General features: G+C 61.1%; 150 protein-coding genes and 10 pseudogenes (1 of these 160 only partly in view). 50 read left to right on the top strand and 110 right to left on the bottom strand.

The window, feature by feature from the left end; all coding sequences use genetic code 11:
* The 6 genes from trbC to QZ648_RS12385 all read right to left on the bottom strand — a co-directional run.
* Positions 1-537, bottom strand: a 537-nt coding sequence (trbC, locus tag QZ648_RS12410) for a type-F conjugative transfer system pilin assembly protein TrbC (protein WP_291997233.1), incomplete at its 3' end; no start/stop codon positions are given.
* Positions 538-541: 4 nt separating this feature from the next.
* Positions 542-1,555: a conjugal transfer pilus assembly protein TraU gene (traU, locus tag QZ648_RS12405; RefSeq protein ID WP_291997018.1), complete on the bottom strand. Its 1,014-nt coding sequence runs from the start codon at positions 1,553-1,555 to the stop codon at positions 542-544.
* Complete coding sequence (gene traW / locus QZ648_RS12400) at positions 1,539-2,168, bottom strand: type-F conjugative transfer system protein TraW (protein WP_169068227.1); 630 nt, start codon at positions 2,166-2,168, stop codon at positions 1,539-1,541. The genes traU and traW overlap by 17 nt, the downstream gene beginning before the upstream one ends.
* Before the next feature lie 108 nt (positions 2,169-2,276).
* Positions 2,277-4,316: a MobH family relaxase gene (mobH, locus tag QZ648_RS12395; RefSeq protein ID WP_291997019.1), complete on the bottom strand. Its 2,040-nt coding sequence runs from the start codon at positions 4,314-4,316 to the stop codon at positions 2,277-2,279.
* Between the two features lie 27 nt (positions 4,317-4,343).
* Entirely contained in the window at positions 4,344-4,622 is a 279-nt protein-coding gene (locus QZ648_RS12390) for a hypothetical protein (RefSeq protein ID WP_291997020.1), read from the bottom strand.
* Between the two features lie 64 nt (positions 4,623-4,686).
* Entirely contained in the window at positions 4,687-5,169 is a 483-nt protein-coding gene (locus QZ648_RS12385; protein ID WP_291997232.1) for a S26 family signal peptidase, read from the bottom strand.
* A 186-nt stretch (positions 5,170-5,355) separates the two neighbouring features.
* On the opposite strand from QZ648_RS12385, the gene QZ648_RS12380 reads away from it, so the two are divergent.
* Complete coding sequence (locus QZ648_RS12380) at positions 5,356-5,826, top strand: heavy metal-binding domain-containing protein (protein WP_291997231.1); 471 nt, start codon at positions 5,356-5,358, stop codon at positions 5,824-5,826.
* 121 nt (positions 5,827-5,947) lie between these two features.
* Here the strand turns inward: QZ648_RS12380 and QZ648_RS12375 are convergent, their stop codons facing one another.
* Positions 5,948-6,901 carry an IS1595 family transposase gene (locus tag QZ648_RS12375; RefSeq protein WP_291997230.1) on the bottom strand — a complete coding sequence of 318 codons (954 nt, stop codon included), beginning with the start codon at positions 6,899-6,901 and terminating at the stop codon, positions 5,948-5,950.
* 551 nt (positions 6,902-7,452) lie between these two features.
* On the opposite strand from QZ648_RS12375, the gene QZ648_RS12370 reads away from it, so the two are divergent.
* From QZ648_RS12370 to dut, 9 genes are all read left to right on the top strand, one after another.
* Complete coding sequence (locus QZ648_RS12370; RefSeq protein WP_291997229.1) at positions 7,453-7,869, top strand: hypothetical protein; 417 nt, start codon at positions 7,453-7,455, stop codon at positions 7,867-7,869.
* A gap of 130 nt (positions 7,870-7,999) precedes the next feature.
* The gene (locus tag QZ648_RS12365; protein ID WP_291997228.1) at positions 8,000-8,518 is read left to right on the top strand and encodes a thermonuclease family protein; all 519 of its coding nucleotides are present in this window, start codon (positions 8,000-8,002) and stop codon (positions 8,516-8,518) included.
* A complete protein-coding gene (locus tag QZ648_RS12360; RefSeq protein ID WP_291997227.1) occupies positions 8,515-8,796 on the top strand; it encodes a DUF6794 domain-containing protein in 282 nt (93 codons plus the stop codon). The genes QZ648_RS12365 and QZ648_RS12360 overlap by 4 nt, the downstream gene beginning before the upstream one ends.
* Position 8,797: 1 nt before the next feature.
* Complete coding sequence (locus QZ648_RS12355) at positions 8,798-9,478, top strand: SOS response-associated peptidase (RefSeq protein WP_291997226.1); 681 nt, start codon at positions 8,798-8,800, stop codon at positions 9,476-9,478.
* Positions 9,475-9,990, top strand: coding sequence for a chlororespiratory reduction 6 domain-containing protein (locus QZ648_RS12350; RefSeq protein ID WP_291997225.1), 516 nt, complete (start codon positions 9,475-9,477; stop codon positions 9,988-9,990). The genes QZ648_RS12355 and QZ648_RS12350 overlap by 4 nt, the downstream gene beginning before the upstream one ends.
* Positions 9,991-10,497: 507 nt before the next feature.
* On the top strand, positions 10,498-10,944 hold the full coding sequence (locus QZ648_RS12345; RefSeq protein ID WP_291997224.1) for a nuclear transport factor 2 family protein: 447 nt from the start codon (positions 10,498-10,500) through the stop codon (positions 10,942-10,944).
* A 311-nt stretch (positions 10,945-11,255) separates the two neighbouring features.
* Positions 11,256-11,600: a hypothetical protein gene (locus QZ648_RS12340; protein WP_291997223.1), complete on the top strand. Its 345-nt coding sequence runs from the start codon at positions 11,256-11,258 to the stop codon at positions 11,598-11,600.
* A gap of 524 nt (positions 11,601-12,124) precedes the next feature.
* The gene (locus tag QZ648_RS12335) at positions 12,125-12,814 is read left to right on the top strand and encodes a hypothetical protein (protein ID WP_291997222.1); all 690 of its coding nucleotides are present in this window, start codon (positions 12,125-12,127) and stop codon (positions 12,812-12,814) included.
* Entirely contained in the window at positions 12,811-13,251 is a 441-nt protein-coding gene (gene dut, locus QZ648_RS12330) for a dUTP diphosphatase (RefSeq protein WP_291997221.1), read from the top strand. The genes QZ648_RS12335 and dut overlap by 4 nt, the downstream gene beginning before the upstream one ends.
* 125 nt (positions 13,252-13,376) lie before the next feature.
* Here the strand turns inward: dut and QZ648_RS12325 are convergent, their stop codons facing one another.
* Positions 13,377-14,156: a toll/interleukin-1 receptor domain-containing protein gene (locus QZ648_RS12325; protein WP_291997220.1), complete on the bottom strand. Its 780-nt coding sequence runs from the start codon at positions 14,154-14,156 to the stop codon at positions 13,377-13,379.
* A 1,234-nt stretch (positions 14,157-15,390) separates the two neighbouring features.
* Here QZ648_RS12325 and QZ648_RS12320 point away from each other — a divergent pair.
* The 3 genes from QZ648_RS12320 (at position 15,391) to QZ648_RS12310 (ending at position 19,209) form a co-directional block, all read left to right on the top strand.
* Positions 15,391-16,725: an RES family NAD+ phosphorylase gene (locus QZ648_RS12320; RefSeq protein ID WP_291997219.1), complete on the top strand. Its 1,335-nt coding sequence runs from the start codon at positions 15,391-15,393 to the stop codon at positions 16,723-16,725.
* 884 nt (positions 16,726-17,609) lie between these two features.
* Positions 17,610-18,467 carry a hypothetical protein gene (locus QZ648_RS12315; RefSeq protein ID WP_291997218.1) on the top strand — a complete coding sequence of 286 codons (858 nt, stop codon included), beginning with the start codon at positions 17,610-17,612 and terminating at the stop codon, positions 18,465-18,467.
* 106 nt (positions 18,468-18,573) lie between these two features.
* Positions 18,574-19,209: a hypothetical protein gene (locus QZ648_RS12310; protein ID WP_291997217.1), complete on the top strand. Its 636-nt coding sequence runs from the start codon at positions 18,574-18,576 to the stop codon at positions 19,207-19,209.
* Positions 19,210-19,261: 52 nt separating this feature from the next.
* On the opposite strand, the gene QZ648_RS12305 is transcribed toward QZ648_RS12310, so the two are convergent.
* The 15 genes from QZ648_RS12305 to QZ648_RS12235 form a co-directional block, all read right to left on the bottom strand.
* On the bottom strand, positions 19,262-22,084 hold the full coding sequence (locus QZ648_RS12305; RefSeq protein ID WP_291997216.1) for a conjugal transfer protein TraG N-terminal domain-containing protein: 2,823 nt from the start codon (positions 22,082-22,084) through the stop codon (positions 19,262-19,264).
* A 43-nt stretch (positions 22,085-22,127) separates the two neighbouring features.
* The gene (locus QZ648_RS12300; RefSeq protein ID WP_291997215.1) at positions 22,128-23,552 is read right to left on the bottom strand and encodes a conjugal transfer protein TraH; all 1,425 of its coding nucleotides are present in this window, start codon (positions 23,550-23,552) and stop codon (positions 22,128-22,130) included.
* Positions 23,553-23,560: 8 nt separating this feature from the next.
* Positions 23,561-24,274, bottom strand: coding sequence for a conjugal transfer protein TraF (locus QZ648_RS12295; protein ID WP_291997214.1), 714 nt, complete (start codon positions 24,272-24,274; stop codon positions 23,561-23,563).
* Positions 24,275-24,355: 81 nt separating this feature from the next.
* A complete protein-coding gene (locus QZ648_RS12290) occupies positions 24,356-24,748 on the bottom strand; it encodes a hypothetical protein (RefSeq protein WP_291997213.1) in 393 nt (130 codons plus the stop codon).
* A gap of 12 nt (positions 24,749-24,760) precedes the next feature.
* The gene (gene traC, locus QZ648_RS12285) at positions 24,761-27,346 is read right to left on the bottom strand and encodes a type IV secretion system protein TraC (RefSeq protein WP_291997212.1); all 2,586 of its coding nucleotides are present in this window, start codon (positions 27,344-27,346) and stop codon (positions 24,761-24,763) included.
* Positions 27,343-27,951 carry a type IV conjugative transfer system lipoprotein TraV gene (gene traV / locus QZ648_RS12280; RefSeq protein WP_291997211.1) on the bottom strand — a complete coding sequence of 203 codons (609 nt, stop codon included), beginning with the start codon at positions 27,949-27,951 and terminating at the stop codon, positions 27,343-27,345. Before traV ends, traC begins: the two co-directional genes overlap by 4 nt.
* Positions 27,948-28,658, bottom strand: coding sequence for a DsbC family protein (locus tag QZ648_RS12275; protein ID WP_291997210.1), 711 nt, complete (start codon positions 28,656-28,658; stop codon positions 27,948-27,950). The genes traV and QZ648_RS12275 overlap by 4 nt, the downstream gene beginning before the upstream one ends.
* 3 nt (positions 28,659-28,661) lie before the next feature.
* On the bottom strand, positions 28,662-29,948 hold the full coding sequence (locus QZ648_RS12270) for a TraB/VirB10 family protein (RefSeq protein ID WP_291997209.1): 1,287 nt from the start codon (positions 29,946-29,948) through the stop codon (positions 28,662-28,664).
* Positions 29,941-30,663: a type-F conjugative transfer system secretin TraK gene (locus tag QZ648_RS12265; RefSeq protein ID WP_291997208.1), complete on the bottom strand. Its 723-nt coding sequence runs from the start codon at positions 30,661-30,663 to the stop codon at positions 29,941-29,943. The genes QZ648_RS12270 and QZ648_RS12265 overlap by 8 nt, the downstream gene beginning before the upstream one ends.
* Positions 30,599-31,189 carry a type IV conjugative transfer system protein TraE gene (gene traE, locus QZ648_RS12260; protein ID WP_291997207.1) on the bottom strand — a complete coding sequence of 197 codons (591 nt, stop codon included), beginning with the start codon at positions 31,187-31,189 and terminating at the stop codon, positions 30,599-30,601. The genes QZ648_RS12265 and traE overlap by 65 nt, the downstream gene beginning before the upstream one ends.
* 3 nt (positions 31,190-31,192) lie before the next feature.
* The gene (traL, locus tag QZ648_RS12255; RefSeq protein WP_043564723.1) at positions 31,193-31,483 is read right to left on the bottom strand and encodes a type IV conjugative transfer system protein TraL; all 291 of its coding nucleotides are present in this window, start codon (positions 31,481-31,483) and stop codon (positions 31,193-31,195) included.
* A 14-nt stretch (positions 31,484-31,497) separates the two neighbouring features.
* Positions 31,498-31,791: a TraA family conjugative transfer protein gene (gene traA, locus QZ648_RS12250; RefSeq protein WP_291903607.1), complete on the bottom strand. Its 294-nt coding sequence runs from the start codon at positions 31,789-31,791 to the stop codon at positions 31,498-31,500.
* Positions 31,784-31,978 carry a hypothetical protein gene (locus tag QZ648_RS12245; protein ID WP_291997206.1) on the bottom strand — a complete coding sequence of 65 codons (195 nt, stop codon included), beginning with the start codon at positions 31,976-31,978 and terminating at the stop codon, positions 31,784-31,786. Before QZ648_RS12245 ends, traA begins: the two co-directional genes overlap by 8 nt.
* Position 31,979: 1 nt before the next feature.
* Positions 31,980-32,681 (bottom strand): OmpA family protein, encoded by a 702-nt coding sequence (locus QZ648_RS12240; protein ID WP_291997205.1) that lies wholly within the window; start codon positions 32,679-32,681, stop codon positions 31,980-31,982.
* A complete protein-coding gene (locus QZ648_RS12235) occupies positions 32,669-33,097 on the bottom strand; it encodes a lytic transglycosylase domain-containing protein (protein WP_291997204.1) in 429 nt (142 codons plus the stop codon). The genes QZ648_RS12240 and QZ648_RS12235 overlap by 13 nt, the downstream gene beginning before the upstream one ends.
* Before the next feature lie 451 nt (positions 33,098-33,548).
* On the opposite strand from QZ648_RS12235, the pseudogene QZ648_RS12230 reads away from it, so the two are divergent.
* Positions 33,549-33,713, top strand: a pseudogene (locus QZ648_RS12230) (type II toxin-antitoxin system YafQ family toxin); the annotation flags it as partial.
* A gap of 240 nt (positions 33,714-33,953) precedes the next feature.
* Here the strand turns inward: QZ648_RS12230 and QZ648_RS12225 are convergent.
* The 3 genes from QZ648_RS12225 to QZ648_RS12215 are packed head-to-tail and all read right to left on the bottom strand — an operon-like array spanning position 33,954 to position 37,080.
* Positions 33,954-34,943 (bottom strand): tyrosine-type recombinase/integrase, encoded by a 990-nt coding sequence (locus tag QZ648_RS12225; RefSeq protein ID WP_169068653.1) that lies wholly within the window; start codon positions 34,941-34,943, stop codon positions 33,954-33,956.
* A complete protein-coding gene (locus QZ648_RS12220) occupies positions 34,940-35,851 on the bottom strand; it encodes a tyrosine-type recombinase/integrase (RefSeq protein ID WP_291985968.1) in 912 nt (303 codons plus the stop codon). Before QZ648_RS12220 ends, QZ648_RS12225 begins: the two co-directional genes overlap by 4 nt.
* Positions 35,845-37,080 carry a tyrosine-type recombinase/integrase gene (locus QZ648_RS12215; RefSeq protein ID WP_291995983.1) on the bottom strand — a complete coding sequence of 412 codons (1,236 nt, stop codon included), beginning with the start codon at positions 37,078-37,080 and terminating at the stop codon, positions 35,845-35,847. Before QZ648_RS12215 ends, QZ648_RS12220 begins: the two co-directional genes overlap by 7 nt.
* Before the next feature lie 290 nt (positions 37,081-37,370).
* Here QZ648_RS12215 and QZ648_RS12210 point away from each other — a divergent pair, with 290 nt between their 5' ends.
* The 3 genes from QZ648_RS12210 to QZ648_RS12200 all read left to right on the top strand — a co-directional run bounded on the left by QZ648_RS12210 (position 37,371) and on the right by QZ648_RS12200 (position 42,180).
* A complete protein-coding gene (locus QZ648_RS12210) occupies positions 37,371-38,252 on the top strand; it encodes a tyrosine-type recombinase/integrase (protein WP_291997203.1) in 882 nt (293 codons plus the stop codon).
* A gap of 8 nt (positions 38,253-38,260) precedes the next feature.
* On the top strand, positions 38,261-39,460 hold the full coding sequence (locus QZ648_RS12205) for an IS91 family transposase (RefSeq protein ID WP_291997202.1): 1,200 nt from the start codon (positions 38,261-38,263) through the stop codon (positions 39,458-39,460).
* Positions 39,461-39,969: 509 nt separating this feature from the next.
* Positions 39,970-42,180, top strand: coding sequence for a helix-turn-helix domain-containing protein (locus QZ648_RS12200; protein WP_291997201.1), 2,211 nt, complete (start codon positions 39,970-39,972; stop codon positions 42,178-42,180).
* Between the two features lie 124 nt (positions 42,181-42,304).
* Here QZ648_RS12200 and QZ648_RS12195 read toward each other — a convergent pair whose 3' ends face one another.
* The 13 genes from QZ648_RS12195 to QZ648_RS12140 all read right to left on the bottom strand — a co-directional run bounded on the left by QZ648_RS12195 (position 42,305) and on the right by QZ648_RS12140 (position 52,852).
* Positions 42,305-42,982 (bottom strand): thioredoxin domain-containing protein, encoded by a 678-nt coding sequence (locus QZ648_RS12195; protein ID WP_291997200.1) that lies wholly within the window; start codon positions 42,980-42,982, stop codon positions 42,305-42,307.
* The gene (locus tag QZ648_RS12190; RefSeq protein ID WP_169068445.1) at positions 42,979-43,437 is read right to left on the bottom strand and encodes a disulfide bond formation protein B; all 459 of its coding nucleotides are present in this window, start codon (positions 43,435-43,437) and stop codon (positions 42,979-42,981) included. The genes QZ648_RS12195 and QZ648_RS12190 overlap by 4 nt, the downstream gene beginning before the upstream one ends.
* Positions 43,434-43,898: a copper chaperone PCu(A)C gene (locus tag QZ648_RS12185; RefSeq protein WP_291997199.1), complete on the bottom strand. Its 465-nt coding sequence runs from the start codon at positions 43,896-43,898 to the stop codon at positions 43,434-43,436. Before QZ648_RS12185 ends, QZ648_RS12190 begins: the two co-directional genes overlap by 4 nt.
* Complete coding sequence (lspA, locus tag QZ648_RS12180) at positions 43,895-44,407, bottom strand: signal peptidase II (RefSeq protein WP_291997198.1); 513 nt, start codon at positions 44,405-44,407, stop codon at positions 43,895-43,897. The genes QZ648_RS12185 and lspA overlap by 4 nt, the downstream gene beginning before the upstream one ends.
* 35 nt (positions 44,408-44,442) lie before the next feature.
* Positions 44,443-44,793 (bottom strand): DUF3703 domain-containing protein, encoded by a 351-nt coding sequence (locus QZ648_RS12175; RefSeq protein ID WP_169068448.1) that lies wholly within the window; start codon positions 44,791-44,793, stop codon positions 44,443-44,445.
* Positions 44,790-45,023: a hypothetical protein gene (locus tag QZ648_RS12170; RefSeq protein WP_291997197.1), complete on the bottom strand. Its 234-nt coding sequence runs from the start codon at positions 45,021-45,023 to the stop codon at positions 44,790-44,792. The genes QZ648_RS12175 and QZ648_RS12170 overlap by 4 nt, the downstream gene beginning before the upstream one ends.
* A complete protein-coding gene (locus tag QZ648_RS12165; protein WP_291997196.1) occupies positions 45,010-45,336 on the bottom strand; it encodes a P-II family nitrogen regulator in 327 nt (108 codons plus the stop codon). The genes QZ648_RS12170 and QZ648_RS12165 overlap by 14 nt, the downstream gene beginning before the upstream one ends.
* 39 nt (positions 45,337-45,375) lie before the next feature.
* Positions 45,376-45,801: a hypothetical protein gene (locus QZ648_RS12160; protein WP_291997195.1), complete on the bottom strand. Its 426-nt coding sequence runs from the start codon at positions 45,799-45,801 to the stop codon at positions 45,376-45,378.
* Between the two features lie 11 nt (positions 45,802-45,812).
* Entirely contained in the window at positions 45,813-48,908 is a 3,096-nt protein-coding gene (locus QZ648_RS12155; protein WP_291997194.1) for a CusA/CzcA family heavy metal efflux RND transporter, read from the bottom strand.
* A gap of 10 nt (positions 48,909-48,918) precedes the next feature.
* The gene (locus tag QZ648_RS12150; RefSeq protein ID WP_291997193.1) at positions 48,919-50,250 is read right to left on the bottom strand and encodes an efflux RND transporter periplasmic adaptor subunit; all 1,332 of its coding nucleotides are present in this window, start codon (positions 50,248-50,250) and stop codon (positions 48,919-48,921) included.
* A gap of 64 nt (positions 50,251-50,314) precedes the next feature.
* Positions 50,315-51,604 carry a TolC family protein gene (locus tag QZ648_RS12145; RefSeq protein ID WP_291997192.1) on the bottom strand — a complete coding sequence of 430 codons (1,290 nt, stop codon included), beginning with the start codon at positions 51,602-51,604 and terminating at the stop codon, positions 50,315-50,317.
* A 265-nt stretch (positions 51,605-51,869) separates the two neighbouring features.
* On the bottom strand, positions 51,870-52,223 hold the full coding sequence (locus tag QZ648_RS24965) for a DUF2946 family protein (RefSeq protein WP_366144130.1): 354 nt from the start codon (positions 52,221-52,223) through the stop codon (positions 51,870-51,872).
* A 287-nt stretch (positions 52,224-52,510) separates the two neighbouring features.
* Positions 52,511-52,852, bottom strand: a complete 342-nt coding sequence (locus tag QZ648_RS12140; protein WP_291997191.1) for a DUF4148 domain-containing protein — start codon at positions 52,850-52,852, stop codon at positions 52,511-52,513.
* A gap of 192 nt (positions 52,853-53,044) precedes the next feature.
* Here QZ648_RS12140 and QZ648_RS12135 point away from each other — a divergent pair, with 192 nt between their 5' ends.
* Together QZ648_RS12135 and QZ648_RS12130 are read left to right on the top strand one after the other, a co-directional pair.
* On the top strand, positions 53,045-53,731 hold the full coding sequence (locus tag QZ648_RS12135) for a heavy metal response regulator transcription factor (RefSeq protein ID WP_169068069.1): 687 nt from the start codon (positions 53,045-53,047) through the stop codon (positions 53,729-53,731).
* Positions 53,728-55,083 carry a heavy metal sensor histidine kinase gene (locus QZ648_RS12130; RefSeq protein WP_291997190.1) on the top strand — a complete coding sequence of 452 codons (1,356 nt, stop codon included), beginning with the start codon at positions 53,728-53,730 and terminating at the stop codon, positions 55,081-55,083. The genes QZ648_RS12135 and QZ648_RS12130 overlap by 4 nt, the downstream gene beginning before the upstream one ends.
* 10 nt (positions 55,084-55,093) lie before the next feature.
* Here QZ648_RS12130 and QZ648_RS12125 read toward each other — a convergent pair whose 3' ends face one another.
* Together QZ648_RS12125 and QZ648_RS12120 are read right to left on the bottom strand one after the other, a co-directional pair.
* Positions 55,094-57,157 carry a heavy metal translocating P-type ATPase gene (locus QZ648_RS12125; RefSeq protein ID WP_291997189.1) on the bottom strand — a complete coding sequence of 688 codons (2,064 nt, stop codon included), beginning with the start codon at positions 57,155-57,157 and terminating at the stop codon, positions 55,094-55,096.
* A gap of 53 nt (positions 57,158-57,210) precedes the next feature.
* Entirely contained in the window at positions 57,211-57,357 is a 147-nt protein-coding gene (locus tag QZ648_RS12120) for a hypothetical protein (RefSeq protein WP_291984624.1), read from the bottom strand.
* Positions 57,358-57,463: 106 nt separating this feature from the next.
* Here QZ648_RS12120 and cadR point away from each other — a divergent pair, with 106 nt between their 5' ends.
* Both cadR and QZ648_RS12110 read left to right on the top strand, forming a co-directional pair.
* Positions 57,464-57,895 carry a Cd(II)/Pb(II)-responsive transcriptional regulator gene (cadR, locus tag QZ648_RS12115; protein ID WP_169068071.1) on the top strand — a complete coding sequence of 144 codons (432 nt, stop codon included), beginning with the start codon at positions 57,464-57,466 and terminating at the stop codon, positions 57,893-57,895.
* 57 nt (positions 57,896-57,952) lie between these two features.
* Positions 57,953-58,156 (top strand): GDCCVxC domain-containing (seleno)protein, encoded by a 204-nt coding sequence (locus QZ648_RS12110; RefSeq protein ID WP_169068076.1) that lies wholly within the window; start codon positions 57,953-57,955, stop codon positions 58,154-58,156.
* Between the two features lie 460 nt (positions 58,157-58,616).
* Here QZ648_RS12110 and QZ648_RS12105 read toward each other — a convergent pair whose 3' ends face one another.
* The 5 genes from QZ648_RS12105 to QZ648_RS12085 form a co-directional block, all read right to left on the bottom strand.
* Positions 58,617-59,234, bottom strand: a complete 618-nt coding sequence (locus QZ648_RS12105) for a DUF4400 domain-containing protein (RefSeq protein WP_291997188.1) — start codon at positions 59,232-59,234, stop codon at positions 58,617-58,619.
* Positions 59,231-60,268 carry a TraM recognition domain-containing protein gene (locus QZ648_RS12100; protein WP_291997187.1) on the bottom strand — a complete coding sequence of 346 codons (1,038 nt, stop codon included), beginning with the start codon at positions 60,266-60,268 and terminating at the stop codon, positions 59,231-59,233. Before QZ648_RS12100 ends, QZ648_RS12105 begins: the two co-directional genes overlap by 4 nt.
* Positions 60,265-60,522, bottom strand: coding sequence for a hypothetical protein (locus QZ648_RS12095; RefSeq protein WP_291997186.1), 258 nt, complete (start codon positions 60,520-60,522; stop codon positions 60,265-60,267). Before QZ648_RS12095 ends, QZ648_RS12100 begins: the two co-directional genes overlap by 4 nt.
* A gap of 32 nt (positions 60,523-60,554) precedes the next feature.
* Positions 60,555-60,971: a hypothetical protein gene (locus tag QZ648_RS12090; protein WP_291997185.1), complete on the bottom strand. Its 417-nt coding sequence runs from the start codon at positions 60,969-60,971 to the stop codon at positions 60,555-60,557.
* 949 nt (positions 60,972-61,920) lie between these two features.
* Positions 61,921-62,808: a replication protein RepA gene (locus QZ648_RS12085; RefSeq protein ID WP_169068380.1), complete on the bottom strand. Its 888-nt coding sequence runs from the start codon at positions 62,806-62,808 to the stop codon at positions 61,921-61,923.
* A gap of 499 nt (positions 62,809-63,307) precedes the next feature.
* Here QZ648_RS12085 and QZ648_RS12080 point away from each other — a divergent pair, with 499 nt between their 5' ends.
* The 3 genes from QZ648_RS12080 (at position 63,308) to QZ648_RS12070 (ending at position 66,108) form a co-directional block, all read left to right on the top strand.
* Positions 63,308-63,613: an integration host factor subunit beta gene (locus tag QZ648_RS12080; protein WP_169068379.1), complete on the top strand. Its 306-nt coding sequence runs from the start codon at positions 63,308-63,310 to the stop codon at positions 63,611-63,613.
* Positions 63,588-64,988 carry an SEC-C metal-binding domain-containing protein gene (locus QZ648_RS12075; RefSeq protein ID WP_169068378.1) on the top strand — a complete coding sequence of 467 codons (1,401 nt, stop codon included), beginning with the start codon at positions 63,588-63,590 and terminating at the stop codon, positions 64,986-64,988. Before QZ648_RS12080 ends, QZ648_RS12075 begins: the two co-directional genes overlap by 26 nt.
* Positions 64,989-65,862: 874 nt before the next feature.
* A complete protein-coding gene (locus QZ648_RS12070) occupies positions 65,863-66,108 on the top strand; it encodes a hypothetical protein (protein WP_169068377.1) in 246 nt (81 codons plus the stop codon).
* 273 nt (positions 66,109-66,381) lie between these two features.
* On the opposite strand, the gene istB (QZ648_RS12065) is transcribed toward QZ648_RS12070, so the two are convergent.
* Complete coding sequence (gene istB, locus QZ648_RS12065) at positions 66,382-67,128, bottom strand: IS21-like element helper ATPase IstB (RefSeq protein ID WP_291997184.1); 747 nt, start codon at positions 67,126-67,128, stop codon at positions 66,382-66,384.
* Positions 67,115-67,402, bottom strand: a complete 288-nt coding sequence (locus QZ648_RS12060) for a hypothetical protein (RefSeq protein ID WP_291997183.1) — start codon at positions 67,400-67,402, stop codon at positions 67,115-67,117. The genes istB (QZ648_RS12065) and QZ648_RS12060 overlap by 14 nt, the downstream gene beginning before the upstream one ends.
* On the opposite strand from QZ648_RS12060, the gene QZ648_RS12055 reads away from it, so the two are divergent.
* Both QZ648_RS12055 and QZ648_RS12050 read left to right on the top strand, forming a co-directional pair.
* On the top strand, positions 67,394-67,612 hold the full coding sequence (locus tag QZ648_RS12055; protein WP_291997182.1) for a hypothetical protein: 219 nt from the start codon (positions 67,394-67,396) through the stop codon (positions 67,610-67,612). The two genes, QZ648_RS12060 and QZ648_RS12055, sit on opposite strands and share 9 nt — an antisense overlap.
* Before the next feature lie 57 nt (positions 67,613-67,669).
* Positions 67,670-68,665 (top strand): IS1595 family transposase, encoded by a 996-nt coding sequence (locus QZ648_RS12050; RefSeq protein ID WP_291997243.1) that lies wholly within the window; start codon positions 67,670-67,672, stop codon positions 68,663-68,665.
* Here the strand turns inward: QZ648_RS12050 and istA (QZ648_RS12045) are convergent.
* The 7 genes from istA (QZ648_RS12045) to QZ648_RS12015 all read right to left on the bottom strand — a co-directional run bounded on the left by istA (QZ648_RS12045) (position 68,638) and on the right by QZ648_RS12015 (position 75,647).
* Positions 68,638-69,729, bottom strand: coding sequence for an IS21 family transposase (gene istA / locus QZ648_RS12045; protein WP_291997181.1), 1,092 nt, complete (start codon positions 69,727-69,729; stop codon positions 68,638-68,640). The two genes, QZ648_RS12050 and istA (QZ648_RS12045), sit on opposite strands and share 28 nt — an antisense overlap.
* A complete protein-coding gene (locus tag QZ648_RS12040; protein WP_291997180.1) occupies positions 69,726-70,094 on the bottom strand; it encodes a hypothetical protein in 369 nt (122 codons plus the stop codon). The genes istA (QZ648_RS12045) and QZ648_RS12040 overlap by 4 nt, the downstream gene beginning before the upstream one ends.
* Positions 70,095-71,186: 1,092 nt before the next feature.
* The gene (locus tag QZ648_RS12035; protein ID WP_291997242.1) at positions 71,187-71,663 is read right to left on the bottom strand and encodes a Mov34/MPN/PAD-1 family protein; all 477 of its coding nucleotides are present in this window, start codon (positions 71,661-71,663) and stop codon (positions 71,187-71,189) included.
* Positions 71,651-73,282 carry a ThiF family adenylyltransferase gene (locus tag QZ648_RS12030; RefSeq protein WP_291997179.1) on the bottom strand — a complete coding sequence of 544 codons (1,632 nt, stop codon included), beginning with the start codon at positions 73,280-73,282 and terminating at the stop codon, positions 71,651-71,653. The genes QZ648_RS12035 and QZ648_RS12030 overlap by 13 nt, the downstream gene beginning before the upstream one ends.
* The gene (locus QZ648_RS12025) at positions 73,279-74,421 is read right to left on the bottom strand and encodes a CBASS cGAMP synthase (protein ID WP_291997178.1); all 1,143 of its coding nucleotides are present in this window, start codon (positions 74,419-74,421) and stop codon (positions 73,279-73,281) included. Before QZ648_RS12025 ends, QZ648_RS12030 begins: the two co-directional genes overlap by 4 nt.
* Complete coding sequence (locus QZ648_RS12020; RefSeq protein WP_291997177.1) at positions 74,415-75,416, bottom strand: CBASS cGAMP-activated phospholipase; 1,002 nt, start codon at positions 75,414-75,416, stop codon at positions 74,415-74,417. The genes QZ648_RS12025 and QZ648_RS12020 overlap by 7 nt, the downstream gene beginning before the upstream one ends.
* A 6-nt stretch (positions 75,417-75,422) precedes the next feature.
* Positions 75,423-75,647 (bottom strand): DUF2188 domain-containing protein, encoded by a 225-nt coding sequence (locus QZ648_RS12015; protein WP_291997176.1) that lies wholly within the window; start codon positions 75,645-75,647, stop codon positions 75,423-75,425.
* 286 nt (positions 75,648-75,933) lie between these two features.
* On the opposite strand from QZ648_RS12015, the gene QZ648_RS12010 reads away from it, so the two are divergent.
* Together QZ648_RS12010 and QZ648_RS12005 are read left to right on the top strand one after the other, a co-directional pair.
* Complete coding sequence (locus QZ648_RS12010) at positions 75,934-76,323, top strand: helix-turn-helix transcriptional regulator (RefSeq protein WP_291997175.1); 390 nt, start codon at positions 75,934-75,936, stop codon at positions 76,321-76,323.
* 2 nt (positions 76,324-76,325) lie between these two features.
* On the top strand, positions 76,326-77,195 hold the full coding sequence (locus QZ648_RS12005; RefSeq protein ID WP_291997174.1) for an ImmA/IrrE family metallo-endopeptidase: 870 nt from the start codon (positions 76,326-76,328) through the stop codon (positions 77,193-77,195).
* 96 nt (positions 77,196-77,291) lie between these two features.
* Here the strand turns inward: QZ648_RS12005 and QZ648_RS12000 are convergent.
* The 3 genes and pseudogenes from QZ648_RS12000 to QZ648_RS11990 all read right to left on the bottom strand — a co-directional run.
* A pseudogene (locus QZ648_RS12000) lies at positions 77,292-77,393 on the bottom strand (DUF4400 domain-containing protein); the annotation flags it as partial.
* A 661-nt stretch (positions 77,394-78,054) separates the two neighbouring features.
* Positions 78,055-78,576 (bottom strand): GNAT family N-acetyltransferase, encoded by a 522-nt coding sequence (locus QZ648_RS11995; RefSeq protein WP_291997173.1) that lies wholly within the window; start codon positions 78,574-78,576, stop codon positions 78,055-78,057.
* Positions 78,573-78,854 (bottom strand): DUF1778 domain-containing protein, encoded by a 282-nt coding sequence (locus QZ648_RS11990; RefSeq protein WP_291994677.1) that lies wholly within the window; start codon positions 78,852-78,854, stop codon positions 78,573-78,575. Before QZ648_RS11990 ends, QZ648_RS11995 begins: the two co-directional genes overlap by 4 nt.
* A 222-nt stretch (positions 78,855-79,076) precedes the next feature.
* Here QZ648_RS11990 and QZ648_RS11985 point away from each other — a divergent pair, with 222 nt between their 5' ends.
* The 5 genes from QZ648_RS11985 to QZ648_RS11965 all read left to right on the top strand — a co-directional run bounded on the left by QZ648_RS11985 (position 79,077) and on the right by QZ648_RS11965 (position 83,884).
* Positions 79,077-79,415, top strand: a complete 339-nt coding sequence (locus QZ648_RS11985) for a hypothetical protein (RefSeq protein WP_169065288.1) — start codon at positions 79,077-79,079, stop codon at positions 79,413-79,415.
* A 165-nt stretch (positions 79,416-79,580) separates the two neighbouring features.
* Complete coding sequence (locus QZ648_RS11980) at positions 79,581-80,018, top strand: c-type cytochrome (protein ID WP_291997172.1); 438 nt, start codon at positions 79,581-79,583, stop codon at positions 80,016-80,018.
* 250 nt (positions 80,019-80,268) lie between these two features.
* Positions 80,269-82,107 (top strand): copper resistance system multicopper oxidase, encoded by a 1,839-nt coding sequence (locus tag QZ648_RS11975; protein ID WP_291997171.1) that lies wholly within the window; start codon positions 80,269-80,271, stop codon positions 82,105-82,107.
* Positions 82,108-82,133: 26 nt separating this feature from the next.
* Positions 82,134-83,330 (top strand): copper resistance protein B, encoded by a 1,197-nt coding sequence (locus QZ648_RS11970; RefSeq protein WP_291997170.1) that lies wholly within the window; start codon positions 82,134-82,136, stop codon positions 83,328-83,330.
* Between the two features lie 74 nt (positions 83,331-83,404).
* Positions 83,405-83,884, top strand: coding sequence for a cupredoxin family protein (locus QZ648_RS11965; RefSeq protein WP_169065298.1), 480 nt, complete (start codon positions 83,405-83,407; stop codon positions 83,882-83,884).
* A gap of 246 nt (positions 83,885-84,130) precedes the next feature.
* On the opposite strand, the pseudogene QZ648_RS24960 reads toward QZ648_RS11965, so the two are convergent.
* Positions 84,131-84,295, bottom strand: a pseudogene (locus QZ648_RS24960) (hypothetical protein); the annotation flags it as partial.
* 117 nt (positions 84,296-84,412) lie between these two features.
* Here QZ648_RS24960 and QZ648_RS11955 point away from each other — a divergent pair.
* Positions 84,413-85,501, top strand: a complete 1,089-nt coding sequence (locus QZ648_RS11955; protein WP_291997169.1) for an acyltransferase — start codon at positions 84,413-84,415, stop codon at positions 85,499-85,501.
* A gap of 73 nt (positions 85,502-85,574) precedes the next feature.
* On the opposite strand, the gene QZ648_RS11950 is transcribed toward QZ648_RS11955, so the two are convergent.
* From QZ648_RS11950 to QZ648_RS11830, 25 genes and pseudogenes are all read right to left on the bottom strand, one after another.
* On the bottom strand, positions 85,575-85,778 hold the full coding sequence (locus QZ648_RS11950) for a hypothetical protein (protein ID WP_169065292.1): 204 nt from the start codon (positions 85,776-85,778) through the stop codon (positions 85,575-85,577).
* Positions 85,779-86,034: 256 nt separating this feature from the next.
* Positions 86,035-89,193: an efflux RND transporter permease subunit gene (locus tag QZ648_RS11945; protein WP_291997168.1), complete on the bottom strand. Its 3,159-nt coding sequence runs from the start codon at positions 89,191-89,193 to the stop codon at positions 86,035-86,037.
* 1 nt (position 89,194) lies between these two features.
* Complete coding sequence (locus QZ648_RS11940; RefSeq protein ID WP_291997167.1) at positions 89,195-90,754, bottom strand: efflux RND transporter periplasmic adaptor subunit; 1,560 nt, start codon at positions 90,752-90,754, stop codon at positions 89,195-89,197.
* A complete protein-coding gene (locus QZ648_RS11935) occupies positions 90,751-92,055 on the bottom strand; it encodes a TolC family protein (protein WP_291997166.1) in 1,305 nt (434 codons plus the stop codon). The genes QZ648_RS11940 and QZ648_RS11935 overlap by 4 nt, the downstream gene beginning before the upstream one ends.
* A gap of 80 nt (positions 92,056-92,135) precedes the next feature.
* Positions 92,136-92,477 (bottom strand): copper-binding protein, encoded by a 342-nt coding sequence (locus QZ648_RS11930; RefSeq protein ID WP_291997165.1) that lies wholly within the window; start codon positions 92,475-92,477, stop codon positions 92,136-92,138.
* 542 nt (positions 92,478-93,019) lie between these two features.
* Complete coding sequence (locus QZ648_RS11925) at positions 93,020-93,304, bottom strand: CopK family periplasmic copper-binding protein (protein ID WP_291997164.1); 285 nt, start codon at positions 93,302-93,304, stop codon at positions 93,020-93,022.
* Between the two features lie 124 nt (positions 93,305-93,428).
* Positions 93,429-93,821: a CzcE family metal-binding protein gene (locus QZ648_RS11920; protein WP_169068365.1), complete on the bottom strand. Its 393-nt coding sequence runs from the start codon at positions 93,819-93,821 to the stop codon at positions 93,429-93,431.
* A 313-nt stretch (positions 93,822-94,134) separates the two neighbouring features.
* On the bottom strand, positions 94,135-95,247 hold the full coding sequence (locus QZ648_RS11915) for a nickel/cobalt efflux protein RcnA (protein WP_169068364.1): 1,113 nt from the start codon (positions 95,245-95,247) through the stop codon (positions 94,135-94,137).
* Positions 95,248-95,257: 10 nt separating this feature from the next.
* Positions 95,258-95,527: a metal-sensing transcriptional repressor gene (locus QZ648_RS11910; RefSeq protein WP_169068363.1), complete on the bottom strand. Its 270-nt coding sequence runs from the start codon at positions 95,525-95,527 to the stop codon at positions 95,258-95,260.
* A 257-nt stretch (positions 95,528-95,784) separates the two neighbouring features.
* Positions 95,785-97,254: a transposase gene (locus QZ648_RS11905; RefSeq protein ID WP_291997163.1), complete on the bottom strand. Its 1,470-nt coding sequence runs from the start codon at positions 97,252-97,254 to the stop codon at positions 95,785-95,787.
* A 333-nt stretch (positions 97,255-97,587) separates the two neighbouring features.
* Positions 97,588-97,725: pseudogene (locus QZ648_RS11900) on the bottom strand (copper-transporting ATPase); the annotation flags it as partial.
* A 143-nt stretch (positions 97,726-97,868) separates the two neighbouring features.
* Positions 97,869-99,827 (bottom strand): M48 family metallopeptidase, encoded by a 1,959-nt coding sequence (locus tag QZ648_RS11895; protein WP_291997162.1) that lies wholly within the window; start codon positions 99,825-99,827, stop codon positions 97,869-97,871.
* Positions 99,828-99,857: 30 nt separating this feature from the next.
* On the bottom strand, positions 99,858-100,460 hold the full coding sequence (locus QZ648_RS11890; protein WP_291997161.1) for a LemA family protein: 603 nt from the start codon (positions 100,458-100,460) through the stop codon (positions 99,858-99,860).
* A gap of 106 nt (positions 100,461-100,566) precedes the next feature.
* The gene (locus QZ648_RS11885; protein WP_291997160.1) at positions 100,567-101,592 is read right to left on the bottom strand and encodes a DMT family transporter; all 1,026 of its coding nucleotides are present in this window, start codon (positions 101,590-101,592) and stop codon (positions 100,567-100,569) included.
* 60 nt (positions 101,593-101,652) lie between these two features.
* Positions 101,653-101,835 carry a YHS domain-containing protein gene (locus tag QZ648_RS11880; protein WP_169068354.1) on the bottom strand — a complete coding sequence of 61 codons (183 nt, stop codon included), beginning with the start codon at positions 101,833-101,835 and terminating at the stop codon, positions 101,653-101,655.
* A 71-nt stretch (positions 101,836-101,906) separates the two neighbouring features.
* On the bottom strand, positions 101,907-102,086 hold the full coding sequence (locus QZ648_RS11875; protein ID WP_291997159.1) for a DUF2933 domain-containing protein: 180 nt from the start codon (positions 102,084-102,086) through the stop codon (positions 101,907-101,909).
* A 43-nt stretch (positions 102,087-102,129) separates the two neighbouring features.
* Complete coding sequence (locus QZ648_RS11870) at positions 102,130-104,550, bottom strand: heavy metal translocating P-type ATPase (protein WP_291997158.1); 2,421 nt, start codon at positions 104,548-104,550, stop codon at positions 102,130-102,132.
* A 71-nt stretch (positions 104,551-104,621) separates the two neighbouring features.
* Positions 104,622-105,611 (bottom strand): YncE family protein, encoded by a 990-nt coding sequence (locus tag QZ648_RS11865; RefSeq protein ID WP_248595619.1) that lies wholly within the window; start codon positions 105,609-105,611, stop codon positions 104,622-104,624.
* 78 nt (positions 105,612-105,689) lie between these two features.
* Entirely contained in the window at positions 105,690-106,028 is a 339-nt protein-coding gene (locus tag QZ648_RS11860) for a cytochrome c (protein ID WP_291997157.1), read from the bottom strand.
* Positions 106,025-106,705, bottom strand: coding sequence for an isoprenylcysteine carboxylmethyltransferase family protein (locus QZ648_RS11855; protein WP_291997156.1), 681 nt, complete (start codon positions 106,703-106,705; stop codon positions 106,025-106,027). The genes QZ648_RS11860 and QZ648_RS11855 overlap by 4 nt, the downstream gene beginning before the upstream one ends.
* The gene (locus tag QZ648_RS11850) at positions 106,702-107,013 is read right to left on the bottom strand and encodes a DUF2933 domain-containing protein (protein WP_291997155.1); all 312 of its coding nucleotides are present in this window, start codon (positions 107,011-107,013) and stop codon (positions 106,702-106,704) included. The genes QZ648_RS11855 and QZ648_RS11850 overlap by 4 nt, the downstream gene beginning before the upstream one ends.
* Positions 107,010-107,618 (bottom strand): HD domain-containing phosphohydrolase, encoded by a 609-nt coding sequence (locus tag QZ648_RS11845; RefSeq protein ID WP_169068349.1) that lies wholly within the window; start codon positions 107,616-107,618, stop codon positions 107,010-107,012. The genes QZ648_RS11850 and QZ648_RS11845 overlap by 4 nt, the downstream gene beginning before the upstream one ends.
* Before the next feature lie 218 nt (positions 107,619-107,836).
* Entirely contained in the window at positions 107,837-108,265 is a 429-nt protein-coding gene (locus QZ648_RS11840; RefSeq protein ID WP_169068348.1) for a MerR family DNA-binding protein, read from the bottom strand.
* Positions 108,266-108,584: 319 nt separating this feature from the next.
* A complete protein-coding gene (locus QZ648_RS11835) occupies positions 108,585-109,988 on the bottom strand; it encodes a heavy metal sensor histidine kinase (protein WP_169068347.1) in 1,404 nt (467 codons plus the stop codon).
* Positions 109,989-109,990: 2 nt separating this feature from the next.
* Positions 109,991-110,671, bottom strand: coding sequence for a heavy metal response regulator transcription factor (locus tag QZ648_RS11830; RefSeq protein WP_169068346.1), 681 nt, complete (start codon positions 110,669-110,671; stop codon positions 109,991-109,993).
* A gap of 227 nt (positions 110,672-110,898) precedes the next feature.
* Between QZ648_RS11830 and QZ648_RS11825 the strand changes: the two genes are divergently transcribed.
* The 3 genes and pseudogenes from QZ648_RS11825 to QZ648_RS11815 all read left to right on the top strand — a co-directional run.
* Positions 110,899-112,059 carry a c-type cytochrome gene (locus QZ648_RS11825; protein ID WP_291997154.1) on the top strand — a complete coding sequence of 387 codons (1,161 nt, stop codon included), beginning with the start codon at positions 110,899-110,901 and terminating at the stop codon, positions 112,057-112,059.
* Positions 112,060-112,160: 101 nt separating this feature from the next.
* Positions 112,161-112,568 carry a cytochrome c gene (locus QZ648_RS11820; RefSeq protein WP_291997241.1) on the top strand — a complete coding sequence of 136 codons (408 nt, stop codon included), beginning with the start codon at positions 112,161-112,163 and terminating at the stop codon, positions 112,566-112,568.
* A gap of 135 nt (positions 112,569-112,703) precedes the next feature.
* Positions 112,704-113,219, top strand: a pseudogene (locus QZ648_RS11815) (transposase); the annotation flags it as partial.
* Between the two features lie 267 nt (positions 113,220-113,486).
* Here the strand turns inward: QZ648_RS11815 and QZ648_RS11810 are convergent.
* The 4 genes and pseudogenes from QZ648_RS11810 to QZ648_RS11795 all read right to left on the bottom strand — a co-directional run.
* Positions 113,487-113,708 (bottom strand): annotated as a pseudogene (locus tag QZ648_RS11810) (ISAs1 family transposase); the annotation flags it as partial.
* A 580-nt stretch (positions 113,709-114,288) separates the two neighbouring features.
* Positions 114,289-114,906 carry a DUF4400 domain-containing protein gene (locus QZ648_RS11805; protein WP_291997153.1) on the bottom strand — a complete coding sequence of 206 codons (618 nt, stop codon included), beginning with the start codon at positions 114,904-114,906 and terminating at the stop codon, positions 114,289-114,291.
* Positions 114,903-116,777, bottom strand: a complete 1,875-nt coding sequence (gene traD, locus QZ648_RS11800) for a conjugative transfer system coupling protein TraD (RefSeq protein WP_291997152.1) — start codon at positions 116,775-116,777, stop codon at positions 114,903-114,905. The genes QZ648_RS11805 and traD overlap by 4 nt, the downstream gene beginning before the upstream one ends.
* 232 nt (positions 116,778-117,009) lie before the next feature.
* Positions 117,010-117,426 (bottom strand): hypothetical protein, encoded by a 417-nt coding sequence (locus QZ648_RS11795; protein ID WP_291997151.1) that lies wholly within the window; start codon positions 117,424-117,426, stop codon positions 117,010-117,012.
* A 1,013-nt stretch (positions 117,427-118,439) separates the two neighbouring features.
* On the opposite strand from QZ648_RS11795, the gene QZ648_RS11790 reads away from it, so the two are divergent.
* Together QZ648_RS11790 and QZ648_RS11785 are read left to right on the top strand one after the other, a co-directional pair.
* Positions 118,440-119,327 (top strand): replication protein RepA, encoded by an 888-nt coding sequence (locus tag QZ648_RS11790; RefSeq protein WP_291997150.1) that lies wholly within the window; start codon positions 118,440-118,442, stop codon positions 119,325-119,327.
* A gap of 309 nt (positions 119,328-119,636) precedes the next feature.
* Positions 119,637-120,089 (top strand): sigma factor-like helix-turn-helix DNA-binding protein, encoded by a 453-nt coding sequence (locus tag QZ648_RS11785; protein WP_291997149.1) that lies wholly within the window; start codon positions 119,637-119,639, stop codon positions 120,087-120,089.
* Positions 120,090-120,249: 160 nt separating this feature from the next.
* Here QZ648_RS11785 and QZ648_RS11780 read toward each other — a convergent pair whose 3' ends face one another.
* A complete protein-coding gene (locus tag QZ648_RS11780; RefSeq protein WP_291997240.1) occupies positions 120,250-121,452 on the bottom strand; it encodes an IS4 family transposase in 1,203 nt (400 codons plus the stop codon).
* 259 nt (positions 121,453-121,711) lie between these two features.
* On the opposite strand from QZ648_RS11780, the gene QZ648_RS11775 reads away from it, so the two are divergent.
* Positions 121,712-121,834: a hypothetical protein gene (locus QZ648_RS11775; RefSeq protein WP_291997148.1), complete on the top strand. Its 123-nt coding sequence runs from the start codon at positions 121,712-121,714 to the stop codon at positions 121,832-121,834.
* Positions 121,835-122,583: 749 nt separating this feature from the next.
* On the opposite strand, the gene QZ648_RS11770 is transcribed toward QZ648_RS11775, so the two are convergent.
* Positions 122,584-124,026, bottom strand: a complete 1,443-nt coding sequence (locus QZ648_RS11770; RefSeq protein ID WP_169068687.1) for an IS1380 family transposase — start codon at positions 124,024-124,026, stop codon at positions 122,584-122,586.
* 435 nt (positions 124,027-124,461) lie between these two features.
* Here QZ648_RS11770 and QZ648_RS11765 point away from each other — a divergent pair, with 435 nt between their 5' ends.
* The 5 genes from QZ648_RS11765 (at position 124,462) to QZ648_RS11745 (ending at position 133,024) form a co-directional block, all read left to right on the top strand.
* A complete protein-coding gene (locus tag QZ648_RS11765; RefSeq protein WP_291997147.1) occupies positions 124,462-126,339 on the top strand; it encodes a hypothetical protein in 1,878 nt (625 codons plus the stop codon).
* Positions 126,340-126,429: 90 nt separating this feature from the next.
* Positions 126,430-127,119, top strand: a complete 690-nt coding sequence (locus tag QZ648_RS11760; RefSeq protein WP_291997146.1) for an OmpA family protein — start codon at positions 126,430-126,432, stop codon at positions 127,117-127,119.
* A 5-nt stretch (positions 127,120-127,124) separates the two neighbouring features.
* The gene (locus QZ648_RS11755; protein ID WP_291997145.1) at positions 127,125-128,510 is read left to right on the top strand and encodes an EH signature domain-containing protein; all 1,386 of its coding nucleotides are present in this window, start codon (positions 127,125-127,127) and stop codon (positions 128,508-128,510) included.
* Positions 128,507-131,365, top strand: a complete 2,859-nt coding sequence (locus QZ648_RS11750; protein WP_291997144.1) for a DEAD/DEAH box helicase — start codon at positions 128,507-128,509, stop codon at positions 131,363-131,365. The genes QZ648_RS11755 and QZ648_RS11750 overlap by 4 nt, the downstream gene beginning before the upstream one ends.
* A gap of 891 nt (positions 131,366-132,256) precedes the next feature.
* Entirely contained in the window at positions 132,257-133,024 is a 768-nt protein-coding gene (locus QZ648_RS11745; RefSeq protein ID WP_291997143.1) for a PEP-CTERM sorting domain-containing protein, read from the top strand.
* 492 nt (positions 133,025-133,516) lie between these two features.
* Here QZ648_RS11745 and QZ648_RS11740 read toward each other — a convergent pair whose 3' ends face one another.
* The 3 genes and pseudogenes from QZ648_RS11740 to QZ648_RS11730 all read right to left on the bottom strand — a co-directional run.
* The gene (locus QZ648_RS11740) at positions 133,517-137,038 is read right to left on the bottom strand and encodes a DEAD/DEAH box helicase (RefSeq protein ID WP_291997142.1); all 3,522 of its coding nucleotides are present in this window, start codon (positions 137,036-137,038) and stop codon (positions 133,517-133,519) included.
* Positions 137,022-137,801, bottom strand: coding sequence for a Hachiman antiphage defense system protein HamA (locus QZ648_RS11735; protein WP_291997141.1), 780 nt, complete (start codon positions 137,799-137,801; stop codon positions 137,022-137,024). The genes QZ648_RS11740 and QZ648_RS11735 overlap by 17 nt, the downstream gene beginning before the upstream one ends.
* 108 nt (positions 137,802-137,909) lie before the next feature.
* Positions 137,910-138,061, bottom strand: a pseudogene (locus tag QZ648_RS11730) (IS3 family transposase); the annotation flags it as partial.
* Between the two features lie 591 nt (positions 138,062-138,652).
* Between QZ648_RS11730 and QZ648_RS11725 the strand changes: the two are divergent.
* A complete protein-coding gene (locus QZ648_RS11725; protein ID WP_291997140.1) occupies positions 138,653-140,332 on the top strand; it encodes an IS1634 family transposase in 1,680 nt (559 codons plus the stop codon).
* Between the two features lie 978 nt (positions 140,333-141,310).
* On the opposite strand, the gene QZ648_RS11720 is transcribed toward QZ648_RS11725, so the two are convergent.
* A complete protein-coding gene (locus QZ648_RS11720) occupies positions 141,311-141,580 on the bottom strand; it encodes a hypothetical protein (RefSeq protein ID WP_291997139.1) in 270 nt (89 codons plus the stop codon).
* Positions 141,581-142,283: 703 nt separating this feature from the next.
* Between QZ648_RS11720 and ltrA the strand changes: the two genes are divergently transcribed.
* A complete protein-coding gene (gene ltrA / locus QZ648_RS11715) occupies positions 142,284-143,534 on the top strand; it encodes a group II intron reverse transcriptase/maturase (protein WP_291997138.1) in 1,251 nt (416 codons plus the stop codon).
* Between the two features lie 286 nt (positions 143,535-143,820).
* Here ltrA and istB (QZ648_RS11710) read toward each other — a convergent pair whose 3' ends face one another.
* The 10 genes and pseudogenes from istB (QZ648_RS11710) to QZ648_RS11665 all read right to left on the bottom strand — a co-directional run bounded on the left by istB (QZ648_RS11710) (position 143,821) and on the right by QZ648_RS11665 (position 153,374).
* The gene (gene istB, locus QZ648_RS11710) at positions 143,821-144,585 is read right to left on the bottom strand and encodes an IS21-like element helper ATPase IstB (RefSeq protein WP_291997239.1); all 765 of its coding nucleotides are present in this window, start codon (positions 144,583-144,585) and stop codon (positions 143,821-143,823) included.
* Positions 144,586-144,587: 2 nt separating this feature from the next.
* The gene (istA, locus tag QZ648_RS11705) at positions 144,588-146,168 is read right to left on the bottom strand and encodes an IS21 family transposase (RefSeq protein ID WP_291997137.1); all 1,581 of its coding nucleotides are present in this window, start codon (positions 146,166-146,168) and stop codon (positions 144,588-144,590) included.
* A gap of 318 nt (positions 146,169-146,486) precedes the next feature.
* Positions 146,487-147,572 carry an IS630 family transposase gene (locus QZ648_RS11700; RefSeq protein ID WP_291997136.1) on the bottom strand — a complete coding sequence of 362 codons (1,086 nt, stop codon included), beginning with the start codon at positions 147,570-147,572 and terminating at the stop codon, positions 146,487-146,489.
* Between the two features lie 153 nt (positions 147,573-147,725).
* Positions 147,726-148,526, bottom strand: a complete 801-nt coding sequence (rpoH, locus tag QZ648_RS11695) for an RNA polymerase sigma factor RpoH (RefSeq protein ID WP_291997135.1) — start codon at positions 148,524-148,526, stop codon at positions 147,726-147,728.
* A 49-nt stretch (positions 148,527-148,575) separates the two neighbouring features.
* Positions 148,576-149,949: pseudogene (locus QZ648_RS11690) on the bottom strand (IS5 family transposase); the annotation flags it as partial.
* 127 nt (positions 149,950-150,076) lie between these two features.
* Positions 150,077-150,202 (bottom strand): annotated as a pseudogene (locus QZ648_RS11685) (sigma-70 factor domain-containing protein); the annotation flags it as partial.
* A gap of 122 nt (positions 150,203-150,324) precedes the next feature.
* The gene (locus QZ648_RS11680) at positions 150,325-151,800 is read right to left on the bottom strand and encodes a DegQ family serine endoprotease (RefSeq protein ID WP_291997134.1); all 1,476 of its coding nucleotides are present in this window, start codon (positions 151,798-151,800) and stop codon (positions 150,325-150,327) included.
* A gap of 244 nt (positions 151,801-152,044) precedes the next feature.
* Positions 152,045-152,551: an Hsp20/alpha crystallin family protein gene (locus QZ648_RS11675; RefSeq protein WP_291997133.1), complete on the bottom strand. Its 507-nt coding sequence runs from the start codon at positions 152,549-152,551 to the stop codon at positions 152,045-152,047.
* A gap of 62 nt (positions 152,552-152,613) precedes the next feature.
* Positions 152,614-152,994, bottom strand: coding sequence for an Hsp20/alpha crystallin family protein (locus tag QZ648_RS11670; protein ID WP_291997132.1), 381 nt, complete (start codon positions 152,992-152,994; stop codon positions 152,614-152,616).
* A gap of 11 nt (positions 152,995-153,005) precedes the next feature.
* Positions 153,006-153,374: an Hsp20/alpha crystallin family protein gene (locus tag QZ648_RS11665; RefSeq protein WP_291997131.1), complete on the bottom strand. Its 369-nt coding sequence runs from the start codon at positions 153,372-153,374 to the stop codon at positions 153,006-153,008.
* Between the two features lie 97 nt (positions 153,375-153,471).
* Between QZ648_RS11665 and QZ648_RS11660 the strand changes: the two are divergent.
* Both QZ648_RS11660 and ptsP read left to right on the top strand, forming a co-directional pair.
* Positions 153,472-154,628: pseudogene (locus QZ648_RS11660) on the top strand (IS3 family transposase); the annotation flags it as partial.
* Positions 154,629-155,117: 489 nt separating this feature from the next.
* Entirely contained in the window at positions 155,118-157,220 is a 2,103-nt protein-coding gene (ptsP, locus tag QZ648_RS11655; RefSeq protein ID WP_291997130.1) for a phosphoenolpyruvate--protein phosphotransferase, read from the top strand.
* A 628-nt stretch (positions 157,221-157,848) separates the two neighbouring features.
* Here the strand turns inward: ptsP and QZ648_RS11650 are convergent.
* Both QZ648_RS11650 and QZ648_RS11645 read right to left on the bottom strand, forming a co-directional pair.
* On the bottom strand, positions 157,849-158,535 hold the full coding sequence (locus QZ648_RS11650; RefSeq protein ID WP_291997238.1) for an NAD(P)-binding oxidoreductase: 687 nt from the start codon (positions 158,533-158,535) through the stop codon (positions 157,849-157,851).
* A 98-nt stretch (positions 158,536-158,633) separates the two neighbouring features.
* The gene (locus tag QZ648_RS11645; protein ID WP_291997129.1) at positions 158,634-159,632 is read right to left on the bottom strand and encodes a cyclase family protein; all 999 of its coding nucleotides are present in this window, start codon (positions 159,630-159,632) and stop codon (positions 158,634-158,636) included.
* A gap of 112 nt (positions 159,633-159,744) precedes the next feature.
* Between QZ648_RS11645 and QZ648_RS11640 the strand changes: the two genes are divergently transcribed.
* On the top strand, positions 159,745-160,653 hold the full coding sequence (locus QZ648_RS11640; RefSeq protein ID WP_291997128.1) for a LysR family transcriptional regulator: 909 nt from the start codon (positions 159,745-159,747) through the stop codon (positions 160,651-160,653).
* Here the strand turns inward: QZ648_RS11640 and QZ648_RS11635 are convergent, their stop codons facing one another.
* The 4 genes from QZ648_RS11635 to QZ648_RS11620 form a co-directional block, all read right to left on the bottom strand.
* Entirely contained in the window at positions 160,654-161,604 is a 951-nt protein-coding gene (locus QZ648_RS11635) for a DMT family transporter (RefSeq protein ID WP_291997127.1), read from the bottom strand.
* Complete coding sequence (locus tag QZ648_RS11630; protein ID WP_291997126.1) at positions 161,601-162,254, bottom strand: nitroreductase family protein; 654 nt, start codon at positions 162,252-162,254, stop codon at positions 161,601-161,603. The genes QZ648_RS11635 and QZ648_RS11630 overlap by 4 nt, the downstream gene beginning before the upstream one ends.
* A 564-nt stretch (positions 162,255-162,818) precedes the next feature.
* The gene (locus tag QZ648_RS11625) at positions 162,819-164,996 is read right to left on the bottom strand and encodes an ATP-dependent RecD-like DNA helicase (protein WP_291997125.1); all 2,178 of its coding nucleotides are present in this window, start codon (positions 164,994-164,996) and stop codon (positions 162,819-162,821) included.
* A 91-nt stretch (positions 164,997-165,087) separates the two neighbouring features.
* Positions 165,088-165,382: the 3' portion of an integration host factor subunit beta gene (locus QZ648_RS11620; protein WP_291997124.1), read on the bottom strand. The gene runs 17 nt beyond the window's last position; the window shows 295 of its 312 coding nt (coding positions 18-312); its start codon lies beyond the right edge, outside the window; the stop codon is at positions 165,088-165,090.

The raw sequence follows: 165,382 nt of genomic DNA, 5'->3' as shown, positions 1-165,382 counted from the left end.
CCGTGCCAGCACCAGTGCGGGCGCCTGCCGCACCTTGAACTGTTTGAAGGCCGGTGGATGAATGATCGCCGTCACGTTTCGAGCGCCCACCAGCTCAGCGATTTCCTCACCCATGCGGGTGAGAGAGTTCCCCTTGAGTCCGCGCAGGACCAGCACGGCGCCGGATTTCTCCGCCTGGGTGATGATTCGCTGCAGGGTTTCCTTCGGCAACGAAAAAGAGATGAAGACCATCAACTCCGGGACGTCCTTGCCCGGTACCGAGCCTGGCGTGGTCTGGCGGTAGGTCTCTGCGATCCGGGCAATGTCGGGGCCTGTGGTCGCCGGCTGCGGCAGCTTGGTCGGATCGGGAACCACCGGGCGGCCCGTGCCCTTCGGCGCCTCGACGGCATCCAGGGCAGAACCCATGCGCTCGCGTGCAGCCCGCAGCTCGGTGTCCGCAGGTTCCACGACCTGAGCTTGGGCGACCGTCACCGCCCCGCCCAAGGCACCGACGCCAATGCAACGTGCCAACAGCAAAACCCACGACCGCTTGCTCATGGCCTCAAAACGCGCCCTGGCAACAGTTGCGTTTGCGGAAGACCATGTACGCAAAGTCCTCGCCCTCGAAGGGAAACTCGCGCCCGGCGCCCCACAGGATCGTCGATCGCCCCAGCGGCTGGCAGCATTTCCCGGCAATCTGTGCTGTCTGGGGAATCGGATAGAGCATGTGATACTTGTAGCCGGTCTTGTCCATGATCGGCTGCGGGTAGTAGCCACACAGTCCGTCCTCGCCGGAGGCCGCCCACATCAGCCCTTCCCGGTGCATCTTGGCGATCAGGCGGGTCATTTCCAGGCTGGACGCCTGGACGCCACCGATATGGGCCTGCACGTTGCCATTGAGTGGATAGAGACTGCCCTGGCAGCCGGCACACCAGAACAGGGTGTTGAGCGGAAAGCCGGCGGTGGCCGCTGCGCAGGCGGCGGCGCAGGCGGCGCGCGCGGCGAGATTGCCGAACAGCGCGACCTCGGGATTGAGAATGAAGGTCAGCTCGTCGTCGTGCCACATCGGGTCCAGTTCGGTGAGATAGGCGACATCGAAGCCGCCCTGCTCCAGACATGCGTTGTCGAAGATCGCTTCCAGCCAGAAGATGACGGGATCGACGTACCAATGCACCTGATAGAAAGACGAGGTCGAGGTACTGTCCTGGCTGAAACGCGAACCACGGGGCGCATCGAACCCAGGATCAAGTTCGAGTCCGCCGAGACTGGTCAGACAAAACGGGCGACGCACCACATCGACTCGCCTCACTGGCTCCCAAAAGCTCACCTTGAAACCCACGCGCAATTGGGAGGGGCATGCACAAAGCGGTGAACCGCCGGGATTCGGCGTGTCTTCCTGCCCCATCGACAGCAGATCGAGGCCGCCGAAGCGAATCGGCAGCATGCAGCGCCAACAGATATCGGTGATCGGATTGGCGAAGCGGCCGGTACAGGTTGGCGTCGCCAAGGCTGGTCCGATGCGCCCGATCGCCACCGCCAAGAACAACAGTAGGACGCACTTACGGACGAACTTCATCGACCCTTAGCCTCTTGCCATCCTGACTGACCACCGCCGGCACCTGACGAATGCCGAGGCGGCGGCTCAGGCTGCCGCCCTGGTCGTAGAAGACGCGGCGTTTCCACGAGCGCATCAACCCCAGAGGCTTACCGGCAACCAGGATGGGTTTGGCGCCACCTTCGGGGCTCGCCAACACCTGTCGTGCAAAGGCGACTTGTCGGCGGTCGCGCCCGTCAAAAAATACGAGCCGTTCGCGAAGGGAAACGTGGTCGAGCGGATTCACTCTCAGTCCGCGCGCGAACAGGATCACGCCTTCGGCGTTGCGGATGTCGCGGTCGAGAATCCACGTCGGGTCGATGAAAAAGCTGCGCCGGGTAACGGTGGCCGTGAGCCCGGCGACGGGTGCTGGTTTCTCGACGGCCGCGACGACGCGATCGCGGTGCTCATTCTGCTTCCTGGCGAGTTCGCCGGTCTTCTCCATGTGTTTGAGGCGTGATTCGATGGCTTCCAGAAGATCCGGCTCGGCAATGTCGTAGGTCGGCCCGACGACGCCGAGATCCTCCGCGTGTACGATGGGCAGTGAGGCCGCGATCAGCAGGGCGAAGAACGGCAGTGGGGCGCGAGTCGACATGGGGTCGATTCTGGTCTGGCGCCTGCGGCTGTGGATTTCGAAATGCGGCTTTCCCGGGCGCATTTCGCCTCGGTGCATCCAGCGACCGTTGCCGGCGTGTCAGCGGCGCTACGCGCTCCGCTTCTGGCTACCGTCGACAGCGGGCGGGACCGGGATTCGGTAGCAATGCGCCCGATTTCGCGTCTGGCACAGAAACACGTCCGGGACGACGCTCCCCAGGCGAAGAATCTGCATCCTGGCCAACTGGAGTCGCTCGACCAGCAGGGGTTCGGCTTGGCGGGAGGGAATCCACGTGAAGTTCCCCTCGCGCTCTGATGTCAGGGCGCCTGCGCTCACACCTTCGCGCAAGGTGGTGACGACGCATCGGATCAGGTTCAGCCGCTCGTCTTCACCGGGGCTCTCGGTCTTGCCCTGGCTCGGCCTTGCTTCCTGAACGGGTTGGGTAGCTGGAGGCGCTCCGGTTGCGGGTTTGGGCTGTAGGTTTCCGACGGCCATGAGCTGCTTGACCGCTGGCTGGAGGCGAATCACTTTCCACGGCTGGCCGTGCTCGACCGCGATCTCGGTTACCTTGCGAAACGGTGCCAAAGGATCAAGCGCCAGCCAGTTTCGGTGCGACAACTCGTCGAGAATCGCCTTGCTGTCCAGACCACAGCCGCTGAGTGCATCCGGCCACCTGAGACAAAGCACACCGGAGGGGTCGATGTGGATCAGGGTCTCGGCAGGCTTCTTGCCCGTCTGAATGTCCCGGGCAAGCGCCTGCAGCGCTTCACCAACAGCACCATTGAGCTGATCGGTGGGTGCCGCTGGCGGGTTAGGCGGGGGCTCGCGCTGGGCAGGCGTCTCTGGCAACCGACCCTGTTCAGGTGAAGCGCGTGGTTTCAGCGCGGGAGACAACTTCAGCGCCGGTAGGTCGGCCGGCTCGGTTACGGTTTCGTCCTGGTCGAGAAGCCTGCCCGGCACGGAGGGTGGTGCGGGCTCGATGAGCAGTGCCACCTCACGAAGCCTGATCGCCGTCAGTCGGATGTTCGGGATCTTCTCGGCCAGCACCGCGGGGGCGATCACCCAGTAACGATGGCCGTCGAGACTATCCTCGCGGACACTCGCCAACTGCCGTTCCACAAGCATATCGAGAAGGCTGTTCGGCGTTCTCGGCAAGCCCGGAATCTTCTCCTGATGAATGAGGGCGGCGATTTCCTCACCGGCCGCCGGCCAGACCAGGTAGAGATGCCCGTCGATGTGCCAGAGTCGTGAACCCGGTTGATTGACGCCCCAGGTTCCCTCCCGGACCAGCCGACGCATGATGTCCACCAGAAACCGTTCGACCGGCAGGCCGATCTCGTAGCCGGTGAACGCGACGCCAAGACTGCGCAGGTCGCGCTCGACGCTAGCCTGATCGGCGCGAATGACGAGATCGTGAATCGGGTTCTCGGCGCTGGGCGAGCCGTTGATCGTCTCCATCATCCAGAGCACCAACTCGGTATCGCCCGCGGCGATCCAGGCCAGCCCCTGCGGACTGATGATGCGTTCGGCAATCAAGGCGGAAATCGCCTGGTGCTTCTTGCCACGATTCTCGCGCCAGTGCAGGAAGTAGCGATCGACCTGATGACGGCCGGCCCAGCTGTAGAGGTCTTCGACGAAGGGGTTCCAGACCTGCGCGCCATCACGACTGGTGACCACCAGGTCGGTGACCGGCTTGCCGACGTCGTGACAGAGGGCGGCGAGGAATACGGCCAGATGCCACCGCGGCTGGAGCTCGCGTCGACGTCGCGGCGCCTGCTCGCCGGGCAGCAGCACGCGATCGCCGGACTGGAGCGACCACAGGGCGACTTCGGCCGCGTGACGCAGGAGTCCGCCGGCGCCGCGATGATGATGCGTCTGGCTGGCTGGCAGGAGGTGGGCATAGGAGGCAAAGCGACGAAGCGACTGCCGATAGAACTGCTCGAAGATCTCTGGCGACGCGAGTCCGGCTTCACGGATTTGGCCGATCAACTCCCGTTGCGTCTCGATGAGTTTGTCCGGGTGGGTTGCCGGCAGACCCTTCATGAACGGCGGGTAGCGGGGAATCTCGTCGTCTTCCCTGGCCAGCTCCGTTGGACGGGTCGAGGGAAGGCCTGCGCCCGGTTGTGGGCCTTGTTTATCCGGCTGCATCGCTTTCCTGAAAAAGCCGAGCATCGGTCAGCCCTCCCCTTGGCCCGTATCCAGGCCGGTTCGCTGTAAGCCGCGACGAATCGCAGGTACTCGGCGAAGACGCTGGCGCGCCTGATCGGGGTCGAGATCGAGAAGGTCGCAGATCGCGTAAAACGAATTACCTGCCCTGGACCTGTCGTGAAAAATCCAGATCAGGGCGTCCCGCTGCGGTCCTGCGACGCTGCTGGCCGACTTCTCGACCGATCGCGCGTTGCCCTTCGCATCCACGATCGCCTGATGGAGAACGGCGATCCACAGACGCTTCAAGCGTTGGGCGATCTCGCATACGGCGGAGTCGCGGAGGATTCCCCAAGGCCCGGTGCGTCGCACGTCAGAAGACCCGATGCGCTTTCCCGACGATCTGCTGCCGAGCCACCCAGCCGGTCAGCCGGTAGCGCGAATCGAGGCTGTCGGAATGCGAACCGGCAACGTAGTAGCGCCCGTCGGGAAGGGTGCCGACCGGTCCGATCTCAAGCGGTTCGCCGGTTGTGGCGTGCTCCTTGGCACGACCGACCGGCTCGCCATCGACAAAGAAGGCTCGCCCTGTCGCGGTGACCAGAGAGCCGGGTAAGCCGATCAAACGTTTGAGGAACAGGCTCCCGCGCGGATAGGGCCAGTTGTCCTCCCACCGGAAGGCCATCAGCTCCCCGCGCGCTGGCATCACGTTTTTCTCGACCAGGAAGAGCGTGCCAGGAAGGCTTTCAGTGATGTTCCAGGCGAGCAGATAGGCGCGACCAAACGCCAAATGGGCGGCGATGACCCAAAGCAGCAGTGGAAACCAGCGTCCCAGGAGATCGAAAAGGCGGATGGACATGCCGACACTGTATCGGCGCCGCCAGCGTCAGGATTTTGAAATGCGCCCTGCCGTGACGCTTTTGAGCGGCAGGTAAATCGGGAATTCGTGCAGGCTTGGGACGGTGTTAGCGTTATGCAGGCAGACGCTTGCATTTTTACGGACCTGTGAGAATCTGGATCGGTCACTAACGAATTGGAGGCCGCCATGACTATCGCTGCTGCAACACCACCAAGCGCCATCTTCAGCACTTTGCCGCTATTGGCGCTGCTGCTGGTCATCATCGCCATGTTCCGCTGGAATCGGCGATCGAAAACCAACACGAAACGCCAGCTCGACCAACTGGAGCGCGAGTTCAAGGTCATCAGAAACGAGATCTTGCTGGTCACCACGAACGCCGTTCCTGGCGAGCGGACGGTCAGAACGATCGGCTACGTGGAGGCACTGTCCGAAGCCGAAGCGGCATCGGACTGGGAGTACCGGCTGGCGGAGAAACAAGCGTTGTTGGACCTGGCACGCCAGGGGATTGCCATGGGGGCCAATGCCATTGTGGGACTTCGCAAGAGCAATGCCCACTATGACCAGGCTGGATCGCAATGGCGAGTGTCGAGAGTCACCTACCAGGGAACGGCCGTCGTCGTGAACCAGAAAGTGCCGAGCGCTGAAGCGGCGGCGTGAACAGGGTGCTGCGGCTTCTGGCAACGACACGCGGCACGACGCCAAGGCAGATTGATTGATCGCCGGACTGGCCGTCTGGAAGACGCGAGCGTGTCCTCGGGCAAGGCATGCGGTGACCTGATTAGCCATGAACCTCAGCCATCCGAATCGTGCCCTCGGGTTGCGGACCACAGCGAGCTGCGGCGACAAGCAAGCGCTGATGCAGCGTCCTGAGATCGAACCGGCGGTTGAAGCGGTAGGTGAATGCGGCCAAGTACCGAGCGGCATACTTTCGAAAGTTGAATGCATGGTAGCTGCCACTCAAGCTGGTCTTGAGGTTACCGAGGACGGTGTTGATCCATTGGAACTCGGGCAAGTCTTTCGGCTTTCGCCCCGCGACGACGGTGGGTTGATGCACACAGCCGGCCTCGGTGACCGCGCTGAAACAGGCCAGCCCATCGGAACATACGATGCTGCCCACGGCCAGGTTGGTGCTGGCCCACGCCGCAATCGCCTTGAGGGTGAAACCGGGCACCGGCGAGAGCTTGACGCGCAAAGGATGGCCCTCATCGCTGAGCGAGACGGCAGCCACGAAAGGGACTTTGTTCTCGGAGCCGCGACCGGCCTTGCCGCCGCTACGCTCGCCGCCGAGGTAGGCATCATCGACCTGGACCTGACCTTCGAGAACGTAGCGCTCTTCGCGCGCGCCCATGGCGTGCATCAGCTTGTGGTCAATGAGCCACGCCGTTCGATAACTCACCCCCAGCTGGCGTTTGAGCGCGAGTGCCGACAACCCGGTCTTGGCCTGGCTGATCAGGTAGATGGCAAGAAACCAGAGCGTCAGCCCAAGTTTGGTGCCCTGGAAGATCGTGCCGGCAATCAGCGAGGTTTGATGACGGCAGGCATTGCACTGAAACATCTTGCGGTTCGCACCGCGCAGAACACAATGCGCCGACGTACCACAGCAAGGGCAGCGGAAGCCCTCGGGCCAGCGAGCGGACTCAAGCGCCGCTTCGCACTGGGACTCGGACCCATATCGTCCAAAAAATTCAGGCATCGACAGGCCTGGCTGGAACTGAATTCGATTCATCGGCATGGTGAGCTCCTCGGGGTATTGGCTGTACGTACGTACAGTATATCCTAACTCCGGGCTCTGGGAACACGCGTAGCTGAAGTTCATTGCTAATCAAGTGCGGTGAAGCAAGCGGTGCTCGGCCGGAGCGAAGGCGATCGTCGCCTTGCGATTGCGGCGCGCACGGATGTTTGGTCGGCGACGACCAGTGTTGCGGCCTTCTCGAACCGCAGCTCACTAAACCGGCCCGCGCGCCCGAAGCTGTCGTGATGACAAACGACGTAAAGACCGTCAATATTCGAGTGGCGCTTGTCGCGAGATTTCGCTCTGGCGGTTCATCATCGGATCGACGATGGGCGACCAGACGGGAAGTGCCACGTTCATTTGCCGTGACGCTACTGGCAGTCAACGGGTGATCGTCGGCTCTCCGATCATGGAGGTCCGCCGAACTGTTGGGCTAATGCAGCACCAACGAGCGGCGTTTTCTTCCCAACGGACGTCGGAGCTCCAAGGGTCACTGCCCTTTGGGCAGGCGGCGGCAAAGTTGAACGCTCAAAGGATCAGGGGAATTCGGTATGAGCATCGGCGTTCGGATCATGTTTTTAGACGGTGATCGGATCATCCGCGTGTCCCAGCGTCGCTTCGAGCGCCTCGTCGATCGCGACTTGAATGAAGCAATGCCCGAGTATGCGGGCCAACGGCTCCGCTGTGCGATGGTCTATGTGCAGCTTGCCGATCGCAAGCCCGTAGAGGTGGTTCGCATCGACTACATGGTGCTTCCGCTAGACCCGGAGGGGCGGGTCGACTCAGACCTTCAATCGCGCAAGATGATGCTGGCCGGGGAGATGTTCGGCTTCGGGATGACAGGCACCGCCGAACGGGTCGTCGACTTTGGGCCGTATCTGGCGGAGAAGCAGTATCGCGCTGAGTACAAATGGAAACCCACGGAGAACGAGGAGCGCGCCTTGGTGGACCTGGCGCTTGAGCACTGAGTGTTCGAGCTCTTGCGGTCCGGCGAGCAAGCCACGACGGGAAAAGTGCCTCGCGCAGCGCGTGTCATGAATGAAAGCTCAATGACCCGGTTGTTGCAGAGGCGACGGTGAGGAAGGAGAAGAGAGAACAATGCAGGCCGGACATTTGGTATTTGCGTTTCTGTTGCTGGCAAGCATCGCTACCCGCGCGGAAACGTTGGTTGGCACGGTGGTGGGCGTGGCCGATGGCGATACCGTCACCGTTCTCGACGCTGACCATCAGCAGCACAAGATCAGGATCGGGGGGGTCGATTCCCCCGAAAAGGCCCAGCCATACGGGCAGCGGTCCAAGCAAAACATGTCGGCGCTCGTGTTCGGCAAAGAGGTCGATGTCCACTGGCAAAAGCGCGACCGGTACCGCCGTATCGTGGGCAAGGTGATGGTGCAACCTTCCGACTGCCCGACCTGCCCAAAGACGCTGGACGCAGGCCTTGCGCAGGTCACGATGGGGCTCGCGTGGTGGTACGAGAAGTACGCGAAGGATCAGTCGGCCGAGGACGCGGGGCGGTATGAATTTGCGGAACACGAGGCACGCGCCAAGCGCGCCGGGCTTTGGGCGGACGCTTCACCGATCCCGCCGTGGGATTGGCGGAAGGCCCAACGCCGATGACTCAAAAGCAGTGGCCAGCGACGATTGACGAAGCGGTCGGCGTAGTGATCGCCACCCTGCCGGACGACGACAAAGCACGCATTACTTCCCTGTCGGAACCCGATCTCATCGGCTTGCACTTCGGTTTGGGGACGTGGATTCGCAACAACCTTGGTCTCCATTCGGGAAACGGACGGCTGCTGGAATCAACGGGCACGCCAAATGCCGATGATGCGTCCCTGGTGATCATAGAAGCACTTTGGCGTCGTCTGCGCGAAGACGTTCCGAAGGTCCATTGAGATGTGCGGTCGGTATGCCCTCTACGGTCCGACCTCCCGCATTCGGGAGCAGTTCGACCTTGATCACCAGTTCGACTTCGCGCCGCACTACAACATTGCACCGACGACGAAGGCGCTGGTGGTTCATTCGGGATCGCAAAGTGTGAGAGTTGCCAGCCTCTACCGATGGGGACTGGTTCCGGTCTGGGCCAAGGACGCCACCATCGGCGCGAAACTCATCAACGCCCGTGGCGAGACCGTCGCGGAGAAACCCGCTTTCCGCACCGCCTTTCGTCGCGGCAGATGCCTTGTGCCTGCCAACGGTTTCTACGAGTGGAAGTCCGTTCAGGAAACGGGTCGCACAGTAAAGCAGCTGTACTACATCCGTCCGCAGGATGAAGGCGAGCTGTTCGGGTTTGCCGGGCTGACCGAACGATGGGTATCGCCCAACGGGGAGGAAATCCACTCGTGCTGCATCATTACGACCGCCGCCAATTCCTTGATGATGCCCATCCACGACCGGATGCCCGCGATCTTGTCCGCCGACGATTACGACGAATGGCTGGACCCGGGCAACACCGATATAGAAACGCTGCGGGCGATGCTTCGCCCTGCCGAATGTGGCGATATGATCGCCTACCCAGTGACCCGGGCGGTCAATTCGTCCCGCAACGATTCCTCAACGTTCGTGGAACGTGTATGAACCAGCGTTTGCGACCTGCCATTTCAGAACCCGTCGTCTTGATGTTCTCGCGCCGGCAGGTAGAAACCTGCGACGTCAATGAGCCGTTGGCGTCTCTGCGCGAGATGACGGCTGACCGAAAGGTTGCCCTTGAGTTTTGCGGTCGCGTCAGTCTGGTATTCGATGGTTACAACGACGACCCGCGCGAGCTTTTTGAGATTCCAGAGGTGCGAGCGTACTTGAAGCGTCTCGACCACGAGTGGCCCTACTGGTTCTTCTTCCTCTCCCAGGCCGACGACTCAATCCAGATGCTGGAAAGCTGCCTGTGCGACACGATCGAGGTGATCCCCGGAGTGGCATCCATCGATCTCGACCAGATGGATCATGCGCTGACGCGCCACTTCGGCGCCATGAATCGACTGAGTCAGGAACTGAACCTGCCCGAAGAGCTCTGTGGGCAGATCGCCGAAGGCGTGATCAGACTAATCCACAACGCCGCGGTAGAAGGGATTGAGGGTGAGGACTACCGATAGCTGCGCGTTTCGTCATGCTTGAGCTTGAGCGCTTACTTTTGGTAGGAGCGCCGTCAAGGGGCCGACGGAGGTCAGCTGTCGGCCAGGAAGAAACGGTCGCGACTTTTCTCAAACGCCAACGTTGACCTGCAGCGATCAGCCGAAAGCGGTCATTCGGCTACGCACGTGACTTTCTCGCCTGACCGGCCGCTACGCGGTGCTAAGCAGCCGGTGGGCGCAGAATAGCGTCGGTCGGCAACCGGCCAGGAAGAGACGGTGGAGAAGTCCGCTGAAAGCAGCCATTGAAGCGGCCTGGGTGCATGCTATCGACCTAGTTTGCGAAGTGCCGCCTTTCACGATTCGTTTATCATCTATAGAATCAGCATACATCGGACGCAGAGCTTGCTGCGCTAGGGCTTCCAGCGTTCCGAGCGACATCGATTTTGTGAGCAGCCCCCGGTGTTACGCAGCAAAACTGTCGCCATAAAACAAAGTTAGGCACAACATTAAAAACATCAGGATCAGAAAATGGACATTGAAATTATTGGAAGCAGAGAATCTGCCGAGCAAATTATTGACCTAACTTCACAATGGGATAAAGCAGTATCGAAATGCGATTCCAGTTCACTCGCGAAAGACTATATAGAGAATGTTGAAATATTTGATATAGGCGCGCAAGTTGTGGGAATTGAAAAATATAAAGACCTATGGAACTCATGCTTTCCATATTTTGGTGAATCCCCGAAAGTAAGTAGAAGAAAAGTTAAATTATATGCAGGAAATGATCTTGCCTTTATGCATTTTTATTCAAAGGTAAGCGGCAGCAATATAGCCAATCCAGATAAGCAGCCTTGGTGTCGCACTACTGTTTGTTTTCAAAAACTAGATGGCGGGTGGTGCGTTGTGCATGAACATACTTCCATGCCAATTGACTTTGAAAAAGGAGCGCCAGTTCTAATAGTTGGTGAGCCGTAAGTTCCTAACAAGGCGCTCGTTCGGATGCAAACTACGCTGCGCTTCGTTTGCAGCGCACAGCTTCAACGTTGAGCCTGTAGATTGCGTTGTCGTGAACGTCGGCTACGCGGCTCAGCGACTGACCGCAATAGGTCGGGAGTTCGCATTGACGATCTTAGAAAGCAGCCGTTAGGCTGCGACACAGAAGAATTCGACTGGACTCGGGCAATAATTTCACACCTTGGCATTGGGTTTTTGCAGTCTCAATTTCTCCGGCGTATTTCACTATAAGACTGAATCGTCTTTGGCATGACACACTCGATGGAGCCCCTTTGAACACCCGTATCCAAAAAACAAGCCGCAAGACGCAAATCGATACCCTTCTTCTTAAACTTCCCGGCGTCAGCGCAAGAAAAATTAGCGACCTTGACGCCTTCTTCGTCAACGACAAGATGTTCGCCTGTATAAGTGGAAATGGCGTAGGGCTACGTGTGCCGGCCTCTACTGCGTCCGAGTTGCAATTCTCGAGAAGCAACGTCGTTCCATTCCAACCCGGCGGGATGGCAAGTTCGAGGGAGTGGATTCAAATCGATAGGGCCGACGCAGCAGACTACGAGCAGGATCTCGAATTATTTCGGGCTTCACTTGAGTTCGTAAAAGGCGCCCGGACCCGGTAATTTCGCAGCACCGCGAAGGTCTGCTTTGTATTTCGCCGAACTTCTGCTTTGGGTCGATTGCCGTCACCAAACCACGAAAGCTCAGTGGCCGCTCCCAAACCACAAGCGGCCAGCCAGACCAGTTACTGCTGAGGCCGAGCGCCAAAGCCCGGATCTGACTGAGAGCAGTCGTTCAGATTCTTCAGGCCACTGGCAGCAATCGACCCTGAGCGGCCGGTCGCGCTTTTTAAAAGCGGCCATTCGCCCTACCAATCCGCGCGACGGAAGCTACCGCTCGTCTGGCAAAGTCCATTTCGGCACCTGAGTGGCGGCCTCGAAGCGGGAGCGGCCAGCAGGTGCAGGATGGCGTCGGCCGGGCTGCCGACCAGCAAGGGACGCTGAAGAAATCTCTGCCCAGAGCAGCAACTGAAACAATATGAGTGTAGGCTATCGCCTTAGATTGCGATGTGCCGACTTGCGGGGTTTTTGGTGCCCCATGGACTCAGTAAGAGCGCGACGCAAGCCTTCTGAATAGGAGAAGAAATATGTCGCTGTTAACTGACACGGATCTTGAGCCGATCCTCAGTGACAACCTGCAAGAGCAAGCTGGAGACAAGCTGGTCCTCTCGCCGTTCGAGGAGAAATGCCTGACGCCGGTTGGGTACGATCTCCGAGTTGGGAAAACGTACACAGTGTCCGATATGGGGCGGAAGCGCAAGGACCTGAAACAGGGCGAGACGATCACGCTTCAGCCTGGGACGACCGCGTTAATATCAACACTCGAATTTGTTCGGATGCCAAAAGACAAGAGCATTACCGGGCTAATTGAATCAAAGGTTTCGCAAGTCTCTAAAGGGTTATCCCACGTATCAACAACGGTGGATCCCGACTGGCGCGGTAATCTCCTTATCGCAATTCATAATCACGCAATCGAAGCGGTCGAGCTAGGTTACGGCGATACATTCTGTACGATCGTGTTTATTAAAAACGTTTCTCCATCGACTCGGGACTGCGATAAGCAACCAGGCCGGCTCGACATCTTTCTTGACACCTTTCAGGACAGATCTCTGAAAGCGCAGAAGATCCGAAATCGTAAGGATTTTCTGCCGCCAGCGATCGTCGCTATCGCCGGCATCGGTGGGTACCTCGTATTTGGAAACACTCCAGGTTTCGTGGCAAGTGTCGCCGGCGGCGTAGCGATCTCACAATTCGTTGAGCGGAGATATTTGCGATGATACTGAAGATCAAGCGGCTTTCCCCAGCCGCAACACTTCCCGAATACAGCTTTCCGGGTGACGCTGGCTTGGACATTTCTTCGGCTGACACTGTAGAGATTGCCCCGAGCGAGGTACGGCTTGTTCCCACCGGTATCGCGATCGAATTGCCCGTCGGAACGGAGGCCCAAATCAGACCTCGCAGCGGGCTCGCGCTAAAACACGGGATTACGGTGCTCAATACGCCGGGCACGATCGACCAAGGTTATCGAGGTGAGCTTGGAGTAATTCTGATCAACCACGGCAAACTCCCCTATCAAGTCGAAGTCGGTATGCGAATCGCCCAACTTGTTATTAAACCTGTACTTACCGTGGAGGTGGAAGAGGTTGAGGATCTATCAGACTCGGAACGAGGGGCTGGTGGCTTTGGATCTACTGGTACGAAACATCACGAATAGCGTCACAACATGGTGCACAGTCACGATCTGCACCGCAGCGACCCAGAGCGAAAGCGGATGTTTAACACCGAAGCCGTGCGGCGCAAAAGAAGCGCAGCGTAGCTTGCCTCCGGATAAACGCTCTGCTAGACCAAAAGGTTGTGACGGACGAGGTAAACTTTACCTAGCGGGCACAGGACCCATTCATTAGCCCGCGGTCGTACAGTGTAACGCATTCTCAAATATCCTTCGGCTTGAAGTTCCCGGAGATAGGCGCTAGCACGCGTTTGACTAACATTCGATGATTGAACGAGGTCATCCTCTGCTAGGCCGTCAACAGATGCGTTGAGTGCAAGTAGAATCGCCTCTTTGCTCGCTGATAGTCGGTCAGTGCGCGCACCGTGTTGTAGAGTTTTCTCTGTCGTTTGACGAACTGTCGCCAAGGGCGCAGAACTAAGTAGGGCGATAGCGGCCTCGGCCAGCTTTCCGACCTGGCGTTGATTCATCGGATTCTCCCAACTTTCGTAGCGAAGCTCGCGCCAGTCGGCGTAGTTAATGTTCGCGAGCGTTCTTGCCACAATATCAGACGAGTTGGAATTCATCTCCGGTGTATCGACCCATAGAACTGGAAGAATTCGGTGAAGCCTTGTGCTGTCGGCCGCATCTGCGGTGAAGACGGAAAACTCTCGCCTGCACCATTCGCTTCGCAGCCAAGCGGGTGACACAAGGGCCAGAAGAACGTCTGCGCGCATTAGCTCGGCGAAGATCACTTCGGGAAAGTGAAAGCCTTCTAGCAGGTGCTGTTTGTCCTGAAATACACGCGAGCCCGGCGAGCGCATTTCGACCTCAACTTCGAGTCGCTCACGAAACGAAGACACGCTCAGGAATTGGTCCTTCTTGCGGGTGTAGCTAAGGAAAATGTTCACTGGTGCAGAAGTCGGGTGAGGGTGTGTCATAGAAAGGTGGCCCCGTTTGTTTGGACAGAAAAACCGGATTGCTAGGTGGGGCCTTGCCGGTTGCGGTCGGCTGACCGATGTCGCGGTTGGTTTTGACCTTCCGCCATTTTATACAAAACGAATAGAGCTCGGTGGAGCTTGCACAGAAAGCGGGTAGAGTAGAGGACAGGTTTTCGCCTGCCCTCCCTCATCAAACCGTGCATGCAGTTTTCCCGCACACGGCTTTCCGATGTTCTTCACGCCCAGGCATGCGCATGACGCCGTTTCATGTTTGCTGACGCGACTGAGGCGGTCGCGCCTGCGCGCTCAAACTCTGAGCACGCAACATGGGCGGTGTTGGGCTTGGCCTTGGCATAAAGCTTCCTCTGTAGCGTCCTGATCGTATGTGGGGTGGTTAGCAACATGGCAATCCCTCGATCCTCCGCTCTTCGGTTGCACGAACAAAGTAGGGTCCCTTCCCTCGACCGGGGTTATGTTGTCCCGCGATCTCGATCGGTACTATGAACCCCTCCGACTCCTGCCTGCAGCCGCTGCGCTTTCGTTGCCTTATACGCAGCGGTCGGTGGTCTCCCCACCCCCGCAAACAGGTCTCCAGCACTGGGCAATAAGTCTTCGAGAACATGCCATCCCTGCTACCCCGGGAGTCGATTGACGCCACTTCCGTTATTCCAGCGCCCATCCAACGGCCTTCCCCTTCCAACCACAGGGTCGGCTTCTCCACATAATTTACGAGGCTACTCATGGGTTCATTTTCATTACGGCCTGCTCTCTTGCTGTTTGGAAACTCACGACCCCGTGTCACCACGACGCCGCTTCCTCATGCTACCGGGGCGTACGGACAACTCCCCAGACGGGACTTCAACCCGCTAGACTTACTGCTGTTACTGCGAACGGTTAGGTCTTTACTTTTTCCCGCATACATGCCATCGGCTTTTATCACGAAGACAAGAAGAAAGACCGGACGCCGTGCGTGCCGCCTTTTGGCTACGCTGCGGTTGGCAAGCTCGGCGAGGTCCACCGGAGACATGTCCCCGTGCTGATGGTGTCGGCAGTAGCTCGTGACTGCGGGGTGCGTACTGACATCGCTAGAGGCCACTTGATTTGCACCGAATCTAAGCGATCTGGAGACTGGCCGCGGCACAAAAGGCGGCGCGGCCTAGCAGTGGGCAGGCATACTGTGCCGAAAGGAAGAATGGCCTCACACATGACCGAACACGCTATCTGCTTTAAGTGCATCGAGGACGAGGTACTACGCGCGACAGTCGAGAACGAAGGTAAACCGCTGCTCTGCGAATCCTGCGCTGAAAAGAACAACAACGCCTTCTCCTATGAGCGGCTTGGCGAGGAATTGGAGCCGGTCGTGTGTGAGCACTTCCAGCTCGGTCCGACTGTCCGAAAATTCTACGACGACGACAAAGAGGGCTGGGAGCAGGAGGGTGACTCGCTACTGGACATAGTCCAAATCGTGCTAGGCCAGGATGTTGACGATCCGGACGCGCTCGTCAGCGCGCTCATGGACGCCGAAGACTACCGGCCAGGTGACGGCGAGGAGGCCTTCTACGACGACACTCAGCTCTACGTGTCGCGCAAGGCAACGCCGCATGCCTGGATGGCCAAATGGCACTACCTTCGAGACGAACTGGCGCATCGGCGACGTTTTTTCAGCGATGGTGCGAGGGAGCTTTTCGATCAGCTACTCGAAGGTGTCGCCGACTTGAAGTTCTCCGACAAGGACACCGATCAGTGGCTGCCTGTGGTGAACCAGTTGCCGGTGGGAACGGAGGTTTTTCGCGCTCGCGTAGTTCGTTCGGACTCTGAGCTGCGGGCGTTCGTCGAAGCACCGTCGCGGGAATTGGGGGCGCCGCTACCTGAGAACGCGCCAGCAGGCCGCATGAACGCGGCCGGAATCGCCGTCTTCTACGGAGCTCTTGACTCGGATAGCTGCCTTGCCGAGATGCGCCCGGCACTTGGGGGACGAGTGCTAGTTGGTGAATTTCGGACGACTCGGGTGCTACGCGTTCTCGACTTCAGGCGGCTCGAAGCTGCGAGGCTTGCCGAACTCAGTTACTTCGATTCGAAGTACGCGGAGCAACGGGAGCGTTTGGCGTTTTTGCGTCGACTGCATGCACTTATCAGCCGCCCCGTGGCGCCAGGGCATGAGGACGAATACCTCATCACGCAGACGCTGACCGAGTATCTGGCGCACGTGCATCGGCCAACCTTTGATGGCGTGATCTTCCAGTCGGTGCAGCGTCAAGGAGGCGCGAACATGGTCTTGTTCGGCCTTGATGGCCTTGAGCAGGTGATTGACACTATCGAGGACAACGCGGACAAGTTGACGCTGTTCACCCCCCCACTGCCGGTTGGCGAGCCAAAGCCGGTACTACTCTTTCCCATTGAGTACGTGACGAGCAGTGCGAAGCTCTACGTCACCCGATCAATTGAGTACTCGCACCATGAGCTTCACTTCTCCGTCGACGAAAAGTATTTTTTTGTCCATGACAATGACGCTTACTTCGACGATGACGACTGGGACTAGGCGCCGGCGAGGCGCTGGGCATGACCACACCGCGACACACCAGCGAGCAGTTCGTCGCCTTCCTCGGCGAGGTCGTCGGCAGGCTGACTGTCCGCTCTGGGAATGCTCTGCGACTGTCGGCTTCTGGCCGACTGCCGACGGACGCCATTCTGCGCCCACCGGCTGCTTACCGGCGCATAGCGGCCGGTCAGGCGAAGAAAGTCACAGGCCCAGCCGATTGACCGCTTACGGCTGAGCGCTCCAGGCTAACGTCGTCGGCTTTCAAAAAAAAAAACCGCGACCGTCTGCTCATCGCGGAAAGCCACCAAATGAGGCCTCCCTCAGGCCTCTCCAGACAGTGCTCATCTACCCATCGCTAGGCCGCGCGGTCAGCTAAGGAGCCCGACCCAACCTGCGCCATCAAATGCAGGCGCGCACTCGGCCACCTACTTGTGTCGGACCAGAGAGAGCAGAATGGCGTTGGCGAGTAGCCGTTTAATGATTATGCCGAGCCCCTGTGAGCCGCGCCGCTCGCAACGGGTGCACGTCCGAAACGCGTTCGGCCACGCGAGCGTTGCCACGCACAAAAGCGCCCTTTCTTCGAACCGCAACCCCGCTTCGACTTTCCGGTCACCTCGCAAATCCACCCACAACGACCTGCTCGTCCGCAGACTTATCTTGGCGCTTTGCTTGCCGCTGCAGAATTTGCTCACCGACGGCGAACAGAAGGATCCGTGGCAAGCGTGCGCCCATTCATGGCCAGCGACAGGCGGATCTTTCGTTGACGGGCCGAGAGTACTTGACGTCGTCGACGTTCGTCCCGGCGCGCCCAACGCGACCCGGACAATACCCGTGCTGGAATATCGATTTGCGAAGACAATAGGCCTTCCAAAGGATGAAGACCGATGCCCGAAACCCCTGAACAGGCTACCGAACGCTACCTTCGCAGCGGCGAGCACGACGCCCACTTTCGCGCCTGGCCGGGCAACGACTTCCTCGCCCGCCTCCACGGCGGCGACGCCGCGCTGCGCTCGGCACTGATCTCCGCGGTCCATAGCCGTACCGTGCACATCGCATTCCCGGAAACAGTCGCCAACATTGACGTCGTTGCCTTCACACGCGGAAAAGTGGCACCGATGGTACGTGGACTGTTCCCGGCCTCCGAACAGGCGTCGGTCCTCGATCTGCTCGAACGCTCGGTCATTCTTCTCACCCCGGCCACAATCGACGCGCAGCTGCAAAACACGCAATGGCTGGCCACCGCCTGGGATCTGGCGAACCTTTATCTCGGGGGACTGGGCGTGGAGCTCCTCGCCGAGGACGCTCCCCCCCTGCTGGGCCTGAGCGAGGAGACGACCTGCTATCTGTCTGCAGCCTCTTTCGACGCGCCCGGTCGCTTCGAAGACTTCGTTGTTCACGAGGCGGCGCACATCTTCCACAACTGCAAGCGCGAGACGATCGGGCTACCGAAAACCCGAACACGTGAGTGGCTGCTGGAGATCGATTACGGCAAGCGCGAGACTTTCGCCTACGCCTGCGAAGCCTACAGCCGCCTGCACTCGCTTGGCGACAGCCCGCGGGGTAGGCAAGAGCTGCTCGCAGAACGCGAGCGGGGATCGATGCCGCCCGATGAACGCGTCGATGCGTTGGAGTACGTGGACATTCTGCGCGAGGCCGTTGCCGCCCGCAACGGCTGGAAACGGATCCTCCAGCGCTGTTCGCCTCCGCGCGTGGCGCGACGCGCCCGGATGAAAGCAGCGTGATGCGATCGTCCATCGAAGGACAGTGCCCTCCTACACTTCAGGTGCAGGCCCCAGGATGACCAGCCGCAACACCGATCTGGAGAGCCTGCGAAAGGAGCTGCGAGCAATGAGCCGCGGCGATCTGCTGATCATCGCCGAACGGGCAATAGAACTCGTGCCGAGGGTGACATTGCAGGCTCTCGTGGGCGACTACGTGCACGTAGAAGACGGCGCGTCAGAAGCAAGGGCGACACCAAACGCCTTGCTCGACGAAGTGCAGACGTTCCACGTCGATAGTCTCGCTGGTCGCTACTTCGAAGACTTCGAGGTGAATTCCAGGAACTGCACGGAACAGTCGCGGGGCACGGATGCCTTCATCGCCCAGTTCAAGCGTCTCCTGCGCGAATGCATCAGTGCCGCGGACAGCGGACAATACGAAGTCGCCCGCCAGACGTTCGAGCTTCTTTTCGGGCTGCTTCGGCATATCGACGAGGGACACGACGACGTGATCTTCTTCGCCGACGAGGGCGGCTCCTGGCAACTTGGCGCCGAGTGGCGCAGCGTGTTTGCGGCCTACTTTCCTTGCCTGGCCAAGACCGCTGCGGCCGCGGACTTCGCGAGCATTGTCGATCAGATGATCGAAGACTTCGCCAGGCATGACCGACCACAGTACCTGCGCAGCGCACATGCGGTGGCGAACGCGGCGCAACGAGTGGCACTCGAAGCGTTGGAACGGCGCGCCGCTGACCTCACCGGTGGCTGATCGCGGCTCTTGGGCAAAATGCTTCCTTTCTCCAGATGACGACCGCGGCGGCTCAAGGCTTCTTCTTCCCGGCCAGCGTGTCCCGAACATACTGACCGGGATCTTCCCCGCTCAGCCCCTCGACCACCCGTCCCGCCGCTTTCCCAACCTCACCGACAACCGCCGCACCCTTACCGACCGGTGACACCGGGTTCAGCTTGCTGAAATCTGTAGGTGTCGCGGTCTCCTGGTGCGTCTGCGCCGCTCCCTCCTTGCGGTCCCGTATCGCATACGCGTTCGTCGAGAATTCCCGCATCGCCGTATGCGCGGTCTCATCACTCGGGCGCCCCTGTGCCGAGACCCCGGCACCTGCCGCCCTGCCCGTCACCTGTCCCCGGTAGCCTTCCCCCGCCTGCCCGACCGCAGCGGCACCGGGAACGCTGCTTCGATCCGCCGCATGCCGCGCGCCGACTGCATCTGCCCCCTGCACCTGGCCGGCCATCTCGCCGAGCATCCGGTCGTAGTTCTGCGCGGTATATTCGGCGATGTACGGGCGCAGCTTGTACGGGTCGCCCATGATCCCCTGGAATGTCTCGTAGTTGAAATCGAGCTTGGGCAGCAGGAAATCCTTGATGAAATGATCCTGGAGCTGCAGGTTCGAGCCCAGCTGGCCGCTGTGCGACAGCTCCCACATCTGCCGATGCCCTTCCGTTTCCTGCAAGGAGGCGCTGAAGGCTTCGCGCGACTGCCGCGCGTGATCCAGCGACGCACGCATCCCCTCGCTGCCCGAAGTCCTGCCGTCGTCGGTGCTTCGATAGTTGCGCTCCCAGCCGTTGTCGAGCACGGTGCCGACCTTTTTACCAAAACTCGATTCACTGGCGAACTGCGCCATCTCCTCCAGCGATCGCGTGGCGTCGGCAGAGTTGCGCAGCTTGGCGGAGAGCTCCACGCCCCCCCGAAGCCCGGCGATCTCGAGGAGCTTCGGCGTATTCATGCCCATCGAGGCGCCGATCATCATTTCCATCGCCACCTTTTCGCTGACGCCGAGTTTTTTGGCCCACTGATCGACTTGGCGCAGGCTGTCGTTCGCCTCGTGGTTGCGACTGGACCCCATGCCGTGGCGGTAGCCGGTGCCATCGCTGCTGCCCTGACTGTGGCTGCGCTCGAATCCGGCCTCCTGCTTGAGGGCGGCGAGCGCACTTTCCGCGTACTCCGCGGAATGTTGCCGGGTGGCCTGCTGGGAACGTTCGTAGTTCTCTTTCGCCGCGGCACCCAGGGAATCATTGAGCGCCATGTCGGCACGGACGTCACTTTTTCCCTGGCGGACGACGAAGCCGCCGCCAGAAAAGTGGCTGTAGTCGAATCCCCCGCGCGCCTGGTAATTGGTCATCCCCTGCCGAAGGCTCGGGTTCATGTCCACCGTCAGGCCCTTCTGGGTGTCGTGACTGACATTGTTGAGCGAGGCGTGGCCCATCTGCATGTTGCCCATCGCCAGGGCGCTAGCGATCTTCTCGGGATCCCGCGGGGGCGCCACCAGACCGGCGACGGCCTGCAGGCCGACCTCGCCGCCCTTGACGATGGCCGCGGCAATGGCCGGGATCGAGATCACCAGCATCCCGGCAATCGCCTGGTCGCTGATGATCGCGGTATTCAGGAAACTCATCTGCTCGATCGCCAGGCCGCCGCCGGCGCTGCCGTTGGTGTAGTGGCTGCGCGAATACATGGTGATGATGAAGTTCATCACCGCGTAGAGCGGTGCCCAGAGCTGAATCCAGAACAGGCTCGTGGCGTAGGACTTGATGATTGCCCCGGCCTGGTGACCGCTGATCACCACGAAGAGCAGGAAGACCGGGAAGATCGCGTACTGAACGAGTTCGATGGCGTTGCGCACCTTGGGCATCGTCGATTCGGCGATGCGCGCCATCAGCTTGTACGAGTCGCTGGTCGAGCGCAGCGATTGCGCCATCGCCAGGTTGGTCTGCGCGCTGGCGGCATCCCCCAGCTGCGCGGGTACCAGGTACTGCGCATCGATCATGAAGTTGGCAACGATCGCCTGTTTCACGGCGTCCTGTGCCGAAGCCGCAACGCCGAGGAGATAGTTGGTCGACGTGGCCAGCGAGGCGACGATCGCCGCGCCGGCGTCCGCCTGGCTCATCTTTGGATAGAGGCGCGAACCCAGCAAGGTAAGCTGGCGGTTCGACTCGGCGGTGAGCTGCGTGCTGAGGCTCTGATAGGCGACATCGCAACCGACGGTGTTCAGCAGCATCGGATCGCTGATGTCGCGCACGGTCACCAGCCGCGCCGGGTTGGTCTTGCCATTCAGGCTGGCCCAGACGTTATTGACCTCGATGATGTCTTCCTTCATGCGGATGTAGCCGGTCGCCACATCGGGTGCGACGCACTCGCGGTAGAACTCCAGCAGGTTGCTGGTCAGTATCGGATTGCCGCTCTTCACGGCGAGTCGCTCGGCCAACACCCGGTGGCCGAACAGGGTGCCGTTCTTGCGGAAGCGTACGTCGTCGGGAAGTGAGAAGACCGTCTCGAAAGCGCCGGTCAGCCAGTCGCCGACCTTGCTCATCGCGTGCGCAAAGGCACCCAGCCCGATCGGCACGTTGGCCACCGCACGCGGTGGCTCGTTGCCGGTGCGATCGACGATCGTCACCGTCACCTTCGGCACGAGCAGAAGCGCCTGGAAGATGGCCAGGAAGAAGAGCCATTTCCACATCCCGTCGAGCCGTTCACGTCCGCTCAGGGTGGCGATGACGACGACGATCACGCCGACGATCGCCATGGTCCGCAGCAGGCCGAGGTAGTCGCCGCTGCCCATGATCGCCGCGACGGCATTGAACATCGCCTCCAACTCGGCGACGTTCCAGTAGGCATAGACCTCGTACATGTTTGCTCTCTCCGGATGCTTGGGCCAGACGCTGCGACGCGGCCTAGCGGTTGAAGACCATCATCGACTGGAAAATGTTGGTCGGCATCCCGGCATTCAGGCTTTGATGCAGGAGTTGCAGCGAACGGCTCAGTTCGACGACCTGCATGCCTTTCTGGTACTCGGCGCGCAGCATGTCGCGGGCCTCCTGCTCGATCTCGTTGAGCCGGACCAGGATCTTCTCGGCCGCCGCGACGGCATCGGGGCCGCTCTTGCCGGTTTCGTTCTGCAGCGCATTGCGCAGAGTCTTCGAGAGGTTCGTGAAGTAGGCGTAGGCCACATCGACGGCGATGAGCTGCGCGTAGTCCTCGGTGATCCGGTCACCACCGGGGATGCTGCTCGACACCGCGAGCATCTTCCAGACCGGCAGCGACGAGGTGCCGATCAGTGCGGTATCCAGGTTCGACTGGCCGGAGGCATCGCGGTTGACGATCTTGTCGCGCATGGCGGCAATCCGGATCCTCACTTGCCGGGAGAACGGCGTCACGGAGAAGGCGGTCTCCGAGAAGGTCGGACTCATGCACTCGGCAGTATCGACACCGCACTTGAGACCCGGCAGGGTCACCGTCGTAGCTCCGCCGTCACCGACGAACTGCCGGAAGGTCAATTTGCCGCCGGGCAGATAGGTCCACCGCGCTTTCTCGTCACCGTTCTCACCGGGCGGTGTGACGATGATCGTGCCGGTCAGGCTCATCAGCAGTTCTTTGGTTTCATCGCTGACACCGGAGACGCGCGACAGCGATCGCCAGACGACGTTGCCCGGCTCGAAAAGCTCGCGATAGCCCGCTGACGCGTTCCTGGCTGCCGTCCGGATGTTCCTGGCCGTGACCCGGCTCTTCTTCCACTCGTCCCAGGACTCGAAGACATCGCCGAACAGGTTCAGGCTCGCCCCGGCGGTCTTGCCTTCCTTCTCCTGGGTGCGGTCGGTCAGCAGGCTCCCGGCGGCGGTGACGATTCCTTCGGCGGCCTGGCAGGAATTGATGTTGAGGTTGTTCATCTTCGACACCTGGTCCTGCAGGTATTTCAGCAGATCGCAAAGGTCCGGGGACATCGAGCAGAGCGCCATGTTGAACGCCGCGCCGATGGCGTTGTTACCGATGTTTCGCAGCAATGCGACGAACTGGTCCTTGTTGATGAAGGAAAACGATCCGGCATAAAGATCGATGCCGCCGCAGCCCGCCCGAAACGACGGCGGTGTGATGCTCGCCAGCGGGTAGTTGCGCACCGGTGTGCGCATGTAGAGACTGCCGCCGGTATAGAAATTCATCGTCTGCCCGCGGTAGGCGTTGGCACCGGTTACATTGCCATAAGCTCCGATGTCGTTGAACCAGTCCTGCATCGATTGCGAAACGTTGGCGCTTGCCTGACTGGTGAGGGCCGCAAAAACGAGTGTGACGGCAAGCGTTCGCCGAAATCCTGGAGTAGTCACGATCCGCCTCAATAGAGTTCGCCGGGACGCGTTTGCGTCAGGATGTAAATGCGCTCGACGATCTCCTGCGCCGAGAGCACGCCCGAGCCGATCGGGAGCAGCCGGCGATCCTTGACATTGCCGAGCACCACCAGAGGCACGACGCTAACGCCCAGCGCAGCGGCCATGCCGTTGTCTCGCGAGGGCTGTGGAAACTCGGGTAGTCCGCCGCCATCGAGCGAGATCGGAAACACGGCGATGCCGTACTGCTCGGAGAGCCACTTCAGGGCCGGCGCCAAGCGATGGCAGTACGGGCAATCCGAGCGGAAGAAGAAGAAAATCCCCCACTCGCCGGCGAGCCCGGCCAGCGTCTCGCTTGCCTTGCGCGAGCGCTGGGTATCGCGGACCTGAATGGCGGCGTTGTTGGACGGGTTACGCAACTGGTAGTTGAGTTCGGGATTCGCCCAGATGACGCGCCGCCAGACGTCCGAGAAGACGGACGCCCGATCCATCAGCGCTTCCTGCGCAACGATGTAGCGCTTCAAGTTCTCCGGGGTCGGCTTGATGATGGCCAGCGCCCTCTTCCGCTCGGCGTCTTCTCGCAAGGCCTTCAGGGCCGCGACGGCTTCGACTTCCTCCCTGAGCGCCTTCGCTTCGGGGTTCTCGGTAGGGCTGTCGGTCGGCTCCGCTTCCGGCGGGATGTCGCAATACCAGTTGAACCGATCCTCGTCACAGATCCACATCGACGGGTACTCCAGTCCGCTGTTCGCTGAGGCGCTGCCGAAGCAGAGGCAGCACACGGCCATCACGAGGGATCGCATCGATCACTGCGCCGACGGGCTTGCTGGCGCCGTGCCAACAAGTTCCGCCACCCGTGCGGAAAGATCTGGAATCGCCGCAGCGGACGAGGCCTTGAGCAAGGCCGCTGAATTGATCAGCGCGCATTGGCACTCCTGCGCGACCTGGTCGAGGGCTGCATCGAGCCGCAGCCCGAAGGCTTTGGCGTCCTCGAAGAGCCTGGCCTGTTCCGTGGCGTCCATGCCCGGCTTGACCCGTTCGACCAGCGATTGCTGCTGCTGAGCGACCAAGGCGCCGATATTGACGCGCGCGAAGCGCGGAATCTCCAGCGGCCGGAAGTGCAGCCAGGACGCCACGATGCCGGCGCCGAGCAGCAGCGTCAGGGCGCCGGTAAGCAACGCTGTTCTGAATGGGTTCATGACGCGGCCGCCCTATCGTGACGCACGTTCAATGACCAGACGCTCGACGGCTTCCGAAACCGACAGCCCTTGCTCGCGCAGGTGCTTGATCGCCTGGAAATCCTCGGCGCGGGTGGAATAGACGAGCATCGAGAAGGGATCGAGCAGGAGTCGTCCGAGGCCCGAGCCGACCGGCGAATGGATATAGATTTCAGAAAAGTGGCCGTGCTCGGTACTCACCGAGGCGAGTTGGCGCTTCAGCCATTCGTCGAGCACGAGTTTCCCTTCTGTTCCCAGGCGCTCGATGTTTTCTGGTTTCTGGCGCAGCAGGAAGAGCCAGTCGGCGTTGTTGATCGCCGCCCGGGTCGCCTCGTTCTTGTAATAGTCGTCCACGGATTGGGTGATGGTGCCGAAGGCGCCGCCATACTTGCGGGCGCGGCGATAACCGGCTTCGATGAAACTACCGCTGGCGCCGCTGCCCATCAGATCCCAGCTTTCGTCGATGATCACCAGCTTGCGCCGGGAGCGGTCGCGGTACATCTCCTGGGTAATGCGGTACATGATCAGTTGCATCACCACCGACTGCAGGTCCTTCTTGGCTTTCAGCTCTTCGAGTTCGAGCACCACGAGATCCCGGTCGAAGGCGATATTGGCGTCCCCCTCGAAGTAGCTCGCATAGACCCCGTGCCGGGTATAGGGCTCCAGCGCCGTCGCCAGGCGACTCAGGTCGCGCTCGTACTCGCCTTCGCTCGACAACCGGCCGGTCTGCAGGAGGGTGTAGATGTCGGTGATCGTCGCGGTTCGGCCCTTGGCATCCCAGACGCGCTTGATTGCCGAGCCGAGCGCGGTGTAGCTGTAGTTGTCCAGGGGTTCGCGGGGGCTCGCCATCTGGGCCAGCAGCGGCAAGACCATTTCCATGTCGGCGTTGATATCGATGATCATCGAGAACGGGTTGAGACACAGCGTGTTGCGCCGCTCGTCCGAGAACTCGATGAACTCGCCGTCAAGCAAGTCACAGAGGTTTTTGTACGATCGTCCGACGTCGATGATCCAAACCTTGGCGCCGGCGCCGAGGTAGCGATAGGTCATTTCGTTCACGAAGACCGACTTGCCGGAACCGGAGAGCGCCGCGACCGCGAAATTGAAGTTGCCGCCGGTGTTGTCGAAGAGATCGAAACCGAGCACCTGGCCGCGCCGGCCAAAGAGCGTCATGACCGGCGTCGGCGTACCTTTCCACTCGGCGATCAGCGGCGACATCATCACTGCGTTGTCGGCAGTCTTGGTGCTGATCCGCCCGAACTGACGCACGTCCGCCTGCAGGGCGGGCGTCAGCGTCATCGGCAAGGCCGCTGCCAGCGCCTGGTGCTGCAGATAGAAATCCTTGGTGAGATCGAAACCGCGGGCGCGCCAGACCGCGCGCACGGCGTGCTCGCAGCGTCCGGCGTCCGCGACCTTGGCCAAGAGGCAGATCTGGTGATACATCCCGACCACCGTGCGACCGCTGTCGAAGGTCTTGAGCACCATGTCCCAGTCGCGCTTGCGTTCCTGCAGGTCGGGCTGGAAGTGCGCCATGTACGAGCCCGCGCTCTGCGTCGCGCGGGTCGCCTTGATCTGCGCCTTGCTCCGGGCCGCCTCGTAGTCGAGCGCGACCGCCCCCATGGTGATCAGGAAGGGACACGGCATCGACAGGGCGAGCTGGTAGGGGTCGCCGATCAGGGTGTTCATGCCCGCCAGACGAAAGTAGCGCGGGTACTGGCGAACCGAGAAGAGTTGCAGCACTGATTCGTCGCCGCCGGCCTGACGAAAGCGAATGTCGCTGTCGCCGAGCCGCGAGGCGATCTCGTGGTGTGAGACCTGGTCCCGGAGGGGCTGTGCCTCGTTCCATTCGAGGGGGCGCAGCCCACGACCCGTGAACAGCGACGCGTGATCGAAGAAGGGCGCGACGAAGTGCAACAGCTGCTCGGGTCCCCAGTCGTGGCCCGGCAAGTGCGCCGATTTTAAGGTGGCGTGAACGCTCTCCCGAACGCGCAGCGCCTCGTCGATGTCGGCCGGCACCTCGGGGTCGAGCGGCAAGGTGATCGAGATCACCCCCCGAAAATCCCGTAGCAGATAGGTCTGATGCGAAAAAATTGACTGTCCGGTACCGTGCAGGTAGTGGTCGATGCGCCGCCGCGCGAGCAGCCGGAAGATGTTGTCGTGACGGCGATCTTCCCATGCGCACGAATAGTCGGTGGGGGCATGAGTGCCCGCTCGCGGCAGGAGATTCGCCTGCGCCCGCAGGACCGGGAGAATGTCCGGGCTCCCGTAGAGCGTGACCTGGATGCCGGTCCCCGGCGGGCAGGAGACGAAGAGACTCGCCAGCACCTTCTCCATTTCGTCGTTGGCGCCGGTTTGCGGCAAGACCTCAATGCAAAAACCGATGGCCTGCGATTCACGTTCCCCGAAAGCGCCCTGATCGAGGGCAAAGAGTCGCGTCTCGTCCTGCCAGGCAACGTACGGCAGGATGCCGGTGAGTCGCGGCATGCGGGAAATCTCGCGCAACAACCGCCGTGGCAGACGATCGGCGTGGGCCGATCGCTCCGGCAGGAAGGCCTCGCGAAGGCTATCGGACAGGCTCATTCGTTACCCTCCGAAGCGCTTGGCGGCTGCAGGAACTCGCGCCCCCGCAGGGGAAGCGACGGCGGATTAGCAGACCCCGAAGCCTCGCGCTCCATCCGGAGAGTCGGACGCTCGTCGGGATTCGTTGCGGCGGGGGTGAAGGCCGCTGGCGGCATGACCGGCCGATAGGCTTCACTGGCACCGCGCCGCGTGTGGGCCAACTGCCAACGACCGGGATCGACGACGAAGTAGACATACGACTGGTCGTGCAGCACTTCCTCGTCGTCCTCCCAGGGCGCGAGCCATATCCGTCGCACTTTCTGGGCGCTGCGGATCGGCTCGCCGGAGCTGGGAACGGCACGCTTGATCGACGAGCGGAGGGTTTCGCCGGGGCTCTCGACCGGAGCGGCCTTGTCCGTCGCCTCCGGCAGAACTTGTCCCGGCAGGTTGTTCTGCAGCGCGTTGGCGTAGACGCCAGCGAGTGAAGCACAAGCAATCCCGTCCGGCGCCTTGCAGGAGAACTTGCCTTGCCCGTCGAGCCCGGACATCGTGCCCGCGCATCCCACGAGGAATACCGGGAGAGCGAGCACCAGCATGGACGAGACCCTAAGCACTGCCCGGCTCATGGCCGGCTCTCCGCCAGCCATTGCTCGATCCGCTCGCTGCTCGCGGCACCTGGCAGAACACGCCCGTCGGCGGACAGCAGCGTGGGCGTGCCCTGGATTCCCAGCCGCTGGGCGAGTGCGATGTTGCGATCGACCGGGTGGTCACAGCTGCGCTTCGTCGGTGCCTGGCCGCTCTTCATCAGTTCGGCCCAGGCACGCGCACGATCGGGCGCGCACCAGACCGACACCGCCTTGTCCTTCGCTTCCGGGTGCAGGCTTTCCAGCGGATAGGCAAAGGTGTACAGGGTGAGGTTGTCGAGTTTCTCGAGTTCGCTTTCGAGCCGCTGGCAGTACGGGCAATCCGGATCCGAGAACACGGCCAGCACGCGCTCACCCTTGCCACGAACCGTCTTGATGGCATCGGCGAACGGCAGCTCGGAAAACCCCACGCGTTGCTGTTTCTCCAGGCGCTCGGCCGTCAGGTCGCGCTGCGTCTGCATGTCAAAGAGATGTCCGAAGACGAAATAGCGCCCGGAGGCATCGGTATAGGCCACGTTCTGCCCCATCACGACTTCATGGAGGGCGGGAATCTCCGAGGGGTCGACACGCTCGATGCGGGTCGCCGGATACATCTGCTTGAGCCGCGCGGCCATCGCCTCGACGTTCTCGTCGGCGTGTGCCAGGGAAAGAGTCAGGGAGAGCAGGACCAGTAGAGGTTTGAACGACATGGATCACTCCTTGAAAGGTTCGAGGGGTTTCTTCTGGACTTCGCGGCCGCGCCGCCAGATGTCGGTGTAGCTGTCGGAATCGCCGCCTCCGGCGGACCCGCCGGCGAGAGAAAAGCCTTTGGTAAACACCACCTCGACGGTGCGACCGGCGTCGATCTCGATGATCGGGAACATCTTCTCGGCCAGCGTGATGTAGTACTGCGAGAGGCGATCGAGCGCCTTGCCGACCCCGGTTCCCAGACCGGCCTGGACCTGTTTCCCGGGATCGACGGAGCCGATCGACCCCAGCGGGCTCGTCGAAACCGTCATCGCGCTCTGCTGGAAGGCCTGCCCGATACCCGCGCCGATGCCGGCGAGCAAGGCATTGGCGAGCACCTGCCCCTGCTTGCTGATCAGACGGCCGCGCATGCCGGCCTTGCCGTCTTCACCGACGACGTAGCCCTTGACCGGGACATCGATCGCCTTGCCGTCGCGGCGCACACAGGACAAGGATTCGAGTCGGATATAGGCCCGCTCGGCGCTGATGTCGCCATAGCTGGCGCCCAGCGCAAAGCATTCCTTGATCTTGAAGCGGTAGCGGTTCGGCAGGAAGGCGTTGTCCTGAACGCGCATGAGGACCGGGTGCGGGTTGCTTTGCGCCTGCCCTCCGGTGGGTGCGTCGAGACCACCGAGTAATACCGCCCGGAAGAACGAGCCCGATGGCACGTAGCTGCGAGCGTCTTTCTGGTCGGCCCCCTGCCCACCCGCCGCGGGTGGGCTGACCTTGGCGTCGCTCACTTCGAAGGTGGCAATCCCCGGTGGCCTGGGTAACGCCAGCTGTCCGTCCGAGTTCATCCCTGCGCCCGGATTCGCCGGTAGCGGGGGCAGCGGAGGCAGCGGAGGCAGTGGTGGCAGGTTGAGGGGCTCGATCACCGGTGGTGGCGAAGAAAGCGGCTGCGGCGGCAGTGCCTGCAAAACCGGATTCTGGACCGGTGGCTTCCGCTCGATCAGGTCGACCTGCTGGCGTAGGCCCTGGATCATCTCCTCCATCTGGCGCATCTGCTCGCTGGACTTGCTCATCCAGATGTCGCGGGGGTCGGCCTGGGCGCCGGGGGCGCTGATTGGCAGCGGGTGCGGGCGCACCGGCGGCGTTCCCTCGGGAAGCGTGGTCGGCTGGTCCCAAAGCGCCACACCGCCGAAGATGAGCACTGCGAAGACTGACCCCCCGAGCCCCAGGATCAGGAGCTGCCGCTGTTTAGGGGACAGCCTGGCGATCGTCGAGGCGATCCGGTTGCCGGGTGACTCAGCCATCACGTCCCTCCAGGACGACCAGGACGTCCGTGCTTTCACCCGGTTCGAGTTCGAGCGAGTCGACCATCACCGCCAACACGCCCGGTCGGTATAGCTCACGCTCGTCGATCACCATCCGCGACGACGAGACGTTGGTCAGCTGGTACTTCTCTCCGAACAAGGCGCCATCCAGCGTCCTTACCAGGATCAGGCGCGCTTCGTTCCAGAGGGGGACGATCTCCAGTGTGTTTCGGGCGGTCATGTCTTCGGGTTCGGCGTCGCGCGCCAGCGCCAGAAGGACACGGCGGATCGCCCCGAGGCGTGAGTCGTCGGCCAGAATGGCTTTGCCCTCGCTGCGTGCCTGACTGCGATCGCGAATGACCAGCGTTTCTGCCGGGATGTCGGCGGTCTGGAGCAGCAATTTCCAGTGACGGCCGGCATCGTCGGCGACGAAGACGCTGAACTGCGCCTGCTCGGTCGTCGGTTTGAGGTAGGCGGCGCCGGTTTCCCGGTCGGCACTGACGACGAACTCGCCTTCGACGCCGTGGATACGGCGAATTTTTCCGCCATCGACGCGGATCAGGTTCGGTTCGTTGCGCGAGACCGTGGCGGTCAGCGCATCGTCCGGGCGGCCCTCCAGGAGCTGCGCGGCTAAGAGCGGTGACGCGACGCTAGCGAGGAGTAACGTCAGCGCCAAACGGGTCCCGATCGCTGGTTTCCCTGAATTCGGATACATGCAGTCTCCCATTGCGGTAACGGAAGCCGACCACATAGGTGGTCTGCTTCTCGGAAGCTTTCTTGTCCCCAACCCAGGTCATCAGGACTCCGGCGAGGGCCACTTTCATGGCGGTCTCGTCGGGCATCACCGATTGCGCAGAAAACTGGGTCGAGGCGTTGTTCTTGCGGATGAAATCGGTACGAGCGCCGAACTCGGCCTGGAGACGGCCGTATTCGCTGGGGGCGGCGTATTTGAGGAAAAGGCCTTTCTGGTACTCGGCGACGTGCGGCGTGATGTTGAGCGCCAGGCCCGCGTACCAGTACGCCATCTCCTGCAGGTAATCCCCGGAGACCTTCTCGCCGCTGACCCAGAAGCTCTTGTTAATTTCCGGCGGTACCAGCACGGTTCTTTCGGAGCCGGCCACGCTGAGCAAGGCGCCCGCATTGGCCAGCAGCGCCAGGACGAGCCCGCCGACGGCAATGCGCATGAAGGTGATTTCAGCACGATGATTGTCCCGCTCGGAGGTGAAGGTTCGAAGGCGCATGGCTCAGCCGAGAAAGAAGCGCAGATGCGACGGCGGGGTCGCCCGCAGGCGGACAACAATCCCACTCGGCAGCCACCAGTAGAGCGCGTGCAAGGCGAACTTGGGGTGCTTGCCGGTCTTGATCCGACCGTACTGCCAGGCGAGGAGCGCGCCACAGACCATCCCGGCCAGCATGGCCCCCGAGATCACGCCCGTCCCCATGATCAGCAGGAAGAGGATGGCCTGATCAAAATCCCACCACAGGAAACGCTCCTGGGCTTCGAGTGACTTGGGGATGTAACCGATTTCGTCCACCGCGCTCTCCGGATTCAGATCGTGGCGGTCAGGATGCCGGTCGAAATCGTCGGTGCGTATTGCAGGAACACCGCGAACGCGACCCCGGAGAGAATCGGCATCGGGTTGAGCCGCGCCAGCGAGAAAAGCGCGCCCAGGCCGATCGCGGCGATCGCAGCCGCCTTGCCAAAGTAGCCCTGGACCATGCCGGTCAGCCAGGTATAGAGACTTTGGAACTCGGTGCCGGTGTTTCCCGCCAGCGCCCCGGTGGCAGCGGTCAGCAAGACGAGCGCCAGGGCGCCCTTGATCCAGTTACGACGGCTATCCATGACGATTCCCTTTGAGATCAACACAAGACTTGATGAGCCATCCAAGGCCGAGGCCGACGGCGATGCCGCCCAGATGGGCCTCGAACCCGCCTTCGATCGGCGAGCCCGGGGCGAGGATTCCGATGGCGATGAAGCCGCCGGTAATGACCACGTCGCGGATGAAGCTGTGGGTATGCGGTAATTTCACTTCACTGCGCTCCTTTGCGGTTGCTGTTGCGGTGGGTGCTGCGGTTGCGGTCACTGAGCCCGTCGCGCGGGCCAGCGAGACGTGCCTCGACGCGGCGGTTGTTGCGGCGCGCCGCTTCGGTGGGTGCCGGATCGAGGTAGCAGCACAGGCCCTCGGCACGAACCACGATCTCGGCCTCGACACCTCTGTCGAGGAGCCATGAGCGGACGGACTCGGCACGCCGTCTGGCGAGACGATCGTTGTAGGCTTTGCCGCCGATATCGTCGGTTCGGCCGTAGAGCTCGATGCGCTGGTACGCCGCTGAGATGGCTGCCAGGCGCTCCAACTCCCGTTGTCCATCGGCGCTAGGAGTGTCCTGGCCGTACTCGAAGAGGATGCTGGCGGTGGCCGGCTCGGCAGCGGTGGCGACTGGAAAGGCAGAGGCGACCGGTGAGGGGGTCGGCTGAACCGCGGCAACGGGAGGCGCTGACTCGTCTGTGACCACGGGAAGTTCGACGATCGCCAGCGTCTTGCGTGTGGGCGTCGGGCAGGCGGTGCCGCTGCAGGTTTTAAACTGGCGTTCGATCCAGGCGACCCTGTCGCTCGCCATGGGTTTGGGCCTTGCTTCGGGCAGCGCTTGAGGCAGCGCTGGAGGCAGGATCTCGCAACCGACCAGTATCGAGGCCGTGAAGAGCAGAATCGCGGCAGGGTTCACGAGCGCCATGGCTTGACCCGAGAGGCGACCTTGCGGGCATAGGCCGCGCGCTTGTCGGGAGAGACGGCGTTGTAGGCCCCTACGGCTTCCCAGCCATAGCCGAGGCGACGAATGTTCTGCGCGAGAATCCAGGCGCCGATGTACGTACTGGTGCAGGCATCAAAAAGCTGATCGCGGCCGATGCCATACGACCCCAGCTTGCGCAGCCAACTGCTGTTGATCTGCATGTGCCCGAGGTCCTCCGAGCCATCGCGGTTGCGATGGCGTGCGGCGGGGTTGGAGTTGGACTCGACTGCGGAGATTGCTTTGAGCAGGGATGGCGGAATGCCGTAGCGGCGACCGGCTTCTTCGAAGCAGGCGGCCTGCGCGGAAAAAGCCGCGGGCAGCAGGAGGATGGTCAGGAAGGCGCGAGTCATGGCTGCCATGGTAGGAAGCCAGACGGTTCCTGCGTCGCTGAAATGTGACCGTTAAGGGCGCATTTCGGTTAGCGGAGGGTTCGGGGTTCGGCTCGCACGGCGTCGGACAGCGCCCTACGGCTCAAAAGGGACGTCCCCGTGGTTCGTCCTCGAAGGTCGGCTGCGCCGAGTGCAGCAGACCTTCGCGTAGGTTTGCCGGAGGGCGGCAGCTCGGCCTGAGCCGACGCTGGCGCCACATGACGCGGACGGCGGGTATGGTGTTTTTCTAAGCCATTGCTACAAAAGGTTTTTCTAGTCTTTTTTTGGGCCGTTAACCATCTTTTAACCCTTTATAACCAAAATAATCCATTCGTCTTTGCTGCACAACACTTCCCTTCTTCTACGCAAAGCTTACGGTAAGCAAAGCCTACAAGGTTGAACGCCAAAGAAAGGACAGGACCGACCGCCGCCGTCGCTCCATGATCAGGTTCTGGCCGACAAGCACCACGATCATTCGCTCAGTGGGGATTGGAAGGACCACCGGGATTGTCACGTCAAGCCCAACGTGGTCTTGATTTACAGAAAACCGGACGACAACGTACTCCAGCTCGTCCGTCTCGGTTCGCACAGCGAACTTGGCCTGTGAGCAGCCGGGCTCCGTGACAAGGAAATGAAGGATACGGCGGGCGGAATCACCGATGTGGAACGGGCACTACACGCTCCACATCGACACCAAGGTGATCGACCTGGACCTTGATGCGCTCGTGGCAGGGCCGGCGGGGGGATGACGGAGTTTTCGGCGATATGCAGAGTCCAGGAATATGCAGAATTGCAGGCGTGGGAGCCTTGTGCTGACGGCCATGTCGGCTCCCATCGCTCAGCATATTCAAGCGCCCCGCAGCGAGGCGATCAGTTTGTCTGGCGCCCGGAACCGTCCTTTTTTTAGTGAGAGCGGCACAACGGCGCTCATTGCATCCAGCTTTTCTGTTGGGTCCGCCCGCAAGTAAATTTCGGTCGTCTGGATGTCTGCATGGCCGAGCCAGAGCGAGACTTTGCGGATATCCCCCGTTGCCTGCAACACCATCATCGCGGCGCTGTGCCTCAGGCTGTGCGGCGAGATGTGCCGTTGCTTAAGCACGGGATATCGTTCGGCGGCCGTCTGAACGTATTTGTTGAGAATGTACTCGAAGCCGGATCGAGTTAGCGGCTGGCCGCGCGCATTAACGAACAACTCCGTCGCCGGCGCCGGACCGCGCACCGCCAACCACGCGCGCAAATCCACGCAAGTCTGCTTCCAGAGTGGGAGCAAACGTTCCCGACGGCCCTTGCCCATGATCCGCACATTGGGCGATGGTTGCCACTCGATCGCATTTATCGGCAGGTTGACCAGTTCCGAAACGCGCAACCCGGCGGAGAAGCATAGGTGGAGCATAGCGCGGTCGCGGATGCCGTCGTGGCGCTGGAGATCCGGCGCATTGAGAACGGTCTGCATCTCATCCATCGACAAATAACTGATCAAGTGGGAATCGGTGCGCTTCGCCGGGATCGCCAAAATGCGCCGGCTTTGTTCCAGCAGCGCCGGCACGCGATGCTCGATAAAGCGCATGAAGGACTTGATCGCCACCAAGCGGGCGTTACGCGTGCGCGGGCCATTGTGGCGCTCGGTTTCAAGGTGTTGCAGGAAGTCCATCACCAATTTGGCGTCGATCTGCTCAAGACTTAGCGCCGATGGCGTAAGCCGCAGTCGCTTGCCGGCAAACTCGAACAGCAACTGGAAGGCGTAGGCATAGCTGTCGCAGGTGTGCTCGCTCGCGCCACGTTGCAGGGGAAGGCGTTCGCGCAAAAAGGCGGTGATATGGGGGGCGATCGGTGTCATGGCGTTTGCTCCTCGAACAAGCGCTCGCATACGTCGACGATATCCTCCATCAATCGTGGCGAGCTTTCCAAATACCAGTACGTGCTGCTTGGGACTGCGTGACCAAGGTAGGTCATCAGTGCCAGCATGTGGCTCCCAATGTGGTCGCGAGCATGCGGGCAAGCTATCAGCGCATTCGACGCAAAGGTGTGACGAAAATCGATCAGCCGGGGCCTCGGCTGCCCTGCTTGGCGGGGAAGACCGCAGGCTGACAGGAGTTTGTGGAATGTCGGATACACTGCGTCGAGACTCAATGGACCGAGCTGTGTCGAGAGGAACATATGGTCATCATTGGTGGCAACTCGGCGGCGTTCGACCAGATATCGCTCCAGTGCCGCCTGGGTCGTCGAGTGCAACGGCACCAGCCGACTTTTTTTAAACTTCGTGTTGCGGATCACCAAGCCGTCAGCGGAAATGTCCTGGAAATGGAGGCTGATGGCTTCGGAAATACGCAGCCCGGTCGCGGCCAGCAGGCCAATCAAGGTGCTGTAGGTCTGCGCCCGTAGCGTCCCTGGCGGACCAAGGTGCAGCGCTTGCGCCATCAGCGCCTGGATTTCGTTCTCGGTATACAGATAGGGGGTTGGCCGCTGCCGCCGCGCACAATACACGCCCTGCGGCGGGATCTCGTGGCGACCATCGGTAGCATGAGCAAACCGCGCAAAGCGGATGACCATCTTCAAACGGTTGCTGCGTTGCGATTCCGACCGCCCTTGCCCTGCCCAGGCGATGGCCGTCGCGGCGACTATGACGGTGTCTCCTTGCGCACTGGCGAAGCGGACAAAGCCTCGGAGGCGGTGTTCGTCATCGACGAGAGCGAAACCGGCCGCGTGGCGAACAGCCAAATAGGTATCAAGCGCGTCCTTTAGCATGATGTCGCTCCCGGCCACGGCCTGATGACTTGCTGCAATAGTCCGATGTCGACTTTGGCGTACAAGGCGGTGGTGTCGATGCTGCGGTGGCGCAATACTTCGCCAATGACTTGGAGCGAAGCGCCTTGGCGGAGCAACCCGGTTGCCGCCGAATGGCGGAAAATATGGGAACCGAACGACAGCGCCTCGACACCGGCACGCCGGATGGCACGCGTAGCGACATGCTTGACCACGTTTCGGGTGATCGGCTCCCATGGAGCGACAGCGGTGATAAAAACGTAGACGTCGTTTACCGAGGGACGCGCTTGCCGCAAATAGTTCAAGATGGCGTCACCGACGTCCTGAGGCAAAGGCAGTTTGGCCTCATGCCGACTCTTGCCGATGACGGTAAACGTGCCGTGCAACCAATCGATATCGTCGAACTTCAACGAGGCGACGTCGCTGGCGCGCAGGCCGAGTCGTGCCAACAGCAGAAGGATGGCTTTGTCGCGGATATCGATAGGCCTTGCGCCATTGCATGCCTCCAGAACACGCTCTACGTCGGCCGGCGGCAAATAGCGGGGCAAGCTCGCCAAGCGCCATTCGGCAATGGTCGGAATGGCGGCGTCGAGGCCCGGCTGACAACGTTCAGTGGCGATCAAAAACCGAAGAAACATGCGAGCGGCTTTTACACGGGTTTGTGCAACAGCGCGGCCGTTGCGCTTGGCGTAAGTCAGAATGAAGCCGTGGAGCTTGGTGGCATTGAACTGCTCTGGTTGCGGGTCCAGCGAAGAGAGCAGGTCCATGACGTGCTGGCGATAGGTGATCAGCGTCGAGGGTTTGACGCCACGGTGAATTTGCATCCAGTGCTCGAATGCGGCCACCAGTTCCGGCGGAGCTAGCGCCGCCTTGGTAGCGACGATGCCTTGCTGGGCGCGAAGAAACTCCGTGAACTGTTTCGCGCCGCGCCAGTAGATCGAATGCTGTCCCTTCGTGCCATGCAGCCGACCCTGCTTGGCCAAATGATCGCAGAAGGTATTCCAAACACCTTCGTGCAAGGAAGTCAGGTCACCACCGGCCACCTGCATCCAGTTGGCGAAGCCGACCGCCCCAAGGAGAAGATGCCGGATGGCGTCTTTGCAATAACCCCGTTTCACCAACCAGTCAGTGAAAGGGTCTAGATAGGGACCGACAGGTCCCGCATAATACCCCGCGCGCGTTGCCGGGCGCGTGAAATAGGTCGTAAGCATACTGTCCTCCTTTGGCTAACCAACCGTTCAAGGACGACAGTAATATGCCGAGAAAGCCGGCAAAAGAAACCGCTGCAACCACCTGATTTCAAGGCAAATGCTGCCGCCCTAGGAAAGAATACTCCTCATATTCCTGGACTCTGCATATCGCCGATTGTACTAAACCGCTGACGCGGTAATCGCTGATTGACGGCCTGAGGCGGCGCGGTGGATTTACAAAGAGCTCGTGGCGGAGAACGATGAAGTTGCTGCTTGCAGCACTTCACTCATTCTCGACAAGGAGCTTGACCATGACGCCTCTTCGCCAGCGCATGCTTGAAGATATGAGCATTCGCAACCTCGCAACAAACACGCAGATTTCGTACGTGCAACAGGTCGCCGCCTACGCGAAGTACTTTCGCCGCCCACCACAGGAACTCGGGCCGGAGGACATTCGGACCTACCAACTGTATCTTCTCGAAACCCGGAAGCTTGCGCCGAGCAGCATCGGCCTGGCAACCGGCGCGCTGCGCTTCCTGTATAAGGTGACGCTCAAACAGCCTTGGGCCGTTGAAGAAATTCCGATGCCCAAGCGGCCCTTCAAGCTGCCGGTAATCCTCAGCCGAGAGGAAGTGATGCACTTCCTCGAAGCGGTAAGTAGTCTCAAGCATCGAACGCTTCTGACGGCAATCTATGCGGGAGGCTTGCGCGTTTCCGAAGCCACCCACCTCAAGGTCACGGACATCGACAGCCAGCGGATGATGCTCCGGGTTGATCAAGGCAAAGGGCAGAAGGACCGCTACGTAATGCTCTCGCCGCGACTGCTTGAGACCTTGCGGCTGTACTGGAAAGCCGCGCGTCCGACGCTGTGGCTGTTTCCCGGCGATCTTCCTGACCAGCCGATCACTCGGGATGCTGTTGGCCAGGCTTGCCAGAAAGCGCACCGCGCATCGAACATTGCCAAGCCAATCACCCCGCACTCGCTGAGGCACGCCTTCGCCACGCACCTGCTTGAGGCTGGCACCAATGTTCGTACCATTCAACTTCTTCTCGGGCACCGCAGTCTGGCCACCACCTCGCGGTACCTGAAGGTGGCCAGCAGCACGGTTTGCGCCACGACCAGTCCCTTTGACCTGTTGCCCAAGGTGGCGGAGCCTCCACCCCTGACACCGACGCCGCCGGCTCATTTCTGAGGCCGGCGTTGCGCGCCACCGGGCTCGAACTGGCGGACATCTTTCGCCAGGCCGGGCCCCGCTATCGCGAGGACCACGCGGGCACACTCAGCCGTGGGCAGCATCGCGTCATGAGCGCGATCGAGCGTTGCCGCACGGCCGCTCTCGGCGGACACATCGAACAGTGTGACGCCTGCGGTCACCTGCGCATTTCCTTCAACAGTTGCCGCAATCGGCACTGCCCGAAATGTCAGTCCCTGGTCCGCGCGCAATGGCTGGACGAGCGTCACGCCGACCTCCTTCCCGTCGAGTACTTTCACGTTGTTTTCACGCTGCCCGAGGAGATCGCGGCGATCGCGTACCAGAACAAGGCGGTGGTCTACGGCATTCTCTTCCATGCGACCGCGGAGACCTTACGCACGATCGCGGCGGATCCCAAGCACCTCGGTGCGGAGATCGGCTTTATCGCGATCCTGCACACATGGGGTCAGAATCTGTTGCACCACCCGCATCTGCATTGTGTGGTGCCGGGCGGCGGTTTGAGTGCCGATGACGAGCGCTGGGTTTCTTGCCGCCCAGGGTTCTTTCTACCGGTACGGGTGCTCTCACGGCTCTTCCGTCGGCTGTTTCTGGCGCAGTTACAGGCCGCCTTCGATGCCGGGGAGCTGCGTTTCTTTAACGCCCTCGAACCGCTTCAGGTTCCGCGTGCGTTTGTCCGCTATCTGGCTCCGGTGCGACAGGCCGAGTGGGTGGTCTACGCCAAGCCGCCGTTTGGCGGCCCCGAGAAGGTCCTCGAGTATCTCGGTCGCTACACCCACCGGGTGGCTATCGCCAACAATCGGCTGACCGACTTTGCCGATGGCAAGGTCTGCTTTCGCTGGAAGGATTACCGCCACGAGTCGCGGCAGAAGGTGATGAGTCTCGACGAACAGGAGTTCATCCGCCGTTTCCTGCTGCATGTGCTACCCGACGGATTTCAACGGATCCGGCATTACGGCCTCTTGGCCAATCGCCATCGGGCCATGAAACTGGCCCGCTGCCGGCAGCTGCTCGCTGAACCTGCGCCCGTGTTCGAGAAGCCCGATACGCCGCTCGACTACCGCGACCGTTATCAGCTGCTTACGGGAAAGTCGCTGCGTGACTGCCCGAAATGCGGATGTGGCCACATGCTTTGCATTGAAACCTTCCTACCGGGAACCTTGCCACGGGGACCGCCCCACAGTGTCTGATGGCCTCGACTGAACACACTCTCAAAAGCCCCGTCGCGGACTTCTTCGGAAGCCGACACGCCTCCTGTTGTCCGCGCAGACACGCTTCGACGAAATGCTCTCTCGCCTCGGTTGGCTTGCCCCTCAAGTCACGGCGCGCGGCCGTCCGAGATCGAACCTGTGCATGGGAAACCCATCCTCGTGCTACTGCGGCGAGCTTCTCGCGAGTGCAAATCTCGCGCTTCGACAAGGCCGCATTGATTCAAACCCCATAGCTCCACCGCCTGTGCGGCGGTTCAGTACAACAGGATTTTTAGCTCACCGGTCGCGGTGGTGGCGCCACACCTCTCACCAAACTCAGCGCACCGCGTCCGCTAAGCTAAAAACCCTCTGCAATAATATCAGATTTCCTGATCCCGACCGGGAATGTAGGTAGAATTCAGGAATTGCAAGTGGCACTTTATTTTGAAGGCTGTAGTTTTCGTATGGCATAGAGCAAGCGTTACTCGGGGTGCAAGGAGGAGCAGGCGTTGAGGCAGTCGTGGCTTCCGGGGTTTCCCGATGGTGCGCAGAAAGTGGGCGAAGGGTTGGCGATTCTGGAGAAGGATGGCCAAGCGATCTACTTCGTTGGGGGAGACAATTACTTCTCGCACCCTGTAGGAGACGATGCTGGCCGCAGGTTCGCCCTGACCAGTCTGATGGAAAACGGGCACGTCAAGGCGGTCGAACTGGAAAGGCCGCCGCTGTGCATCCCGCACCGCACGTTGATGAACTGGGTGGGACAAAGCCGCAAGGCCGGGCCATCGTCTTTCTTTCGGCCGGCGGCGGCGAACCGGCCGCGGATCATGACGCCGGACAAGAGTGCCGAATGCGCGCGGCTGTTGAGCGAGGGCAAGCGTCCTGCCGAAGTGGCGCGACAGGTGGGCGTCCAGGAGTCGACGCTGCGCAAGGCGATCCGGCGCCAGGGCGTGCCGCAGTTGGCCCCTTTGCCGCAAGACGCAGGGGAATTGGAAGCGGCGAGCACCAAGAGTGAGCGCAGCCGGGCGGATGCGGAAGCCGCCGCGGGGATGGGCACCGCCTGCACGCGCGCCGACGAGCGGATCCAAACGGCGCTGGGATTGGCGACCGGTGCGACGACGCGCTTCGAAGCGAGTCAAGATGTGGCGATGGGAGGGCTGTTGGCCGGCTTGCCGGCCTTGTGTGCGAACGGGCTACTGACCGGCCTGGATCGCCATCTCAAGCTACCCCGGGGATTCTACAGCGCCTTGCACATTCTTCTCGTCCTCGGTTTCATGGCCCTGGGGCGAATCAAGCGGCCGGAACATCTGCGACAAACCTCGCCCGGAGAACTCGGCAAAGTCATCGGCCTGGACCGGGTGCCGGAAGTGCGCACCCTGCGGGAAAAGATCCATCTGCTGGCCAAGACGGGTGACCCCGCCGCCTGGATGCGGGATCTGGCGAAGCTCTGGATGGAAAGCGAACCAGAAGAAGCGGGTTACCTGTATGTCGATGGTCATGTTCGGGTGTATCACGGCGAGCAGGCCAGGCTGTCGAAGCGCTACGTCTCGCGCGAACGCCTGTGCCTGCGGGGCACCACCGACTACTGGGTTAACGATGCCCTGGGTCGCCCGTTCTTTGTGGTTTCGCAGGCGCTCAATGACGGACTCGCCGAGACCCTGCTCAAGGACATCGTCCCGCAACTGCTGGAGATTGTCCCGGGACAGCCGACGCCGGCCGAACTGGACGCCGACCCGACCCTGCACCGGTTTGTCATGGTCTTCGATCGGGAAGGAGCCACCCAGAGTCTCCTCGGCAGACTCTGGAAACAGCGCATCGGCGCACTGACCTACCGCAAGAACGTCAAGGACCTCTGGTCCGAAGACGCGTTTCAGGAACAGGAAGTCCATCTGCCGGCAGGCGGCAGCACCGGGATGAAACTCGCCATGCGCGAAACCCGACTCGGCACAGGCGATAGCAGCCTGGCCGTGACCGAAGTCCGTCGGCTGACCCAGACCGGACATCAAACAGCCGTCATCACGACCGCCCGGCAACTCGGAAACACCACCATCGCTGGGCGGATGTTCGCCCGTTGGTGCCAGGAAAACTACTTCGCGTATATGATGGAACACTATGATATTGATGGACTTCTCGAGTACGGAGACGAATCTCTTCCCGGCACTCACCAGGTCGTCAACCCCCGCTGGCGGGAACTCGACAAGGCCGTCAGGCAAACCCGCCAGAGCGAAAGAAAACTACAGGCTGCAATTGCCAGGACGGCCTTGAATGACGGCGGCGAAATCCAGAAAAACGCCGAGTCTGTCGAAGCACTGCAAGCCGTTCAGGCGGAACTCAAGCAACTTTGCTCGGCGCGCAAAGCAAGCTCCCGAAAGGTGACGATCGACAGTCTGCCGGAGGCCGAGCGCCCGACCCAACTGCCGCCGCTGAACAAAATGCTCTGTGATGCCGTGAAAATGGTCGCCTACCGGGCCGAAACCGCCATGGTGGCGCTATTGCGTCGCCACTTGAAGAAGGAGGACGACGCGCGTGCGCTCATTCGCGAATTGTTCGTTTCTTCCGCCGACATCGAACCGAACGCTCTGGCCAACACCCTGACCATCAAAATTCACCGGATGGCCAGCCCAGCCCATGATCGCGCCATCGCCGCGCTCCTCGATGAACTCACCCTGCAAGATTTCCCGCATCCTGAAACTGGGGCAAAAATGATCTTCGCCCTCGTCTAAAGTGCCAACCGGGTTTCCTCCGAGATCAGGAAGTCTGAATATGTAGTGCACCGCATATTCTGGGGTTCCGGCTTACAACCCCAGTCACATGACGACCTCAATAGAGAGGCATCTGCCAAATTGCTTACCGTGCTTTATTTTCCGTTTTCTGAGCCGACCGCTTCTTGAGCTCTTGCTCGACGAGCGCCTTCAATGGCGCCTCGCCGAAGTCACGCAAGGGCGTGCCATTGACGAAGAAGCCTGGCGTGCGATTCACCTTCAGCGCCTGCATGTCGGCGATGTCCTGCCGCAACACCTGGTCGACGGCCGGCCCATCGGCATCCGCTCTCGCCTTCGCCATGTCCAGGCCGATGTCGCCAATGACGTCCCAGATCAATAGCGGCTGGGGCCGGTCATGCGCGGCCCACTGCGGCTGCGCAGCCAGCGCCCGCTCGAGCGCCTCCCAGTATTTGTCCTGCAGCCGCGCCGCCTCGATGATCCGCACGGCCGTATCCGACCCGTGGTGCAAAGGCGCATTTCGCACGACGAGCCGGACCTGGCCGAAGCTCGCGTTGACGATGCGCTTGACGATCGGATAGAAAGCGCGGCAGGCCTCGCAGGACGGATCGAAAAACTCGACGATCGTCACCTTGGCCGCCGGATTGCCGTAGATGGGCGAGTGCGGCCTGACCAGCGCGTCGCTGTGCGTCTGGGCCGCCGCCGTCACCTCCTGGTTCGTGCGCCCCGTGAAGACCACGACCCCTGCCGCGAAGGCCAGAACGACCACGGCGACCGTCGCCAGAACCATCCACTTCCTGCTCATGCCTTTTCCCTCCTCATTGAAAACCACAGCAGCACCAGGATGCCGCTGAACGCCGCCAGCGACAGCAGCGGAATCGGCATCAAACCGGCCACCTGCACATCGATATCGGTGCAGGACGATCCCTGGCCGCAGGGCACGAGGCCCTCGGACACCACGCCCCAGAAAACCATCAGGTGGTAGGCAGCGATGCCCCATCCCACCGCGGCCAGTGGCAAGGCGTAGCGCGCACAGCGAGGGTCCGAGGTGAACAAGCCCATGCCGAGCACCAGCACCAGCGGAAACATCGCGATGCGCTGATACCAGCACAGAACGCAGGGTGTATTGCCCATAACCTCGCCCAGGAACAGTGCGCCGGCCGTGGCCAACAACGCCAGCAGCCAGGCCAGGAACAGCGGTGTCCAGAACGTGGCATACCGGCCGCCGTGGCGCGGCCCCACCGACTGTGCTGTGCTCATCGTTCGGGCGGGGCGAAACTGGCCATTGCATTCGCTTCGACCGTCGACACGCGGCCGTCGGCCGCCTTGAACGAGAGCGTCAAGGGCACGACCTCCGCCACCTTGATCTGCTTCTTCAGCCCCATCATCATGATGTGCAGTCCACCGGACTTCAGCTCGTTCGTCTGGCCGGCCTTCAAGGGAAGTTGATCGACTGCGCGCATGCGCATGATGTCCTTGTCCATCGACATCTCGTGCACTTCGACGACACGGGCGACCGGCGAGCTGACGCCGGTGAGAACGACATCTTTGTCGGCGGTCAGGCGCATAAAGGCGCCCGTGGCCGACTGGCTCGGCACGGTCGCACGCGCCCACGCCCCGTCGACCCGCACCTGCGCATGGACGGCTGACGCCGCACCCAATATCAACAAGGCTGCGGCGATGCGCGCAAGTCGACGATTCGAAACAGCAATGCTCATCATCCAGTACTCCCTTGTCCGGTTTGTTGCCCGTTTGGGCCCGGCCTGAACGCCGCCAGCACCAGCAGCGCCGCACTGCCGACGATGAAGATGTCCGCCAGGTTGAACGCAGGCCAGTGCATGTCGCGCCAATGCAGATCGAGGTAGTCGATCACCGCGCCAATGCGAACCCGGTCGACGACGTTGCCCAGCGCGCCACCGATCAGACCGACATAGGCCACGCGCTCGACAGGACTGCCGACGCCGCGCCACAGCAGCCCGGCGAGCACGACACTGACGGCCACACCCAGCACGGTCAGCACATGGCGCTGCCATCCGCCGGCATCGGCCAGGAACGAAAACGCAGCACCCGGGTTGAGAACATGGACCAGATTGAACCACTCGGTGACCGCGATGCTCGCGCCCAGCGGCAGATTCTGCGCGACGATCCACTTGACGCCCTGGTCGAGCGCCAGCATTGACGCGGCGATCCCCATCAACAGCCACCAGCGGTCGCTCGAGGCGGCGGCCACAGGGTGGGGTTGCGCCGCGCTGGCAGAGGGGGGGGTCATCGGTCGCGGCCTTGCAGCAGCCGTTTCAGTTCGGGCGGGATGCCCATCGGCGCGAAGGCGCTGACGCTCGCGCCGCCGGTGTTGCCAATTGGCAGGAGGGGGCCAAGCGGCACCAGCGCGAGTCGCATCAGCTGCCCGACCACTTCGCGCGAGTCACCCGTTTCCCAGCCGACCCGAAGCATCCACCCATGCACGCGCAGGTGCGCACTGAAGTCCCGCTGCCCCAGCACATGTGCCCGCTCCAGGGCAGCGAACGCACGCCGGGGGTAGCCGGCAAGCCGGTGCCGCGCCGACACGGCTATCTTGGCCTCGAAGGCCTCGATCCGTGGTGATGCTGCTCCGGTCATGACACGCCCTTCGCCGTTCTCTGCAGACGCAGGTCGTCGTTCATCACCACCATGTCGGCCTGCGTGAGCGCGGGCGGAGCATTGGCCGCGCTCTTGTTCGTGAGTCGCAATCTGTGGCCACTGGCCGTTGCCCCGATCATTATCATAATTTCCATCTGGCCATCATACGTCCGGCTTGAGGGTGAAGCTTCGGAAAGCTGCAAGTTGTGCAGGCTTTCAGCGAATTTCAATCGCCGTCGTCACCTCGCTCACAAATATCCAGCCGGCGTCTGGCAGACCCGTATGCGCTGCTGTCGTGATGGCGGCAATCAGCTCCTCGACCACTTCATCGGCACATACGAGGTCCAGTTTGTATTCGGAGACGACGGCTTCGGCAAGATCCAGGGAGTAGTGCTGCTGCGCTGGGTCCTCACTCGCCAAGGGCCGCTGCACCTGGGAGACCGTGATGTTGTGATAGCTGATGTCGGCAACCTTCAGATCGCGCAGCGCCTGAAGCACGTTGGCGATGCGGTGCTGCCGGATGAATGCCTTAATTTCCTTCACGTCAGTTCTCCTTTGGATTTTTCATGATTGCCGATTCGCTTACTCAAAGCGGACAGCGATACGCGTCCCTTCATCCATCTCGCAATAGCCTGCAGGCGCTTGCCGAGCGGGCCAGGTCAGGGTGCATCGCAGCACCGCGCCATCCGCCGCGCGCAATTCCGGGTTGGCCGAGTAGTCGTAGTGTTCGCTATCGCTTCCAGCCGAGATCCCGCTGTGACGCCGGCCACGACTGTCGTGCTGTTGCAAGGCCGAGAGGTTGGCGTTGCGGCGTATCGCGAAGTCCTTGGCGGTGAAACGCCGCCCCTCGACCTCCAGGAGCATTGCCGGCGCCCCGCGCCCCTCGTGACTGAAGGTGCCAACCGTGACGCTCGGGTTTCCACTTGCCGGCGCAAGCGCGTGCGTATGCCCTGCGCAACCGGTAAGCGTCAGCGCGGTCAGACCGACGATAGCGAACACCGTATTCATCTTTGTTCCTTTCACTGTGAAGTTCTGGTGCGACGCTCGCGGCGCGTCTCGACCCACTCGTACATGAGCGGCAGCAGGAGCAGCGTCAGGGCCGTCGAGGTAAGCAGGCCACCGACGACGACTGTCGCCAAAGGCCGTTGTGTTTCCGCGCCAACGCCCTGCGCAAGCAACATCGGGATGAGGCCGAGGATGGCCACCGAGGCGGTCATCAGTACGGGCCTCAGGCGTAGCGCCGTCCCCTGGCGTACCGCGTCACGGATCGACAGGCCCTGGCCGCGCTGGTCGTTGAGAAATGACACCAGTACGATACCGTTCAACATGGCTACCCCGAACACGGCGATGAAGCCAATCGCAGAGGGCACCGAGACGTACTGGCCGGTTATCGCCAGTCCGAAGACCCCGCCAATTGCCGCGAAGGGCACGTTGGCAATAATTAGCGTGGCGAGGGTCAGCGAGTTGAAGGCGGTGTACAGCAGGACAAAGATGAGTCCAATGGTGAGCGGTACGATAAGCGCCAGTCGCGCCATCGCCCGCTGCTGATTCTCGAAAGCCCCGCCCCATTCAATCCAGTAGCCTTCGGGAAGCTTCAGCTGACTCCGAATTTTCTCGTCCGCTTCCTGGACGAAACCGTCCACGTCGCGGCCTCTCACGTCCATCTGCAAGACAGCATAGCGGCTCAATTGCTCGCGGCGCACGAAGGTATAGCCCTCGTCCATCTCCACCGTCGCCACGCGCGAGAGCGGGACCATGGCGCCGGATGAGGTACGCACCGGGATATTACCGATTGCCTGCGGCGTATCACGGAATGCTGCATCGAGACGCACCTGAATGTCGAAGCGGCGTACGCCATCAATGAGCGTGCTGACAGCCGTCCCGCCGATTCCGGCCTGCACCATCTCCAGAATCTCGTCAGCGTTGATCCCGAAACGCGCGGCTTCTTCGCGGTTGACCTTCACGACCAGTTGCGGCTTGCCCTTGTTGGCTTCCAGAGACAGGTCGGCGACGCCAGGTACACTGCTCAGGATGCCCTTGCTTTCTGCGCCCAGGCGGTCGAGTTCGGCGAGGTCTGGTCCGTAAAGTTTGAGGGCAAGCGTTGCACGTACGCCCGAAATCAGTTCTTCGACCCGCATCTGGATTGGCTGGGTGTTGCCTACCACCACGGTCGGTAGCGCCACCTCCAGGGTTTCCTTCATGCGGTCTGAAAGTTCCGGTATGGACATCTTCTCAGGCCACTCAGCTTGCGGTTTAACCTCTACCAGCACCTCCATGTAGTTGGCGTCGGCGGTTTCGCCCTTTTCTGCGCGTCCAATGGTGGCCAGCACCATCTTGGTCTGTGGGTACTCTTTCTTGAGTACATCATTCATTTGTTGCGAGACGCGTATCGACTCCTCCAGCGAAGTCGACGGGATGCCAGTCGCTCTGAACATGATGGCGCCTTCCTGGAGCGTCGGCATGAACTCCTTGCCGAGGAAGGGGAAGGTGGCGAGGGCCGAGACGAGCAAGGTCAGCGAAGCGACGATCACCTTCTTCTTGTTTTCCAGCGCCCAGTCGAGAACCGGCAGGTAGCCAGCCTTGATCCAGCGGACCAGAAACGTGTCTTTTTCTTCCTTGGGTTTCAGGATCAGCGCGGCGAGCACAGGCACCAGGGTAAGCGTGAGAATCAGCGAGCCCACCATGGCAAAAGTGATCGTGAAGGCCATGGGTTTGAACAGCTTGCCCTCCAGACCGGTCAGCGAGAAAAGCGGCAGGAACACCACGATAATGATGAGAATGGCAAAAGCGATCGGGTTGATGACCTCGCGCGCAGCTTCCAGCATGACGTGAGTGCGGTTTACGACCTGACCAGTCTTATGCGAGAGCAAGCGGAAGGCGTTCTCCACCATGACCACGGCACCGTCCACCATCATGCCGATGCCGATCGCCAGACCTGCCAGAGACATGAGATTGGCCGACAGCCCAAAATATTGCATCATCAGAAAGGCGAACAGCATCGCCAGCGGCAAAGTGGCGATCACGACCACTGCCGAGCGAATTTCCCCGAGGAACAGGAAGAGCACGATGGCCACCAGGATCGATCCTTCCACGAGGGCGCTTTCGGCGGTCGCGAGCGCCTTGTCGACCAGCTCGGTTCGGTCGTAGACCGGCTTGATGCTGACGCCAGGAGGTAGTGCCTGGCGCGCGAGATCGAGTTTCTGCTTCACCGCATCAACGACACTCTTGGGGTTTTCGTTGATCCGTGCGAGGGCGATACCGAGAGCCACCTCCTTGCCGTCGCGCGTCACTGCCCCGAAGCGCAGCGCCGGGCCTTCCTTGACTTCGGCCACCTCGCGCACGTGGATCGGCACGCCCTCGCGCTCGGCAATGACCACGTTGCCAATGTCCGTGGTGTTGGCCACCAGACCAAGGCCGCGAACCAGATATTGCTCCTGGCCGAGGTTGATGTACTGTCCGCCCACCTGCCGATTATTGGCGGCAAGCGCTTCCATGACGGCCTTGAAGGAGAGTCCGTACTTGATCAGTTTTTCTGGATTGATCTGGACCTGGTATTGCTTTTCCTGCCCACCCCAGGTGGTGACGTCATCTACCCCCGGCGCGGTGCGCAACATGAGACGCACGGTCCAGTCATGCAAGGTGCGCAGGTCCATGGCCGAGAGTTTCTCGTCGGCCGATTCCACGGTGTACCAAAAAACCTGGCCAAGCCCCGAGCTGTTCGGTCCGAGAGAAGGCTCGCCATAGCCTGCGGGTAAACGTTCCTTGGCCTCCTGCAACTTCTCTCCGACCAGGCGCCGGGCGAAGTAGATGTCCACATCATCCTTGAAATAGACACCGACGTAAGACAGGCCGAATAGGGAAACCGAGCGAATCTGCTCGACCCCCGGCAGGCCAGCCATGGCCGTTTCAATCGGCGTCGTGAGCAGTTGTTCGACATCTTCGGCGGCCAGTCCAGGCGACTCTGTATAGACGTTGACCTGGTTCGGGGTAACGTCCGGGAACGCATCCACCGGGACGTTGAGAAAGGCGCGGACGCCAAAGAAAGCCATCAGCACGAAAGCCAGCAAGACGAGCAGCTTGTAGCGCAATGAGAGATCAACGATACGGTTCAGCATGGTTTTCCCCTCAGTGCCCGTGACCTGCGCCAAGCTCCGACTTCATGATGCGTGCCTTAAGGGCGTAAGCGCCCGCCGTCACCACCCGCTCGCTCGCCGCCAGGCCACTCTTGACCACCAGGCGCCCACGCAGCTTCTGCCCGAGCACGACATTTCTCGGCTCGAAGCCGTCGCTGTCCTCGATAAACACCGTGGGCTGACCATTCATCAACACGACGGCCTCGGTGGGGACCAGCAAGGCTTTGACTGTCGCACCCTGTCTGGTCGTCTCGATGGTACGAATGGCGACGGTGGCGAACATTTCCGGTTTGAGCCGGCCGTCCAGATTCGTCACTTCCACACGCGCTTGCACGGTACGGGTCTCCTTGTCGACCACTGCCGCGATGTAGGTCAGCGTGCCCTCGAAGGACTCGTCTGGATAGGCGGCGACGGTAACAATCGCACTGGCGCCTACCTGGATGCGGCCGAGATCCTTCTCGAACAGATCGGCTGCGATCCACAGTTTCGACAGGTCGGCGACGACGAAAAGCGGACTGTCTGGCTGGGAGAGCTCGCCGAGGATGGCGTGCTTTTCGATTACCGTTCCGGCGAACGGCGTGCTGACCGGGAAGGTCGATCGTGCTTTACCGTCGCCCGTAGGCGAGGCATCCACACCCAGCATGCGCAGCCTGTCCCTGGCCGCTGCGAGAGCGGCCTTGGACTTCTCGTACTCGGCATGGGCGCGCAGATGGTCTTTCTGGGCAATGATCTGATCGCCGTGCAGCTTCTCGGCGCGCTCGAAGTCGGCCTTGGCTACCGACTGCTGGGTCGCTGCCTGCAGGTAAGCCGAGTACGCATCGCCGACTTCCAGGCTATCGAGAACGGCCAGCGTCTGCCCGGCCTTTACCTGGTCGCCGAGATTGGTTTTGACATTGACGATGCGCCCAGGGACGCGTGGCGCCACGTGCGCTATGCGGTCTTGATTCGGGCGGATGGTGGCGGTCAGGGTGAGCGGTTCGCTCACTTCCTGCACCAGTATTTCTGCGCTCTCGATGCCGGCAGATTGAATCTCTTCGGCACTGAGCTTGAGTGCTTCCACCCCCCCTGCTTCATGCTCGTCGCCGTGGCCGTCCCCGTCTTTGCTAACCTCCCCAGCGTGTGCCCCGGCTTTCTCGCCCGCAGCGTGTTCGCCTGGCTTCTCGGCAGCGGCGTGCTGCTCTTCGGCGCTGCTCATTGCCGTGCCGGCTTGGGCGGCGGTGGCCGGAGATTCGGTCTTGCCACAGCCGCCGAGAATCAGGGCGGAGAAGCCGAGTGCGAAAAGTGCAGCCCGATGCGCCGGGAGTACGTGGAATAGGTTGTTCATGAATGATCTTTCAATGGATACGTTTTCAGGTGACGGGTGCGGTGTGCGAATCGGTGATGACTCATCACGAGCCTTTCGGCTGCCGATGCCAGCCCGCTGCCTGCTCGAGTTCGATGCGCACCAGGGCCAGATCGGTCATGGCCTCCAGCACTTCGCGGCGGGTATCGAGAACTTGCCGGGTTGCTAGCAAGAGTTGAGTGAGGCTGATCTCACCGGCCCGGTAGCCTGCTACGGACAGACGCTTGTTCTCGTTCAGGCGTTGCAGGACAACTTGATCGAGCTGCTTTACCCGACCACGCAGGCTTTCCCGCTTCTGCCACAGAGCCAGGACCGTTGCGCGCGCGTCCCGATTGGCCACCTCGCGCTCGATCTGGGCTTTGCTCACGTCGGTGACCGCTCTGCCGATGCCGGTGGCGTTGCGGCGAAACAGTGGCAGGGGTAAGGAAACGGAAACGCCGGTGATCTGCTCGCGTGCATCGCTTGATCCTTCACGGGCCGTGAAAACGCCAACAGTCACGTCCGGGTATGCCGCGGCACGCTCCAAGCCCAGGCGACTGCGGGCGGCCTGCTCCTGGTACTCCAGCGCACGTAATCGCGGCCGGCCAGCGGCTGCGGCCAGCAGCTCGTCCAGGGTGTATGGCGTGGCCACTTCGGAGGCCAGTGTCCCTCGTACTTCCGGCAGCGCTTCCGCCGGCAATTGCAGTGTGGCGGCGAGATCTGCGCGGGCCTGGATGAGCTGTTCGCGCGCCGCTTGCAGCTGATTGTCGGCGCGACCGAGCTCAACCTCCGCGAGATTGCTGTCGAGCTTGGTATCTTCGCCCGCCGCGAAGCGTTTTCTTGCCGCTCCAGCAGCATCCCTGATCAAGCTGACCAGTTCAGCCTCGGTCGTAGCGCGCGTCTGCAAGCCCAATACCTGGACGAACTTCTGCTCGACCTCGGCGAGGACCCGTCGGCGGGTCTCTTCGATGCTTTCCTGGAGTGCGGCCAGATCCTGCTCAGCCGCGCTGCGACGATAGCCATGCTGACCTGCGATCTCCAGGGTCTGGGAAAGATCGGCACCCCACTCCCGCAGGGTGTCATTTCCCTGGCCCGGGAGAGGAACCTTGCGGCGGGCCTGTTCGGCGGTTAGTTGCGGGTTGTTCCAGAGCAGGCCACGGGTATCAGCGAGTTGCCCCTCGGTGGCGGCCAGATCGGCTTGCGCTGCCCGAAGTTGGGGGTTGGCCGCTTCGGCAATCTGCAAGGCCGCTGCCAAGGTCAGGGGTGACTCTGCAGCCAGCACCGCCGACGTGGCGGCCGCCAAGATCAGCGTTGTGATGAAGCGGGCCACACGCCCACGATGAATATTTGAATGCATGTCTCGTTGAAATCTCCGTTTGATACCCGCGCATGTAGGCGGCAAGGCGACCAGAAAGTTGGCCTTGGATTTATCAGTTGTTGCCGCGGGAGGCGCGCTGAAAGCCCGTATTGGCAGGCGTTTGCCGCCGATTTGCGCGATTGCGCCACGGTTCTAGCTTGGTGGCCGCCATTACTCTGAAGCACCGTTTGCGACGGCCGCTTAGCCCCTGTTCGGGGGCTTAAGGAGAGAATTTGCGGTTGAAAGCTGTGGACGTTCCGCCGGATCAGACGGCGGGCGCCCAATTGGGTCGTTCTGGACCCTGGAGAAAAACGGAGAGGGGAAAGCGAGCGGGGGGGGCGACAGCCGAAGATGCTGGCGTGGACAGCAACACTGGGGCAGGAGAGATAGCGACACCGACACATCCGAGGTGACACGAGATGCAATCGGTATCAGAAACGGTTGCGGCTGAATCGACGTCGTCGTTCTGGTTGGCCGCCTGATGCTCGTGTACGTGATGGCCAAAATGCTGCGTGTCCGCACTCCGCTCGTCATGCGGACAATAGCCGCCCGCCAGGCCCCAAGCAGCCTGGAGCGGCGCCACTACTAGCAAGAGGATAAGGACGAGGCGCTTGATCACGGGCGCAGTATAGCTAAGAAGCCTTGCCTCTGCGTCGGTTTCATCCGCTGGTTTCCCGGGAAGGTAGGTGGTTTTTGCACGTTCGTCATAGCAATGCCGATTGGTCTGGGCGGTTGAGATGGTAGCCTTCGAGCCTGAGATATCGGGTATCACGGTCGCCTCTGGAATACCGGTTCGCACCCGAATGCAGTGCGTACGGATATGCCAGAGGCGTGGCCGTAACAAAATTTTTACGGATCGAAACTGCCGCCAACATCACCGTAACTCAAAGACGAAGAGCTCAGATGTTACCCCGCACCTTTTGTATAGATTGCCTGCATTCGCGCGCGCTCGGCGGGGGTAATATTCTTTAGCTCATTGAGCACTTCGGCTCGAGTTTTGCCCGGCCCGACGCTTTTGACAGGAGCCGGATAGTTTTCCAGAGACTGTTGGTAGCTCCCGTCTGCCTTGGCCTCCTGCAATTCCTGCATGACCTGGGCGGTGGTCTTGGTGGACTTCACATGATTGGGGTGAAACGTGTAGCCCACCTCGCCTCTCGATAAATGCATCTCCGATTCGGCCAGCGCAAGCGTCGGTGCGGCGAGGGCGATGGAGAGGATGGGGAAAAGTATGGCGGTACGAATCAACATAATGGGTTTCCTTCTTGTAGGCGAAGTGGAATTTGATGGAACTTGAAAACACGCTGGTGTGCGGTAACGATGCCGTTTGGGTTGAACGTTCGGCACGGGAGGTACGATAGCGCGCCGAGCACGTCAATTTGCGAACTGCCAAATTACGAATTCGTAATCCTTTTGCATCGCCGATCCCGCGATAATTCGCGTATGAAGATCCTGGTCATCGAAGACGAATTGAGGCTTGCCGAGTACCTACGCAAGGCGCTTACGGAGAACAGCTACGTCGTTGATGTCTCACACAGCGGCCCGGCCGGGTTGCAGCTTGCGCTGAACGGCGGATACGACGCCGTCCTTCTCGACGTCATGCTGCCAGGGATGGATGGTTTCGCAATCGTGCACGCGCTTCGACGACAGAGCGCTGTGCCGGTATTGATGCTCACAGCGAAGGACAAGGTTGAGGATCGGGTGAGGGGCCTGCAAACTGGGGCCGACGATTACTTGGTAAAGCCCTTCTCCCTTTCCGAGCTACTTGCCCGGGTGCAGGCCCTGCTGCGTCGCGGAACAAGAGAGCCCCGAGGTCCGGACGCCCATATCCTCAGGCTGGCGGACCTCGAAGTTGATCTCGCGCGGCGGCGGGTAACGCGAGGCGGCGAGCGCATCAACCTGACCGCTAAGGAATTTACGCTGCTCAGCCTCCTACTGCGCCGACACGGGCAGGTGATTTCGCGCGCAGCACTGGCCGAGAAGGTGTGGGACATGAGCTTTGACAGCAATACAAACGTCGTCGAAGTAGCCGTGCGTCGCCTGCGAGGCAAACTCGACGATCCGTTCTACGAGAAACTCCTTCACACCGTCCGTGGAATGGGCTACGTCCTAGAAAGCCGAAAGTCATGAAGACGAGTGCTCCAGTGTCGATAGACCACTGGTTGTCTCGTTGGCTCGCTGTGCAGGCTCTTCTAGGGCTTGGGCTAGTCTGTGTGGCGGTGTACTTCGTCACGAACCTCAGTTTCGTGGCTCGCCAGAGTGAAGAGCTTCAGCACAAGGAGGAAGTAATCCGCCATCTGGTGGCTGAAATTGGAGCCGAAGACGAATTGACCAGCCTGCGTCACAAGCTTGACGATTTCTTTGCCGGCCATGCTGATCTTCAGTTGCGCCTGAGCACCCCCGCTGGCGCTCTCGTCTACAGCACCGCATCTACCACACAAGCCGCCATTTCTCAGAGGCAGCTTACTTTTGATATTCCGTCCATGCTATTCGGCACATCGGCCCTTCGCGCCCAGATGACGCTGAACACGGAAGCAGATGCTGAACTAATGAGACGCTTGGCGTGGACGCTTCTAGCGTGTGCCTTGGCCGGTTCCGCGTTGATCTACCTGAGTGGCGTTTGGCTCGTAAGACGGGGACTGGCGCCGATTCACGACCTCGCCCGGCAGGCGGCAGCACTAGCCCCGGACAGCCTTGACCAGTCGCTGGATGGGTCAGGCCAAGCTGAAGAGTTGCAGCCTTTGGTTACGCAGTTCAACGCGCTCCTCGCGCGGCTGGACTACGCCTACAAACAGCTGGATGGCTTCAATGCGGACGTCGCACATGAGTTGCGAAATCCCCTGACAATACTGATTGGCGAGACGGAATTGGCGTTGAGTGGCAATCGAGAAGCGAATGAATTGAGGGAAGTCCTCGGCTTAAACCTTGAAGAACTGCGGCGCCTTGCCGGCCTCGTTAACGACATGCTGTTCCTGTCAAGAGCCGCTTGTGGCGCGCTCGCACGACGAGATCGTATTGATAGCCTGGCGATGATCGCAGCCGAAGTCATCGACTATCACGACGCGTCGCTACAGGAAGCTGGCCTACGTGCTGAGGTGCAGGGAGACTCTTCAGGCTTCTTTGACACAGCGTTGCTACGCCGGGCACTGTCAAATTTGCTATCGAATGCAACCCACTTCGCCGATCCAGGCTCAATCGTTGAGCTGGCCATCGACTCCGACGCGACAAATGCCGTCAAACTTTCGGTAAGCAACATCGGCCCGACCATCCCGGAAGAGCACCAATCTCGCCTGTTTGATCGCTTCTACCGGGCGTCACCTGCGCGTGAACATAGCGAAACCAACCATGGTCTAGGGTTGTCGATCGTCGCCGCCATCGCGCGCATGCATGGCGGCAAGACATTCGCAGAGTCCGCGATTGGCAGGACGACCGTTGGTTTCGTGTTGCCCATGGGGAGCACGCAACCAACGACTCCAATCTGAGAGCAATTTGCTACTGACGCACCAGCCTTAGAGCGTTAGCCACAACCAGCAGACTCGCGCCCATATCAGCGAATACCGCCATCCACATGGTGCCCATACCGAGCAGCGTGAGTACGAGAAAAACGACTTTGATGCCCAATGCCAGCGCGATGTTCTGTACCAGTACCGTCCGGGTAGTGCGCGACAGGCGGACAAAACGCGCAATTTTGTTCAGGTCGTCATCCATCAGTGCGACGTCAGCAGTCTCGATAGCCGTATCGGTACCCGCCGCGCCCATGGCAAAGCCGATGTCAGCTCGCGCCAGGGCCGGTGCATCGTTGATGCCGTCACCCACCATGCCAACCTTGCCTGTTTGCGCGTAGCGTTCGATAGCGCGCAGCTTGTCTTCCGGCAGTTGATCGCCCAAGGCTTCGTCAATCTGAACCTGGGCCGCGATGGCTCGCGCGGTATGTGCGTTGTCGCCGGTCAGCATGACTGTTTTGATACCCAACTCATGTAGCGCCCGGATCGCGGCGCGGCTACTGTCCTTGACCGTATCGGCCACCGCAAACAGGACCAGCACGCGCTCGCCATCGGTGAGCAGAATGACCGTCTTGCCTTGCTCTTCCAATTCACCAAGCCGAGCCTCCAGGGGAGGAGTACATACGCCAAGCTCATGGATCAAGCGATGGTTACCAAGCTGATATTGCACGCCGCCAACGGTTCCGAGCACACCTCGCCCTGGAATGGCGGCGAAGTCCGCTACATCAAGCAGGACGGTGTCGTTCCGTTGTCCGCTTGTGGCTATGGCGTGAGAAACCGGGTGATCGGAGCGTGCAGCAAGACTGGTGGCCACTCGGACGGCATCCACTCCGTCCGTCTGATCGAGCAAGACCGTATCGGTCAATACCGGTTTGCCGTGCGTGATGGTGCCGGTCTTGTCGAATGCCAGCCACGCGAGCTTGTGACCTTCCTCAAGATAAACACCGCCCTTGATCAGAATGCCGTGGCGGGCTGCTGCTGCCAGACCGCTGACGATGGTGATGGGCGTGGAAATGACCAAGGCGCACGGACAGGCTATGACCAGCAGAACCAGCGCCTGGTATACCCAATCCTGCCAGCTGCCACCAAGTAGCAGGGGCGGCACAAGGGCTACCGCGATGGCGAAGACGAACACCGCCGGCGTGTAGATCTTGGCAAACTGATCGACGAAGCGCTGGGTTGGCGCACGTGCGCCTTGCCCTTCTTCGACCGCGTGAATGATGCGTGCCAAGGTCGAATGCGTGGATTCGGCAGTAACCCGGAATTCGACGGAGCCAGATTGGTTGATTGTCCCGGCAAATACACTGTCTCCAGCCGACTTGTCGACCGGCAAGCTCTCGCCGGTAATAGGCGCCTGATTGATGCTTGATCGCCCAGCCGTCACGACACCATCGAGGGCGACGCGCTCGCCTGGTTTGACGCGCACGATTTGGCCGATGGTGACAGCCTTGGCTGGCAGTTCGGCCCAAGCACCGTTCGCTTGCCGTACTGTCGCCATTTCCGGCGTCAACTGCACCAGGCTGCGAATGGCATTGCGTGCCCGATCAAGTGACTTCGCTTCGATCAGCTCGGCAACAGTAAACAAGACCATGACCATGGCCGCTTCCGGCCACTGGCGCAGCAACACCGCACCCGTCACGGCAATGCTCATCAGGGCATTGATATTGAAATTGCCGTGGCGCAACGCAATCCAGCCCTTCTTGAAAGTGCCGACACCGCTGATTGTTATGGCGACGAGAGCGAGCAGTCCGGACAACCATTCTGGCAATCCAGCCCAATGAACAATTTCCGCGCCAAGAGCAGCAACCCCGGCCAGCGCCAACGGCCACCAAGGCTTACTGACTGCCTCGGTGGGCGCGCTGCCTTGGCTGCTTGCTTCCATTGGCTCGGTACTCATGCCCAAGTCACGGATGGCCGTCTCAACGGCAGGTAGCGTGTTGTTCTGGTGGACAACGGTCAGGACCCGCTGCATGAGGTTGAATTCCATCCCGCTCACCGTGGCTATGCCACCCAGCTTGTTGCGGATCAACGCCTCCTCGGTCGGGCAATCCATCTGTGCGACGCGTAACCGAGTGAGTGTGTAGCCGGCCGGAATTTTGGCTGTGATCAGACTGGCGTTGCCTGATGCCGATGTTGGTAAGGGATCGGCAGCGCAACACTCATGACCATGGTCGTGCGAATGCCCATGATCGTGATGAGCGGGCAAAGCGTCGTGAGCATGAGACTGATCGTCGCCGCATGCGTGGTGAACATGCGTAATTTTCACGGGGCGAGAGGGCATGGCGTCGTCGAATTGTTGGTATATTGTCCATTTCACACCCTGAAGTTACTATAGGGTCAAGTGTTTTGGAGACTACCCGTGAAGATCGGTGAACTCGCCCAAGTGGCGCAATGCACGGTGGAAACCGTGCGTTACTACGAAAAGGAAGGACTGCTATCCGCGCCGGCACGGACGCGGGCCAACTACCGCAGCTATGGCGAGCTCCACGTCGAGCGGCTTCGCTTTATACGGAATTGTCGTGCCCTGGATATGACGCATGCGGAAATCCGCACGCTACTGGGTCTGATGGATCAGCCTGCCGGTGATTGCGGTGGCGTCAATCAACTACTGGACGAACACATTGCCCACGTCGACGTGCGTATGGCCGAGCTGTTCCAGCTCAAGCAGCAGCTCAGTGAGCTGCGTCAGCGCTGCCAGAGCGACCAGGCCATGGACGCCTGTGGAATCTTGCAGGGGCTGGCGTCTATGGAAACAGAACCTCGGCATGAACGGCACACGCACCTCGGTTAATCGAGGTCTTGGCGTACAACTTTTTCCCGTTTCGTGAGCTGATTCCTCAAATGGCGGCTGGTGACACGGCTGCTTGTTCTACCCCCACACTGTGGATTCGCCCAGCAGGAAACCATGTCGACTGACGCTTGCCAGTTCTACTACGAGTGCCGCAACTGCAAGAACCTGCTGCGCCCCAACTCCGGCGACTGTTGCGTATTCTGTTCCTTCGGCTCGGTAAAATGCCCACGGATTCAGGCGCAGAACAGGAGTTGCGGGTAATTCCAGGCTTTCCCCGGCACCGTCGACAGCCCGCCTTTGCGCGGGCTGTTTGCGTCATGGCGCGGCGAAAAGGCTTAGCGTGCTCTATTTTCCGTTTTCTGAGACGTCCCCTAGCTTCGAGCAGCAGCGCTACCGACCTTCCGACCTCAATCTGGTGAAAGTTCGCGTTCGACGGATGAGAAAGCCGTCGTTCGTGGCCCCGTAGTGTTGAACGACCGCTGACCGTCTCATCGCAGTCGTTCCTGGTGCGACAACCCAACGGCCCCTCCGGCCGAGAACCTGCCCCAGAGGCTACACCGCCAAACGTCACGTTGAACGGTGGCAGCGGCCGTTCAGAGGTCTCGTTTCTTCGCGACGGCAATGACCAGGTCGTGGTCGAGGCAGCACGAACGCGCCACGATTCGCCGCCGTCGACCAGCCGTCACACCACAGCCGTAGCGCCCCCTGGATGGCACACCCCTCAAAGCCGCTTCTGCAAATTGCTCACCCACAGCCACAGGGCGTACGAGATCGAGACGATCAACAAGGGTGGCAGCAGCGAGGGCATCGGCAACGGCACGATTATCCAAACGGCAAGTCCTACCAGAACGGCCCATAGCACGCGCACCCCGAGGCTGTGTCGGATCGGGCTCCGGGCCAGGAAGGAATACTTGCGGATTTCCCGCACGAGCTGGCCGTCGCTGTAGGCCGCCATCACCAAGGGAATGCCTGGCACCAGCCATCCCATCAACACTTGCAGGCGGTAGGCGACCAGGCCGATCCACAACCAGGTCGCGACGATCCGGCCCTGCGCCCAAGCGCTGAGGTCGGAACTCCCAAAGGGTCCCTGCCCTGTCGATTGAGCGTCAATGATGAAGCTGCGAAAATCCGACGCCAGCGATTTTTCCATATCGTCCAGGGTACGACCGTAGACATCGCTCTCACCCTTGCCAGCAATCGCGTAGACCGCCGCCCGTTCGGCGATCCAGGCATTGCGGATCGCCGTCGGCGGAATGAACGCCCAGGTGGCCGCCATGAGCAGAAACAGCGCGACGGCAATGAAGGTACTCCAGGCGTTGTCGGTGCGCGCAGGCCTCATGGCTGCGTCAGCAGGATGGGAAACCGCCCCTTGAGCGTCCGGCCGCCCGAAAGTCGGGCGATGAAATGCAGCGGCGGCAGTTCACCCAGCATCGCCGCCGGAAAGAATTCCGCCTCCGCCGCCATGATCTGTTCCTGATAAGACGCGGTGTATTCGTCCTGCACGTGGCTATCGACGTTGTGTCCGTAACGCAGAGCCATCGACCGCACCTTGATCTGCGGCATGCCTTCGGCCAGGTATTTTTGCGTTTCGGAATCCAGAACGCGCAGGGCGATCTTGTTGTTGGTGTTGGCGAGCACCTGGCGGGCCTTGTTTTCGTCGCCAAGTCGGCTGGCAAAGTCGGCAAAGGTCTGCGTCGCGATAGTCACCCGAAAATCCGCGCCGCGGCCCTTGTTCATGAGTTGAATAGCCGGCTGGTTGAGCACCTCGGCGGCTTCGTCGATGAACAGATTGACCGGCGTCAGCGAATCAATGCCGTAGTTGTAGCGGTCGCCCGCCACGGCGGCGAGATCGGCCAGGAGGATGGGGCCGATCGCGCTGCCCACCGTCGAGTCGGCGAGCGAATCCAGACCGATGTAGACCACCTTGTTACCGTGGATGATCTTCGACATGTCGGTCACCAGCCGCTCGTGGCCGGGCTCGAAGTCCGGTGACAGGAGCGCCTGCAGGGGGTCGCTGGTGAGCATCGAGAGAATCGGAATCAGGGAGGCGACCATCTTCTGGAAGTGCTCGCGATTGTGCTCGTAGGTCGAGATCAAGCCATCGAGATCCACCGACTGCGCCTCATGGATGGCGATCTCCCGATAGAAGGCGATGTAGGCTTCCAGCAGCCGCTGGTAGGCCTGGTAACCGCGGCAGGCCGCCGCGAAAGCACATCCGACGGCGAGCAGCGCCGAGAACTGGGAGAACAACGGAACCGCCCAGGAGAAGGCGATGATCAGGGCCGACGCGAGCGCCCAGACCAGCGCCATTTTGGCTTCAAAATTGGGGCGCCACGGAACCTCGAAGTCGTAGGGCGACGAGACGGCCATCATGCGCTGCTCGACGATGGCGCCGACGGATGGCCGGCACGCTTTCCTCTGTCGCGCGTTTGGGCGTGCGCCGTGACCCGCTTCGCCGGATCGAACGTCTGGTCGGGCTGGATCGTCGGCGCTGCGAAGGCGCTGGACTGATCCAGGTCGGGCCAGCGATCGGCGTCGCACTCACCCCTGAGAAGCAGCGGTTCAGGGAACTGGCCGCCCGAGCCTGTGCGCACCATTGCACTGAGGTCGACGACCGGCGTTTTCATCGGAGGCAAGCGGCGCTCGATGCTAACCGGCGTCAGCGCCCAGCCGCCGCACCCGCATCGTTCGCCTGGAAAAGCAGGTGCATGACGGCAATGCCGGCCCAGATCGCTACCGGCCATTCGGCCGCTGGAATCCAGATCGTGAGCACCAGCAGCCCCTCGATTCCAATCGATAGCAGGGCGAGAGCGCCGGCAAACCGACGATTGAAAATCCTGCCGTGTCTGGACACGGCGAGAATGAATCCCACCCAGACCACGGCGCTGAGGACGGCTACGTCCAGCGATCGGCCCCTGACGAGCTGTTCCGTCAGGCCGCCAAGAAGTGTCGCGCCCATAGCCAGCCAGACAAAGCCTGCCGAGTCCGGCATGGATTTCCAGTCACCACGAAAGCTCAAGAGGCGCCAGCAGTGCGACGCCAGGGATGTGATCAGTCCGGATTGTTCGTTGCGCATGTTCTCCTCCTCCGTAATGAGCGCTCCGCCACCTTTCCGATCCACCGCGAGCGGCGCCGATCGAGACGCTATCCCGAACCATTCTACGGATGGCTGAAAAAAAGCAAGTCCCCGAAAAGCGTCCTTTCGGGCCGCTTTTCGGAAAAAGTTATCCACAGAAAAGGCCCCTCAGAAAAGTTATCCACGTGACAACGCTCTCAAACGCCATCCGCCGCAAACCCAGGCGACAAGGGGCTTCCAGAGGAGGAGCAAAGTTATCCACGTGATAACGCTCTCACGAGTACGTGACAACGCTCTCAGCACTACGTGACAACGCTCTCACCAACTCGGCTGCAAGCCTTGCGTGGCATGGCTTTGAGGGCCCCCTCAAGTAGTTACAAGTAATATTCAAGTATCTTTACAAGTAAAGGGGGTGCCCCGCCTGTGGATAACCTGCTGACGCCGCGCCAATCGGGCGGGCAGAAGTCCCTGCGTGCCGACGCCGTGCAGCGAAGTCAAGGATCGGAGAACAAAAACCCGCCAGCCAAGGGAAAAGCGACCAATCCCACAGCATGGCCCGGAGAGGGTGGTGGTAGTCGGCGAAAACCCGGTTGCCAGGACGGCCGTGCAGAAGATTGGCGAAGGCAGGGCTCTTGACGCCTACGCAGCGGACGCCCGAACTGTAGGGTTCGTGACCGTGAAAAACTGGCTGGGTAGGGAGTACGGCCGGAAAGCGCCGAGATCCGAGTCGAGACCGGCTGCAACGTCAGACAGGCAAGAGGGAGGATTCACGCGCTATTGCTCGGCAGGTCGTGAAGCCGCCCGTTGCCGCCTGCCGTACGCGGCGTCAGGCAATCACGCCATTACAGAACGGTGGTGAAGCCGTAGCGGGCAAGATGTCGAGAAAGCAAATCAGGCGGCAACCCGAGGGAAAACACCATCCGCCGAGACGAGCTCTAAGCAACCAGGACTACAGCGAAGACAGTCGCGCCCCACCTGTATGGCAAATACGTAGCCGACTGGCCGCCACAAGGAGTCCTGTCGCCGGCGCGGAAACATTGGCCTCAGGGTAGAACAGCAAGGCATCCTTGAGTCTCAGGAGGAATTGTTTCTTGAAGTCCAGCAGGCCGCGAGGCGTGTCGCCGTAGTCAGAACCGAACTGAAGCTTCAATGACTGCCAGGGGATGAGGACGCTCGGACGCTGGGTGACACGCAGGACAAAGATGCGGTAGACCAGCCAGGAATAGATGTCCATTGCCATCGGCGACTTGGAAAGCGCGTACAGCACGCGCATGTCGATGGGTACCGGCGACTCGGTTAGGTTGCGAAAGAAATCGTCCGATAGCTTGAGGCGGCTTTCCCACAGCTGCCGATCGTCCGGCCGGTGGGGATCCCAGAAGCCGAATTCCTGATCAGCAATGAGCATGTTCTTGAGGCCGAAGCGTCCGTGTCTCTGATAGGCGATGGACAGCGTCGACGAGAAGAGCCTCACGGCCTGCGCACGAAGCCGCTGGCAATCGCGGCCATCGGTCCGCATTCCCAGCTTGCGCAGAAACTCGTTCTGACTTTTTCCGAGGCCAAGCATCGGAGATTTGGTCTTCACGGCCTCCGTGCAGATCCACGTCAGCAGAAGCCGCGGAACGGTGCCGTAGGGGAGACCGAATCTCGGATTGGCGATGATCGATAGTGACACGGGCCCGCTCGTTCGTTCGAAGCTGGACACCCCGGGGTCACTATGTGGCAAGGTGGTCTGAACCAAGGCCTGCCCCAGGAACGCGAACGAACCCACATCGACCTCGGCAGCGGTAATGTCGGAAGCCAGGGCAGTCAGCTTGCCTGCGCGAGAGAGGCCGCTCATCGATTCCCTCTTGGCCAATCGAGCGTGTCGAAGGCTTGCGGCGATCGAATACCGGGAGTGGCGAGAAGAAGGCTGGCGGGCATGGCTGAATTTGTAGCACCCAGTCTTTTGCGTGCGCGGGGGAAAAGCGCCCAAAAGGGTCACGTTTCGGACGCCGGTGCGGACGACTTGAGATACTGCGGGTTGTCGTCAGGAACGGTGATCGTTGGGCGATGACTCCGAAGCCAGCCAGAAGGCCAACAAGGTCTGCCCGCACTACGCGGGAATGGGGCGTCGATGAAGATCGGCAACGCGGCGTGTTCGGCCGACGGGTTCGAAGCGGCGCAGGTCGCAAAGGTACGTAAAGTGCTGCAAGCCCTTGACCCCACGAGCGATGCTCAACAGGCCGTTCTGACCCCGCCGTTGATCGACCCCGTTACGCCGCCGAACAGCTCAGAATCGTTGAATTGCTCGTGGAACCTGTCGCCGTCTGGGCGCTGGTCGTCGTTAAAATGTCGGCATGACCCGTTCCGAACTCATCGCCTGGATCGCCCCACATTTCCCACAACTGACCACCAAAGACGCCGAGCTTGCTGTCAAAGCGATTCTTGAGCGGATGAGCGAGGCTCTGGCGCAAGGCAACCGTATTGGAATACGCGGTTTTGGCAGTTTTGTACTGAACTACAGGCCACCGCGGAACGGGCGCAATCCGAAGACCGGCTTGGTTGTTCAGGTTCCCGCCAGGTGGGTGCCCTACTTCAGGCCGGGCAGTGACTACGACATCGATTGGAGTGCAGCAAGTGACCTACAAGATCGGGCGAAATGACCCCTGTCCATGCGGCAGCGGCAAGAAATACAAGCAGTGCTGCGCTAGTGGTCGCACGGATTTCGTTGAACCCGAACCGAAAGGCCACGCCGGGGCAGTGGAGCGCGCCATTGACTGGCTCGTAAACAAACATCGCAAGGCGGTCGGTGCGGCCATTGGAGGGATGCTCTACGATAACTTGACCGAAGCGGAACAAGACGCACTTCTTGCTCAGGACCGGCCGACGCAGAGCAGCATTCAACTCAACGCTACGGAATGGCTGTGTGCTGAAGGCCAGATTCTCGTTCACGGCGAGCAAAAGAGAGTATCGGAATACCTGCTGGGTCACGGCGGGCCGCTATTCACGGTGGATCAGCGCAACTGGATCAAGCAACTGGCGGAGCGCCCTTTGCGCTTGTACGACATTACCGACGTCAAACCGAATCAGCAGCTGACGCTGTGCGATTCGCTCGACTTTGACGCGCCGCCAATCGTCGTGCGCGAAAAGTCCGGTAGCCAAGCCTCCATGCTCGGAATACAAATGGGCGCTCGGATCATGGACGTTGCTGATCATCACGAGCTATCTGGTGCTGCCTACGCGTTCACGCCTCGTACCGGACCGCTCGTTGTTGAGCACATGCGCGCGGCCATTGATCGGTTCGACGGGCCAGCGGAAGACCTGCCGGATATGCTGAGCTTCATCATTCGACGGCGCTGGCTCGCTCAATTCTTCGCTCCGATGCCGATGCCAGCGCTCAGGGACGCGCATTCGGGCGAGCCCATTTTGCTGATTACCGACCACTATCGCGTCACGGACTGGGATGACTTGACGCAGTCATTCTCTGCGCAAAGCGACCTCGAAGGCGACCGCGAGTCCGGTTGGAATCGCCTGATCGACTGCGATGACGGACAGACACGCGCGCTCGCGACCGTCAATGTCGAGGCGCGTGGCGACAAGATCACGGTGTTCTACACGACGCAGCGTTACGCGGCCGAAGGTCGCTCCTGGTTCCAGTCACTTGCAGGTGATGCCGTTCAATTTCTTTCCCGTGAGTTGTCCGACCCCGCGGGACTGATGCGCAACGGGCCCGCCGGTCAAGAAACGAAGCCCGCCGCCGATGACCTCGATTTGTCACCGGAAGCGATGGCCGAGCTGATGGAAACGGCTCTCCATGAGATGTACGCTCAGTGGGCCGACGAGCCGATTGAGGCGCTGGCTGGCAAAACTCCTCGGCAGGCCATCGATACGCCCGCCGGGTTGGAGCGTGTGAAAGGTTTGCTGAGAATGTATGAGGCAAAAGAACAGCAGGGCGCGGCCCAGCAGGGCCGGCGGGCCATTTCGTTCCAGTTTCTCTGGCAGTCACTCGGAATTCCGCGCCCCACTGGCAGCGAGTGAGGGCGATTCCCGACACTCGATTGATCCATTCACATCGACGGCTGGAATGAAATAGGCACATGGCAAGCCGAACAGGAGCAGGTCCTGCGAGACCATCGGTTCCGGCCTGGGTTATGCGCTTAACACCGGGGAAGAAGAAGAACGAAGAACAAGTCACGGCTTTGGCGAACGTCCTTCCCAAGTGGAATCCACTCGGTGCCGCCGCACAAGAGCTATCGAACCTTGATAGCTACCGGGTCGAGACGGCAGACATCCTCTTCGGGCTCAAAATACGCGGCCGTTCCGCACGAGCGGAGCAGTTTTCATTGCGGACGTTCTCAACCAGGCGTTTGATCTGCGCCCTGACGCGAAAGGCTGTACCCCGCATGCGAAGGAAATCGTGGCGATTCTTCAACAGAGAGCTTCCTGATCATCGCGCGGTGAACGACTTGATGTGTCGGTAGCCGATGGCGGACATGCCGAACACCCGCCCAATCCTGGCCGCCCTCAAGACCTGCCAGTCATCACCAGCCGTTCTTTCAGCTTCGACCAGCGCCGTTCCACCGGTTTACCTTTGACCCCCATGCCCAGCGCTCTCTTCTGCCCAACCAGCACCGCTTGGCGTCACGAGGGAGCGCGTCAGGCAGCAAGAAGGGCGCGCACACCGGAAGTGTCGGGCTTCGATAAATCGGGATGCGGTTGAAGCATGCCTCCTGGAAATCCTTGCCTTGACGCGCAGGCGTAGCCTCAGCCGCAACCCGAGCGCGCCCGAGCAAAGGCTCTGAGCCTGGTAGCCCACGAAACTCGATCGGCGGAGCCGATGACAGAGACGAGTGCGATGGTTGATGATGGGCACACCGTAGCCGAGGGCGTTGCTCCTCGCTAGAATGATGGAATGTCCAAACAGCCACCGCCCTCAACCCCGGAAATCCACCGCCTCAGGGCCGCCGCAGCGCTCATCCCCATTATCGAATCTGGTCTGGCCGACTCACGGCTTTCCGTCGAACGGGCGGCGCTCATGGCTTCTTTCTGCGAATGGACGGTAGAAAAGCCCTTCGACGATCCGAGCGTGGCCAAGTTAGCGGAAACCGTCGATGTTGGCTTGAAACGCATCAAGATGGCGTTGTCGTCAACCGCGTGAGAGCTCTCGGCCATCGGTTGCGCCACCGTGTGGATTTCGGGCGGAGAGAATAGCAGTAGCACCCCGCAACGCTGATCGACACGGGCCGGGTCACGGTCAGGAGCACCCGGCTGTCCGCGCCGGGGCGAAAGCGGCGTCCACGAGCCGACATGAATCTGGTGTGAGGAAAGCGGGCTCCGGGGCGCGGAAGCTTTGGTTTGAGCACGAAAAGAGAGGGCCGAGGCCCCCGGAGTGAGGGCGATCGGAGCCGGCTGGTAGAGGACGGGCTGTAAATCAGGCGTCGTGCTGCTCACGCATGCGGTAGGACGGTCCTTCGATGACCAGTGTCTCGGCATGATGCAGCAGACGGTCGAGCAAGGCGGCGGTGAGGGTGCTGTCGTTGTTGAAGATCTCCGGCCATTGTTTGTACGCTTTATTCGACGTAATGATTGTCGAACCGCGCTCATAGCGCTGACTGATCACCTGGAAGAGGCCATCGGCGCCAAACTTGTCAATCGGCAGATAGCCCAATTCATCGACGCAGAGAATGGCGGGTTTGAGCAGTCTGGCCATCTCGCGTTTGACCCCGCCGGTGGCCTGGGCGGCGGCGAGAGCATTGACGATGTCGACGGCGGAGGTGAACAGCGTCGTCAGGCCCTGCAGGCAGGCCGCATGAGCAAGAGCGATGGCGAGATGAGTCTTGCCGACGCCGACCGCGCCGAGCAGAATCACGTTGCCATGCGGCGGCACGAAGTCGAGGCGAAACAGATGCTGAATTTGCGCGCGATTGATCTTCTTCGGCCATGACCAGTCGAAGCCGTCGAGCGTCTTGATGCCGGGCAAGCGCGCAGCCTGGATGCGGCGGGCAATCAGCGCCTCGTCGCGACGAGCCACCTCACCGGCCACCAGGTCTTCGAGAAAGCGGCCATGAGACCACGACTCGCGGGCCGCCCGAGCCATCAAGTCGGGCGCGTGCTGAACAAAATACGGCAGCTGCAAACGACCCAGATGCTTCGCCAGAACCGCCTCAGTCATGGTCATAATCGCCTCCTGAATTGTCTTGCGGATGAGTTCCTGTCGGGATGTTCGGATAAGCAGACAAGTCCGCCGGTGGCAGTTCAATCTCCAGCAGATCCTGCCGGCGGATAAGGTGTAGCGGGCTCGGTTCGGGCAATTGGCGGCGACGTGCGTCAATCAGATGGGCGATGTATTCGCTGCTGAAGGCTTCAAAGGCCAGGGCGTCGGTCATCGCCCGCACGACAGCGTCGTCGCCATGAATCTCGACCAGCGCCACGATCTTGCGCACATGCGCCATCGCATTCCCGCGGCGATCGAGCAAGCCCGCGTGATACTTCTCTGCCAAAGGCGTCAGACCCAGAAAGCGCTTCAGTACCAGCGCATCGCGCGCATGCCGACGTTGAGCGATCAAAGCCTTCGGGTGATCGGGGTTCTCAATGTCCTGATGGCGCTCGAACGAACCATGCCTATCCGGTTGCCACAGGTTGAGCCCGGTGACACAATCTGACGCATGTCCGACTATCCGAAGACTCTTCTGGAATTCCAGAAGTATTTTCCCGATGAGGTGGCCTGTGCCCGCCACATGGAACGTATCCGCTGGCCTGAAGGCTTCAAATGCCCGGCCTGTAGTCATTGCGGAGAACCGTGGCGGCTTCTGTCTCGTCCTCGTGTTCTTGAATGCTCGCGCTGCGGCCGCCAGACCAGCCTCACGGCCGGGACCGTCATGCAGGGCTCGCGACAGCCTCTTCACGTCTGGTTCTGGGCGGCCTACCTTGTGACAACCCAGACTCCCGGAATGAGCGCTTTGCAATTTCAACGACAGCTTGGGCTCGGACGTTACGAGACCGCTTTCCAGATGCTGCATAAATTGCGAGCGGCGATGGTTCGTCCGGAGCGTGACGGAATCGGTGGCGAATGGCCGGTCGAACTGGACGAGACGTGGGTCGGTGGCGCCACGCAAGGCGAAGGTCGGGGGTGCCATCACAAAACGTTGGTTGTGGGCGCGGTCGAGGTCCGGCCGCGTGCGAAGGCTCCCGGGCCTGACCCGAACATGCCTACCGGGCAAGCGAAGACCAAACACAAAGGTGGGCACGGTCGAGGTTTTATTGCTGGCCGCCTTCGTCTCGAAGTCGCGCCGGGACGAAGCCGAAAGGAGTTGGAGTCTTTCGTTATCTCGGCCGTATCTCCAGGGTCCGCTGTCCGTACAGATGGGTGGACCGGCTACGACAACCTTACCAAACTGGGATATCGCCACGACCCGCTGGCTATACAAGGCGACCAAGCGAAAACCGAAGCTCACCTGCCGATGATCCACATCGTGTTCGGGAACCTGGATGCCTGGTTGTTGGGTAGCCACCACGGAGTCAGTCCAAAGCATTTGCAGGCCTATCTCAACGAATTCGTTTTTCGCTTCAACCGTCGGTTCTGGCCAATGGTGGCATTTGATAGCGTGCTGGAAATCGCCGCACGGGTTGAAGCCCCGACTTACCGCGATCTATACGATGGCGTGAGCAAGAATCCCGTTTCCGCAAATCATCGCAAACCTGTGGCAACCGGATAGGCATGGAACGAACGACCATGGCGGGCGACCAATTCGCCGTCGTGATAGATACAGACGCGATCCGGATAGACCTTCATCGTCACCGGTCGGCCCGCCAGGCGGGCGGGGACCGAATAGCGATTGCTCTCGAGCGTGACCCGGAACTGTCGGTTGGCACGCACGCTCAGGACGCGGCCGACATCGAACAGGCGGGGATTGACCGGCTGCAGATGAGCGCGTTCCTCGACCCAGAGATCTTCCGGCCGGCGTTGCGTTTCGCGATGCTGGCGGACGTTGGCCACCGTCTCCAGCCACCGCCTGACGGCGGCATTGAGCGCGCTGAAGTTTGGCAGCTCCAGGCCGGCCAGGAAATTGGTTTTCACATAAGCGACACCCCTTTCCGCGCGTCCCTTCTCATTGCCTTTTCTCGGCGCACAGGCGACGATTTCGAAGCCGTAATGGCGGGCGAAATCGAGATAGCGGGGATTAAACTGCACCGGCTCGCCACGCACATGACGCAAGACCGCACTGCGCAGATTATCGACCATGACCTTACGCGGCACCCCCAGGGCAGCAAAGGCGTTGATGTGTGCCGCCAGAAAGTGCTCCATCGTTTGCGAGAGCGTGAACTCGACGTACATCTTCCGGCTCCAGGCGAGCACCATGACGAAGAAGGAAAGATGGCGCCGGGTGTTGCCCACGCTGATCGTGCCGTATTCTCCCCAGTCGACCTGGGCGGCCTCCCCGGGGGCGAAGGCCAGGGTCAGGAAGGCCTCGCGCCGGGGCGGGCGGATCTTGTGGACGTAGTCCTTGACGATGCTGATGCCGCCCTCGTAGCCAGCATCCCGCAGCCGTTGAAACACCTGCTGGGCGGTAAGCGGGTGCGCATCGAGCCAACCGACGATGCGCCCCTTGTAGGGATCGAGCTTGCTGGCCCGCGGGACGGGCGCCCGCGGCGCATACGGGCGGTCGATCCAGTGGCGGACGGTCTTGACGTCCAGGCCCAGGCTGGCGGCGAGTTGTGGGGCCGTCAGATGACTGGCCACCCCCTCGCGAATGGCGCACCACGTCGCATAGTCGATCATAACCGGCCCTCCAGAACAGCGCGCAGCCGCGCCAGACGGGTGTCGACCGGCACGCACTCGGGCACGCTCAGGACCTGGTACAACGGTGCGTCGTAGGCGATCAGGTCGAGGGCGATCAAATCGCGGCGGGCGCGGGCCAGGCGACCGGCATCCATCTGCAAACGTCGGCAGAGGCTGGCCTCGCTGTAGTAGGAAAGGCCACAGGCGTCGGCGACGGTGACGAGAAACAGGTACAGCGCCCAGGCGCAGACGTCAGCCTTCTCGATATAGTGGTCCCGCACCAGCCGATGATCGAGCCAGCTGAAGTGCGCGGGCACCTGCCGCTGACGTTCCGGATTCACTAGCCGCTTCGTCGGACTGTTCATACGAGCCTCCTCGAATGTCCTGTCCCAGTTGTAGCAGCCGGTTCAGGGCCGAGGCGATGTCATCTTGTAACGTGCCGCCCCAGATATGGGCGATTAAGCCAATAAGAACAGTGGGTTGGGCGTTCAAGAAATCTTGTAACGGTGGTGCCAGTTCCGTCGTGGAAGCGTTACAAGATTTCTTCAGGGGCAGCGAGGCCTCGGCTGGCAGGGGTAGTGAGATGTCGGGCTCGAACAGCAAGGTTTCTTGTATCGCGGACTCGGCAAGCGGCGCACGCTTGCGGCGGCTGTATCCCGGGTGCTCCTGTCGCCAGGCCGTCACCCGCGCCACGGCTTCCGCTCCGCGGTGATAGTCGGCGTTCTTGGCGAGCCATTTGGCTTGGCTGGCCCGCTTGCTCGCCGCCTTACACGCCGCCGCCCCGCAATAACACTGATGCCGCGCGTTACGCCTGTCCGGCACAAACGCCTGACCGCAATTCACGCAGGGGTCCTGCTGCTCTCTGCCCATCTCGCCTCCCCTCCTGCCTCATCACAGGACGGGCTACTACACGATCTGGAAAGAAAACCAAAGAAGACCCAAGCAGCGAAGAAAAACCAGCTCTAGATCAAGCCCTCGAAGAACATCAAGAAACCCAAGAAAATCCAGTTTCACGTCCGCCGGTGGCGACCAGTTTCAGGTTGGCCGCGACACCCGGCCGCGACTTTGCTTAAAAACCTTGACTTGGAGCAATCAGCCGTAAGCGGTCACTCGGCTGCGCATCTCACTTTTTTCTGTCTGACCGGCCGCTACGTGGCGCGAAGCAGCCGGTGGGCGCAGGATGGCGTCGGTCGGCAGCCGGCCAGAAGCAGACGTACCGGCCGCGAAATGTGATCCGGCGCGAACGGCGGGTAACTGATCTTGAACCGGACGTCCCGTGATCTGCGGACTCTGACAGTTGTTCGGCCAATGTGGCCGTTAGCCTAATGCGCTGAATTTGGCAGCATTCTGTCGTCTACCTGCCGTTCAGTCTTTGAACACGAGTATTGGATCGAAAGCCGCGTTCTAGAGGATTTCGCGGCTGTTAGCCAGTTGCCGGGAGCGTCGTTTGTCAGCCCCTATTCCACCCCGGAGAATACCGAACGGAGACCTGAACTCGGCACCAATTCGACATGCAGAGTTTTGCGCCCGACAATGACAGACAGCACAGGCCCCTTGTCCCGACGCTTCGCTGACAAGCGCCTCCATTCCGATCTGTCGAGACCAGAAGGATGAGGATGGTCTTCGGGGTGGGTGTGCCATTCACCCAGATAGCGGACGGTACCTTGACTCGCTATCCAACTGGACAGAGCGATGGCTTCGTGGCCGAATGGCATTCTCTCGAACAGGTAGCGAAATCGTTTGTCCCATGCGGTAGGAGCCGTTGCCTGCTCAATGAGCATGTGATTTCCATGGACCGAACCGAGTAGCAGCCCACCAGCTTCGCAGTCAGAATCACTGGCCTGAACATGCTGGTAGAAAGTCTCCAGCGTGGACTTCGAGAAATGCAGCAGCGTTCTGTTGTCGTCTGCCGCCCAAGAACTCATGAACTGCATAAGGGACATTCTCGATCCAGCAGCGGATCGCAATCGGGTGTAGCAAGCTGCTGGGCGCGGTCGATCAACCTCGTTCGCAACGCGGGGGAATAGACCCCATTGACCCAATCAAGGGTCATCTCAGCGCCCAGGCTGGCAGCGTGCACCGACACCGAAGCAGGGAATGGCACGTACAAGCCCTCGCATCCATGGCCTGCCAAAATGGCCGGAAGAGGATCAATGGTAGAACGGAGCTCGCCTCTTCTGTTGCTATGCCAAAGACATCGATAGCACGCATCAGATGCGTTCGTCCTCAGGAGCGCACGGACAGCCGTTCCCGGCCCCTCGATCCAGACTGAAAGCATGGGCATCGGAGGCGGATAGTGGCCGCACAGCCAATGCCCGAGGGCTTCTTCCCCGGTGGCATCTACGAGCAGGTCCAACTCTCCAAATTGGGCCTGCCTGACATCCACAGGCAGCGCGCGAATCTCGGCGCCTAGCGCCAAGCGCTTGAGTTCCTTCGCCATAGCCTCGGCTTTGTTCGACAGAAGGTCTGGGAATCCCAGGCGATGGCGCCCGATGTTTTGCGGGAGAAGGCAATCGAAATCCACCAACGTGAGTTTTCCGCCGCATGTCCCCGCCCCTGCCTTGACAAGCATATCCGACAGATAGCCGCCAATCGTGCCGCATCCAATGACGGCGATGTTCCTCCCTGCAAGCGTTTTTGACTTCGGTATGTTCCGCTGGGCAAGATACCGATCGTCAATTCTGACCACCGAGAGGGGCATCACCTTCAACCCATAGCACGAATCCCTGCGATCTACGAGCTTGCTCTTTTGGACAGGACTTTGGCGGTCGTAGAGAACCGCAAAGCCATAGGTCATCAGCGGAGACTCGATGACGATCAGAACTCCGTTGGCCTTCTTCCTCTCCCCCTCCTTGATACGCTCGTGAATCTTGCGCCGGCACCGGGGGTCAAGAGTGCTCTGCCACGCCAGAATATCCCCGACTGTTTCAGGAGGCCAATGGCTGGTCAAAGGGCGGGGTCGAGCACCAGTCTTTACTCGGTAAGTCAGCACCGTTCTATCGGTGACTTGGTAGCCGAGCGACTTCAGCTTCTCACTTGTTCGATCCTCGTTGTCGGTGATGAACCACAAAGGGCACCCATTGGCCTGCGCGACTATGCAGTTCTGCCGCCCTAAATCCTCGCCCTGCATGTCCACGAAACAATACCAGCCGTGCCAATAGGCGAAGAACTCTTCCGCGAGCTCTTCCATCATCTCTCCCTGCGTGATCTTCCCGAACACGACGGCCGCGCGTTGTAGGCACGCCAGCGACTGTCCGACAGGATCGTAGATGTCCAGAACGACGGTGCCCCTGGCGAGATAGCAAAGCCCGCCATCTGCGCCAAGATGAGGAACCGCTGCGGGTAGCTCAGGAGGGATTTTCAGCAGCCGGATGCGAGGCAAGTCGAAGAAACTGGGGTCGAGCTGGACTTCGCACGGACAACCCTTGTCCGCTTGGGGCGGGGTCAACCGCCCATGCAGCCTGAACCAGCCGTCATCCGTCTTGCCAACAAACTCGAAGCCTCGCTGCTTGAATGCCTCGATCACGTCTGCGACTGCTGCGGTGCTGCTCATCCAGCCTTCGTTCGCCCGATAAGTTCGCTAGGACCAGCAGCGGCGGGAGCCGCGGCAATGGTGGCGGCAACAGACACCACCTTGACCCGATCCGGCTCATTCGGAAAGCGCGGGCCGAACTCGCCTCGCATCCAGATGCAGGCCTGTGAAGGACTGCCTGCGCCGGTTGCTCCGCGCAGCACCTTCTCAAATTCTTCGAAGGCCTTTGCCGCTTTTTCGACACCCGCCTGACCAAGTCGCTCTGTGAGCGACTCGGACTCATCCACGGGGTTGTTCACTCCCGCACGCAACCGGGCCGGCAGTGCAGCGACAACATCCACCAAGGCGAGGTCGTCGCGCCGGTCGCGCTTCTCAAAGACCGGAGCTGCGGCAGCCATCAACAGGATCGAGGCGGGTCCTCCGCTGGACCACCTCCAATCGCGGAAGGCTTTCAGGTAACGAACCACACGCCGGAACTGCTCCCCCTTGGCTTCCACCTCGCCCAGGAACCATTCCTTGACGGGCCTAGGGTCGGATGGCATCCAGTTGCATTCCCGGTGGGCGAGGAGCACCTTCTCGCGAGGCAATGCCGTCCAAGCATCCCGCTCCGCTTTGATCACGGCGTCCATCAGCGAGTCATACCCAAAGCGCCTCATAGAGGCCTCTGCCAGATTGACAAATTCCTGATCGGGGATCGCGTACAGCGGGATGTCAATGTGTGCATAGCTCGCAATGACGATGCGGATGCACGTTGGCTTGTCGGTGACAAGCCTCCACCTCTTTTCCTCGACCAGCGGCTTCAATGCTTCTTCCGCAGCGGCAAAGAACACCGTCGCCGCAGTGCTGGGACGCCTCGTCTGCGAGACGAAACTCATTGGGAGATAGCAGCCATCATCGACATCCGCCTGCTGAGGGCGTTGTGCCGGTGAGTTCAGGGTCTTGTATGCCCATGACCCTTGCGTGAAGAAGCGCGGCTGCGGCACGTCTTCCGTGTATCCGCTTGCCCTCAGCACGCGAGGGATGCCTGAGCGCAGGCAGTCCCTGACAACAGCGCGTGCGCTGGCGATCCATGCGCGTTGCTCAGACGTCAAATCCAGCTCGTCATGCATGCAGGATTCGTCATCAACGGTGGTGAAGAAAAGCGGGCTCAGGTTCAGCATGCGGCCTCCGGAGCATTTTTGTTTGGGCCGTGATAGAAGATGGGAGCGCCGGCCTGGTGCGCTCGAAACGGTTGGAAAAGAGGATCGCCGAGCGCACGCTGCGCCGCGTGGTTGCCGCGATCCTTGAGCGTATTCGTGGCGCCAATGGAGACCCGATCCAGCGACTTCACGTCCTTGCTCTGATCCGGTGTCGCCTTGTCGTCGATCTGGAAGTAGTTGTTCCCCAGCGCCTGCCGCAGCATGTAGTCCACCGACGACTCCTGGGCGGAAATCACGAGGTCGAAGAGCCCCCCGCGCCACTTGCCGAATCCGCGGTCAAGGCTGGCGCCGCCGCGAACGGTCGCACCGATGGTCATCGTGCCGATGGCGAGGACCCGAACCAGCGCATCCTGTTTCGGCGCCAGGAACGTCTTGACTTCGTGCAACCCGAACAGGCCGGGGGCGTTGCCCACCAGCCCCCCGTCCGCGAAGACACCGCGGTCGTTGCGCGCCAGAGGAAAGTAGACGGGCGCGGCGGCTGTCGCCAACGCAACATCGACGATCTTCATGCGGTGATCCAGTTCAAAGGACGGATGGTGCGGTGTTTTGAAGAACTGCCCGCGACCTGTCGAGTAGTTGACTGCTGGCACGAGAACACGATGTTTCAGGTCTCCGATCGTGGTCCCTTGGAAGCGCTCGGTCAGTACCTCTCGCAGCCCTGTTGAGTCATGCTTTGCGGTCAACCAGAACCCCAGGATCCGCCTCGGCAGACTGCGGCAACCAAAGATGCGGCTGCCCTGTTCTTCAAACAGTGCCTTGAGTTCGTGGGCCGGAATTTCCGCAGCCAACCCCAAAGCCAGCATCCCTCCTGCCGATGTGCCGCAAATCAGATCAAAGTGCGAAGCGATAGGACGGCCCAGCGCGGTTTCGAGTTCGGCGAGAACCGTGGCGGTGTACAGGCCGCGATAACCGCCCCCTGACAGGGCGAGCACGTGGTAGGTAGGGATGCCGGTCATGGCACTTCAGCCCTTCGGCGGGAAGGGGTCGTTGCCGTGGCTGTCCTTGTCACGGATACGGCCATCCGGACGATGGATGACGAGTTCGGATTGCTGGTTGCGTGCGATATCCCTCGCTGCGTTAATGGCCTGTTGCTGCGTGTCGTGCACGGAGGTCGCCCGCTGATTGCCGGCTCCCTTGACGGCCCAACCATCCTGATGAGGAACAACATGCTGATTCTTGCCTGCCATGATGGATCTCCTACAGTGGAACTATCGAAGTCCCAGCCGCTCGGCTGGGTTGTCAATGGCCGCCCTCTGTAGCACAATCCGTTGCTCATGCAGACAACAGGAAGACCAAGCCAATCCAATCTGCAGCAGGCGTAAAACCTACAGCCGTTGTCTGGCTGGACAACAATGTATCAGAGCACGTGCGCCGTTGCAACTGGCGCGCGGCGTACGCCTTCGAACATCACCGGGTGTGGAAGGGAAACCGAGGGCTCGGCCCTTCGTCCCTCAACCGCAAGGATCAGAACTCATGCCGCAAACAGGCCTTGGCGTAGCCCTCAAGACGCTACGCGAACGCAGAACGCTCTCCCTGCGTGAGACCGGCCAGCTATCGTCAGTTGACCATGCTTATGTCCACCGCCTCGAAAGAGGCGAGAAAACAAACCCATCGCAAGACTTGGTTGAGAAGCTGTTGAAGGTTCTCAAGCCGGGAGAAAGAGATGCCGCGCTCGTGATGTGGCTGGTTGACCACGCAGACGCTGATCCAAGCCTTGTTGAATACGTGCTACAGGACCCCTCAATCAGCATTGATATCTTTTCGGCCGCTGCTGGTGTCAAGCATCGGGGAAATGCAAGGCCTGACCCCGCGACGCTTATCGCCCGAATCAAGAGGCTTTTCGACGACGACGAGGATGATTGAGCATGGACGAGGCGGATGTCAGGCAGCGAGCGCGCGCGTTTGTCGCGAGAGTCGATGTTTCGAACATCCGAGAAGACCTGTCGCCGTATGTGACGGCTGCTAACGCCAAGGTCAAGAAGGATGAGCTTGGCGAGGGGGAGTCTGGCTATACCGTTACCAAGCCGAACGGGAAGCAAATTATCACTGTGAATTGGCTGGAAACCGAAGAGCGCCAGCGCTTCACTGTCTGCCACGAAATAGCTCATATCGTGCTTGGCTTGGAATCAAGTCACGACGAGGTGCCGTCATGGTCCTATGCAAAACGACATCCGAACGAGATCGCCTGCGACACGTTTGCCGCTGAACTGCTGATGCCCTATCAGCAATGGCTCTCCGCTGTTCCCAAGGAAGAGCCCTCCCTGGAACTCATCCAACACATGGCCGACTTGTTCGGCACATCATTCCCTGCAGCGGCGTCAAGGTTTGCCAGTCTTAGCGACATGCCGTGCGCATTCGTCACCATGGAGCGCGGAGCGGTGCGGTATGCCGCACGCTCCACGGCCTTGCGGCAAGCAGGGGCCTGGATACCTCCCAGGTCGGTAATTCCAGTAGGCTCCGTGGCTCACCGAATCCGCTCTTCAAGGAATAGCGCCACTGAGACGGGGAAAGTTTCACAGGACGTCTGGTTCGACAACTGGGGAAAGGGCCTTGACCTCTGGGAACTTTCAAGACATTACCATCGCATCGATACCACCATCTCCTTGCTATCGTTGGACAACGACGATTTGCCGGAGGTTGAGGTGAACCGCTTCGGCGCACGTGTCGAAGACGATGGAGGCTTGGCTGAACTGACGGGAGAACTGCCATGGCCGGGGCGAAGCCGGCGCCGCTGAAAAGCGATCACAGATTGTGCCGATAGGTATTGAAATTCATCATCCCTCCATGCAGCGTACCCACGAGGTCCGAGATGGAGAATCTATCGCGCGTTCCTACAGGTATTTCTTGAACTTTGCCGCTGCGATGCACACCGCCGCGCCGAGCAGCGCTGCGCTGGGCAGCAGGATCAGCAGCGGGTTCACGCTGACCGGCAGGGGAAACCGGGATAAGACCACGGAATCGCGAACTTCGCTGCCGTTTCGACAGATCCGTCGTCCGTAGTGGCCGGCTGAAGCAACGGAGTTGCCATCCGGCACAGCGCAGCGAGGGGAGTGACCCCTCGAGTATCCCTACCGGCCCTTCGCTCCGCATGCCCCTAACGATCATTGCAGAGCCGGCAGCCACCCCGTATCATGAAACCTATTGAGGCGCGGTCTGCTCGCCGACCAAAGTTAGAGGCACCAGGGGTGGTGCTTGACAGAGGCATCATAGCGGGTCCGCCCGGCTCTTTTCCTGGCATCGCGACGTCATCGTCGGCGATGCTTTTTTGCGCCCCAAGATTGCGTTGTTTCACATTAACGATCATTGCAGAGCCGGCAGCCACCCCGTATCATGAAACCTATTGAGGCGCGGTCTGCTCGTCGACCAAAGTTAGAGGCACCAGGGGTGGTGCTTGACAGAGGCATCAGAGTGGGTCCGCCCGGCTCTTTTCCTGGCATCGCGACGTCATCGTCGGCGATGCTTTTTTTGCGCCCCAAGATTGCGTTGTTTCACATTAAGAAGGTGGTACTGCCTAGCGTCTGTGTAGCCAATGTGTTCTCAATAAGCGTTCCCGATCTAGCAGCCGCCAAATGGCGAGTATCGAGAGCATTTGCCTTAGCGTGCCTTGTTGTCCGTTTTCCGAGGGGAAAGAGCGGTTGCCAGGGGCAGCAACAGCGTCAGCGGAGAGTCGGGCAAAGCGATAAATCCATGATGCCGGTAGAAGGCCTCTGCCGCCTCGTCTTTGGCGTCTACCATCAGGGCATAAGCGGCGATCTCCGAGCGAGCGGCACGGTCGAGCGCATCGGCCAGTAGCGCACCGCCTAGACCTTGCCCCTTGAATACCTGATCGACGGCCAAGCGGCCCATGCGTACCGCTGGCACGGTCGGGTAGCGCGGCAGCTTCTTGGCGGTACTGGCCGGAAGATCGGCGAGCAACAGGCTTGCCGACGCCAAGGTGTAGTAGCCCGCAATGCGTTGCCCCTCAGCCAACGCGACAAAACAGGCGGCAACGCGTCGGCGAACATCTTGAGTGACGTGTTCCTGCAAGTAGCGGTCTAGCGGCTCGGAAGCACTGTTGAACGTCGTTCGGTCATGTGTGGCATCGAGCGGCGCGAGCTGGAACGGCGCGCTACTCACTCAGCACGCAGCAGCTTGCTACGACGAGCGAAAGCACGTTCCAAGGCCGGTGACGGCTGAGGCGGCGACAGCAGCGCCTGAGCAAAGCACTCCTGATCGGCCATGGACAGGCGGATAACTTCGGCTTGCTCGATGGCGCGTTGTGCTGCGTCTTGAACGGCGGTGATCACGAAGTCGGTCATGGTCCGCCCCTGAAGTTCAGCGGCGCGCTTGAGCATCGAATGCAGATCGGTGCTGATCCTGGCTTCGAGGCGGGCGGTGGAAATGGCTGCGGGCATAGTGTTGTCCTCCTGACGCGAAGCGTACGGCACTCTGCCGTACGCGTCAATTCATATTAGCGTACGATTTTTCCGTTTTCTGAGGCGACCCCAAGTAACAAGTAAGAACGCAGATGACAGAAATGTCATTCCCGTGACAGCTTGCCGTCGGTATTGATCATCGATACTCGTAAACGTAATGCATTGCCAACGACGAACCGCTAACCAAAACGAGGAATGGCCATGAAAACTCTGCCCCGCAAGATTCTGATGATCGCCTTGTCCGCTGCGCTGAGCGCACCGCTTGCCTTGCTGGCTGCCGAAAAAGCAACGCCGGCAGACTCGATGCACGACCAGATGCAGACCCGGATGCAGGCCATGCAGGCGCGTATGCAAGCCATGCAACAGACGGAAGGCGCAGCACGCATGCCGATGATGGCGGCACAAATGGACGACATGCAAGCGATGATGAAAGACTTCGGCGCAGGCTGTCCGATGGGCGGCGGCCAGGGCAACATGGGTATGCCGGGGCAGAAAGGGATGCCGATGATGCCCGGCATGCACGGCAGTCAAGCGAAATAGATCCAAGGAAGTCACATGATGCCCTGGCTGAAACGACTCCTGGACAGCTTTCGTGAATGGCGGAAAGCCAACGCAGAAGCGCATGCCAGGTCGACACCACACTCCTGCTGCTCGGCACCACCACCGGGGGCTGGCAGCCACCACGACCATCAAGGAAAAGCATAAGTGAGCAAGACCTTCAGTCGAGCGAGCGCGATTTCCGCAAACCATCGCCACAGCCACCTACAGCTTTGCCTGCTCGCGCTGTTCATCGTAGCGGCGGCAATCAGCCTGCCCGTCGCGGCGCAAAGCATCCAGGTGCCACAACCGAGCCCCGGGCTGATGCCCAACCCGGCAGCAGGCAAGGCCCTCTTCGAGAAAAGCTGCGCGTCCTGCCACGGCGCCAGTCTGCAAGGCAGCGACAAGGGGCCACCGATGCTAAGCAAAATTTACGAACCCTCGCATCACGGTGACGCCGCATTCCAGCTGGCGGTAAAAAGCGGCTCGCGTGCGCACCACTGGAAGTTCGGCGACATGGCGCCGGTTCCCGGCCTGACCCCGGACGACGTCGCACAGATCACCGCCTATGTGCGGCTCGAGCAGCGCAAGGCAGGCATTCAATAAGGCCATCCGCCGTCGTTGCAGGCCAAGCCGGATGTGTTGACCACTCGCTCCAGGGCCTCATCAATCGACAAGTACAGGCAATCAGACACGCAATCACAATTGTCGGCTTCAAAGCGACGCCGGCAGCGCCGACTGACCGGGCTTTAAAACCGCTGGTTTCGTGGTCTCGTAGTGGTGCGCTTATCGTCACGACCGCGCTGCTTCGCCACCGTGGACAGCTACGCCATTTCTGCTTGGAGACCATTGCAAAATGAGGAATCGTTTACCGTTCTCGCTCGCCGTTCCACACCCGCCGCGGCGGCGATTCGTTCAGGGGCTTGTGGCCGGTGGTGTCCTGGCGAGCCTGCCGTCCTTCGTTGGCACCGCTCTGGCGGCTGTCGGCCAGGGCTCGGCAACTGCAGCGCCGGTGCTGTCGGGAGAAAGTATCGATCTTGTAATCGCCGAGACTGCGGTGAACTTCACCGGCACGCCGCGCATGGCGACGACCATCAACGGTTCGATCCCCGCGCCCACCTTGCGTTTGCGCGAAGGTGATGCAGTCACCATCCGGGTCACCAACCGGCTGCCGGTAGCGACCTCGATCCATTGGCATGGCATCATCCTGCCCTACCAGATGGACGGCGTTCCCGGGATCAGTTTTGCCGGCATCGCGCCGGGCGAAACCTTCACCTATCGCTTCCGTATCGAGCAGAGCGGCACCTACTGGTACCACTCGCACTCCGGCATGCAGGAAATTACCGGCATGTACGGCACGATCATCATCGAGCCGCGTGACGGGGAAACGATCCGCGCCGACCGCGACTTTGTGGTGCAGTTGTCCGACTGGACCGATCAGGATCCGATGCAGGTGTTCGCCAAGCTCAAGACCCAGAGCGATTACTACAACTACCACCAACCGACTGCGGTCCAGTTTTTCCGTGACGCCTCGCGCGAGGGCCTGCAAGCGGCAATCAGCAAGCGCCGAATGTGGAACGAAATGCGCATGAGCCCGACCGACCTGGCCGATTTGTCGGCGGCAACGCTCACCTATCTGATGAACGGAACCACGCCGGCGGGCAATTGGACCGGCCTGTTCCGCCCCGGTGAGCGCCTGCGCTTGCGCTTCGTCAACGGCGCCGGCAACAGCTTCTACGATGTGCGCATCCCCGGCCTCAAGATGACTGTGGTGCAGGCGGATGGCGTCGATATTGAGCCGGTGAGCGTCGACGAATTTCGCTTCGGCCCGGGCGAGACCTACGATGTGATCGTCGAGCCAAAGGACGAGGCCTACACCATTTTCGCGCAGTCGATGGACCGCAGCGGTTATGCGCGCGGGACGCTGGCCGTGCGTGACGGACTGAGTCCGGCGGTGCCCGAGCTGGATGCCGTGGAGTGGTTGTCGATGTCCGACATGATGGGTGCGATGGGCGGCGGAATGGCCAGTGGCAGCATGGCCGGCATGGACCATGGGGCAATGGCAGGCATGGCAGGCATGGATCACGGGAAGATGGCCGGAATGAACCACGGCGCGATGGCCATGGATCACAGTAAGCACGGCATGCCGATGGGCGGGCTGGCGACTGCCAGCCAGATCGTGCGCCATGCTCGTACTGAATACGGCCCGAGCACCGACATGCGGGTGGACATGCCGCGAACCAATCTCGACGACCCCGGCGTCGGCCTGCGCAACAACGGCCGCAAGGTACTCACGCTCGCCGACCTGTCGACCATCGGCGGGCCGATGGACCCACGCGGGGCCGAGCGCGAGATCGAGCTCCACCTGACCGGCAACATGGAGCGTTACGCCTGGTCGGTCGACGGCCTCGAATTTGGCCAATCCACCCCGGTGCATTTCAACTACGGCGAACGCCTGCGGGTCATCCTGCACAACGACACGATGATGACCCACCCGATGCACTTGCACGGCATGTGGAGCGAACTCGAATCACCAGACGGCCAATTCCAGGCGCGCCGGCACACGATTCCGGTACAGCCTGCACAGCGCTTGAGTTTCCTGGTCACGGCCGACGCGCTCGGTCGCTGGGCTTGGCACTGCCACCTCCTGTTCCACATGGACGCGGGCATGTTCCGCGAGGTGGTGGTGACATGAGCGCTTCAATCAAAAGGGAGAACACGATGCGGAAATTCAGCGCGCTGGCTCTGGGCATCGCCTTGTCGGGCGCCACTACCGCGTGGGCGCAATCAGCGCAGGCGGCGGACGAACACGCGGGACATCATGGCGCGCCGTCACCGGCGCCCGTCGCTGCACCAGCGATGCCAATGTCCGGAATGACGCACGAGCACATGGCAACTGGTGCAAAGCCCGATGCCGGGGATGGCATGAAGAAGGCGATGCCGGGCGCCGCTGCTGCCGATGATATGTCAGGCATGGCGGGCATGGACCACGGCGACATGAAAATGCAGGGTGGCACCCGTCCCGCTGCGACGCCAGCGATGCCGATGGATGGAATGAACCACGAAGCGATGAAAACTGGCGCCATGCCAGATGCCGACGGCGGCATGACGAAGACTCCTCCAGCCGCCGCTGCCGGCGACATGGTAGGTATGGACCATGGCGACATGAAGATGCAGGGTGGCAGCGCGCCCGCCGACGCCCGCGACCCAAACGCGTACTCGGACGGCTATACGCTCGACACGGGGAAATATGCACTCCCCGGGCCGGAGCGCTTGCGCCTGGCGGACGAGCATAGTTTCGGTGCCGTGCTCTTCGATCGCCTGGAGCGTGTGTATGGCAACGACGGTAATGGCACCTCCTACGACGCACAGGCCTGGTTCGGCCGCAACTACAATCGTCTGGTGGTCAAGGCGGAGGGTGAATACGCCAACAGCAAGCTCGAAGACGCCCGTACCGAAGTCCTATGGGGGCACGCCATCGCCAGCTACTGGGACACACAGCTCGGTGTGCGCTTCGATTCGGGAGAAGGACCCAATCGGACCTGGGCCGCCTTCGGCGTACAAGGGCTCGCCCCCTACTGGTTCGAGCTTGACGCGACTGCCTACGTGGGCAATGAAGGACGTACGGCACTGCGCCTGAGCGCCGAGTACGAGCTGTTGCTCACGCAGCGCCTGGTCCTGCAGCCGCGCATTGAGATCAATGCTTACGGCAAGGATGATGTCGCCCGTGGCATCGGCAGTGGTGTCTCCGACGCCGTTGCCGGCCTACGCCTGCGTTATGAGATTTCCCGCCAGTTTGCACCCTACGTCGGCGTCGAATGGGCCGGCAAATACGGCCGAACCGCTGACCTGGCCAAGGACGAGGGCACACGAACCAGCGATACCCTGTGGGTTGCCGGCCTGCGCTTCTGGTTTTGACAAGGACGCAGGAGCCCGCGATTGATTTGCCCACTTACCGCAATTGAAGACAACGACCAGAGAGATCAATGACCATGAAGAAACCAAGCATCCTCCTTTTCCTGAGCCTTGCATCCGCCGCGGCGATGGCCGCTGGCGACCACCAGGGCGGCCATGCGATGCATGGTGACCAGCACGCGAGCACGGTCGGCGTCCCCGGGAAAGCGGCTGACGTTACGCGTACCATCGACGTGAACATGGACGACTCGATGCGCTTCGTTCCGGATCACGTCACGGTCAAGGCCGGCGAGACCGTCCGCTTCTTCCTCAAGAACCGCGGCAAGGTGCCGCATGAAATGGTCATCGGATCAATGGCCGAGCTCAAGGAGCACGCTGAAATGATGCGCAAGTTTCCCAGCATGGAACACGAAGAGCCCAACATGATCACCCTCAAGCCGGGTCAGCGCGGCGGCCTGATCTGGAAATTTGACCGACCCGGCAGCGTCGATTTCGCTTGCCTCATTCCAGGTCATATGGAAGCCGGCATGGTCGCCAAGGTGACGGTAAGCAAGTAAGCTCGAGCCAGCTCGGTGGCCATTGATCCTTCGAGTGCCCCGGCCAGTCGCTTGCGCTCGAAGGCCAGTGCTCTGTGTACCATGTTCTGAAGGATGGTGTCTCCGGGCAGGACGATCCGTTCCCTGCACAGCAGATCCACCAACTCGTGCAGGATATAGACCGGCCGACTGGCGATGTGCAGCATGCGCCTCGACGTGGCGCTTGCGGGCATGGTCCGAGACCGTGAGGTCGGCGACCGCCTTGTTGTCGAAGTAGCGCCGGCGCAGATAGTCGACGTCGTCGCGCACAGCCGGCAGTTCGAAGCGGAAGGAGTGCTGGCGAGCACGGAAGTAGCCTAGATGCAGCAGAAAGTGGATCTTGGTGTGGACCGAGCGGCGTTGATCGAGGGCCTCGAGCTCCGGTGCCGTCAGCGTAAAAAAATAACGGCTTACAGTTTCTGTTTCTTGTGGAGGTAAAGAATTGGACGTACAGCGTCAGCCGTTTCCCGAGTGAGGCGTTAAGTCGCCATTACACACGAACGGAAGACAATGAGTTTTTCAGTAGCGATTGCCAGTTCCGGCGTGTACGTCAACAGCACGCCGATTGCGCAGGAGAAGCAGCGACAGCAATTCATTACTGCCCTGCGGGCCGTGGCTGCGATTGTCATTCTCTGGCACCACTTCGCACTCTATCCGCCCTTGCGGCAATGGGCGGCACCGCTGCTTGGCGATATGCTCGATTGGCTGGAATTCAACGCTCGGGCGACGCAGGTTTTTTTCGTGGTGGGCGGCTACGTCATGGCGCTCAGCATGAGCCGGCAGAACTGGAACCTGAGAAGCATGCGTTCGTTCGTCGTCCAGCGCTACCTTCGGCTCGTCATCCCCTATCTCGGCGCCATTGCGCTGGCGGTTTCGAGTTACCTTGTCGCGCGCGGCTGGTTGCCCGATTCCGTGGTCGGAGAACCCGTCTCTTTGCCGCAACTCCTCGCGCACCTGTTCTTTCTGCAGGACATTCTGGGTTACGAGCAATTGTCGGCCGGCCTCTGGTTCGTCTGCATCAACTTCCAGCTTGGCCTCGTCTACGCTGCCGGATTGTTGCTACGCGACACGCTCGCCCGGGACAAAGCTCCGTTCGTTGGTCTCCTCGGCTGGCTGTTGGCGGCCTTTTCGCTGTTTTACTTCAACCTGAACGAAGCCTGGGATCACTGGTGGCTCTACTTCTTCCCCTATTTCTTCATGGGTATCGTCATCCAGCGCGCGGTGCACGTCGGCGGAAGCAGTCGGGAATTCTGGTTCTATCAACTACTGTTCGTCGCTGCCATGGTGTTCGAATGGCGCTGGCGCCTTTTGAGCGCGTCCGTCGTTGGCTTCCTCGTGTTCAGTTCGCTACGCTCGGGGTGGGGGCAGCACTGGCCCCACAGCCGTACGATCAGCTGGATCGGCAATGCTTCTTACAGCCTTTTTCTCGTCCATTTCCCGGTTTTGGTGATCGTCGCCACCGTGTGGACCCGGATGGACTGGACGACGCCTGCCGGGGCAGTAGTCGGCCTGGTGCTGGCGTTTGCTCTGAGCCTACTGACCGCCGGCCTGTTCCATCGCTGGATCGAACGTCCGGCGGGGCGACTCGGCCGCAGGTAGTGCGCGGAAAACTAGGGGGATGGGGGATATTGCGAACGCGAAGTTGGATGCTGCGGGGAGTCCTATGTTTTCGTCACCAGATCGGAACGTGAGTCGTCACCAGCGACAGTTCGGGATCGATCTCGACGGAGTGAAATGTGAGCCCGGCTCCTTTTACTTTCTTTTTGGGGGGTGTAGGCCGGAACCTCAGAAAACTCCGGCGTCCCAACTCAAGCCCGGCGATCAGGCGTGCGCCCTGGTTTCCGATCTCTATTTCGATGTCAGTGAGCCCGGTCAATTCCTTCTTTCCACCGACCTGTGCGATGGTCGAGCGTAGCTGGTGATAGGGGTTCGTGGAGCGACGGAACAGCGACGCGACTTAAGCGCTAGCCTTCACCCGCGGCGATCGATGCCCGCCACGCGCGCATCACTTTCCGAGATGCCGTTGCGGTCGTCTCGTGGCGTTCCGCGATCATCTGGAACGTCAGCGGTACTACTCGCAACGAGGCTGCCATACGCGAATGGCAGCGCCTTCGCCTGAGCGCCCGCCAAAATCAGCTTGTCTCCAATGGTAATGCCGGTGCCCTGGCCAACTCCCGCCGCAACTGCCACTGCTTGACCAACGCATACAGCGCCGGGATGACACACAGCGTCAGCACTGTCGACGAGACCATGCCACCGACCATCGGCGCGGCGATGCGACTCATGACCTCCGATCCGGTGCCACTCGACCACATGATCGGCAGCAGGCCAGCCATGATCGCCACCACTGTCATCATCTTCGGCCGCACGCGTTCGACGGCGCCTTCCATGATCGCGTGGTAGAGGTCGGCGGCGCTCGGATCAACCCCTTCGGCACGGCGTTTGGCGGTGATTTCCTGCCACGACTGATCGAGGTAGATGAGCATCACCACGCCGGTTTCGGCGGCCACGCCAGCCAGTGCGATGAAGCCGACCGCCACTGCCACGCTCATGTTGTAGCCCAGCCACCACATCAGCCAGATACCACCGACCAGCGCGAACGGAACGGAGAGCATGACGATCAGCGTCTCGGTCAGGCGCCGGAAATTGAGGTACAACAGCACGAAGATGATCGCCAGGGTCAACGGTACGACGAGGGCGAGCTTGGACTTGGCGCGCTCCATGTACTCAAACTGCCCCGACCAGGTGGCGTAATAGCCGGGCGGGAAAGTGACCTTGTCGGCGACGGCTTTCTGGGCATCCTTGACGTAGGAACCGACGTCGCGATCACGGATATCGACGAAGACGTAAGCGGCGAGCAGCGCATTCTCGGTCTTGATTCCCGGCGGGCCATTGCGCAGTTCGATGCTCGCCAGTTGGCCGAGCGGGATCATTCCCGCCTGGCTGGGCACGAAAACCTCATTGGCGATGCGTTGCGGATCGTCGCGCAGGGCGCGCGGGTAGCGCACGGTCACGTTGTAGCGTTCGAGGCCTTCGACGGCGGTGGTCACCACCGCGCCGCCGAGCGCGCTGCCGATCACCTGCTGAAAGTCACCGACGGTGATCCCGTAGCGGGCCAGCTGCTCGCGTTTCGGCGTGATGTCCAGGTAATAGCCGCCGGTGACCCGTTCGGCGTAGGCACTCGAGGTGCCGGGAACGTCCTTCACCGCCTGTTCGATCTCGCGGGCGACCTTCTCGATCACCGCCAGCTCCTTGCCGAAGACTTTCACGCCGACCGGCGTACGGATGCCGGTGGACAGCATGTCGATGCGCGCCTTGATCGGCATCGTCCAGGAATTGGCCAGGCCAGGAAACTTGAGCGCGGCGTCCATCTCGGCAATCAGCTTGTCGACGTTCATGCCCGCGCGCCACTCCTTCTCGGGCTTGAGATTGATCACCGTCTCGAACATCTCCATCGGTGCCGGGTCGGTGGCACTGGCGGCGCGACCTGCCTTGCCGTACACCGACTCGACCTCGGGGAAGGTCTTGATGATGCGGTTGGTGGTCTGCAGCAGGCGCGCGGCTTCGGTCACCGACATCCCCGGCAGCGACGCCGGCATATAGAACAGCGAGCCTTCGTTGAGCGTCGGCATGAACTCCGAACCGATGCGACTGGCCGGAAAGACGGTGACGGCCATCACCACGCCCGCCAGCAGCAGGGTGACGATCTTGTGGCGCATCACCGCCTGGATGATCGGCCGGTAGACCCAGATTAGGAAGCGGTTCACCGGATTCTTCTGCTCGGGCATGATCCGCCCGCGAATAAAGAACATCATCAGCACCGGCACCAGCGTCACCGACAGGACCGCTGCGCCGGCCATGGCGAAGGTCTTGGTGAAGGCCAAGGGGCTGAACAACCGCCCTTCCTGACCCTCGAGGGTGAACACCGGCAGGAAAGAGACGGTGATGATCAGCAGCGAATAGAAGAGCGCCGGCCCGACCTCCTTGCAGGCGCGGATCATGGTCGCCGCGCGATCGTGTTTGGTGGCGTGCGACGGCAGGTGTTCGAGTCGCTTGTGGGCGTTCTCGATCATCACGATCGCCGCATCGACCATCGCCCCGATGGCGATCGCGATACCGCCCAGACTCATGATGTTCGAACCCATGCCCATCGTACGCATGGCGATGAAGGCAATCAGGATGCCGATCGGCAGAGTCAGAATGGCCACCAGCGCGCTGCGCACGTGCATCAGGAAGATCACGCAGACGGCACCAACGATCAGGCTTTCTTCGAGCAAGGTCCATTTCAGGTTGTCGATGGCGCGTTCGATCAGTTTCGAACGGTCATAGACGGGAACGATCTCGGTTCCCTCCGGCAGGCCCGGCAGCAACTCCTCGATCTTGGCCTTGACGTTGGCGATCACGTCGAGCGCGTTCTGGCCGAAGCGGGCCATGACGATCCCCGAGACCACCTCGCCCTCGCCGTTGAGTTCGGTGATCCCGCGCCGTCCGGCCGGGACGATCTCGACGCGGGCGACATCGCGCACCAACACCGGTGTGCCGCCGTCACTCTTCAGCACCAGCGTCTCGATGTCGGCGACCCCCTTGAGGTAGCCGAGCCCGCGCACCATGTATTCCTTCTCGGCCAGCTCGACGACGCGACCGCCGACGTCGCGGTTCGATTCGCGAATCACCTGCGACAGACGTGCCAGCGAAACGCCATAGCTGGCCAGCCGGTGCGGGTCGACGATGACCTGATATTCCTTGACGAAGCCACCGACGCTGGCCACTTCGGCGACGCCACCGGCCTTGGTCAGCTGGTAGCGGACGTACCAGTCCTGCACGCTGCGCAAGTCGGCCAGCGATTGATCCTTGCCGGTCAGCGCATACTGGAAGACCCAGCCGACGCCGGTGGCGTCGGGCCCGATCTGTGGCGAAACGCCTTGCGGCAGGTTGCCCTGTACGGAACTCAGATATTCCAGTACCCGCGAGCGCGCCCAGTAGATGTCGGTGCCGTCTTCGAAGATCACATAGACGTAGGAGGCGCCGAACATCGAGAAGCCGCGCACCACCTTGGCTTTCGGCACCGCCAGCATGGCCGTGGTCAGCGGATAGGTCACCTGATCCTCGACGACCTTCGGCGCCTGCCCGGCGTAGGGGGTGAACACGATCACCTGCACGTCGGAAAGATCCGGCAAGGCGTCGAGCGGCGTTTTCTTGACCGCATAGATGCCGCCGGCGACCACCGCCAGGGTGGCCAGCAACACCAGGAAGACGTTGCGCGCCGACCATTCAATCAGCCGATCGAGCATCTCAGTGGCCCTCGTGCTTGGCGGTGGCCTTCTCGATGCGGGTGATCACGAACTCGCCGTCGCCCCGGTCCTCGAACTCGAAGTGCATCGGCGCGCCGGGTGGCACCCCTTTGGCGACCTCGGGACTCGCCAGCCCGAACTCCATGGTCATCGCCGGCCACTGCAGTGCTGGAATCGGCTCGTGCGTAACCGACGCGGTGTTCGACGCGATGTCCAGTGAATCAATCGAGCCCTGCGCCTGGTACAGTTTCGCCACCGCTTTGGCCGATTCTGCCGACTGTGGTGCGGTGAAGGTCGACAAGGCCGCCTTGAGGTTGCTTTCCGCGTCGATCAGGAAGTTGGCCGCGGTGACTACTTCGTCGCCGACCTGAATGCCTTCGAGAATCTCGACCGCCTCGCGTCCGCGCAGACCGATCTTCACGGCCTGTGGTTTGTATTTGCCCTCGCCCAGCACGAGCAGGACCACCTGGCGGTCGCCGGTGTCGATCACTGCCGATGGCGGCACGGTCAGGCGTGCAGCCTTACCCGCGGTGGCGATCTCGACGTGCGCGAACATGCCCGAACGCAGCATCCCGTCGTGGTTTTTTAGTTCGAGCCTGACCGGAGTGGTGCGTGTCGCGGCGTTGAGCGTCGGATAGAGGTAGGTGACTTTGGCTTCGAAGGGATGTCCCGGAAAGGCGTCGATGATCACCTGCGCGCTTTCGCCGAGCTTGACCCGGGCCAGATCCTGTTCGTAGACATCGGCGATCACCCAGACGGTGGACAGGTCGGCGATACGATAGATGACCGTTCCGGCCATGAAACGCATCCCTTCGATGGCCTTCTTTTCGAGTACCACGCCGGTGGCCGGCGAGGAGAAGGTGACCAGCGCGTTCTGCGAACCGGCCGCGCCCGCAACCTTCCAGTTGCGCAGCCGTTCGCGAGCGGCTTCGGCAAGGCGGCGGGCGCCCTCGCGGGCTACCGGATCGGCATTGCCGGCGCTCTGCTCGAGCGTCTCGGCGATGCGCAATTCCTTCTGGGCGGAGACCAGCTCCGGGCTATAGACCGAGAACAGTGCCTGTCCCTTGCTCACCGGATCACCGGTAGCGCTCACCTGCAGCCGTTCGATCCAGCCTTCGAAGCGTGGCGCAACGTCGTGAATCCGGCGCTCGTCGACCTCTACCCGGCCGACGGTGCGCAAGGCCGCGTCCAGGGTGCGTTCCTCGGCACGGGCGGTCTTGACGCCGAGGGTCTGGATACGCGCCGGGCTGACCTTGACGGCGCCGCTGTCGTCGGGTGCGTCGTCTTCGTAGACTGCGATGTAGTCCATGCCCATCGAGTCTTTCTTCGGCTCGGGCGAGGTATCGGGCAAGCCCATCGGATTGCGGTAGTAGAGGAGCTTGCGTTCGTTCTTGCCGGCTGGTGAGGGAGAGGCGGCGGTATCGCCGCTGGCTGCGTCGGCCATTGCCATGGTCGACGCAGCGGCCGGCTGCTGCCTGCCGAACCAGTAGCCGGCTCCAAGGGCGGCGGCGATGGTGGCGATCACGGCGACTGCCAGGGTAAATTTGAGACTGCGGTTCACAGCGCTTCTCCGGTCAGCAATTCGAGTTCGGCGAGGCGAACGGCCGTTTCCACGTCGGCGTCGAGCAAGGCTAGGCGAGCGCGCAGGATCTGCCGCTCGGCGTCGATCAGGGTGTTGAAGTTGACGCGGCCGCTTTCGTAACCGGACTGTGCCGCGTCGAAAGTGGCGCTGGCCTGCGGCAGCAAGGTGTTTTTCAGCAGGCGCGCCTTGTCGCGGCTGGCCTCGAAAGCGGCAAGCGTTTCGCCAAGCCGGCCGGCGAGGCGCGTTTCAGCGGCCAGCACACGCGTCTGCGCGGCGTCCAGGCGGCGTTCTGCCTCGCGCTCCTGGGCGCGCCGGGACGACTGTTGCAGCGGAATGGTCACTCCGACCATCACTTCCCAGTTGTCCGACGCATTGTAGGGGCGGTTATTGGTCAGGCCGACGGCGAAGTCCGGATAGCGGTTCAACCAGGTCAGCTCGCGACTCTTTTGTGCGGCAACGACGCCGAAACGTTCGCGTGAGACCTCTGGCGAGCGCGTGCGGATCTGTTCGAGCAGGCTCTGGTAGGAAATTCTGGCGGGGGCTGGCGGCAGTTGCGCGGGCTCGGCCAGCGGGGCATCGCCATCGCGCGCCAACAGGGCATTGAGCTTGGCGGCATTGTCGCGCTTGCGACGTTCGGCTTCGACGAGATCGATCTTGACGCTGGTCAGTTCGCTCTGGGCCCGCAGGGCGTCCTGCTGCGGTACCAGACCGACGCCGTAGCGGGTCAGCACCAGCTGCTCGATAGCGTCGAGCAGCGACAGGGTCTCACGAAGGATGCGGATCTGGCCGGAGGCCTGGAACTGCCTGGCGTAGGCGGTCTTGATGCGGTTCTCGACCTCCAGCACGGTGCCGTCCTGCAGGGTCTCGACCTGCTCGGCGAGCGCCTCGGCGACTTCACCGCGCAGCTCGCGCTTGCCCCAGAACGGCAGCGGCTGGACGACCCGGTAGCGGGTATTGCCCACCTGCCCCGGCAGCAGCGAGGGCGCACGTTCGGAATTCACGGTATTGGTGAAGTCCATCAGTTCGAGCTCGAAACGCGGATCGGGCAGCGCCGCAGCCGGCTCGACCCGTTCCCGTGCCGCTTCCGCCTCGAATTTGCGGACACTCAGCTCGGGATTGTGCTCGCGGGCGTAGCTCAGCAAGCCGCTGAGCGAAGCACCCAGCGGCGGGGCGAGTGGGCCCTGCGCGTAAGCCGGCGCGTTGGCTAGCACGAGCGCAAGCAGCACACAGCCGGCCGCAGCAAGGCGTGCCGTGAGCGCGCTTGGCGTGGAAAGCATCATCTGTCGGGAATCCGGTTAATGTGAAAGTCGCCTACGCGACTCACGAAGCACGCTGCTCCCGTAGGGGGGGAGAAAGGAAACTACTTCGCGGGCTCGAGTGCGGTGACCGTCAAGGCGTCGCCGACATTCTCCGCAGTGAAACTCACCTTCTCGCCCGCCTTGACCTGATCGAGCATCGCCGGGTCACTGACACGGAAGACCATGGTCATCGGCGGCATGTTCAAACTGGCCAGCGGGCCATGTTTGATGGTGATCTTGCCAGCAGCCTTGTCTATTTTCTTGACGGTGCCTTCAGATGCTGCCGCCTTGACGCTAGCGGCGCCGCTGCCCGCCGGATGATGAGAATCGTGCTCAGCGGCGGCAAACACCGGGTTGGCAAGGGCTAGGGCAAGCAGGGAAATGACGGGAAACAAAGGTTTCATGGCGGATCCTGTGGGTAGATGATCGGGGGTCGATAGGCGCTGAGTTTCAGTCTTGCACAAACATGTCACAGCAACTGCATTCACGGTGGCCAAGGCCGCAAATGATACCTATTGCATCCGCTCAACAAGCTGACCTATAGATTACATTCGTGTAATGGTGCTTCATCATTGAGCCCCGTCATGCACGTCAGGGACTGTACCTCACTTGCCTGCGTGTTCGGCTGCGGGCCGGCTTCCTGCGGATCTTCGCGCTGAGCCTCCGTTCCTGGTCCGCCTTCGCTTGTGTTGGTACGCCGCTTAGTACTTCTACCGGCTTTGCCCAAGCGGAAGACGCCGCGGTATCTGGCCTTCGCCAGATGATATCCGCAGCGCCGCCACGACCGAAGTGCTCGTGCGAACAGGCGCGGAACGAGTGGCCTAAGCTCTCTGATCAAGAAGCCTGCAGATCATGTCGATCCCATTCGCTACGACCAGCGTTCGTTTGGTCTGATGTCGCGTGTCGTCAGAATCGGCGACAAGGCTTCGAAAGGTTCAGCTGTCGCTCAAGGGCCTTTATGCTCCTTGAGAAGTGGGCTGAGGCGACTGACTTCGTCGCCGTGCATGATGATCTTCTGGCCGTCCGTGGTTTCCATCACTTTGCCCTCGTCCATGCGCGTGGCGCGACCGTATTTGTCTTCCATGGCCATCTTTCCGCCCTTGAAGATGAAGACCGTCGATCCGTCCTTCATCGAGATCACCTTTTCAGCTTGCGCACGCGCAGCATCGTCGGCATTGGCGGCTACGGTAACGCCAGTCAGTACGACGGCCATTAACAGATTTTTTAACATTTTCTTTCTCCTGGAGTTGATGCAATAAGCATTGCATGGATGTTTCGTGAGCTACTTCGAGTAGTGCGCCCGGGCAATGAAATGCGCATCATCCCCGGTTGGCTTCTTTGCTCCTGGACCTGTGTCATCCGCCCAGACGATCTGGACTCTCGCTCACGTACACCGTCACACCATCGGCGCCGGCAACGACGTTTGAAAGCGAAAACGGTGAGGTCCCTACCGTATCGAACGTCCAGGTGACGCTCTTTCCGCCGGCGTTGAGGCGCACGGTTTCGAAGCGCGTAACGTTCAGGACCTTGCTAGCAGCATCGATTTGCAGCTCCCGTGAAGCGAGTGCGGAAGAGCTGTAACCAAAGGGGGCGAGCTGCTTGGCAGTCGGCTGGCCGCCGGATTCCGAGACGTGCGAAAGCCAGTGATCGATCTGCGTTTCCGAGTAATCCTGGTGGGCAAACGCAGTCGTTGTACCGACGGCGCTCGCGGCCACTATCAGCGCCAGTTTCGCGAACTTGTTCCTCATGCTGTTCTCCTTTTGACATCGGGTTGATTACGCCGGACAGTCCTCATCCGACGCTGATGCCATCTTAGAATGTGCATGCCAACAGACTACTGACCGGGCAGTTACATTTTGGTCAGAGTTCTGTCACCGAACCTGGGGTGTGCGACGGAGAGCAAGTGCTGGAGAACATGAAAAAGATGCAGAAGCAGATCGGCAAGATCCGCCAGAGGCTCAGCCTCCCTGGGCGCGGAAGAAGCTGAAGGAGGAACGCTGGGCCGCCCTGAAGCACACCATGCAGATGATGCATGGCATGTGGGGGCGGGCAACCTACTCGTCAGGCCAGTGCTTTCAGGCCTTGGTAGCCAACGTAAAGACCAACGAGAAGGATGAGCGCAGCAGAGAAATACGGTGCTCTCCGCGCAAACTTGCCGAAACCGCTCCATCGCCTGGAAACGTGTTTCACGCTCAAGGCTGCCAAGGTGCCGGAAAGCACCATCGTCAAGGCCAAGCCGATACTGAAGCTCAGCACCAGGGTCGCACCGAGGGTGATCTCCTTCAGTTGCAAGCACAGCAACAGCACGGTAATCGAGGCGGGACAGGGAATCAGCCCGCCAGTCAGCCCGAACATGACGATCTGCCCGGTCGTCACTTCCCGATTGGTGAAACGGTGGCGGATATCGTTGGCATGCGCCAGTTCGTGCGGATCTTGGTATCCTGGAGCTGACACGTCCAGCCCCTCGTAGTCCTTGATGGCGTGGTGCTGGTGGTCGTGCTCGACGAACTCGACGTCATAATCGTGGCTGTGGTGCTCGTGACCCAGGCGCAGACGAGCCACGAATTCGTGCGGCTCGGGAACTTCCTGCTCCGACTCCACAAAGCCGTCGCGCTGCACGAACCGGAAGGATTGGCAGCTACCGTCTGGCCGTTCGGTCTCGATCCTCACCTGATCGGCTGTCCAGGTGTGGCCGTGCCCGCTTTTCGCGAACAAACGGAAGCGCGGCGGCACGCCGTCCTCGAACACATCCAGGCGTACCACGCCGTGGCCGGTATCGATGCGTTTGCTGTCGTCATGATGATGATCGTGGTCCTGCTCGGCAAGCTGCTGTTGTCGCCAGTTCCGCCAGATCATCCAGAGAGCAACGCCGATGATCACCAAGGCGGACGCCACCTGCAGATAGGGCTCACTGGTTTCCGCGTCCCATTTCTGGCCGAAGTACATGCCGCCAAGCGCGATCACCCACACCACAGCTGTGTGTGAAATCGTCGCCGATACCCCGAGCAGAACGGCTTGCCCTACCGTGCCACGAATCGCAACAATGAAAGCGGCCATCATGGTCTTGGAGTGGCCTGGTTCGAGGCCGTGCAGGCCGCCGAGCAAGATCGCACTCGGGATAAACAGCCAGGCGTTTCCCGCGCCCTGCGCCAGCAGGGTGGAAAAACTGGTCATCGTGTTTCCTTCAGAGATATTTGGTGATGGCTTTGAACTCGCGGATAGTCTCTTCCGCGCTTTGCGGCGCGTCGCGTACTGCTTGTTCAAGGCAGTGGTCGATGTGGTCGTGCACCAGCGTCTTCTTGGCATTGCCGACTGCGCTTTCGACGGCCTGCAGTTGCTGGGCGATCGCCAGACAGTCACGGCTGTCCTCAAGCATGGCGATGGTGCTCCTGAGGTGGCCTTCAGCCCGTTTCAGGCGCTTGATGATCTCTGGATGGGAAGTGTGCGTGCTCATACCTTTTATCCTATCCTGGAGGATAGGATTTGTCAAGCTGAGACATTTTCGCTGTGTCGATTTTCCAGCGCATCAAATATGTCTTTTGGATTTTTGGCGACGACATCAGCGTGCCGGCAGCGGAAGGGGCGAGGCGTCGCTGGTTTTTCGTTGGCGGCGCCCGGGTTTTTCCGGTTTTTGCGATCCTTGGGCGGCCGCCGTCCCCGCTGGAGAATCGCGGTAGGGTGTGCCGGGTGGGTGGGAGTCGCGTCGTAGCGCTAACCGCTGGCGTGTCGTGGAGTCTGGACCAGTGAGCGCATTTGGTGAGCACGTCCCTGCTTGATGTGCCCAAGCGCCATCGCGAGCATGACCGCAAAGGCGAGTCCGACACGCAGTTTCATCTTGTTTATGCCGCGGATGAAGTGGTGCTCAAAGCCGAAGCCGTTGTCGATACGGTTGTTGATTCGTTCCAGTGCGGTGCGCCGGTTGTAGCCCCGATGCCAGCTCGGGCTGCCATGGGGCGTCGGTACGAAGATCCGGCGATCCTGCTCGGTAATCTTGATGCGAACGACCCGGCCAAAGGCGCCGGGATTGACGTCGCCGGCAGCGTGGCAGGTCTCAGCGCCCGCGCACACACTGCCGACGTAGGCCGCCGGGCAACGGTACTTCAGCGTGTCCCGATCGGCTTCGAAGCCCTGAAAGACCAGGTCGCGCACTTCACCCGTCTGCGGACAACAGCAGCGGACATTGCCCATCTCGGTATGGACGATGGTATCGGCGCGATCGGGAAACAGCGGACGGGTAATCGTGCTGGACGGATCGAAGCCGGGCTCCTGCTTCTCTGCGCGCCACAGTTCGCGCGTGTCGATCAGTGGCCGAATACGGTAGGTGTCCCACAGAAGAGCTTTCGTTTCACCGGCATCGAGCCCGCGGTCGGCACTGAAATCCTCACACCGTTGGGCCAGTACCGGCTGTTCGGTGAACAGTTCGCCGATCATTTGGCGCAGGGTCGTGGATTCAGATGCCGATGCACAAGTCACCACGACGGCGACCGGCAACTCGTAGTGCGTGTCCGCGATCACGTGCAAGCCATAGCCAAACCAGCTCTTGACCTTGCTCCAGGCTTTGCCGTTTGCATCGATCCCCGAGGTCTTGTGGTGGCCCCAGTCCGCGTCTGGATCGGAGGTCTTGCTCGTCTCGCGGTCTTTCTGTCCAGTGCTGTGGCTTTCGATCGCCTTGCCGTCGAAGCCCAGGTGGCGGCCGAAATCGGGCAATACCTCGGAGAGACTCTGCCGCAGCGAGGCCAGCATCTGCTTCGTGTAGTCACCGGCCGCTTCCAGTTTGATCAGGTTTGCCAGAAAGCGGGAAAACGCGGCGTCGGGCGGAACGCCGAGATAGGGGTCAAGGGGGATCACGTGGGTACCGACCGCTGGTTTCTTCGCCACGGGAAGCATTTCAAACCCACAGCGATCCATCAGCGCCGGGTTGCGGCCAAGTTCCCGTCGCAGCGAGGCGATGCTCGGATGTTGGAAAACCACCCCGGCGATCACGGCATTCCACATCGCCTGCACCGGATAGTCGTCTCGGCCCTTCGCCCGCCGCGCTTCGAGGGCCTGCATCAGCGCATCGTCCGGCAGGTAATCGAGCGCCAACGACAAGCGGTCGAGATCGGAGCAGCTTTCAACGTCCTCCCAGGAGAAGAGTCGGGCTTGCGGGACATGGGCCATGGGCCATGGGCCATGGGCCATGGCGGCGCTCTCGGGCAGATGGAAAGTATGATCATACCATAAACAGGGACACCTAAGTGACTGTTATTGCGCGAATTTATCGCTTCTACCCCAGAAATCTCGTGGTGGGGTAAAAGTTGATGGCCAATGCATAAACAACCGCTGAAGGCACGACAACGGGCGCCAATCTGGGGTAGAAGATTTCTTCGCCCGTCTCCAACCCAGCAGTGGCAAGGGTTTGCGAGGAGCGAAAATGCCTCCTGATAGCGGAAGTGAAAACGATCTGGCTCGACCATCATGCCGCACACCACGTCTTCTACTTTGCTTTCTATTGGCATCACTTGCTCCCTTAGGTCAGATAGAGATCCTGCGCAGTCGCAAGGCGTTGCTGATCACCGAGATCGACGACAGACTCATTGCTGCGGCGGCAAAGATGGGTGAGACGAGAGTGCCCAGGAAGGGATACAGGATGCCCGCAGCCACCGGCACGCCGACGTATTGTTGACGCCGTCGCCGGCCATCGCGACTTTGCGCTTGTGTTCATGGCAATCCTCTCCACGTGATATGGCTTCCAGCCTGGACCTGTGTATTGCTCACGGGTCAAGCTCCTGGTAATCCTGCTCAAGCGTTTATCTTCACGCCGCCACACTCGGCGGTATCGGGCAATCCAGAACACTCGCAAAGGCCCGTAGCAACTCGATTTCGGCGGCGGTTGCCCGCCGATCGTGCCAGATGCCGGCGACGCAGGCCGTCAGGAATCGGGATTTGGCAGGCGCTTGCAGTTCGTCCAGTTTGACCAGCGCACGATCGAGGTCGGCGATGCCGATTTGACCGATCGCCGATAAGCTCGGTCCGTCTGCCCCGAGCGCGCGCAGTGACGCCTGGAAAGCGCCCAGCGCGTCACCATCGCCAGCGCGCTCCGCGCCGGCATGCGCCAGCACCGACAGCACAAGGCCGACTTCCGTCGTCAGCTGCTCGAAATCGGCGTAGCGCGCTTTCGTCGGGGCATGCTTGAAAAACTGGCTGTCCAGATGCCGGAAGAGGATCTTCTGCAACGACCACTCCATCAGGTCGACCCTGGCGTCCATTGCGATCAGGGCAAGCAGATTGCCCTTGAACGACCGGTACTGCGCGGCGGACAACTGCTTGAGCGCGGGCATGGCGATATCGATGATCGGCAGGCGGAATCTGACATCCAGCGTATCGAGCGGCAACATCAAGGCGCGGGTCAATGCAAAAACGTCCGGGTCGGCATAGGCCTGCAGTTGGTTCAATTGCCGCGTGCGAACCGCTTCCCCCTTGTCGAGCAGCAGGCCATAAACGAGGGCGCGCGCGCCGTAGGGTTCGCGCGCCGCGTCCTGGATCGGTGCGGGCAATTCCGCCAGCAGCGCGCGGGCGTAATCGACCGCCTGCGACTGCGGCTGACCGACCTGCGCCATCACCGCCATAAGCTCGGCGGCCACGGAACCCGCAGCCATGGTGCCAACGCTTCCGACGCGCTTGCGGGCGGATGCGTGTTGCGCAGCGTTCTCGATACCGGACTCGCGTTCAATTGCAGATTCCGCGGGTGATTCGGAAACGTCGAACAAGCCGTCCCATTGCGGATCGATACGCCGGATGCGCTTCTCCAGCGGTGGATGCGTGGCGGACAACCACTGCGTGAACCCCGAAATGCCTTTGGCAAAAAAAGCGTGACTGGCTGCGGCAGCGCCTGGACTTCGCACGCTCGAACCGTAGGCCAGACCGCCGATCTTCTTCAGCGCTCCGGCAATGCCGTTCGGGTTGCGCGTGAACTGAACTGCGGAGGCGTCGGCCAGGTATTCCCGCTGCCGGCTCACCGCGGCCTTGATGAGGTTGCCGAAAAACGTGCCGGCAAAACCAATGGCCATCAAGCCCAGAGCAAGCGCCAGGATGCCGGCCCCACCCTTGTCGTTGCCGCGTCGGCGGCCGGAGAACGGCGCCGCGCGCAACAGGAAATAACCGATGATGCCAAGCACCAGGATGCCATTGAGTACGCCCATCAGGCGGATATTGAGTCGCATATCGCCGTTGAAGATATGGCTGAACTCATGGGCGATGACGCCCTGCAGTTGCTCCCGGTTCAGACGCTCGATGGCGCCCTGAGTGACGCCGATCACCGCGTCGCGCGGCGAAAAGCCGGCGGCGAAGGCGTTGATGCCCGGTTCATCGGCCAGCAGGTACACCGGCGGCACCGGCGTACCCGAGGCGATGGCCATTTCCTCGACGACGTTGAGCAGCTTGCGCTGATTCAGGTCCTGCGAATTCTGCGCGAGCAGTTGTCCGCCCAGCGACTCCGCAACAATCTTGCCGCCGGCCGACAAGGCGATCATCTTGTAGAGGCTGCCGGCAAGTACCACCGCGCAGACGCCGGCACCGACCGCGGCGAATGTCGCCCAGTCCATTTGCCGGATGAGCGCCTGACCATCGCGCAACTGCGTGCTGCTGATGAATCCGAAAACCAGCATCACCAACACATTGGCCATGACGATCAAGGCCACGACGGCGAGGGCGAACAACACGACCAGCAGCGTCGTGTTCTTGCGCACCCGCTCCTGCGATTCGAAGAAGTTCATCGCGGAAGTAGGCGGATCACGAAAGCGCGCTCAGAACGACACCTTCGGCGCCGCCTGGATGGTCGCGCTGTCTTCGAATTCAAGCAATGTGGCATCTTGCGCATGGCCGAACATGGTGGCGAAAAAAACCGGTGGGAAAGTTTGCTTGAAGACGTTGTAGGCCATCACCTGATCGTTGAATGCCTGGCGGGCGAAGGCGACCTTGTTTTCGGTGCTCGTCAATTCCTCGCTGACCTGCATCATGTTCTGACTGGCCTTGAGGTCGGGATAGGCTTCCATCACCATCTTCATGCTCATCATTGCGCCGGAGAGGCGGTTTTCGGCACCCATCAGACCCGTCATCGCGGCAGCGTCACCGGGGGCTGCTGCCGCGCGGGCCAGGCTACCGGAAGCTTCGTTGCGTGCCGAAATCACCGATTCGAGTGTTTCGCGTTCGTGCTTGAGGTATCCCTTGGCCGTCTCGACCAGATTGGGAATCAGGTCGTAGCGCCGCTTGAGCTGCACTTCGATCTGCGCGAAGGCGTTCTTGTAGCGGTTCTTGAGCGTCACCAGCTTGTTGAAGATTGAGATCACATAAAAACCGCTCAGTGCGATTAGGACCACGATGCCGATGATGACCTGTGTCGTATTCATTTTTTACCCTTGACGTTGATGTCCGGTGATCGCAATCCGGATTGCGCTTCAAGGCGCCTTGATCCGGGTGCGGGTTGAAAGTGCGTGGCGCCGTGTACTCCTCATCTCATTGCATGCGCCGAACGGCTTGAGTGGCAGGCGGCAGAAAAGACGCGGCAGGCTCGGTACGGACCTTGAACATCGACCACACCACGGCCAGCAGAATCAACGCGACGCCACCCGCCTGTAAGGCACCCAGACGTTCGCCAAAGCTGTCCATCGCGGCGAAAAGCCCGAGGACCGGCACGAGAAACAAATACAAGGACAGGCGACCGGCCTCCGCCCTTTGCAGAAGCCAGAACCACAGCCAGGTGCTCAATGCCGTTCCGGCCAGCGCCAGGATGAGCAGAATGCCGACGAAAGTGCCCGTCCAGACGATGCCTTGCGACACTTCGAAGGACAGTGACACGGCGAACAGCAAGCTACCGCCGACGACCAACTGCCAGGCGATCAGCGACATCAGATCTTCGCCCGGTCGCAGGCGCTTCATGATCACGCTGGCGACGGCGGCACTGAACGCCGAGCCAAGCGCCAGGACGATCCCGAATAAATCGCTGCCGCCGGTCTGACGCCAGGCAGGGAGTGCCAGCAAGCTGACGCCGGCCAGCCCGAACAGCAAGGCTGCCGCTTTGCTCAGACTGATTCGTTCGCCGAGGAAAAGCGCTGCCAGCACGATGATGATCAGCGGCTGCGTATTGCCCAGCACCGCGGCGAGGCCGGCACCGATGTAGGCCGGGCCGGCAAACATCGTCCCGAAGGTCAGCGTCGTCGCCAAGACGCCGAGCGGCAAAATCCATCGGGCCAGGCTTGCCCGCGGCCACAGCCGCTTGCGTCGGATCGCCAGCACGAGTACCAGGGTGAGGCCGCCGAGGATGGTGCGTAGCGCCGCAAAATGCAGCGGCGGGGCGAGTGCCAGGCCCACCTTGATCAGCGGATAACAGATCGCCATCGACACGATAACGACCAGCATCAACCACGCCTGCTTGCCGTGGGACAGGGTGCCTGCCCCGACCGGATCCGGTGCACGCGCTTGCCGCGAGTCGCCGGAGCGCATCGCCCGGTTCATGGGGTGGCAGTTGTCGGGTCTCGCCATGAGCGTTATTGCCAGCGGTGTCATAGGCGTCCATCGAGAGCATACGACACCGGCTGCGCCTCAATGCGTGTACTTCGCCGGATCGCGCTCGAACTCCGCCTGGCACAAGGGGCAGCAAAGCAGGTATTGCCGGCCTTCGTGCTCGACGACGATATGCGCCTTATTGCGGTTGATGTGTTTGCCGCACACCGGGTCTTTGTCGTCGCGCTTCCTGCCGGCTACGGCAGAGGCTTCCTTGTTCATCGTTTTTCTCCTTGCTTGAGTTTAAAAAAATCGCGGTAAATCGCATGCGTCCGCGCGCCGCTACGGCTAAGCTATTTTGGCGCCGCCGACGCCCTTACAGGCTTGCCGTCGGGCTCGCCCGGCGTCTTATCCGGCGTTGAGCCATGCCGGTGTCCGCCATGCGTGCCGCAACACATTCCACCGCGCCGCATGAGCATAAAAAAGCCGATGCCGAAGACGATCAACAACCAATTTTGTGTGAGCCATTCCATAACCTTCTCCTGTAAATGTTGACGCAGTTCCTTACGCCTCCGCCTAGATCTTCACCCGGCGCAACCGCAAGGCGTTGCTGATCACCGAGATCGACGACAGACTCATCGCTGCGGCGGCAAAGATGGGTGAGACGAGAATGCCCAGGAAGGGATACAGGATGCCCGCCGCCACCGGCACCCCCGCAGCGTTGTAGACCAGGGCGAAGAACAGGTTCTGCTTGATATTGCGCATGGTCGCGCGCGCCAGACGCCGGGCCCGCACGATACCGTTGAGATCCCCTTTCACCAGGGTGAAGCCGGCGCTTTCGATAGCCACGTCGGCACCAGTACCCATGGCAATGCCGACGTCGGCCTGCGCCAGTGCCGGCGCATCGTTCACGCCGTCGCCGGCCATTGCGACCTTGTGGCCCGTGGCCTGCAGTTCCTTGATGATGCGTGCCTTGTCCGCGGGCAGCACGTCGGCGCGGATTTCATCGATGCCCAGGCGGCCGGCGACGGCACGGGCGGTGCGCTCGTTGTCGCCGGTGGCCATGATGATCTTCAGGCCTTCGGCATGCAGCGCCTTGAGCGCTTCGAGCGTCGTCTCCTTGACGGGGTCGGCGACGCTCACCAGGCCGGCTATTTCGCTACCAATGAGGACGAACATCACCGTTTCACCCTCGTCGCGGCGAGCGTTTGCCGCCTCGACAAACGCACTCGATGCGCCGCTATCCAGGCCCAGCTCGGTGAGCATCGCCGCGTTGCCCAGGGCAACCGCCTGGCCGTCAACCACGCCCTTGACGCCCTTGCCGGTGATCGCCTCGAACTCGTCGGCCTTGGCAAGTTCGACGCCGCGCTCTTCCGCACCGGCGACGATCGCCTCGGCCAAAGGGTGCTCGGAGCCGCGTTCAAGGCTGGCGGCAAGGCGCAATACCTCGGTTTCCTCGTGTCCGGCAGCGGGCAGCACCGCGACCAGCTTCGGCTTGCCGACGGTCAGCGTTCCGGTCTTGTCGACAATCAGCGTGTCGACCTTCGCAAAGCGTTCGAGGGCTTCCGCATTCTTGATCAGCACGCCAGCCTGCGCGCCGCGGCCGGTCGCGGTCATGATCGACATTGGCGTCGCCAGCCCCAGGGCACAAGGACAGGCGATGATCAGCACCGCGACCGCTGCGACCAGGCCATAGGAAAGTGCCGGCGCCGGTCCCCAGATCGCCCAGGCGATGAAGGCCAGGATGGCGATGCCGATCACCGCCGGGACGAACTTGCCGGCGACCGAGTCGGCGAGCTTCTGGATAGGAGCACGCGAGCGTTGCGCGTTGGCGACCATGTCAACGATCTGGCTGAGGACGGTGTCGCCGCCGACCCGCTTCGCTTCGACGACCAGCGAGCCGGTGCCGTTGATCGTCGCCCCGGTGACGGCGTCGCCAGCGACCTTTTCGACCGGCACCGCTTCGCCGGAAATCATCGATTCGTCGATCGACGAACGGCCCTCAATTACCAGACCATCCACCGGCACCTTGTCGCCCGGCCGCACCCGCACATGGTCGCCGACGACGACTTCCTCGAGCGGAATTTCCTCCTCGCGCCCGTCGGCACGAATCACGCGCGCCGTCTTCGCCGCGAGGTCGAGCAGCGCGCGGATCGCCGAGCCGGTGCGCTCACGCGCACCAAGTTCCATCACCTGGCCGAGCAGGACCAGAACGATGATCACCGCGCCGGCCTCGAAGTAAACGCCCACATGTCCCTGCGCATCGCGGAAGCCATCGGGAAACAGGTCGGGAGCCAGCAGCGCAACCAGACTGAAGAGATAGGCTGCGCCAACGCCCAGGCCGATCAGCGTGAACATGTTGAGGCTGCGATTGACTACCGACTTGACGCCGCGAACGAAGAACGGCCAGCCGGCCCAGAGCACCACTGGCGTCGCCAGAAGAAATTCGATCCACAGCGCGGTGCGCTCGCCGAGCGCATCGCGCACGAAGCCGAGGCCGACGAAGGGGCCCATGGTCAGTATCAGCAGCGGCACGGTCAGCACGGCGCCGATCGAGAACCGGCGCCGGAAATCGAGCAGCTCGGGGTTGGGGCCCTCGTCGCCTGTGGGGACGCCCATCGGCTCCAGAGCCATGCCGCATTTCGGGCAATCACCGGGGGCATCGCGAACGATTTCCGGGTGCATCGGACAGGTGTATTGCGTGCCTGCAGGCACGGGAGGCGATTTCTCCTTGTGCGCGCCTGTCAGGTAGTGCGCGGGATCGGCGGCAAACTTGTCGTGGCACTTCTGCGAACAGAAGTGCCACGTTTTTCTGTCGTGTTCGAAGCTCGGCTTGCCAGCCCCGAGAGCGACAGACATGCCGCATACGGGATCCTTCACCGTCGTGACCTCGGCCGCCGCGTGCTCGCAGTGGGAGCCGTGCGATCCATGCGCGTTGTGAGAATGCTCGGGCTGATGATCGTGGCCTTGCCCGGTCGACCTTGCACTCGTGTTCATGGCAATCCTTTCCAAGTGGTATGGCTTCCAGCCTGAAGCTGTGTGTTGCTCACAGGTCAAGCACTATTTCTTCAAGGCACGATCGCCAGTTGGTGTCCTTCGCCACCGGGCAACTGGATGGTGTCGAGCACCTCCAGCGAGCTCTGGTCCACCACCCAGATTTTGGGTTCCTTGCGGCTGGATACGTAGAGCTTTCCGGTACCGCGCACGGCGCCCAGATGGTACGGCGCGGGCGTGAGTGGCAAAACACGGCGCACGTCGGTCTGTGGATCGAGTGCCACCAGCTTGTCCTCCGAGATCAGACTGACGAACAGCTGGCGGCCATCATCGCTGATGTCCAGCCCGTGCAGGCGCTTGCCCATCACGTATTCGCGCTCGACCTTGCCGGTCTCGAGCGAGACCGCGCTGACCGTTCCGCTGCGCGCGTTGGCGACGTACAGCCGCTTGCCATCGGGAGCCAGCAGCATGTGCTCGGGTGAGGCACCGGCGTCCAGGGTGCGCGTGACTTTCCAGTCGGCGGTGTCGATCTCGCTGATCGTGCCATTGCCGCTGTTGCTGACGTAAACGCGCTTGCCATCTGGGGTCACCACGGCGTAGTTCGGCGCCGGGCCGGTGGCGACGGTGTGGACGACCTTGTTCTCGATCAGATCGGCAACGCTGATGCCGCCGCGTGTGGGATGTGTAGAGAGCACGTAGCGGCCATCGGGAGTGATCGCCTGATGATGCGTCCAGCCGGCCACCGGGATGGTCGACATGACGTGGCCGTGCGCCGGATGAATCACCGCCAGCTTGCTGTTTGCGGTATCCATCGCGGCGCCCGCAGGCAGTGGGGTTTCCGACAAGCTGCCGGCGACCAGGTATTCACCATCCGGGGTGGCGACCAGGCCGTGCGGATTGTCGACGCCGTCGTAGGTCGCAGTGATGCGATTGCTCGCCGCGTCGACGGCAATGACCTTGTTCGCGGAACCGAGAGGGATGTACACGGTCATGCCTGCCCAGGCCGTTGGCGCGGAGAGGGCCATGACGATGGCCGTCGCGGCCAGACTCGAATAGTTTTTCATGTTGAAATCCCTTGGTGAAAGAGTTGATCCGGGTTGGCCCCGGCGCGATGGTTGAAGACGCGTGGCGTGCTCGATTGCTCAGCGGACAGCAAACTCCTTGCGCATGTAGTCCACTACTGCCTTGAGATCCTCGTCGCTCAGGCTCGGGTTGCCGCCCCGCGGCGGCATCGCCATCGGCGACCCGGGGCTCTGAAAACCTTCGGCGATACGTTTGATCAGCACCTCGTCATCGCCTGCAAGTAGGCCCTCGGTGGCGGTCAGGTCAGGGACGCCGGGCAGTACGCCGACGCCATCCGCACCATGGCAGGCGACGCAGCTGGATTGATAGGTCGATTCGCCTGTTGTAACGGCCGCTCCAGCGCCGCTGGCCACGATCGCGCCCAGCGTTGCCAGCAGGCCGGTCGTGGTACGCCTCATGGGTGTTCCTCGCCTTTCAATGTGGGTGAGGAGACGCCTGCGCCAGATGTCCAACGCGGCCAGAAGCCCGGGGTGTGCTGTGCGTAGGACACCCATGCATCGCCAAAGCTCGCTGCAGCATCGCGTTCCTCGCGGCGTGCCAGTCGCAGGTAGACCACGATCATGATCGGGAACATCGTTAAGGTGATCAGCGTCGGCCATTGCAGCAGAAAGCCGACCATGATCAGGATGAAACCGAGATATTGCGGATGGCGTAGCCTTGCGTAGGGCCCGGCGGTGGCCAGCAGGCCGCTCGCCTGAGCCGCGTAGAGCACCCTCCAGGCTCTTGCCAGCAGCCAGAAGCCGCCACCGATGAAGAGCGTCGACAACAGGTGGAATGGCCCGAAATGCGGGTTCGATCGCCAGCCGAACATCACCTCCAGCAGGTGGCCCGAGTCGTGTCCGAGGAAGTCGACACCGGGAAACTGCCGTGCCAGCCAGCCCGAAAGCAGGTAGATCGTCAGCGGAAAGCCGTACATCTCGGTGAACAGGGCGACGACAAACGCCGAAAACATGCCCAGCGTGCGCCAGTCGCGCTTGCTGCGCGGCTTGAAGAAGCTGAAGGCGAAGAAGATGAACACCGCCGAGTTGATCACCACCATCGACCACAGGCCGTAGGAGGAGGATGGGTCGTTCATTTGTCATCCACCTTGTTCGATGAGCCGCCGTGATCACCGTGACCGCCGTGCATGAAGACGTGCATCAACGGACACGCCAGCAGGAACAGCCAGGGCCACCAGGCCGGCAACCAGGCAAGCAGGTGGCTACGGTGCTCGACGACGAGGAGAACCATCGAGAGGGCAGCGAAGCCGCCGAACACCCACCCGGAGCGTCGGCTGGCCCTGTTTCCAGAGGGTTTGCGAGATGTCTGGTCGTCGGAATGCTCGTGTTGATGCACAACTGGCTCCTTGGCGGATTGATCGATTTCGTTACTGATGTCGTTCATGGCAATAGAGCGGCGCCGCACTTGAGCGTCACCATTTCCCTCAGCGTTGCTTCCTCCTGCAGGAACACCTCGACGGCAAGCGGATCGAACTGGCTGCCACTCATGCGTTCAATCTCCGCTTTCGCCGCGTCGAAGTCGACGCCACGGCGATAGGGGCGGTCGGAAGTCATGGCGTCCAGCGTGTCGAGGACGGCGAATAGTCGCGCGCCAAGCGGAATCTCGTTGCCACGTAGCCCGGCCGGGTAGCCACTGCCGTCGTAGCGCTCCTCGTGACACAAGACAATCTCGGCGGCTTCGTCGAGGGCCGGCATTGGCATCAGGATGCGCTGGCCAGCCTCCGGATGCGCGCGCATGACGGCCCACTCGGTTTCGTCGAGCGGTCCCTGCTTCAGCAGCACGGCGTCCGGGATACCGATCTTGCCCAGATCATGGAGCAGTGCGCCCCAGTACACATCGCGCAAGCGCGTGGGTTCCGTCGTGAAACAGCGCGCCAGGACGAGGGTGTGGCAGGCCACTCGCTTGGAATGAAGGCCGGTCTCGTGCTCGCGCAGATCGAGCGCTGCAACCAGTGCTTCCGCGAAACCCTCGTAGACGTGGGCAGACATGTTCACTTCCTGTTTACGGCTATTCAGATAGCACGATTCACAGCAGCGTCCACCCTCGCTGCGTGTGACGGAGAGGCCGGTAATGGGTGCTCCACAGGCGCGGCAGCCGCCATTGATCAAGTGGAGGTCAGGGCCAGCGTGTTCTCGCGTCATATCCATGTCTCGTTTACCATTTTGTTTTCACAGAGGGCAGCCTGAGCCTGTGAGCTACTGATAGGTCAAGCGGCGCTTGTGTGTTGAAGCTCGTCGCCGGTCGCGTCGATCAACGCACAGGTGGCGTGACCGTCGGGCTCGCCGTTGGGCATTCCCGCCCACAACGCCAGCGCCTGTTCCAGGCGCGCCTGCAGGGCCTGCAGCTCGGCCACTCGTTCGCGAGTTTCGGCGATACGCCGCTCGACGATCTCTCTGACCACTGGGCACGGCGTTTGGCCGCAATCGGACATGCCGAGGATCTCGGCAATTTCGTCCAGATGGAAGCCGAGCCGCCTAGCGCGCAAAACAAAGCGCAGGCGAGTGACGTCGGCATTCTTGAAACGACGGTAGCCGTTATCGGCGTCGATGGCTGGATCCAGCAAGCCGATACGCGCGTAATAGCGGACGGTATCCGGGGTGACGCCAACCAGACTTGCGAGCGCGCTGACTTGCACGATACTTCTCCTGTCCAGAACCAACAAATGAGCAGCCCCACAAGGGGCTTGTTCAGGAAAGAGAGTGGTCGCTAGAAGGATCTACCGTTGGTCGACGTCTGCTGTATCGGACTCTCTGCGACCACCAGGTCTTCGCCCATGTCCTGCATCTGTCTGACGGGCCGGTTTTCTCGCTTTGCAACACCCTTTACCTTTACCTATGGTGGCAGTCGGGTCCCCACAAGAAAATGACCGCAGGATTACGTTTTAGTCACCTTCGCTCGTAGATGCCATGGGTGCTTTTTGGTGGGACCAAGATCCTGGCGAAACGACCGGCTGCTCAAGCGTTCGCTGACGGTTCTGCGGCGGCCAGCGGCAGATACAGCGTGAAGGTCGTCACGCCAGCGTCGGAGGTCACCTCGATCCGACCGCCGTGCGTCGCGACAATGCTGCGCGTAATGGCCAGCCCCAGTCCGGCGCCCTCCCCGTGACGGTGTCGCTCTGGACTGGCGCGATGAAAGCGCTCGAAGATCTGCGACAGCTGATCGGACGGAATCGTATCGCCGTAGTTCTTCACTGCCAGCGTCGCCAGGCCAGCCTCACCCGTGATCGAGATCTCGACGAGACTTTCGGAGCGGCTATGGCGAAGCGCATTCGACAACAGATTGGACAGCGCCCGGCGGATCATCAGGCGGTCGCCAGTAACGCTCGCCTCTCCGGCAAGCACGATGCGCACTTCCTTTTCTTCCGCCAGCGCTTCGTAGAAGTCAATCAGTGCCCGTGCTTCATCGGCCAGGTTCACCGCTTCGAGCGAGCGCGGCAGAACCCCATTTTCGGCCTGGGCAAGAAACAGCATGTCGCTGACCATGCGTGCGATGCGCTCGTACTCTTCGAGGTTGGATGCGAGCACCTCCCGGTACTCGTCCGGACTTCGGGTATGCGACAGCGCGACCTCGGTCTGGGTCATCAGGTTTGAGACGGGCGTGCGCAGTTCGTGGGCAATATCGGCAGAGAAATCGGATAGGCGGCGAAACGATGATTCCAGTCGCTCCAGCATACCGTTGAAGGCCACCACCAGCGCACGCACTTCGGACGGTGCGCCACGTTCGGCAAGGCGCTCGCCGAGGCCCTCGGCCGACAAGTTGCGTGCGGTGGCCGTCACCCGCCGCAGCGGCGCCAGTCCGCGGTGGGCGGCGAACAGGGCGAACAAGGCGGCGACGATCACCGCAAAGTAGATGTCGATCCACAGGCGCTCGCGCACCTGTTCGAGGAAGAGCCGGTGATGCGAGACATCGAGTCCCACCAGCGCTCGCAAGCGCGTCGGTTGCGACCAGAAATCAAGCGCCTCGACGGTGGTTTCCAGCCCAAGGTATTGCTTGCCGCCCTTATCCCAAAGCGTCGGGGTATCCGGTAACGCGTCCTCGGCCAATGGTCGTTCGCCGAAGAACGCCGGGCGGATCGCATAGACCACGGTGCCTTCGGCGTCGCGTAGCACCACCGCCAGCGCGTCGTGTCCGATGAAGGCATCGTCAAGCCGTTGCCGCAGAGTTCTGTACGGTTCGGCGCGGTGCAAGAGGTTCTTGATCAGAGTCACCTTGCCCGACAGTTCCTGATCGTCGAGCTCGCGAAGATGGCCTTCGACGGCAGATCCCTGTACCAGCACGACGACAATCAACAGGGTAGCCGTGAGCAGCGCGAACAGCAGCGCCAGGCGCGTGGTCAGCGATATCGGCCACCCTCGCACGCTCAGGGGCCTTCCGGTATTTCGAGCACGTAGCCCATGCCGCGCACGGTGTGTATCAACTTCAGCTCGAAGGGTTCATCCACTTTGGCACGCAAGCGACGGACGGCGACATCGATTACGTTGGTATCGCTGTCGAAGTTCATGTCCCACACCTGCGAAGCAATCAGTGAGCGCGGCAATACCTGACCCTGACGGCGCAGGAGCAACTCGAGCAGCGCGAATTCCTTGGCCGTGAGATCGATACGTGTGCCCGCGCGGCTGACGCGGCGGCGCAACAGATCCAGCTCCAGATCCGCGGCCCGCAGCGTATCGGCCTCCTGCGATCGGCCGCGCTTCAACAGAGTGCGGACTCGAGCCAGGAGCTCGGAAAAGGCAAAGGGCTTGACAAGGTAGTCGTCCGCACCCAGTTCCAGCCCGCGTACCCGGTCTTCCACCCCGTCGCGTGCGGTAAGGAAGAGTACCGGCATCTCATGGCCGCTACGGCGCACCGTTTTGAGCACCCCCCAACCGTCCAGCGAGGGCAGCATGACATCGAGCACGATCAGGTCGTAATCACCGGTCAGCGCCAGATGCAGGCCATCGAGGCCATCGCGAGCAAGGTCGACAACGAAACCCGCCTCGAGCAGGCCTTTGCGCAGGTAATCGCCCGTTTTTGGTTCATCTTCGACAATCAGGATCTTCATGTGCGTCGCCCCATGCTGAGTATTTGCGAAGATTGTGCCTGCTTGCGGCGCCGCTTGACGCCCATTACGAGAATGTAATCCGCATGTCAGCTTCCTGACCGGGTGGCGTGCGCATCATCATCTGCCATGGTCGTTTTCAGCTCTGCTACAGATGGATGGCGCTATTTTTGCGCTCACCGTACCTCGGGGCCTGTTATCCGTCTCAACAACCAAGGACTGGACATCCCATGAATACATTTGCCTTATTAGCCGCCCGTTACCTCGCTGGCTTGCTGTTTGTCGTCCCACTCGCAGCCGTCGCCACGCCGGAGATGGGTCGCATCTTCGCGCTCGCTCCGGCCAACGGCAGCGATGGCGTGCTGGTGGCAAACAAGCAGGGCCTGTACCTGGCTCAGCCGGATGGTCGCTTGAGCCTGCGCGTCAAACGTGATGGCGGCTTCGTCGCCTTGGCTGCGGACCCTTCCGACGCCAAAATACTGTACGCAAGCGGCGCCTCAGACGGTTTGCTGCGATCAGATGACGGTGGCAGCCAGTGGCAACGGCAGAGCCAGGGCGGACCCGACAGCTTCACGGCGCTGACCGTCAGCCCGACGGACGGAAAGCGCCTGTACGGTGTCGCCGATGGCATCTACCACAGTACCGACAGCGGTCGTACCTGGACGCGCAGCGGCGACGCGCCAGAAAAGCTGATGAACATCTCGGCGTCGCCCAGCGGCTTGTACGCCGGCACCGAGGAAGGCTTGCGTTTGTCGACTGACGACGGGGCTTCATGGCGGCCAGCGTCAATGCTACGCATCCCGGTGACCATGGTCAGCGCCGAGCCTGACGGAACGCTCTACAGTTTTCAATTCGGGCAAGGTTTTCTCGAGGCACAGGAGCCCGAATTGGCATGGACGCCGCTGGCCAACAGCTTCGGCGGACAGGCGATCATGGTCATGGCACGAAATGGCCCGCGTCTGTTTGCCGCGACACATATCGGCAGACTCTTCGTCAGCGCCGATGATGGCCGTAGCTGGCAGGCGATAAGCGGGGCTCGCGGACCGGAAAGCGTGGCGGAAAAACGGGGGGAAAAGCTGTTCGCGGCGAATTGCCAGACCTGCCACGGTGCCGTCGGCATAGGTGAAGCGCCACAGTTCGGCAAAAGCCTGCAGGGCCTGGCGCCCGCGCTCGACGATACCGCGCACGCCTGGCACCACAGCGATCAACAGTTACAGAACACCATCCTCAAGGGTAGTCCAGTGCCGAACAGTCGGATGGTGGCTTTCGAGGGACGCTTGAGCCCACACGATGCTGAAGACCTGGTCGCCTATATGAAGAGCCTCTGGAGCGAGCGCGCCCTGCGCTGCCAGGGAGCAAAACACATGGACCCGGGCTGCATGACCCATTGAGCGGAGAGGTCGATTCGGCAGTGCCAAGGGAGCAGGCCGTATCAAACGGCACGGTATTCCACGCGCTGCTGGCTGCCAGTGTCGTCTTTCTCGTCGCTGCGATCGCGTGGAGCACCTGGCAGAGCAGTCCGCCACTGATCGACACCAATGATGCTCGGCTGCTGGCAGTCGGGCAGCGCGTTTATACCGAGCACTGTGCGAGCTGTCACGGCGCAAATCTGGAAGGTCAGCCGGCCTGGCGTGAACGCCGCGAAAACGGCCGCCTGCCGGCACCGCCACACGATGCCAACGGGCACACCTGGCATCACCCGGACGCGGTCCTGATCGAGATCGTCAGCAACGGTCTGCAGGCGGGCCGGTACGCGCCGCCGGGTTATAGCAGCGACATGCCTGGTTTCGCGAACGTACTCGCCAAGGAAGAGATTCGTGCCAGCCTTGCCTATATCAAGAGTAGCTGGCCAGAAGCTCAGCGCGCCCACCAGGCGCGCGTCACGCTTTCAAGGGAATAGGGGCACCACCGCATTCCGGATAGAACGAGCACAACCAAGCGCCCAGATTCATCGTCTTTGATGTACCGAAGGACCCGATGGAAATCGTGACAATGATCAGGAGGACGACCAAGCGGCCACAGATTGCAATTCACGACCACCGTGCTGCAGTTTCGGCGCCTACTGGAAGAGCATGACCTGACGAAGAAGCTGCTCGAAGCGGTCAACGCCGGGCTGTCCGCACCGGGCCTCATGATGCGCGAAGGCACCATCGCCGACACCACACTTATCGCCGCCCCGCCGTCGGTCAAGAATGAAGCCAATGCCCCTGACACGGACATGCACCAAACCAAGAAAGGCAACCAGTGGTACTTCGGCTAGAAGGCCCACATTGGCGTCGATGCCGAGAACCGGCTGGTGCACACCGCCGTTGGAAAAACGGCGAACGAGGCGGACGTGACGCAGACCGATAAACTGGAATCCCTGAAAGCCAGCACCCGTTCCAAGATCGAGCATCCCTCCCGCATCGTGAAGAGTCTGTTCCAATACAAGAAGGTGAGTTACAAGGCGCTGGACAAGAACACGGCACAACTGCACACGCTGTTCGCTTTGGCCAATCTGATGACTGCCAAGCGAGGACTATTGGCGCTTGATGGTCGAGTTGCGCCCTGAATAGGACGAAAGGCCCGGAAATGGGCCGAAAACGGTATAAACGGCGGGAATTTCAGGCAATTTGACCAAAATCCCGGCGGGCTGAAAAAACATCCGCTGCCACGCGGGAGGTAACGCACCAACGGTTAATTGATCAGCGGTTCCCTAGTCTGCCCAGAAAGCGGTCATCGATCGGTGGGTGATTCGAACGACTCCAACCAGTCGAAAGGATGAATAGCGTTCGTCAGTAAGCAGTCACCCGGAGTCCAGGGTCTATAAACTCGAATGTCATAGCCTGATGAGGCTCATGATCTTCACCCGGAAGTCGTCATCCCAGGTGGCCGCCTTGTGCTTCAGGCGCAAGCTGGTTTTCTTCTGGGCGGTAGTATCCAGCCGAATCAGGTTGAGAACGATCTTCTTCAAGAGGGAAAGATTCTGTGGAGCGTGGTCCTGGCGTACGGTACTGGCATCCTCGCCGAAGCTGACGTCGAGCATCCAGTCAAGTTGGTGGCAAGTCGGCCGGAGGAATTACACCCCCGGCAACTCACATAACGGTGCGTGATCCTCTCGATTCACAGCGCTCCCATCAAGCGAACGCACCGACCATGCCTTTCTGCCAATGCACGAAGAGACATCAGGCTGGCTCCCATTTAATCACACTCATTTCGGTTGCCCAAAAGACGAGAGTAGAGTAGACCTGATCACAGAGGGGTTTACAAGCTCTTGTCATAAGCTCATGGAAGCTAACGATTGTTCACTTGCCGAGTAGGACGAAAGCACCTAGGCCATCCCAGTGACGAGGCCCCGGCCCTGAGTGGCCGGCCCCGATTTCTTCCGCGAACCCCTCCGTCGAACGGCTGCAATGCGCAGTACAGCCGACGCTCACGGCGCATGCTGCCAATGACCGCTCTGGCCGAGAACCTGCCCAGAGGCTACACCGCCAAATGTCCCCTTGAAAGGTGGCAGCGGCCGTTCAGAAGTCTCGTTTCTTCGCGAAGACAATGACCAGGTCGTGGTCGACGCAGCACGACGCGCCACCTTCGACCAGCCGTCACACCACAACCATAGTTCCCGAAGAACCGCACACCCCTCAAAGCCGCTTCTGCAAATTGCTCACCCACAGCCACAGGGCGTACGAGATCGAGACGATCAACAAGGGTGGCAGCAGCGAGGGCATCGGCAACGGCACGATCATCCAGACGGCAAGCCCTGCCAGAACGGCCCATAGCACGCGCACCCCGAGGCTGTGTCGGATCGGGCTCTGGGCCACGAAGGAATACTTGCGGATTTCCCGCACGAGCTGGCCATCGCTGTAGGCCGCCATCACCAAGGGAATGCCTGGCACCAGCCATCCCATCAACACTTGCAGGCGGTAGGCGACCAGCCCGATCCACAACCAGCTCGCGACGATCCGGTCCCGCGCCCAGGCGCTGAAGTCCACACTTCCGAAGGGCCCCTGCCCTGTCGATTGGGCGCCGATGAAAAAACCTCGGAAGTCCGAAGCGAGCGATTTCTCCAGGTCTTCCAGGGTGCGACCGTAGACAGCACTCTCGCCGCTGCCGGCAAGCGCGTAGACCTCCGCCCGCTCGGCGATCCAGGCGTTGCGGATCACTGCCGGCGGAATGAACGCCCAGGTGGCCGCCATCACCAGAAACAGCGCGACGGCGATGAAGGTACTCCAGGCATTCTCCGTGCGCGCCGCCCTCATGGCTGCGTCCGCAGGATGGGAAAACGTCCCTTGAGCGTCCGGCCACCGGACAGGCGCGCGATGAAGTGCAGCGGTGGCAGCTCGCCGAGCATCGCCGCAGGGAAGAGTTCTGCCTCCTCTTCCAGAATCTGTTCCTGATAAGACGCGGTGTATTCGTCCTGCACGTGGCTATCGACGTTGTGTCCGTAGCGTAGGGCCATCGAACGCACCTTGATCTGCGGCATGCCTTCGGCCAGGTATTTTTGCGTTTCGGAATCGAGAACGCGCAGGGCGATCTTGTTGTTGGTGTTGGCGAGCACCTGGCGGGCCTTGTTTTCGTCGCCAAGTCGGCTGGCAAAGTCGGCAAAGGTCTGCGTGGCGATGGTCACCCGGAAGTCGGCGCCGCCGCCCTTGTTCATGAGTTGTATGGCCGGCTGGTTGAGAACCTCGGCGGCTTCGTCGATGAACAGATTGACCGGCGTCAGCGAATCAATCCCGTAGTTGTAGCGGTCGCCCGCCACGGCGGCGAGATCGGCCAACAGGATGGAGCCGATGGCGCTGCCCACCGTCGAGTCGGCGAGCGAATCCAGACCGATGTAGACCACCTTGTTGCCGTGGATGATCTTCGACATGTCGGTCACCAGCCGCTCGTGGCCGGGCTCGAAGTCCGGTGACAGGAGCGCCTGCAGGGGGTCACTGGTGAGCATCGAGAGAATCGGGATCAGCGACGCCACCATCTTCTGGAAGTGCTCGCGATTGTGCTCGTAGGTCGAGATCAAGCCATCGAGATCCACGGACTGCGCTTCATGGATGGCGATCTCCCGATAGAAGGCGATGTAGGCTTCCAGCTGCCGATCCTTGTAGCGCCGGATATGGGACGCGGCCCGGCTTTCCCAGTCCTTCACCTGGCGGGTGAAGTGAACTTTCAACGCCCGCTGCAAGAGGCTCTCGGGTCCACCTTCGACGTACCGTCGCAGCTGCACCAGATTGGGTCGATGGCCGGTGGCAATCATGCCGTTGGTGATGTCATTGAGCACTTTCCAGCCGAAGGCGGTGAACGGGTCGGCGCCCGTTTCCGAGGGGATCAACGCCGCCACACGACTGGCCAACTCGGTCTTGCGGTTCCAGTTGCGCAAGGGATCGATACACGCCGATCGGTCGGGATGCGCCGGATGGAAATACACGAAGCGCTCCCCTGCCCCACTGGCTTCACACGCGGCGCGGGCATTCCTGGCGAGCGCATGATCGCCCTTCGGGTCGATGATGATCACCGTCTCGCCGCGGAAGATCGCCTGGGCGATGAGCAGATCGAACAGGCGGGTCTTGCCGACACGGGTGGTGCCGACGATCAGGGTGTGCCCGACCAGATGGGCGAGTTCCGAATAGAGATCGTTTTCGGGAGCGAGGCCGTGGACCCAGTACGCGCCCTCGGTCTGTTGGGCGGCTTTGCCGAGCGTTCTGACGACGCCGAGTGAAATCAGAGTATGCAGCTTGCTCGCCTCGATGTCGGTCCAGGGAAACCCTGTTCCCAGCCAGAGCGCCTGCCGTTGAGCGGCCTGGTGAGCCTTCTTTTGGAGTTCCCCGAGATCAATGAACGCTTTGCCGAACGAGCGCAGCCGCGAGGCATCCAGCAGCCGCTGGTAGGCCTGGTAACCGCGACAAGCCGCGGCGAGAGCACATCCGACGGCGAGCAGCGCCGAGAACTGGGAGAACAACGGAACCTCCCAGGAGAAGGCGATGATCAGGGACGACGCGAGCGCCCAGACCAGCGCCATTTTGGCTTCAAAATTGGGGCGCCACGGAACCTCGAAGTCGTAGGGAGACGAGACGGCCATCATGCGCTGCTCGACGATGGCGCCGACGGATGGCCGGCACGCTTTCTTCTGTGGCACGTTTGGGCGTGTGCCATGACCCGCTTCGCCGGATCAAACGTATGGTCGGGCTGACTCGTCGGCCCCGCTAAGGCGATGGACTGATCCAGGTCGGGCCAGCGATCGGCGTCGCACTCATCCCTGAGAAGCAGCGGTTCAGGGAACTGGCCGCCCGATCCTGTGCGCATCATTGCACTGAGGTCGATGACCGGCGTTTTCATCGGAGGCAAACGGCGCTCGATGCTAACCGGCGTCAGCGCCCTGCCGCCGCACTCGCATCGTTGGCCTGGAAAAGCAGGTGCATGACGGCAACGCCAGCCCAGATCGCTACCGGCCATTCGGCCGCCGGAATCCAGATCGTGAGCACCAGCAGCCCCTCGATTCCGATCGACAGCAGGGCGAGAGCGCCGGCGAACCGACGATTGAAAATTCCGCCGTGTCTGGACACGGCGAGGATGAATCCCAGCCAGACCACGGCGCTGAGAACGGCTACGTCCAGCGACCGGCCCCTGACGAGCTGTTCCGTCAGGCCGCCGAGAAGTGTCGCGCCCATGGCCAGCCAGACGAAGCCTGCCGAATCCGGCATGGATTTCCAGTCGCCACGAAGGCTCAAGAGGCGCCAGCAGTGCGACGCCAGGGATGTGATCAGTCCGGATTGTTCGTTGCGCATGTTCTCCTCCTCCGTAATGAGCGCCCCGCCACGTTTCCGATCCACCGCGAGCGGCGCCGATCGGGACGCTATCCAGAACGATTCTACGGATGCCTGAAAAAATGCAAGTCCCCGAAAAGCGTCCTTTTGGGCCGCTTTTCGGAAAAAGTTATCCACAGAAATCGCCCTTCAGAGAAGTTATCCACGTGAAACCTGTCTCAAACGCCATTCGCCGCAAACCCAGGCTACAAGGGGCTTCCAGAGGAGGGGAAAAGTTATCCACGTGAAACCTGTCTCAGTTAACGTGAAACCTGTCTCATAACGACGTGAAACCTGTCTCACGACCTCGGCTACAGGCCTTGCGTGGCAAGGCTTTGAGGGGGGTCTACAAGTAGTAAACAAGTAAATTCAAGTAATTTACAAGTAAGGGGCGGTCGCGCCTGTGGATAACTACCTGCCGCCGCTCCGTTCGAGCCGCAGAAGGACCCACGCGCCGAGTGACGTGCAGCGGAATCGAGGTCGAAAAGGGCAAAAAAAAACGAAAAGCGGCCTGCCAGGAGAAAAACCGCGGTCGTGGCAATCAGGCGGGGATAGCCAGATCGGTACCTCACCGCGGCAGGGTTTTGCAGGGTGTGAAACGGTCACCGTGCAGCGTGCTGCCTGAGAGGCCGTAACGGCACCACCGCGCAAGACGTCTCGCTGCGCGTATGGCCCACGCGCGGCAAACGATCAGCTTCAGCGTCCACCAAACGCACCGTTACCACCCGGAATCTCGACTGTGGATTTCGAATCGTCCGATTCCACACCGATTCAGGCTGCCGCGCACCGTCGCTGCGAGGCGCCCTGCCCTTCGCGATCTGCCGTCTTCCCGCTCCTTGCGTCCGAAAAGTCACCTTTCTGGACGCTTTTCGCCTGCACCGAGGACCGGCAGGGTGCAACAGTGACGGCATGCGAACCAGCCCCCAATCCCCCCTTCTCACGATTCCATCCCGGCGGCCCCACGTTCCCTCCGGCATCCAGGGAGCGGTATTCCCGTGACCAGGGTCGCGCGCCCTGACAAGCTGATGTCCATCGCTTCCGAGATCAGCGATGTCGAGGTCGATGCCGAGTCGCTCGCGTTCATGGGCCAGGCGCTGGTTCAGACCACCTTGCCGCACACCGACCCCGGCGTGTCATCCTTCGAGCGGACGAGCGGTGCCGTGTCTCTTTCGATTATCGCCGACCCGAAAATCGGCCTGCCCTTCGGCACGGTTCCCCGGCTGGTTCTGGCATGGATCTGCACCGAAGCCGTGAAGACGAAGTGCCCGCGGCTGGACCTTGGAAGAAGCCAGAAAGAGTTCCTGCACAAGCTCGGCATGCGAACCGATGGCCGCGATGGGCAGCGGCTGCGCGAGCAGTCCATGAAGCTGTTTTCTTCGGTGCTGTCGATCGTCTTTCAAAGGCAGGGGCGATTCTGTCTGCAAAACATGGCGATCGCCGACGAGGCTTTTTTCTTCTGGGATCCCGAACGGCCTGACGACCAGAGGCGCTGGAAGAGCACCCTCAAGCTATCGGGGGCGTTCTTTCGCAACATCACCGAGTCGCCGGTGCCGATCGACATGCGTGTGCTGCACGCGCTCTCCCAGTCGCCGCTGGCGATGGACATCTACTCCTGGCTCGTCTACCGCATCTTTGTCCTGCGCGTCACCCGTCACCCCAGTGCCCTCATCCCCTGGCAGTCGTTGAAGCGGCAATTCGGCGCCGACTACAGCGATACCCCACGCGGCTTGTTGGACTTCAAGAAGCGCTTTCTCCAGCGGCTGGAGGAAACCTTGCTGTTCTACCCGGAGGCCGACGTCACGGCCGAGAAACCGGGGCTCCTGGTGATGGCCAGTCGCCTGCATATTCGCCATACCGGCGGGGCTCGGTTGTCTTCGCTGTAGGCCTGATTATTCGGCACCCTTTCGATCGAAACACCCTTCTTCGCCGCGCGCTGCTGCGAGTCGTTCCAGTCGCCCGGGCAATCGGAAAGCTTGGCGATGGGAGGACCTGGCAGGGCTCCAGCCTCACGGAGCAACACGTCTTGACGACGCTCTGTCGCCCACTACAATCGTCATGCGTGGCACAAACTCCGCGCCGGCATTCGATGCGGTCTGCGGCGAGCACAAGAACGAACCGATAGACGGGGTGATTCCAGTGCGGCTGATCAACGCCATGCGTTGCACAACCAAGGTGACAAGGACTCAAGGGCGATGGCGGCCAATCTACGGCAGCGAGTGACAGCGGTGAACGGTTTGTTGGCCGCGGTGTATGGTGAGGACGCTCGACTCAGCGTCCTGCTCGAACGACTTGGCGCGAGCGCAGAGGAGATCGGACACTTCCGGGAACACGCCGCCGCTGAAGCCTGCGACCGGGTGGTCGACGCGGTGAGCACCTGCTTTCAGGGCCTTCGGACTGGGAGCCGGGACTTCCTTGTCCTGTCCCGCCGCCTCGGGCTGGATGGCGACGTAGCCACGTTGCAGGAAGTTGGCGATGAATTTGGCGTCACGAGGGAGCGCGTCAGGCAGCTGGAAGAGCGCGCACGCCTGAAGTGTCGGGCTTCGAGACATCGGGATGCGGTTGAGGCATCTCTCCTGGAAATCCTTGCCTTGACGCGCAAGCGTAGCCTCAGCCGCAACCCGAGCGCGCCCGACGAAGGGCTCTGAGCCGGGTAGCCCAAGAACCTCGTTCGGCGGAGCGATGACGGAAACGAGTGTGATGGTTGATGATGGGCACACCGTAGCCGAGGGCGTTGCTCCTCGCTAAAATGATGGAATGTCCAAACAGCCACCCCCCTCAACCCAATCCTCTCAACTTAGCATTTCGTCATACCGGCTTGTAGGCGTGATACCGATGCGGTTTTCGCTGCGGCGGTCGAGGTTTGGAGCGGCCGGCGACAAACTTCTGGAGGTTGGCGGCGATCTCGTGAATGAGGGGCTTCAATCGCCGCGTCGTCGCACCGGCGGCGAGCAGCCAACGGCCGATCTGGCGCTTGATCTTGTCGATCGCCAAGGTACGGTTGATCTTCCATGGCGAATCGGGGTCCAGATGCGCGTCGGTGGCGACGTAGGCGGCCAAAGCATTGAGGTTGTCGAAGACGGCCTTGGCACCGAAGTCCTGATTGGCCGCTTGCCAGGACAAGCCGGAGGTATGTTCGAGTCCCAAGCGATGTTTGAGCCGGCGAAATGCTTCTTCGATCCGCCAACGGCCGTGGTACAAAGCGCCAAAGACGGCCGCCGGGAACGCGACGGCGTCGAGCAGCGAAGTCATCACCACATGTTGCCGCCCGTTCGGCGTAACCACCCGCACCAGGCGAACCGTTGTCGGCGTCGCCGGGCACTCGTAGTCCTGCGCATCGCGCGCGCTCGGCGCACGCAGGATCACCAACTGCTCGCTTTGCCCCGAGCGCATGAACTCACGTACCACCCTGAATCCACGGGACATGTCACAGCGAATACAGAAAGGGATCCCGCGTGCGGTCAGTGCTGCCGCCAGCCAGCGGCAAGGAAAGCCGCGGTCAAGGACCAGCAGGTCGTCGACCTGCAGCCGCTCGATCACCTCGAAGAGCATCTGGCGCTCGTCACACGCGCCATGCTGCAACGCGAAGTGAAGGAACATCTCAATTCCTGGCAAGTACAGGCCAAACGCCGCACCCGTGACGATCGAACGTACCCCGTCTTTCATCGTCGTCAGCCGGACCGCCGCGGTGTCGCTCGCCACTATCCGCAGACCCTGCCATCGCGGCACCGGCAGATGCGCTTCGACCAGTTCCATCAACTTCCGATTGACGTCACCGAACACCAAAGCACCGATCTTGTAGCGCGCCTTGCAGAAAGCCTGGGCGCTCACCAAGCGGACCGAGTCCGCACGATTTCTCAAGTTGGCAAAGAACTGGTCCAGTTCGCCTTGGACCGCACCCTGTACGCCCGACAGCAAAAAGGTCAGGACGGTTGGGAAGCTGAGCGTGCGGTTGCGGGTGAAATACTGCGGCTTGAGACGGGCGTTTTCCAATAATTCCTGTGAAAACAGATAGTTGGCAAGCCCGTTAATTACTTTAGCATATGAAGGGCGTCATACAATTACCCTTTATAAACAATACGTTACAGCGCAATTATGCAATGAAAATGGGCAGCATTCAAGCCGCGGTCGGAACTATGCATTTATGCTAAGTTGAGAGGATTGGCCCTCAACCCCGGAAATCAACCGCCTCAGGGCCGCCGCAGCGCTCATCCCCATTATCGAATCTGGTCTGGCCGACTCACGGCTCTCCGTCGAACGGGCGGCGCTCATGGCTTCTTTCTGCGAATGGACGGTAGAAAAGCCCTTCGACGATCCAAGCGTGGCCAAGTTAGCGGAAACCGTCGATGTTGGCTTGAAACGCATCAAGATGGCGTTGTCGCCAACCGCGTGAGAGCTCTCGGCCATCGGTTGCGCCACCGTGTGGATTTCGGACGGAGAGAATAGCAGTAGCACCCCGCAACGCTGATCGACACGGGCCGGGTCACGGTCAGGAGCACCCGGCCGCGACTTTCCTTAAAAACCTTGACTTGAAGCAATCAGCCGTAAGCGGTCACTCGGCTGCGCATCTCACTTTTTTGTCGGACCGCCCGCTACGTGGCGCAAAGCAGCCGGTGGGCGCAGGATGACGTCGGTCGGCAGCCGGCCAAGAAGAAACGGTCGCGATTTTTCTCAAACGCCAACGTTGACCTGCAGCGATCAGCCGAAAGCGGTCATTCGGCTACGCACGTGACTTTCTTCGCCTGACCGGCCGCTACGTGGCGGTAAGCAGCCGGTGGGCGCAGAATAGCGTCGGTCGGCAACCGGCCACAACCTGCCGGTCGAGGGGGTCATCCAATTTGAATAGCCAAGGCGTTCCGTGACGCGGCTGAATGTCCGGAATTCGGCAAGCAACTTGATGCCTGCACTGTCTCGACACGGCCAACTTCTGCCGGTCGCCCATCGGGCATAGCCGCCGCTCAAGCGACGGCTATGCTAGCCCGGATGTTGCACAAACGCTGCCCTGTGCCTCCCCCGGGGCTTGACTACGCATTTTTCGATTTCCAGGCGATAGTTCCCCCGACCCCGCAAGCGGGGAGAAGCGTGAGAAGTGGTTGATGGTCAGGGTGGGTGGCTGCCTCTCGTGGGCCAGACGTGGCGTGTTCATGGCGAAGCCGGCATGGGGCGCATCCGCTTGGCGGGGTAAAGCCTCTTGCAGAGCTGTGCCAGCAGCCCCTTGAGCGGGCAACTGCTGGGTAGCTGCAGCAGCACCCGGTCCTTGTACTGTTTGACGCGGACGGCGATCTTGAACAGCGCGAGGATGACGGTCTTGGGCTGTGCCGTCGCCAACGGCGTGCCTTGCAGCCCCAGGTGGCGCAGTTGCTGATGCAGAACGTAGGCCGCGGCGCTCAGCAGCAGGCGAGCGAAGTTGGCGAGGAAGGACGAAGCGGATGTCCGATCCGATTTCAGATCGCTTTTCACTTGCTTGATCAAATTCTCAGCCTGGCCGCGGCCACAGTAGTCCTGTTGGTAAAGCGTCCGCGGCGAGGGGCCACGCAAGGAGGTGACCACGTAGCGCTGATTGTCCTTGGCAGGCGTGATCGCGCTACCGGTCAGGACTTCGGCCTTGAGCACCACCCGGAAGGCGCGCGGCCAGGAGCGCGCCTGGTAGTCGAATTCACCGAAATGGCGCACCGCCGCGGCGGCCGGGCGCAGGCCCCGGGCGGCCAGCGCCCGATTCAAGGCGGCGTGTGCGCGCACGTTCTTCATCAAGCCCTCGGCCTGGCGCGTGAGGACCGGGTTGCCGGCCAGGCCGAAGATGAAATCTGCATTGCCATCGGCCTGAATCAACGCCATCAACTCGGGATTGGAGAAATGGCCGTCGCCACGTAGCAGGATATGGGTCTGCGGCCAGTGGCGCCGCAACACGGTGAGCACCCGCTTCATGATCATGGCGTTCTCGGCGCCGGTCGGGCGTTTGCCGGGGCGCAGGACGGCGCTCACCAGAGCGCCGGAGTGGGCCTCGAACACCAACAAGGGCAGGTAACAGTGGTGGCCGTAGTGGTGATTGTAGAAAGACAGGGCCTGCTGGCCATAGGTGGCATCGTCGGTGTGATCCAGATCCAGCGTGATCGTGCGCGGCGCTTCGGCGTAGCCAGCGATGAATTGCTCGACCAGAGCCTGCGCCAGTCGGTAGATGTCGCTTCGTCGCACGGCGCCCTCCAGACGCGAGAAGGTGGCACCGCTGGCCAGCGCCTGCTCGGCATCGAGCGGTGCCCGCCCGGCTGCCAGCTTGAACAGCGGGTCATGACGCAGGGCGTTGGCGTCGTTGCCGTCCTCATAGCCGCAGGCAATCTGAAAGACGCGCTGCGTCAGCAAATCGCGCAGCGGGTGGGTGATGTAACGAGGATCGCGGGAATCGGCAATCGCCCCGGTCAGGCGATCGATCAGGCCGATGCGACGATCGACGGCGCTCAGCACCAAGGCGCCCAGGTCCGAGGACACCTCACCGGCGCTGAAATCGGCGCGAACCGTGAAGCCCGCAGCGGGCGGGAGGTGGAGTTGTTCCGGGGTAAAATCCAAGGCTGGGCGAGTAGTGGTAGGCATTTTTTACGAACTGGTTTCTATAGAACTCCAATTGTATCAAATGTTTACGTGCTTACTCGCCCTCTTTATGCAACATCCAGGCTAGGAGACCTGTCGGACAGCCGATGCGAACTCCTAGGCCAAAGCTGGCACTTGGCTCCACTCAGAAATCTATCCGCTAAGAGAAGCAAAGCACTCCTCAAGGGAGTCTACAAACCTCGGGGGTGATACATGGAAACGTCGTGTGCACACGCACGCGGTGGACGATGAGGGTCTTCTGAGTCTCCGCTCGTCGGATGCGATCTCTCCTCGGCGCAAAATAGGCAATGTCATTCGGGATCCTGTTGGTCGTATAGTTACACAAGAGTACTACCTGAAAGGTATATTCCACCGATCTGCGTGGCGGGGTGGCGCCAAGTTGAAGTGCGGTAAATGAGGTAAAACGGGGAGAGCCAAGTGAGCAGCTGGTTACAGATCGCGAGTGGGCATGCCAATGTTGTCGGGGTAATAGCCGTAGGCATAGTGGTTTCAGCGGCTCTGGGCTACTGGGGGTGGTTCAGCCCGCGCATTGCCGTTCTTGTGCAGGGGCTGCGCAAGCTGACCGAGGCACTCTCCACGCAGGCCGATATGTGGTCAGCGGCAAATGAGCGAGCCAAGGAAGCGGTGAAGGACAACCCCGCACTTCGGCCGGCCTGGCAGGAAACTACCGGGCGTGTAATCGCGCTGCCGCACGGCGGGCAACGTATTCACGTGATGTTCGGTGCTCCGCGTGACATTTGGTCTGCGCAGCGACTGCTGGCACATCAGATGAACCTGCCGCTTGCAGAGGCAGTCCCCAATCTTCTCGTTGGCGTCGGTCTGGCTTTTACCTTCTTCTTTTTGACGGTCGCGTTGACCCACGCAACGTCCGCGTTAGGGGAACAGGCGGGGCAGCAAGCCGATCTTTTGAACGCGACGCGAGGCCTGCTGAGTACTGCCGGTGCGAAATTCCTGACCTCTCTGGCTGGCCTGATTGCGTCCATTTCCTGGACGTTCGCATCCAAGCGGAAGATGGCAGAGCTCAATCGGCAAATTGAACTGGTGCTCGAACGTCTTGGAGTCCTCGTGCCGGTAAGTGGGGGCGAGATGGTGATGTTCGCCCAGCTCAATGCGACACGGGATATTCATCAGAGCAGCACGAAGCACCTTGAGGTTTCGACCGACTTGGGGGCGCTGACGGAGGAATTGCTGAACGAATCGCGCGAGCAAACGGGAACCTTTAAGCGCTTCGAGACCGACCTTGCGGTATCGCTTGCGGGCGCAATCACGAAAGCGTTCAGTCCGCAGATGGAGGCCATGACGTCCAAGCTGGTCTTTGCCATTGAAGGGCTGAGCGACAAGATCGGGACAATGAATCAGGAAGCGCTGGAGCGCATGATGGAGGACTTCAGCGCCACTCTGAAGAAGGCTACCGACAGCGAAATGACGCAGTTGCGTGAGACCTTGGTTGCACTGTCGAGCCGACTGGACGGTGCTGGCGATGCAATTGGTCGTGGAGCGGAAACTGCCGTCGCGGCGCTGGATCGCGCGGGAACCGATCTGGTCGCGCGAGTTGAGGCGGTTGCTGCGGGCCTAGGCACTGGTGCAGCCAATCTTGAGGCTGCGGCGCAATCGCTGAAGGTTGCCTTGAACGATCTCGACCTATCAATTTCCGACGCTGCAAAACTCGGCGAACAGGGCGCGGACTTCTTCCGTGGAGCCTTGGCGAGCATGGATGGAGCAATCGGGAAACTCGACGGGGTGTCGACTGGGCTGGGTGAAGCGATGCAGGGGCTCGAACGTGTCGCAGGTGCCGTCCTCAACGCCCTCGATGGCATTGAAGAACTTTCGCATGAACAGCGTGGCGTGATTCAGGCCGTCAAGGACGCAATGCCTCAGACACTCGGAGCGGTCGAGCGGGTCGCGACAGTCTTGAATGAATCCATCGCAAGCTCTGAGCGAACCATGGAGCGCATGAAGGACAACATCGAGGCCTCGGTCGTGAATTTGCAGGGCGCTGCCGCGCAAATTGCGAAGGGGGTCGACGAGTACTCGAAACGAGTTGCATCGTTGCAAGAGGCAATGGGCCAAGAGCTAAAGGAAACCGTTGTTGAAACGGCCGCCGCGTTGAAGAGCACCGTGGCGTCGATGCTCGAGGGCGTAACCGAATACTCCAACGAGGTTGCCGAGCTCCACCGGACGATGGATCAGCATCTTGCGAAGGCCATTGGTAGCCTTGACAAGGGGGTGGTCGGACTCGAGGAGTCGATCGAGGAACTCGGTGAAATCCTTTCTCCCCGTATGGCTGCAGCGTAAGCGATGTGGAATTTTCATGGGAACGGGGCGTCCGCGGGCGAAACGCAGACTGAGTCTGACGGCGGGTACCTAGCGTCTGCGTCCGATCTAATGATCGGGCTGCTATTCGTGTTCATCATCTTGGTGGTCGTTCTTGCGCTTGAGCAGCGTCGGCAACAACAGGTGGTGGAAGATCAGCGCGCCGCGATTCTCCGCGCAGGGGATCCCCGAGGGATCGTGACCACGGCCATCGGGAAGGGTATTGAAGCAGCGCTGCCTGGAATCCGCGTGGATCCCGAAAGTGGCGTGATTTCACTGCCCGAGGATGTGCTGTTTGCTCTGGGGAGCGCGGAATTGACGCCACAGGGCAGGGGGGCATTGGCGCTTGCGTCTCAGGGACTCACCGGCGTGTTGCCGTGTTTTGTGGCCAGTGAATTGGCCCATAGCCGCAACTGCCCCGATAACCGCGGAGGGCATCAAATCGAGACGATTTTTATCGAGGGACACACCGACAGTCGTCCGTTGAGACGGAACGGCTACGACAATATCAATCTGTCTCTCGACAGGGCACGCGCCGTGCAGGCGGCCCTTGTCGTGGGAAGTGCGCTCGACGCTTACCGGAACAAAGCCGGGCAGCCGTTGTTTTCCTACAGCGCCTATGCTGACACGCGCCCCCTCAGAGGGACCGATCCTTCTGCCGGGCGAAATCGTCGCGTCGATCTTCGGATTGTGCTGACGTATCGCCCGATCGGTGAGGTGCTCGGCGAATTGATGGCGCTCGAAGAACAAGTGGTGCGCTGATCGTGTTGTTTGCGACTCTGCCTAAGACCTTTCCCTCCCTTGAAAAAGTCGCCCGCGACATGGGAGGCGTCTCGGTGACGCCGCCGCCTCCGATGGAAGAGATCGGAAAGCGCCTGCGCGTGACGTTCGAACGTGCACGGCATGAGCAATACCGAGGGCTATCAAGAGTCGAACTGCGGAAACTGCCCTTTGCCTATTGGGTGAAAGGCGAACCGCCCTTGCCCGATGTGCACCCCCAGTTGCTGAAACAGTATTGGACCGAAGTGCTGCCGGAAGCCTTTGCGGGCGGAGGCCGTCGAGCGCGCCGCTGGTTACTTCCGCTGCTGTATACCTACTGTGAAGCCTTTGATTCAGGCGATGCGAAGTTCCTGGACTTCGCATCGAAGCTCTGCATCGTGATCGACGCGGCGGGAGGGGCACTTGCGGAACGATTGCAGCACTTCCAACGGAGCAGGTCGTTCTTCGATCCGAAGCAGGCTCCGAACCATCTCGCCCAGGAGTTCTTGCTCGGAGCCAAGGGGCTGAGTGAAACGATGCAAGAGCTTCTTCTTTGGGACGGTTTCTTCGGCAGCGCTCTTGGCGGGGAGGTGTTCGCCTCGGCACTCCAAGTGAACCCCGAGCGGCTGCGTGAGTGGGCGGTGGTTTCTCGTTTGCTGGAGCTGGAGCAGCACAGGATGCCCGCACGAGTGGTCAAGACAGCGCAGCGGGTGAGGTTTGCGGAGGCCCTGCTTAGACCGTGGCGTCGGGGGATGCCTCCGGATCTCCACCGTTCCAAGCTGATGCGGCTTTTCGTTTCACAGTACGGGGATCCTCGGGTGACTTCGCATGCCAGTTATCAGTGGCATGGCGTAGCTGAGGACGCGGTAAGCGTGCTGATGCGTTGGCTAGCAGGAGATTCCCTGCGCTGCTTCATGCGCATCCTCGCACGCACGGCCGACGATATTTGGCGCTACCGGCAGAAGTTTTGGATGGCCTACTATGACGCGGGGTATGTGGAGGATGCTTGGCTCGTTCTTGGCCCTGATGCGAAGAAGGTGATCGGGGACGTGTCGAGCGATCTTGCCATGCGGTACGGGGTACTCGATGGCGGAACTGCCTCGAATCAGTCGGTGCTGCTGCTGCGGATCGGTGACCTGATCTTTACCGAATGGAGTCATAACGGCAGTTTGCGGGCCTACCGCGAGGGGAGCACCGGGGCACCAACGTTCTATCGCGCCCGGTACCACGCGCATGACTTGAGAATGCACACCTCGTTGGACTTCCACTTTGGCCAGAACAAAAACCCCGAGCTTCGCCATGTCCACTCCGAGTCCGGTTCATGGCAACGAAAGGCGCGCGATTTCATCCGTAGTTTTACCCGCTTGTATCTCGGTGACCGAGACATTCTATGAACGTTGAACTTACTCGTGCCGGTGCCGCCTGGACCCTAGAGAACGGACTTGATGAATGGCTGGCAAACCAGCCGATTCATACCGCAGCCGCGATCAGTGCGTTTGCCGAGGAGTTTCCGGAGCATGTGGGGCCTGACTCGCTCGTTGTTCCAGCCGAGCAGCTGGTCGCCTGGCCAGAAGCGGTGGCCGTCGACCTGGGGTTACCGCCCAATGCCCCGTTTCCGTTTGATGTGCGGCTTTCCGGTGCCATGGGCAAACCGGGGGCGGCAATTGCCTTGCGCTGGCTGCAGCCCGGCAAGGCAATTGCGGCAAGAGATGTAACGCGCGATGGCCCTTGGCTTGCCTCGGGCGGCAAGACCTACAGAATTCCGGCGCCGATTTTTCATGCTCTCCGCCTGGTCGACGAGTTTTCGGCGATTCCGGATGCGGCGCTCGACGATCAGTTTCGTTGCTGGGCACGCATTCGTGAGACGCTCGGTGAAACCCGAGTGGAAGCGATTTCGGATTCCTTTCTCCGGTCGTTCCGGGTGGTGTCGGCTAGTGGGCTTACTTTTTCGCTGGTGACCGACGAACGGGGTGAGATGCAACTTGACCCTGTACTGCTTACCACGCGTGCTGCAGATGAGGGCGATAAGCTCGAGCACGTCCGAGCGCTCCCCGAAGTTGATGAGCCGTTGTTCGCCAAGCGACTCGATCAACTGCGCGAGGGCGCGTCGGCGTTTCCTCTCAGCCAAGGCCTGTACGTCGTGGCCGACGAAGCGCTGCAAAAGACATTGGCCACGGTGAGGAAACTCCGCCAGGCTCCCGCGGAGCAGCGCAAGCGCGCAGCGATGCATCCGGAGGCGGTGATACGCGAGCTCATGGGGTTGGATGAGTCTGCGCCGACTGTCTTCATTGAAACCGAGCGCTACGCAGACAGAGTTCTGGATCTGGGGGCGTGGTCCGAGCCTGCGCTTCCGTGGATCAAAATTCCCTCGCAGGACTGGAGTGCGCCGGTGTCGTCTGGAATACGCTTGAACGGCGTTGACGTGCCGTTGGAGCGTGCGGCCCTCGAAAGCGGTCTCAACGACATGCGGGATGCGCTTGCCGCGGGGCAACAGACCGCATCGATTGGCGGCGTCGAGGTTCCCGCGACAGCTGCGAATCTGAACGCATTGGAGCGGTTGCACGATGCCGTGCGTCGGTACGATGGAAGCAGAACCGACGGTAATACCCACCCGCTGCCGGTCAAGAACGTCCTGATCATCGAGACCAACTTCGAGGACGCGTCCTTCACACGGTCGACGACCGCGGGCCGGTTTGGGAGGCCGGGTCTGCCTGGTGGCTTGAAGACTTCCCCCAAGCCTCATCAATGCGCCGGCATTGAATGGCTTCAGCGTCATTGGGTTGAAGGCAGCCGGGGCGCGATGCTGTGCGACGACATGGGACTCGGGAAGACCTATCAGGCGTTGGCGTTCTGCGCTTGGCTTCGCGAGATGATCGAGGACGGTGCTGTTGAACGAAGGCCCTTATTGATCGTCGCTCCGGTCGGGCTGCTGCGGAACTGGGAACAGGAAATCGACGCTCATTTGCTGACTCCGGGGCTTGGCACCATTGTCCGGGCGTATGGCGAACATCTGAAGGCGTTGCGACGAGGGCGACACCTGGATGGGACGGCGGGGCTCGATACGGCTCGATTGGTCGGCGGAGACGTTGTCCTGGCGAACTACGAGGCAGTTTCCGACTATCAGTTGAGTTTCGGCGCCATCCCCTTCGCCGCGGTCATTCTCGATGAAGCTCAGAAGATCAAATCTCCCAAGGCGCGCATGACCCATGCCGTCAAAGGTCTCAATACCGAATTTACCGTGGCGATGACCGGCACTCCGGTCGAGAACCGCCTGGCGGATCTGTGGTGCATTGCCGATGCTGTTCAGCCGGGCGCGTTGTTGGATCTCAAGGACTTTAGCGCACGGTACGAATCGCCAGATTCCGATGTCCAGACCCTCCGTCACATGGTTTGGCAGGATGAACAGGGCAGCAGCGAGGAGCGCCCGAAGCTTCTGCTGAGGCGTTTGAAAACGGACAACCTTGATGGATTGCCCGCAAAGCACGAGCACGTAATTCGAGTCCCGATGCCCGCGCGGCAGCTTGAGGCCTATCAGCGCGCACTCGCCACCCGCGAACTTGCGGGGCCCCAAGGAACGCTCGGGATGATTCACGCCCTACGAAGAATTTCCCTTCATCCGATGCTGGCTGAAAGCGACTCGGGCAGTGGGCAGGATCTCGACATCGGGCAATCTGCGCGTATGTGCGCCGCGATGCAGGTGCTGGACAAGGTTGTGGAACGGAACGAAAAGGCGTTGGTATTCCTTGAGTCCCTTGACCTGCAGGAAGCGAACCAGCTCCCAATGCTGCTCAAGCGCCGCTATGGTTTGGCCAAGCTTCCCATGGTGATCAACGGTGAAGTCGGCACCGAGGCGCGGCAGACGAGGGTCGATGCCTTTCAGCGTGAAAGGGGATTCGACGTCATGCTGCTCTCGCCGAAGGCCGGCGGAGTTGGCATTACCCTGACCGCAGCCAACCACGTCATTCATTTGTCGCGCTGGTGGAATCCAGCGGTTGAGGATCAGTGCTCGGATCGTGTGTATCGAATCGGCCAGACTCGCCCTGTGCACATCTATTACCCTCTTGCGGTGTTGCCCGAGGCCGAGGAATACAGTTTCGATGTCCAGCTGCAGTTGCTGATGGAGCGCAAGCGCAAGTTGGCGCAGAATCTCTTGGCAGCCCCTGCCTTCACTAAGGAAGACTATCAGCAGTTGCTGGATGGAACCTACGCTCGCGTTGAATCGCCCCGGAAAGTCATGGCCGATAGCTGACGATTCGCATCGCCGCCCAGAACGAGCGCTCCGGCCGAGGCGCTATCGCTGGGTGATTCACGGAACGACTTCTCGACCCCGTTACCTGCCGGCGGAGGCCCCGGAGTGGTAAACGGCAGATGTCGGTCGTCAGCACTCGATGATGAATGGCCGCTTCCGGGAAGCGAAGCTTCACTGACCGCTTTCCGGCGACGAAGTCGACGAGAGGTCGGTCGCATCACGACCCCAAGCCGTCGGTCAGCTTTCTCCAAACCGGCCAGTCAGCCAGGTCCAGATTCTGCGAACTGGACTGCTCCGAAGCGGCCCTTGGCGACCTCAACCTACCGGCCAATTGCTGCCGCACACCGTCTCTACAAAGCCGCCATCTTAGCGACCGCTGCTCTTCGAGACCTGCCGTATGACCAATCCCAAAAACTAGGCCACTGTCGTCATTCACGGAGTCCAGAAAGCTGTCGTTCAGCAACGGCTGCATCTAATGGCCGCGTATTTCGGCTCCCGACCCAGCGAGTAGGGCGGTTTACGCCACCGGTAAGTTCGCCGGGGGCCAACAACTGGCTCAATTCCATTCGGATATTGCCATAAGTTGACGTTGGGGATGTTTTCGCCTGAGTTCGGATGCAAGGGGCTGGCGACCTACACGCACTTGAAACCGTGGTGTCCCCATATCTTCTCGTTTCTGCCTGCCTGACAGATGTGTCGGATTCTTTGACATGTGTCTCGTCAGTGCTATCGAACCGACCGTAGTCGCATTCTCTAAGTGCTTGTCGAATATAGAAAGCCTCACTTTGTTTAGGTTTCTGGCACGAGTTTTGCTTTCTCCAATAATGTGTAAACATATTGCGTTGACTTGGAGAAACCCGCATGAAAAAGACTACACGTGCTTTAGGCACATTGGCCATCGCCCTGTGTTCCGGTGCTGCCTCGGCAGCCCCGATCTTCTGGACCGATTGGACTGGCGGCGACCTGGATGCCGGGTCCGGCTTTCAGGCGCAGGGGACGATCACGACGGGTAGTTCATCCGTCACCGTGACCTACACGAATGCGCAGGGCATCGGCTTCTATCAGCCGAGCGGTGGCATCGACTATTGGCAGAACAATCGAGCCGGAAGGAATCCGGCGACGTCGCCATACACCAGTGCGGCCGTGGACAACATCCCGACTGGTAACGACATCGTCGCCCTGAGTCAAAGGGGGTTGCAGACCCTGAACTTCTCGCAGGCGGTCGCCAACCCGGTGTTTGCGTTTGTCAGCCTCAACGGCAACGGTTACGCCTTCAACCGGGATTTTGAGTTGCTCAGCCTCGGTGGTGTCGATGGCAACGACTGCGGCTATTGGGGTTGCGGCGGTGCCAGCAAAGTCGTCGTCGATCTTGGCGGGGGTAATTTCGAGTACCAGCTCAACAGCAACAATGTCGGCGGAAGCGAGCCTCATGGTGCGCTTCGGTTCCTGGGAACGTTCGATACGGTCACGTGGCGCAGCAGTTCGAATGAGTACTGGAACGGTTTCACGGTTGGCGTGCAGGATACGGCAGTGGACTTCTGCAGCGCGAATCCGACTGCGCCCGGATGCACCCCCAGCGGCGTTCCGGAGCCGGCCTCCCTGGCTTTGCTCGGCCTTGGATTAGCCGGTCTGGCCATCGGACGTCGCCGCAAACTCTGAGCGGACGCTGGTTCTATCTTAAGAAAGGGAGCTTCGGCTCCCTTTCGCATTTTCGCGTGTCGGTCGCTTAGCCGCGAGCTGCCGGGTGCAAATGTCACTCCAATGCTTACATCCGGGCGAACTATGGAACCCAGTCCCACTGACCGCACCTGACCCGATGCCGTCCACCGGCGTCCGGTTTGAATGACAGATATACGCCGGGGTGCCGTCATAGCGCCCTCCACTCGCTGAACGGCTCTTCCGGGTCGTCAGCACTCGATGATGAATGGCCGCTTCCGGGAAGCGAAACTTCACTGACCGCTTTCCGGCGACGAAGTCGACGAGAGGTCGGTCGCATCACGACCCAATCCGGCCCTTCGCGCAGCCCCCAGTTGTAAGGCGGATAACAAAGTACAGCCGCCGTTCAAGAAGAATGCTCACCGGCAAATAGTCGGCCATACGGACGGCCGGTTAACCAGCCGCGTATAACAGCCATGTGTTCGACAGTAGTTACTAGAAAGGCGTGGCGCCCAACAGGTCGTCAGGCCCCAGATAAGTGAGGTCGATCTGCCCGACATCTTGAGAAACCTGGGCACGTATCAGACCCACCCTCGCGAGATTAAGTATCGTCTGTAATGTGCCCAACGGTGCACCGTCAGCCGAAAGCACGCTTGACTGACCGGCCCAATGGTGGACTTGTACAGGCGTACCTGGCAGCGGAGGCATGCCGAGCCACACTACCCCTGCTCTGTACCTGCGCTTCGCCCAGGCGAGACTGTCGCGCGGGTTAAAGCTGTGCGTAAACTGTGTCCACATCGCCTTCGTCTCAGGAGTAGGCCAATCAGGTTGCGCGCTCCATGCTTTGACGGCTTCAGAACTGAGCCACAGGCGAAGCTCAAGGCCCGTCCGAAAGGTCGCGCCGGTGTCGATGACGGCCTTGATAGCACTAAGCCTTGAGCTGAATCCTGCCTGAATGAGAATCGAGGCGGAGCGGCTTAGCGTTCCCGTTTCGACAGCAGGTACGGCCAATCCAAGCTCATATACATCGAGCGGTAATTCGGCGACGGTGTCGCCGTTGGCGACCGCACGAACTCGAAGGGCCTCCATTGCCCACGGCAGACGATAGACGAGTCCGCCTTCTATGAACCGCAGTGTTTCCGACTCCTGACCGGCAGCGATGCCGACGACAGGCTGACCAAGAAGCCAGGCGCGGAGAACGTCGCGCCAATTAACCAGTATAGGATCGGGCGTGAAGGGATAGAACGCGAAGACGCGTTCGGCGATAGCCGTAATCGCGATAATCGCCGCCTCGGCATCGTCATTGAGGATGGCTCCATTGGCCTGGATCAGAAGAAGGTTGGCGTCCGTTGCGATGGCATCTAGCTCGTGGCCGGTTTCCAACCCGACGCCAGCCAGAAAATAGCCGCGGCGGCTCGCTGCGGTCGATTGCCTCCAGATAAGCCGGCTGCGCGAAGCGAGACCCGCTTTAAGTATCTGCTGCACCTGCTCGTTGTGCCGCAGAAGGCGGCGGTGCCAGAGAGAGGATTGCAGAATGTCGTCCAGCGCGGCCTCGATCCCATCGTCAGGAATATCATTCTCGCCTATGAGGCTAAGGACCGCCGTGTCGAGCGTTGCGACGTGGCGGTTCCAATCCGCAAGGGCGCGCTCACGGTCTTCGGGCGTCTCGTTCGTGACCTCGGGGAATGTCCACGCTACAGCGTTGTTCGCGACATACTCGACAAGCTGGTTCAGATCTCCACCGATGCACGCGCTCATTCGTGACAACAGCGCCGCGACTAGCTGCACAAGTCCGCTCTCCATGTTGCGCGCACCGAGATCGTTTATGAGCGACTCCCAGGTACTCCGCTTCCTTGGGATCTTATCGAACATCGGGAAGAGCACAATGCCTTCCACGTCGACATAGGCTCGTCCGGCCCGTCCAATCACGTTCTTGAACTCAGATATCTCAATCCGTTCGCCGGCGCGATGGAGGGAATGCATAACTACTGCCGTGGCCGACAGGTTGAGACCTTGCGCCAGGGTCGGTGACGAGATGGTGACCTTGAGGATGTTGTCCCGCAGCAGGCTTTCGACTTCCTTGCGGTAGGCTGTCGGCAAGGCGCCATGGTGCAGCGCTACACCGAGGCGAAGACATTTGAGGATAGCGCTGTCCGGCCCCAACCATTCCTCGCCAAGCGCTATCGCGGTATTGAGGACAGCAGGATCTGCCTCCAGCAATGAACGTAACGCGCCGCGCTCATGGAGATCGACGATCACATCAGAAAACGGCTCGACGCTACGTCGTTCCGGGCAGAAGATAAGGACAGTCTGCCCGTCCTCTACCAGCCGCCATGCCGTTGCTAGGCAGAACTCGCGCTGATCGCACGGGAATAGCTTGGTTCGCCGACGCTTTGGCGGCACCCAGGTCGGCGGCACCACTCCGGTGAGAAACCGCTGAACCCAGGGCCGTTCTTCGCCGACGCGCAGATTCAGACGCGCGGTAGTCGATTTCCAAACCACCTCGCCGAACCGCAGCCGCGTCGGACGCCAGTCGTGCTTTATCAGGCCGCCAGGATGGTCGCGGCGTAGCCATCCAGCAAAGTCATCGAGCTGGTCGCCGTCGGGGAGAATCGCCGATAGGCATACGATTCGCCGTTCATGCGCGTCCGCGCGACGAAGAAGCCTCTGGATTTGCACCTCGTAGCGTACCTCGCGCTCGTTGAGGCCGATCATGTGCCCCTCGTCGAAGATGAGTAGGCCAACGTCATCGAGAAGGGATGGATCGTTGCGGAGGGCAAAATCGAGCTTCTCCGGTGTGGCGACGACGATATCGCGCTCCCGGATTGCGTCCTCATCGAAACCGCTAACCCCGATGCTGCCGTAGAGTGCGGAAATCGTCTTCCCGAGCGGGCCGAAGGTGCGCTGCAGCGTCGTTTCGGTCTGGGCGGACAACGCGCGCAGTGGCGTTACAAAGACCACTCGCTTCCCGCCAGCCAGACAACGCAGGATGCACAGTTCGGCTATGCGTGTCTTGCCGGCACTGGTGGGCAGTGAGACAACCAGATCATCAGACTGGTCAGCCGCGCGTTTCGCCGCCTCGATTTGGGAAGGCCACAGATCCACCTCGGCTTTAGAACGCTGCTGCAACAGGGCGATGAAAAGCTCGCGGAGTTGGAGCCAGTCGGCCGCCTCGCCTCCCACTGGTTGGAGCGGTACCCGTTCATGAAAGGTGCTCGACCATAGGTCCGAAAGGAGGTGGATAGCGATGCGATGGGCCCACCATTGCGGGATCATGTTCATCTCGCTGCAGATAGAAAGCCCCGTGCGGAGCCGCTCCAACGCCTGGTCAAGCAGCAGTTGCTCGCCGCGTTCGAGCGCGAGCAGAAATAGAGCCATCGCCGACATAAAGGTGTCGACTAGCGCTATATCCAGGCCTTCGAAAAGGAAGTCATTGCCATCCTCTGCCAATTCTGCTGCCGCCTCAAGTTGATCGAGGTTGGCTTGGATTCCCGCAGCGATTCGCGCGTCGCTGCCTTCACAGGAGGCTCGGAAGTCAAGCACAATGGTGCGAAGTCCGTGAAAGTTCCGCCGCATTAATAGCGCGAGGACCCGCTCGGTTGGCGCGAAGTTCTCATCGGCTTCGACGAACGCCAGCAGCGAGAACGCACGAGCGGAGAGATGAGCGAGATGATAGCTCGCCGCTGCCACAATGAAGTGGAAGTCCCGATCGGTCTCCTCGCGATTGCCTTTTGCAATCACTGCCTCAAGGGCGGTGGCGGCCTGCTCGAAGGCTGTTCGCGCCTGCGCGGCCTCACCACCGAGCTCACGTAAGCGAAGGCCCAGTCCGAACAGGGCGTAGCCGTAAGAATGTAAGTCATAGCTGAGCTGCGGCGCAAAGGCCGGAGCATCTGGCGGGAGCACCCCGTCGCGCCAGATGATCGCTCGCGCCTGACCGCGTGCTATGAGACGGCCGCGAAAGCCAGCCGTTGCCGCTTCGGCGATGTCGGCCGCGATTGCCTCAGGCGTTGTTGGCATTGGCGATTACTTGATCGTAGACTGCGCCGATGAAGGCGGCGTGCCCCTCAACGCGCAGGCCGACCCCCCACTGATTGATCGGTCCAGGGCAGGCCTGCAGGGAAGCGGTTAACAGCGCGTCTGGTGCGTTACCAGAAAAGGTAAAAAGCAGATGCCGGACATTCTGCGGCAGGATGCCGTGCTTCAGCAGCGCATCATCGATCGCGTCAGCGAGCGGTAGGTTGTTCAGCTCGAGTAGGCGGGCCGAGATGAAAGACAGCGCATGCGCGGACGGTAGTCCACCATCCTTGTCGAGACCAGCTCTGGCCTCTTTGAGAACTTGGGCATTGAGTGTGATGCGGCTTTTGGCTTCTGTCTTCAGGAAATGGAGGCGTTGAGTCTGGGCGTCCTGAAGAATGCCTATCACGTCATCGCCACGCATCGCCATGTTGCGATGGTCTTTCCACCGCAGGCGTTTGATCGGGGCGTGGTAGCCGCCGCTATGCGCATCGATCCATTCGGTGGCGTAGATCTCGCCAAGGTCGCCGGAACGGATCGCCTTCGTCGTCGGGAGCTTCCCCTGGATCAGCGCTGCCGCCGCCGGCTTGCCAAGACGCGCCAGCGCGCGCGCCACTTGTTCTTCCGAGGCATAGTGTCCCGGCACGATGGCTGCGGTTGCCTGAATGCCCGTCAGAAGGCTCGCCGCCTGCCCAGTCATTACCATGCGGTGATGGTTTCCGACCACGTCGTCTACTGATATGCACCAGTCATTAAACTGCGCCATCACTACTCCCCTGCTTGAATCGCCCCGGGTTCTCTAGACCACCCCGAGCGTCATCAACTACTACTTCACGTAGTCCATCAAAGATCTACCGTCTGCGTAGCAGTGTCACCGCTTCGGGTTGTAGAGTACCTCAATGTAGTCGAACACAATACGTCGCGCGTCTTCCTGCCTAGCGCAGGTTTTTTGCGCTTGACCCGCGCCCTCTTGAGCAACTGGACGAAGCCTTCCGCGACAGCGTTGTAGTGGCAATTTCCGCGCCGTCTCCGTTCCGAAAACCCCAGCTTCAAGCGGCATTTGTAGATTGCATTGCCGCATCTCCCAATGCAACAGCTGACTGTCGGGAATGGCCAAATTGCACACGTAGCTGGTTCGGCAGGTCTTAAAGTTGAGCAGTCATCTGAATGGCCGCTCTCTGGCATACACGAAGGTCGGCTCCTGGCCGGATGTGTGAGGTCACGAACGGCAGCTTCGTGGCAACGAAACTCGCAGTAGCCCAGTCTGCCTGAACGGCAGCTTCAGAGAAGTCCGGATGGCCGTTTTGGGTCGATCGCTGCCAGTGGCCTGAAGAATCTGAACGACGGCTCTCAGTCAGGTCCGGCCTTTGGCGCTCGGCCTCAGCAGTAACTGTTCTGGCTGGCCGCTTGTGGCTTGGTAGCGGCCACTGAACTGTCGTGGTTTGGTGACGGCAATCGACCCCCCGAGTTCGACACTTTTCGCGTGCCGATCGCATAAATTGCACCTCAATGCTTGCAAAAACAAGGCGTTAGTATTTTTTCCGAAACCGTCGTGTAGTGACACGTTATTTCGTTGAGGCTATTGCCTGTAGTCGATCTGGGCGATACAGTAGCGACATGTTTGTGAGGATCACTACGTCGGGGCCGCGGCGCTACGTCAAGCTCGTCGAGGCCTACCGCGACGCCGGCGGCGTCTCCCGCCAACGAGTCATCGCCACCCTCGGGCGGATCGAAGCAGTGCGCGCCGGCGAAGCCGACTCGCTGGTCAATGGTCTGCTGCGCGCAGCGGGCAAGCCGTCCCTTGAAGAAGGCACCGGTGACGTGTCCTTCGCACCCGCCCTGTCGGTCGGCGACACCTGGCTGCTCACCGCCCTGTGGCAGGAACTGGGCTTCGCCGATGCCTTCCGCCGGGTATTGCGCAACCGCCGCCAGTTCGACGCCGAGCACTTGTTGCGGGTGATGGTCTTCAACCGCCTATGCGATCCCGAATCGAAGCTGGGCATCCTGCGCTGGCTGGAAGGCACCCGCATTCCCGAAGTCGCCACCGAATCGGTCATCCATCAGCATCTGTTGCGCACCATGGATACGCTGGCGGACTGCGCCGAGACGATGGATAAGGTCGTGGCCGGTCTTCTGCGCCCCTTGATCGACCAGGAGTTGTCGATCGTCTTCTACGATCTCACGACGATCCGTACCGAAGGCAGCACCGAACTCTCTGGCGAGGTCCGGCGCTTTGGCCTGTCGAAGGATGGCGGGATCGTCCGGCAGGTGATGCTGGGAGTGGTACAGACCGCCGAAGGCCTGCCGATTCATCACGAGGTCTTCGCCGGCAACAGCGGCGAGACGACGACGCTGGTGTCGACGATCGAGAAGGTCCTGGCGCGCTATCCGATCAAGCGGGTGGTGCTGGTTGCCGATCGGGGCTTGCTGAGTCTGGATAATCTGGACGCCATCCGAGCGATTCGGGTGGGCGGTCAGCCACTGGAATTCATTCTGGCCGTCCCGGCCCTCCGCTACGCGGACTTCGATACCCTGCTGGCCGAATTCCATGAGCAGCGCTGCCTGTCGGCGACCGAAGAACTCGTCGGGGAAGTGGAATGGCAGGGCTTTCGTTTGATCGTGGCGCACCGCCCCGACACCGCCAGCGAACAGGGGCAAGCGCGGGATGCACGCATCGCGGTGCTGGAGGCCGACGCGGCAAAGTGGGCGGGCAAGCTTGATGGCCAGGATTCCGGTCAGACCCACCGTGGCCGGAAGTTGTCGGATGCCGGCACGACGGCCCGCTTCTACCGCGCTGTCACAGAGGCTCACCTGGCGAACATCATCAAGGTCAATCTGGCGGCGGACGTATTCACCTACGAGATCGACCAGCGGGCCCTCAGTCGTGCGCGCATGATGGATGGCAAGCTGATCCTGGTCTCGAACATGCCGGATCACACGCCGGCCGAGATCGTGGCGCGCTACAAGGCACTCGCCGACATCGAGCGAGGTTTTCGTGTCCTGAAGTCGGAGATCGAGATCGCGCCGGTCTTCCATCGCTTGCCGAACCGGATTCGCGCGCATGCCTTGATTTGCTTCCTGGCGCTGGTGTTGTATCGCGTGCTGCGCATGCGCCTGAAAGCCAAGGATAGCCAGATTTCGCCGGAGCGTGCGCTGGAGATCGCGCGTCGCATCCAGTTTCACCAGATCACCTTGCATCAACGTCAATCGGCGTCGGGCCTGTCGGCCATCACGCCACAGCAGAAGGAGTTGTTCGAGACCGTCGCCCTGCCAGAACCATCCGCCAAGCGTTTGTAGTGCCAATTTCACTTACATGAATTGCGCATATTCAATGACTTACGGGATTTACTGTCGAACTCGGGCGACCCATTGCTGCCGGTCGAGCTTTTGCAGAGCGGCCATTCGCGTCAAGATCCCGCGCGGTGGAAGCGGCCGTTCGTTACGTCGCAGTGATCTTGGCCGCCCGAGCGGCAGGTTTGGGAAACTGTCTTTCGAGTCAAACCAATGAAAGGAATCGTCCCAGTATTTTCCAGTTCTGACCATGGCTTTGAGGATGGTCAGGAGCTTGCTCATACACGCGACGAAGGTGACCTTTTTTGGTTTCCCAACAAACACCAGGCGATGATAGTGTAAGTGCAAATTACGGCATTGAAGCCGCTGTCTAAAGTGCGGCCATGCAGATGTTGCGCTCTATCTGTCCGCGTCCGCCGAAGATGTTGCGTTTGTCGCGCATTTGTGTCCGCGCCGGCGTGAAACCGGTCCGCACTGGACGGTTTGAAACTGGAGTCCCGCCATGCCGTTCCCCGACAAATAAAATCGCGCGCTTTCAGTGCGTTACCTCGCCTTGACATGTTGGCCAATCAGGTCTCGCTCCGACGCTCCGCTGGTTGTTCCACGGCCTCCAAAAGAACACCGAAGAAGGGCCACACAGCGAAGGAAGATACAAGATTTCCAATTTGCATAGCCAAAGAAGATCCAGTTTCACGTCGTCACGTTTGAGCCGGTTTCAGAATGGCCGCGACACGCATTTGGCCGGAGTCTCGATTGAACGGAGAAACGGCCCCCTGTGTCAGAGTAGTTGCCGCTTCGATAGGATCTGAACTTTGAGGGCGATAGCGAGGACAAGAAGTGGCACTTTACGGCCCCGTTGGCCACTTCAAAATCCCCCACTTATGGTCACCCAAACTCCCCCAGGCAGGACCGTAGAAATTGTAATGCAGTCGCTCGCGGCGGGTCGGTTTTTTGACCCGCCGTTGGTGATGGATGAGGAACCCGTTACTGCGTAACGGAAGCGGCAGTGAAGTACTGATCCCACTCGGGCGCATCGATATCGAGGGTGGCGATGATGCGATCATCCATGGCGCTGACCAAGCGCTGGACGATCTCGCGTTTCGTTACGCAGTAACGGCGAGCCAATCGTTCGATAGCCAAATCGGTGCGCGTACTGACCCACAGATTGAGGCGGCGTTCGCCGTTGCCGTCCTCGCCGGCATGAGGGCGACGGGCACGGTAGGAAGCTTGTCTTTGAGCGGCGGTCTTGGCCATATTTGTCTCCGGAGATTGCGTTACGCAGTAACGGGCTTGTGCGCTCGTTACTGCGTAACGCTGGGATGAGTTGAACGGGAATGGGTTTGCTTTGGCGGCGCGGACCCTGGCCGGAAGGAGCGAAGCGCTGTCCAGCGGACCGTGGAATGTGTGCCGCAGGCACACGGAAAGGAAGTTCAGCATGGACTGACTGACTGTGTAGAAAGCTACATGGGAGATGAGGGTAGGTCCCTCGGGGTCGGCTTTCAGGAGCGGGCCTCAAACCACCCCAAGCTGCTGCGGTCAAGAGCCGTGGTAGCGAGCGTTGGGGCAAGAGTTCAAGGATTACCTTGGGCAGGTATGGATCAGAGAGACGAACGAAAGTGAACCTTCGATGACGCGTCGTTAACCGGAGTTGTCGTCAAAACCAGAGGCGATTCCACCTTCTGGGACAAGCTTGCCGGGCACCTGATTACTGGGCAAGCGGCGGCCGGCGTATAGGAGGCGTGAAGCTGATCCAGGCTTCTGTGTGGAACTGCGGGAACCAGTCGTTCCGATGTCAAGGGAGAAGCACAAGTGGCAGAAACCACGAGGCGAGAGTACCGATGCGGAGCACTGGGACGGACCGACCCGTACGAGCGATGAAGGCTGGTAATGCGGCTGGAGCAAAGGGGTCGGATCAAGCGGTTGCATTTGGCGTTCAACTGGCAACAGGAGGAAACGGATGAGTGCAACAAAACCATTTGCCATTGACAAATGGCTGGTGTACGAAGCGTATCAAGCGGTCAAAGCCAATGCGGGATCGGCAGGGGTGGATAAGGAATCGATCGGCGACTTCGAGAAGGATCTGAAGGGAAACCTCTACAAGATCTGGAACCGGATGTCGTCGGGAAGCTACTTTCCGCCGCCGGTCAAAGCGGTTGCCATTCCCAAGAAGAATGGCGGGGAGCGCATATTGGGTGTTCCAACGGTGGCAGATCGTGTGGCACAGACGGTTGTCAAGCGGTTGATAGAGCCCGGGATAGAAGCCAAGTTTCTACCGGATTCCTACGGTTACCGGCCCGGAAGATCGGCGCTGGACGCCGTGGGGGTAACGCGGGAACGATGCTGGAAGTATTCCTGGGTTCTGGAGTTTGATATCAAAGGCCTGTTTGACAACATCGACCATGCATTGCTGGAGAAGGCGCTCGAAAAGCACGTGGAGTGTGAATGGGCCATGCTTTATATCAGACGCTGGCTGACTGCGCCGCTGCAACAGGCGGACGGAACCCGGGTAGAACGTACCCGGGGGACGCCGCAAGGCGGCGTCGTCAGTCCGGTGTTGGCCAACCTGTTCCTCCACTACACGTTTGACGTCTGGATGACGAAACACTATCCAGACAACCCCTGGTGCCGGTATGCGGATGACGGGCTGGTCCATTGTCGGACCGAGCAGGAGGCGCAGGCCCTGATGGCGGCGCTCGATGCAAGGTTTGCGCAATGCGCCCTGCAGATGCATCCGGACAAGACCAAGATCGTGTACTGCAAAGACGGTAGTCGCAAGGGGAGGTATCCGGTCACGCAGTTTGATTTCCTCGGATATACCTTTCGGCCAAGGACGGTGAAGAACAGCAAGCGGAACAGGTTGTTTGTGAGTTTCACTCCTGCGGTCAGCAACAAGGCGGCGACGGCAATGCGGCAAAAGACACGCAAACTGAACTATCGGAATCGTACGGACCTGAGCCTGGCGGATATTGCGCGGTTACACAATCCGATCCTTCGGGGTTGGCTGGCTTACTACGGGCGGTACCGGCAATCGGCGATGTATGCTGTCTTCAGGCACTTCAATCTGACGTTGATTGCCTGGGCGATGAAGAAGTACAAGAGGCTGACGAACCATAAGGTACGGGCCATACGATTTCTCGAGAACATCTGCGAGAAACAGCCGCACCTCTTCGTGCACTGGCAGAAAGGAATGGTCGGTGCGTTTGCTTGATGGGAGCGGTGTGAATCGAGAGGTTCACGCACCGTTCTGCGAGAGGCTGTGGGTGAAATTCCTTCGGTCTACTCACCAAATGGGCGGCGTGCCGCCCGTTTATGCCGCGAAAGCCGCTTGACAGCGTGTAGCGACCCCACGCTCCTGGCGGTTGCCGGGGATGGTTTGATCATCCCCGGCGGCTGCCCCGTGGCGAACGCGGGGTTTGGGGCAGCGCCCCAAAGGACGGGGGATGAGCACCAGGACTCGCCAAGCCAGACGCTGGCGGGAGGTTCGAAGCGGCGCATCAGCTATCTGAAGCCTGCTGTGCGAAGCGCGTCGCCGCCTCCTTGAGACGATAGCTGCGGCCCTCGAACTCGAGCAGATGCGAGCGATGCATCAGCCGGTCGAGAATGGTGCTGGCCATCGTGTTGTCGCCCAGGTATTTGCCCCAGTCCTGGACCACCCGGTTGGAAGTCACCACCAGGCTGCGGCGCGTCTTGTAACGCTGATGGACCAGCATTTGCAGCAACTCGCCCGCACTGTCGCTGATGCGCCGGGCCAGGAAGAGATCGTCCAGTACCAGCAGGTCGGCATCGAGCCAGGGACGCAGCTGCCGCTGCTGATCGGCGCCACTGCACAGCGCGTAGCTCGCAAAGACACTGTCGGCTTCGAGCACCCGCACATCCAGGCCCTGCAGGGTCGCCTGGTAAGCGACCGCCTTGGCGATCCGACTCTTGCCGGTACCCGGTTTGCCGATGATCAGCGCGTTCTGGCCTTCGGCGACGAATTTCAGCGTATGCAGCTCGAAGCACGCCTGGCGCGGCAGCTTCGGATTGAAGCGCCAGTCAAAGTCCGTCAAGGTCGCGCGCTCGTCCAAACCCGAGTGCTGGTAACGGCGGTCCAGCAAGCGCGAGCGGCGCCGGTCCAGTTCGTCCTGCAGAATCATCGAGAAGGTCTCCAGGAAAGGCGCCTGATTCGCCTGCGCTTGCAACACACGCGTCTCCAGGGTGGCGCGAATACCGGACAGGCGCAGGTCGCGCAGCGCGCGTTCGATCTCGTTCATGGTCATGCTCATTGGGGCTCCTCTACGGTAGATGGCAAGGCGGCGCTCTTTTGAGCGCCAAGGGAGAACAGGTCGCCGTAGTCCTCGGCGGCGCGAATCAAACGGTCGTCCTGGGTCAACGCCAACTCGCCCTGCAGCGGGGTATCGATATCGGCCAGAGCCTCGTTGAGCAGGCGCTCGGTGAGCGCCTTGATCTGTTGATAGCTGCGCACACCGTCGTGCAGGGCCATCGCGCAGGCACGGTCGATCAGCGTGCGGGGGTAGCGCTTGACCAGGCCGACGATGCCCCACAGGCGGCGCTGACCGGCACGCCCCTCTTGATCAAAGAGGCACTGGCACAACTGCTCGGCGGCCGGGCCGATGGCCTTGGCCTCGCTCAAAATGCGACGGGTTTCCCGCGACGGATTGAAGGGACGCTCCTCGTCGGGCAAGATCACGCTGCCCGGCTGCGCCGCCCGAGGGTGGGTGCGCAGCAAGGCCTGCGACTGGAAGTCGCGAATCTCGAGGTGCTGCTCGAACAGGCGGACCAGCACACGGCTGCCGATACGCGCCGGACGGGCGGCATAGCTGCTGTGGTCGACGCGCACGCAGCTGTCGTCGCAGACCGTGCGTAGCGACTCGGTGAAATAGGCGAACCCCTGCAACGGCAGGGGTTTGAGCAGCGGGCGTTCCTCCTGGAACATCGCCTCGACCTGACGTTTGGCACTGCCGTGAATGCGTTGCGCCGCCCAGCGCGTCTCCCACTGTTCGAGGAACGCGTTCTGCTCCTCGATCGAGGCGAAGCGTCGCCCCTTGAGCGCCGTACTCTGGGTATGCTGAATGGCGTTCTCGACGCTGCCCTTGCGATTCGGATCCCGGACCCGCGCGGGGTCGGCGACGACGCCGTAATGCGCGAGCACGGCCGCGTAGACCGGGTTGAGCTGCGGCTCGTACAGGTCGGGCTTGATGACCCCTTCCTTCAGGTTGTCGAGCACCACGTACTGGCTGCTGCCGCCGAAATAGCGCCAGGCCTGCTCGTGCAGTCTGGCCCAGGCTTCCTGGCTGGATTTCCAGACCACCCGTCGAAAGCTGCGCCGGGAATAGCGCAGGGTCATGACAAACAGACGCGGCCGACGATAGCGCTCACTGCCGGGGTAAAGCGTCATCGCCCCCTCGCCATAGTCGACCTGCGCCTCTTCGCCGGCGGCGAATTCCAGCCGATCAAACTGCGCCGGCTCGTGTGCGATCAGCGTCCCGGCAAAGCGCTTGACACTGTTATAGCTGGCCGGAAAGCCGAACTGATCGACGAGGTCCTGGTAGATCGCCGTGAAGTTGCGGCGAAGCTGTAACTGCGCCTCGATGAAGGCGCGGTGCGGCTCACAGGCGGAAGTCGATGGCCGGCTCGGCGCCGGTGGCCGGGGTGGGGGAATTTGACCGGGAGGGCCGGTGGCCACCCCGGGGGAATTTGCCCCTTCGCTCGCAAAACGCCGCGCCAGACTGCGGATCGTCTTGCGATCGATCTCGGTGATGCGGGCAATTTCGCGCTGACTCTTTCCGGCGGCCAGCAGGGTGAAGACCGTGGTTTGCAGATGTGGCTTCAAGACGTTCACTCCAGACTCCCCCTCAACAATCGAGGGGGGAAGATAACGTCCTGCCCGGGATGCTCCGAAAGCGCTAAAAACGGGGCCCTATTGCTCCGTCACGCGACCTTCAGGATGGGGGATTTTGAAGTGACCAAACGTGGGGGAAGTTGACCGGCCAACGGGGCTTTACGGAAAAGCAATGAAGGATCGAGTGTGGGAGCGGTCATTGCGTCGGGGCGAGCCGGAATGGCGCTGAGGGGGGCGCCTGTGCGTACCCGAAGCTTGCCGCTTCACGCGAGGCCGCGCGACCAGTGCACATCTCAATTTCCCTAAACTCACGGTAATCTAGTGTAGTGTTGCATTCTGTTTGGAACTTAAACGGCTGTTGGCACGGATGACCTTCTGGAGGATGTCGCGAGCGCTCTTGGTCCAGATAAACGGCTTTGGCTTGGTGTTGTGATGAGCGATGTAGTCGTCGATGGCAGTGACCAACGCGGGGACGCTGGTGAACACGCCGCGGCGCAGTCGTTCGGTGGTGATGTCGCGGAAGAAGCGCTCGACCATGTTCAACCAGGAGGCCGAGGTGGGGGTGAAATGCATCTGAATCCGCGGATGTTTGGCCAACCATTCCTGCACGACGGGATGCTTGTGGGTAGCGTAGTTGTCGGCGACCAGGTGCAGCGCCTTGTCCTTCGGCGTTTCCCGATCGATCTTGCGCAGGAACTTGAGCCACTCGGTGTGGCGGTGTTGCTGCTCGCACTGCGCTATGACACTGCCGTCCAGCACGTTGAGCGCGGCAAACAGCGTGGTCGTGCCGTTGCGCTTGTAATCGTGAGTCATGGTCGCCGCCCGCCCCTTCTTCAGCGGCAGTCCCGGCTGCGTACGGTCGAGTGCCTGTACCTGGCTTTTCTCGTCACAGCACAATACCAGTGCGTGCTCGGGTGGCGACATGTACAGACCGACGATGTCTTCGAGTTTCTCGACAAACTTCGGGTCGCGAGAAACCTTGAAGCCACGTACCAGATGCGGCTTCAAGCCGTTGGCACGCCAGTGGCGCGAGACGCTGGCCGCGCTGACGCCCAGTTCGGCGGCCATCTTCCGGGTACTCCAGTGCGTCGCCGCTGCGGGCGTGCTCTGCGTGGTCAGTTCCACCAGTCGCGCCACGTCCACCTTCGCCGGGGGGGCGCCGCGCGGCAAGTCGCGCTCGATTCCCGCCAGTCGCGACTTCGCATAACGCCCCCGCCAACGCGAAACCTGTACGCGGCCAATCCCCAACTGATCCGCGATGTCATCGTTTCGCATCCCTTCGGCAGCCAGCAGCACAATCTGCGCACGCTGTGCCAGCCGTACGCTGGCGCGCCTCGAACGTGCCAGTCTGGTCAACTCCCCACGCTCCTCTTCGGACAACACAATCTTCGGGGCAACTCGCATCTGAATCTCCACTCTCCACGCAACGCAGATTGGAGAAGTGAAATCCAAATAAGTTCCCTCAAGAATGCAACACTACACTAGCGGAGTTGCTTCGGTGAAATATTCGGAACAAGCCGACATCGTCGGTCTGTTCCGATGACAGTGATTTCTGCGTCAGGCACTCGCCACCAACGGCGCGAGATTGGCTCGCAATTTCCGCATCGCCTGGATTTCGATCTGGCGAATTCGCTCGGCGGAGACGTGAAACTCGCCGGCGAGCTCGTGCAAGGTTGCCGGGTCTTCCTCCCTCAGCCAACGTGATTCGACGATCCGACGACTTCGCGGGTCGAGACTGCCCAAGGCTCTCTGAAGATCTTCAGTGTACAGACGTTCGCGGTCGCGACCTTCGAGAACGTGTACGGGCTCGCGCGAGTGGTCGGCCAAATAGGCGGCGGGAACAAAGGCCTCGTCGTCATCAGCCTGGGCGTCAAATGCGGTGTCGTGACCTGATAGGCGAGTGTCCATCTCGGCCACCTCGGCAGGCTTGACATTCAGACGCTGCGCGATACTGGCAGCCTCTTGTGCGCCGACGCCGCTGCGGTTGACCTTCATGCTGCGCAAGTTGAAGAACAGCTTGCGCTGCGCCTTGGTGGTTGCCAACTTCACCATCCGCCAGTTCTTGAGGATGTACTCGTGAATCTCGGCTTTGATCCAGTGGACGGCAAAGGAAACCAGCCGAACCCCGCGTGCCGGTTCAAAGCGCTTTACCGCTTTCATCAGACCAATGCTTCCCTCCTGGATCAGGTCCGCGTGGGGTATGCCGTAGCCCAGGTAGCCACGCGAGACGGAGATCACCAGGCGCAGGTGCGAGAGGACCAGCTGCCGTGCAGCATCGAGATCGTTTTCATTGCGTAGTCGGCCCTGCAGAATTCGTTTAACAGCCCTGAAACGCGACGCGCGGTGCGCGGGGCGCATCCTGCCGAGCCTCGTTCTCTGAAATCGCCGCCAGCAGTGCCTGCCACAGCGAGCGCAAAAAAACCGCCTTCAGTCCCAAGCGAACCATCGCCCGCAACAACCAGCGCAGGTTGAAGCCGGTAGCGCACAGCACCGTGTGCAGGGCGTCGCCGAGTTGGCCTCGTAACCAGCAGCGATCCATCCGATGATCCGCCTTCAGATGGCCGATCGTCGGCTCGACCGCCGGTCGGCGCCTGAGGCAGCGACGCTGCTGTTGGGTTAGTGACCGGTACTTGCCGCGGTGAATGATCTCGACGTTCGGATTCTCACGATCGACGCCGCGGTAGCCCAGATCGACGAAGACCTGCTTGGGTGATTTGCCGGTGTCTTCAAGCAGGATGCGGGTCTGCTCCAGCTGTGCCGAGAGAACGTGACCGTCGTAAGGATTGCCGGGAAAGGTCCGGGCGCCGACGACCAGACCACTCTTGTGGGTGACGACGATGCTGGACTTGACACCGAATTCGTAGCGCTTGCGCGCCTTGCCTTTGCTGATGCACTCGACCTCGGGGGCATGCAGGGCGTAAAGCTTGTTCTTGTCGTTGATTTGCTGCGTGCGGATGCGTTCGGCGCGCTTGAGAAGCGTGTTCAGACGAGCGATGGCCGTGGCACAGCCGTCGCTGATCGTGCTTAGCTTGCGGCTAACTTCGCGCAGGACGATGCCGAGGATGGTGCGTTGCCGTTTGACGGTACGCCGCAGGCGGTTGAACTGCCGGGCATGGGCATAGCCACCGGCCTTGCGGCGCAGTGCCTGGCCTTCTTTGACGAAGGTCTGTTTCAGGGTGATGCCGACCTGCTTGGCGGCCTGCACGACCTTGGCCCGGGCGATCTCCAGCAAACGGCTATCGACCGGATGCGCGATGGCCTTTTCTTGCACGGTGCTATCGACGATGACCCGCTCGAACTCGCTCGGGCGCACGGCCTTGGTCTGTACGGCGGTGTCGATGGTCGCCTTGAGCAGTTCTTCGACACCCGCTTCGCCGATGGCGGTGCGAAAGCGGCCGATCTGGGTGGCATCGCACGGGAGTTTCGGGGTGTAGTAGTCCAGACCGCTGAAGTATTGCCAGACGACGTTCTCGGACCAGCGGGCGACGAGTTCTTCGTCACTGAGGTTGAAGGCGTGCTTGAGGTAGAGCAGTGCGGCCATCAGCCGTATCGGCAGGCGGGGGCGTCCGGCGGCACTGGTGCCGCTGCCGGCTATCTGCAGTGTGGAGCCGAACAGGTCGTCGCCTTCGATGACGCTGCCTTCACGACTCTGGCGAGCGAAAGCGGGGGAAAGAACCGTTTCCAGTTGGCACCAGGGCATCCGGCTCGCCAGGACCACCAGCGGGTGCCGAAGGTCAATCATCTGATCCAGCCGGGAGCGGAAAAAATCGTCAGTAGCCATCTGAACTTTGCTCAATTTCTCTCAGGTTTCGGTTATCTGTATTCTAATTTCTCAGGGATCTCGATGGGTGGATTATTGGCCGAAACCCAGTGTTTATGAGGGCTCCAGCCATATTGCAGGGCCGACTGCGTAAGCGGGTGGCCAAGTCGAACTCCTGCTTCTCGGTAAGCCGCGGAATCTGTCTTACCGCTTGGATATACGCGTCGATGCTGCCCACAGCGTAGACACTTGGAAAAGTCAGAGCTTGTGTCATTTGGACTCCTCCTTTCTGTTCGTGATCAGGCGCTTACATTTTAGCACTCGCTGCATTCGAGCGCTAAACACGAAGAAAGTGCCAAGTCCTGCGACCGACATCCTTAACAACCACCCCGACGCTCACCAGCTGAGTGCCACGTAGCGTTGCGTCGAATTCTTGCGAACGAGCAGCAATACACGCTTCTTCTTGCTGCCGTCCTTCACCGCGCGGGCGAACTCCGCCGCACTCCCGACCGACTTGCCGTCTAGTTGCAGGATGACACTCCCGGACTCGATACCTGCCATGGAGGCGATAGAGCCAGGACGCACCTCGGTAACGACGACACCTTCCCCAGGCTTGGCGTCGAACTGCTCGGCAAGCTCCGGCGTCAGTGTTTGCACGGTCAAGCCGATCTCCTCGGTACGCTGTGCCGGACCCTGGGCAAGCAGCTTGTCCTTGGTGAGCTTGCCAATCGTCACGTTCAAGGTCTTGCGCTCGCCGTTGCGCAGAATGGACAGCGCTTCGGTGCTTCCGGGCGAAGTCAACGCCACCTGGTTACGGAAGCTGCCGACCTCCTTCACCGCTTGGCCGCGGTAGGCAACGATCACGTCGCCCTGGCGCAAGCCGGCTTTTTCCGCTGGCGAGTTCTCACTGACCTGAGCGACCAGGATGCCGCTCCCCGGTTCGACGGAAAACGATTTGGCAAGATCAGGCGTAAGCGGCTGGATCACGATGCCCAGATAGCCGCGCGTCACCTCCCCGTGCTCGATCAATTGCGCGGCAATCGCCTTGGCCAGATTGCTCGGAATCGCGAAGCCCACCCCCATATAGCCGCCGCTGCGGCTGAAAATGGCGGTATTGACGCCAACCACCTCGCCATCCAGGTTGACCAGCGGTCCGCCGGAGTTTCCCGGGTTGATGGCCGCATCTGTCTGGATAAAATCCTCGTAGTCGTTGATGCCAACGCCGGTTCGCCCCTTGGCGCTGACCACGCCGACCGTCAGCGTATGGCTGAGGCCAAAGGGATTGCCGATGGCCACCACCCACTCGCCGACCTCCAACTGTGAGGAATCACCCCAGGCCAGCGGTGGCAGGTCACCGGTCTTGATTTCAATGACGGCAATGTCGGACTGCGGGTCGCGTCCAGTGACTTTGGCGTCGTACTCGCGGCCGTCCTGGAACTTGACCTTGATCTTGTCCGCCTGGTCGATCACGTGGTTGTTGGTCAGGATGTATGTCTTGTCGGACAGCAAGCCATCCTTCGCGGAAAAAACGAAACCGGAGCCCTGGCCGATCGCCCGTCGTTCGCCGTGGGGGGTGTCGTGCTTGGGCATCCGCGGCATACCGGGAAAGCGTTCGCCGAAAAACCGCTCGAAGAATTCGTTCTCGAAAGGCGACTGCTCACCGAACGGCGAGGAAAACCGGGAGATGGAAGACGGTCCCTTTCCTTCAACCTGAATGAACACCACCGCCGGTGACACCGAACGCGCTACCGCGGCGAAGGCCTTGCCGGTCTTGCGCAAGCTCTCGACGCCGCCGTCGAGCGCCTGGACAGGCGCCACCATGAGAAAGGACAACAGCAGCAAGCAGGTTCGTGCGATTGAAGTGATTTTCATCGTGATCTCCAATTCGGATGGCCACTATTCGTCGACCGTGATGGTCCTCAAGCACTGAGACACCGCCTTTGGCTGTTCGCACTGAAATGTGGCGCTCATGGAGGAAGCGCAATTGACATTAACCGTTTTGGGCCGCCGGCGGGTCGCCCACTTGCATCACCTCCCTGGGGCTTCCTCGATTCTCTTGAGCGAGCCCGGCGGCTCTACACTATTGAGCCGTCGGGCACACGCGAGGCTCGAAGCGTCATTTGACGTCGATGCTCACCACCTTCGGCGCACCCGGCTTGAGCTTGGGTAACTCCACACGGAGCACACCGTCCTTGTAGCTCGCCTGGGCCTGATCCGCATTGACCGGCACCCGCAAAGGCACTGCGCGACGGAAACTGCCGTAGGCGCGCTGCATCACCCGCCATCGCCCTTCACTGGTCTCGCGCTCGAAGCGCTTTTCGCCGGTGACGACGAGACTGTCGTCACGGATCTGAATGTCCAGATCCTCCTTGTCCATACCCGGAACTTCCAGACGAATCACCAGACGTTTATCATCTTCGAAAAGGTCGCCGCCGAGCATCGACCAGCCCATGGTCGGCAGATAGGCGCCATCGTCTACCTCGGCAGGCGCCGGCATGTTGGTCTTTTCGCCAGGGCTGAAACGCGTGAGTGCGCCGGCGGCGGACTGTCTGAGATGCCGCCAGCCTTCGGCCATGTTCTCCCAGAAACTGCCGAGATTTTCTTTCAGCGTATCCAGTTTCATCTCTCACCTCCATAGTCCTTGAACGCCCTTGCAGGGGCGGCACTGCGCCGCCCCTTCAGCGCTCAGCCAACTCTGACCTCGATCTTCCGCGGCTGGGCGTGTGCGGCTTTCGGGATGCGCAGCTTGAGCACACCCTGGTTGAACTCGGCGCCGACTTTTTCGGTGTCCAGTTCCTTGGAAAGCGTGAACACCCGCCGATAACGCGGCAGGCTCACTTCGGCATGACTCGATTCCATGCCTTCGGGTACGGCCAGCGTGATCTCGCCTTCGATCGTCAGGGTGTCGGCCTCGACTTGCAGGCCCAGGCCCTCCTTGGACACACCGGGCAGATCGGCGTAGAGCGTAATGCCGCCTGCGTCTTCAATTACGTCCACCGGCGGTAGCAGGGCGCTATCGTTGCGGCTGGTTTCGGCCTGTTTGGTAACAGCGGTGTTGTCGGTCATCTTCGTTCTCCTTACTGAATGCTGATGCGCTGTGGTTGGGCAGCTTCCTTCCTGGGAATGGAGATATGCAGAACGCCGTCGCGATACCTGGCTTCCACCGCGGTCGCGTCAACGTCGTCAGGCAGGCTCACTATTCGGCGAAAGCGCCCGGTAAAACGTTCGTCGATATGCGCAGTGGCTTTATCCGGCACGGCTTCCAACTTGCGCTCTCCGGCCACGGTAAGGACGCCTTTTTCGACGTGCACCTCAAGGGCTTCCGGGGCAATGCCTGGCGCGAAAGCGTAGATCTCGACGGATTTCGGGGTGCTGCCGACGTTCATGGCCGGGAAGCCTCGGGTCAGGCCGCGAATGCTCGGAGAAATCTCGAAGTTCTGCTGCATCTCACGTTGCAGGCGATCCAGGTCCGCGAACAGTATAGTGGTCCCTGGAAATCAGACAGAGGTTTAAGCTGTGCTCCTTCATAGGGAGCGAGAAGCAATGAGTGAAGCAACGACGCGGAAGGTACATACGCCAGAGTTCAAGGCCAAGGTTGGTCTGGAGGCTGTGCGCGGGGTAAAGACGATCAACGAGATTGGGCGGGAATACGGCGTGCATCCTGTCCAGGTTGGGCAATGGAAGAAGGCGATCCAGGAGAATGCCAAGACGCTATTTGAAGGCAAGCGCGGCCCCAAGCCAGCGGCTGCGCACCGGGAGCCGGAGCTGTTGTACAGCGAGATCGGCAAGTTGAAGATGGAACTTGACTGGCTGAAAAAAAAGTCTGGGATCAGCCTGCCGTGATACGGCACGGGTGGATCGACCCCGGCGAGCCAGTCGCCGTGGTTCAGCAATGCGTTCTGGCCGGAGTGTGCCGAGCCACGGTCTATGCGCAGCGCCGGCCGCCGGTGGTCGATGCCAGCGATCTCGTCCACAGTCGGCTGATTGATGAGGAGTACACCCGGCGCCCGTTTTACGGTACCCGTCGGATGGTGATTTTTCTTGAGAAGGTGGGGCACACGGTCAATCGCAAGCGTGTGCAACGGCTGATGCGACTGATGGGGTTGTCGGGCATGGCGCCGGGGCCGAACACCAGCCGTCCGCGCCCGGAGCACCCGGTCTATCCGTATCTGTTGCGGGGCATTCCTGTGGTCAGACCCAACCAGGTGTGGAGCGCGGACATCACCTACATCCGGCTGGCGCATGGCTTCGCCTACCTCGTCGCGGTGATCGACTGGTATAGCCGCAAGGTGCTCAGCTGGCGGATCAGCAACAGCATGGAATCGGTGTTCTGTGTCGACTGCCTGGAGGAGGCTCTGCGTAGCCACGGCACACCAGAAATCTTCAACAGCGATCAAGGCGCCCAGTTCACCAGTGAAGCCTTCACCGGGGTGCTGAAGCGGGAACGCGTGGTCATCAGCATGGATGGGCGGGGGCGCGTGTTCGACAACATCTTCGTCGAGCGGCTTTGGCGCAGCGTCAAGTACGAGGACGTGTATCTGAAGGGCTATGCGACGATGGGCGAATTGATGGTTGGCTTGGCCGAGTACTTTGCCTTCTACAACGGCGAGCGTCCGCACCAGTCGCTGGGCAACGCAGCACCCGCAGTCGTCTATCGAAACGGCATAGGTGGCGGGGCATTGATCCTCGACAAGTTTGGCCGCACGGGTGGGGAATCGCCTGTTCCGCTACGCTCCACAGGCGATTCCCCACCCGCAGAAGCAAAGTCAACGACCGCATCAAAAGCAGAGTCAAAGGCAGCACCGGGGCAGCGCCGTCCAGCTGCTAGCGAAGTCAAATGCACAACTTAAACTGGGTTGATATTTGTCTTGACTCAGGGGGCCACTTTACAGGTCGCGGGGAAAAAACGAGCGATAGAGCATGTCGTAACCTCCTATAGCGTCAGTGACAGATGGCAGATGCGCCACGTTCACTTACACAATCTATGTGCGACCCAGCGAACTTCAAGGGCTTGAATTTCATTCGCCTGACCAAAAATTCTCTGCTGGTAGACGACGACGCAGGACATGGCGCACCGGGAAATCTTTACGCCGAACCGTGGTCGCTTCTTATTCAAGGAAGAACGGGTTTGTCGAGTAGAAGAGGCTCGATTCAGGCGAGCGATGATTATTGTCAGTCAGGAGTGATTCATGAATAGCACCGACAACGCCGAATCCGTCTCATCGATGCTCCTCGGTGAGGTGGCGTCCTCCGGTCTTGCCCGCGGGCGTGCCTTGCTCTGTGACTGTGCCAGGAAATCGACGCGTGCGCCCCGCAGGACGGTCAGCAAGGAGGAAGCGCGAAGAGAATTCGAGCGCTTCGACAGCGCGGTCCTGTCCGCAGAGGAAAAGCTGCAACAGGTGCAAGCGAAGGTCAGGGAGGCCGTCGGCGATGCGAAGGCCGAGATTTTTGTAGTACAGATCATGCTGTTGCGCGACGCGCAGCTGCACGACGCGGTGCGCGAGCTGTGCCTCGAAAAACGGATGAATGTGGAAGCGGCGGTCGAACGGGCGATCAAGCAGTTAGTGACGTTTTTCACCAGCCTCGAAGACGGTTACTTTCGCGAGCGAGCCCACGACCTGCACGACGTCGGCAGACGCCTCCTCGACGAGCTGGACGCCGACGCGGGGTCACCCATCCCGGCCATTACCGAAGACTGCGTGATCGTCACCGGCGAGTTGCTCGCCTCGGTAGTAGCCCAGCTTGAAGGCCAGCGGGTACGTGCGCTGGTCGTCGAAAAGGGCGGTCTCACGGCGCACGCCACGATTCTTGCCCGCTCGCTCGGCATCCCGATGCTCGTGCATGTGTCGAAGGCCACGCGAAGAATCCGCAACGGCGACCTGCTGATCGTAGACGCCCTGGCCGGCCGGGTCTTTGTGAACCCCGAGCCGGCGATGCTCGGCAAGTACGATCGCCTGGAGGCTAGCCTGCAGATTCACAAGAGCGCTTTGAAGGACTTGATCGGCCTCCCGGCGATCACGTCCGATGGCGTGGAAATCAAGCTCTGTGCCAATATCGGCCAGACTGTCGACGCGGTGGCTGCGGCGACCGTAAAAGCCGATGGGGTCGGACTCTACCGCACCGAGTTCGTCTTCCTGGTGCAGGATCATTTCCCTTCGGAAGACGAGCAATACCGCTTCTACCGCACGACGGCCGAGCACTTGCAGCCGCGTGAAACGGTGATTCGCGTCCTCGATGTTGGCAGCGACAAACCGCTCAGCTACTTTCCGCTGCCGCGCGAGGCCAATCCGACGCTAGGTTGCCGGGGAATGCGGCTCTTGCTTGCCCACCCCGCGATTCTGCAGACTCAACTGCGGGCCATACTCCGCTTGAGCGCATCTCATCCGGTAGCCATTCTGCTGCCGATGATCGACGGCCTGGACGACTTGCGCGCCGCCAAAGCGGCGATCGATACGGCGCAGGGCGAACTCGCGGCAAGCGGGCAGTCGTTTAATCCCAGAATTCCCGTCGGCGCGATGATCGAGACGCCGTCTGCCGCGGTCCTCATCGAGCGCCTGGCCGATGAGGTCGATTTCTTCAGTGTCGGCAGCAATGATCTGGTGCAGTTCCTGCTCGCTGCTGACCGGATCAGTGAAGATGAGCATTCCACCTATGAGCCGCTGCATCCAGCGGTCATCCAGGTGCTGGCGACGCTGGCAACGTCCGCAGGACGCAAGGGCAAAGCGATTTCGCTGTGCGGAGAAATCGCCAGCGACCCGTTTTATACGAAACTCCTGATCGGCCTGGGATTTCGCAGCCTCAGCGTCAGTCCAAACCGCATTCTCGACGTCAAGCACGCAATTCGCTCGACGAGCGTGAGAGACGCCGAAGAACTGGCTGCTCGCATTCTGGCATTGAGCTCGACCCGCGATACCCGGGCCTGCATGTCCGAAGACTGGAGTCGCCACGGCCCGGTATCCTCGAACGAACTCGACAGCTCGTCAGCGGCGGACGCCGCGGCGCCGGTGACGCACAACGCTGCTTTGCAGCGCTTTGAACTACAGGCAGACGGCGCGCCACTCGCGTTTCTGAGCTACGTCCTCACCAGGGATCGCGTCGTGCTCGATCACACCTTCGTGCCGGAGGCGCTGCGCGGGCGTGGGATTGCGGCAGCACTGACCCAGGCCGCATTGGACGATGCGCGTCAGCGAGGCCTGACCGTCATTCCGCATTGTTCATACGTTGCCGGGTTCGTCCAGCGCCATCCGGAATTCGCCCGTGTAGTCGGCCGGCGGGAAGGAAATGCGGAGTGAAGGATCAGGCTTGGTGAGGGGCGCCATTGCCGATTTCGCAGTCGGGCGCAAGCGCATGATTCGACTGGTCCGGAGGCGACAGAATTGGCCCTCACTCTGCTTTCTGCTTTCCACCAAGCTGCCATTGAAAGGGTCAGCACAGCGAACGATGAGCGGCAACCTTGTGGCGGAGTAAGCGCAGCTCGAAGTCTGTTTTCGAGTGGCGGTTCTGCCCATGAAGCTACCGTTGCGCCTGTCGTGGGGCGACCGGGAGGAATGCGCCGCGGGCTGCAGTCAGAAAGCTCTCATCCAGCCTTTTTGATCGACCGGCAGCGCCCACCGCGAAGCTGTCGCTCCTTCGTGCAAAATCGCAATGCCGACGCCAATGGCCGCTGACGGGTCAGTGGTCCATTTCAACGTCGGGTTGTGGGGAAAATCGCCACCGGCAGCTCATGGCCGACTCCAGCCAACTTCTTCGATATCGCAAGGCAGCGGTTGCTCGCCAAAATCGCCAATGCGTACTTACGACCCAGAGCCGCCATCCATCTCGTCAATGGTTCAACGGCAGGTCCGAGAGAACCGGTCCTACAGAGAACCGTCCGAAATTAGTCGTTGGGCCCCGCCGCATGCTCGAGTTCAAGAGCTGGGATCACATCGTCCTTGCGCGCGCCGACGGCGCCTGGCAGCTAACAATGGCGGGCGCCTCGTGGATGAGTGCATCGTTGTCGACCGCTGCGACCATGAAGAGCGCGAAGTCAATGCGGCGCGTGATGTTGCTCTTCAGGATCGGGTCACCCACGTGTCGGCTCCAGAGGGGCAAACCCTGACTTTCTCCCTCCTCGAGGTCGCTGCCACGCACCACCGTCCACCGCGTGTCGCTGGCAAATATCCGCCGGCAGGCCTCAACCTGATCGTCCAGTTCCACCAAACGAAGCCATCGCGCGATGCGGCCGGCGATGATTACCATGGCTTTCAGTTTCCAGGAGTAGACGTCCTCGCCGTCGCGGCTGATGTGCCATCCGCAGGAGAATATGAGGCGAGCATCCGGCTCGGCAAAGTCCATCACCGCCTGAGCCGTTCCTGACGAATATTGCTGCACGCCCCAGGGCGCCAGGACGACGAGCACCGCATCGCATCCGGCGACCGCCTGTCTGATCACGGCGCGGTCGTTCGTTGCGCCGGCAACGATGATGATGCGCTCCTTGAAATCGTCGAGCTTGTCTACGCTGCCCTGCCTGCACACGCCGACCACGTCGTAGCCGCGATCGAGCGCATGCCGAACCATGTAACGCCCAAGCTTTCCGGACGCACCCACAATGCATACTCTCTTTGGCATTTCTTCCGCTTCCCATTGGTACAAGCCACCACGTGGGGCCGTGGGGCTGGGGTTCGGTGCCGCAATACCTCTGCCCCAACGCACCGAATCGTCGTTGATTAGCCCTCGCCGAGCGGGATCGCGATCGGCCGCAGAGGCGCCGCGTCCGATCCGCGCAGCTTGAGCGAGCCGCCGATGAAGGCGAACTCATAAACGCCATCTCGCGCCAGCTCCTCGAGGTTGGCCAACTCAATGATCGGGGTGCCGGTCTGGGCTAGCAGATAGGTGTGCAACGGCACATAGTTGCCCTCGACCTCGGACGGAAAGGCCTCGAAGCTGAGGTTGTCCGCGCCGACCACCATGGCACCGCGTTCCTCCACCAGAAAGCGCGCTGCCGCCATGCCCATGCCCGGCGGATTAGCCATGTAGGCGTCCGCGTCAGCATAGCGCTGCATGCGCCCGGTGCGGATCAGTACCACGTCGCCTTCTTCGATATCGACCCGCTGACGTTGCAGCGCGGCGACGAGGTCTTCACGGGTGACGCGATAGCCGTCCGGCAGCATGTCCACGCCCTTGGCCGCCGCGACGTCGACCAGGATGCCGCGGGCAATGATGGGCGGGATCTTCTCGGCTCCGGCCGCAGTCCATCCGCGATCGCCCAGGTGCTTCGTCGCCTCGAAGCCGTTCCAGATTCGGCCGTCGAGGCCGAAGTGGTTCAGGGCGTCGATGTGCGTGCCCATGTGGGTGTACATGGAGATCGCTGCGCCGGTATAGCTCACGTGCTCGTTCATCGCTTCGCCTAGTCCGAGGGGGTCGGCTACCACGTTGCCGTGGGGCGTGTGGGTCATCCATATAAGGTAATGCGGATCGCCCGCAGCCTGCCAGCTCGGCATGCCGATGTGGTAGTCGACCGACAGATCGTAGGCTTTGCCACCGGCCAGCCGGGATAGCACTGCAGCCTGCGAGGCTGCCGTCATCAGGTTGAGGCGGCCGATTTCGTCCTGGGGCCCCCAAGGGCTTCGGCCCACGTTTTCCTCGGCCGACGCGGTCGGCGCACCCAAGGAAAGGGCAAGAGTGAGGGCTATCGCCTGGATGCGGTTTTTCGATTGGGTTTTCATGTCGTTTCTCCGTTGTGTCCATGACGCTTCCTACGATAGAGGTGTCCGCGGGTTTGATAAACGATCCTAGAGGAATAAAATTGTTCATGAATATCATGCAATGGAGGTAGGCGTGGACGCGCTCAACGATGTCGCGGTCTTCGTTCAGGTCGTGAGTCGCGGCAGCTTCACGGCCGCGGCCGACACCCTGGGGCTTTCCAAATCGGTGGTCAGCAAGTACTTGACGCGCCTCGAAGACAGGCTCGGCGCAAGGCTGCTGAACCGGACGACACGAAGGCTGAGCCTGACCGAGGTGGGAAGGGCATTCTTCGAACGCAGCCAGCGGGGGCTGCTCGAGATCGAGGAGGCCGAGGCGGAGGTCTCGCGCCTGCAGAGCGAGCCACGCGGCGAACTGCGACTGAGCAGCCCGATGTCTTTCGGCATCCTGCACCTGGCACCGTTGCTGCCTGCGTTTCAGGCACGCTATCCGGAGCTGACCGTGGACATGGTGCTCGACGACCGCAAGGTCGATCTGGTGGACGAGGGTTTCGATCTCGCCATTCGCATCGGCGAGCTCCCGGACTCGTCGTTGGTGGCGCGCCGGCTGGGGCCGTGCCGGCATGTAGTGTGCGGCTCGCCGGAATATTTCGCACGCCACGGGGTACCGCAGTCGCCCGAAGAGCTGGCGCAGCATGCCGCCCTCACCTACCGCTACGCGAGTTCACCCAACGAATGGCGTTTCCTCGGGGCGGATGGCAACTATCGCCAGGTCACGATGAACAGCCGCCTGCAGATGAACAGCAGCCTCGCGTTGCGCGAGGCTTTGCTCAATGGCGCGGGTGTCACCTTGACCCCGACCTTCGTGGTTGGGGCCGATATCCGGGCCGGGCGACTCAAGGCGGTGCTGCAGGGCTATCAAGCCTTGGAGGTCTCGATCTATGCCGTCTATCCGCAACGCAAGCATTTGTCGCCCAAGATTTGCGCCTTTGTCGACTTCCTCGGCGAAGCGATCATGGACCCGCCCCACTGGGAGCCGGGCTGATCAGGAGCGGGTGGCGCTACCCGGACCTTGCTCGCCAAGTTGCGCAGCGATCGTGATCGCGATGCCCAGGGCGATGACGCCTGCACCCGCCCAGGTGGCCGCCTCATAGCGCTCACCCAGGAAGACCGTGGCCACGACCAGGCCGACTGCCGCCGCCACGTAGCCGATCTGGCTCAGCAGCACCGGCCCACCCCGTTGCTGCAGGCGGTAGAAGATCGGAAAGGTGATCGCCGCCACCAGCATCTGGAGCGGCGCCGCGGCGCCTGCGGGCACTAGGTCCGACACGGGCACCGTGCCGCGGGTAACCAACAGCATTAGCACCAGCACGAGGCTGGAGAAGGCGTGCCCCCAGAAGGCCAGCGAGCCGGGTGACTCGCCGTCTGGCCAGTTCAGCGTGCGATAGACGTTGCCGGTGGCCAGCGCAACCGGAATCAGCAGCGCCGCCAGCAGCCACGCGAGGTCCGGCCCGTCCGGGTTGGCGCCGCGCGTCAGGCTGACGATGACCGCCCCGACCAGGCCCGCGCCGATCCCCAGCAGGCCGAGCCGTCCCGGTGTCCGGAGCCGGAATACACTCGCCAGCACAACGGTACACAGTGGCGAGAGGGCGAACATGAGCCCGGTATAGCCGGCGCCCGCATGAGGAATTACCGAGAACACCAGCAGGTTGGGAACGATGAACGAGATCAGTGCCGACATGGCTGAGTAGCGCATCACCTGGCGCGAGGGCCAGGTCAGCTCACGGCGCGCAACCAGCACCGGCATGAGTAGTAGGCTTGCCCCCGAGGAAATCAGCAAGGCCCACAGCAACGGCGTGACGCCAGCCTGACCGGCGATCTTGCCCAGCGGGAAATTGAACCCGATCAGCATGCCAGCCAGGAGCAGCAACACGGCCGGTTGTTGCAGCAAGGTGGAGAAGAGGTTCGGGCGAGTGGACAATGCGGCGGCATTCATAGCGCGATCCTCGCCTGGATGCGCAGCTCGGCGCCGAAGCGTCCGGCGAAGGCGAGTTCCGCCAGCGGCAGTCGGTCGCTGGGCAGCTCACGCGCCTGCAACTCCTCTGGTAACGTCTCGGGCGAGGCTCGGCGACCGATCGCGACGGCGATCTCGATCTGGAAGCTCTCCGGCACCACAAGTCGTTCGCGAACCGCGTCGTAGTGGATACCGGCCATCGCATGGGCCTGGTAACCGAGCATCGTCGCCTGCAGCGCCAGATGCGCCCAAGCCGCGCCGGTGTCGAACTGGTGGGTGCGCGACGGAGTGGCCGATCCGGAACCGCGGGCGGGCGTTAGCCGGTCCGAGACGACGAACACCAGGGCCGAGGCCCGAGCCGCCCAGCTCGCGTTGGACGGATCGAGCAGGTCCACGAAGTCCTGCCAGGATTCGTCTCCGCGCAGCGCATAGATGAAACGCCAAGGCTGAATGTTGTAGGCCGACGGCGCCCAGCGCGCGGCCTCTAGCATCGTCATCAGATCCGCACGCGACATCGGCGAAGTATCGAAGGCTCGCGGCGACCAGCGCCTGACGAAGATCGGATCGACCGGATGGCTGGGCGTCCGTTGGGGACGAATATGGGTGGCTTGCGTGGGAAGTGGTGCGTTCATGGCTTTCCTCCGTATTGTGTGAGCACTGCTCAAGGACACGGCTGGTAACATTCACCGCCGCTCTGGAGGAAACCTTAAAGTTAATACGAACAAAGATAATCCAGCTTTCTGGAATTGCACTGTTCATGAAAATTGACCAATCGACGCCTAGGGCAAGGCTACAGCACTCGGATGTCATCGCGATGTGAGCCCCAGCATGTTGGTATGGAGGTCGTCATTCCAAGCTGTGCTTCTTGCACTTGGACGCGCGCTGATCAATGGCCGCTTTCCGTTGGCTGAGCCTGTTCAACGGCCGGCTTGGAGGAGCGGCACCAATGACTCCTCGTGGCCGGCTGCCGACCGACGCCATCCTGCGCCCACCGGCTGCTTTGCGCCACGTAGCGGGCGGTCAGACAAAAAAGTGAGATGCGCAGCCGAATGACCGCTTACGGCTGATCGCTCCAAGCCAACGGCGGCTTTCAAGAAAAGCCGCGACCGTCTGCTCTCCAAGCCGGGAGGGGGTCATTGACCGCCGCAGCGGCGCCCGCAGGCGTGTTTCCTGGTAACGCTAAAGAGGCCACGCGACTACCGTTTCGTCGCCACCAGCCGTTCTTTCAGTTTCGACCAGCGCCGCTCCACCTGCTTACCATTGACCGCCATGGCCAGTGCTCTCTTCTGCCCGACCAGCACCACCAGCCTCTTGCCGCGCGTGATCCCGGTGTAGATCAGATTGCGCTTGAGCATCATGTAGTGCTGGGTCGAAATCGGAATGACGACCACCGGGTACTCGGAACCCTGCGACTTGTGGATCGTCGTCGCGTAACAGAGCACCAGCTCATCGAGCTCGCCAAACGGATAGATGACGACCCGGCCGTCAAAGGCCACGGCGAGTTCCTCTTCGTCCTGGTCGACGCCGGTCACGAAGCCGATGTCGCCGTTGAAAACATCCCGGTCGTAGTTGTTCTCGATCTGCATTACCTTGTCGCCGACACTGAAGCGGTTGCCGAACTTGTCGACACTATGCTCGCCCGGCGGATTGAGCACCGCCTGTAAAGCCTGGTTGATACCGCGTGCGCCGGTGATCCCCCGGTTCATCGGGCACAGCACCTGAATGTCGCGGATCGAATCGACCTCGAACTTTCTCGGCAGGCGGGTCTGCACCAAATCCACCACGGTTTGCGCAATGACTTCCGGTTCCTCAGCAGCAACGAGGTAGAAGTCCGATGCTTCTCCTTTCTCGGGCAGGCTGGGAAAGACGCCCCGGTTGATCTGGTGGGCACTGCGCACGATTCGTGAGGTGGCCGCCTGGCGAAACACTTCGGTCAGCCGGATAACGGGGACGACACCCGAGCCAATGAGATCGGTCAGGAACTGGCCGGGGCCCACCGAGGGCAGTTGATCCACGTCACCGACAAGAATCATCGCCGTGCGGGTTGCCACGGCCTTGAGCAACTGATTCGCCAGCGGCACGTCGATCATCGAGCATTCGTCGGCCACCAGAAGATCGCATTCGAGGGGATTGTCCGCGTTGCGCTTGAACTGGCCATTGATCGGATTGATCTCCAGCAAGCGATGGATCGTCTTGGCTTCCAGACCGGTCGATTCGGACAAACGCTTGGCCGCCCTTCCCGTCGGCGCACACAGCAGGGGTTTGACGCCCTTGACGGTCATGATGGTCAGAATCGACTTCACCAGGGTGGTCTTCCCGACGCCGGGACCGCCGGTGATCACCAGCAGCTTGGAAGACAGGGCGAGACGGATGGCCTCTTTCTGGCTGTCGGCCAACTGGATAGAGAGCTTCTGCTCGACCCAGGGAATGGCTTTCTCGGCCTCGAAGGCAGGCAGGGTCGTCCCGCCTGTCTTGAGCCGCTGAATCTGGGCGGCGATCGATTGCTCGGCGTAGTAGAGGGGCGCCAGGAAAACGCAGGCTTGGCCTTCGACGGTGTCGGGCAGCAATACCTCGTCGGCGACTTCCTGAGCGATCGCCGTTTCGATGATGGATTCCGCGATGTCGAGCAGCTTCACCGCCAGGGGCACCAGTTCGGCGTAGGGCAAGCCGCAGTGGCCCTGGCCCGAGGCTTCGGTGAGCGCGTAGGAAATACCGGCCTGGGCTCGCAGGGGAGAATCCTTGGCAATGCCAATCTTCTGGGCAATCGTGTCGGCCGAGAGAAAGCCGATGCCGCGAATATCCTGGGCCAATCGGTAGGGGTTTTCCTGAACGATCTCGATGGCCCCCTGACCGTAGGTCTTGAAGATGCGCACCGCTCGGGAGGTGGATACGCCATGCGCGTGCAGGAAGACCATGATGCTGCGAATGACCTTCTGGTCAGCCCAGCCGGAGGTGATCTTTCTGGCGCGGACTTCCCCGATGCCGGGAATTTCGCGAAGGCGTTCCGGGGACTGCTCGATGACGTCAAACACCGCCGCACCGAAGGCCTTCACCAGCTTGCCGGCATAGACGGGGCCGATGCCCTTGACCATGCCTGAACCGAGATAGCGCTCGATGCCGGTCAAGGTGGTCGGCGGGTAGATTTTGACGAACACAGCGCGAAACTGCCGGCCGTGCTCGCGGTCGGTCACCCAGTTGCCGGAAGCGGACGCGTATTCGCCGGGAGAAACGACGGGGGCGTGGCCGATCAGGGTAATCAGTTCTCGCTCGCCCTTCACCTTGAGGCGCAGAACACAGAAACCGTTCTGCTCGTTGTGGAAGGTCACGCGTTCAACGAGGCCGGCGAGGCGGTCGAGTTCGGCGGCGTCAGGCATGGTGGGGCGCGGTGAGGCTACCCAAGGCGGCGCGCGAATCGACTGCCAACGGGCTTAACGCCGGCTGCGTCGAGTCTGCCAAGGGTGTGCATCAGGCGGCCTGCTGAAGCGGTGCGTCCTTGACTGACGCCTCGACGCGCTCCCGCAGTTCCTTGCCAGCGGTAAAATGGGGCACGTACTTTTCGGGGACCGGAACCGCGACTCCGGTTCGTGGATTGCGCCCCGCCCTCGCTGGATGATAGTTCAGCCGAAAACTTCCGAAACCACGGATTTCGACACGATCACCTTGCGCCAGGGAGCGCCCGATGGCGTCGAGGATTTCCTTTACGGCGATGTCGGTATCCTTCACCGTCAGCGTCGGAAAACGGGAGGCGATGGCGGCGATC

It is taken from the genome of Candidatus Accumulibacter sp. ACC012, assembly GCF_907163155.1.
In the GTDB taxonomy this organism is placed as follows: Bacteria; Pseudomonadota; Gammaproteobacteria; order Burkholderiales; family Rhodocyclaceae; genus Accumulibacter; species Accumulibacter delftensis.
Note: the sequence above shows the minus strand (reverse complement) of the source record. Positions and strands in the feature narration are given on the sequence as shown.

Coding starts and splice junctions, on each gene's coding strand:
- QZ648_RS11955 (WP_291997169.1), top strand. CDS start 84,413: ATGAGTTTTTCAGTAGCGATTGCCAGTTCCGGCGTGTACGTCAACAGC.
- QZ648_RS11930 (WP_291997165.1), bottom strand. CDS start 92,477: ATGAAACCTTTGTTTCCCGTCATTTCCCTGCTTGCCCTAGCCCTTGCC.
- QZ648_RS12160 (WP_291997195.1), bottom strand. CDS start 45,801: ATGAATACGGTGTTCGCTATCGTCGGTCTGACCGCGCTGACGCTTACC.
- QZ648_RS11720 (WP_291997139.1), bottom strand. CDS start 141,580: ATGGCCAAGACCGCCGCTCAAAGACAAGCTTCCTACCGTGCCCGTCGC.
- QZ648_RS11860 (WP_291997157.1), bottom strand. CDS start 106,028: ATGAGGCGTACCACGACCGGCCTGCTGGCAACGCTGGGCGCGATCGTG.
- QZ648_RS12030 (WP_291997179.1), bottom strand. CDS start 73,282: ATGAGCAGCACCGCAGCAGTCGCAGACGTGATCGAGGCATTCAAGCAG.
- QZ648_RS11975 (WP_291997171.1), top strand. CDS start 80,269: ATGAGGAATCGTTTACCGTTCTCGCTCGCCGTTCCACACCCGCCGCGG.
- QZ648_RS11845 (WP_169068349.1), bottom strand. CDS start 107,618: ATGTCTGCCCACGTCTACGAGGGTTTCGCGGAAGCACTGGTTGCAGCG.
- QZ648_RS12060 (WP_291997183.1), bottom strand. CDS start 67,402: ATGGCGCATGTGCGCAAGATCGTGGCGCTGGTCGAGATTCATGGCGAC.
- QZ648_RS12120 (WP_291984624.1), bottom strand. CDS start 57,357: ATGTTCACCACGCATGCGGCGACGATCAGTCTCATGCTCACGACGCTT.
- QZ648_RS12345 (WP_291997224.1), top strand. CDS start 10,498: ATGGACATTGAAATTATTGGAAGCAGAGAATCTGCCGAGCAAATTATT.
- QZ648_RS12275 (WP_291997210.1), bottom strand. CDS start 28,658: ATGTCGTTCAAACCTCTACTGGTCCTGCTCTCCCTGACTCTTTCCCTG.
- QZ648_RS11895 (WP_291997162.1), bottom strand. CDS start 99,827: ATGAACTTCTTCGAATCGCAGGAGCGGGTGCGCAAGAACACGACGCTG.
- ptsP (WP_291997130.1), top strand. CDS start 155,118: ATGAATAGCACCGACAACGCCGAATCCGTCTCATCGATGCTCCTCGGT.
- QZ648_RS12130 (WP_291997190.1), top strand. CDS start 53,728: ATGAAGACGAGTGCTCCAGTGTCGATAGACCACTGGTTGTCTCGTTGG.
- mobH (WP_291997019.1), bottom strand. CDS start 4,316: ATGCAGCCGGATAAACAAGGCCCACAACCGGGCGCAGGCCTTCCCTCG.
- QZ648_RS12195 (WP_291997200.1), bottom strand. CDS start 42,982: ATGAGCAGGAAGTGGATGGTTCTGGCGACGGTCGCCGTGGTCGTTCTG.
- QZ648_RS12350 (WP_291997225.1), top strand. CDS start 9,475: ATGAACCAGCGTTTGCGACCTGCCATTTCAGAACCCGTCGTCTTGATG.
- QZ648_RS11635 (WP_291997127.1), bottom strand. CDS start 161,604: ATGAATGCCGCCGCATTGTCCACTCGCCCGAACCTCTTCTCCACCTTG.
- traC (WP_291997212.1), bottom strand. CDS start 27,346: ATGAGCCTGTCCGATAGCCTTCGCGAGGCCTTCCTGCCGGAGCGATCG.
- QZ648_RS11775 (WP_291997148.1), top strand. CDS start 121,712: ATGGCTTCTTTCTGCGAATGGACGGTAGAAAAGCCCTTCGACGATCCA.
- rpoH (WP_291997135.1), bottom strand. CDS start 148,526: ATGCGCCCCGCGCACCGCGCGTCGCGTTTCAGGGCTGTTAAACGAATT.
- QZ648_RS12090 (WP_291997185.1), bottom strand. CDS start 60,971: ATGCGCAACGAACAATCCGGACTGATCACATCCCTGGCGTCGCACTGC.
- QZ648_RS12080 (WP_169068379.1), top strand. CDS start 63,308: ATGACCCGTTCCGAACTCATCGCCTGGATCGCCCCACATTTCCCACAA.
- traE (WP_291997207.1), bottom strand. CDS start 31,189: ATGCGCCTTCGAACCTTCACCTCCGAGCGGGACAATCATCGTGCTGAA.
- QZ648_RS12100 (WP_291997187.1), bottom strand. CDS start 60,268: ATGATGGCCGTCTCGTCGCCCTACGACTTCGAGGTTCCGTGGCGCCCC.
- QZ648_RS12225 (WP_169068653.1), bottom strand. CDS start 34,943: ATGACACCGATCGCCCCCCATATCACCGCCTTTTTGCGCGAACGCCTT.
- QZ648_RS11915 (WP_169068364.1), bottom strand. CDS start 95,247: ATGACCAGTTTTTCCACCCTGCTGGCGCAGGGCGCGGGAAACGCCTGG.
- QZ648_RS11630 (WP_291997126.1), bottom strand. CDS start 162,254: ATGAACGCACCACTTCCCACGCAAGCCACCCATATTCGTCCCCAACGG.
- QZ648_RS11885 (WP_291997160.1), bottom strand. CDS start 101,592: ATGGCGAGACCCGACAACTGCCACCCCATGAACCGGGCGATGCGCTCC.
- QZ648_RS12015 (WP_291997176.1), bottom strand. CDS start 75,647: ATGGCAGGCAAGAATCAGCATGTTGTTCCTCATCAGGATGGTTGGGCC.
- QZ648_RS12105 (WP_291997188.1), bottom strand. CDS start 59,234: ATGAGGCCTGCGCGCACCGACAACGCCTGGAGTACCTTCATTGCCGTC.
- QZ648_RS11625 (WP_291997125.1), bottom strand. CDS start 164,996: ATGCCTGACGCCGCCGAACTCGACCGCCTCGCCGGCCTCGTTGAACGC.
- QZ648_RS12290 (WP_291997213.1), bottom strand. CDS start 24,748: ATGAACCCATTCAGAACAGCGTTGCTTACCGGCGCCCTGACGCTGCTG.
- QZ648_RS12125 (WP_291997189.1), bottom strand. CDS start 57,157: ATGGATTGCCCGACCGAGGAGGCGTTGATCCGCAACAAGCTGGGTGGC.
- QZ648_RS12235 (WP_291997204.1), bottom strand. CDS start 33,097: ATGGCAGCCATGACTCGCGCCTTCCTGACCATCCTCCTGCTGCCCGCG.
- traV (WP_291997211.1), bottom strand. CDS start 27,951: ATGAGCCGGGCAGTGCTTAGGGTCTCGTCCATGCTGGTGCTCGCTCTC.
- QZ648_RS12335 (WP_291997222.1), top strand. CDS start 12,125: ATGTCGCTGTTAACTGACACGGATCTTGAGCCGATCCTCAGTGACAAC.
- QZ648_RS12295 (WP_291997214.1), bottom strand. CDS start 24,274: ATGTGGATCTGTGACGAGGATCGGTTCAACTGGTATTGCGACATCCCG.
- QZ648_RS11670 (WP_291997132.1), bottom strand. CDS start 152,994: ATGACCGACAACACCGCTGTTACCAAACAGGCCGAAACCAGCCGCAAC.
- QZ648_RS12190 (WP_169068445.1), bottom strand. CDS start 43,437: ATGAGCACAGCACAGTCGGTGGGGCCGCGCCACGGCGGCCGGTATGCC.
- QZ648_RS12040 (WP_291997180.1), bottom strand. CDS start 70,094: ATGAACAGTCCGACGAAGCGGCTAGTGAATCCGGAACGTCAGCGGCAG.
- QZ648_RS12270 (WP_291997209.1), bottom strand. CDS start 29,948: ATGGCTGAGTCACCCGGCAACCGGATCGCCTCGACGATCGCCAGGCTG.
- QZ648_RS11850 (WP_291997155.1), bottom strand. CDS start 107,013: ATGAACGACATCAGTAACGAAATCGATCAATCCGCCAAGGAGCCAGTT.
- istB (WP_291997184.1), bottom strand. CDS start 67,128: ATGACCATGACTGAGGCGGTTCTGGCGAAGCATCTGGGTCGTTTGCAG.
- QZ648_RS11740 (WP_291997142.1), bottom strand. CDS start 137,038: ATGCCAACAACGCCTGAGGCAATCGCGGCCGACATCGCCGAAGCGGCA.
- QZ648_RS12220 (WP_291985968.1), bottom strand. CDS start 35,851: ATGCTAAAGGACGCGCTTGATACCTATTTGGCTGTTCGCCACGCGGCC.
- QZ648_RS11870 (WP_291997158.1), bottom strand. CDS start 104,550: ATGAACACGAGTGCAAGGTCGACCGGGCAAGGCCACGATCATCAGCCC.
- QZ648_RS12055 (WP_291997182.1), top strand. CDS start 67,394: ATGCGCCATCGCATTCCCGCGGCGATCGAGCAAGCCCGCGTGATACTT.
- QZ648_RS11805 (WP_291997153.1), bottom strand. CDS start 114,906: ATGAGGGCGGCGCGCACGGAGAATGCCTGGAGTACCTTCATCGCCGTC.
- QZ648_RS11785 (WP_291997149.1), top strand. CDS start 119,637: ATGGCGGCCAATCTACGGCAGCGAGTGACAGCGGTGAACGGTTTGTTG.
- QZ648_RS11855 (WP_291997156.1), bottom strand. CDS start 106,705: ATGAACGACCCATCCTCCTCCTACGGCCTGTGGTCGATGGTGGTGATC.
- QZ648_RS12215 (WP_291995983.1), bottom strand. CDS start 37,080: ATGCTTACGACCTATTTCACGCGCCCGGCAACGCGCGCGGGGTATTAT.
- dut (WP_291997221.1), top strand. CDS start 12,811: ATGATACTGAAGATCAAGCGGCTTTCCCCAGCCGCAACACTTCCCGAA.
- QZ648_RS12070 (WP_169068377.1), top strand. CDS start 65,863: ATGTCCAAACAGCCACCGCCCTCAACCCCGGAAATCCACCGCCTCAGG.
- QZ648_RS12185 (WP_291997199.1), bottom strand. CDS start 43,898: ATGATGAGCATTGCTGTTTCGAATCGTCGACTTGCGCGCATCGCCGCA.
- QZ648_RS12315 (WP_291997218.1), top strand. CDS start 17,610: ATGCCCGAAACCCCTGAACAGGCTACCGAACGCTACCTTCGCAGCGGC.
- istA (WP_291997181.1), bottom strand. CDS start 69,729: ATGATCGACTATGCGACGTGGTGCGCCATTCGCGAGGGGGTGGCCAGT.
- QZ648_RS11650 (WP_291997238.1), bottom strand. CDS start 158,535: ATGCCAAAGAGAGTATGCATTGTGGGTGCGTCCGGAAAGCTTGGGCGT.
- QZ648_RS11890 (WP_291997161.1), bottom strand. CDS start 100,460: ATGAATACGACACAGGTCATCATCGGCATCGTGGTCCTAATCGCACTG.
- QZ648_RS12175 (WP_169068448.1), bottom strand. CDS start 44,793: ATGACCGGAGCAGCATCACCACGGATCGAGGCCTTCGAGGCCAAGATA.
- QZ648_RS12095 (WP_291997186.1), bottom strand. CDS start 60,522: ATGAAAACGCCGGTCGTCGACCTCAGTGCAATGGTGCGCACAGGCTCG.
- traW (WP_169068227.1), bottom strand. CDS start 2,168: ATGTCGACTCGCGCCCCACTGCCGTTCTTCGCCCTGCTGATCGCGGCC.
- QZ648_RS11925 (WP_291997164.1), bottom strand. CDS start 93,304: ATGTTAAAAAATCTGTTAATGGCCGTCGTACTGACTGGCGTTACCGTA.
- QZ648_RS12375 (WP_291997230.1), bottom strand. CDS start 6,901: ATGCCGATGAATCGAATTCAGTTCCAGCCAGGCCTGTCGATGCCTGAA.
- istB (WP_291997239.1), bottom strand. CDS start 144,585: ATGACCATGAACGAGATCGAACGCGCGCTGCGCGACCTGCGCCTGTCC.
- QZ648_RS11700 (WP_291997136.1), bottom strand. CDS start 147,572: ATGCGAGTTGCCCCGAAGATTGTGTTGTCCGAAGAGGAGCGTGGGGAG.
- QZ648_RS11830 (WP_169068346.1), bottom strand. CDS start 110,671: ATGAAGATCCTGATTGTCGAAGATGAACCAAAAACGGGCGATTACCTG.
- QZ648_RS11965 (WP_169065298.1), top strand. CDS start 83,405: ATGAAGAAACCAAGCATCCTCCTTTTCCTGAGCCTTGCATCCGCCGCG.
- QZ648_RS12155 (WP_291997194.1), bottom strand. CDS start 48,908: ATGCTGAACCGTATCGTTGATCTCTCATTGCGCTACAAGCTGCTCGTC.
- QZ648_RS11675 (WP_291997133.1), bottom strand. CDS start 152,551: ATGAAACTGGATACGCTGAAAGAAAATCTCGGCAGTTTCTGGGAGAAC.
- QZ648_RS11910 (WP_169068363.1), bottom strand. CDS start 95,527: ATGAGCACGCACACTTCCCATCCAGAGATCATCAAGCGCCTGAAACGG.
- QZ648_RS12360 (WP_291997227.1), top strand. CDS start 8,515: ATGACTCAAAAGCAGTGGCCAGCGACGATTGACGAAGCGGTCGGCGTA.
- QZ648_RS11875 (WP_291997159.1), bottom strand. CDS start 102,086: ATGGAATGGCTCACACAAAATTGGTTGTTGATCGTCTTCGGCATCGGC.
- QZ648_RS11750 (WP_291997144.1), top strand. CDS start 128,507: ATGAACGTTGAACTTACTCGTGCCGGTGCCGCCTGGACCCTAGAGAAC.
- QZ648_RS11990 (WP_291994677.1), bottom strand. CDS start 78,854: ATGCCCGCAGCCATTTCCACCGCCCGCCTCGAAGCCAGGATCAGCACC.
- QZ648_RS12380 (WP_291997231.1), top strand. CDS start 5,356: ATGACTATCGCTGCTGCAACACCACCAAGCGCCATCTTCAGCACTTTG.
- QZ648_RS12240 (WP_291997205.1), bottom strand. CDS start 32,681: ATGGCGCTCGTGAACCCTGCCGCGATTCTGCTCTTCACGGCCTCGATA.
- QZ648_RS11725 (WP_291997140.1), top strand. CDS start 138,653: ATGTTTGTGAGGATCACTACGTCGGGGCCGCGGCGCTACGTCAAGCTC.
- QZ648_RS12365 (WP_291997228.1), top strand. CDS start 8,000: ATGCAGGCCGGACATTTGGTATTTGCGTTTCTGTTGCTGGCAAGCATC.
- traU (WP_291997018.1), bottom strand. CDS start 1,555: ATGAAGTTCGTCCGTAAGTGCGTCCTACTGTTGTTCTTGGCGGTGGCG.
- QZ648_RS11645 (WP_291997129.1), bottom strand. CDS start 159,632: ATGAAAACCCAATCGAAAAACCGCATCCAGGCGATAGCCCTCACTCTT.
- QZ648_RS11880 (WP_169068354.1), bottom strand. CDS start 101,835: ATGAACAAGGAAGCCTCTGCCGTAGCCGGCAGGAAGCGCGACGACAAA.
- traA (WP_291903607.1), bottom strand. CDS start 31,791: ATGGATAGCCGTCGTAACTGGATCAAGGGCGCCCTGGCGCTCGTCTTG.
- QZ648_RS11735 (WP_291997141.1), bottom strand. CDS start 137,801: ATGGCGCAGTTTAATGACTGGTGCATATCAGTAGACGACGTGGTCGGA.
- QZ648_RS11985 (WP_169065288.1), top strand. CDS start 79,077: ATGAAAACTCTGCCCCGCAAGATTCTGATGATCGCCTTGTCCGCTGCG.
- QZ648_RS11795 (WP_291997151.1), bottom strand. CDS start 117,426: ATGCGCAACGAACAATCCGGACTGATCACATCCCTGGCGTCGCACTGC.
- QZ648_RS12025 (WP_291997178.1), bottom strand. CDS start 74,421: ATGCTGAACCTGAGCCCGCTTTTCTTCACCACCGTTGATGACGAATCC.
- QZ648_RS12150 (WP_291997193.1), bottom strand. CDS start 50,250: ATGAACAACCTATTCCACGTACTCCCGGCGCATCGGGCTGCACTTTTC.
- QZ648_RS11905 (WP_291997163.1), bottom strand. CDS start 97,254: ATGGCCCATGGCCCATGGCCCATGGCCCATGTCCCGCAAGCCCGACTC.
- QZ648_RS11770 (WP_169068687.1), bottom strand. CDS start 124,026: ATGCCTACCACTACTCGCCCAGCCTTGGATTTTACCCCGGAACAACTC.
- QZ648_RS11665 (WP_291997131.1), bottom strand. CDS start 153,374: ATGCAGCAGAACTTCGAGATTTCTCCGAGCATTCGCGGCCTGACCCGA.
- QZ648_RS12010 (WP_291997175.1), top strand. CDS start 75,934: ATGCCGCAAACAGGCCTTGGCGTAGCCCTCAAGACGCTACGCGAACGC.
- QZ648_RS12020 (WP_291997177.1), bottom strand. CDS start 75,416: ATGACCGGCATCCCTACCTACCACGTGCTCGCCCTGTCAGGGGGCGGT.
- QZ648_RS12370 (WP_291997229.1), top strand. CDS start 7,453: ATGAGCATCGGCGTTCGGATCATGTTTTTAGACGGTGATCGGATCATC.
- QZ648_RS11760 (WP_291997146.1), top strand. CDS start 126,430: ATGATCGGGCTGCTATTCGTGTTCATCATCTTGGTGGTCGTTCTTGCG.
- QZ648_RS12145 (WP_291997192.1), bottom strand. CDS start 51,604: ATGCATTCAAATATTCATCGTGGGCGTGTGGCCCGCTTCATCACAACG.
- QZ648_RS11935 (WP_291997166.1), bottom strand. CDS start 92,055: ATGATGCTTTCCACGCCAAGCGCGCTCACGGCACGCCTTGCTGCGGCC.
- QZ648_RS12355 (WP_291997226.1), top strand. CDS start 8,798: ATGTGCGGTCGGTATGCCCTCTACGGTCCGACCTCCCGCATTCGGGAG.
- QZ648_RS11680 (WP_291997134.1), bottom strand. CDS start 151,800: ATGAAAATCACTTCAATCGCACGAACCTGCTTGCTGCTGTTGTCCTTT.
- QZ648_RS11970 (WP_291997170.1), top strand. CDS start 82,134: ATGCGGAAATTCAGCGCGCTGGCTCTGGGCATCGCCTTGTCGGGCGCC.
- QZ648_RS12320 (WP_291997219.1), top strand. CDS start 15,391: ATGACCGAACACGCTATCTGCTTTAAGTGCATCGAGGACGAGGTACTA.
- QZ648_RS12265 (WP_291997208.1), bottom strand. CDS start 30,663: ATGTATCCGAATTCAGGGAAACCAGCGATCGGGACCCGTTTGGCGCTG.
- QZ648_RS12035 (WP_291997242.1), bottom strand. CDS start 71,663: ATGCAGTTCATGAGTTCTTGGGCGGCAGACGACAACAGAACGCTGCTG.
- QZ648_RS12210 (WP_291997203.1), top strand. CDS start 37,371: ATGACGCCTCTTCGCCAGCGCATGCTTGAAGATATGAGCATTCGCAAC.
- QZ648_RS11865 (WP_248595619.1), bottom strand. CDS start 105,611: ATGAAAAACTATTCGAGTCTGGCCGCGACGGCCATCGTCATGGCCCTC.
- QZ648_RS12085 (WP_169068380.1), bottom strand. CDS start 62,808: ATGAGCGGCCTCTCTCGCGCAGGCAAGCTGACTGCCCTGGCTTCCGAC.
- QZ648_RS12135 (WP_169068069.1), top strand. CDS start 53,045: ATGAAGATCCTGGTCATCGAAGACGAATTGAGGCTTGCCGAGTACCTA.
- QZ648_RS12140 (WP_291997191.1), bottom strand. CDS start 52,852: ATGTTGATTCGTACCGCCATACTTTTCCCCATCCTCTCCATCGCCCTC.
- ltrA (WP_291997138.1), top strand. CDS start 142,284: ATGAGTGCAACAAAACCATTTGCCATTGACAAATGGCTGGTGTACGAA.
- QZ648_RS12310 (WP_291997217.1), top strand. CDS start 18,574: ATGAGCCGCGGCGATCTGCTGATCATCGCCGAACGGGCAATAGAACTC.
- QZ648_RS11920 (WP_169068365.1), bottom strand. CDS start 93,821: ATGAGGAACAAGTTCGCGAAACTGGCGCTGATAGTGGCCGCGAGCGCC.
- QZ648_RS12385 (WP_291997232.1), bottom strand. CDS start 5,169: ATGTCCATCCGCCTTTTCGATCTCCTGGGACGCTGGTTTCCACTGCTG.
- QZ648_RS12305 (WP_291997216.1), bottom strand. CDS start 22,084: ATGTACGAGGTCTATGCCTACTGGAACGTCGCCGAGTTGGAGGCGATG.
- QZ648_RS11945 (WP_291997168.1), bottom strand. CDS start 89,193: ATGCTCGATCGGCTGATTGAATGGTCGGCGCGCAACGTCTTCCTGGTG.
- QZ648_RS11825 (WP_291997154.1), top strand. CDS start 110,899: ATGAATACATTTGCCTTATTAGCCGCCCGTTACCTCGCTGGCTTGCTG.
- QZ648_RS12005 (WP_291997174.1), top strand. CDS start 76,326: ATGGACGAGGCGGATGTCAGGCAGCGAGCGCGCGCGTTTGTCGCGAGA.